Source organism: Bacillus sp. bc15 (assembly GCF_900142585.1).
GTDB classification, from domain to species: domain Bacteria; phylum Bacillota; class Bacilli; order Bacillales; family Bacillaceae_G; genus Bacillus_A; species Bacillus_A cereus.
In genome coordinates, this window is sequence record NZ_FRBJ01000002.1 from 1 (window position 1) to 230,686 (window position 230,686).

Below are 230,686 nucleotides of genomic sequence, written 5' to 3' on the forward strand. Positions count from 1 at the left end.
TCCAATTGACGCTCCGAACGAATACCGTAAAAATATCCAATAAACATCATTTTAAATAAAACGATAGGATGGATTGACGGACGTCCATTGTTTTCACAGTAATAAGGGCGTAATTTCTCTTCAATAAAATCAAAACTAATTGTCGCTTCAATCGCACGAAGGAAATGATCTTGTGGAACCAACTCTTCTACAGAAACAGATACACGTTCATCACGATGATTTTTTAAAGCACCCATCATAAAAACTCTCTCCTTTTCCTCTTTTTTATCAGTGTTGACACATAAAAAGAGGTTCAGACACAAAAACAGGCTGTGGAGAAGACTTTCTCCACAGCCTGATAAAAAGAGCTGCAATTAAGCAGCTCTTTTTTTACAACTCATAAATCGCACTATATTTCGCTTCTAAATAATCGGCTAAGTAGTTTGCATTTAAGCCTTCACCTGTTACATCTTCTAAAATTTCAAGCGGCTTTTTCGTTTTACCATATTGGTGAATATGTTCTGTTAACCATTCACGAATCGGTGTTACGTTTCCTTCTTCTAATAATGCATCAAAGTTCGGAATGTCTTTTAACATTCTTTGCTTAAATTGCGCTGCATACATGTAACCAAGCGCATAAGATGGGAAGTATCCAAATGAGCCACCAGCCCAGTGAACATCTTGCAATACACCTTGCGCATCATTTTCCGGACGAATTCCTAAATATGCTTCCATCTTATCATTCCAAGCTGCTGGTAAGTCCTTCACTTGTAATGTACCATCAAATAATTCTTTCTCTAATTCATAACGCACCATAACATGAAGCGGGTATGTAAGCTCATCTGCTTCTATACGAATGAATGACGGCTTCGATTCGTTAATTGCATCATAAAACTCATCGACTGACATATCATCAAATTGACCATCGCTATACTCTTTTAATAAATCATAATTTTTCTTCCAGAATGATTTATTACGGCCGATAAAGTTCTCAAAGAATAATGATTGTGATTCGTGAATACCCATAGATGTACCACTGCAAAGTGGTGTACCTTCAAATTGTTCTGCAATGTTTTGTTCATATACTGCATGACCACATTCATGAATTGTTCCAAATACAGCCATACGGAAATCTTTTTCATCATAGCGTGTCGTAATACGAACATCCCCTCTATTTAATGTAATTTCGAAAGGATGTACTGTTTCATCAAGACGGCCTGCTTCAAAGTCATAATTCAATTGCTTTAATAGTTCTAATGTAAAGTTCTTTTGTTTTTCTTTTGAAAACTGTTCCGATAAAGCACTTGTTTTTAATCCTTTTTTAGACTCAGAGATTTCTTTTACAAGCGGCACGATGCGCTCACGAAGTTGACCAAATACGTGATCTAAAACTTCTACTGTAATACCTGGCTCATACATGTCTAATAATGTATTGTATTTATATGTTTCATAACCCCAATATGTAATAAATTTCTTTTTAAATTCAACAATTTTTTCTAAGTACGGGCGGAACATTTCGAAATCAGATTTTTCGCGAGCTTCTTCCCACACACTCTCTGCTTTCGCTTCTAATTTCACATAAGCCTCATATTCAGCTTGTGGAATTTTTTTATTTCTATCATATTCTTTCCGACACTCTTCAACCATTTTCTTTGTCGTTTCAGAAAGTTTATCTTCACGTATTAAAGCTTCAAGTTCTGTTAAATAGTTTCCCATCTCATCTGAAGTCGACATAGCAAACACTTCTGACGAAAGCATACCAATTACTTCTGAACGCTGATCTACACCTTTTTTTGGTGCACCTGTTCTTAAATCCCAAAACATTAAACTTAATGCTTCTCCGTAATTCTGTATCTTCTTCACGTATGTTAAAAATTGTTTTTCTACCTCATATGTAGCAACTGTCATCGTATAAAAGCCTCCTTTTTCTACCTCAAACTTAATTCGACACGGAAACATAAATTCCTTTTATAATAGAAAAAAAGCTTGGCAAACGCCAAGCTTTCTCCTTATAATTCTTTACCTTCTACTGGCAGTACATTTTTCACAGCTGCAACTACTTTCTCATCTTCTGAATCAGATAAGAAGATTGATATAGCACCTTTATCTTCACTTGTACGAATTAAACGCCCAATTCCTTGACGAAGTCGTAAAATCATATATGGTACATCTACATCCCAGAATGGATCATTTACGTGCTTACGTTTCGCTTCAAACACAGGATCGTTTGGAGGGAATGGTAATGACCAAATAATAACGTGTGATAATGATGAACCAGGAATATCTAAACCTTCCCATAAATGAACCGCACAAAGTACAGTCTCTTCTTCATTTTGGAAACGAGAAACGAGCTGGCTAATTTCCTGATCTCCTTCATATAAGAACGGAACCGACATTTGCTCCTTACTTACATACTCTTTGAACGCTGCAAGCTCTTGCGTTGTACGGAATAATACAAGCGTACGTCCATTTGTTTTTTGTATATTTTCAAGTGTATATTGACACTTTCTTTCCCATTCATTTTCTTTCGTATGCGATAGTAAGTTTACTGCCATTTGCTCTTCGTAATCAAACGGTGAGGCAACTGAGAATGATAAGTAATCTTTTACCCCTAGGCTATTAGCTGTAAACGCGAATGAATCATTGTTCGATAATGTCGCAGAAGAGAAAATATACGGTATTTTCTTCGAGAACACTTTCTCTTGTAATACTTCTTCAACTGCACGCGGCATAATCACTAACGTGAAGGCACCATCACCTTCTTCACCCCAAGTAATTACATTTTTCTCGTGCATGAACAGACGAAGTGAATGTTCTAATACATCTAAATGCTCATCAACAATATTTAAATCATACGTGTTTACTGTATGCATTTCACTTTCGAATACTAATGCATCTCCAACTTCACCGATTTTTGCATAAAGTCGTTTCGCTTCAGCTGTTACTTTTTCTGTCACAGTAATTTCTAAACGATCAGAACCGGCAATTTCTTTTTTGTTTTCTTGTAACACATCAAAGAATCGCTCTGTTTGCCAAATTGTTTCTTCTACTAAATGTGCAAACTCCTCACGAATATCGTTTTGTAGCAATCTCGTTAAAAGTTGCTCCATCATCGTTTGCTTTAAACGGTATGTTAAAGCTTTTTGAGCTGCATATTCTACAAGATGTCCTTCATCGAATACAACGCAGCTACTTTCTGGTAATAATGGAATTTGTCCTTCACGCTTACGAGCATCGTACGTCCAAATATGATCCATATAGAAATCTTGAGAACAAATAATTAAATCTGCTGCTTTACGATAATGTTCACGAGAAAGAGTTTGTCCACAACGATGACGAGAATCACAAGTAAAGCAATCTTGGAAGTAATCCCAATTTACTTTTGACCATTCTTCGTCATTTAAAAGTGGAAATTCTTTTCTGTCACCATAGTGAGTAAAGTTTTGCATCGTACCATGATCGAATACAAACTGTGGTAACTCATAATATACGTCTTCAATTACTTCTGGAGCTCGTCCACTCATAACATCTTCAAGTTTACGTAAGCATAAATAATTATCCATTGATTTTGCAAGCCTTACATCAACAGATAGCCCTAATGCTTCAGATAACTTAGCGATGTCCCCTTCTTCTTTCACAAGCTGCTCAATTAACGTTTCATCTGCACAAGCAATAATAGCTGGTTTCCCAGTATAACGCGCGTAACAAATTGCATATAGAAGATATACAATTGTTTTCCCTGTTCCTACACCAGCTTCTGCGAACATAACTTTCTTTTCTTGGAAAGCGCGTTCTAACTGAAACGCCATAAAAATTTGTTCATCACGCTCTTCAAAGCCTTTTTCCGGAAGGATGTCGTAAAACACATCTCCAATCCACTCATTCAACTTATCATAAAAATTATCTTGTTTTCCTACTTCAAATGGTAATCTCTTCTCAGTAAACATCCTTAGCCTCCAACCAAAAAGTTTTTCTATAAAAAGATAATAGCAACTGCTACGCATATGTATGCATTTGCTTTCCCCTGTTGCAATACATAGAAATTCACGAAAAAAAATTTTCCTTTCGAAAAAGGAAAATTTTCTTCTATATTAATGACTTTAAATACCGTTTATCAATCGCTGTTTCATGTGAAAGAGCTGACAAATATTCTTCTTGTGCTTTTTGTATTTCATCTACAATCGCACCTTGACTATCCACTTCTTTTCCGAGCTCATCATACGTACGGTGAATAGCTTTTTGAATCATTGATAATTGGAAATTATCCATATCACTTCCTCCTTTACGCATTACATAATAGCCAGTATATGCGCGCTGGAGGAGTTTTATACTATGAATTACGCGGTGGACGTTTTCCGAAGTATTGGTAGTAATCTGTACGGATAAATCCGTTAAACAGTTTACGCTTCTTCGACGCATCTTTTCCGTAACACTTCTCAAATGCTTCGTAGCTTGTTAATACATACGCTGACCATGTATCTAACGGGCGGAATACTTGTCCCATTTCTTTATACAGTTGTTCAACGAGTGCTTTTTCACTTAAACGTTCTCCGTATGGAGGATTCGTTACAACGTAGCCATAATCCTCTTTTGTTGTGAAATCTTTTACTTGCATTTGTTTAAATGTAATTAAATCGCCTAAGCCCACTTCTTCTGCGTTATCTTGAGCAACTCGAATCATACGATGATCAATATCTGATCCAATGATTTGTAATCGTTGATCATAGTTCGCTAAATCTTCAGCTTCTTGACGAGCTTCACGCCAGTTTTGTTTACCTACCCAGCCCCACTCGTCAGATGCGAAACCACGGTTAAATCCTGGTGCAATGTTTTGTCCAATTAATGCTGCTTCAATTGGAATTGTACCTGATCCACAGAATGGATCAACAAATGGACGATCTGGCTTCCAGTTTGTTAATTTAATTAAAGACGCAGCTAATGTTTCTTTTAACGGAGCTTCCCCTTGATCCATACGGTATCCACGTTTATGAAGTCCAACACCACTCGCATCAATTGTTAATGTTGCAATATCCTTGAGCATTGCAATCTCGATACGGAATAACGGACCATCTTCTTCAAACCAAGTTGTACGTTTATATGTTGTTTTTAATTTTTCAACGACAGCTTTTTTAACGATACGTTGGCAATCCGAAACACTGAATAATTCAGATTTTAAAGATTTACCGATAACAGGGAACTCGCCATTCTCTGGAATATAATCTCCCCAGTTTAATGCTTTCGTTTTTTCAAATAGCTCATCAAATGTTGTTGCTTTAAATTCGCCAACTTTAATTTTTACACGGTCCGCAGTGCGTAACCATAAATTCGTGCGACAAATCGCCTTTTCATCTGCTTCAAATGTTACTTTGCTGTTTTCTACTTGACATTCATAACCAAGATCGCGAACTTCTCGGGCAACTAACGCTTCAATACCCATTGCCGCTGTTGCAATTAAAGTAACTTTTCCCATTTGCATTCACCTCTTATGTATATTCAAACAATAATTAATAGCAATTGGTCCTATTAATCATTACATTTTACGAAAATTTTTCTCATTAACCATTTTAACTCATACTTTATAACTTCATACAAATAAAAAGCCCTCCTCTAACAAAGGAGAGCTGAGTTATTTCATAGTTGGTTCATAACGTTCTGTAAGCCATGTTCTGTTCCTTTGTACTACAAACGGCCCACGCCTCGTACTCCGGTGGCAATCATCTATCTACAGGTTATAAAACCTGTCCTTTCCCGTCGTTCATTTCCTTGGAAAAGATTCCCCTACCATTATTTGGGTTTCTCGCTCGTGGGGTTTACCTCGTTCCACTCCTATCATTTCTTCAAGGACTTCGTCACTGTGGCACTTTAAAGGTAGTCAAACCATATCCGAAAGGACTTAGGTTTTTTCCCTGCCGTTAAACCAGCCTTACAGCCAGAATACCCTAGCTTATGAATTGGCTAGGCACGAACACTACAGCCATCTCAGGCCGTGCGAGCATGGACTTTCCTCTACAACGTTGGCGTTGCAGCGATTACCCAAACGTTATGACATCCATTAGTATAGTGGAAACAAAAAGATTTTGCAACGTTTTTTTCTATGTAAAACGCTTAAACCTTTTCCCACCTTACATCATTCGTATAACTTACTTCCAAATACAGCTTTTTCTAAGTTAGATAAGCGTTTTAAAATATCCGTATTCGTGTTGTTATAAACCGGTTGTGCAACTGGTGTTTGTACAGGTTGTTGTGGAACTTGCGTTACTGCTAGTTTTTGTTCCTCTAATTCACGCTTTAAACGAGCATTTTGTTGCTTTAATTGCTCAAACTCTTTGTGGAAAGCTTCATAGTCTTTAATGATCATATCAAGAAACTTGTCTACTTCTTCTTGCTGATAACCTCTCATACCTGTTTTAAATTCTTTTTCTAAAATATCTTTCGCTGTTAATTTAATTTTATCCGAAATCATTTTCTTCACCTCAAATTTTTACCAAAACTTTCATTAACTAAATTTTTTCAGAAACAATGCTTTTTGTCAATCATATATACGAGTACTATATTACATATTACTCTGCATTATTCCACTGTTCCTCTTCTATTATATCTTGTAAATCAGAAAAAAGAATGAAATAACTGTGATAATTTTCTATTTCCCCTTTTTTCTTTGCTACTTCTACAATATATTTGGGACTTCCTGGTTTTTCTTCATCATATACCGCTAAAAGCGCATCACTTTTTTCAATAAAAAATTGATTTTTTAATTTAAATTGTTCTGGGCTTTCATACTTCCGTTTCGTGATACTATCAACATGGTCTGCTTGAGAAAGAATAAATTCGTAATATTCACGATTATCTTCTTTCCAATTTTCTTCTTGTTCTAAAAACGGAGTAAATACCGCTAATTTTAAGTCTGGATATTCTACTTGAATTTCAAAAACAACTTCAGCAGCCCATAATTCTACACCTAACTGGCCGCTTATTATAACCCACTCTAAACCATCTTCTACAAAAGTGGTTAATTTGCGGTGTAATGCCTTTTTTATACACTCCACCCCTGGATGATCATTTTTAAATATTCCAAGTTCAAATGGCTTATATCCTGTTACTGCAATAACTTTCATATCAACACTCCAATTACAAAAAAAGAACTAGCATTTCGCTAGTTCTAACATATCATTTACTTTTTAAATATTCCACCAACGTTTGGTCCGATATTTGGACCTACTGGTGATACATTGTTTGGTAAAAACGGTGATACATTTGGTCCTGGTCCAAACGGTGATACATTCGGTCCTGGCCCAAATGGAGATATTTGATGACCGTGGTGATGATGACCATGACCACACGGTCCACATCCACCGCCGAATCCTGGGTCGATTGGGTCCACAACATTTACATTTGAATTTGTTTGTGGGAAGAAGTTTTGGTTTTTAATTTGTTGATGATGTACATGTGTTGTATGTGTTGGGAAAATGTGTGGCACCACCGTTGTTGAAAAAGAGTGTGTTACGCATTGTTTCGTCGGATGAACGACAGGAGCAGTTGTACAAATAGGTCCTACAGGCTTATGCCCTCCAAAACAAGGATGACAATGATGCATAGTTTTTTCTCTCCTCTCTCGTTAAAAAAATCTGATTACACTTTACAGTATGAGAAAAGAGAGAAAGCCGTTTGTTATATATACCCATTTATTACAAGGAAATTTGTCTAGTCCTTTATTTCATATACAATACTTTCAGAGACAACCCTTCAACATTACTTACCAAAGAAGCCTCCAACTTGCTTTACAATACCTGTCACCTGATTCATCGCATTCATCATCTGGCCAGCTGTGTTCATCATTTTATTTACATCATAGTTACCATCTGATGTTTTAAATTGAGAAACAAAACTAGAAAACTGACTTGGCTGTTGTTGCTTTTGTTTACTCTGCGTCGGATACGGTTGTTTTGGTGGATAAAACATCCCTTGTTGATTAGCATAGGGCGCTTGTGGTGGCATATAATATTGTGAATTCATATAAGGCTGCTGCTGTTGTTGATTCATGTATGGTTGCTGAGCTTGTGATTGTTGAGCTTGATTCACATAAGGTTGCTGCTGTTGTGGTTGTTGGGCCTGATTTACATAAGGTTGCTGCTGTTGTTGAGCTTGATTCATAAATGACACTTCAAACGGTTGATAATAATTTTGATTTCCATAATAAGGCTCGAAAGGATACATATTATACCGTAAATATGTATCCGTATTATATTGGTACATATTTTGCTGTGCATATGGATACGTTTGCTGATATACGTTAGATTGTTGAAACATGCATTCTCTCCTCCTTTACATAAGTTTCTACATATATAATATGTACCTATAAAATAATATGTGTGATGGAGTATCTGTCTATTTTTGTCGGAAGTTTAAATTTTTAAAAAATTAAAAAAGAAAACCCTTCCATGCTATGATAATTAAGAAGAAGATTCTCATGGGGGAGGAATCAACATGGTATTAGGGGATTTAAAACAAGCGTTTTCTCAAAAAAAGGGGTATTGCACAGAGAATGCAAATGAATTATTAGACTTTGCGAGACATTGGTATCTCGAAGGAAAAATATGCATATCAGATTATCGAACATTAATAAAAGAATTAGAAATAAACGGCGCAACAAAACCTACAACAATGACAGAAGCATAAAAATAACAAGAGGGTTCTCCCTCTTGTTATTTACATTGCTCAACTATATTTTGCAAAGTATACGAAACGGCTTGGTGTGTTTCAAAGAATCGTTTACCTTTACCTTTATTTACAAAGCATTGTAACACATTCGTTTGTAAATTATCGTATACTTGATCAATTTGCTGTACATGTATATACTTTGGCTTTTCTTCTTTAATCCACGTATAAGCTAATTCTTTCCACTTCTCTAATTCCTCATCTACCATATCTACAAACGGTTTCATATCCTTATAAAAATCGTATTCAATCAGTTCTCTTTTTTTTACATTCGCTTCATTATTATACTGCATGAGTTTTTCTGAAGACTGTATTAATGCTTCATTCTTCATTTCTTTCCCACCTTATTATGCACTCACTACGACGTTTTGAAATGTCTTTACCCAATTCCCTTTTTCTTCGTGATGCACTAATTTATTTTCCATATGTTCAATATGCATTTCTGTTATTTCTATCTTATTGCATATTTTTTCACTCGCATCCTTTAATGCATGATTCATTCTAATCGCTATATTCATTTCCAGCAAATCGAGAGAACTTAACATTTGATCCATTTTTTTCATTACATCTTCCTTCTGAACCATCGCCATATACAAAACGCCTCCTTCTTTGCTTTTCCTTTGTCATGTAATTTCGCCGAATGATTCACCACTCCTGCCCACATGACAAAACTAGTTGTTATTCGTCAAAGAAATCATTTCGTATGTCATTTATAGAAATGGTAACAATACAAAAAGGAGGTGTATTACAATGGCAAAGAACAAAAATGAAAAAAAGAAAAACCAAAACAAACAACAAAATAAACCTGAGACTGGCAATCCAAAGCTAGATGGTCCAAACTTCCCTGCTACATAAAGCGAGACTTTATTACGAACAGGTAGATTTCAAATCATCCTTAATCTCCTACTAGCATTACGTTTTGAAATTAAAGTCGTAGCACGCATAGCAGGATTGTTTCAAATTAAGAAGTCCCGTCTTCAAAATGGAAGACGGGACTTCTTTTTTATTATATCATGAACTCATCCATCCTTTTAGCAAAACGATTTACGATAGATAGCCTATAGATTTGTTCTCTCTTTCTTCTATACCATTCTGTTATATTAACTTCCTCTTTAGGTTCTTCAAGTACAAATAGCACATTCATTTTCATATTTGCACAAAACCAATCTCTCATTTTTATTTCTTCATGTAAAATAACAGGATAAATATCTCTAAGTGTTGGCGTATAAGACTTTCGAGTTTCCTGTGCGTAAACTTCATAATCTTCTCTAGACCCAGTATGTGTAGTTTGCAATGCAAACTTATAAAACGAACCATTATAAATTGGATGAAACAATAACCATGCTAATTTTTTTCCTAGTTCTATACGCTGTTGTAACGTTTCAAATTGATAAACCGAAAATCCATACATCCTCCCTTCAATTGTTGGGAAGATAACTGCACTAATATGAAATCTTTCTTGTACTTTAAAAAGTGCAGTATGGAATACATGTTTTTTAAAATATGTGTTCTCAATGACTGGTTTTTGAATTTTATTTTGTTCATTTATAATAAGCGCTGTCATAAGCCTATTCATATCTCTTCTTTCCCAGAAAAGTAACCATTCTTTTTCCATAAAAATTGATACGCTGAAATATTGCAACAAATGAAAGAGAGGTGCCCGTCTCTTCTTACTTTCCTCATACAATAATAGCTGAGGAAATGCATCTAAGAAAATAATCCAATTAGCTTGTTCGTACAGAAGAAATAAATGTTTTTTTACCGTTTCAGGTAATACAGTGGCATAATATCTCCCTTCTAAATCAGTCATATTCCATCCCGCATTTCTCGAAACCATACTCGCTAAAAAGGCCCACCTGATTTCACTATTTCTTAAATAATATTCTTGATAAGATTGTGTCCGAGAAATATTGTCCACATTAGCTATTTCTGTTTTCTTTTTAATATTGCGAATGATCGCTTTTTCTTTCTCTGTACAAAATTTTTTTTCTCGATTTTGTTTAATTTTCATATAATCATTCCATGTAAACATAAATAAGTCATCATACCTTTCATCAAAAAGGTCACATCTTTTTTCATTTTTTGATATAATCACCTTTGTAAGTAATTCTTAGCAAGTTGGGAGTGGACACACTATGACCATTCGTTACCCAAATGGAAAAAGGTATAATCAAGCTTCACAACCTCAAAAAACACCTATAAAAACACATACTTATAGTAATAGAGGTATGTCCCTTGAAGAGGAATTGAATGAAACAAATCAATATTACTTAACCCATAATATTGCATGTGTACATAAAAAGCCTACACCTCTTCAAATTGTAAAAGTAGATTACCCCGCTCGAAGTGCTGCAGTGGTAAAAGAAGCGTATTTTAAACAACCTTCTACGACAGATTACAACGGTGTATACAAAGGGAAATACATCGATTTTGAAGCAAAGGAAACAAAAAATAAAACTAGTTTCCCACTTCAAAACTTCCACCTTCATCAAATAGAACATATGAAGCAAGTGGTTGCTCATAATGGAATTGCATTTGTCATTATTAAATTTACACTTTTTGATGAATTTTATTTATTAGATGCAAAACATATTATTGCATTTTGGAATCGTCAAAATACAGGTGGACGCAAGTCGATTACGAAAGAAGAAATAGAAGAGCATGGATCCTTATTATCATGCGGTTATCACCCTCGGATTGACTATATCCGTGTACTAGACACGGTTTATTTTTCGTGATAGAGTCATCACTAAGGCTCTTTTTTCGACTTTTGGGGGAGAGAATGAAAGGTAGGAGAAAGTATAATGTCAGATAATTATCGTTCTCGTACAGAACGAAATCATGTAAAAAATCAAGAGAAAAAAACAAATAAAGAAGAAAAACCAAAGAAAAAAGGCTCCTTTTTCAAGAAATTCCTTATAGGTTGTCTACTTCTTGGTATCGTTGGTCTTGTAGCCGGCGTTTCCGCTTTCTTTGTTATGGTAAAGGACGCTCCAAAATTAGATAAATCCAAACTTGTTAATCCTTTATCAACAAAGTTTCTTGATAAAAATGGAAATTTCTTCTATGAATACGGTGCTGAAAAACGAACGCATGTTACTTATGATCAAATTCCAAAAGTAGTTGAAAATGCATTCCTTGCAACTGAGGATTCGCGTTTCTATGATCATAATGGAATTGACTTTAAACGAACTACAAAAGCAGTTATGGAAAATGTCACTGGTGGTTTCGGTTCCCAAGGTGGTAGTACGATTACACAGCAAGTCGTTAAGAACTATTTTCTAACGATGGATAAAACCGCTAAGAGAAAAGTACAAGAATGGTACTTATCTTATAAATTAGAGCAACAATACTCTAAACATGAGATTTTAGAAATGTACTTAAATAAGATTAATTTAGGTAACCGTTCATATGGTATTGCGACAGCAGCGCAAAAATATTATGGTAAAGATTTGAAAGACTTGCAATTACATGAAGCTGCTATGCTCGCTGGTTTACCCCAAGGTCCAAACATTTATGATCCAACAAAAAAGGAAAATGTTGAACGAGCAACAAATCGTCGTAATGTCGTATTGTCATTAATGAATCGACATGGTTATATAACAAAAGAAGAAATGAATAACGCAGTTAAGATCCCAGTAACAGAGGGCCTTCAACCGTCTTCAGAAATAACTGAGATGAAGTATCAAGCATTTTTAGATGCAGTTGTAAAAGAAGTTGAAAAAGAATATCCTGATGTAAATATCGGTTCAGATGGTTTAACGATTCATACAACACTTGATCAAGATGCTCAAGATTATGCTGAAAAAATTATGGATGGCAATCTTATTAAGTATCCAAACGATCAATTCCAAGGATCATTCGTATTTATGGATACACAATCTGGAGAAGTTCGAGCAATTGGTGCTGGACGTAAAGAAAATAAGTCCACTTTCAAAGGTCATAATATGGCAACTGATTTAAAACGCCAAGTTGGTTCAACAATGAAACCAATTTTCGACTACGGTCCAGCGATTGAGAATCTTCAGTGGTCTACTTATCATCAATTAAATGACTCTGAATATACTTATTCTGATGGCACAAAGATTAAAAATGCTACAGGGAGTTTTAAAGGTGACGTTTCACTTCGTGAAGCATTGAAGAAGTCATTAAACATCCCGGCTTTAAAGACAGCTCAAACAGTTGGGCTTAATAAATCAAAAGAGTTTGCTGAAGGTTTAGGCATGACATTTGAAAATGGAGTACATGAATCTACTGCAATTGGTAGTAACGATAGTTCTCCATTAGCAGTAGCAGGTGCATATGCAACCTTTGGTAATAGTGGTAACTATAATAAACCACACTTCGTAAAAGAAGTAACCTTCCCGGACGGGAAAAAGAAAAGCTTTAAACCGAAAGAACAACGCGCTATGCAAGACTATACAGCTTACATGGTAACTGACGTTCTTCGTGACGTAGTAAAACCTGGTTCTGGTGGTACAGGACCAACAGCATATGTTTCAGGTGTTGACGTAGCGGGTAAAACTGGAACGCAAAACTTTGATGCAAAAGATTTAAAGAAATACGGCATTCCAGCTGATGCAAACAGGGATAGCTGGTTCGCTGGATATACACCACAATATACGATGGCTGTATGGACGGGTTACGTAAAGAACGGTCCAGAAAACTACATTAGTGATCGTTATACTAAAATTGCACAGCAAATGTTCCAAGTAATGATGAGCAAATTCGCTACAGATAAATCACGCTTTGAACGTCCTTCTTCTGTACAAGAAATAAACGGAGAGTTATACGTAAAAGGTGCGAAAAAAGATGCAATTAAAGAAATTAAAGTAAATGCCCCTAGTGGTCTGAATGTCACTTTCGATGGCGCTAGCACAGTTACACTAAACTGGTCTGGACCAGCAGAAGTTGATGCATATGCAGCCAGCTATAAAGCAACTGATGGTTCAAGTGGTAGCCTATCAATAAGTGGTACGACAGCTACTCTTGGTGGTATTAAACCAGGTGTTACTTACAGCTTCTCTGTAGTAGCGAAAAAAGGCACTGGAACAAGCCCAGCAGTTGGTGCATCCTTCACTGCGCCTGGCGGAACTCCAGATGCGAAAAAAGCTGATGAAGAGGCTAAGAAAAAGGCCGATGAAGAAGCTAAGAAAAAAGCTGATGAGGAAGCCCAGAAAAAGGCTAATGAAGATAAAGTAAAACAAGACGAAGCTAAGAAAAAAGCTGATGAAGAGGCTAAGAAACAACAAGAACAGCAACAAGAACAACAACGTAAACAGCAAGAAGAAGCTCAAAAGAAAGCTGATGAGGAAGCTAGAAGAAAAGCTGAAGAAGAAGCTAAGAAAAAAGCTGAAGAAGAAGCTAAGAAGAAAGCTGAAGAAGAGGCCAAGAAAAAAGCTGAAGAAGAAGCTAAGAAACAACAAGAACAGCAACATCAAAATACCGGAGGAGATACACCTCACGCAGACGGTACTGTTATTACAACAGAGTCCTAATAAACAAAAAAGAAGTCCGTTTCTCTTAACGAGAAGCGGACTTCTTTTTTGTTATCATTTTCTTTACATATAGCTTTTCTATTTCGATATACAACTGTGCTAATTGAATATAAGAATGATAATTACTCGGTTTCTTTATTATGAATGAATATCTTTCCATAAAATTAACAGGTTGCACTTTTAATTTATTCGTATTTATTTGCATTTCATTCAAACTATGAACAGGTTGCTCATTTAGCCAATAGACAACCGATAACAAGTGAGCTGCAAAAAGAATCATTGGCCCCTCAGCCTCTTGCTTATTTCTATTTCGAAACAGTATAGCAATGTCTTCATGCTTATTTTTCCATACATTCAACATCGCTGGAATACTGTTTTCAATTTCCTTCCATGGCTCATACTGTCTTTCAATATCAAATATAAAGTAAGTATTTTGTATTATTTCTTCAAAAGAATCGTCTGTATGATACTCAATTGAATTTACGCTTTCTTTAAAAAATGGTAAGCAGTGAAATTCTTTCGGTATTTCTATAACTCGCTCCATCCCTTATTTCACCTTCATTCGCTTCTTTCCTTCACGACATACTTCTAACAGTCTGCACTCCTTACATTGCGGTCGTTGTGCTTTACAATGATAACGTCCAAAGAAAATCATACGATGATGCGTAACCCCCCACTCATCCATCGGTACTTTCTTCATTAACGTTTTTTCTACTTCTAACACAGAATCTTTCCATCTACAAATCGCTAATCGTTTACTCACTCGCTCCACATGTGTATCGACAGCAATTGCAGGAATCCCAAACGCTACGGAAACTACAACATTCGCTGTTTTCCTTCCTACACCGGGTAATTTCGTAAGTTCATCTCGATCGCTCGGTACCTCCCCATTATAGTCATCTAATAACATTCGGCATAATTTTTGAATGTTTTTTGCTTTATTTCTATACAATCCGATAGAGCGTATATCTTGTTGTAATTCTTCTAGAGAAACACTTAAATAATCTTCTGGTGTTTTATATTTTTGAAATAAATTTCTTGTCACTTTATTTACAAGTACATCTGTACATTGTGCAGATAACGCCACCGCGATTACAAGTTCAAATGGATTATCATGAACCAATTCACAATGCGCTTCTGGATACATATCCGCCATTGTGTCTAAACAATAACGGATTTGCGTTTTGTTAAGCATATTTCTCCTCCTATATTACTGCTCCAACCAATTATAAAAAGGCACTTTTCCAGTAAATTTCGTCTCTTGTTTTGACATTTGTTGTGCTCTTTGTTGATTCGCTCTAAATTTTTGACCTTGATTTTGAGCCTGATCTACCGTTTTAATTCCATTCTTTTTCCACTCAAATAAAATACGATCAATATATCGGAAATTTAGTTTCCCACTCATTACAGCTTCTCTAAGAGCTGCCTGAATTAAATTTGGATGATGTTGATCTTGGTCCTCCCACATTCCTAACGTTTCACATTCGAACGGCGAAAGTGGTCTTCCAAATTCTTTTTCAAATACTGTATATAAATTTACTTGCAGCTGTTTTTTTTCTTTTTGCTCTTCCTCTATTGATTCATCCATTAAGAAATGTAATATTTTTTCCCATAACGGTTGTAAAGAATAACTTTCGCACATCATTGCTTCTGATCTTTGTCCACCTTCTAGTGATAAAAAACCTTTTTGAATCAACGCTTGAATTACTTCCATACATTTCATTTCCGTTATCGTCATCCGTTCAGAAATCTCTGAAGGAGTCGGAAACGAATTACCTGATTCTAAAAATGTGTGTACATGAAGTACAACCATAAATTCCGTCTCATTTAAACCTAATTTTTTATAATGCATCATAAGCAATTTTGGAATTGCAATGCTTCCCTGCTCAAACCACTGTAGCATCATTTTCTTTTTCATCACCAAACACCTCGCTCTCTAGTATAACACACCTTTAGCTATTTCTTTTTGCCACAATTCGTCAAAAAAACCTCCCCATCAATAGGGAGGTTTTTTATATTACATGAATGAAATATAAAATTAAGCTTGCACTTTACTTTTCATAAATGTATGGATGCGTTCTAATGCTTTCTCTACTTGTTCAAGAGATGTCGCATATGATAAACGAACATTATTTGGAGCACCAAATCCTGTACCTGGTACAAGAGCCACTTTTTCCTCTTCTAATAGAGCCTTTGCCCAATCATCAACTGTTGCATATCCTGATAAAGCTACAGCTTCTTTTACGTTAGGGAATAAGTAAAATGCACCTTGCGGTTTAATACAAGTAAAGCCAGGGATTTGAATTAATTTATCATAAATGATGTTTAATCTCTCTTCAAAGGCTTGACGCATTGTTTCCACAGGTTCTTGTGAGCCCGCATATGCCGCAATTGCGCCGTATTGAGCGATTGAAGTAGGGTTTGACGTACTATGACTCGCTAAGTTCGTCATCGCTTTAATAAGCTGCTTATTTCCTGCAGCATACCCAATACGCCATCCTGTCATAGAATGAGATTTAGATACACCATTAATAATAAGTGTTTGTTCTTTTAATGCATTAGAAAGCTGGGCAATTGAAGTATATTCTACGCCACCATAAATTAATTTTTCATAAATTTCATCAGAAACGATTAAAATATCATGTTCTAAACATACTTCTCCAAGCTGTTGTAATTCTTCTTTGCTATAAATCATTCCTGTTGGATTGCTCGGTGAATTAATAATAACTGCTTTCGTTTTCTCTGTAATTGCCTCACGCAGCTGCTTTGCTGTAATTTTGTACTCATTGTCTTCTAAACCTTCTACATAAACCGGCTTACCGCCAGCAAGCTTTACTTGCTCTGGATAGCTTACCCAGTAAGGAGTTGGAATGATAACTTCATCTCCCTCATCAAGTAATACTTGGAATAATGTATATAATGCATGCTTTGCGCCATTACATACAATAATTTCAGATGGATCATACGCAATACCTTGATCGCGAGTAAATTTCTTCACAATTTCTTGTTTTAACGATTGTAATCCACCTGTTGGTGTATACTTCGTATGCCCTTCTAACATCGCTTTATGTGCAGCATCCATAATATGCTCTGGTGTATTAAAGTCAGGTTCCCCTGCCCCTAATCCAATTACATCATGACCCTCTGCTTTTAATGCTTGTGCCTTTGCTGTAATTTCTAAAGTTGAAGACGGTGTTAAAGCAGCTACTCGCTTTGCTAATTTCATTTGTAGTTCCCCCTACATCTATTTTTCAATGCTATATCGTCTTAAAAATTTTCCATCTTTAAATTCAAGATAGTAATAACTATAACGATTGTCATCATCAATATATGTAACTTCCCATAGTGGTACATCATTTTCAAAGCCTAATTTCACTTTCATAATCTCTTTCGGCTTACTTTTTGATTCCTTACTTTCATTGCCGACTTGTTCTAATGTTCTTTGTATAGCCTCTTTTTCAGAAATACCTTCGCTCTTTTTCCTTACTACAGTATCCCCTTTTTTCTCCGGCACCCAAACGATAAGTTGTTCTCCCTTTTCATCTGTACCTTGCACGACTATATATGCAGATTTTCCGTTGTAATAATCAACAGATTTCACCTTTGTAAGCTTTGCTTTTTCTTTAGCAATTTCTACAAATTTCGACTCTTTTGGAATTTTCTTCCCCATTGCTTTATTATAAACATACGCCCCATATATTCCGCTAGCAACGATAACAATAATGATTGCAAAGATCCACTTTTTCATTGTATCACTACGTTCTGTAAATCGTAAATACAGCTGTTTCTTTATCTTTTTCGTCTAATGCTAGTCCGAACATGAGGTCCTGCTCTTTTAACGTACGATTCAAACTATCAACAATTTTATACAAATCAGACGAATATTTAATACGCGTCGTTGATAGTACTTCGATTTTCTTCTCCATGAAAAAACTCCTCCGTTACACAAAAATTTCTAATTATAGAAGAACGCAATGCGGTTACAATAAGAGTACATTCTTTACAACCCCTGCTTCATCACCCATCTATTATAGCAGGACATGTACAGCAAAAAAAGGTTTCAAGTCGAAAACCAACACATTTTGTATACAAGAAGTAAGAAAAATAAAATTCCTCCTACCCACATTTTTTACGCCTGAAGTTTATAAATACTTCAGGCGTATTTTTCTTCCATTTTTATTCATTTGATGGTTCTTCTAATTGTACTAATAATTCTTCTAATGGTCCTTCATAAAGAGGTACGTTAGGGATCGATTGTAGAAATCGTTTTCCATAGGAAGAACTCGTCAAACGACGATCTAACACTACTACCGTTCCTGTATCTGTATTCGTTCGAATTAAGCGGCCGAATCCTTGTTTGAAACGTAATATTGCTTGTGGCAGCGCTAATTTAGCGAATACATCCTCACCTTGATTTTTTAGCCACTCACCTTTCGCTTCCATCATCGGCTGATGAGGCGGCGTAAATGGTAGACGGACAATAACAAGACAACTTAAGGCATCTCCTGGAATATCTATCCCTTCCCAGAAACTGCTCGTCCCTAATAAAATTGATTTGTCAAACTCTTGAAACTTTCGAATTAAACGGCTTCGACTTCTATTATTCACACTTTGTGTGAGTAATAAATAACCCTCTAATTCATCATTATTTTTTAAATTCGCATACGCTTCTTTTAACATTTCATACGAAGTGAATAAAACAAGCATTCTGCCCTTTGTGGCTTTCGCTATCTTTGCAATATGTTCCGATACAGATTCAATATATCGCTCATTACTTACTTGCTTAATAAAAGGTACATCCGTTGAAACCATTAATTTCATTTGTTCATCATAACGAAATGGCGATGGAACCTTTAAAGTATTTGGAGCGAAATCATGTAAACCAAGTTCCTCTTTTATATAATCAAACGTATCGTTAACTGTTAGTGTTGCGGATGTAAAAATAACACTCTTTTTTTCTGTTAAAAATTCATCAGCAAATCTTTCACCAATATGAACAGGCTGTGCATATAGAACTGTTGAATGAATCGTCCCTTTCGTTTCAGTCTCCATCCAAGTTACATACGAATTCTTTTCTAATACGAGTAACTGTAATGATTCTGCCATCTTTCTCAGCAACTCAATTAAATGCATAAATTCACCTGTTACAACATGCATCTCCCATTCTAACTTACTTTGCAATATATCCACTTGCTTCTCAAGAGCAGTTACTACCCTTCTTAATTCATATATAAAACGATTTGTTAATTCAACGATACTATCCCACAACTTACCTTTTTCTAGTTCTGCGTTATACCTATAGATGAGCGGCATATTATTCGTTCCTTGTTCTTGCTTTGTTTGTTTAAATATAAAAGTACGTAACATTTGGAAGAGTTCATCCGCATCAAACTTAAGTTCCTTCAAACTATAACTTATCATACGGAAAGTTGAACGAGATGCTTGCTCTGATTTTTTCATCATTTTATATACTTTGGAGAGTACATCTTCTGTTTCTAGCGTCCCAAGACGAGATATAACCAATTGAAAATACATACAAGAGAACTGTTCACCCAATGTTCTACTCGCAGCTTCTTCAATATGGTGAGCTTCATCAAAAATAATATGTTCGCATGAAGCAAACAGCGGTTCTTCACTTGAAAAATCTTGAAATAATAACGCATGATTTGTGATAACGATATCTGCAAATAAAGCTTTATTCTTCGCTCGCTGGTAAAAACAACGACTAAACCAATTACTTTGCATACCGCCTGGACTATACGCATCACTACAAATACGATTCCAAAGTAACTTTCCGCCCTCAGGAATATTTAATTCGTCTTGATCACCCGTTTCAGTTTGCAATAGCCAAACTAAAATCTTCGCCTTCGTAAGTGCCATATCATAATTTTTTTCTTCCTCTTGTAAAGCATACTCAAATTTGTGTAAGCAAAGATAATGCTTTCTTCCTTTAAGAAGAGCTACCTCAAATGAAAATGGCATTATTTTTTGTAATAACGGTATTTCTTTTTCTAATATTTGTTGTTGGAGTTGTACCGTTTGTGTACTTATAATGACAGGTTCTTCTTTTCTCTTTGCAAAATAAAGACTAGGAAGCAAATATGCAAGAGTCTTTCCTGTTCCTGTACCGGCTTCAATTAGTGAAAAACGAGAGTCTCTTAACGCCGTATATATCTCTTTCATCATCAGTTGTTGACTTTCTCTTCTTTCAAACTTTGGCATATGTGATTCCAATTTATCCATCGTTTTATTCAAGAAAGCATCAAACTTTGAGGAACACGTTTCTCCAAGGTTTAAGGAATAGTTCCGCTTTTTCAGCGCAATATTTCGATGTATTTCATACTCCGCTATATCTTCTTTACCATTCATTACTTTCTTTAAAATATTTTCAGAAAGCACATCAGCTATATCACTTTGGAACACATCGCTTAATTCATAAAGCGATTGCAACGTGACAAGTGGTAACTTTTCAATTTCATTTAAAAATTGTAAAAATAATTCCGCTGTTGCAAGAGCATCACTATCCGCACGATGTGGTTGATCATGTTCTAGTTCATGCTTCTTAGCTAAATCACGTAATTTATAACTATCAGCTGTCGGCAAAAGAATTTGAGCCAATTCAACCGTGTCGATTTTAGGACAATGTATTTCTGTATATCCAGCCTGTCTTAATTCTTCATTTAAAAAATTCCAATCAAAGTGAACATTATGCGCAACGAAAGCCGCACCTTGTAATAGCTCAACAATCATCGGGGCTACATCTTGAAATAACGGGGCTTGTTTTACAAGACTTTCATCAATCCCTGTTAATTCTGTAATAAATGGTGGGATCTCTCTCTTTGGGTTAACAAAAGACGAAAAAATCTCCAATATCTCTCCATCTTCTACTACAACAGCTGCAATTTGGGTAATTTTATCCTTCCCATCTTTCCAGGAGTTCCCTGTCGTCTCTAAATCAACAACGACATAACGCTTACTCATATATGTAACACCTCAATTTCTTACCTTTCAAACAACAATAATTTATATAATGTTACTATACCACGTTTTATCTCATCTTAATGAAAAGATGCACAAAAAAGCTATCTCCGCAATGGAGATAGCCTTTCTACTTATAATATCGTACCCGCTTTTTCAGCACCTAACATTTCAATAATTTGATTATTATCGTCTAGTACTGCAATTTTGGGTTCTTGTTTATGAACCTCTTCTTCCGTAACTAGCCCATAACAAATAATAATTACTTTGTCCCCTGGTTGTACAAGCCTTGCCGCAGCACCGTTTAAACAAACAACACCACTACCGCGTTCCCCTTTAATAACGTATGTCTCTAAACGAGCACCATTATTATTATTTACAATTTGGACTTTTTCGTTTTCTACAATATTTACTGCATCCATTAAATCTTCATCAATTGTAATACTACCTACATAATTTAAATTTGCCTCCGTTACAGTTGCACGATGTAACTTTGCTCTCATCATTGTGCGAAACATAGGTGCTCCCCCTTATTTAACCGTTAATGTTATATTGTCAATTAATCTTACATTTTCAAACTTAACTGCAATAGCTAAAATGATTCGTCCTTCGACTTTCTCTACCATTGTTAATGACGGATATGCATATAAATCCGCATAATCTACAGTGCCTTTCGTATGCGTCTCAATATACTCTTTCACAAGATTTGTAATGATTTCCGGATTACGTTCACCTACCTCAATTCTTTCTTTCGCTATACATAGGCTGCGGTATAAATGAAGAGCCTCTTCACGTTCATCTTGTGATAGGTACACGTTACGAGAACTTTTCGCTAATCCATCTTCTTCCCTCACAATATCAACTGGTACGATTGTAACCGGAATATTGAAATCAGTTACAAATCCTTCAATTACTGCAACTTGTTGAGCATCTTTCATACCGAAATAAGCACGCGTTGGCAGCGTAATATTAAATAGTTTCATTAGTACAGTTGCAACACCAGCAAAATGACCAGGTCTTTGTTGACCGCATAATACGTCCGTGCGCTTCACAACTTCTACTGTTGTTGTTTGTTCTGCTGGATACATTTCTTCTACACTCGGATAAAATAAATAATCTACACCGTTTTCTTTTGCTACATTTTCATCTCTATCAATATCACGAGGATATCGATCTAAATCTTCATTTGGGCCAAATTGCAGCGGGTTTACAAATACACTTAAAACTGCAATTTCATTTTCTTCTCTTGCCTTACGTAATAAGGTAGCATGCCCTTCATGTAAATAACCCATCGTTGGAACAAAACCAATACTCTTTCCACTTGCACGAAGTTCGTTTGTAATTTGCTGCATCTCTTGCACTGTAGTTACGATTTTCATTATTGTTTTCCTCCGTATAACGCTAAGCATTCTTCCTCTTTCATTGTGAACGAATGTTTTTCTTCAGGAAATTGCCTTGTCTTTACTTCAGTAACATATTGTGAAATCCCACGCACAATCTCCTCTTGAACAGATGTATATTGCTTCACAAATTTCGGCACACGATTCACGCCGTATGAGATAAGATCATGATAAACAAGCACTTGCCCATCTACTTTTTGCCCTGCACCAATCCCAATTGTCGGTATTGTTAGTTGCTCTGAAATAAGTTCTGCTAACTGCATTGGTACACATTCTAACACAAGCGCTATTGCACCAGCTTCTTCACATTTCTTTGCATCTTCTATTAATTTCTTTGCACTCTCCGCATCTTTTCCTTGCACTTTATATCCACCCAACACTCCTACAGATTGAGGGGTTAAACCTAAATGCGCTACAACAGGAATTCCTGCGTTCGTCAAATATTGAATCGTTGATATAACTTCTCCAGCACCTTCTACCTTCAGTGCATGCGCCCCGCTCTCTTGAACGATGCGGCGTGCATTCACCATCGTTTCTTGTAATGATACGTGATACGACATAAATGGCATATCAGTTACAATAAACGTCTCTTTCGCTCCACGGCGTACAGCTTTCGTATGATGAATCATATCCTCTACTGTTACAGGTACTGTTGAATCGTATCCGAGTACAACCATTCCAAGAGAATCTCCAACTAAAATCATATCAACTTCAGCTTCTTCTGCTAATTTAGCAGATGGATAATCATACGCCGTTAGCATTGTAATCGGCTCACCTTGCTCTTTCATCTTCAAAAAATCTGTTTTTGTTTTCAAAAACTACTCCTCCTTTATGCAGGAGAGAGGAGATGGCCGCAATCATATAAAAAACCCCTCTGGCCATAAAAGGGCAGAAGGGTTGTGTGTTAGTCGGCATTATTCATCCCTCTGTCCCAGTCCGTTATTGGATCAAGGCAGAATCCAAGTTATTATTTTTCGTATTACTTCGAATCATGGTGCAGTTCGCTCTGATACTGCCCACATTCGAACTAATTATAGCAAACTACAAAAGGGAATTACTACATTTTTTTGAAAAAATAATTTTTTATTCTGATTACGGTATATGAAATTTAATAAGAGAGTATATATGCTAGAAAGTGAAACTTTAATCAGCCCGATCCCCACCTAACTTCTTTGCTTCCGCTGAATTTTGAGGTGGAGGTCTTATTGCCCAGTAAATAGCGGGATAAAGTTTTTATAGATAATTCAATCCTGAAAAGATACATGTTTTTTCAACGCATGTTAAAAAATTCCAAGTTAATTTCTTCTGTAATCAATTTAACTGTATAGTATAACTCTTAAACTAATGATGCAGGTTAATTGAGGAAAAGTACTTAACAAAGGAGAATTGCAGATGTCTATGAACAGGTGGTTATTTCGATTCAGCAGTTTGCTTGTAATGATTGTATGGTGGATGTCTTTAGGATCCTTTCATGTATTTGCCTCAGTTAATGTCGTAACACAACCCACCGATGTAACGAACGTGATTGAGGTTGAACTAAATGATGATTACTTTAATCCAAATGTCATCACGATTCCGCTTGAAGGATCAACAACATTACTATTGAAAAATAAAGGTAAAAACGAGCACACCTTTACAGTGAAAAAACTCGGCATTGACGTCGTAGTTGAGTCAGGAAAAGAAAAGAATATTACCGTGAAACCTAAAAATACTGGTACATATGAATTAATATGTCGATACCATCTCCTTAAAGGAATGGAAGGCAAAGTAATCGTCAAATAACATGCCAGGCCAACTAGACGGAAGATATCTTGAAATGAACTTTAAATATGAAAAGGATTTATTATCATGTTACAAATTTAACTCAAAAATATTGAAATAAAAAGAAGTTCCAAAAGAGGAACTTCTTTTACTTAATTTCGATATCTGCAGAATGAATATGATGTACTTTCCCCTCATGATCCTCCAGAAGTAATACACCATCCTCTGTGATTCCTTTTGCTAACCCCGTAATCGTCTCTCTCATCGTTCGAGCGGTAATTTCTTTCCCGATGCTCACAGCGTAACTTTCCCAAAGAATTTTAATGACAGAGAAACCATTTTGTAAATACTCTTCATATAATTTTTCTAGTTGTAAATAGATTTGTTGCATAAGTTCTGCACGAACAATCGGCTTACCTGATTCAATCGCTAATGAAGTAGCAATGTGCTGAATTTCTTCATCAAAATGTTCTTGCTTTTGATTCGCATTAATACCGATGCCCATAATGACAGCATTAATTTTATCAGGATCCGCTTGCATTTCTGTTAATATACCTACAGCCTTTTTACCTTGAATTAAAATGTCATTTGGCCATTTTATTCCCACGTCTACACCTGTACATTTTTCAATTGCCTGTGCAACACTAACAGCCGCTAACAAAGTAAGTTGCGGTGCATGATGAACTGGAATCGATGGGCGTAAAATAATACTCATCCAAATTCCTGTTCCTTTTGGTGAATGCCATTTTCTGCTTAAACGACCTCTTCCCGCTGTTTGTTCTTCTGCTACAACGATAGTTCCTTCTTCTGCACCTTCATAAGCAAGTTTTGCTGCAATGTGCTGCGTTGATTCAACAGTTTCTTCAAAATACACTGTTCTACCAATTCGCTTCGTTTGTAGCCCTAACTGAATTTCATTAGCAGTCACTTTGTCTGGCTTACTTGCAATTCGGTAACCTAATCGGCGCACAGCTTCAAGTCCATATCCCTCACTCCGGAGATCTTCCATATGTTTCCACACAGCAGTTCTTGAACAACCAAGTTTATCACTAATCGTTTGGCCGGATACAAACTCGCCATCCGCTTCAGAAAAAACTTGTAATAACTGCTTTCTTATAGTAGATTGCATCCTTGCAGCCACTCCCTTATACGCTCTTTCTCATTAACTACGTTTCCTTTTACAATTGCTTCCTCGATTTTCTGAAGCATGTCAGCAACCCACGGACCAGGCTTTTTGTTTGCCCAGTTTAATAAATCATTACCAGTCACATTCATTTCTTGACGACCCTGGATTGGCAATGCATGAAACATTGATTGTACTCGTTTAACAGATGTAGGATTATAGCTTTCAATCATCGCTTCATATACTCTCTCTGCCATTTCAGCGATATAAATTCCCGTTTTATAAAGAAGGACTGTATCCCAATCCTTCTCCTTTCTAGTACGGATTGCCAATAAAACTGCAACAATATCTTTTATTTTTTTATTCGAAAACTTCCATTGACGTAAAAAGACAGATGGATGTTCTTCTCCGATACAATATAAGAAAAATGCCCACGCCTCAATATCCGTTTCGAAAGAATCCCATTTATACTGCGTAGCTTTTAACAGTCTCTCTTCTGACATTTGTAAATATGGCAAATGAGAAAATAGCTTCGTCTCTACTAATTCTTTGAGACCTTTCACACAATATGTACCAGTTAACAATTTCTCAAACTCTACTGTAATGCGCTCAATTGCTATATGTTCTAGCAAATGTCCATACGTTTCAATCGCTTGCTTCGTTTTCGTTTCTAATGAAAAACCTAACGCGCTTACAAACCGAATACCACGCATCATTCGCAGGGCATCTTCTTGAAAACGATCCGCAGCATTTCCAACTGTCACAATTTCTCTCTGTTGAATGGCTTCCTGTCCAGCAAATAAATCAACCATTTCGCCTTCTTCTGTCATAGCAATTGCATTCATCGTGAAATCACGACGTTTTAAATCCTCTTCTAATGAACGAACAAATTGAACACTACTAGGTCTTCGAAAATCTTCATATTCGCTTTCTGTTCGAAAAGTAGTTACCTCATAAGGCTCACCATTTTCTAAAACAATTACAGTTCCATGCTCAAGACCAACAGGAACATTTCTTGGGAATATAGCCATCACTTCTTCTGGTAAAGCAGATGTCGCAATATCAATATCTCCAATCGGCCTATCGATAATAAGATCTCGTACGCTCCCACCAACAAAGTAAGCCTCATGTCCTTGTTGTTTTAATGTCTCAATAATAGAACTAGCTTTTTTAAATCTTTCCATTTTTGTCATCCCTTAGTACGTCATAGTAAATCGTTTCATATTGTGAAACAATTTTTTCTGAGCGAAATTGCTCATAAACACTTTCTCTTGCTCGTTCTCCCATATTACGGTGAAGTTCCTCGTCCTTTAATAGCTGAGTAGCTTGATTTGCCACTCCTGTTGTATCGCCAACTTCACATAAATATCCTGTTTCCCCGTGTTGAATAACCTCTGGAATACCTCCAACCCGTGTTCCGATACAAGGTACACCACACGCCATTGCTTCTAATAAAACAAGACCAAAACTTTCCTTCTCTGATAGAAGCAACATTAAATCACTCATCGCAAGTAGTTCTGCAACATTATCTTGCTTCCCTAGGAATAAAACACGATCTTCAATATGTAAATTCTTCACTATCTGTAAAATCGTACAGAATTCTGGTCCGTCTCCAACAAGAAGCAACTTCGCATCTACTTCTTTAACAATTTTAGCAAATGCCTCAACAACATCCTGCACACGTTTCACTTTACGGAAATTCGAAATATGAATAAGTACTTTTTCACTCTCACTTATACCGTATTCTTTCTTTAATTGAGACATATTACGTTTGAAATATACACGTTCGTCTATAAAGTTATATACCGTTTGAATTTCTTTACTTGGTTTTACAAGCTCATGCGTTTCGTTAATTAATGAATGCGAGACAGCAGTAACAACATCCGATTGCTCAATACCAAAACGAATTAAATTATTTAACGAAGGGTCGGAACCTAACACAGTAATATCTGTTCCATGCAAGGTTGTAACAATTTTAATACGCTCTCCGATCATTTGTTTTGCTAAATATGCACAAATTGCATGTGGTATTGCGTAATGCACATGTAAAATGTCTAAGTTTTCTCTTTGTGCAACCTCTGCCATTTTACTTGCTAACGCTAAATCGTATGGTGGATATTGAAATACAGAGTACTGGCTTACCGTCACTTCATGAAAATATATGTTTGGATATACTTTATTTAACCGGAATGGTAAACCCGATGTAATAAAGTGAATTTCATGCCCGCGTTCCGCCAATTGCTTTCCTAATTCTGTTCCAACAACTCCAGAACCACCTACAGAAGGATAACATGTAATACCTATTTTTAATTTCATTTACATCCCCCTAATAAATCAGCATGTAATAAAACCGGTTTCTTACTCATAAATCCCTCGGCATACAAGACTCCAACTTCTTTTCCAAACATCTTCTCACGAGCAATCACAGTTTCAACGTATCCTTCTGTTAACGGTGTCTTAACACCATCACTTCCTGTTGAAAATTGACTTTCATATGCTTCTAATGCTTCCACCTTTATAGAGAGGTACTCACTTATATCTATACAAAAATTCGGTTTATGAAAACCATTAATCATATAATTATAAAAAGACTCCACACGATGTGGTGAAAGTTCCGGCATATATTTACGGATTCCTGCTGAAAAAATAGCCTCTTCCACAAGCTTTGCACAATTTGCATGATCTGGATGACGATCTTCATAGTATGGCGCAAAAACTAGTTTTGGTTTATATGTACGGATCACCTTGACAATTTCACGTATATACTCTTCTTTCATATACAAACCACGGTCTGGCATCGCTAAATTCAGCCTCGTTTTTACTCCCATTATACGAGCTGCGACCTCTGCTTCTTCTTTTCTCAACTCTATCGTTCCATTGGAAGAAAGATCAGCTTCTGTTAAATCACAAATACCTACTTCATACCCTTGCTTTGTATATTTAGCGATGGTACCAGCCATGCCGATTTCAACATCATCGGCATGAGCACCAAACGCTAATATATGTAATCCACTCATAATTGTTCCCCTCATTTTCTTAACTTACGATAATCTAAATCTCCTCGCTCTAATGCGTGCATCAACATTTCAGCACTTGCCATATTCGTTGCAAGTGGAATCGCATATACATCACATAAACGAAGCAATGCATTCACATCCGGTTCATGCGGCTGTGCTGTTAATGGATCGCGGAAGAAAATCACCATATCTAAATCGTTTTTTGCAATCATTGCACCAATTTCTTGATCTCCACCAAGAGGGCCAGATTGATATCTTGTTACAACTAATCCAGTCGCTTCCATAATACGAAGCCCTGTCGTTCCTGTTGCAAATAATTCATGTTGCTCAAAAATTGGTTTATATGCGTATGCAAACGAAACCATATCATTTTTCTTTTTGTCATGTGCGATTAAGGCAATTTTCATCCGTTGTCTCCCCTTTAGTCGATAATATTTTCTAAACCGTACACAAGATGATCAAGGTTCATTACTGTCTCAATTGATAGTTTTACACCTGACATAAATGATGCACGATTGAATGAATCATGACGAACTGTTAACATTTGTCCATCTCCACCAAACATTACTTCTTGGTGTGCAATAAGCCCTGGCAAACGTACACTATGAATGTGAATACCGTCTACATTTGCACCACGTGCACCTGCTAGTTGCTCTACTTCATTTGGATGACCTTGCTGCTTTGATTCACGATTTTGACGAATTAATTCTACCGTTTTTACAGCTGTACCAGATGGTGCGTCTAATTTTTGATCATGATGTAATTCAATTACCTCAACATCTTGGAAATATTTCGCTGCCATTTGTGAGAATTTCATCATAAGAACTGCACCAATTGCAAAGTTTGGAGCAATAATTGTTCCTACTGCTTTTTCTTTTGCATTCTCTGTTAAACGTGCCAATTCTTCTTCTGTAAATCCAGTTGTACCAATAACAGAACGAAGTCCACGCTCAACTGCAAGTGTAACGTGTTGTTTCCCAACTTCTGGTGTTGTTAAATCTAACAACACATCTGCTTCTACTTCATCTAAACAAGTATGTAAATCAGCGTAAATCGGTGCATGTAATGCTGGCATGCCAGGTAAATCAGAAATCTTCTCACCACCATGCTTATAATCCACTGCTGCTACTAAATTAAAATGTTCCGTTCTTTCCATAAGAAGGACTGCTTCATGTCCCATACGTCCTCTTGGTCCGGCGATAATTACTTTAATTTCTTTCATTATTCTTTCTCTCCCTCATCAATACGTGTCCAGCGATCTTTATCACGTGTATTAAATTTATTCATTACAATGTTATGTGCTGTCTCTAAATCAATATTTAAACTATTTGCCATACAAATCATAACAAATAATACATCTCCAAGCTCTTCTTCAATACTTCTTTCTTTTTCAGTTGTTTTCTTCGGTTTCTCACCATAATAATGATTTACCTCTCTCGCAAGCTCTCCCATTTCTTCCGTTAAACGAGCCATCATTGCAAGCGGACTGAAATAACCTTCTTTAAACTGACCAATATATGCATCTACTTCTTTCTGCATATCTTTCATCGTTTTTGCTTCCATACTATTCACCTCTAATCCTTCCTCTTTCATGTTAGCCAATTCATCGCGATTTGACAAATATTATTCCCCGCCAAACACCTATTTGCGACCCTTTTTTGGATAGACTATAATAAAGTGAAACTTTCTTTTGCGCTTTTTGCAAAAGATTAGTTGAACCAATCGGGTTCCAACGGCTGGTTCGCCTTTCTTCAGAGCTTTATCTCCTACCAGCCGTTGGAACTGGGTAAAGTGAAACTTTCTTTTGCGCTTTTTGCAAAAGATTAGCCCATACTAATCGAGTTCTTACTATTTTCACTAGCAACTAGAAATTACTTATTATTATGTTTTACCGTTTCAGCGGAGCAATGTAATCATTACATAATTAGGGGGATTTCTATATGACATCAAAATTGAAGATGCGAAATATTATTTTTATTTTAATCGGTTCCGCTATATTTTCTTTCGGTATTGTCAATATCAATATTGAAAACCACCTTGCAGAAGGTGGGTTTACTGGTATTACACTATTATTGTATTTTTTATTTAAGTTTGATCCTTCCTACTCAAACTTAATTTTAAATATCCCTATATTTTTTATTGGTTGGAGGTTACTTGGCAGAACGACATTTTTATATACATTAATCGGCACATTTAGCGTATCTTTATTTCTATGGATTTTCCAGCGTTACGAAGTGCTCAACTTACATTTAAACTTGCAAAATGATATGACACTCGCAGCTTTATTCGCCGGGGCATTTATCGGTATCGGCCTTGGGATAATATTTAAATATGGCGGGACTACTGGCGGTGTAGATATTATCGCACGACTAGCCCACAAATATGTTGGCTGGAGTATGGGTAAAACGATGTTTATGTTCGATGCTGTCGTTATCGTCGTCTCTATTCTTACCTATTTATCATACCGCGAGGGTATGTATACGTTAGTTGCTGTTTTTATCGGGGCTAAAGTCATTGATTTTATGCAAGAAGGAGCCTATGCCGCCAAAGGAGCGACTATTATCTCAGAGAAAAACGATGAAATTGCTGCCAAAATTTTATCTGAAATGGAGCGCGGAGCAACCTTTTTAAAGGCTGTTGGATCGTATACAAAAATGGAACGTAACGTACTGTATTGCGTTGTTGCTAAAAATGAAATCGTGAAATTAAAGAATATTATTACTTCAGTAGATCCTCATGCATTTGTCGCTGTAAGTGATGTACATGATGTAGTTGGTGAAGGATTTACGTTAGATGAAAATAAAAACCCTTTACATAATTAAATGTAACTAGAAAAGCGCCTTAGCTTTTCTAGTTTTTTATTACAAGTCTTTTAAGCTTCTCCAAATCCTCATAAATAAGCTCCAATAAACTCCGATTATAAAAAATGGAAGCTGGATGAAAAGTTGGAAAAACATGATATTCATTCTCTGACCATGTAAACTCTGCACTTTGCATATCCTTTAATTTTTGAATGGGCTGTTTTAATAATTGCCCGTGTACATCTGTGATTTTTTTATTTTTTCCTGTTAAACGTTGAAGACCAATATTTCCAAGTGTGACGATAAGCCTCGGATTTATTTTCTCTAATTCATAATCTAACAAAGGCGCATGGGCAACTATTTCTCCTTGATTTGGCGTTCTATTATACTTTTTTTGTATGCTTTCACCATTTCGTTCTTTTTTCTCTCGCCATTTATAAGGTCTACTCCGAACAGCGCTCGTAATATATACTTCTTCCCTCGTAACGTGAATACGCTCTAAAAAACCCATTAATTGTTTTCCCGACCTCCCGCTAAACGGAATCCCATTATGAATTTCTGTTTCACCAGGCGCTTCTCCTAACAACATAAATTTGGGATTTTCAGGACCTTGTCCACTTAAAAAACCTTCTAGTTGATAAGGAGCACTACGCTCTTTCACTTGTTTTACTAAATGGTCTGGATATTTCATTTCCCCCACCGCCTTTCCGCATTACTTCTATTATTTCTATTTGTAATACATTATATAATTCAATCCACACAACAAAAAAAGACTATCAAAATTGATAGTCTTTAGTCGTCGCTACGCTGCATACCAGTATACATTAATACGAGACGTAATAATTCAAATACCGCTACAGCTGCAGCTGCTACATATGTTAATGCTGCTGCATTTAATACTTTACGAGCTTGGCCATATTCATCTGTTGATACGATACCTAACGCTTCAATTTGTTGCATTGCACGCTTTGAAGCATCGAACTCAACTGGTAATGTAACAAGTTGGAACACAACACCTGCAGCCATTAAAATAATTCCTAATAACAATAGTTTCGACATTGTCGCAAATATACCAATCATAATAAATACCCATGATATATTCGATCCAAAATTCGCCACAGGAACTAACGAATGACGAATACGCATAAAGTTATAATCTTGCGCATCTTGAATTGCGTGTCCTACTTCATGTGCTGCCACTGCTGTACCAGCAACTGAATGTCCATAATAGTTATCTGTTGATAATCGAACCGTCTTGGCCGTTGGATCATAATGGTCTGATAAATGACCTGGTGTTTCTTCCACAGCTACATTGTATAATCCATTTTCATCTAAAATTTTTCGAGCCACTTCCGCTCCTGTCATACCTGATGTTGAATAAACTTGTGAATACTTGCTATAGGCACTTCGTACTCTTGACTGTGCATACAACGGTATGATCATTATGATCGCGAAGTAAATTAAATAAAACATCATGAACCTCCATTGAAGTTTTAATTATAGTACTTCTCATTCTATTTTCTTCTGCCACTATTGTCAATGAATAAACCTTACAATCCATATCTTTACTTATTACATTATCTATTTTTAGAATGCACATTACTTTTTCTTTTTTCTCTCTCTCCTTTATACTTTCTCCATCCAACATAAGTTAATGTGAATAAAATAAGTCCCCCAGTAATTGTCATAAACCAAATGAGAGAAGGTGCAATTTCATCCTTTTTTACTGTGTGAAATATCTTTTGCAAATCCCCTTTAATAATCCCTAATTGCATTTGGCCACCTTTCGTTTTTAACATAACGTTACGAAATTCATCCAAATAAGATAAATGAACATTTACACGCTGTACCTCGTTTTCTGGCAAAGCAATCATTAAACTTGGATAAATAATATTGAATTCATTTAAAAATGTATTTAATGTTTGTTGAAACTGCCCAGCATCTTCTTTTTCCATCGCTTTTTCCATTTGAGAAAAGGCATCCATTACTTTCCTTTCTCTTTCCATCCAAAGTGGTTGATATTTCGATACTTGTGCATCAACAGCAAGTTGTAATGCCAACACATTATCCATTTTAGCTTGCTTACCTAAACCTTCTTCAGAGAGCGATTGCTGCGCCTTGTCGTAAGCTAAAGAAATAACTCTAACTTGATCTGGTGTTACTTCATGCTTCTTTTCATTCCCCTTCATTAAAAATTGCTCTGAGAAAAGTTGTAATACTTGTACCGCTTTTTCATCTTCATTACGCTTCACTAACTGTAACGAGTCGTCTAACAACCCTGTTAGCTCATTCCACTCTTCAGCATATATACGTAACGGAAACATTATAATTAGAAATGCTATCAATCCAATTAATGTTCTCTTCATCCCGGTCCCCCCTATAACTACTAGTACAAAATATGTTAATTGGGACAAGAATAGAACAGAACTGAACCGAAAAATATATTATCGTTTTACAAAGAAAAAATTCCCTTTAAGCAGAGAATTTTTTCTTTGACATCCTTTTCTTTTTTACGAAATATCTATATAAGCTATAACAAAGTATACTACCACCTAAAATAAATAATAAAATAGCACACGCAGCATGCATAAAGAACTCCTCTGGTAGCATTAATATAACTGGATCCGTTTCAATATCAAACATCCAATAATCATTACTGAATAAAAGCTTATGGAATAATACAAAGCTCTTTTCAAAATTAATAGCGATTGGTAACATAAGCGCTATCGGAAAAATGATTGTTAAAATTGATCCGTGCAGTAAAAACTTTTCATTTTTCTTTTTTAATAAATAAATTCCCCCTATCACTGCAATCATAATTGTCGCATACATCACATATTGAATCTTTACTAAAATATTTTTAACATCTACAAAATGAATACGGCCATTTGTAGACATATCTAATGTTGGCAAATGTAATGCTCCGTCATAAAACGGGGATAAATATGTAATAAGCACATCGTAATTTCTTTTAATTTCATCCTTCGTCATATCCGCTAAATCAGGAATATTTAAAAAATCAATTTCAAAATAATACAGCCATTTTCCATACACAACTGCCGTTGTTGCGAGTGCAAAAATAGAAAATGCTATGCTATATGAAACAACTAAAGTAATCAATCGATCCAATATTTTTGTACCACTCTTATTTTTCTCCATGTTCTCCCCCTAAATGTTCTAACCGTCATAAAGAAAATTGTTTCCTGTGCTCACGTAAGCAACAATAATATGTAATACATAGTACAGCAACGCTTAACCAAAACGTAAAATAACCAATTTCCTCTACAAACAAATGCATAATTCCATATCGTGGCATTTGCCAAAATAAATAATCAATTGCATCATTATGCAACGTCCATACACCCGCTACTATAAAATGCCATTTTTTTATACGGTAAAATGGAGCATATAAAACACCTTGCACTGCCATCGCAAAGTGCGAAAGCATTAACATGTAGCCCATAAGACCAATAGGACCTTTTACGTAAATCATAATCGCATTTACAACAACAGCCCAAATACCATATTTTATTAAAGTAACAATCGCTAGCGCTTCTATTAATCCCCAGTTTCTCTTTGTCAAAAAAGCAATTAAAACAAAGACAAAAAAGAGACTCGCCATAGGACTATCTGGTACAAACGGCCAAAATATAGGTGACGTTTCTTTCAGTTGATTTCCGTACCATATAAACCCGTAAATTGTACCTAATATGTTAACAACCAATAAAAATAATAATACCGAGCGTTGTCTTAACATTGCATACAAGTACACCAATCTGTATGTCCAACACCTTTCAAGCAAAGTAATTCATTCACTAAATCCTACTCTATTATAACAAACTTCATCCAACTAAATAGAAAAGCTGACTACAAATTTTGTAGTCAGCTTTTTATTATTTTTTATTATACTTTGCAACGAATTCCGAAAGCTTCTTCAGTTCCTCATCTGTACCTTTAAATACACCTTTAGGCATGGAACCTTTTCCATCTTTCGCAATTTTAGCAATTTCTTCTGGCTTTAAAGTTAAGTTTTGCAGTGCTGGTGCTGCCGCCCCGCCCTGTAAGTTGTCACCATGACATGTTAAACAAGTATTTTTTTGCATTAATTTATAGCCATCATCATTTTTATCAACTGGCGCGGTTTTTACAATTGCTCCTTGTTTCTTTGCAGCTTCCCAGTCGTGGTGTGCTACAGATTCCCAAGTTAAAAAGATAATCGATGCAATTGCTAAAAGCATAAATCCAGTTGCTACAGGACGCTTCAATGGACGTCTTTCTGGACCTCGATCAAGAAATGGAGCTAACAGTAATGCACCAAACGCAATCCCTGGCATAATAAACGCTCCAATTACAGTAAATGAACCGGAAGCATAAGAATACTTTAATAACTGATACAAGAATAAGAAATACCAATCTGGAAGTGGTATATATCCAGCATCTGTTGGATCCGCCATTCTCTCAAGCGGCGACGGATGCGCCACTGTTAAACATAAATAACCGATTAAAAAAACTGCACCAACCATCCATTCTTTTAACAAGAAGTTCGGCCAAAATGCTTCTGTTTTCCCTGGGTATTCAGAATAGTCTTTTGGAATATTTGGTTTCCGAGCTACCGGTACCCGAGAATCTCCTACAAACTTCATCCCTTTGCCGCGATGCATAATCTCCCTCCTTTAGTTCTTTCCCCTTTAATTTAGCAATCTCTTATAGTGGACCGGAAATACCTTGTTTGCGAATCATGATGAAGTGGAAGGCCATTAAACCTAGAAGTGCTGCTGGTAAGAAGAAGACGTGAATAGCAAAGAAGCGAGTTAATGTTTGAGCGCCAACAATTTCGGAATGACCAGCGAGTAATGTTTTAATATAAGGACCAATGAGCGGTGTTTGCTCTGCAATTTGAATCCCTACTTTTGTAGCAAATAAAGCTTTCATATCCCACGGTAATAAATATCCGGTAAAACCAAGACCTAACATAACAAAGAAAATAAGAACACCAACAATCCAGTTTAACTCACGGGGCTTTTTATACGCACCTTGGAAGAAAACTCTGAGTGTATGTAAAAACATCATTACAATTACGAGACTAGCACCCCAGTGGTGCATACCACGAACAATTTGCCCATAAGCAACTTCATTTTGTAAATAGTAAACTGATTCCCAAGCATTTTTAATATCAGGCACATAATACATCGTCAAAAACATTCCAGATAAAATTTGAATTACAGTAACGAAAAAGGTAAGTCCTCCAAAGCAATAGACGAATGCAGAAAAGTGATGTGCCGGGTTTACATGTTCAGGTACTTCATGATCAGCGATATCACGCCATATCGGTGTAATATCTAATCTTTCATCTACCCAATCATAAATTTTATTTAACATCTACTTTGCACCCCCTCTTGGCTTCGCTTTTCCTAGATACAGCGTTCCATCTTTCACTTTAGACTCGTACACATCCAGCGGAGCAAGGGGTGGCGTACCTTTAATGTTCATCCCATCTTTTGTATAACGACCCCCGTGACATGGACAAAAGAATTGATTCGGATGTGCTTTGTCCGAATTCCAGTTAACTGTACATCCTAAATGTTTACATACTGGAGAGAACGCAACAATGTCTCCGCTTTCATCTTTATGAACCCACGCCGATTTTGGTTCTTCAGACTTGTACCAACCATCAACCTGTTTCACTTTAAAATCGAAACGCTTCGGCTCTGTTGTAATATCCTTTACTTGCGCAACAGCAACCATATCTGTTCCGGCTTCTTTTCTTAACACCGGATCAAGCGCAAATCGCGTCATCGGCATTAAAATACCGGCAGCCATAAAGCCTCCTACCCCTGTGAGTGTGTAATTTAAAAATTGTCTTCTTGACACGCGATGTTCTTTCTCGCTCACGAAAATTTCCCCCCTCTATCAGAAATTGTCCCCTCGTGATAAATTATATAAAAAATAAAAACTAGGACACTATCATGATATAATACGCTCATGCACAGGTCAATATCATACTACTCATAATAATAAGAACTTTCTGTTTATTACGAGTTTCCCCACTTCTCTTCCAACATCACCATTATATTTTTTATATGCGCATGAATAACTTCTCTTTTTGCTTGATCACTAAATTGTTCTAATGCTAATGAAGGAAACCAAAATAAATCTCCCTGTAACTCTTGCATATCCTCTTTCCATGAAAAATCACTTGTAACATAAGCAATATGCTTAAAACCTTCGCTTCGTAAATGATTTGTCCATTCTTGCAAACGACCTTTTTCATTCTTTTGACTTTCTACCAAATACGTAAACGCAGGTAGTAAAAGCACTCTTCCTTTATACTCTCTTTCCAATTCCGTGCTCAACAATTCGATAAATTCACCTTGTTCTACAACCATTTTCATTTCTTGTGCTGCCGAAATTGATAAAAGCGGTATTACTCCTGTATCAACATACTCTCTTGCTTGTTCAAACTGTTCCACATCTTTTACACTCCACTTCAAATTCCTTCCCTCCTTCACTTACAAATGACAGAACTTTCACTTTATATATATTAAACCATACTAAAAGAGGTAAAAAAAGAAAAACTACCCAATATAGGTAGTTTTTCTTGGCGAAAGTCTGAAATTTGTAAAAATTTATTAATCCAAATAAATTCTATAAAGTCTTTAACTCGGCCGTTAATCTATGAAACGCTTCCTTATCTTGCTTATCTAACGCTTCATCAATTTGTTTCAAAAGGCGTTCTCTCCTAAATGAAAATACACTTTCTTCCAAAAACCTTTCTGCAAGTAAACGATCTTTTTCATTTACTTCAATATGCTTTGGTAGATATGGGTTTTCTTCTAATACAGCTACATAATTCGCATTTTGAAACGATGATTTAAAGTTGAGTTGAATATAAATATCCTCATCTCGATTTAAACGAATATCATGAAACGATTTTTCAGCATCTGTTGTCATAACATTTTGTTTAAAAAAGTGAAACGGTGTGTCTTTCACACAATTCGCTGACATCACTAAGCCACGCGGACAATATTTTGCATGCTCTACGAAGTGGACTTTATGCATCAATTGGTCGTGACTCATTAAATAATTCAGAATCCATACACATTCACGCTGTTTCAGTTGGTAATTATTCAAAAACCATTTTACAAAATCCTTCTTCTCGTTTACAGAAACAGGGGTATTCATAGCAATTAAGTCCCTCCTCTGTCTTTCTCTTTTCTTTTTAGATTCAAGAAGCGGCATTCAGTTTCCTTCCAACTTATGAAAAATCCTCTAAATTATATAACAACTCTTCAATATGAATTTGTGTCGGGTCTAGTTGTAATAACTGGGTAAATACTTCTTTCGCCTCTTTTCGCTTTCCTTCTTCCAATAAGAAATAACCGTATTCTTCTAAGAAGTCTGGATGATTCTTAAAAGAAGTATATGCACTTTCATAGTGTTTTAATGCATCCGAATACATTTCTAATTGTTTTTTTGCATACGCAAGGTCCCAAAGTAGTTGTGTATCTGGTTCTCCACTATCAATAGCACGCTCTACAATTGCAATTAACTCTTCGTACTTTTCTTGTCCTTTTAAGATATACGCATATTTTAATGTTGCGCCTAAATGCCCTGGGTCTAACTCAAGTGCTTTTTGAAGAACTTCCTCTGCTTCTACTATTTTTCCTAATTTCGCTGCAATGTTCGCTAACTCTACATAAAACGGAACTGAAAGCTCATCTACTTTAATTCCTTCATGAAGCGTTTCATAGCTTTCTTGAAGCATTCCTTCTTTTTCATAGCTTTTCGCTAAATACATGTACAGTGATGCGTACTCAGGGTCTAATTCTTTTAGTTCTTGCCAAGCACCGATTGCTCTCTGATATTCTTCACCTTGGTATAATGTGAAGGCATATCCAAATAATGAGTGAATATCTTTTTGTTCCTCTAGGCCTGCTTCATAATAAGAAATCGCCTCTTCCCAGTTTCCAATCGCACTTAACGTTTCTGCAAGGCGAAGTGCGATCACAACACCACCCATTACTTTATGTTCAGCTAATAGCGATTCATAATAAGTAATTGCCTTTTGTTCTTCACCTTTACTACTATATAATTCTGCTAACCCAAACGTAATAACAGGTTCATCAGGCATCATTTCTTTCGCCTTTAATAGTTTTTGCTCTGCTACATCATCAAAACCTTGCATTTGGAATAAATCTGCAACAAGTAATAAAGATTGAACATATAAATCGTCATTTTCTGGAATATCATGAAGTACTTCAATCGCTTCATCTTCTTTATCTAGATCAATATATAATTCTGCTAAAAATACAGTGAATTCACTTTCTTCCGGATACAGTAAACGTAAGTCTTCAGTAATCGCTAATGCCTCATCTGTAAATCCAAGTGTATGATAGTAACGAGCGATATCATACTTCTCTTCATCATTTGCAATTTTTAATTGTTCTTTTAATAATTGTAATCCTTTTTCCGCTTCACCATTTTCAATATATGAAACAGCTTGTTCAAACTTTTGCATAAACGTCTCCTTTAATTCTAAAAAATATTCTCTTCTGTTCATTTATCATAAGCAACTCACTGTTAGAACGCAACCTTTAGAATGAGCATGCTTCTTCTTATACTTCTTCTTACAGAGTAGGTAATTATTCAAAAGGTTCGGATATGACACCGATACCTTATCATCATCTTCTATTGTACCGCTTTCTTTTATGACCGTGCAAATAACTTCTCTCACTAATTATCAAGCCATACAAACCGTGATTTACAGAACAACTTAATTGCCAGTCTTCAACCTTTATTTTTAATACGATAAAAAAGGCTCCTATAATAGGAGCCTTCACAATCTCTTAAGAATATGTTTCTTCTTTCTGTACTTGCTCATTTACAAGCTCTTTCAGCAACTCTATAATTTCATCATTTTCTTCTTTCAAACCGACAGTAATACGAATACCATCATCGATACCAAATGCAGCACCAGAACGAACGATATACCCTTTTTTCATTAATCGTTCGAAAGCTTCATTACCTGGTATACCAAGTTTTAAGAAAATGAAATTTGTTTGAGATGGATAATAGAATACGTTATATTCTTTACAAAATGCATAATACTGATTTAGACCTTCAGCATTCTTTTTCACACAATCTTGTAAAAAGGCTTGATCTTCTAATGCAGCGAGTGCTACAGATTGCGCTACAGTTGATGTATTGAATGGTAACCTCGCTACTTCTAGCTGTCCGATTAACTTCGCATCCCCAATCGCATATCCGATACGAAAAGCAGCTAAACCATATGCTTTTGAAAACGTGCGTAAAACCATAAGATTTTCATACTTTTCAAGAAGTGGCAATGTTTGCGGATAGTCTTCTGCTTCCGCGTATTCATAATATGCTTCGTCCATAATAACGAGAGCCGACTTAGGAACTGATTCTAAAAATGAAAGTAATTTTTGTTTCTCAACATATGTACCTGTCGGATTATTCGGATTACAAATCCATACAATTTTCGTTTTATCATCTACTTGCTCTAGCATTGCATCTAAATCGTGAATACCGTCTTTAAGTGATACTTCACGAACTTCTGCTCCTTCAATAACAGCATGGTGATGATATTGTGAAAACGTAGGATTCGCCATTACAACGTTTGTTCCTTCATGTAGTAACGCTCGGCTAATCATTTGAATGACTTCATCTAATCCACTACCAAATAGTAGTTGTTCTGCTTTTACACCTAAATGTTCCGCTACTTTTGTCCGAAGTTCAAAGGCATATCCATCTGGATAAAGGGCATATTGGCTCGCTAAAGAAGTTAATGCTTCTGTCACACGCGCTGAGCAACCGAATGGATTTTCGTTCGATGCTAATTTCACAATTTTCGATAATCCATATTCCCTTTTTACTTCTTCAATGTTTTTCCCAGGCACATACGCTCTCAAAGTTAACAATTGCTCTTTCACTCTCATTTTTCTTCCCCCAGTCATTTCATTCAATTTGATTACAATACAGTTATAGCCCCTTACTGTAATCTTTTATCATAACCGTCACTATTACGAGAATACCTCTAAATGAGCACTTCACAACACTTCGTTATCATTTTAAACTATATCTTTTTGAAATGCCTCTAACGCAATATGAACAGTCTCATCTGAAATAGATACGACATTCACTACCCCATATTCCTGCATAAGCACCATATGAATTGCTCCTGCATTTGCTTTCTTATCTTGTTTCATCAATTGAACGAGGCGCTCTACATTCAAATCTCTTGGCATTTTTGGATAGCCGTATTTCAAGAACCACTGCTTCATATCTTCATAAGCAAGATCAACCTTGTACACTTGCTCACTTAAAAATATGGCGAATAACATTCCAACCGCTACGCCGTCACCGTGAGTAATATTCCCATACCCTAGCTCTTTTTCAAGAGCATGTCCTAACGTATGTCCAAAGTTCAAATGGGCACGTACACCCTTCTCTGTTTCATCTTGTGACACAACATTTGCCTTTACAGGAATCGCCTTCGTTAATATATGGATTAACTTCTCATCACGAAGATCCGCTAATGTTTGCACTTCTTCTTTTAACCAATGATATAGCTCCACATCACCAATAAGAGCATGCTTTATCACCTCTGCATAACCTGAACGCCACTCTTTTTCAGGAAGAGACTGTAAAAACGGTGTATGATATACAACCGCTTCTGGCTGATGGAATGCACCAATCATATTTTTACCTAACGGATGATTAATCGCTACTTTCCCACCTACTGCGCTATCGTGCGCTAATAAAGTCGTAGGAACCTGCACAAACCGAATACCCCGCATAAAAGATGCAGCAACAAAACCAGCTAAATCTCCAATCATTCCGCCTCCAAGTGCAAGAATTAAAGAATTTCTATCTAATTTATTTTCAAGAGCTGACGTATGAGCCGCATAGAAATTTTCGAAAGACTTCTCTTTTTCGCCACTTGGTACAACAAACGAAAACACGTCCTGCTCCACTTGTAATGCATCGATAACTGTCTGTAAATGTAGTGATGCAACAGCTTCATCTGAAATGATCATTACGTTAGATACAGCTGGCTGCATATTTTGAACGATCATTGTTAAGTTTGACAACGCTTCTTTACCAACATGTACATCATATTCTTTTGATTTCGTTTGAATATGTATGTTTCCCATTAAAATCCCCTCGCATATTCATTATGTTTATCAATATTTTCACGAATTAGTTCCATACGATCTAATCCGAATTGTTCTATTAAAGCTGTTGCTAATTCCCAAGCCACAACCGCTTCTGCAACGACACTAGCTGCTGGCACTGCACAACTATCTGAACGTTCAATGCTCGCTGTAAAAGGCTCTTTCGTATCAATATCTACACTTTGAAGAGGTTTATAAAGTGTAGGTATCGGTTTCATCACACCGCGCACAACAATTGGCATTCCAGTCGTCATACCGCCTTCTAATCCACCTGCATTATTTGTTCTTCTTGTATATCCATGCTCCTCATTCCATAGAATTTCATCATGAACTTCACTTCCCGGTCTATGCGCTGCTTCAAAACCAATTCCAATCTCGACACCTTTAAAAGCATTAATACTCATAATTGCAGCTGCTAATTTCGCATCCAGTTTTCGATCATAATGCACGTAGCTACCTACTCCAATTGGCATTCCTTCCACAATTACTTCAACGATTCCACCAATTGAATCACCATTTGCTTTCGCATCATCAATCGCTTTCATCATTTGGTTACCAGCTTCGTCATCTAAGCAACGTACAGGAGATGCTTCTGTAATACTCTTTAATTCTTCAATTGAACTATACGTAACCTCCTTAGCTTGTACACCGCCAATTTCAATTACATGGCCCGCCACTTTAATACCAAGTTCTGCTAACACCTTTTTAGCAACCGCACCAGCAGCAACACGCACCGTCGTTTCGCGCGCTGACGAACGTTCCAGTACATTCCTCATATCTCTATGACCATATTTAATTGCACCATTTAAATCAGCATGCCCAGGCCTTGGTTTTGTCACTTTCCTTTTTATCTCTTTTTCTTCCTGCTCAGTTAAAGGCTCTGCCCCCATAATTTTTGTCCAATGGGCAAAATCACGATTTTCAACAACGAGTGCAATAGGGGAACCTAATGTTTCTCCATGTCTAACACCACTTAAAATTTGCACTTGATCCGTTTCAATTTGCATGCGTCTACCACGCCCATATCCCTTTTGCCTTCTAGCTAACTCTTCGTTTATATCATCCGCTACTAAAGACAATCCTGCTGGAACACCTTCTATAATCGTTGTAAGTTGCGGACCATGAGATTCACCAGCTGTAATATATCGCATACGTTATTCCTCTTTTCGTATATGTATTTATCTCACTATATTAACTTTTATCATTCTAAAAATATTAAAGAAATTATATCATAAATCGACCATTTTCTTATTCTATATTTCCGATAGGCCTAATTTAAATATCAATATATCATAACAGCTCAAACTTCGTAACTAATTGAAAATAAAAAAAGTGCAAGAAGAATACCCCTATTCTCCTTGCACTTTTTACTATTATCACAGTGATTAAAGCGTTTACAAATTATTTCGAAATAATTAGTAAATCCATTCATTCATTAATTTTGAGTAGTCAACTAATTCTTCTTCTTTAAAGAAAATAGCAATCTCGCGCTCTGCGCTTTCTAAAGAATCAGAACCATGAATAATATTTTTCGCAACAGTTACACCGAAATCTCCACGAATTGTTCCAGGAGCTGCTTCATGTGGTCTTGTTTTCCCCATCATGTTACGCGCTGTATCTACTACACCTTCACCTTGCCATACCATTGCGAATACAGGTCCAGATGTAATAAAGTCTACTAACTCACCAAAGAAAGGTTTTTCCTTATGCTCAGCGTAGTGTTGTCCAGCAATTTCCGGAGTGACTTGCATTAATTTTGCACCAACTAATTGAAATCCTTTTTTCTCAAAACGAGCTACAATTTCCCCAATGAAGGCACGTTGTACACCGTCTGGTTTTACCATTAGAAATGTTTTTTCCATAAAAAATCTCTCCACTTCTGAATTATGTATGTAATTGTATATCCCCACACACATATTATCACCCTTATCACAATTGTGCAATAGTTTTGAAATAGAGAGATTATTTTATTTTTTAGAATAAACATTAAAATTTTCGTTTTCCAATATACTTTGCAACATTTTGTAATGCATACTTTGCTTTTCCACGTGGGAGTGGTTTTATTATTTCTAAAGCTTTATGTAAATAACGTTCACTAAACGCAAATGCTTGATCAATTGCTGGACTATTTTTTACAGCATCAATAATTTCTTGCATTTCACTTGCTGTTGTATTTTCATGTACAGATGTGATTTTTTGACGAAGTACTGGATCTTCCATCGCATATAAAGCAGGGAGCGTTATGTTTCCTTGTAATAAATCTCCACCAGCAGGTTTTCCAAGTTTCTCTTCTGTGGAAACGAAGTCTAAAATGTCATCAATAATTTGATAAGACATTCCTACAAAATACCCATACCAAAATAGACGATTTACTGTATCACGATTAGCACCAGCAGCAATCGCTCCCAATTGACAACTCGCGGCAATTAATAATGCTGTTTTTCGCTTTATTCTTCTTAAATACGTTCTTAAATTTTGGTCATAATTGTATTTATCTTTAATTTGTTCAATTTCACCTTTACAGACTTCTAAAATAGTATGTGATAACGCTTGATGCGCCTCTGGGATTTCGATATTTGTTATACATTCAAGAGACTTAGCGAACAAATAGTCCCCTGTATACATCGCAATACGATCTCCCCATTTCGCATTCACAGTCGCACTGCCGCGTCGTAAAAATGCAGCATCAATAACATCATCGTGAACAAGAGAAGCCATATGAATAAGCTCTAACGCAACAGCAACATGCTTAATCGCATCTAACTTATAATCTCCAAATTTCCCTGCAAGCAACACAAATACAGGACGAATTCGCTTCCCACCAGCTTCAATAAGTTGTAATGCTGCCTCTTCTACTAATGGCTGTTCAGAAGCAACTGTCTTTTTTAATTCTTTTTCTATCACATTAATATCCGATCGTAAAAAAGAGTACATAAGTTGTAACTTCATATTGTTCACCTTAACCTAAAACTTCTTTTTTCTTTTTTCTTTTTTCTTTTTTCTTTTTTCTATTTTGATTCTGGTTTAATACCTAAATGCATCGCTGCTACCCCAAAAGTAAATGGTTTCACTTGCACACGTTCAAGTCCAGCTTGCTCAAACATTTGGGCCAATTCTTTCATCCCTGGGAATGCACTAGCAGATTCTTGAAGCCATGAATATTCTTTATAACTTTTCGCAAACATCTTTCCAAATAACGGCATGATATATTTAAAGTATAAAATATACCCTTGTCGAAAACCAATCATTGTTGGTTGAGATGTTTCTAAACAGATTACTTTTCCACCTGGTTTTACTACACGCGTCATTTCTTTTAATACGTGCATATAATCCGGTACGTTACGTAAACCAAACCCAATTGTTACATAATCAAACGTATTATCTTCAAATGGAAGCTCCATCGCATTCCCATGTAGAAGTTCTACTTGTTTTAATTGTAACGCCTCTACCTTTTGCTTACCGACAGATAACATATTTTCACTGAAGTCTAAGCCAACAACCTTTCCTTGCTCACCTACCGCTCCAGCTAGCGCAATTGTCCAATCTGCGGTTCCGCAGCATACATCAAGCGCTTTACTGCCAGGTTGTACATCCATAATTCGCATCGTTTCTTTACGCCACGCTTTATGTCTTTGAAAACTAATTACAGAATTCATCACATCGTATTTATCAGAAATCTTTTCAAATACGTCATGTACTCTTTCTTCTTTTGATTGTTGCATGCTCGTACCTTCTTCCAATGTAAAATTGCTTATGTCTTCTATTTATCCCTTAACACAGAATTTATTTCATGTACGTCTGTGTGATTTTCTAAAAATTGTTTTTCTTTCTTTCTCAATTCCATCATCCAACCATTAATCACTACTTCTGCTTTATCCCCTAAAGCATCTTGCACCGCTTGAAAAACAGGTGAATGTTGTTTATCAGCATACAATTGAATTTCTTTTTGAAGGCGATTTCCACCTAATACGTATGTGATAAATGGCTTCCAATGTGATAAATGAAAATGATCACATGTTTTTTGAAGGAGCGCAGACTCAATCGTTACTACGCTTTTCATTATGTCATCCATCGTTTCATGCGCTTTTTGGTATAACATAATTTTGTGTTCATTTATCTCTTTAATTCCTTCAGCAAGTGCACGAATTAAAACAATATCACGATTCATAGACAATAAATAATAATATAGTCCACTATAGTAATCGCCTGCAAGTACTGTTAATTGACGACATTTATGGAATTCAATCTCTTCCTCGCCTGCTTTATTTGATACCCTTTCATGCGTATCAAGCGCAATTTGTACAAGCATAATTGTTACTACGTAATGCTCAATTTGTTCTATATGTAAGTTTGCACTCTTTAAAGCACCATATAACAATGCTATCTTTTCTTCATCAATAAATGGTTCTTCAATATAGTTTATAAAATAAGGATGGCGTAATTTCTCCATCAATTTCTCTTTTATACCCGCATACCCTCCGTAGATGTCACACACAAAAAATCACCCTTGTTTTCTAATTCATAAAACTTATTATAACACATACACTCTATTTTCTATAACCAAAACTTGGCTACACCTACCATTCATGTAAGCAATCTTTCTAATCTCACTCTGTCTAGCTAAAACTATATCATTTATTTACTAAAAAAAAAAAGAAAAGCAGTTTCCCGCTTTTCTTTACTTCGCTTTAATAAACGATAAAATTTCACTGCGCGCTGCAGCATCATTTTCAAGCACACCACGCACTGCTGTCGTTACTGTTTTCGCACCTGGTTTTTTCACACCACGCATCGTCATACACATATGTTCTGCTTCTACTACTACCATTACACCATGAGGCTCTAGTACTTCCATAATAGAGTTCGCTACTGTTGATGTAATACGTTCTTGCAGTTGTGGACGACGTGCAATTGTATCTACAGTACGAGCTAATTTACTTAACCCTGTCACCTTTCCACCTTGCGGAATATATGCAACGTGAGCAACTCCATAGAATGGAACTAAATGATGCTCACACATCGAATAAAATGGTATATCTTTTACTAGTACAAGCTCTTCGTGATCTTCTCCGAATACTTTATGCAAATGCTCTTTCGGATCTTCATGCATACCTGAGAACACTTCTGCGTACATTTTTGCAACACGCTTTGGCGTATCAAGTACTCCCTCACGATTTGGATCATCCCCAATCGCCTCTAAAATAAGGCGTACTGCATGTTCAATTTGTTCTAAATTAACTTTTGCCATCCGCTAGCCCTCCCGAAAACCTAAAAGTGATACGAACACATTCTAGCATATTTATGTTTTTAAAAGCAAAAAGAAGAGTTCCCAAAAAGGAAACTCTTCTTCCCTGTTAATATGTAAGGATTATTTAACCGCATCTTTTAACGCTTTACCAGGTTTGAATGCAGGTACTTTACTTGCAGCGATTTCAATCTCCTCACCTGTTTGTGGGTTACGACCTTTACGAGCCGCACGCTCACGAACTTCGAAGTTACCGAATCCGATCAGTTGTACTTTATCACCTTGTTTTAAAGCTTCTAAGATAGAATCAAAAACAGCGTCTACTGCTTTTGTTGCGTCCTTTTTAGAAAGGGAACTTGCTTCTGCAACAGCATTGATTAAATCTGTCTTGTTCATGCCATTCACCTCCTCCCAAAGATAAGACTGTATAATGATCATAAAATGAGTCTTACTTTCATTTGTAGGCAATTTTTACAAATTCTATACTACAAAGATGTAGATAAATCATTATCAACGCCTATATTATACGATTCTCCTTTATAATTCAATATTTTTAAGGAAATTGTTACTCTGAAAATGTGAAAATCTGATGAAACTTGACAATTTACAACAATGTATTAGATAATGACTGTTTATTTTTCTATTTTATAATCGAAAAAACAAAAAATCCCTCTACAGTGAGAGGGATTTTTCTTATAGTATAATCGCAATTAATCCGCCAGATCCTTCATTAATAATTCTTTCTAGCGTTTCTTTTAATTTATATCTAGCATTTTCTGGCATTAATGATAATTTCGCCTGAATTCCTTCTCGAACAATCGAGCTAAGCGAACGTCCAAAGATATCAGAATTCCAAATTGATAACGGGTCATCTTCAAAATCTTGCATTAAATAACGAACTAATTCTTCACTTTGCTTTTCAGTACCAATGATCGGCTCAAACGTTGACTCTACATCTACTTTAATCATATGAATAGATGGCGCTACCGCTTTTAACTTCACACCAAACCTTGAACCGTGACGAATAATTTCTGGCTCATCTAAGCTCATATCCGCTAGTGCAGGGGCTGCTACACCATATCCTGTTTGCTTAACCATACGCAGTGCATCTGCCACTTGGTCGTATTCTATTTTCGCATGAGATAAATCGAGCATAAGCTTCAATAAATGATCTTTCCCTCGAATTTCTACTCCTACTACTTCTTTTAAAATCTGATCATATAATTCATCTGGCGCATATAAATCAATCTCCGCCACACCTTGCCCCATATCAATGCCAGCTAGGCTCGCCCGATCAATAAATTCATATTGACTAAACTGCCAAACAACGCGATCCACATCACGAAGACGTTTTATATCCTTCACAGTTTCTTGAACTGCTTCTTGATAACTTTGACGCAACCAATGCCCTTCATTTAGCACCATTACCCAGCTCGGAAGGTTCACATTCACTTCTAATACAGGGAATTCAAATAGCGCTTCACGAAGTACATTATATACATCTGTTTCTCTTAAACTCTCCACACTCATTGCAATAACCGGGATATCATATTCTTCTGATAAACTTTGGCGTAATTGCTCTGTATCTGGATGATACGGCTGTACCGTATTAATTATCATAATGAAAGGTTTTCCTACTTCTTTCAACTCATTTACAACGCGTTCTTCTGCCTCTATATAATCTCTTCTTGGAATTTCACCAATCGTTCCATCTGTTGTAATTACAACACCAATTGTTGAATGTTCTTGAATTACTTTACGCGTGCCGATTTCTGCAGCTTCATGGAATGGAATAGGTTCTTCATACCAAGGGGTATTAATCATGCGCGGGCCATTCTCATCTTCATAGCCCTTCGCTCCTGGAACCGTATATCCAACACAATCTACTAATCGAATGTTCACTTCAAGTCCTTCATCTACTTCGATAGAAACCGCTTGGTTTGGAACAAACTTCGGTTCCGTCGTCATAATTGTACGACCAGCAGCACTTTGAGGCAATTCATCCTGCGCTCTTTGACGGTCAGACTCATTCTCAATATTTGGAATAACTACAAGTTCCATAAATTTTTTAATGAATGTTGATTTCCCTGTTCGAACAGCTCCTACAACTCCAAAATAAATATCACCGCCTGTTCGTTCTGCAATATCTTTAAAAATATCTACCTTTTCCAAGTGATTCCCTCCCTCAAAATTTTTGGGAATAATTCCGCGTTTATAGTCAACTAATACCTTCTCTAACGTTGCCTATAATATCTGATATAATATAATGGTATTCTAGAAGTTCGGACAATATATCATATAATTTTGTCCAATTTCATATGACTATTAAAAAATATCTTTTGTTTGCATCGTAAGTTGTATAACATAAAAAACCTTTCTTCTAGAACTTATTCACTAAAAGAAAGGTTCATGACTTATGATTTTAAAAAAATTGGTTCTCCGTTCTTTACTGTGTACGGTAAAGAATAAGCTGGTACAAACGGGGAACCTTTCGAAAGTATATTTCGAATATCTTCTCCCTCCGTAAACTGCCCTTCATTTTTTTTCAAAGCGTCATATAAGTCGATTCTATAATCAACAAAAACTTCTCCTTTTTCATTAATTACAAAAGGAAGCCCTTTACCAGAATATGGACTTGTCACTTGTGGCACATCTTTATATCCTAGTTTTTTGAAATCCAATTCATATACACCATCTGAAATTACTTTTTTAAAAGGTGGATATTGATGTTCATCACGATACATCCTAAGTTTTAAAGATAATTCCTGAATTTGTTCAGCCATCCTAACATCAATTAACTTTACTGTTGGATTTGTTTCAACGTCTATTAATACGTATTGATATACTCCTCCACTTTCATATGCATTCCCTGGCGCTTCTTGTATGTAACGCGGAGCAATCTGTTGAAAATCGATTGGATACTTTTGATAAATAGGTGTACTCATATCCCTCGTCTTAATTGGCAATATCCCATCATTTTGCTCCTTAAATGTCACAACAGCTTTTTGAACAACCTGTAGCTGATCTTCATAAGGAACCGCATTTTGCTTCATATTTTCTTTCGGATACAGACACCCCGTTAAAAGGCTCATACAACAAAATATTAAAATAATATGGACTTTTTTCACTAGCATCACCTTTTCATACTAATATAACTTGCTCCGTATGTAGTATTTTCGAGACCATTCCATTTACTGCTGTACAGGTCCACTAAATACAACAAGAAAAATAACAATTCCTGACACAACCATAAGGGTGTACGCTACTAACGCTGTAATCCCTTTCAAAAATTTATTCTTTATTTTATGTCTACTTAATAAAATAAAACTTACTGCAAAAAACATAAATCCAATTGCCCCTAAAGCCAACCACATTTTCATAAGCCCTTCTGACATATACACACCCCTTTTTATTAATCTATTTTTATACTATTTTAACAAATTAAAATCTTTAAACAAATACAAAAAGAACATTTTACTACAAATCGCGAATATGTAACTTTAATCAATAGGTTTTTCAGCATCTTCCACCAATCTAGATAAAAATAAAACCGAAGCGATTGTATCTCTCGCTTCGGTTGACCAAATATGCCCAAAAACAGCTCTATTCCCATTCTTTCATGGCTATCATATGCAATCTGCAAACTCTTTGTTTCTCATAATTTATTTTTTAAACATTTTGCTTAATGAGCCAAAATCTGCTGGCATATTATTATTAATAATCGCTTTTACAATTTGATCCTCTTGCTCTTTCGGCACTTCACGTCCCGCCATAAGAGCCACTTGATGAATCAATTGACGAAGTACAGTTTCATCACGTAAATTCGCATTTTGCACGGATGATGCTAATTTAAAAATATCCTCTTTATTTACTTTCGCTTCCTTCTCAATATTATTAAAAATGTTATTATCCATTCTTTTCACCCTCTCCTCAAGTTACTCTTCATCCTATGCAAAAATAAATAAATGGTGAAAAGACCCATAAAATAAAAAAGCGACAGAAGTACAAATGTACTTCTGTCGCTTTTCTTTACAGTAAGTCAGGTATAGCTTCCACTTCATGTTTTCGAACACGTCCCATTAATGAGCCTACCGCATCTTTTACGTTATTCCCATTGAACAGCACGTCATATAAAGCAGCTGTAATCGGCATTTCAACTTCCATTTTCTCTGCCAATTCATGAGCAGCTTTCGTTGTTCTTACACCTTCCACAACCATACCCATGCTTTCTAACACTTCTTCTAAAGAATGTCCTTTTCCAAGCATATTTCCAGCGCGCCAATTTCGGCTATGAACACTTGTACAAGTTACAATTAAGTCTCCCATACCAGTTAGACCAGCAAACGTTAACGGATTCCCGCCCATTTTTCTTCCTAAACGAGCAATCTCTGTTAAACCACGTGTCATCAATGCCGCTTTTGCATTATCACCTAATCCAAGACCATCAGTTATACCAGCAGCTAATGCGATAATATTTTTTAACGCACCACCAAGTTCAACTCCAACGATATCTGGATTTGTGTATACACGGAAATAACTATTCATGAATAAATCTTGTACTTCCTCAGCCGCTTCCATACGCTTTGCTGCAGACGTAACTGTTGTCGCTTGTCGTAAACCAACTTCTTCAGCATGACTAGGTCCAGACAATACAACAACATCTTTAATTAAGTTCTCTGGAATTTCTTCCTCGATTACTTCCGAAATACGTTTTGACGTACCAGGTTCAATCCCTTTACTCGCATGAATCCAAGTAATCGGTTCTGTAACAATTTCTTTCATCTCTTGTAATACATCTCTGTACGCTTTCGTCGGTACTACTAGCAGTACTGTATTTACATCTACTAATGCTTCTTCTAAAGAAGAGTAGGCTACGATTGTGCTTGGCAATGTAATGCCTGGGAGATATCGACTATTCTTATGTTTCGTATTCATTTCATCCATAAGTTCTGAGCGATTTCCCCAAATACGTACATCATGTCCATTGTCAGCTAATACCATCGCTAACGCTGTTCCCCAGCTACCTGCTCCTACTACTGTGATTTTTGTCATAAAATCACATCCTCTCCATTAGTCTCTTGCTCGAGCAATAATGTGAATCGGCGTTCCTACAAAACCGAACGCTTCACGTAAACGATTCTTTAAGAAGCGCTCATATGAAAAGTGCATTAATTCTGTATCGTTTACAAACACAACAAATGTCGGTGGTTTTACCGCAACCTGTGTTGCATAGAAGATTTTCAGACGGCTACCATTATGAGTCGGTGTTGGATTCATTGCTACCGCATCCATAATTACATCGTTTAATACGTTTGTTTGTACACGGATACTATGGCTTTCATTTACCTCATTGATAACCGGTAATAACGTTTGTGTACGTTTTTTCGTTTTTGCAGATAAGAATACAATCGGTGCATAATCCAAGAATTGGAAATGAGCACGAATGTTTTCTTCAAATGCTTTCATTGTTTTTTCATCTTTTTTCACTGCATCCCATTTGTTTACAACGATAATAACAGCTCGTCCTGAATCATGAGCATATCCAGCGATTTTTTTATCTTGCTCAATAATTCCTTCTTCTCCGTCTAAAACAACTAAAACAACGTCAGAACGTTCAATCGCTCTAAGTGCACGAAGTACACTATACTTTTCTGTACTTTCATATACTTTTCCTTTTTTACGCATACCAGCTGTATCGATGATTACATAATCTTGATCATCTTTACTATATGGTGTATCGACAGCATCACGCGTCGTTCCTGCGATATTACTTACAATTACACGTTCTTGACCAAGAAGTGCATTTACAAGCGATGATTTCCCTACGTTTGGACGTCCAATTAAAGAGAAACGGATTGTTTCATCGTCATACGCTTCTTCTTCAATCTTTGGAAAATGATTTGCAGCTTCATCTAACAAATCACCAAGTCCTAAACCGTGTGTACCTGAAATCGGGAATGGCTCGCCAAATCCTAATGAATAAAAATCATAAATATCACTACGCATTTCTGGATTATCAACTTTATTTACCGCAAGTACAATTGGTTTTTTAGAACGATACAAAATTTTAGCAACTTCTTCATCCGCTGCAGTTACACCATCGCGACCATTCGTCATAAAAATGATAACATCTGCTTCATCAATCGCAACTTCCGCCTGTTGACGAATTTGTGTCAAGAACGGCTCGTCTCCAATATCAATTCCACCTGTATCAATAATGTTAAACTCATGATTTAACCATTCTCCCGCACTATAAATACGGTCTCGAGTTATACCTGGGATATCTTCTACGATTGAAACTCTTTCTCCAACTATTCTATTGAAAATAGTAGATTTTCCTACGTTCGGGCGGCCTACTATTGCTATTACTGGTTTCGGCATATACTTTCATCCTTTCAACTTGCTTCTGTTTATTATGTAAAAAACCCTTCTTTGTGCAAGAAGGGATTTGCATTCCAGAATATTTCTCAACGTATCAAAACACCTCACATTATAACACACGTTCCTAATGTTTCACAATAATATATACATTCTCTTGTAAGCGATGCGCAATACCATCTAAAATTGCCTCTAAATTATTTGCAACAAATTCTAGTTCCTCCATCGACTCACAAACAAATAAAGGAGCACCACCTGCAAATTTTTCTGGCGCTGTTGTAATAACTGCCAGGATAACGCTTTCTAACATCATCTCTTATCTCCCCTTCCTTTCGGGGCTTCCGATGACATATGGACAGCACTTTCTAACGTTGGTACATTTCCTATGACACTTATTGCTTTCTCTGCATCTTGATCTTGCGGTAAGACAAAAATCCCAACCCTGCCATCCTCTAAATCACGCTTTGCTAACGGTACAAGCGCTGGTGTACCAGAATCTCTATAAATGCCTAACGCCACCGAAACATCGTGTAAAATAGCTTGCCGTTGCCCTAAATTTGAGATTGTCACCATCGCATCAATTGATTTCGGTTTTAATATAAACCCCATGCCATATTTCATAATCTCTTCTTGCCTCACCGGCAATCCAATATTCATAATATAAATATTATCGATATAAAGCCCTGCTCCTTCAAAACGCAGCGGAACATGCTCAATATCTACAAGGTCATGGAGTCTTCTACCAGACATTAATTTTTTCGCAATAAAAAATGCGATTATAGCCATAATTACTCCAGCAATCCATGAACGGAACCCTATATACGCAAACGTCGTTGCAAACGACGTTAACATCGCCAAATAGTTGCGACTTTCAAAAACCAATGCAATCCCTTCAATGTACGTATTTCCACGCGGTACGAGCTCATATCCATCTAATTGTTGAAGTGTATTTCTTTCCATATTACGTACATCACGAAATTGTGTCGCTGCTAACGTAAGAAATGTAATGGCAGAAAAATCTTTTTTCAAAATAGATGGGATTGCAATCGCTCCTAAAGCTGCTGCAATTAACCCCATTGCAATATGAATAATCTTTCCATGTAGCCTCGTCGGATATTGCCGTGTATCCGTCCGAAGCATTAACACCCTTGTAACTGTCCCCGCTATTACGCCGCATAAAATGGCTGGTGTATATTCAGTCATGTATTACCCTCGCCTTTCTTTTACGTGTTTTTCTCTTAAACTGTTCCATGTATACTGATGCTTTTGCAATCCAAAACAATACTGCCATGAATAATGTAGAAACGGCGACGATATCAAAAAATGCTAAACTACCGTAATCATATGGAAAATTCAATTTCCGAAAAATAAATGTCACTAGCAACTCTCCTTGTAACATCCCTACATATAGGGAACATAATCGTAATATGCGATCCCCATGCAATAACACCGATGCATACACAAGAGCACTACTTAGCAGAAACACTCTATCCACCACAATCCAAATCGGATCATATATCTCTAACAGATGAAAACTTGTATATAACATCGCAATAATAAGTGCCGAAAGTAAGCTATATAATTTTTTCCAAACAGAATACAGCGCGATCCCTATAAAAGAAATAATACAAAGTAAAAGAGCATTTACTGATACCATGAATGAGGCGATCGTTACATGTAACGGAGAGCAAATTATAAAAATCAATATACAAGCGCCTAACTTCCACCGAATATGGTCCTTTTTCATAAAAAAGGTTACGACAACCCACCCTATCCAAGCTATAAAATAAAAAGTACTTCCATCCATCTACTTCACCTCCTATGTTTTCCATTATGGGAATTTTTTATGAAAGTTAATCCACTTTATTTACGCATAGTTTTTTCTTATAACAGCAACACTTTTAACAAGGAGGTGTTATTCATTATGGGTAAAGATCGCCAAGAACGAAAACTACGAGAATCACGCCGCGTTGAATCTGATCGTGATCAATCACTACAATATCCAGGTGCAACTGGACTTGATACACCAGAGCAGGCTCGAAAACAAAACCAGCACTAATGAATACAAAAAGACGGTTTCGATATTGTACGAAACCGTCTTTTACATAATCATTTTAATGATTTTTATTTATATCGAAATAATATTTTGTGTACTATATCCTCCTATCACTTCTTTTTACCTCCACCTATTTCCTTTAGAAAATACCAATTCCATTTTATATTACGAGAAAGAAAACAAAACAAAAAAATCAACCGAACGGTTGATTTTTTATCTCCTACTATAATGCGCAGTATCAATACCACGCTGCATTAACCAATGATATGTTTCACCTTTTACAACAAGAGGTACAGATTGCAACTCTTCTATCGTCTTCGCACCAAGAGCTGTCATAATAAATTTCAAATCTGTAAGTAGAAGTTCAATTTCATCCACTAATTTCTCGATACCATCTTGCATTAAAATACGTAAAAAGTAACCAGCAAACGCAGTTGTATTCGCCCCTAATGCGATTGCTTTCGCTACGTCAAGCGCTGTCTGTATACCCCCTGATGCAATAAAAGAGAGGTTATTATTTGTAGAGGTTGCTTCAATAATCGAGGTTGCTGTTTGTATGCCCCAGTTATTAAAATAAGAAAGCATTCGCTGTCTTCTTTCATTTTCAACAGCAGCAAAATTCGTACCACCTTGCCCACCAATATCAATTGCCGTTACACCTACGTTCGCTAACTGTTGCATTGTTTCCTTGCTCATCCCAAATCCAACTTCTTTTACAATGACAGGAACTTTACTATTTAAAACAATTTTCTCTATGCGCTGAAGTACACCAGTAAAGTCACGGTCTCCTTCTGGCATCGTTAACTCTTGTATGACATTTAAATGAATTTGCAATGCATTCGCTTCAATCATATCAACGGCACGCTCTGCCTGCTCGATAGTTGCCTCACTACCTAAATTAGCAAAGAAAATACCATTCGGGTTTACCTTTCTAATCACCTTATAAGAAGCAGCCTCACTTTCATCTTTTAACGCCGCCATTTGCGACCCTACAGCCATAGCAAGGTTATGCTGTTTCGCTACATATGCTAATTGCTCATTAATATGTAACGTTTTCTCTCCTCCACCACCAGTCATCGCATTGATAAAAATCGGCGAACTTAGTGAAAGTTCGCCGATTTTTGTTTCACATGTTATTGTGTCATAATTTGAATTTGGCAAGCTTTGATGCACAAAATCAATATCATGAAAGCCATGCGTACGAGACTGACCAGTAGAAAGAGCGTATTCAATATGATCTAATTTACGTTTTGCCCTTACCACTTGTACCCCTCATTATTTCTTTAATTTTTTCAGTTGTTCACCAATAATATCACTTAATTGGAAAGTAGCAGAATCAGCATTTGGCTCATACTGACTATAATCTTCAATTACATTATTTTCCTCAAGCGCTTCTTTTATACTTAAAGAAATACGTTTCTCTGCTACGTGAACTTCAAGTACTTTCACTTTTACTTCTTGTCCCATTTCCAATACTTCATTCGGGTTTTTCACGTGACGATTTGCAATTTGAGATACGTGTACAAGTCCTTCAACGCCAGGTAAAATTTCAACGAATGCACCAAATGTAACAAGGCGTTTTACTACTCCCTCACGAATATCTCCAGCTTTTATTTCGCCAGCAACGTTTTCCCAAGGTCCTGGTTGAGCCGCTTTAATTGATAAAGAAATACGTTGTGTATCAGCATCAACAGATAACACCTTCACCTTCACCTTTTGACCTTGCTCTAATACTTCAGAAGGTTGCTCTACACGTTCGTGTGAAATTTGTGAAATGTGAACTAAACCGTCCACGCCACCAACGTTAACGAAAGCACCAAAGTCAGTTAATCGTTGCACTGTTCCTTCAACAACGTCACCTTCTTTTAATGAAGAAATTGCTTCTTTTTTCTTAGAATCTAGTTCTAATTCTACTACCGCTTTATGCGAAAGGATTACACGATTTTTTTCACGGTCTAATTCAACAATTTTCACCGCTAATGTTTTACCTTTATAGTCAGTAAAGTCTTCTACATAATGTACTTCTACAAGTGAAGCTGGAATAAAACCGCGAACACCAAGGTCCACAACTAATCCGCCATTCACAATATCTTTTACAGTAACATTAAATACATGACCAGAAGTAAATTTCTCTTGTAATTCTACCCATGCTTTTTCTGCATCAACAGCACGTTTAGATAAGACAAGATCATCTTCTTCTAATTTAATAATTTTCAACTCTAGTGTTTGATCTAATTCTACAACATCGCTTGCTTTTTCAATATGAACGTTAGCTAATTCACTAATTGGAATTACGCCATCTGTTTTGTATCCAACATTTACAAGCACTTGTTTCTCTTCAACTTTCGTTACAGAACCTGTAACAACGTCACCAACTTGTAATTCTTTTGAATCCATAACTTCTTCATTCATTTTCTCTACCATGGAAATACCTCCCTACAGAATTGACAAAGCATTTTTTTATGTATATACGAAATGAAAACAAAGTTTTCATTTGCATGTTTAAGAATTTCTCATCACATACTCTTTTTCAATACCATTCACAAGAAAATATATTAAACCTATATAAATAGTATACAGCAAAACCAGCTTGAAAAAAGTATGTTTTGAAATATAATAGCGAATATATTCTGACAGTTTTATTCCTCTTTAACTAACTTCTTACAAATTAGCTCATTTGTCAAGGAAAGAGACTCACAATTCACGTATCCTTTACATTTCTATTTCAACAAAAAAAGAAAGAGGATTATCCCCTTTCTTTATTTCGCAAACACTCCTGAAACAATACTCATAATTTTTTGGACAACTTCTTCAATTGATAAAGAAGTCGTATCTAATTCCAATGCATCATCAGCCTTTTTTAGTGGAGAAACTTCGCGTTCTGAATCTAATTTATCACGCTGAGCAATTTCTTCTTTTAGCTGCTCTAAATTAGAATCGAAACCTTTATTTAAATTTTCTAAATGCCTTCTTTCCGCTCTTTCTTCAACAGAAGCAAGCATAAAGATTTTCACCTCAGCATCCGGTAATACATGTGTACCAATATCACGGCCGTCCATTACAACGCCGCCTTTTTTCGCTAACTCTTGCTGACGACGTACCATTTCTTCACGAACAAGGCGATGCTTCGCTACAATAGATACTCGATTCGTCACATCAGGTGTACGGATTACTTCAGAAACATCTTGTCCATTCAAAAATACAAGCTGCGTATTTTCTCCTTGCTGAAATTCAATATTTACATTCTTTACAACTTCCATTAACTGTTCTTCATTTTCAATATCTACTTTTTGTTCAAGGGCTGCATATGTAAGCGTACGGTACATCGCGCCTGTATCAATATAAACGTAAGAAAGTTCCTTCGCAACAACTTTTGCCACTGTACTTTTCCCAGCAGCTGCTGGACCATCTATAGCAATTGAAATTCGTTTATCCATTGTAACACCTCATTTTTTCACTTATAAAACAAAACGAAAAGCAGGTGTTCACCCTGCTTCTTCTCATTTGCTTCACGTCATTAAATCCTCAATTATTGTAGCATAATCCTTCATAGAAGAAAATGAAAACTACCTATTCACCTGCAAGATTTCTGCTTTATTTTTTACCATGACACCTTCGTAATAAACGATTTTAGATAAATATTTCACTGATGACTTATGTATAAATAACAATTGTACAACAGAAAGACAAATGAATTGTATTATTAATATACGAATAAAAATTCTCTCCATCTTTTTCAACATAATTGCCCCCTCCTATACTATATTTGCACATTTCGTTTCGTGATTTTATACATCATACATATAGCAGTTAATTTTATTGTCATTTTCGAGGCATACTTTTATACATTTCCATTGTCGAATTTACTCAAAACATGTTATGTTCTAAATGTATTTTTTTACTTGAAAGGGGTATAAGCATTGAAAAGAATCCTAGTTTTACACACAGGTGGAACAATTGCAATGGAGGAAGATAAAGAAACTGGGGTCGTACAACCAGGTGAAAAAAATCCTCTTTTAAAATTCATTCCTGATTTAGAAGGCGATGTTGATTTAATCGTTGAAGATGTGTTCCATCTACCATCTCCTCATATGACACCGAGCGAAATGTTACAATTACAAGTCATCATTGATGAAAGAGTAAAACAAGACAACATTCATGGCGTAGTCATTACGCATGGTACGGATACATTAGAAGAAACAGCCTATTTCTTAGATTTAACAGTACAAGCAACCATTCCGATCGTTGTGACAGGTGCAATGCGCTCTAGCAATGAGTTAGGTGCTGATGGTCTATATAACTTCTTATCAGCTGTAAAAGTTGCTAGTTGTGATGAAGCTGCAGAAAAAGGTGTTTTAGTCGTATTAAACGACGAAATTCATTGCGCTACAAATGTAACGAAAACACATACAAGTAATGTCGCAACATTCCAAAGCCCACAATATGGACCAATTGGAATGGTAACAAAACGCGGTGTTGTCTTCCATCACGCTTTAGTACATCACGAAACATATACGATAAACAAAGTGTCTAAAAATGTAGTTGTTCTAAAAGCATATGCCGGCATGGATGATACATTATTAGCAGCAATCGAAAATCTTCCTGTAGACGGTATTGTTATCGAAGCGCTTGGACAAGGTAATCTACCTCCAAGAACACTTCCTAGTCTAGAACGATTATTAAATAAAGGTATTCCTGTCGTATTAGTTTCTCGCTGTTTCAACGGTATCGTTCAAGACGTATATTCGTATGAAGGTGGCGGTAAACACTTAAAAGATATGGGCATTGTATTCACATACGGCTTAAATGCACAAAAAGCACGCATTAAATTACTTGTCGCATTAGAGAATACAAATTCTCATGAATCCATTCAAAATATGTTTATGCACGAATAAAAAGGAGCTGTCGAGGTTTTCCCGACAGCTCCTTTTTATTTTTCTCTTGATGCAATAGTTTGTGCAATCGCATCTCCATGAAATCTACCGTTCTCGATAAATATTTCATTTGCATTATTTCCAGCAGCTATGACACCTGCAATGAAAATATTTTCAGCATTCGTTTCCATTCTATCCTCTGTATAAATTGGACGTCCTGTTTCTTCATCAATCTTAACACCCATCTTTGTTAAGAAGCTATGATCAGGATGATAACCAGTCATCGCAAATACAAAATCATTTTGGATTGTAAAATCTTCACCATCAACTGTAAACGTTAATGTATGCTCAGTAATTTCTTTCACATGAGCCCCGAAATGCATTTGAATTGTGTCGTTTCGTACTAACGCCTCAAATTCCGGCAAAATCCAAGGCTTTATGCTTGGTGAATACTCACTTCCACGATACAGTACCGTTACACGCGCACCAGCTTTAACAAGTTCTAACGCGGCATCTACACTCGAGTTTTTCCCACCTATAACTACTACATCTCGATCAAAATAAGGATGCCCCTCTTTAAAATAGTGAGCTACTTTCTTCAATTCCTCACCTGGAACATTCATATAATTTGGATTATCATAATATCCAGTTGCTACAACAATATATTTCGCTATATATATTTCTTTACTTCCGTCACGCTTTGTCGTCTCAACCTGAAAAACTTCTCCATCGTTTTGAACTTTCTCCACTCGCTCAAAAGCATTTACACGTACAGATTTACGTTTTACTACTTCACGATAATACGCAAGCGCTTGATTTCGAACTGGCTTACGATTTTCTGTAATAAAAGCTACATCACCAATTTCTAATTTTTCACTAGAAGAGAAAAATGTTTGATGAGTTGGATAATTATAAATGGCATTTACAATGTTTCCTTTTTCAATTACCAACGGATTTATCCCTACCTTTTGCAACGAAATCGCTGCCGCTAATCCGCACGGACCGCCTCCGATTATAATAACTGTTTCTTTCTGCATACTCGTCCACTCCTAGTCTTCTACCAATACACTATTTATAAAAACAAGAAAAAACCTACTTACAGCAGTAGGCACCTATCTTTATTGTATTCATTTTTCATATATTTGTCATCTAAACGAAACGTACATCCGATAGACATCTGCTAAAAACTGCTGAAATTTAATACCTTGTTTCCCTAATACATTCTCAGGATCAATCTTTCTAGCTGGATCAAGCGTTTTATGTGACACGATATCTTTTTTCGGATTTAAGCCAAAATTTTGGCATAAATACGCATGATACCATGTAAAACGATTATATGCTTCCCAAAAGTTAACATCACCGTCATAACAAAGTTCCACTCCAATGGCCGCCTTATTCGCGTCATATCCGTATAAGTCATTATCCGTCGGCACACCATATCGAACATGATATGCAACTTCATTTATAGGAATAATCTCCAATATTGTTTTATCATCTATAAATGTATGCGCCGAAGCTTTCGGTTGTAATTCATTAAAGTAATCTCGATTTCCTATCGCATTGCTTCCAGGATTCCCCGTATCATGACTTACAATAAATCTCACTTTAGTTAGAGGAATCCCCGGTCGTGAACTTCCATATCCTATATAGTTGCGCTCTATAGGAAACATCGCCATTGCTACCAACTCCCGCTCTAGAAGATTACCTTACTTCCTTATATATGTATTCGGTAGCAATGTCCTTATCGCATATTTCTTACGCGAAGAGAAAATCGAAAATATTTGAAGTGAACACCATAAACAACAAGATACTTACAGCCACTCCATAAAAACCGTAAAACCAAACACAATCTTCTTTCGTATCTAAACCGAAAAATTTGTTTACCGATTGTAATAATGTGCCACGCTTGCTTTGTTTGTTTCGTAATACTTCCACTCGCTCTACAACATCTGCTGGCATCATAAACCTTTGGTCTACTGTCATTTTCATCATTTATCTCTCCTTAAAATCATTTCCGTTTTGTTTATCTAAGGAGAGTATAGCACGTTTGTTCGCACAGAACAAGCGTTCTTTTTGTTTTTATTTTATTTTATTTTTCAGCAAGCCAAGTAAAAATTGAGATTATAACGGCAATAATCGGCCCTACTACAACCACACCAAATATCAAAAACAGTAGCCCTTCCCCGAACATCCGGACAGTACTTATTTTTCGAGCTTTCACCGTTCTTGCAAGTTCTCCCTCTAACCTCTTAACCTTTTCTTCTAATTGTTTTACTCGTTCCAGCATTTCATTCTTCATATACAACACCTCATTTAATACTTCAACAAAAAAACGTGATTCCCTCGAAAGGAAATCACGTTTTCTCAATATATAATATTTTATACCCAGCCTCTGAAGCGGCTTGCTTCAGCCATTTTACGAACACCAATCATGTACGCCGCTAAGCGCATATTCACTTTACGAACTTGTGCTGTTTCATAAATAGAATCAAATGATTTTACCATTACTTTTTCTAAACGTTGTTCTACTTCTTCTTCAGTCCAGTAGTAACCTTGGTTATTTTGTACCCACTCAAAGTAAGATACCGTTACACCACCAGCACTTGCTAATACGTCTGGAACAAGTAAAATTCCGCGATCTGTTAAAATTTTAGTCGCTTCTAATGTTGTTGGACCATTTGCAGCTTCAACAACGATTTTCGCTTTAATATCATTAGCATTTTCTTCTGTAATTTGGTTCTCAATTGCAGCTGGAACTAAAATATCGCAATCAAGCTCTAACAATTCTTTGTTTGAAATTGTATTGTTAAATAGCTTTGTTACTGTACCGAAGCTATCACGACGGTCTAATAAATAATCAATATCTAATCCGTTTGGATCATGTAAAGCGCCGTAAGCATCTGAGATTGCAATAACTTTCGCACCTGCATCATGCATAAATTTAGCTAAGAAGCTACCAGCATTACCGAACCCTTGAACAACAACGCGTGCACCCTTAATATCAATGCCACGTTTTTTCGCAGCTTCGCGAATACAAATTGTTACACCTTTCGCAGTTGCTGTTTCACGTCCATGTGATCCACCTAATACAAGCGGTTTACCTGTAATAAATCCTGGTGAATTAAATTCATCAATACGGCTATACTCATCCATCATCCATGCCATAATTTGAGAGTTTGTGAATACATCTGGAGCTGGAATATCTTTCGTCGGACCTACGATTTGGCTAATTGCTCGTACATAACCGCGGCTTAATCTTTCTAACTCACGGAATGACATTTCACGTGGATCACAGATAATTCCACCCTTACCTCCACCATATGGTAAATCAACAATACCACATTTTAAACTCATCCAGATTGAAAGTGCTTTCACTTCATTTTCTGTTACATTCGGATGGAAGCGAATTCCACCTTTCGTTGGACCAACAGCATCATTATGTTGTGCACGATATCCTGTAAATATTTTAACAGTCCCGTCATCCATACGAACTGGTATTTTCACTGTCATCATACGAATTGGTTCTTTTAATAATTCATATACTTCGTTTGGATAACCCAATTTTTCTAACGCTTCACTAATAACAATTTGTGTTGAATTCAATAGTTCAAAATGTTGTTCCCTTTGTTGTTGTGTTTTTGTTTGAGTTCCCTTTTCGGCTACCATAGTAAGTAAACCCCCTGTAATTTCACTTGTTTAGTAAACCTTCATTGCCTAGTATACACCCTTAAATTTGGAATGCAATAGAAAACGCTAACAAATATATACAAACTATTTTCTGTTGCAAGCGTTTTCACTATTATTATAGTCCTTTTATTACTTTTAGAAAAGTAAAATACTTAAATATTTAAATATTTTTTATTTTCCTCAGCGACACTCCCATAAAACTGCATATTTTATTTTCAAAAAGTATGTTCGCGTATTTACTATCATCCCTTCCCTTATCCAAATAAAAACAAAACCTCAGCTATGTTGTATTAGCTGAGGTTTTGTTTTTTCACAAAGTAATTGTGTATTTGTTCTATCGCGTTAAAATCCATTAATTCTTTACCGTACTCCATGATGCGATAAATAGTTGCTGTAGACGGATTGCCGTATTCCGCTAAAATAGCTATAAAATCCGCTTTTAACAATTGAATTTGTTCCTCTTCTTCCACCCAAAGATAGAAGCGCTCATCCCACGTATATAGCTTTCCGCCAGTTACACCAAGGTTATATAAGCGATTCGACAGGTTAATTATGTCATCTAGCGTAGCAAACTCATATAATATATGTTCACTTTCGTCTAGAGTCACTTGCATTTCAATAAACTCGTCACGGAACTCATCATCCGTATCCATTTCTTGATTTTCTTTCGTTACAATTACAACCATCCCTTGTGCTTGTAGAGAAAACACTTCAACTGCAATCGGACCATCTGCTTCAAATCCTAATTCCTTATTTGCTTCTTGCATCATATCACGAAATAATTGCTGTACTTTCGGCGCATTTCTCCATAAATCTTCTTTCGTTAATCCTCGTTCAGATAAATCATCAAATGTTAGAAAAATTTTTATCTTATTGTAATTTAATCGTTCCAGCCTCATCTCATACCCTCCCTACGTAACCAATGCATCTAATTTTTATTATATGAAATAGAAAATAGATGGTTCTTTTCGAACAACTATTCCGACATTTTTAACCATTCATCCCATTCTTCTTTCGTATCACCAATTAAGATTGTTTCAATGTCCAACTGGTTTAGAACGCCTAGCTTTCCGATAAATCCAACAGAAAGAGATTCCTTTTTTTCTTGTAATACATTTATAAAGTTCATCGTCTTTTTCATTTCTAGTTCGTCAGCAAAAGATACAAACACATATTTCGGCTGTATTTCCTCTACCGCTGACAACATACCATCTTCAGCTAAGCTTGTCCTAATATATATCGCCTCATATCCTTTTAAGCGTAAATAAGTTGAAAAAATAAATCCTTTCAATGCATTCTTTTCTAACACAATAACTTTGTGTAAAGAAGAAAACATTGAGGCATTGTGATACACCATCCCTAGACGCGTTTGTAAAAATGATAGTGCATATTGAAATTGCACCATTGAAATCTCATTATTATTTTTTGACGTTAATAATTTGTCTGTCACTCGAAGAACGATACTGGCAACAACCTTTTCTGTTGAATATATACTAAAAGCTTCGTTTAATAATGCAGCAATTGTAATTTCATCAAATTTTAACAAAGCTTGTAGCAAATCGTCCACTAAAACAACTTCTTTATCGAAATGTATCTCTTTTTGAACTGTACTCTGCAAACGATTCTCTTCTAATAACTGAACTGCTTGTCCAATCATCATACCGGAAGAAACTTTTTCCATTAACCATTTTAAAATTTGAATATGCTCTTCTGTATATAAACGATGCCCAGCTTGATTCCGCTTTGGGGAAATAATTTGATATCGTCTTTCCCATGCGCGAAGCGTACTCGGCTGAACTCCAATTATATTTGAAACAGCTTTTATATTATATTTTCCACTAAGAGTTGGCATCATTTCCCTCCGCACAATGTAATAATATGTGTTTGAGCAGGAGCTCGGAAACGAAGTGGTATCAATGTTGTTCCGTACCCATTACTAACAAAGAGAATCGTATTCAAATGGTTATATACGCCACCTTTTAAATATTTTTTAGATGGGAATAATCGGATTTGTCCTCCATGCGTATGTCCACTTAATACAAGTGAAATCTGTTCATTTCCAGACATCTTTTTTATTATATCGGGGTTGTGACTAACTAAGATACGAAAACCATCTTCTTTACAATCCGCCAATGCCAAATCTAAACGATCACGGTGCAATCCAACATCATCTATACCGAGCAAACAAATTTTCTCGCCTAATTCAGACTCAAATACCACTCTTGTATTATCTAAAACTTTTACGTTATTTTCTAATAATAAAGCATCTAATTCATGATATTCTATCTCATAATCATTGTTTCCCCACACAAAATATACAGGAGCTATCTCTCTTAACTTTTGAATATTGGCAGAGATTTTTGATAAAGAGACTCCTTTCTCTGCTAAATCTCCTCCGATAATTACGAGATCTACTTTTCCTTTTACTTGTTCAATTAACAAATTCGAAATGGCTCTTCTATGAATATCAGAAATAAAAAACACATTTACTTTTTGAAAACTTTTCGGAAATTCTTTAAATACTAAAGTATGTTCCAACACTGTATTACGCATCGCTTCTTTATACATCACAAGAAGTAATAAAATCCCCATTCCTATGAGAGTACTGAATAATATAATCCATATCATATTTTTTACTCCCCTCATCATAAAGATAACCCTAGGCTTTTATAACAAACTGCGTTCGCCTAATTCACTAACTCTCTTGCTTTGTGGACTTATCTTTTATCGGAATTTTTAATTCTTGACCTGCACTCACTTCATCTTCTTGCAAGTTATTATACTTTTTAATTACTTCAACCCCATTTTCATCTGAAAAATATTGCTTCGCTATACTTTCTAAAGTTTCTCCCTCTTTCACAGTATGCGTTATCGCTTTTTCAGACTGTTTCTGCGACTCAGATTTAGCTGAATCAAAGAAGATTACTTCAAACGCACTTTTCCCGGCATTATTACTATCGCCCTTCACCTGAATATATTTATCCGTATACCACAAAATACTAATCGGCAGCAGAATGAATAGAAATGTTAAAACCCGAACGAAAATATGATTTATTTTAAACTTTTGTTTTTTCTCTTTATTTCTATGAATTTCACTACGCGGCGGTAAACTTTCTTTTTCTTCTACTCGCTCAACTTCTAATTCCTCTTCAAAATCAGGAATTCGTTTCCTCATGTTGTTCACCACCACCTTCCATTTATTTTCTTAATTGGAGTCCCATTATAAAATCAACAAGAAAGTGTGCAAAGATTGTTATAAACAAATTCCCTGTCCATTCAAATACATAACCAAAGACAAAACTAATGAAACAGACGAAACAAAACAAAAATGGCTTTGTTATATAACGAATATGTAACACTGCAAATACGCAACTCGCAATTACAATTCCAAAATGAGTCTGCACTACACCTCTAAATAAAAATTCTTCTGCAAAACCGATTACGAACGTAATAATGAGTAAATGCAGAACCGACATTCCTCGAAACATCTTATCGTTAATACCACCATCATCAAACCAAGACTCTGGAAACACTCGTATTGCAACATAATCTAATAACACAATACCAATCGCTAACAAACCACCTATAATAAGTATAGATACTGGTTCCCATCTCCATAAATTAAACACTTCTTTTACATCTTGAAATAATATATATGCTAGTAAACAGCCAATACCGATAATAATTAACTGTGTTATATATAGATTCAGCCTTATTTCCTGCGGACTCATATCTTCAACATTATGCCTTTGAATGTTCATCATTCCCCCATCTTTTCTAGGCCGAAAAGCTTTTGTAACTCTGTTTCCCAATTATAGTCGAAATCCGATTGTTGCGCTCGTCTTTTTTTATAATCTTCTTTTGTAATACCACAATAATCACAGCAATTATTTAACTCTTTCTCTTTCCTATAACCGAACTGTTGCAACACATATTCACGTCTACATCCTTTAACTCGTATCCATGACTTCATATTTTCTAGCTCACTATATTTATTACGCAACCTTATCTCTACTTCAGCTATTAATCGGTTCATAATTTCATCTGACAAACTCTCTAATAATAATCTTCGTTGTTGTATAATTCCAACCTGTTCGAGATGATAACGAACGAAACGCCAATATTGCTCATTAAATCTTGCTGCATTATAACAAATTTCTTCTACATCTTCTATTGGTAATTCTTTCGTTTGAAACATTCTTTCTTGTAGTAAAGAAAATAAAAATTGTATTTGCGACTTACTTGGCAATTCATCCTCAATGATTGAAATTGGTAAATCATGATCCAACGGACTACACAATAAAATAGCTATACTCGGTTCGCCATCTCTTCCAGCTCTTCCGATTTCTTGTAAGTAAGAAGCTATATTAGTTGGATAATGAAAATGAATAATATATTGCGTATTCGCCTTATTTACCCCCATACCAAATGCACTTGTACATATTACAAGCTGCAATTGATCGTTCATAAACTGTTGTTGAATTAACATACGCTCTTCATGTTCCATACCACCATGATAAAAAGCTACACCAGTAACACCTTTTCCTCTCAAGTATTCCGTTAACCTTTCTGTCCACGCTCTACTTGAACAATATACAATTCCCGGCCCTTGTAAATACATCACCTGCTCCAAAAGCGCCTCTTTCTTTTCTTCTATCGTCTCTACAAATTGCACCTCCATTGCAATATTAGGACGGTCAATAGAGTATACATGTTCCGCGGCACCCTTTAAATTTAAACTGTCTGCGATATCTTGTAGTACCCCTTTTGTCGCTGTGGCTGTCAATGCTAATACTGTAGGAGAACCAATATTTTCAATAACTACATTTAGTTTCTTATAGTCCGGTCTAAAATCATAACCCCATTGAGAAATACAATGAGCCTCATCAACAACAAATAATGAAATATGAATTTTCTTCAATTCCCTAATTAATAACTCCGACTGTAACATCTCTGGTGAAACAAAAATAAATTTATATGAAGATAATTTTTTCATCGCTTCTCTTTTTTCATTTAATGTCCGAAAACTATTAAATGCTATCACTCGGTTTTTCACAACATACTTTAATTGTGTCACTTGATCTTCCATTAAAGATAATAACGGTGATACAACAAGCACTGTTCCTTCTCGCATAAGCCCCGGAAACTGATAGCACATAGATTTCCCTCTTCCAGTCGGAAGCATTGCTATCACATCTTTTCCTTCTAATAAATCTGTAATAACTCCTTTTTGACCTGGACGAAATTCAGAATATCCAAACCACTTATATAAATATTCTTCAAGTTTCATTTACACCCTCCATCCGCGCTAATACAAGACGAACTTCAAAATAAGAGATATCTTCTCCAACCGCTTGTTTCAAAACACGTAACTTCCGCGTTTGTAATGCTTCAATTACTTTTATTACTTTGTCTATCTTTTCTTTTTCCATAAACATTTCAATAGAAAAATCTTTTTCTCGCAAAGCAATTTCAACAAAATGATCTTCTATCGTTGCAACCTTTAAATTCCGAATCGTCGCTATTTCTTCTAAAGAACGCCCTTGTCTCCAAAAATTATATGTTTTTTTCGTGGATAAACTAAATAATTCAGCTCTCTCATTTGGATAAGATATAATTTCAGCTAATAGTGGAAATTCATTTTCTTTATCACGAACTTCTTGTATAAAGAAATGCATTGTACCCCAAAATAAAAAATACACCCTGAATATATCTTGTTTCGTAATTTCTGCTAATTGTTGCAATGTACAACCAATACGTTCATAGCCCGTTAGTCGATATGTTACAATCGTCGCTTCTATCGCATTACTCTTTTCCAAAAGATTATGTACTTCCGTCCATAGTTTCCTCGCCAACTCACTTCTTTTATATGGCCTTCCTGTTAGAAAACGTTTTACCCACATCATTATTTCTGTATCTTGTTGAATTGGGATAAACTTCGTATTATTCTGTTGTAAATTTGATATGGTTTGAATAATCAATGATAATCTTTTCCAAAATGTTTCACCTAATTCACCATAATGTAAACCATGCAAATGTGCTGGAAAAGCATAAACTTCCTCCCATTTATGTAACTGCATTTTACCCGTAGGTGTTAACACATATGTATTTTCATGTATTTCTTGAATAAAATCCGCTTGCAACAACTTTACAACTTCACCATCATAGTCATTTCTATTTAATGATTTATATATTCCGAATAAAAAAGAAATCCGGAACATATTTCCATCTTGTAAAGTTTGCGAAGAACGTTTGCCCTTTAGTAAATAATAAATAGAAGAAACGGTTCTTTCACCATTCAATTGTTTTAAACAATGCAACAAAGTATATTGTATTTGCATGACCGCTTCCACCTTCCAATCTTAACTTCATTCTTTTCAGTACAATTACACTATCTACTGTCGCTCATTAAACTTATCATATAAGAACTATATACTTGTATATATTCTATTGTATCAAACGAAATCACATTTACGTATTTTGAAAATCTTATGACATAATTCAAAAATAAGTTGACACTCTAATTGATAAGCATTATCATTATAATTTTATGTTGAAAAGTTTCACAAACCGTTTTACAATAAGGTTATAATTTTTATGGCGAGCTTTTCACATACATATTATCAGGAGGGAAAAAAGATGGCAAAATATACAATCGTTGATAAAGATACTTGTATTGCATGTGGTGCTTGTGGCGCTGCTGCACCAGACATTTATGACTATGATGATGAAGGTATTGCATTTGTAACATTAGACGATAACCAAGGTATCGTTGAAATTCCAGATGTATTAATTGAAGATATGATGGATGCATTCGAAGGCTGTCCAACTGACTCAATTAAAGTTGCTGACGAATCATTCGACGGAGACGCTTTAAAATTCGAATAGTCTTTTATTAACTTCAAAAAACGCCCCTCATATTGATGAGGGGCGTTTTTTGTATCTAAATTTTATTTTCCTTAATAAAAAACCATTAGTAGTTCCACACTACTAATGGTTTTAATATATATTATGCATTTTTCATTTTTGCAAACACCCATACTTTCAGGCGTGAGAATAATGCTACAAATACAATTGTTACAACAATTCCTTTAATTAAATTAAATGGTAAGATTGCCGTTACAACCGTTGTTCTGATAGCTTCGCTAGACATAGCCGGTGAATTTAAAAACCAAGTGTAAGCCGGGAATATGATGATGTAGTTTAATACACTCATAATAAGTGCCATTGTAATTGTCCCTAGCATTAATCCTGTCGTTAAACTCTTCACAGTACGATACTTTCTAAATAAGAAAGCTGCTGGTCCAATAAATAAACATCCTGCAATAAAGTTTGCAATTTCTCCAACTGGTACTCCTGTTAAACTTCCTTGAATCCCGTAATGTAAAATGTTCTTTATCGCCTCTACAATCACTCCTGCTACTGGTCCAAAGATAATTGCTGCAATTAGAGCTGGTACATCACTAAAATCAATTTTCAAAAATGGCGGAAGCCCTGGGAACGGGAAATCCAACATCATTAGTAAATATGCAATACTACTTAGCATCGCTACACTCACCATCTGCACTACACTGTTTTTTTGTTTCATCTTTCTCTCTCCTTTTCCATCGATCATCTCATGGAAAGTGGAAAGGTTCTGCTATGCCTATTTTTTCATAGAACGAAAAAACCCTTTGTGTTTTACACAAAGGGAGAATTTAAGGCACATCAAACAGACGTTCAAATCCATATCTTTTTTGAACGCTTGAACCTCCATCTTCTCCCATCCAGACTATACTGTCGGCTTTGGAATCACACCAAATCCTGCCTTAACGGCTCGCGGGCTTAGAACAAAATCATAAATAGTTCATCACCGCCGGTCGGGATTTTCACCCTGCCCCGAAGATAGACCGATATTCTATTTTCCCCTTCATTATACAACAACCTCATAACATTGTGAACTAAAAAATTGTAACTTATTTAAAATTAGTTATTTATTTTTCGTAACAACAAATGAATTGCGAAATATTTTACAATACAATCCATATTTTTTATTATTCGGCATTTCTCTTTTGAATTACCTAGTCATATATAATTAAAAGTGATAAGATATTGAATTGTTAAGATAAGAACATTTTCTGAGTTATGGAGGAAATGTCATGAAAAAAGAAAAGAGACATTCTATTCGAGAAGCAATGAAAAAAAACTTAAGAAAAGAATACTTTTACTTAAAAAAAGAATTACTTTTCTACTGCCCAATTGATTTAGGCACATTCTCAAACGAGACATACTATGCTACTTTCGATGAAGATGGCATCAGTATTTATCAGTATGATAAGAAAACAGAAAGTAAATTAAAATTGTGTGAGCGTCATCCGTGGAAGAGTTGGAGTAAAGTGAAGATTGATCACTATTTGACAACTTCTCAATTTATTTTTCAGGGTGAGCGAAATTGGATCTTATCTCTTTTTCAAAAAGGAAAAGAAGCTCAAAAAATTATTGAAGAGCATACATCTTTACAAACAGAAGTTGTTTCCCGCTCTTTCTTAAAAAAACTTCCTGGCTTTCGTTCTAATACACCACTGAATAAATACATCGGTAGCATTTGTTACACTGCACTTATTGCATTTTTATTAAAATGGATGATTCCATTTCAAGCACCACAAATCGCCCTGTATTCTATTTCGATTGGTTGTATGCTTCTTGGCCTACTTTGTTTGACAATCGGTTTAATTGAACCGACTATCGTACTGTTTCGAACAAAAGAGAAAACAAGAACAAAAGTTTTTTACTTATATAGCTATTTAGCTATTTCTGGATTTATATGTGTCTTTATTTTTTGGTAAAAGAAACCGTCCCAAAATAAATTTTGGGACGGTTTTCTTTTAAATATAGATACTCTAATTCACTCAATACTTCTAGGAGAAGCGCCCATATAATTTCATTTACATTGAACCTTATTTAAGAATATTCAAAGTTTAATTTTTGAGACGTTGCCTTTACTTAACATATAATTGTTGATTAGGATAAATTAGCTCTTGCTGCAATCCATTTTTTTCTTTAATTTCCTTAAGTGTCATACTAAATTTCCGTGCAATACTAACTAAAGTATCCCCTTTTTGTACGACATATAATGATGAAGAAACAACTTCATTTCTTTGTTCACTTAAAACAAGCAATGGGTTCATCGCATTCTTTTTCGCCATCGTCCATCTTCCTTGATGAAGTTCTAGATGTAAGTGTGCACCTCGCGATTCTCCCGTGTTCCCTACTTCTCCAATTTTTTCTCCTTTTGAAATATAATCCCCTTGAACTACATATCTCTTATTTAAATGTGCATACACAGCCTCATATTCTCCATGTTTAATAAATATAACGTTTCCATAACTACTTGAATAATAAGACTTTGTTACCTTCCCTTCTTGAATAGCTGACACAGGCGTGCCGATCGGTGCCGCTATATCTATACCGTAGTGTTTTCCGTGTCTTGTCCCAAAATAATCACTTATCTGTCCTTCAACAGGCCATGCCCATTGATTTCCCTCTGCGTACACATGTAATTGAGATAAAAACAGTACTGTCAATAACATAACGCCGTATTTTAAAACTTTCATATACATCCTCCGTTTTCTAATTACCACCATACCTTCTCTATTTTGGTATATTACAGAAAAAAGTATACAAAAAAGAAAGTGAATCACTCCACTTCCTTCTCTTTCTTATCACGAAAAACGATTGCACTGCGATTATACTCTACATCTTTTACTTGTAATCGAGCGTTTATTACTCTAGCTACTGCAAATAAATAGTCAGATAATCTATTTACATACTTTAGAACAACTTCATTTATTTTTCCTTCTTTTTGTAAGGACACGATACATCGTTCTGCTCGCCTTACAACTGTACGTGCAATATGAATAGCAGCTGCCGACTCGCTTCCACCTGGTAAAATAAAGCGCTCTAGCGGCGGTGCTTCTTCTATATACGAATCAATCCTACTTTCTAAGTTTTCGACCATTTCAATTTTTACTTTATAAGGTATCTTCTCACCTACTATCGCCAAGTCTCCCCCGCAATCAAATAGTTCATGTTGAATCGTTTCAAGTTCATTGTAAATATCTCCGAAAGGCCCGCCTTGTAGTTTAGTCATTGCATATCCGATATGAGAATTCGCCTCGTCTATTGTTCCATACGCTTCCACACGGATATCATCTTTATCAACCCTACCACCTATTACACTTGTCGTTCCTTTATCTCCTGTTTTTGTATATAATTTCATTTCTTCACAGCACCTCTCTTGTTATTCTTTATTCGAGCAACATAGAAAAAAGTTCTACCATTCTTTATTTAATTGAGTTTACAAAAAAATAAAAAACAGCAGAACTTTATTCATTATCAACTTTAAAAACGTATATCTAAATTATACGATTCGGTAAATAGACAGAGAATGTAGTTCCTTCTCCAACAACACTTGATACAGAAATTTTACCATCATGGCCTTGAACAATATTTTTCGCAATCGCAAGCCCGAGTCCTGTTCCACCTTTTTTTCCACGTGTTCTTGCTTTATCAGCTTTATAGAAACGATCAAATAAAAATGGAATATCTTCTTCTGGAATACCAACGCCCGAATCTTGTACTTCAAAAATGAGACCATTATTTTTCGTATCAATTACAAGTGTTACATGTCCGCCTGCGTTCGTATGACGTATTGCGTTATCAATTAAATTCGTCAATACTTGTTCCATACGATCTGCATCAAACGGGTATTGTTCAATTGGATTTTTGAAATCAACTGTTAGTTCAACTTCTTTATCCTTTGCAATCCCTTGGAATTTACGACCAATTTTTTCAACAAACGGATGTATGTCCACTTCACCTATATGTAACTCTACATTACCACTTTCCATGCGTGCTAAATCTAATAATTCATTTACAAGTTTACCTAAACGAACGGATTCATCATAAATGATTTGAACAAACTCATTAATTTCTTCTTTCGTTTGCACAATATCATCTAAAATTGCTTCACTATACCCTTGCAGCATGACCATCGGTGTACGAAGTTCATGCGATACATTCGCAATAAAGTCTTGACGCATCTTTTCAAGACGACGTTCTTCCGTCATATCTCGCAGTACTGCTACAGCCCCGCGAATTTTCGTTTGATTGTAGAGCGGCGTCATAAGAACTACATAGTTCCCTTTTTGTAAATTAATTTCAACAACTTGTTGTTGTTCGCTTTCTACAACGAGATGGAATAGTTCAACAAGTTCAGAAGGCAGTTTTTTACTGAGCTCTATCTCTTTTTCTTCTTGCCAAACTTGTAAGAAATGTTCAGCCGGCGGATTGATTACTACAACTTCACCTTCTTGATTTAATGTAATAACCCCATCTGCCATACTACTCAAAATACTTGCTAACTGTTCTTTCTCTTGCTGCAGGGCATTCATATTAAACTTCAACTGTTTCCCCATTTGATTTAAGGCCGTTGCAAGCTCACCAATCTCGTCCTGAGATACCATAGGGGCTTTCGCATCAAACTTCCCACGCGACACTTCAAAAGCAACCTCACGCATTTTACGAAGTGGTGCTGTAATTCGAGTAGATAAGAAGAATGCAAAGAAAGTTGTTAATATAATCGCAATCCCTGCTGATAAGAATATAAAATCAGTCGTTCTTTCCATACCTTGTATCGGCACTTGTAAAGATTCGTATACAAACACTGCACTTTGATTTTTTGATTGCACTGGTTTTCCGACAATCATAATATCATTTTCAGTATTTTTATTTTTTCTACTATTAGAGGCTTTTCTAATGTTATTCTTAATTTCTTTTTTGTCTGTAAACACAGCCGCTAATTCTTTATCTTCTTTTAAGTCATCCATTGTAAGAGTGACTAAGCCTTCTTGTTTCGGTGAAGAAGAGATTTCTTTACCATCTTCTACAATAATAATCCTTGAAAGTGGATCAGAGAATTTGTAAGCGATATTCTCAATCGTTTTTACATCGGCACCTTCTTCAATTAACTCTGAAACACTTGTTGCGACTTTTTGAAGCCTAGCTTCACTCATATCAACATAATACGTTCTAAAAAACTGTGAAAGTAAAATCGCAACAAATCCAAGAACAAACGAAACGAGAAGTAATATGGTCATCCATAACTTCCCTACTACACTTCTCCAAAGCATCAGTCGTTCACAACCTCAAATTTGTAACCTACACCCCAAACAGTAACAATCATTTTCGCTGCATCTGGTGATTTTTTGCTTAACTTCTCACGTAAACGCTTTACATGTGTATCAACTGTACGTAAATCTCCGAAGAATTCATATTGCCATACTTCTTTTAACAGTTGCTCACGATCGAATACTTTATCAGGAGCTTTCGCTAAAAATAATAGTAACTCATATTCTTTCGGCGTTAAGTTTACTTCATTACCATCTGCAGTAACACGGTGTGCATCGTTGTCAATTGTTAAGTGCGGGAATACAGTAACATCTTTTGTCGTTGTATCTTGTGTAAAGAATGTTGTTGGTACAGCACGACGTAATACCGCTTTCACACGTAGCACGACCTCACGTGGACTAAATGGCTTTACAATATAATCATCTGTTCCAACTTCAAATCCTTGTACTCTATTTACTTCTTCACCTTTTGCTGTCAGCATAATAATTGGTGTCGCTTTCTTCTCACGAACCCCTTTACATACTTCAATGCCATCTTTACCAGGCATCATAAGATCTAATAAGATTAAATCGTAATCATTTTGTAACGCCATTTCTAAAGCTGTATCACCATTATCTGCTTCTTCAATTGTGTATTGTTCTCTTTCTAAGTACATTTTCAATAAACGACGAATACGATCCTCATCATCTACAATTAAAATTCTTGATTCATTTTCCATCTCTACCCGCTGCGTACTCTCACTTCAGCGGTTCACACCTACCCTTCTTTACTATTATGTTGCGCTATTCTCGTTTATTTAAGCAATCTTCTAAATGTTTCACTTCCCATATTATGCTTCACAAGAATAATAAATTTTGTTCAATTTTTTTCCAAAACTATGTATTTTTTTTGAACAGTATATAATGTCCTCGACATCATTTTACAAAATCAACCGCTACTTTGTCATGTTTTTCTCAAAAAAGAAGAAAAGTTGACAAAAATAAAATAGGAAAGTGACATGCACTCTCCTATTTTATTTCTCTATGCATATGAATGTAAACCGGCAATAATTAAGTTTACTACAATAAAGTTAAACATAATAATTGCAAAACCAATTACTGCAAGCCAAGCTGATTTCTCTCCATGCCACCCTTTAGATAATCGTAAATGTAGTACTGCAGCATAAAAGAGCCACGTTATAAGTGCCCAAACCTCTTTCGGATCCCAGCCCCAAAAACGCGTCCACGCTATTTGAGCCCAAATCATTGCAAAAATTAACGCTCCTAATGTGAAAACTGGGAATCCAATTGCAATAGATCGATATCCGATTTCATCTAGTAAATCACTATTCGTATTCTTTACTAACGGCTGAAGTGCTGCCGATACTCGCTTCCGTAAAACAAGTCTTAATACAATATAAAGTAATGTTCCAACTAACACTGACCAAATAACAGTATTTAATTTCTTCGCATTTACAATCGCTGGAACTTCAACTGCCGGTTCTAATTTATTTTCTGTCAGTAACTTCCCTTCATGCGGTCCAACTAAAGCCGGAAGATTGTACTTCATTTCCAGTTGCTGTTCATTTTTATCAACCCATTGAAACTTCGCTTCATATTTCATACTAGAAAATACCGTTGTTACTCCAATAAATCCAACTGTACAAACAAGTGTAAATACTACCGTCTCTAGCCAAAATGTCCGTTTACTTCTCGTTGATTGATCTACATTTTTTAATAAATACATAACGCCCGTAATAAAACTAATCGCTAAAATTGCTTGTCCTGCTGCTGCAGTCGTCACGTGAATATGTAACCAATTACTTTTTAAAGATGGAATAAGCGGAGATATTTCCCTCGGAAACATACTTGCATAGGCAATTAATAAAAGCGCAACTGGTAATGCAAATAGTCCAATTATACTTACACGGTACATAAAATACATTACAATAAATGCTCCTACAAGCATCATGCCGAAAAATGTACCGAATTCAAAAAAGTTACTAACTGGTGCATGCCCTGATGCGATCCACCTTGTAACAAAATATACTGTTTGTGCTATAAACCCTAAAATTGTAATTGTTATTCCTACATTTGCCCATTTATGACCCTTTTCTTTAATGGCTCCACCAAAAAATAGAGTCGCAATTAAATATAAAATAAATGCGGTAAAGAGAAAGTTACTACTTATTTGCACCATATCGTTTCCCCACCTTAACTAATTTTTTTATCGATTACTTTATCATTTGGCTGTGGAATTGCTGTACCTTCTATTACTCTTTCAATATCTTTCTTTAAACCGAACCAATTTTTATTCGTATGCCCTGCAATCCACCATTCATCATTAACACGTTGTATCCAAATACGGCGATGATTCCAATACATACCTTGAATGACACCAACCATAAATATAAACCCTCCAATACCGAGAATCCAAAGCGTTAAATCTTTTCTTACAGTAAGTGCTGTTGCATTTTGCATTTCAACACCTGCAAACGACATTTTATATTTGTTGTTTCCATCAGGTTCTATATTTTGCTGAATACCAACAAAACTCACTTCACCATCTGGTGTTTCAGGTGTAAACATTTTAAATACAAATGCAGGATTGTTCGGTAATTTCGTTTTTGTATTTGGTTTTCCATTCTCATCGAAATAAAAATCAGGAAAATAGCTTAATAGTTCTAGAGAATAACCATTTCCTAAATCATATTTTTCCTTAGGATTCGTTAAATCTACTTTAATCGGTCCCCATTTTTGATTATTTTCTTTATTTTGCAAGTTGAAGGACATACTTTTAAATTCACTTTCTTTATAATCCACTTGATACACTGCAAATTGATCAAATTTCAGTGGTTCATTTACTCGAATTTCCGCTTCTTTTACTTTTTCCAACTTTGGTTTTTGCCCTGCTATATTTTCGCCCACAGCTTTATATAATACAGCATTCGTTTGGAAGTTTTTCGCAATCATTTTATCGCCTACACGATCAATCGCTTCCTCAAAAACTTCCTTGTCCTTACTTTTATCATAAACTTCTTTTATAAATTTCTCGTTTTTTAAGTAGTATTGTCCATCCGTCCCTGGTATTTCTTTCGTTTCACCATCACGTAACCAAAGTGCTTCGTCTACGTACATACTCGGTAAAAAACGAAGCATCGCACCGAATAAAAAGATAATAAGACCGATATGATTTACATATGGACCCCAACGCGAGAAGCGTCCCTTTTCTGCTAAAACGTTTCCGTCTTCCACTTTCACGTTATAGTTTCTTTTCTTTAAATTCTTTTGCACTCTTTCCAGGTCACCATCTTTCGGTGTACCAGTCCCATATAATCTCTGTCTCTTTAAAAAGCTAGGATGTCTTTTTACGCCTTGCTTTTTTAAAGCTTTATAAAGTGGAATAACGCGGTCTAAACTACATATCACAAGTGAAATACCGATAGAAGCAATCAAAATCATATACCACCATGAACCGTATAAATTATTAAATCCTAATTGATAGTATAATTGCCCTAAAAATCCGTATTCTTGTTTATAATATTCAGCTGGTGCAATCCCTGGAGTTATGTACATTTCTTGCGGAAAAATAGTTCCTATCGCTGATGCAGCTAAAGTTATTACGATTAGCCATACACCCACTTTTACAGAAGAGAAAAAGCTCCAAATTTTATCGACTATCGTTTTTGTTTGCGTGAGAGATCTCCGTGCACTCCCCTCATAGCGCATATCCAATAGTTTTGCATTTTCATTGCTTTCAAATGGTTTCCCGCAAGCTTCACAAAAAACGGTTCCTATCGGATTAACATGTCCACATTCACATTTAATTTCTTTCAACACTCTCACCGCCCTGTCTCTATATGTACTATTGTATATTCTAACCTCGAGTTACCGCAATACTCAGAATTTTTAAACCAGAGGCACTATAGACACGCACCTCTTATGTAAAGGCTTTCTTTATTACGGAGTAATTTTCTTTAAATACCCTTCTAATTGTTCTTTCGTTTGTTCACCTATAATTTGCTCCACTACTTTTCCATCTTTATCAATCAAAAAGCTTGTCGGTAATGGACCTACTCCATATGTTCCTATAATCTTTTGTCCTTTATCAATAGCAACTGGGAATTTCAAACCATATTGGTTCACAAAGTTCTTTACTGCAATATCCGTTTCATCTGCATCTAACGCTATGATTTCAACGCCTTTTTCTTTATACTTTGGATATAATTCATTCATATAAGGCATTTCTTTTTCACAAGGTTTACACCACGTACCCCAAAAGTTTAAAAATACACCTTTTCCCTTTAAATCTTTTAGTTCAATTTTCTTCCCTTCTAAATCCGTCACAACAAAGTTAGGTGCTTCTTTTCCGATTTGCATTTTCTCTTTATTAGCAAAGAATCCTTGATAAAGGGTAAATCCTACAGCACCACATAAAATGAGTAGAATAATAACGCGAAATAATAAGCGATTTTTCTTCATATTACCTCTCCTCTCCTCGGTAAATGTTATGTATTATCTTCTGTAAATGTTGTATTGAATAAATCACCAGCAGAGCACTCCACTGGTGAATTTTTAACTCTATAGCTTATCTTGGCTTTGTAGAAGCAAGCGCGCGTAATTGTTTCACCTCATGTGGTGTCAATTCTCTCGCATCACCAGGTCGCAGGTTTCCTACTTCTAAGAAAGCATAACGTTCACGTTTTAATTTCACTACTTTACAGTCTAACGCTTCAAACATACGACGTACTTGACGGTTACGTCCTTCATGAATTGTTAATTGTACAATAGCCATTTCTTTACGCTTGTCCCAAGAAATAATTTTCACATGTGCTGGTGCTGTTTTACCGTCTTCTAGTGCAACACCGCGTTCTAACATGCGAATTTTCTCACCTGTTAATGGGCCTTTTATTTTTGCAACATACGTTTTTTCAACTTTATATTTAGGATGCATTAATATATTTGCGAAGTCCCCGTCGTTTGTCATTAATAATACTCCTGACGTATCATAATCTAGACGTCCGATTGGGAATAAACGTTGTGTAATTTCAGGGAAAAAGTCTGTTACAACACTTCTACCTTTATCATCTGATACACTTGAAATTACACCAGTTGGTTTATATAGTAAAAAATAAACAGGTTCTTCTTTTTCAAGAGGGATGTTATTTACTTCTACTTTATCTTGAGGAGTTACTTTTGTTCCTAACTCTTTTACTATTTTTCCGTTAACTTTCACTTTTCCTTGCTGAATTAATTCCTCAGCCTTTCTTCTCGATGCAATACCTGCTTGCGCAATCACTTTTTGTAATCGTTCCATTTCTTTTTTTCACCTCGAATTTATCTTACCTTACATTAGAAAGACTTGGCAACCGCATACGCTTTACGGTTATTCGCTCCATCTCACTTAAACAACATAGCGATGATATTAAACATATAAAGGTCAAATCATGTTTTTATCCTTTATTATTGTCCATATTTTTCATATTTCTCACAATAAAAGTTCATCATTTTGTCAAAAATACCACATAAAAAAACCACTATTAAGCTACACCTTAATAGTGGTCGTATACGTATTATACGCGAAATAGCATAAAAAATGAATAGCTTTACTGAAACAATAGGGAAACAAAGACAATCGAGCAAATAATTCCGATTAAATCTGCAAAAAGACCTACTTTTAATGCATCTCCCATTTTTCTAATACCAACAGCTCCGAAGTATACTGTTAAAATATAAAAAGTCGTATCTGTACTCCCTTGCATCGTAGAAGCTAATCTCCCAATGAATGAGTCTGGCCCATATGTGGCAATTAAATCAGTCGTAATACTTAGACCAGCAGAACCTGAAATAGGGCGTATTAGTGCTAATGGAACGATTTCTGCTGGAACATGAATTAAATCTAGCATTGGCTTCATTACTGATATCATTGCATCTAGCGCACCTGAAGATCGGAATATAGAAATAGAAACAAGCATTCCAACCATAAACGGTAAAATGGAAATTGCAATTTGAATCCCTTCTTTTCCTCCCTCAACGAACGATTCATACGTCGGCACTTTCTTTATCGTGCCATATAAAAGGATAAAACCAATTACACAAGGGATTACCCATAAGGAAATTGTATTTACAATACTCATTTTTTCCGCCCCTTTCTACTCCTTCTTCGGTAAAAATAGCGGTCAATCCAAATCGCTCCAATCATAGAAAGTACTTGTGCAATAAATGTTACCCCAACAATTTCAGTAGGATTGGCTGATTCATACGTCATTCGAATTGAAATGACTGTCGTAGGAATTAATGTAATAGCTGATGTATTTAATGCTAGAAACGTCACCATAGAACGGCTCGCCGAATCCTTTCCTCCATTTAACTCTTTTAGTTGTTCCATCGCTTTAATACCAAGAGGGGTTGCTGCATTACCTAGACCAAAAAAGTTTGCCATCATATTTGATAGAATAAATCCCATGGACGGATGGTCCTTTGGTATTTCTGGAAACAACCTTTTTACTATCGGCATAAAAAGCGAAACTAATTTTTTTAACAATCCGGCTTCCTCTGCAATTTTCATTAAACCAAGCCAAAATACTAAAACACTAATAAGTCCTATACAAATCGTTACTGCATCTTTTGCTCCGTCAAATACAGCCTTATTCACTTCTTCCATCGTTCCATTTATCATGGCGTATACAATCCCAATGACAGCCATCGCTACCCATACGAGATTAACCATCGTTCCCAACACCTATCATGTAAGAAAAAATTTCTTTCACATTATTCCAGTAAAGTCCCGTTGTAGCTACTAACTTCCGTTTACTATAAAATAAATTCCGTTCTCCAACTTTCTCATTGCCAACATAAACATCTGTCTTTCCAACCTTTACTCCATCCTCAAGCGTTATACTTTTATCCAGTTCAACTTTTAATAACACGTTCTTTCTTTCCTCTTCAGTTAACGGCACGGAAAAACTATTTTTCGTATAAACATGGTTGGCATACTTCTTTTCATTTATTTCAGCAATTGCTCCTTGTCCTAAAACTTTCGTTTGCTTGAAACGTTCGAATCCTTTGTCAAATAGATTCATATGATCATCCCAATCACTAGAAGCACTCAAAGTTACGACAATTAAATCTAGTCCATCTTTTGATGCCGTTGTAACAAGCGTTCTTCCTGCTTTCTTCGTAAAGCCTGTTTTTCCTCCTGTTGCAAATTCATAATAAGACGTTACCAACTTATGTTTATTTTTCCACGGGTAATCCCAAGAATCGGATTTATACGTTTTTGTTCCAAAGATTTTTTTAAATGACTCGTTTCCCATTGCATACTTCGTTAATAACGCCATATCGTAAGCCGACGAATAATGTGATCCATCTCCATCTAAACCATGAGGGTTTGAGAAGTGAGTATCTTTCATTCCAATTTCTTTCGCCTTTTCATTCATTAAATATACGAATCCATCTATACTCCCACCCACACTTTCAGCAATTACTTGCGCTGCGTCATTACCAGATCTAAGCATGAGTCCGTATACTAAATCTTCTAACTTCACTTTTTGTCCAGGCTTTAAATAGATTGCTGATCCTTCCACCCTCACCGCTTCATTGCTAACTGACACCATTTCTTTCATCTTCCCTGATTCAGCAGCTAACAAGGCAGTCATAATTTTTGTTATACTAGCAATTTTTTGAGGTTCATGTTCTGCTTTTCCGTATAATACACGACCAGACTGTTGCTCCATTAATACAGCATTTCGAGCACTGACATTGCTGTTCATCTTTGCATATGTAGGAATTGGCATAACGCTTGCGTACATAATAAGAAGCGTAATGATTACACAAATTCGTCTCATATTTCCCCCCACGTCCTTTTGGCACTTTTTGTACAAGTGTATGCTTGGCCTTTTAAAATATGAACGAAATCTTCCTTCTGCTTTCATTAAAAAAGACGCAGAGAATTTGCGTCTAATATGGTGTCCATTCAATTTGTTTCGCAGTTTCAAACCTTTTTTCTACATCAGGCCAATTTACAACATTCCACCAGTTTTTAATATATTCATCTTTTCGATTTTGGTATTGTAAATAATACGCATGTTCCCAGACATCTAGTACAAGGAGTGGTATCGTATCCCATTGTGTAAATAATTGATGAAGTGTACTTTGCAAAATTTCTAACCTTCCAGACCGGGGCACCCAAACGAGAATTGCCCAGCCTGAACCTTCTACTTTAGAGGCCGCTTCTGTAAAATGTTTTTGGAAACGTAAAAAGCTCCCAAAATCTTGTTCGATTTGTTGTGAAAAAGCACCTCTTGGACTTCCACCACCGTCTTTTTTCATGTTATTCCAAAATATCGTGTGTAAGTAATGACCTGACCCATGAAAAGCCGCTTCTCTCTCCCAATGCTTAATTAAATCAAATTGATTTGTTTTTCTCGCTTCTTCCATCATCTTCTCTGCTTTATTTAACCCTTCCACGTAACTCCGATGATGTTTATCATGGTGTAACATCATAATTTCTTTAGAAATATACGGTTCTAACGCATTATACGGATAAGGTAATGGTGGGAGTGTATGTCCTCCAATTGGAACAGCTCGTTCGCTATCCCCTCTTTCATATAATTCATATTCCTCTTCTTCTTGCATAAATACTTCCTGCAAGTGATGCTGAATGTGTTCTACATCATCACTTATTTCATACATAAACTCTGCATCTGTTTCATACTCATGCTCTTTCATACGCTCTAACAACGTCTGAATTTTATAAGCAAGCATATGGACATCATACACTTCCATTGCGCGGCTATCTAATACGTGAAGAACACTTTCACACCAATTTTCTACTTCATGAAAGTAATCTGTAAATACACCTTGCTGATTCATGTTGCACCTCCCTAATGCTATCCACTTAACTATATTCAATGAAAATCCCTTATATAACTGTACAAAAGGAAAAGAAGCTAAGTCACCTTAGCTTCTTTTCCGCAATCAATATTTGTGTAACATCTTTGTCTGATAATCCGTCTCATAATATTCTAGTTCTTCACGCATCAATTGAAATTTACCTTCTAAACTCTTCATCACTTGCCCCAATGATGCAGGTGGTGTTTGTTGAAAAACGATAGAATTTTTTCCGGTATATGCAGACCGACTATTTTCATACCAATAATCACTCTTCGGTGAAAAAAACTCTGCAATTACTTGATGGTAAATCTTATATAAAATTTTTTCAGCTGCTGTTTTTCGAAATGGCTGACTATTCAACAAGACAAAACATGCATCATGTCCTTCTTCGCAAAAAACGAGAAGTCGTCTCATTGATGCTAATAACCCTTTATAATATTGCTCGTTCCCTGCCGGTGTCTCCTCTAATAAAGAAGGCAACGTATGATAATTTACATAATTGGTTATTAAATGAATAGCATCTTCTAAAAATATAGAAACTTGTTCTGTTTGATTTTCAACCATCAAATTAGACATTTTTCTCTCTCCTTTGCCATTTCACACTATTTCTACTCTTTTATTTTTATGTAATTCAGCCAATATTTCTTGTACTTTCAACACCGTTCCTTCATCAAAATATTGTTGAAATTCTTCCATATTATTTAAATACAAACGTTTTTGCGCACGAAGCTCCCTATCTTTCACTAAACAACATATCGCTACAATATCGCGCAAATATATGTTTTGTTCTTCTACTTTATACACTGGATTTCCTTCAAAAGGAGTAATTTCTTGTAAAACTTCTTCAAAATATCGAACGTATAAAACCGAAAAAGTTTTCTCTTTATCATTTAATATATATGTCACTTCAGATCTGTTAAAAAAATCCTCTGATGTATTAGGTTTCGCTTTTTCTAACTCATATCCTACATAACCTTTTATAATCATATACTCCCCCCTCCTCCTTCTTTTATCTTATTCTAACTTAATTTTCTGATAAACAAAATATTCTTTTAAATATACCTATATAAAAAATAGCTCCCCTATACAGGAATTTACCTTTTTATTTTTCTTGAAGTTTGTCATAATAATATTATTGTCTCAGTTTTCTTACACAAGGAGAGTTGTATTTATGTCGTTTTCATGGAAACGTTTCTTACAAATCGGGAAAATTATCTTCCCATTTGTTGTATTAACAATTGTATTCTTTCAAGCAAAAAAAGAATTAGCGGGCATTTCTTTTTTAGAAGCGATTGATACAATTAAAAACATTCCAACTGGAGGAGTCTTTTTAGCAATTACACTTGGTGCATTCGCTGTATCAACAATGTTCTTTTATGACTATGTTATGCTTCGTTACTTAAAAGCTGATATTCCTGTCCAAAAGATTTTCCGTATCTCGTGGATTGCTAATACTTTAAATGGATTTATCGGGTTTGGTGGTCTCGTTGGAGCCGGCGTACGCACAATGCTTTATCGTCCATACATAAAAGAAAATGGAAAACTTATTAAAAGTATCGCTTGGATGACAACTGCCTTTATTAATGGATTAGCCATTCTTTCATTTCTTGGTCTTATCGGAATATTAGACACGAGATTTATTTTGCATGAAAAACCATGGCTATGGCCTGTTCTTATCTTCTTTGCTCTTTTCGTTCCTATATATATCGGGTTTTCTAAATTAAAAAATAGAAAAGCGACGCAAACAGAGGGACAAGAAGAAGAGGAGAAGAACCCAACCGTTTTATACTCATTAGTTTCATTAGTCGAATGGGTATCTGCTGGTATTGTTATGTACGTCATATTATTATTATTTGGCATTGAAATCGAATTCCAAAAGTTTTTAGGCGTATATGTCATTGCTGCTTTAGCTGGTGTCGTTAGTCTTGTTCCTGGTGGCCTTGGATCATTTGACCTTGTCTTCTTAACTGGGCTTGGGCAATACGGCATCGATACAGGTGTTTTACTCCCTGCTATGTTATTATATCGTCTCGTCTATTACATCTTACCATTCTGCCTTGGTCTCATTTTTGCAGCTTTTGAAATGACAGGAGTAGCCATTAAAAAGTTTGAAGATAAACCTTTTATTGCGCCTGCATTAGAGACAACTGGTGTTATATGGACCTTGCAGCGTGACTTTCTAGGAAAGTTAGGTTCTTGGGCATCTGCTGCTTTAACAGTATTTGCTGGCTTAATGGTTATTTTATCAACCATTCTACCGACAAGTATAAATCGGGCACACGCCTTACATATTCTAGCTCCAAAACACCTTATTCAATTTTCTTTTAGCTTATCACTAACATTCGGTATTCTCCTACTCATTCTTTCACGGGGGATATATTACGGAACAAAACGTTCTTATTATATGACGATTGTTTCTTTAATTGGAGCGGCTATTTTTAATACACTAAAAGGAATTGATGTTGAAGAAACGTTTATTTTATTAATCGTACTCGCTGTATTGTATATGCTTCGTAAAAGGTTTGTACGTGAGAAAATGGAAGTCTCACTTTCCGATATCGTAAAAGTTTTTATATTCCTACTTGTAACGTTATATTTATATAAAAACTTAGGTATTTTATTTGCAGGTGCAAAGGAAGCTTTCAAACCTGATTTTGTCGTTCGTAATATTACACAAGTGAAACGAAGTGCATTAGCAGCTGCCTTTTTTGTTCCTACTTTTTTACTAATTGGTTCACTCATTGCAAATCGTTATCGAAATGAATTTCCCGGGCAACCAGCTAATGATAAAAGATTACAAAACTTCTTAGATGAACATGGTGGAAATGTACTTAGTCATTTAGGTTTTTTAGGAGATAAGCAGTTCTTTTTCAGTAGTGATGGAAAAGCACTCATTCTCTTCTCAATAACTGGAAAACGACTTATTGTACTAGGTGATCCAATTGGTGACCCTTCCTCCTATCGTACTGTATTGCAAGAGTTTTTAGCTGAGGCTGATCGATTTGGATACATTTGTGTATTCTACCAAATTGAAAGTAAATGGATGAGTTTATATCACGATTTTGGTTATAACTTCTTTAAGCTCGGTGAAGAAGCTGTTGTTGATTTAAATACCTTTACAATAACAGGAAAGAAACGTGCTGGCATGCGAGCTACTTTCAACCGTTTTGAAAGAGAAGGCTATACATTCTCTATTCATGAGCCACCTTTCTCCGACGAATTATATGAAGAGTTAAGAAAAGTTTCAGATGCATGGCTTGGTGGAAAAAAAGAGAAAGGTTTTTCACTCGGATACTTCGATCGTGAATATATTAGTCGCGCTCCTATCGCAACATTATCTGATGCGGATGGAAAAATTATTGCATTCACAACATTCATGCCCGTATATCAAAACGGATCATTATCTGTCGATTTAATGCGATATTATCCAGATGCGCCTAGCGGCATTATGGACGCAATTTTCATCCACTTATTCCAATGGGCAAAAGAAAATGAGTACCACTCCTTTAATATTGGTATGGCACCACTTTCAAATGTTGGTTTATCCACACAGTCTTTCTGGTCTGAACGAGTGGCTGCTGCAATCTTTAATAACGTTCGTTATACGTATAGTTTCAGCGGATTACGACATTTTAAAGAAAAATATAAACCAGCATGGAGCGGTAAATATTTAGCATTTAGGAAGAATCATTCTTTACCAATTACAATGCTCTCTGTAACAAAATTAATAGGAAAAAGAAAAAACAGCTAAATTCTTAGCTGTTTTTTCTTTTTTGAACTTGTACAATAAATTCTTTTTCATACTTCTTACCATTTATATAGAAATTCCCCCACATTTTATACGTGCCCTCGGCAGGAAATGTAATCCGGTATTGTAATTGCTCATCCGTATCTACAGGCATAGCGTATAAAAAGTTCTCCTTCGTTTCATCCACGATATAGAGTGACTCTACTTCTCCTCTCTCTGAATGTAATTTCAATTTTTCACCCTTTTTCGCTTGAAACTGAAATGTTAACGTAACTGGTTCATTCGGATGTAATGCGCCAAATAAAAGAGAAACTTCATACTCTCCTATTTTTTTTGTAAGTACACTGTCGATTGGAAATTTCACTTTTTTCTTATTGTTCTCCTCTTTCGTTCTACCAAAATCTTTCCTAGCGAATGACTCTACGGACTTATTTTTATCTTCGTATAAAAATATTGTATATTCTTCGTCTTTCGCTATTTTGGAAGATAACTTATATGACCCGTTCCCTGCAAATGTAGGTTTAATTTGTTGTATGTGTTTTAACTGTCCATCTACAATCACTGCCCGAATTTGATCATTTACACCACGAATTTCATTATTCTTTTTGTTTAACAACTGAAATAAAATATCTACTTTCTCATTTCCCTTTCCATTTGACACATCCCACTTTACTTCCTGAACATCTCCTACAGTCTCTTCGTTTTCTTGATATTTTTTTATGTAAAATCCTCCTGCCACAATAAGTACTAACGCAATAAGTCCAATGACAAGATTTTTCAAAACATCACCTACCATTTTTATTGTCTCTGTTCATACAAAACTTCTTAAGGTATATATTCTAGATTATGATTTATGAAATCCTCCTATTTTGCACATATTACAAATAATAAAAAGATTTTAATTGAAAGGATTCGTAGTGTATAATGCAAATGATATTGATTTCTATCAATACATTATAAGGAGGACTTTTCATGAGTGTACATATCGAAGCAAAACAAGGCGAAATCGCTGAATCTATTCTATTACCTGGTGATCCATTACGTGCAAAATATATCGCTGAAACATTTCTAGAGGATGTTACTTGCTATAATAACGTACGTGGTATGTTAGGTTTCACTGGAACTTATAAAGGAAAACGTGTATCTGTTCAAGGTACAGGTATGGGTGTTCCTTCTATTTCTATTTATGTAAACGAATTAATCCAAAGCTACGGAGTTAAAAATTTAATTCGCGTTGGAACTTGCGGTGCAATTCAAAAAGATGTAAAAGTTCGTGATGTTATTATCGCAATGACGGCTTGTACTGATTCTAATATGAACCGTTTAACATTCCCAGGATTTGATTTTGCACCAGCTGCAAACTTTGATCTTTTAAAGAAAGCTTACGATGCTGGAACTGAAAAAGGATTACACGTTCGTGTCGGTAACGTTTTAACAGCAGATGTGTTTTATCGTGAAAGCATGGACATGGTTAAAAAACTTGGAGATTACGGTGTATTAGCAGTAGAAATGGAAACAACTGCTCTTTACACATTAGCAGCGAAATACGGTGTAAATGCATTATCTGTATTAACAGTTAGCGATCACATCTTCACTGGCGAAGAAACAACATCTGAAGAGCGTCAAACTACATTTAACGAAATGATTGAAATCGCTTTAGATGCAGCAATTCAACAATAATACACTAAAGAACTTGTCATACGTCTGGCGAGTTCTTTTTATGTGACTTTTTATAAATAACTATTTTATAAAGAGACAGATTTCTCCCCTCTACTTTCTTGTAACGTTTGTTATAATAAAGTGAAACTTTAATCAGTGGGGATTTTTCCCATTCCCCATTGATTATTAGTTGAACCAATCAGGATTTTACGGGCAGTTGATCTCCCGCCTAACTCCCTTGTATTTGCCGAATTTTGAAGTAGGAGTCTTATTACCTGTTAAGGCGGGATAAAGAAATCATTTACAGTATTTCTCATAAGAGGTGACGCAGTGAAAAACAGAAGTATCGTCTTTAAACTATTTTTATTAACATCCACTTTATTTACAATCATATTCCTACTTTTTTTCCTAGGACAATCTCTATTTTTAGAGAAATTTTATATTAATAAGAAAGTAAAAACAGTCCAAACTGCTTTTGAAAAATTCGTAGATAATTATGATAAAAGTGATAAAAGTTATGAGCAGGTTAGAAAACTAAAACAAGAATTTCATGATAAAACAAATGCAGATATGCAGTTTTTGGATTCTAACGGTATTATTAAAAGTGATAACAATTACTATATCGATGTATTTAATCCCAACAATAATAAACAGTATTCCATTCCACTCAATAATCTTTTAACACCAGAAGAATATAATAAATTCGAAAATTTAGGTTTAAAAAAAGATGTAATAATCAATGTTGATGGAGTCGTACAAGAGAATAATATAATCACACCACAAAAATTAGGAACGAATTATAATCAATGGCAGAACGAACATTTCTATTCGGATTTTCAGTCAATTAATGGTAACCCTTCTAAGAACAGACTTGCAAGCCGATACAAATCTACAACTCGAATCGTCTTTACAGGTGTTATAACTAAGTTACAGCTCCCATCCAAAGCTGAGGTTCGTCTTGCAAATGATATTGAAACATTACAAGCCGTTCAATATTTCGCAGATATGATTAGAGAGGGCACTTCTAACTCGAACCAATTAAGTACTTTTATATTAGATGGTGGAGAAAATATAAAAAATAGTATCTTTGTAAAACCGATTATAGAAAATGGAAGGATTACAGAATACGCTTTTGCGATAGCATCTTTGCAGCCTGTTAATGAAGCGATGCTCGTTTTAAAAGATTATTATGTTTATGCCTTAATTATCGTGTTTCTCGTTATTATTTTGTTATCCTTCTACTACTCAAAAATCATTGTTAAGCCATTAATTAAAATAAATCGTGTTACAAAAAAAATGGCTAATTTTGATTTCAGCGAGAAATTACCTGTTACAGCTGACGATGAAATTGGCGGGCTTTCTGGCAGTATCAATACATTATCTGTAAATTTAAAAGATCGAATCGATCGATTAAATGTCGCTAATACAAAGTTACAACAAGATATTGAACGTGAACGTCAATTGGAAAAAACAAGAAAAGAATTCATTTCTGGCGTGTCACACGAATTAAAAACACCACTGAGTGTAATTAGAAGTTTTGCAGAAGGAATTAAAGATGGTGTTAGTAAGGATACTTCGTATTATACTGATGTTATTTTAGAAGAAACAGAAAATATGAACAGGCTGATTGTTGAAATGTTAGAATTAGCAAAGTTGGAATCTGGTACTTACAAACTAGATATGACGACGTTCTCAATCGGTGAATTAACGCAACAAGTCTACACAAAATTATTATTTAGCATGGAAGAAAAACATTTACAAGTGAACATCGATGCAGACCCTTCTATACTTGTTAAAGCAAATCGCAGTCGCATTGAGCAAGTAGTTGTGAACTTACTAAGTAATGCAATCCGTTATACGCCAGATGGAGAAAAAATACAAGTCTCTATTATAGAGGCAGAAGATACCGTAAAAGTCGAAATCGAAAATACAGGAAACCCTATCCCTGAAGAAAGTCTTGAAAAAATTTGGGATCGCTTCTATCGTCTAGATGCATCACGTAGCCGTCACACTGGAGGTACTGGTCTCGGATTATCTATTGTAAAAAACATTTTAGACCTCCATCATGCCGAATACGGTGTGTATAATACGACTAACAGTGTTGTATTCTATTTCAATTTACAAAAAGTAAAAGAAGTCAAATAATTTGTCTTAATTTCACTAGGAGTTCACATGAAATTCACACTCTCCCTTTATAGTAAGAAACAAGTTAATCCTTTCCTTTACACATATAAAAGAGGAGAGTGCGTGAAATGAAACAAGCAGGACAACCTATTCAAAATGAAAAACAATTAGAAACTATCAAAAATATACTTTTACAATCTTCGAAACGTGATGGCTTATTATTCGTATTAGCTGTAAATTCTGGCTTAAAAGTAAGTGAAATCTTACAATTAAAAGTTAGTGATGTAATCGATGAAAATGAAAATGTTCGCCATTCCATTTTATTTTACAATGAAAAAGTGAAGAAACATAAATGGTTTGCTGTAAATGAAGACTTACAGCACGCAATCGAAGACTACATGAAAGAACGTAAAACTTGGAAACGTAATGAACCATTGTTAAAATCTCAAAAAGGAACAAAATCTATTACGAGACAACATGCATGGTACATTTTAAACAAAGCTGCAAAAGAAGTTGGATTAGAAGGGATTAGCTCACATACACTTCGAAAAACTTGGGGTTATTGTGCATACAAATCAGGTGTTGATATTGCATTTTTACAACACTTCTTTGATCACAGTACTCCATCAAAAACTTTAAAGTATATCGGTATTGCTTAATAACTCTTATACATAAAAAAGGTTACCATTTGAAAATTTGGTAACCTTTTTTATATTTCATATTCTCTTTTCTTGTCTCTCCTATACTGTAGTGGTACTCTAATACTAAGGGGGAGAAATTATGAACACACTTACAATTGAATTACCAAAAGAAACGGCTGAAAAACTTGATTTATTAAAACAAGCTTATGAAAAGAAAACAGGTGCTTCTATCTCTGAGAGCACTCTCGTTCAAACACTTATCTCAAAAGAATTTATCCAGGCGATAACTCCTTTTGATTTACAACAATTTGTCAACGGAAAAGAACAGCATTAATCGCTGTTCTTTTTTTATCTCTATTTAAAATATACAAAGTTTTTTATATATTTTTAGAAAAACCATTGACAATGATAATGATAACCATTATCATTTATTATGAAGCCAACAATTGATGAATCAACCAAACGCTCAGTAACATTGTTACCCCTCTTTTTCATATAGAAAGGCACTGTACATTCCCCCTGTTTGTACAGTGCCTTTCTTGTTTATTATCATTCAAAAAAATTTAATTGCTCCGGCTTCGGCTCACCATATGTAATGTTCATCATTTTCATAAGCTGTTTCGCATTATCTGCTGCATCCCCACCTGAATTGTTGTTAAACAGTACGTATATATCCTTTGTTTTCTTTTTTAATTGCTCTAGTCGTTCAACCCATTCTTCCAGTTCTTTATTGTTGTAGCGATATAAACAGCGAACCGCTCTCCAATTTTCCCCTTTATCAAGCCAACCATGAACATTTCGACCGTGAAAACGTATTAATGCCATGTCTGAATTCGTAACCTCTAACACGAGTGGCACAGAACCTATCCCAGCCTGTGGTTCATCACAAATTGTATGAACCCATTTCTCCTGTTCTAGAAACTGTAACGTCTTATCTCTCATTTCTGGATAAAACCATGTTTGATTTCGAAATTCTATTGCACATGGTAAACCTTCCATTTTTTCTTTCGTATATCGAAGAAAATCTACATTTTTCTTTTTGCAATCAAACCATGGTGGATATTGAAATAAAATTGTTTTTAATTTATCAGCTTCTAATAAAGGAAGAATAGACTGTTTATACAAATCAAACATCTCATCGAACGTAGAAAAAGGAATTTCACCTTTCATATGTCCTGTCATTCCTTGATACGCTTTTACGACAAAAGAAAAATCTTTCGGCGTTTCCATTGCCCATTTTATATAATTTCGTGCAGGTTGCATCGCGTAAAATGAACTATCCACTTCCACAATAGGAAAATACTCGCTATATGTTCGTAATTTATTTCTATTTTCATAGGAATCTATGTATAAAGAATTATGATCTCCCCATCCTGTCACTCCAATGAACAGCACATATATCCCTCCCTTTTTAACTTCATCTTCTATTCACTTTCCAAACACTTTGCATTATGTAGCCTTTTCTTTAAGAGTATCCTTATAAAAATATGATATACTATATGGAAGAATTTTTAAAATGAGGGGTTATTTATTTATGCTTCCAAACGATGCTACTGTATCTCATGAAAAACGAATTGAAGAACTAGAAAATAAAGTACGTTTTTATGAAGAACTTGTGAATCAATTACCACATCATTTCACATACAAAAATCCACATATTGGTTTACGAATAAAGAAAACCAGAACAACTCATTCCATTCAAGAAATACCAAAAGAAAATAAAGAAGCTAATTTTCAACTTACTTGTGATTCATTATTTTTATTTGAACAACTTGAAAAACACTTTGTTCATATTTTTGATGCCTTTTCACATCATGTAACCTTTGTCGATAGTAAAGGGAATATTACTTTATGTAATCAAGTTGCCGCAGATGATTTCGGTGTAATACGCAATGATATTATTGGAAAACCAATTCAACAATTACTAAACTTGCCGGAAGAAAAAATTAAAGCAATTGAAACATTAAGAACGGGAACAGAAATATATAATGAAGAAGTTTTAGACAAAAATTACGGTATTATAAATAACCGAATTATTCGTGATTATAACGGTGAGATTTTTAGAGTTATTAGTGTCTTTCATTATTTAAATACAGAACGTGATGCAGAGAAGTTTTCGTTAGCAGGGCGAATCGCAGCTGGAATTGCACACGAAGTACGAAATCCTCTTACAACAGTACGAGGATACTTACAATTTTTACAAGAAAGCGTTTCTACATCAAATCAAGAGTTATTTAAAAACTTGCTTATCCCTGAATTAGATCGTGCAAATAATATTATTACAAAATTTTTAGCTGTTTCAAAAACACGGGAATTTACAAGAGAACCGTTTCCGATCAATACATTTTTACGTGACTATATTCAACAGTTACTAGCTAGTGAAGTCTCCTTGCATAACATTTCAATTGATTATAACTTCTCTAATGAATTAGATGATATTTTAGTCAATATTGATCGACATGAACTTGTTCAAGTGTTTTTAAATCTATTTCAAAATGCCGTCGATGCTCAAGGCGACAAACCTCTTTCTATTCAAATCACTAGTTATCGCCTTGATAACTTCGTTCGGATTACTTTCACAGATAATGGAATTGGTATTCCTCCAGCTATTCAAGAATATATCTTTGATCCATTCTTCTCAACGAAGGATTCGGGAACAGGACTAGGCTTGTCAGTAACAAAAAAAATCATCCAAAATCATAACGGCACATTAAAAATGACTAGTAATGAAGATGGTACAACTTTCACTATTTCAATTCCAATCTTACCTAAAACAACCCTTGAAAAATTAAATCAATGTAAATAAAGGACTAATCCACGAACTACATGCCAATTGTTAAACACTCCCAACAATTAGCATGTAGTTTTTTATATTGCACTTTTCTTCTTTACATTATATAAACCTTTCTCTATATCTTACTTATTTCTTTCTAGGTGGGCCAATTTCTTATTTTTTTAGAAATGGTAGTTTGTCCATCACGAATTTAGTATAAATTTCATTTTAATATATAGTAATGACTAATGATTCTATGAAAGAAAAGAATGAAAAGATGAACAATAAAAATAAAGGAAAAGTATTTTATGGTAATGATTGTTGCGAAGTAAGAGCATGTAGCCATATTAACATCCCTAAGTCAGAACTTACAGAATTTGTTAGACTTCTTCAAGCTCTTGGTCAAGCTATTCTAGTTCAATATGGATCTGGTTGCCTAGGTGGAGGAACTACGGGGACTACTGGTGCTCAAGGGCCTCAATCAAGGACCTGCGGGCGATACAACTGCGACACTATCTGTCTTCCGAATTTACTAACCACAATTTCCGAAAATATTTTGGGAGGACTAAGCACATTTATAAGTAATAGATGTGATTTTGATTGTCTATTAAATCTCTCTTTTAATAAAAAGGAGCACTTATTTGGGAGGATAAGTGCTCCTTCTTTACGTTTCTTTACCTCAAATTTACTCTATCTTAATCCTCATTTTGTATGATAAATAATGAAGTCAAAGATATGAAAGAGGGATGAAAAATGAGAGTTATGTCACTGATACGCATTTGGATTGCTCTTATGGTATGCATTATTTTATGTGTAGGATTTTTTTTAACTCTAAAATATTCCACTATTTCAAAAGCGGAGAGAAAAACAGTTCCATACAAACTTTTGTATACGAAACAAAACGACATCCCTTATTCCAATTCCACAAATAATGAAAAAAAAGTTATAAAAGGAATGCTTATTACGAAAGCTTCTAACTACGAAACTCTACTTCAAATTGCTGAAACGATTAAAGATCAGTATACAAATAAAGGAATTGATGAAATCACGCTGTCTATCCATAATGAAAATAATGGTAGTTATGAAGAAGAATTACCTTACGAACCGATTAGTAAAGGAACAATAATCGTCACATACGATTCTCAATCTTTTGGCATTACGAACATTACTCTTAATGAATAGTAGCATTTATCTCACTCATTATGAGCTCACTTTATTTTTCACATGAGAAAGAGGCGAATAATGAAATTCGCCTCTTTTTTCACCATAATGATGGAATCCACTCTTTCACTTTATCAAACCACTCTTGCTGTTCTTTTTTCCTTTGTTGTTCCTCTTCTTGCCTTCTCTTTTCTTCTTCTTTTCTTCTCTTTTCTTCTTCAATTGTTTGCAATTGTTTTTTATAGTCAGCCTCAGATATTAACGACAATTGGAACGCTTTTTGGGCTGGGTTTGCATTTGCTTTTTTCATGATGTCCCGGAACATCGTCGTCGTAATTTGACTACCACCTGGCACATAATGCTCGCTATCTGTTTTGTCATATCCCACCCAAATCGCACCTACTAAATCTGGTGTGTATCCTACAAACCACGAGTCCTTCGCTCCTACGCTCGGACCATTTACAAGTTGAGTCGTCCCTGTCTTTCCTGCTGTATCAACATTATTAACTTTCGCTTTTCCACCTGTTCCCTTTTCTACAACACCTTTTAATAAATACGTCATCTTTTGAGCGATTTTCTCACTCGTCACTCGTGTCTCTTTCTTATACCAGTTCCCTATTATTTCCCCTTCAGCATTTTGAACTTCTCTAATTGCATGAGCCTCTACTTGAACCCCATCATTAGCGAATGTACTATATGCTTGGGCCATTACAAATGGAGATGTCCCTACATGCATCCCACCTAAAGCAATTGGATACGTACGGTCTTCTGGTACTAATGGAATACCAAATCGCTCTAAAGATTTCAATCCTTTATCTAATCCTATTTGTTCTAATAACCACACAGCAGAAACATTATACGACTTTGCTACCGCTTCGTACATTGTCACATTACCATGAAAAGCCTGATCACTATTTTTAGGTTCATATTCTTTAATATGAAATGGTTCATCCTTTAATATATCGTATACCTCATACCCTTGTTCTAAAGCGGGTACATATACAGCTAGAGGCTTTAATGTTGAACCTGGCTGTCTTTTTAATTGCGTAGCATGATTAAATTGTAAAAACTGATATGGTCCTCTCCCCCCAACTAAAGCTGGAACACCGCCTGTTTTGGGATTTATAAGGACTACACCCGTTTGCATAAGTTGATCTGAGCCACTATCTTTGAAATAACTATCATTATTCACAACATCTTCTACAGCTTGTTGTTTTTTCGGATCCAGCTCAGTATAAATACGATAACCACCTGCTAAAATTTCATTTTGTGTTAATTCATACTTATCCATCGCTTCTCTAACTATATAGTCTACATATTGGGAGTATTTACCTTTATATTTATCATCAACCCCACGTTTTAATACAAGGCCTGACTCTTTTTCTTTATTGTATTGCTCTTCAGAAATATATCCTTGTTCCTTCATTAAACTTAATACGACATTACGTCGTTCAATTGATTTATTAAAGTTTTTATAAGGCGAATACGCAGACGGCGCTTTAATTAAGCCCGCGATCGTTGCAGCTTCTGAAATTGATAAATCTTTTACCTCTTTATCAAAATAAGATTTAGCTGCCCTCTTTATCCCCCAAGCACCTTCCCCAAAATAAATTTGATTCATATACATTTCAATAATTTCATCTTTTGTATAAGTACGTTCTATTTTTTTCGTTAAAAAGTATTCCTTTATTTTACGAGAAAATGTACGATCTTGTGTCAGAAATACATTCTTCGCGAGCTGCTGTGTAATTGTACTTCCCCCTGCTACAACTTCTCCTGCTGTAATATTTTTAAAAACTGCACTTATAATTCCACTATAATAAATACCATGATGGTTAAAAAATCCCTTATCTTCTACTGCAACAATTGCCTGAACCATAATATCAGGAATATCTTTTCTTTTAACGCCTTCTGTTTTCGAAGAAGCTAATTTAGTTGCGACCTCATTATTTGCATCATAAATTAAAGTCGGTTGTGGAACAGCTTGTTTTAATTCAGATATGTCTTGAATGGAAATTATTATATTTACAGCAATAAATAGAGTAACGAGTACACTTCCCAATACAATTAATGAATTACGAAGTTTCTTCCTCTTATTGAACCACTCAAGCATTTTTTTAAAATGAGTGTTCTTCAATTTCATTCGTTCACTTCCTTCATTTATTTACACTCTTCTTTTTAAAAGGAAGAATATACCGCCTTTTAAATTTATTATAATAACGTAGTCATTCCTATAGTGTAAAGCTTTTCTTTTACATTCATACTTTTTGCAAGAAAAGGACATTCTACAAGTAAGATATTCACTATTGGATATTAATATTATTAATAGAACAACGAGAGTTATGTTAAGTTTTTGTAAACTTTTCGATAAAATGTTTTAAAAAACGACAGTTTTTTGTTAGAATTGATTAGCCAATATATTTTACATATATTACTTTTGTGGGGGTAACAATAATGGTCTTTAAATCAAAAAAAGATAAATTTTCTGAAATGTTAATGAATGTTTCCGAAAATTTAAAAGAAGGCGCGCAATTTTTCGTGGAGTATAAAATTAAAAATGCTAGCGATTTAAAAGAGTTTTCTATGCGCATGAAAGAGTATGAGTCAAAAGGTGACTCATTTATTCACGAAATCATTATGGAGCTAAACAAAGCGTTTATTACTCCGATTGAACGTGAGGACATCCTACAACTTGCAATGAGTATGGATGATGTATTAGACGGATTAGATCACAGTGCTGGTCTGTTCGAAATGTATTCTATTACAGAAGCTGATGAATACATGATTAAATTCGTAGAAGCAATTAATCAATGTGCAATTGAAATTGCAAATTCTGTTGAACTACTGTCTAAAAAGAAGTTAGTCGACATTCGTACGAACGCGATTAAGATTAAGGATTACGAATCACAATGCGATGATATTCGTCGTCATGCGATTAAGCACTTATTCTCTCGTGAGAAAGATCCGATTAAGATTATTCAATTTAAAGAGATTTACGAAGAGCTTGAAGAAGTAGCTGATAGCTGTCAAAGCGTTGCAAACGTATTAGAAACAATTATTATGAAGAATGCGTAAGGAGTTTGATCATGGATACACTCTTGATACTGACCGTTTTAGTAGTCATTTGCGCTTTAGCTTTTGACTTTATCAATGGATTTCACGATACAGCAAACGCTATTGCAACGGCTGTTTCAACGAAAGCTCTAAAGCCTAGACATGCAATTATTATGGCAGCTATTATGAACTTTTTAGGTGCAATGACATTTACAGGTGTAGCAAAAACGATTACAAAAGATATCGTTGACCCATTTGCTTTACAAAATGGTTCTCTTGTAATTTTAGCTGCTTTACTTGCGGCGATAGCATGGAACTTAATTACTTGGTACTACGGTATCCCAAGTAGTTCTTCGCATGCAATTATTGGCTCAATCGCAGGTGCAGCCATTGCTGCTGCTGGTATTAGCTCATTAAACCTTAAAGGATTCATTAAAATTCTTGAAGCTTTAATCATTTCACCAATTATCGCTTTCGTTATTGGTTATATCGTATACAGTATTTTTAAAGTGGTCTTTAAAAACTTTAACTTAACGAAAACGAACAAAAACTTCCGTATATTCCAGATTTTCACTGCAGCATTACAAGCCTATACACACGGTACGAATGATGCACAAAAAGCAATGGGAATCATTACGATGGCTCTTATGGCTAATAACTATCATACTTCTAGCGATATTCCGTTCTGGGTACAATTATCTTGTGCTATCGCAATGGGGCTTGGTACTTCTGTCGGTGGATGGAAAATTATTAAAACTGTCGGTGGACAAATTATGAAAATTCGTCCTGTAAATGGTGTAGCTGCCGATTTATCATCATCACTTGTTATTTTCGGTGCAACATTCATTCACTTACCGGTTAGTACGACGCACGTTATCTCTTCTTCTATTTTAGGGGTTGGTGCTTCTCACCGTGTGAAAGGGGTAAAATGGGGAACTGCAAAACGTATGTTAATTACATGGGTTATTACACTTCCTATTTCAGCTTCTTTAGCTGCTCTGTTTTACTATCTATTACATTTTGTTTTCTAATCAAAAGTCGTCTTCCTTATTTTTCTAGGAAGACGACTTTTTTGTGAACAAGCCTATTTCTCATTAAAAAGCGTGTATAATAATTGGTGGATAAGTTATTTAGAGGAGTTGGCAATTTTGGAATACATCATGTTACTTTTCATCGGACTAATCGCCGGGACAGTCGGCAGCCTAGTTGGGCTTGGAGGCGGAATTATTATTGTTCCGTTATTAATTGGATTACACAGTTTATCACCACAACTTGCAGTAGGGACTTCTATGGTAACAGTCGTTTTTACAGGACTATCTTCCACCCTTACTTACATGAAGCATAAACGAGTAGATTATAAAAGTGGACTTATTTTATTTATCGGAAGCGGCCCTGGTGGTATTATCGGATCATGGGCAAATAAATTTTTAAACCAAGACACATTTTCTTTATACTTTGGGATTTTCCTTATATTCGTCTCAATTCTACTTATGCTTCGAGACAAATTAAAACCTCTTTCCCTCTCAAATACGTCTGTAATTAAGCGTTCTTTTACAGATAATGATGGAAATACTGTACACTATCAATTCCCACCGTTTCTTGCTATCTTTATTGCCTTTATAGTTGGGTTTATATCTGGGTTATTTGGAATTGGTGGCGGTGCCTTACTTGTTCCAGCAATGATGCTTCTTTTTGCATTCCCAGCACATATTGCAGTAGCAACTTCAATGTTCATCGTATTTCTATCAGCAATTGTAAGTTCTGCAACTCACATCTCACTTGGAAATGTCAGCTGGATTTATGCATTAATCCTTATTCCTGGTGCATGGATCGGCGGAAAAATCGGGGCTTATATTAATACAAAACTAAGTGGTAACGCCGTAATTAATTTATTACGTATTACGTTAATTATTCTTGGAACTAGATTAATCATTATTTCCCTTTTATAACGTATTCTTTTTAGAATGCGTTTTTCTTATACACATGAATATAAAAATCCTCCGAGGAGAACAAATAAAATTAAACAAACACATAATAACATATAATTTGAAATATGTACTTTCTTCAAGTTGACCACTCCTATAACTGCGACTGTTATCTTTATGATAGCGAAAAAATAGTTCACTTGCAGTTACAGAGTGCTAACAATGCAAAATCAATTATTACAAATTTTATCCTTATATTTCATTTCTTTGTATATTCTATCGATTTAATAAAAAAAGATGTCATATTGACATCTTTTTTAGTGAAGAAGTGACCATCCCATAAAGTCTTCATGTACTTGGCACGCCCTCTTATCATTTCGATCATATAATTCAGCATAACTATCTGTTTCTTCATCATAAGCCATCGTATAAATAATTTGGCCGTCTACTTCAACGGATAAAACGACTCCACCTTTCATCTCTTCTACATGAATGATAGCATTCGCCGGAATTCTCATATCCGTCATTCTCATCGCATCTAACAATATACTAAACCCCCTACAGCGTATTCATTGCTAGTACTATTACACACTAAATAGTATACTACTGTAATAGCATACATTTCGTCAATGAAATTGCTGTTGAAATAGCATATTGTCTATATACATATACGCTAAAATAGAAGAAATAGAAACATATTAATGGGGGGCTAACATTGATTCTACACAAAGGAGATGTACTATTCCGTCAAGGCGAGGACGGTCCTTTATACTTTATAAAAACAGGCTTATTAAAAGTAGTTCGGCTAGAGGAAGACGGAACACCATTTTTATTCAACATTATCGTTCCAGGTGAAACAATACCTCATCATTCTTTGATTTCACCGAAAGAATATCACGGTACAGCTATCGCTTTAATAAAAACAGAAGTTGAACCGATCACTAGTAGTGAATGGTATGAGAGACTTCAAGCAAATCCCGAATCATATGCCAACATCGCTATGCAATTGCAATCTAAATTAAGAATGATGCAACAACGAATTGATCAATTGACAACCGTCTCTCCGAAAGAACGTCTTCATCGTTTACAAGAATGGTTCACATTATATTTAGGTGACATTCCTATATATGAAATATTAACACAAACTGAAATTGGTCAACTGATAGGCATACGCCGTGAAACAGTTAACCGTTTATTACGAGAACAAATAAAAAACGAGGTAAAATAAATACCTCGTTTTTTTGTTTATTCTCATTCGTCTTATTGTAAGCTTGTTGCTGGGCCGAAAAATTCATAATGAATATGCTCTTGTTTCACACCTAAATCAGTTAGTGCAGCATTTATATGCTTCATAAATGCTACTGGACCACAAAAATAAAATTCTGCTTCAGTTGTCGGAATAATAGTTTTTAACCATTCGCTTTCAACGAAACCTTCTTTATCAAAGTTCTTCATTTCTAAATCTTTTTCAGTCGGTGCAGAATAACAAGTATATGCTTTAACTTGTTCATATTCATTTTCTACTGCCTTAACGTGTTCTTTCATTGCATGTGTATTACTATTTATTGCTGCATGAACAAAATATACATTACGTTTTGAATCTTGTTCAATTAACGTATTTAACATACTCATCATCGGTGTAATCCCTACTCCACCACTAATTAGTACAACTGGTAACGTTGAATCCATATTTAACACGAAATCTCCCGCTGGTGCACTTACTGGTAAAACATCTCCTTCTTTTACATGTTCATGTAAGTAATTAGATACTTTACCGTCTGGTGTATCTACACCTTTTTCTTTCTTTACACTAATACGATAATATTCTTTCCCAGGTGCATCAGATAAACTATATTGACGATTATGTGTATATGTCTCACCTTCAATATTGATTTGAACCGTTACATATTGACCTGGGATGAATGAAGAAACTTTCCCTCCATCTTCAGGTTTCAAATAAAATGACGTAATAACATCGCTTTCCTTCACTTTTTTAACAATCACAAAGTTGCGGAAGTCTTTCCATCCACCTTCTTTATGTGCAGCTTCTTCATACATCTCTGCTTCAAAGCTAATAAATGCATCAGCAATGACACCATATGCTTCTCCCCATGCATTTAAAACTTCATCAGGTGCACCTGCGACCTCTTTAATGGCACGTAGTAAACATGTACCTACAATCGGATAATGCTCAGCTTTAATACCTAAACTTCTATGCTTATGACCAATTTGTTTTACAACCGGAATAATTGCTTCTAAATTATCAATGTACGTTGCAGCTGCATAAACAGCATTCGCTAACGCTTGTTGTTGTCTTCCCTTTTTTTGATTCGTATGGTTAAAAATATTCAATAACTCCGGATGTTCTGAAAATAAAATTTGATAAAATCTCGTTGTAATTTCAACGCCTTTTTCTTGTAATAATGGTACTGTTGACTTTACGATTTCAATTGTTTTTGCACTTAACATTGTATCCCACTCCTCTATTTCCTTAACTGTTTTTAGTTTAACTGAATCTTATAATGCAGATTGTGATTTTAATCACTATTAACACGTTGTTTTTGTGAATAATATATGAACATTGCATTTACAAAAGAAAATAAGCTAACTAGAATTCTAGCTAGCTTATTATTTTGTTTGTATAGCTTGTTCAATTACCTTTCTATCTTTCCCATCGCCAAACTCCGTATACCCCCAGATATTCGTTTCACCTCTATATTTATTTACGATAATATCCAAGTCATGATATACACGGTGGGCATACACTACATACTCAATATTTTGAAGTTCCACACCTTTTTTTACAATTTCATAGCTTCTATTTACATCGCGTTTTATTTTTTCATTCTTTATTTCCGTATGTATATTTTTTAAAGATGGTTCTTGTTGTTGAAACCATTGCTTAAATTGCTTCCAATCCCCGTCTGTATAATTCTCTGCTTTACCGTAATTTAAGAAATTATTATAGCTTTCATGTGTCATTCGAATAAAATCTAGCACGTTTGTCTCTTCTTGCACATCTTCTACTTGAGCTATTGTATTTACCTCAGCAGGCTTATTCGCATAATGTAACAGCACTTTCATAAGACTATAACTCGCAATGATCATTACGATAATAATCCCGAATACACTTAACAATTTCTTCATATACAGAACTCCTTCTCTACTAAAGATATTACAATGTATGACTATACTTGTAACATTCTCTCGTAGAAATATAATTCCTGTATTAATTCTTCCTATCATTTCGACAATATTTTTCTACACATTTCGTCTTGGCAAATGCTCCTGTAAAACAATATAACCTTCATAAGCTGTATAACCAAGTATAGCTATTAATCCGATATAACAAGCAAATACTGTCCATTTCGTTTTCGTATCCACTTTATAATAGTTTTCTTGTTGTTCCTTTTCTGTTTTCCATTCATTTAATTTTCTTTCTGACGCTTCAAATACTTCTCTTATGTGAATAGTATACTCATCTTTTTCATCTTCATATGGAACATAATCTAACGGTTCAAACTTCGGTAAAAGATACTCTAACACTTCCATTTTTTGAAGTTCACCTATTTGTAACTCTTTTTCCCGTTCTCTTTGTCTTAATGCATTCATCTCATGATGCATCATGTATATAGTCCGATGTACAGCTCCAGTTTCTTTTAATTCCTCTTCAAGCCTAGCAACATATTCTTTCATTCCATCAATTTTATGCCCTAATTCCTTAATCGGCTCATCTCTCTTTATCACTCTGTATAATTCCATACAACCGATAATAACAATAAATCCTCCCAAAATACTTTTAAAGTAAATTGAATAGCCAAGTAATAAAATAAGGCCTGCTCCCCAAATTTTAGTACTGACAACTGAAATAATTCGCCCACCATCTAGCGGCGAAACAGGAATTAAATTAAAGAAATTAATCATACTTCCAAGCAAAATAACAAGCGCCCAAAACGGCTCTTGCGTCATTATATAAAGTGGAATCGCGGGTAAAAATGAAAGAAGTCCGAAAAGCGGCCCCATATAGGCGATGTAAGCTTCATCTTTCGCATTTTTCGGCATCTCTTTCATTCCAATAAGGGCCCCCATAAACGGAATAAAGATTGCTGGCGATGTTGGGATCCCCTTTCTTTTCGCAGCCCATAAATGGCCCATTTCATGAACAAACAACAAATAAATGAGCGCCACTCCAAATTTCCAACCATATAGAACTGCGTATGCGCCAAGCGATAGAAACATACTAAATACCGTTGAAAACTTTGCTAATTTAAAAATTGCAAATACCCACTTTAACTTAGACAGTAAAAATAGACCTATCGCAACAATAATTCCCCATAATCCTTTTTTATTATTTTTCATATTCCTCTCCTTTATCTCTCATTAATGAATCCTATTCATTCATCAAAGCTTGTTCTTTTCTCTATTATGACATATTTTTTTCTATTGTTAGAAATAATGTTTATTTAATCCATTTTTAGCCAAAAATATAAATAAAGGAGGTATATACGAATGAATTTACAATCTCTCATAATAAGTGTTTTATCATTTTTAGCTTCAACTCTTATTTTTTATACAGTGAGCTATGTATTATTATTAGATTGGTTGCCAAATCACTTACTTATCACTCTTATCATTCTTTCCGCTCTTATGATTTCATTTCTTATTACACGAAAATCAATGAATGAGCCATCTGCAAAAGCAAAATAATAGAGAGGGTGTTCTTCTCCCCTCTCTATTATCATTTCCTAGGAAAGGCTATATAGAATTTCAATTCAGTTACAGCCAATAAGGATCTTATCTCAAAATTCAGTTGGAACAAAGAAGTTAAGCGGGAATCAACGCCGAATTGGCAAAGACTATTAATCAACGAAAAATGAGCATCCTCTGCCGATTAAAGTCTCACTTTATCTTTGAAAATTCATTTTTTCACCATACTCTTTAACGATTTGAATTATATTTTGAAACACGCCTATTTTTTCTTTTTCACTGTTTAATATTTTCAAATCATACTTTTCGTAATATGTTTCTAATGATTTTAATTGTGATTCTGAAGCACCTTTTATCGGAACAGTAGCCTGCAATTCATATTGCTTATACCCTTCCTTTACTTTTTCACCTAAAATCATTTCACTCTCTTTTGCTCCAATTAATTTTTGAACTTTTTCTGGGAAAGTGAGTTGCAAATAATACTCTCGTTCCTTCACTAACTTGTTGTATAGTGATTGTGAAATCGTATACCGTACCATATAATTCACGTTTTGATCGCCCGCTTTAATATGAAACGTAGTAATCTGCAAATCTTTTTTTGTTACTTCCGTTAAAGGACCTACCTGCATCTCATCTTCTTTTTGTTCTGAAACATTTGGAAATATAGCCAAAAGCTTTTCCGTATCTTTTTCATTCAACATATACATAGCTTTCTTATATTGCACCCATCCTCGTCTATCTTCTCCCCTTAACCATGCATAATAAGTTTCTTTTTTCCCATCTCTACTAATTTGTATTTCATATTCAGGTTCACCGAAGCTTCCGGTTATTTCTTGTTTCTCAGCTTTATCCAAAATGTCTATTACTAACTTCGCTTCTGATTCCTGCAACTTTTTCTCTTTATGTTTTTTTTGTATAACGGTTACCTCTATTGTTTCTTTCACTTCATTCACCGTCTCTTCTACTTTTTTTGTTTCTTTTTTTTGCTCAGCTTGACCACAAGCTGCTAGTAACATAACAAATAACAACAATACATATTTCCCTTTCAAATTAATCCTCCTTTTACGATAAGAAATTCTTATAATCTTCATACATAAAACAAAAACGTGACATCCTATTAAATAAGTTATACTAATCATTGAAAGGAGGTCTTTATCATGTCCATTAATTTTCATGATCCAAATAATAAATACACATACGCAACAAGAAACGCTCATATTTCTTGGGCTGAAATGGTAAAAAACATTACAGACATACAAAACAAGCAAATAATTGATATTGGCTGCGGTGGCGGGATTTATACGAAAGAACTTGCTCTTATGGGAGCCAAAAATGTTGTGGGACTTGATTTTTCAAAAGAAATATTACAAGCTGCAAAAGAAAATTGCGGCAACATTCCAAATATTTCTTTCATCCACGGTGATGCACATAATATCCCATACCCTAATGAAACATTCGACATAGTTATTTCTCGTGCAGTTATTCATCATTTACAAGACATTCCTACATTTTTATGTGAAGCTTCTCGTATATTAAATAAAAACGGTGTACTTATTTTACAAGATCGAACGATTGAAGATTGTACAGTTCCAGGAAGTCCCGAACACATTCGTGGATATTTTTTCTCTATATTTCCAAAACTCATTGAAATAGAGTCAAAAAGACGCCCAAAAACCAACACGATACAGAAAGAATTACAAAAACATTCTCTTCACGTGCTTCCCACACAAACACAATGGGAAGTACGAAAAATACATGATTCTGTAGAAGCATTGCTACAAGATTTATCTCCTCGAACAGGTCGATCCATTCTATATGAGTTAACAGATGATGAACTTTCTCAACTTCTACAACATATACAGACCGCATTACAAAACGTCTCTCCTATTATTGAAAGAGATCGATGGACAATTTGGAGCGCCATGAAGTTGTAAGGAAGGAAGCCTCACAAAATAATGTGAGGCTTCCTTTCTTTCATAATCTAATTTTGCAACACTCTTGATATCCTCCACTTCTGGCCTGTGCACTTCCACACTTCGGACATACTAAATATCTAGACTGATTTGTCAACAAACTACCTTTTTGAAAGAGTAAAACTTCTGCTTGTTTAAACGAACGCGAATAATATAACCACATAAAACCAATTATAGCAATAATGCCAAATAATACTCCCATCGCAAGCATTTCAGTCACCTCTTTTGGTTTGTTCTTTCCAGCAAGTGGATTGTTGTAATATTCTCTGTAAATTCAAATAATCCCTTCTTTACTCCTATAAATATCAACTTTCTCTATAAATTTTACAATTCTCCACAAATTTTTACTCCCATTTTACAATTCATTATTCCTTTTGCAACAACGAATATTACTTTCGATATTTCCGTATATAAATATATCTTTCAAAAAAACATATTGACTTTCTAAAAAAAACATGCAACAATACTGTCAGAATACTTGAATAAAAATTCATTGACGAGAACGAGTACGTTATAGAACTGTTCCCCAGAGAGTTGGCGATTTGCTGAAAGCCAACGTTCAGTGCGTAACCGAAAATCATCTCCGAGAAGTAGAACCGAATGTTACAGTAAGTTCTTACCGGCCGTCCCCCGTTACAAGGAACACGTATCATGTTGTACGTTGCAAAGCCGTATACATATAGATTTATTTCTACATGTGTAAATTAGGGTGGTATCGCGGGTAAATATAACTCGTCCCTTTCTTTAGGGACGAGTTTTTTGTGTTCTTACAAATGAATTTAAAAAAGGAGGAAAAACAATGAACACTGTATCAAAAAAACATATTTTTTTCACGGGTCTTATGCTATTTTCTTTATTTTTTGGGGCAGGTAATTTAATTTTCCCTCCCATGCTTGGCCAAAATGCAGGTGAAAACTTTTGGCCAGCAATGATTGGATTTTTACTAACAGGAGTTGGCTTACCACTACTAACTGTTATCGCAATTTCTCTATCTGGAAATGGGATGCAGCAACTTGCAAGTCATGTTCATCCATTATTCGGAATTTTCTTTACAGTAATTGTATACATTGCTATCGGTCCATCTATGGGCATCCCACGTGTTGCAAATGTCGCTTATGAAATGGGTGTTAGTTCTTTCTTACCAGAAACAATCCGCTCTAGCAGCCTAGTGCTATTTGTATATACAATCATCTTCTTTACTATCGTATTTTGGCTGAGTTTGAATCCATCTAAACTTGTTGATCGTATTGGAAATGTATTAACACCTATTTTATTACTCTCTATTTTCTTATTGTTTGTTAAAAGTGTATTTACACCACTTGGGCAATCAGGACCAGCAATGCAAGAGTATCAAACTTCTCCAATCTTCAAAGGCTTTATGGAAGGCTACTTAACAATGGACACTATTTCAGCACTTGCATTCGGAATTATCGTTGTAAATGCAATTCGTTCTAAAGGTGTGAATGATCGTAAGTCCATTGCCATCGCCACAGCAAAAGCAGGGCTTATTGCCGCTACAGGACTCGTACTTGTATATGGTGCACTAGGCTGGCTTGGGGCAACTAGTGTCTCTCTCGGATATGCAAAAAATGGCGGACAGCTACTTACTGTTATCGTACAACAATTATTCGGTCCGTACGGTTTGCTCCTATTATCTCTTATCGTTACACTCGCTTGTTTAACGACATGCGTTGGACTCGTATCTGCGTGCAGCCAATATTTTTCAACATTATTGACTACATTTTCATACAAAACATTCGCGAGTATCATTTGCGCATTAGGATTATTAGTTGCCAACTTAGGTTTAACAAAAATTATCGCAATCTCTGTTCCAATTCTACTTGTTGTGTATCCAATTGCGATTGTACTCGTACTACTATCATTACTTCATAAATACTTCGGTGGATATCGCTCTGTTTATGTAGGTGCTTTAATCGGAGCAGCTGTAGTGAGCGTATTTGATGGATTAAAACAAGGTGGTATTTCAGTTTCATTCATCACACCATATTTTGAATTTATCCCTTTATATAATGAAGGAATCGGTTGGCTAATACCAGCATTAGCAGGAGCTCTTCTTGGCCTTACAATCGCTAAGTTAAGCGGTACGAAAAAAGTTCCATTACTAATCGAATCTAACGAAGTAAAAGCCTCCTAAAAAAACTCCCAAAAGGGAGTTTTTTTACATTTGATAAGCAGTATGATTAAAACTGCTTATTTTATAAGCTTTCGTATAATATTCAATATTTGTATCAACTGTTTCTACCTTGACAACATCATAGCGCTCTTCTTGCTTTACTAAAAATAAATAGTATTCCTCTGTTGCCTCAATAATCGCAATTTTATCTGTTTCAACATTATATTGTTCACAAAGTGCTTGTAATGCGTTCACATACTCCCCTAATTTTTTAGACTTATCCATTCCGAATATAGTTTGAACTAACATATACATTCTCCCCTTTATATGTACTGTTAACACCTTAATGATAACGCTTACATTGTTTATCGTCAATAAAAACATTCGATGGTTTTAACGCCAAATCTATATTGTAGCGAGCCAATAATCAGCGAGGAATTCCCCGCCAATTAAAGCTTCACTTTATCACTTCGTTAATTGATGCCTAAATGCATAAATAACTGCCTGAGTACGATCACTTACATTCAATTTATTTAATATGTTACTCACATGTGTCTTTACCGTTTTCAGTGCAATAAATAACTCGTCCGCAATCTCTTGATTACTTTTTCCCTCTGCAATTAATAACAAAATCTCAAACTCTCTTTCCGTTAAGTCATCATGCAAAGGTTGCTCTTTCTTTTGACGCATACGGGACATCATTTTCCCGGTAACTTTCGGCTCTAATACTGTTTCTCCATCATAAGTAGCTCGTACAGCATCAGCAATATCACTTGCTCTTGATGTTTTTAATAAGTAACTGGTCGCACCAGCCTCAATAACAGGGTACAATTTTTCGTCATCTAAAAAGCTTGTTACAACTACAATTTTTGCTTCTGGCCATTCTTGAATAATAGCACGTGTTGCTTCGACACCATCCATCTCATCCATAACAAGGTCCATTAAAATAATATCCGGTCTTAATTGCAATGCTAATTCTGATCCTTTTCGTCCATTCTCAGCTTCCCCTACTACTTCAATATCTGGCTGTGTAGATAAATATGCCGATACACCCATACGAACCATTTCATGATCATCGACAAGCAATACTTTTATCATACTTCTCCCCCTCTCTCAATCATAATCGGTACTTTTACTTCTATTTGTGTACCTTTGGCCGGGAAACTAAGCACCTTGAGTGTCCCACCAATTTCATGAACACGCTCTTGCATCGATCTTAGGCCATATGAACCTGCCTTATTAACGCCTACTTCAAACCCAACGCCGTCATCAATAATTTTTAAAATCGCATATTGATCAATTTTTCGAAGGCGCACTTCTGTTTTCTTTGCCTTTGCGTGTCGCAACGTATTTGATAGCGCTTCTTGCACAATACGGAATAAATGATCTTCTACACCTTTTTTTAATTCTATTGGCTCAATAAGCCATTCAATTTTCATATGTTGTTTTCGCGATAATTCCGTTAATAATTCCTCTATACCTTCTGTCAGTTTCTTACCTTCCAATTGTACAGGACGTAAATGAAGGAGCAATGCTCTCATTTCTGATTGAGCATTTACAACCATATTTTCAACAAGTTGTAATTGTTTTTTTGTCACATCTGGAAATTCAGTTATTTGTTCATTAATCGCTGACATCATCATCGACATTGCGAAAAGCTGCTGACTTACTGAATCATGCAACTCCCTTGCTAAACGATGCCTTTCTTGAGAAATCGCTTCTTGTCTCATCTCTTCATTCCAATGAGCTCGTTCATTCGTTACTTTTTGAAAGAGTCCAGCTTGCTCCTCTAATCGACGAGCCAAAACGATTACTTTTCGTTCCACTTCATGAAATTCATCATCTGCAGTAAACGAAACATCGCTCGGAAAATTCCCTCGCTCTACTTCAAATAGAAACGTATTTAATCCTTGTATACGCTGCTCTATATAGTAACCGATTGCATATCCTACAATTCCCCCGATAAGTAAACTTGTAGTCATAATAAACAAGCCAATTGGAACAGAAGCGATGGATTCCTTCCATAATAAATCATACACTTGTTGCTCGCTTTTCCATACATATACAATTGTACAAATGAGTGCGATACTAACTGAGGACAACATAGAATAACGAATATACATCCACGAAATATTTTTTTGTTTCTTCATTATACTTTCCTCACTTCCGTGTCGCCTACGACAAGCGAAGAAATAATTTTAATACGACGAGGAGCCTCTTTATACTGCTCTGTTCTAAATCTAACATTGCGGTTAAACCCTGTCTCTTCATGACCTGGCAAGAGCACACGTCCGACAATAACAGAATGATTTAAAGAAAGTTCAATATCATATGGCACATATAAACGAATATTACCAACGACACCCCGAATAACAATTATCGTTTCCCCTTCTGGAATCATAGCAGTAGTTAAATCTATTTCCACATCACAAGCACCGTATTGAACATTAATATCCTCAAGTTCATAAATATGATCCATCATTCGTACATTGCCTACAAACATATTTTTCAAATATGGTTCTGTACGATATATTTGCTTCTCTTCGTCTATAATCCCTTTTTCTTTAATTTCAACCTTCATTGCTTTTTGCTGATGCCCTTGTTGAATCAATTGATAACCAATTAAAGCTAAACAAGCAAATACGACAAGAACAAATGCTGCTGATGAAAATAAGAAGAATAAAAATACGATACCACCAACAAATAAAAATACATTTCCCCGTACATAACGATTCTTTTTACGATAATGCCTTCCAAACATAAGCATAATAAATGCAAAAATGAGACCACCTGGTTCAAAATGTCCAAGTATCATATCAAGAAAAAGACCGAATCCAAATATGATGAGGAGCATCCCCATTAATTGTGTCTTTGAAAAATGTTTCTTCATTTCAGCTCCCCCCTTCTTGTCACATATACATAGAAGAAAAGGCATTGCTTTCCAACACCTTTTCTCCTATCACTATATCATAAGCCTGTTTTATAATATACTACTATTATTTTGTTAACTCTTTTGTTAACGATACATCATTCTTTTCTTTCATTTCACGCTCAAGTTTTGCAATTTTCATATCAAATGTGTCACGCTCATGCTCTTCATTCATACGAGTTTCTAAGTCACGAATGTGATCTTCAATTTCTTCAAATCGTAAGAACGGATTATTTTCATCCATTTTATGCATCGCAGTATTCATACGACGATTTGCATGTGCCATATTTTCACGTGCCATTAGTTCCATACGCTTTGCGTGCATTTCTTTTAATTTATTTTTCATTTCAGAAAGACGACGCTCTAACTCATCAATTTGCTCTACAACACCTGCATACATTTCTTCTAATCGAGTTACTTGCCCTTCATAATAAGCTACCTCTTCTAACGCACGTTCGTGCAATTGTAATTCGCCTGCTTCTTGAGCAATGATAGCTTGCTTTGATCTTTTGTTAACGAAATAACGTGCTTGCTCAAGCTCACGAGCAAAGTTAGATTTTAATGTTTTATGACGTTCAATTAACTTCTCAATTTTTGTTATTTCACGCTCACTATCACGTAAATATTGGTTTAACATCGCAATTGGATTTTTTCTTTCCTTCTCATCTAACACGTTATGAAAATCAGCTAAAATTGCATCGCGTACACGTCCGAATAAAGATTGTTTCATTATAAATCTTCCTCTCTTCTACTTTATTTATAATTTGATTTATTGTTTTAGTTTTTCATTAATTTGTTCCACTCATCTTCAAAGTTGCTATATGGTTTAGAACTTTCTGGAGCAGATTCAACAACTACATCTTTTTCTTTTTTCCACTCACGGTATCCGTAGTATAAAACCACTAAAGCAGCGATACCGATTAATGCTGGTGAATGAGAAAGCGCAATGGATAAACCGATTAAACCAACAATACCCCAAGCTAACTTTCCAAAAAATGACTTAGCTCGCACAAATGATTTATAGCTCCAATATACAACTCCTGCTCCGATTGCGAATCCTACAATACCAGCAAGACTACCAAGAGCAATTAAAGCCAAAATACCGGCTGCGATAAACGCTAGAAATTGTTTCATCTTGTGCTTGCCTCCCTTCGATTTGATACTCTTATCTTAACTATTTTTTCATCTTTCCATAACGAGCTTAAGAACCGTTTTTAACTCAGACTTAAGACCGAGTCATATTCAGCCCTTTACGCAAAAAAACGTGCAGAGTTTATTCTCTGCACGTTTTTTTAATTACTAACATTCATATTAAATTAAGCTGTTTTATGATACTCTTTTTTCTCAGCTACTTTCGAAAATCTTGGAAATCCAATTAAAATAGAAACAATCCCACATACTCCAACTAAGATTGGATAAAATGCATATGGCAACAATTCAACCGGAGATAACGCTGCAAATCCTGCTGCCGTTAACATTTGGGCACCGTACGGAATTAATCCTTGTACACAACATGAGAAAAGATCTAATACACTCGCTGATTTACGAGGGTCTATTTCATATTGATCTGCAATATTTTTTGCAAGCGGGCCTGTAAAGATAATCGAAATCGTATTATTCGCTGTACACATATTCGTCATACTTACTAAACCAGCAATACCAAATTCCGCACCTTTTTTCGAACGAATATTACGTGTTAATACATTCATTAAATATTGAATACCACCATTATATTGGATTAATTCAACCATACCGCCAATTAATATAGCAAGTAATACTAACTCCATCATACCGCCCATTCCAGTCGTTACACTTTTAAAGAAACTTTCTAACGTGTAACTTCCATCTATAAGACCGATAAAACCAGATAATACAGTTCCACCAGTTAATACAATAAGTACATTCCAGCCAAGTAGCGCTGTAATAAGTACTCCTGCGTACGGTAAAATCTTTATCCAATCAAAGCTATGTGCTTTAATTTGCGTGTCACTTCCTGAAGTAACTATTACTAATAGTACAATTGTAATAATAGCCGCTGGTAACACAATTAAAAAATTCGTTTTAAACTTATCTTTCATTTCTGTTCCTTGTGAACGAACAGCTGCGATTGTTGTATCTGAAATAAATGATAAATTATCACCAAACATCGCTCCCCCAACAACAGTAGCCATTGCAAGCGCAATTGAGATATCAGTTTGACCACTAATACCTACAGCAATCGGCGCTAATGCTGCAATTGTTCCCATTGAAGTTCCCATTGCTAATGAAATAAATGCACCAATAACAAAGATTCCAGCTACGATAAATCCTGGCGGTAAAATAGTTAACGCTAAATTAACAGTTGAGTCTACTCCGCCCATTCCTTTAGCCGTTTCAGAAAATGCACCTGCAAGCACAAAAATTAATACCATAATCATAATATCCGGATTTCCTGCACCTTTAGCGAACCGCTCGACTTTCACATTAAAACTTTCTTTACGATTCATCACTAAAGCGATTCCTACAGCAATTGAAATTGCTACAAGTATCGGCAATTTATAGAAATCACCTGTAATAATTCCAGAACCAATGAATAGCGCCAAAAATATCCCAAGTGGTAATAAAGCTAAACCATTTCCTCTCGTTTCTTTCAAAGTACCATCTCTCCCTAGTTTCAACCTTTTTCTAATGAATAACAAAAGACCTCTTCCGATGAGAAGAGGTCTTATACATCTATAAGAAACGCTCTTCTCATCTTTCAAGCACATGCTTGCTGGATTTGGCACAGCACTCTGAAATCGAGTCCGCTGCCGAGGCATCGTAGGGCCAGTCCCTCCGCCTCTCTTTATAAGAAGGTTTCATATTTATTTTTTAATAATAATTTCTTCCCTAACTTTACTCGCTTACAAAACAAAAGTCAATTATTTTTTGTATAGATTTTTTTGGTAATTATACAAAAATTTGAATACAATAATCATTTTAACTTTTCGATTTCTTCTTCCAATATTGAAATCCAATAAAATTCACTATTTTTTATTGCTTCTAATATCCATTTCGTAGTGTACCAAGCTAACTCATACTCTTCCTTCGTGACATCGCCACTTTTATAAGCATCCTCTAGCTCCTCTTCATCTAATACATACACCTTACCGCTAGGTAATAATACTACATCTAAATATAAATCATCAAAATACGGTAAACCACGATCGTCTATTTCATATTCTTTCGTCACATCAATATAATATTGCACTAAATTGTGCCTATCATCTAACATAGCTGTAATCGCAAAGTTCTTTCCATTAATGAAATATTGAACCCACATATACCCATCACTTGCAATACAAATTTCTTTACCATCATATTCTTTACAACTAGGCTCTCTCACCTTTTTTATATCCAGTATTCCGAGCATTCCCTCTTCCACTTGCTTAAGCCTATAACTCTTTTCTATTAGTCTTTTCCACGAAGAACCGTCACCATATTTACGTTTCATTATGTATACTCCTCTTCTATATACAGAAAAGCTCCCACATATTATGTGAGAGCTTGTTCATATTATAATTAAGCAGCTTGACCCTTTTCAGAAATCTCTTTTAAATAAGCTTGTCCTTTTTCAGCGTCATATTGACCTTCCCACTTAGACATAACTACAGCTGCTAAAGAGTTTCCTACAACGTTAACTGCTGTACGAGCCATATCTAAAATACGGTCAATACCAGCAATGAACGCTAAACCTTCAGGTGGAATACCTACTGTACCAAGTGTCGCTAATAATACAACGAATGATACGCCCGGTACACCTGCGATACCTTTTGATGTAACCATTAATACAAGTAATAATGTAATTTGTTGTGTAATAGATAAATCAATACCGTACATTTGCGCCAAGAAAATAGCTGCAATTGCTTGATATAAAGTTGATCCATCTAAGTTAAATGAATAACCTGTCGGAATAACGAAAGATGTAATTGCTTTCGGACAACCGAATTTCTCCATTTTCTCCATGATTTTTGGTAAAACTGTTTCTGAGCTTGCTGTAGAATACGCTAAGATCAGCTCGTCTTTTAAAATCTTAAAGAATTGGAAAATGTTAATTCCAAATATTTTCGCTGTAAGTCCTAAGACAACTACGACGAAGAAGATCATTGCTCCATATACGACAATTAGTAATTTCCCTAATGGAATTAATGAAGCAAGACCAAATGTAGAAACTGTAACACCAATTAGTGCAAACACACCAAATGGTGCAAATTTCATAACTTGGTTTGTTACATAAAACATTGCATCAGCTACACCTTGGAAAAATTGAAGAACTGGTCTTCCTCTCTCACCAATTGCTGCTACACCTAAACCAAATAGTACAGAGAAGAAGATAATAGCAAGCATATCTCCGTCAGCCAATGACTTCATAATGTTCGTTGGAACAATATTTACAAACGTATCTGCAAATGAATGACTTTGTACTTGCTCTGTCGTATGTGTATATTTCGAAATATCTGTCTTTGTTAACTGCTCCATATTTACGCCTTTTCCTGGTTGGAAAATATTCGCTATTAATAGACCAACAATAATTGCAATTGTTGTAATAATTTCAAAGTAAAGAATTGTTTTTCCGCCTAGTCGACCTAGTTTTTTAACATCGCCAACACCAGCAACCCCAACAACAATACTTGCTACAACAATCGGTACAACGATCATTTTAATTAATCGGATGAAAATATCACCAATTGGTTGTAAGTACTTCACAACAGCTGGATTATCAAAGAAAATCGCCCCAACCGCAATACCAAGCGCAAGCCCTATTAATATTTGCCATGCAAGTCCTATTCTTTTCATATTTGTTGTAACCCCCTCTTCGATGTGTCACTCTATCTCTCATTCTATCTCTATAAAACTAAGAAATTAAGAGTATTACATATTATTCGACAATTCACTACATTTTGTCCCTGTTAAAAATCATAAATCAAAATTTAAAATCTGACAACAAAATAACTTTCCCCGAATGCAAATAATTTTCTTGACAAAAAATAAACCCATGTTAGAAAACCTCACATGAGAACGATTCCTTACTAGTGTTTTATTAGCTTTCTAAGTACTATTTCACCCCATAAAAACTATTACTTTCCTCCTGTATTTTACAGATAAATCCCAAAATATACCTTTATTACAGCCATAAATAAAATGTAAGTACTATGACAATTAAAGTTGAAAAATGATAAATTCCGACAAAACTTAGCAATTTTATAAAGTTTTCTTTACATTATGATTACAACGATAGACACTCTTCTTCTTATGATATATAACATTCATAGGGAAAGGAGTCAGACAACTATGAAAAAGAAATTTGCAGCGTTTAGTGTTTTAGCAGCAGGAACGATTTTTGCTTCCCCGTTACTTTCACCCGTATACGCTGAAACAAATCAAGATAAATTATCTAACATTCAATCTGAATTAGAAGGCAAACAAAGTGACTTACAAAATAAATCAGTCGAGAAAGAACAAATAGAAAAAGAAATTCAAGAATTACAGAAAAAAATCGATGAATTAACTACTTCTATTAATAAAAACGAGGCTGAATTAAACGATACAAAAAAAGAAATTAGCAAAACACAACAAGTAATTACTGACAAAAAGAAACATATAGAACAATTACAAACAAACATAGATACACGTCAGGAAGTTATTAAACAACGATTACAATCTATGCAAGAAAAACCGCGTACAAATATCATTACAGAAGTATTAACAAACTCTACAAACATTGCTGATCTTGTTGATAATATGTACTCCGTAAGTTTAATATTAAACAACGATACAGATATTGTAAAAAAACAAACATCTGATCAAAATGCTGTAACTACAGAAAAAGAAGCTGTTGAGAAAAAAGAACAACAACTGAAAGAATCTGAGCAAAAACTAGAACAAAAACAACAAGAATTACAAAATAACCAACAGCAGCAACAGACTCTTATTAACGATCTACATACGAAAGTAGCAAAAGTAGATTCAGAGATTGAAGGATTAGAAGAATCCAAAGGCATTTTAGAAAATCAACGTCAAGCTGTGCAAAAAGCAATTGAAGAAGAAAAACGGGCCGAAGAAGCTCGTAAAGCGGAAGAAGCTCGCCAGGCAGAAGAGGCTCGCAAACAACAAGCTACTAAATCTGCTCAAGCAACTCAAGCAGCTCCAACACCACATGATACAAACATCGGTGGCTTTATCAAACCAGCAGCTGGATCAAAAACTTCCGGATTTGGTGTACGTTCTTTAGATAACCATAAAGGAATTGACATCGCCGCTTCGGGAACGGTTCCAATTATCGCTGCTGCAGATGGCGTTGTTATTCGCTCAGAATTATCATCTAGTTACGGAAACGTAGTGTATTTATCTCACCGTATAAACGGAAAAACATATACGACAGTATATGCTCATATGAATAGCCGTTCTGTATCGAATGGACAAACTGTAAAACAAGGCGATCAGCTTGGATTTATGGGGAACACGGGCCAATCATACGGACAACATTTACACTTCGAACTTCATCTTGGAGAATGGAATGTCGGCAAGACAAACGCAGTCGACCCATCTCCTTATATCGGATTATAAAAAACCTCGGTACCTACCGAGGTTTTTTATTTACACTTCACACAATATAGGCATTCTACATAGACTATAACTAAATGCCTATAGTTTACGAGGTGATCAATATGAATACGCAATTACAACAAAAAATAGAAGAAGCTAGAGCGACATTTATCGGCCGGATATTTACATTTGGCGGATCAGTTTTATTTTTAATCGGTTCATTCCTCGCAGTCACCACAGCCTATAAAGCGTATAATCGTCTATTACATTCAACAACATAAAAAAAGACGGGAGATCCCCGCCTTTTTTTATGCAAACATTTTAAATACACCTATCACATTTAAAAATACAATTATTACAGTTATCGGAATGACATAACGAAGTAAGAAGAACCAAATGTTAAATAACGTTTTCCCCTTCGTTTCCGTCACTTCTAATTCTTTCATCAACAACTCTTTACTCATTTTATTTGGTACAAATAATGAAATAGCTAGTACTCCTAACGGCAGCAATACGTTACTTACCGAAAAGTCGACTAAATCAAAGAATGTTTTCCCAAATATTTTCACGTCACTCATAATCCCAAATGATAACGCTGATGGAATACCGACTGCAAAAATAAGAATACCAATTAATAATGATGCTGACGGACGCTTCTTCTCATTACCTTTCGCAACAGATGCTACTACAATTTCAAGCATTGAAATTGCTGATGTTAAAGTCGCAAAGAAGAATAAAATTAAAAACATAATAAAGAAAAATTGACCAAATGGTATTTTTGCAAATACTGCTGGAAGGACGATAAACAGTAATCCCGGTCCTTCAGTCGGTTTAACTCCTAATGCGAAAATCGCTGGGAAAATTGCTAATCCTGCAAGTACTGTAACAAAAACAGTTAAACTTACAATAGATGTTGCCGATTTCGCTAAATGTTCCTCTTTCTTTAAATACGAACTATACGTTACCATTACCGAGGCACCTACAGTTAGCGAGAAGAAAGATTGTCCCATCGCATATAAAATTGTATCTGCTGTAAGCTTTGAAAAATCTGGTTTTAAGAAGAACTCTACTCCAGCAAAAGCACCATCGAGTGTTAACGCACGAACAATAATCGCAATAAATAAAATAAATAATAGCGGCATCATGTACTTACTTGCCTTTTCTATACCTTTCTCTACACCTTTACTTACAACAAAAATCGTACAAAGCATAAAGATAAATTGCGCTCCAATCGCACTTAACGGATTTGAAATCGTTTCACCGAACAATTGTCCATAATCAGCTACTCCATTCCAGAAACTTCCTGTCACACTATAATATAAATAAAGTAAAATCCATCCACCTACAACACTATAAAAAGATAGTACACTAAAACAAGTAACAACTCCCATACGACCAATCCAAGGATATAATTTGCTATTTGGCACTAGTACTTTATAAGCTGTAACCGCCTCTTTTTGCGTGCTACGTCCAATAACAAACTCCGCTATTAGAAGAGGCATACCTATAAATAAAGTTAGCAGTAAAAATACAAGGAAGAATGCGCCTCCCCCGCCATTACCTGCAACATATGGAAATTTCCATATCGCACCAAGACCTACTGCGGCTCCGGCTGCTGCGAGTACAAAGCCTATTTTCGACGTCCATTGCTGTGTTTCTTTCATCATAAATTCTCCTTTTCTGAATATTTAAACTTTTGTTAATTATACACTTTCATTTCATACTCGCACACCTCCTTTAGAAAATAAAAAAGTCCCCTACACGCAAATATGCATGTAGAGGACGATATATGTAATGTAAATACCGTGGTACCACCTCAATTGGATTGATAAATCCCACTTGTTCAAGTACAGGAATAATTCCGATACTCTATCCTTTTAACGGCGGAACCCGGGTTGCCTACTACAATGTTCAACATACCTCTCGCAAGCCCATTCTGTATAATTTATCGTACCGGGCTCCCACCTAACCCCAGCTCTCTGAACGCATCAAATATACGTACTCTTCTTGCTCATCGATTTCATCTATTGAAGTTACTTGTGATTATAAATTATATTTTTATATTTGTAAAGCGCACTTTATCTTTTATTATTTTAAAATCTTTCCCTCTAATTCTCGCAAAAAACTTTCTCTTTCTCTCTCGTTTTGCACATATACTGATTTCAACACTTCTTGGAGTAATATATTTCGTTCTCTCTTTTCTAACTGTAAATCTTTTAACTTCACCCTTACTTCATATAAAAAATCTAAATACGATTCATATGTCTCATCATATTTATTTGCAATCTCATCTCGAATTTTTTTTGCGAGCTTTGGGCTCGCTCCCCCAGTAGAAACTGCTATATTAAGCAAACCACGATGAATCGCTGCTGGAAAGTGAACATTACCACTTTCCGGATTTGTAATAACATTTACTAATTGATTCTCTGCGGCATCTTCAGCAACTTGTTCATTTAATATTGAATCACTACTCGCTGCAACAACTAAAAAAGCATTTTTAATATCACTTTTTTCATATTCTCTTTGATACCAACGAATTTTCTTTTCTTCCACAAGTTTTACTAAATTCGCATCTAATTCTGGACTGATCACAACTATATCCGCACCTTGTTTGAGTAAAGGAATAATTTTAAATCCTGCAACTTTTCCCCCACCAATAACAACAACGCGTTTCTCATTAACTCGCACTGTAAGTGGATACATACTGATCTCCTTTCAATAACTCCGTCGTTTTCTGAATTAACATATCTTGTAACGCTTCATTCTTCCCTAAATATGGACTGATTTTTATCTCTTCCAATGCATATTGGCGCACTTCTTTCTCAATATGTTTCATAAGTAAACCTGTAAATAACAAATAAGGTAGCACAACGATGTTCTCCACTTCCCGTTCTACAACTTCCTTCAATTTCCTCTCAAATTTCGGCTCCGCAGCCGCTAAATAACAAACCTCAACTTTTTTAATTTTCTCCTCAGCTTGAAATAAAGAGGCGATCCATTTTATATCTTGTAATACTTCAGGATCACTACTTCCTCTTGCAACGAGCAGAAGGGTCACTTCAGCCTTCCCTTCCTTTTCAATACCACTTCCGTTATATACTGATTTGATCAGTGTTTCTGATACACCAAACGGATTACCATAAGTCACTTTAACATTCGGATATTGATTCTTGAGCTTTACCAATTCAAATGGAATATCTTTCTTCACATGACCTGCCGCTAATAAAAAAACAGGGATGGCAATAATCTCCGTGGCCCCACGCTTCACACATGTACGAAAACCATCTTCAATAGAAGGATTCGCTAACTCTAAAAAACAAACTTCTTGAATATTCGCTTCTATACGACTCATACACGATGTAATAAATTGAATCGCCTCTTCTTTCGCTGTCTTCAAACGACTTCCATGACATATATATAAGACGGCTTTCATTTTACAACACTCCACTTACTTGATAAGCATTTTCCGTTTGCTTCTCAAACCAATGGATTTTTTCTCTAAAACGGACAACTTCTCCAATTACAATCATGCTCGGATTTTGAATTTGCTCTTTTTTCGCAACATCTACAATTGTTCCTAATGTCCCAACAACTGTACGTTGCATAGACGTTGTCCCCTGCTCAATAATAGCAGCTGGCGTACTTTTATCTTTTCCATGCTTCATAAGTTGCTCACATATGTAGGGCAAATTACTAACCCCCATATATATCGCTAAAGTCTCTACACCTTTCGCTAAACTTTCCCATTTCACTTCTTCTTCAGCACCTTCTTTCCTATGCCCAGTCACAATAGCAAAACTTGCACTTGCATCACGGTGCGTCACTGGAATACCAGCATAAGCAGGTGCAGCTATTCCAGACGAAATACCTGGGACGATTTCAAATGGTACACCTTGCTTTGCTAATGCTTCCGCTTCTTCTCCCCCTCTACCAAATACAAATGGATCGCCGCCCTTAAGCCTCGTTACAACTTTCCCTTTTTTCGCATACTTAATAAGAAATGTATTAATTGTTTCTTGCTTCATCGTGTGATAATTCGGGAGTTTCCCGCAATAAATTAAATCCGCGTCAGGCTTTGCGTGTGAAAGCAGCTCTTTATTCACAAGGCGATCGTATAAAATAACATCTGCCTTCTCAATACATTTCAACCCTTTAACAGTAATTAAATCTGGATCGCCAGGACCCGCTCCAACAATATAAACCTTCCCCATCATCTCTCCTCATTTCTACTATTAAAATGAAACTTCCATTCGTATATAAGAATGGAAGTTTTTATTTTTTCGTATTACTAATCTCTACTCATGAATAACAAATGCTGCACCTTTTCGAATCTTCTTTTTTTCAAACAAAGAAATCTCTTTTACCTCTGGCAACGGTAAAAAATGTTTTTCAAGCTCAATCTCCGCAAGCTTAAATGCCTGTTCTTCACTTTGAGCAACAACAACAATCGGAACAATATCACTCACTAATACAGCTTCAAATCGATATAAATCCATATTGTCCCCCCTAAGACGCTATGACTTCTTCTAACACATTATTTAACGCTATTTGTAATGTGTCTACACCAACACGACCTACAAAATCATAAAATGTTTCGGCTGGTAATTTATTCTCTTTGAAATAACTTATAAATGATGCGAGTACATCAGGTAAATCCTCGCCATCTATTTTTCCTTTTAACTTTTGATTGTAGGCACCGCCATCTAACAACGTTCCACCTACATATATCTCAAATGCTTCAACAATTCCCTTTTCCTTCGTTTTCATTTTCACCCCTTGTAACCCAATGTCAGCAATTTGACGTTGACCACATGAATTCGGGCAGCCTACCATATGAATTCGAACTGGAACATCGAGTGCAATTTGTGTATCTAAGTATTCTGCAATTTTTCGTAATCTTTCTTTCGTTTCTACTAGTGCAAGATTACAATATTCAATACCGGTACATGAAACCGCATGACCAATAAATGATTTTGGGCTTGCAGATATCGCTTCAAACAACGGTTCACTAAGTAATCCTTTTACATTTTCCGGAGGAACGTTCGGAATAATGAAATTTTGTGAATTACATGTACGAATTTGTCCATTTCCATATTGCTTTGCGATTCTTGCAATCTCAAACATTTCTTCTGCATGTAAACGACCTACCGGTACATTAAAACCTACATATTTTAATCCCTCTTGTTTTTGGTCTTGAACACCATAAAAATAGCCTGCATTCCATCCTTTGAGTGCACTTTCCCCTTTACTTTGTAAAGGCCCTGTATACTCTATTAGTTTCTCTTTAAATTTCTCTGCTCCCCAGTCCGCAACAAGAAATTTCAAACGAGCTAAATGACGTTTCTCACGATATCCAAAATCACGGAATATAGTAGCAATCGCAATTGCCACTGCCTTCACTTCTTCTGGTAAAACGAACACATCTAATTCATCAGCTAAATATGGACGGGCTGATAATCCTCCGCCTACTTTTATATGAAAACCAACTTTTTTCTCACCATCTATTTCTTTCGTAGCAGGTGTAAATGCAACACAGTTAATCTCTGCGTTTGCTGAGTTATAAATATTAGAACTAATAGACATTTTAAATTTACGTGGCAAATTAGAAAACTCTTCATTATGTTGGAAATAGTCATATACCTCTTTCACAATATGTGTCGTATCAAATAGTTCATTTGCATCAATTCCAGCAAGCGGATTACCTGTAATATTCCGCGTTATATCACCACAAGCCCCCGCTGAAGATAATCCAACTCTTGCTAATCTTTTAAAAATATCTGGTATTTGCTGAATTTCTAACCAGTGAAACTGAATCGCCTGTCTCGTAGTAATATCTATTACATCACGTCCATAATCCTCAGCGATAGAAGCAAGTACTTCTGCCTGCGCATTTGTAATAATCCCTGACGGAATATTTACCCGCATCATAAAATAACCAGCTTCTTTTGGACGTTGTAAATACAATCCCGCCCATTTAAAAGCATCCCACTCTTCTTTCGGAATAGATTCAAATCCATTTTCCGCATAGTAAGGAATATCATTAAAAATTTCTAAGCCATCTTTTTCTAATTTATTTTTCTCCGTTTGATTTAGTTTTTCATTGTTAGCCCATACTTTTTCATAACTCATTTTTAAATCCCCCTATATAAAGTGAAACTTTAATCAGTAGAGTTTTGTTCATCCCACGCTGATTATTAGCCTTAACCAATCGGGTATTTACGGGCAGCCCGACCCCCACCTAACTTCCTTGCCCCAATCGAACTTTGAGGTAGGAATTTTACTTCCCGGCAAATAGCGGGATAAAACTACGCTCTTGTAAGTACTTCACGATTTGTTCTGCACATTCTTCAATAGAATATTTGTGCGTTTCTACAATTAATTCTGCTTGCTCTGGCTCTTCATAAGGCGAATCAATACCTGTGAAATCCTTAATATCACCTTTTCTTGCCTTTTTATAAAGCCCTTTCGGATCACGTTTCTCACACTCTTCAATCGGACACTTCACAAAAATTTCAATAAATTCATCTGCCGCTAATAAATCTCTTACTTGTTTGCGGTCTACTCGAAATGGTGAAATAAATGCTGTAAGGACAACCGTTCCTTGATCTACAAATAACTTTGCCACTTCGCCAATACGTCTTATATTTTCCATGCGATCACTTTCAGAAAATCCTAAGTCTTTATTTAAACCGTGGCGAATGTTATCCCCATCCAGCACATAATTTCCAATATTCTTTTCAAACAGTTTACGAGCGACCGCATTCGCTACTGTAGATTTACCCGAAGCTGATAAACCAGTAAACCAAATTACAAAACTGTGATGTCCATTCTTCACTCTTCTCTCATCTTTTGAAACCGAAGCTGTATGCCAAGTAATATTCGTATCCATCTCGTTCTCTCCCTATTCTGTTACTACTTCTTTTTTTAAACCTTTAATTAGCACTTCTACTACTTCTTTACGACTAAATGTACTTGGCGGAATCTCACCGTTTCTTAATAATTCTCTTACTTTCGTACCTGATAAAATAACATGATCTTCTTTTCCGTGCGGACATGTTTTCGTTGAAGCCATCGCTTCACATTTCGTGCAGTAAAAACTATGTTCAAAGAATAGTGGTGTAATGCCTAACTCTTCTATCGTAAAATTCGTGAAGATTTCTTGCGCTTCGTATGTTCCGTAATAATCTCCTACTCCGGCATGATCACGTCCTACAATAAAGTGGGTACATCCAAAATTCTTTCTTACTAACGCATGAAATATCGCTTCTCTTGGTCCTGCGTAACGCATTGCAGCAGGAAATACACTTAAAAAGACACGATTTTTCGGATAATAGTTTTGAAGGAGTACTTCATAGCTTTCCATTCTTACATCAGCAGGAATATCGTCCGATTTCGTTTCTCCAACGAGTGGATTTAAAAAGAGACCATCTACAATTTCAAGAGCAGATTTTTGAATATACTCATGGGCACGATGTACCGGGTTTCTCGTTTGAAATCCGACTACTGTTTTCCACCCACGTTTTTTAAATTCTTCTCTCGTTTCAATTGGGTCTAAATGATAAGAAGGAAATTGATTATTTTCAAAGCGTTTTGTTAGAATAATAGTTCCTCCAACGTAAACGTTTGGTCGTTCATATAACTTTTTCACTCCTGGATGAACCTCATCCGTTGTTTTATATACAAGTAACGCTTCTTTTTCTTTATCTGGTACGAAAATATCTTCTATTTGAATAGCACCATATATATTTCCATTGTTGACAAGCTTTACTTCCTCTCCGGTCTTCAGGCTTTCTGCGACTTCTTCTGTTACCGGTAATGTAATTGGTATACTCCACACACTACCATTTGCTAAACGAAGCGTCTCTACGACTGAATCATAATCTTCCTTCCCCAAAAAACCAGTAAGCGGGCTATATCCACCTGTCGCCAATAGTTCTAAATCACTTAAAGCAATGTTGTCTAATTTAATTTCTTTTTCAATTTGTGATACATCATATGTCTCATCTATACGGTTTACTAATTCGTTTACTGTGCTCATTTTCTATATCCCCTCTTAGCTTTATTTCAAGATTCATCTTATTGATAATGAAGACCACATTCGGTTTTCACTTTCCCAGCCCATCTACCATCTCTTGAATCGCCACCATCCCCTACAGGTAAAGTACATTTCTCACACCCAATACTTGGATAGCCAACATCATGCAACGGGTTATACGGCAAGCTATGTTTGTATACATATCGCCAAACTTCTTTCCACGTCCAATGAATGAGTGGACAAACTTTAATAGATTGAAAACGATGATCTTGATTTATAAACTTTGTATGCTTACGTGTTTCTGATTGTTCCCTTCTTAAGCCCGATATCCATGCTTTTTCCACGACTAATGATTTTTCTAAAGGTAAAATTTTTCTAATCTTACAACAAAGATTCGGATTGCTCTCCCACAGTTTTTCACCATGCAACTTCGCCTGTTCATCAAGTGTAAGTTCTGGCTGCTTTTCTATAATATTCAATGAAGGAAATCGTTCCCTCACTCTTTGAATTAATTCATATGTTTCTTGAAAATGAACATTTGTATCCAAAAATACAACTTTAGCAGATGGATTTACTTGGTTTATAAGGTGCAGCAATACCATACCTTCCACCCCAAAGCTACATGCGTAGACGATTTCATCTTTATACTCTTCATAAGCCCAATTTAATACTGATAACGCGCCTTTTGTTTCATCTTCTTCCGAAAACGAAACAACATTTTCTTCCCACGTTTCATACGTCAACATGTTTTTTCCCCCTGTAAAAGCAAAAAGACGGTTTTAACCTAATGAAAATAGGTTAAAACCGCCTCTAGTTTTTCTAGTCAGCGCTTTTCACTTTAAACGTACTTTTTCACTTTTCTCTAACTGAATTACTTTTCCATCTTGCACAACAATTGTAATTGAGCCATATTTCATATCAGCAAGCATCGCTTCAATCTTCTCGGATACTTCATCAAAATGTTCCCGTACACCCACGCGAACAGCCCCCCTTTTTATTCATAAAAAAAATCTTTCCCATTTCGAAAAGACTGTTCGGTAATATATTTTACCTTATCTTTCAAAATGGATTCCATTTTGCTGGATTTAGCACCTTGCTTTCTATAAGCAGGTTGCCGAGCTTCTTCGGGCCAGTTCCCTCCGCTTCTCTTGATAAGCTTTGTATTTGTATTTTATCACAATTCTGATTTTTTTCAATCCTAGTTTTCCGATATATTTTAATTATTTTATTTTACAAAAAAGGAATTGCCCATCCGAACAACTCCTTTTTCTATTTAAACAAGCTCTTTAATACGTATGCGATCGTTCCCAATAATATTTTCATATGTTTCGCGTTCCACAACTACTTGCGATGTTCCGCCTTTTGCAAAGACAACGGCTGGTCTTCGAATCCGATTGTAATTATTCGCCATCGAGTACCCGTAGGCTCCTGTACAGGAAACTGCTAGTAAATCAGCAGAAGCGACTTTCGGTAAATGAATATCCCAAATCAACATATCTCCGCTCTCACAACATTTCCCCGCAATCGAAACGAGTTCCTCATTCTCATCATTCCCTCGATTCGCTAACATTGCTTCATAACGCGCACTATATAAAGCAGGTCTTAAATTATCTGTCATTCCACCATCGACTGATACATATTTCCGAATACCAGGAATATCTTTCACAGACCCAACTGTATAAATTGTTGTCCCAGCATCACCTACAATGCTACGGCCTGGTTCAATCCATATTTCTGGCAATGGATATTCACATACAGTAAATTGTTCTCTCACTGCACTTGTTACAGCTCGCACATATGTCTCAAGAGTTAACGGTGTATCCGACTCTGTGTAGCGTATTCCAAATCCCCCACCTACATTTAACACTTTTACTACATAGTTTGTTTGCTCTCTCACTTCTTCTAAAAATTGGCGAAGAACTTCAATCGCTCGAACAAAGCCAGCTGTTTCAAATATTTGCGATCCGATATGTGAATGAATCCCTAGCACATTATAATTGGATTTTTGTAAAGCAAATCCAATTGCCTGCATCGCTTGACCGTTTGAAACGCCAAATCCAAATTTCGAATCATCTTGGCCTGTTGTAATATATTCATGTGTGTGCGCCTCTACTCCAGGCGTTACACGAATTAATATGTTCACAAACTTTCCATGTTGCATCGCTAAATCGTGTAAAACTTCTAATTCAAAGAAATTATCTACGACAAAACAACCGATATTCGCCTGAAGAGCCATCACTATCTCTTCTTCTGTTTTATTATTTCCATGAAAATGAATACGTGATGCTGGAAATCCTGCTTGGAGCGCAGTATATAATTCTCCTCCAGAAACAACGTCTAATGACATATTCTCTTCACGAGCTACTCGGCACATCTCCATGCACAAGAACGCCTTGCTTGCATATGCTACTTGATAAGAGAAACCACTTTCTTTAAAAGCACGATGAAATGCTCGGCATTTTCCTCGAATAGACTCTTCATCGTATACATAAAGTGGTGTTCCGTATTGCTTTGCTAGCTGCGTCGTATCGCACCCTCCAATTTCTAAGTGTCCTTGCCCATTAATTCGGCTTGTGCCGTGTAAATACATTTAAATTCCTCCCTTATTTCCTCTAAAACTCATAACCCCAATCTTCTATTCATTGCAGCACGCTTTTAGATAGACAAAAAACGCGCGGAACAATGTTCACACGCGTTTCTTATTAGGAAAAATATATATTGAAAAAATAAACGAGTTGTTATCTCCTCAAAATAAGAAACCGCATCAACATCTCCAAATAGCTCTCCATAAAATAAATCTTATGACAGTACTACATTTATTCAATGTAGTCCCAATATATGAATAAGATGGTTATTCTTATATTTCGGCAATAGTCCCTTTCAGCCTATGATCACAGATTCCATGAAATCTCCCATAGCTTACTCTTTCCTATCGCGGCCTCTACCTTTGAGAGTAGATGAGGTAAGTCTATTTAATTTTCAAACATCTAATTGTTGCTATTAACAATACCAAAGGACCATTTTATTTGTCAAACAATTTTTTATATTGTTTTTTTGCAGTTTAATTTTGTATCATTTGGTAAGCGCTTTACTGAAATCTTTGTCACTTCCCATTCGCCTTCTTCGTTATTAAATGTAATCGTTACCTTCTCAAATGGGGGAGCAATTTTCCCAGCAACACGTTCATACTTTGTCACTTCAATACTTGCTTGAAATAAATATGTACCGCTATACACTTTTTTTAAACTAATAATTTTAGGGCATTGATACGGTTTCAAACTTCCATATTGTTTTTCAATTGCTTTATTTATTTTTGGAAATAAAACAGAATAAAGTGCATCTTCCATAAGAGGTGCATCATATTGAGCTATTGACACACTCGGTGAGGTAAAAAGTATAACACTACTGCATGCTATAAAATATAATAATTTTCGCATTATAACCTCCGTATTATCACGCGATTCTTTCTGCGTACGATAATTATCATACATAGAAATTCTGTTTTATTGTCTCCCACCACTCTTTTTCTACTCGATTATTATAAAAAAGCCCACAACTCTCTTTTATTTTCGTATAATGATACTCATAGTATAATAATCATAATAACAAAGGACTGTTCGTATATATAAAATGAGTCGTTAAGCAAACTGACTCACAAGAACTGTCATGCTTTTTAGGAGAGGAGTATATTATGCTACAACATCTGTTTCCAAAACTGCGATTTGCACTCGTTGCAGTCGTTTTACTATGGATTAAAACATATATTGTGTACAAGCTAGCATTTGATATTAAAATTGATAATTTCTTTGAAGAATTCATGCTTTTTATTAATCCACTAGCTGCGTTACTTTTATTTTTCGGCTTAGCTTTACTTGCATCTAAGTACCGAAACCGAATTATAATTGGAATCAGTTTTATACTGTCATTTATTTTATTTGGAAACGCAATGTTTTATGGGTTCTATAACGATTTCGTTACTTTCCCGGTTTTATTCCAAACAAACAATATGGCTGATTTAGGGACAAGTATAAAAGAACTCTTTACGTACAAAACATTACTTTTATTTGCAGATGCAATTATTTTAATGTTTATTTCGCGTAAATTCCCATCATTTGGCGACAAAACACCACTTTCCCGCTCAGAGAAGCGAACTTTCTTTAGCGGTGTAACAGCTTTATTAGCACTACAAATTGTTGTATCAGTTATTTATAAACCACAAATGTTCTCGCGCTCATTTGACCGTCAAACTGTCGTAAAGAATTTAGGTTTATACACATATCATCTATTTGATATTACACTTCAATCCAAGTCTTCAGCTGAGCGTGTATTTGCAAGTGGGGATGGATTTTCTGAAATCAAAAACTATACAGACTCAAAAGACAAACAAGTTGATAAAAACTTATTTGGAGCTGCAAAAGGTAAAAATGTAATTTTAATTTCAATGGAATCTACACAAAGCTTTGTTATTAATAAAAAAATAAATGGAAAAGAAATTACCCCATTTTTAAATGAATTTATTAAGGATAGTTTCTATTTCGATAACTTCTATCATCAAACTGGACAAGGCAAAACTTCTGATGCTGAATTTATCGTTGAAAACTCACTTTATCCGCTAGATCGTGGTTCTGTATTCTTTACTCATGCAACAAACGAATACACAGCGACACCAGAACAATTAAAGAAATACGGATATTCTTCTGCCGTCTTCCATTCAAATGATAAAACGTTTTGGAATCGGGATGTAATGTATCCTGCGCTTGGATATGATCGTTACTTTAATTTAAATGATTACGCAGGAACGGAACAAATGTCTGTCGGTTGGGGATTAAAAGATAAACAGTTCTTTGAACAATCTATTCCAAAGTTAAAATCTTTACCGCAACCCTTCTATACAAAATTTATTACATTAACAAATCATTTTCCGTTTCTTCTAAATCCGGAAGACCAATATGTTGATGAATTCAACTCAGAAAGTGGTGTTGTAAACCGCTACTTCCCAACTGTTCGTTACACAGATGAAGCTCTTAAATTATTTATTAAACAATTAAAAGAAGAAGGACTGTATGATAATTCCGTTATTGTCATTTATGGTGATCATTATGGTATTTCCGAAAACCATAACGCAGCTATGGCACAGTTCCTAGGAAAAGATACTATTACACCATTCGATTCTATGCAATTACAACGAGTTCCTCTTATTATTCATGTGCCTGGTCAAGAAGGAAAAGTTGTTTCTAAAGTATCTGGTCAAATTGATATTAAACCAACGCTCCTTCATTTACTTGGTATTAAAACAAATAAATCCGTTGAATTTGGAACTGACTTATTTATTAAAGAAAAAGACCCGCTTATGGTAATGCGTGATGGTAGCTTTGTTTCTGAAGAGTATGTTTATACAAAAAATATGTGCTACAAAAGAAGTACGGGTGAAGAAGCTGATATGACGCTATGTCAGCCGTATATTGAAAAAGCAAAAACAGAATTAAAACTCTCCGATAAATTAATTTATGGAGATTTATTACGTTTCGATCCTAACAATCAATATAAAACTGGAACGATGACAACGAAATTTGAATAGTAAAGGAAGCAACTTTATACAAGTTGCTTCCTCTTTTTATTTTCACTTAATTTTTAAATCATCCTTCTATGAAATCTTTCACAAATTGGTAATTTCTTTCGTATGAGGAATAAATTTATGTTATGATAAAATAAGTAAACTTTCATACACTAATTAAGAATTTATTACAGAAAGCAAGGGATCAGATTTTGTATAGAGCAGCTATTCCAAACTTATTTACGCTCGGAAATTTATATAGCGGATTTTTATCAATCGGCTATGCATCTTTAGGATATTATAAATCAGCTGCTATTTTAGTACTTATCGGGATGATGTTAGATAGTCTTGATGGTCGTGTTGCTCGTTTATTACGTGTTGATTCACAAATGGGAAAAGAGCTCGACTCGCTTGCAGATGTCGTAACATTTGGTGCAGCACCTGCTGTTTTAATGTATTACACATCTTTCTCAAACTACGGAATCATCGGATTATACATAGCGGGATTATTCCCTCTTTTCGGAGCATATCGTTTAGCACGATTTAATGTAACACCATCTTCTACTTCAATGAAATATTTCACTGGAGTACCGATTACAGCAGCGGGAGGGCTTGTTGCTTTCTTAACATTATTTTCACATACCATTCCAAAAATCGTTCTTATTACCGTATTTGTAACGTTCGCATTTTTAATGGTGAGCCGCATTCGTATCCCAAGTTTAAAAGATGTACCAATTCCACGATATAGCATCATTATTACACTATTTTTAGTTGGAATCATTATTACAATGTATCAAACAGGATTTGGCAATTTTTCTGTTTTCTTATTCATTGCCATTCCACTATATATTTTGTACATGTTATCTCAATTCATTAGACAAAGACCGTCTAAAAAAGCGAATAAAGAAAAATAAGAAAACCTTCCGAGTCCGGAAGGTTTCTTTTTATTTTGTGACTAATACCTTTTGATTTACAGGTGTTACTGGCTCTTCGCCGTTTAATACAGCTAAAATATTTCTGACAGCCATTTCAGCCATCGCATCACGAGTTTCAAACGTTGCATTCCCTACGTGTGGAGCAAGTACTACATTCTTTAACTCTTTTAGCTCTTCTGTAATTTTCGGTTCAAATTCAAACACATCAAGAGCTGCCCCTTCAATTTCATTCGTTTTTAATGCATAAGCAAGTGCTGCTTCATTCATAATTGGTCCACGTGAAGCATTTACAATATACGCTGTTTTCTTCATCATTTTAAACTGCTCTTCATCAATCATATGATGTAATTTCGGATTATAAGCACAGTTAATTGTAATAAAATCTGCTGTTTGTAATAATTTTTCCAACGTCACATACGTTGCTCCCAGTTCACTTTCAGCTTCAAACTTACGATTTGGCCCTGTATATAAAACATCCATTCCAAATGCTTTCGCACGTTTTGCAACAGCCTTCCCGATTTCTCCAAGACCAATAATTCCGATTGTCTTACCGTGGACTTCTCGTCCTAAGAAAAATAACGGTGCCCATCCGTTAAATCCAGTCGTACGACATAACGTATCCCCTTCAGGAATTCTACGCGCCGCTGCTAAAAGAAGTGCAAATGTTAATTCTGCAGTCGCTTCCGTTGATACTTTCGGTGTATTCGTTACTGCAATTCCTTTTTCACCCGCATACGTGTAATCAATATTGTCGTAACCAGCACCATAGTTTGCAACAATCTTTAAATGAGGCGCTGCATCAATAACTTCTTTTGGCACCTTTGTCGAAAGTAAACTTAACAATGCATCTTTATCTTTTACAAGCTCTGTTAATTCATCTATAGAAATTAACTCCTCTTTATCGTACATTTCTACATCATGATCTTTTAATAGTTCTAATCCAATTTCCGGAATTTTTCCCGCTACTAATATTTTTGCCACTACTAACACCTCTTCTATAGAAAATAAGATATCTCTTATATTTCATTGTAAGAAATCCACATATAAAAACCAAGGAATTTGATTATAGTTTTGAAAATCGACACTTTTCCATGAAAAAAGAGGAGATGCAACTCTCCCCTCTTCTTACGCTTTTTCCTGCGATTCTTTTCCGAGCTTCACATCAATAGTTCCTTCTGCAACCGTATCGCTAATTTGCTCCTCAATAACCGATTGAGATGCAGCATTCGTTTCAGAAGTATAAGCTTGTTGCTGTGCAACTTGTACATTTTGTTTATTTTGTTGTTTCGCCATTTCTTACCCTCCTTTTCATTCTTTCTTATTTTGAACAAAAAGGGTGGTTTTCATCAAAAAATTGCGTTTCATTTTGAATTTGTTACTTCTTCTTCAAGCGACCTCATTACTCTTGCTCGCTTCGTAAATGTTGCAATCTGAGTAACACCGTGCGCTCGTAATGTTTGTACATTCTCTTGTACATAGTTCCCTAAATCATTTGGATAATGGGCATCCGAAGAAATCGTAATTGGAACACCATACTTAGCTAATACTTGTAAATATAGTGGACTTGGGCACATTTCACGAACAGGATAACGATAGTACAATCCTGCATTTATTTCTGTTGCCGTATTCATTTCTACTAACGCACAGGCAATTTCCTTATAATAAGAAAGCTGTTCATTCTCATCCAATCGATAATTAAATACCTTTATATTATCTAGATGAGCGATAATATCAAATAACTCGGTACGAATCGCACTCTCAACTGTTTTAAAAAACGTATCGTATAATACGCGTAGGTCATGCACCTCAAAATATTCTTTCGTATCTGGATTATCAAATCCCCAGCCATTTAGAAAATGAACGGAACCAATTACATAATCAAAGTCTCCTAGCGCTAATAATTCTTTTAACTCTCCTTCACAACCAATAAAATAATCCGCTTCAATTCCAAGTTTAAGTTTGACACCTCTTTTACTCCAGCGTTCTTTCGCCTCTTCAATTGCCTTTGTAAAATCATACAGTGAAACTACCCTTACTTGATCTAACCATTCTTTTTGTATACGACCGAGGTTAGAATCACTAATATCTACATATTTTTCATAATATCCTTTTGCTTCATGAAAACGATATAGATGATCAACAATTCCCACTTCTTTTATTCCTTTTCGCACAGCTTCTTCTAAATATAGATCTATCCATTCTGTTGTAAATGGCCCTTCCTTCACACGTTTTTGCAAACGCTCTTGTGTTTTCATAAGCCAATCCATAGAATGCCTTTCTTGAAGTGGTTCATAACATTCCAACGCTTCATTTATTTTAGCAAGCCATCCTATTGAATACGGTCCTTCTTCTAAGTGAAGATGATAATCTACTTTCATATACATTCCCCCTTATAATGTATCTATTTCCCTTCTATCCCCAACTCTCGAAAGCTTTCCATTTCGTTCTTTCACCTCTCGCATGACATCTTCCAATGCGATATTTTTTTCAGCTAATAAAACGAAACAGTGATAAAATACATCAACCATTTCTTTCACTACTTCTTCTTTATCATTATTTTTACATGCGATAATTACTTCAGCACACTCTTCACCAATTTTCTTTAAAATTTTATCTTCTCCTTTTGAAAATAAATAATTTGTATACGATTCAGGAAGTGGTCTTTCCTTTCGTTCTTCAATTGTTTTATACAGCAACTTAAAGGCATTTTCCATATGTATCCCCCTATATAATTTGATAGTGAAAACATGTCTTCTCCCCCGTATGACAAGCAGGTCCTACTTGTTTCACATTCACAACAATTGAATCTTGATCACAATCTAAGTATAGAGATTGCACATATTGAATATTCCCTGATGTTTCTCCCTTATTCCATAACGACTGCCTCGAACGAGAGTAAAACCATGTTCTTTTCGTCTCTAACGTTTTTTCATATGCTTCTTCATTCATATAAGCTAGCATTAAAACTTCTTTCGTACCTTCTTCGATGACAATTGCCGGTATTAATCCTTTTGAAAAATTAGGTTTCATAACCGCACCTCAACATTTGCATCTCTTAATTTTCGCTTTACACTCTGCACTGTCGCCTCACCATAATGAAAGATGGATGCCGCTAATGCTGCATCAACTGTTGTCTTTTGAAAAACTTCTATAATGTGATCCGTATGACCACAGCCTCCTGATGCGATGACTGGAATGGAAACACTTTTTGAAATTTCTTCTGTTAAACGAAGATCATATCCACTTTTCGTTCCATCTGCATCCATACTCGTTAACAAAATTTCACCCGCCCCGAGCTTAACAACACGATTCGCCCATTCTATGGCATCCATTCCTGTGTCAACTCTTCCGCCGTTGACGTATACGTTCCATTTATCTTCTGCTACTTTTCTAGCGTCAATTGCCACGACAATACATTGTGATCCAAAGTGTTCTGCGCCCTCTTCGATTAGCTTCGGATTTCGCACTGCCGCTGAGTTTATTGAAACTTTGTCTGCTCCAGCTCTTAGTAAATTGTAAATATCTTTCACACTTGAAATCCCCCCGCCAACCGTAAGAGGAATAAATACTTTAGCTGCTGTTTTTTCTACAACATCTATAATCGTTTTTCTTCCTTCATGAGTCGCTGTAATATCTAAAAATACGATTTCATCTGCCCCTGCCACGTTATATGCTTCAGCTATTTCAACCGGATCACCGACATCTTGTAATCCTATAAAATTTACACCCTTTACGACTCGCCCTTCTTTCACATCTAGACATGGAATAATTCGTTTCGCTAACATAACTTCGTTACCTGTAACACTTCTTCTAAATCAATCGTTTTCTCGTAAAGCGCCTTTCCAATTATGACACCATATATATTCATATCATTTAACTTTTTCACATCTTGAATAGATGCCACTCCTCCAGAGGCAATGAGACGAATGCCCACACTTTTTTGAAGTAACGCCAATTGTTCAAAATTTGGCCCTGCAAGCGTCCCGTCTTTCGAAATGTCTGTAAACACAATCGTTTGAACATCTAAACTTTCCATTTGTTTCGCTAAACTAATATAAGAAATTTCAGACAGATCAAGCCAACCTCTCGTTGCTACGAAACCATTTTTCGCATCAATTCCAACAATGATTTTCTCTTTATATAGACGAACTGCTTCCTCTAAAAATGACTTATCATAAAGAGCTGCTGTTCCTAAAATCACTTTTTCTACACCTACTGACAATAACTTCTCCACCGCTACAAGTGAACGAATTCCTCCTCCCACTTGCACAGGAATACGTACCGCCTTGCAGATTTTTTCAATGACGGGCAAATTTAACGACTCGCCAGCAATTGCACCGTCTAAATCAACAATGTGTAGTATTTCCGCTCCAAGCTTTTCAAATATGATTGCCTGCGCTACCGGATCTTCATTCATCACCGTTTCTTTACTAAACTCTCCTTGATAAAGTCTAACGCATCGTCCTTCTTTTAAATCGATAGCTGGGAAGATTTCCATGCTTCTACCACCCCTTGAAAATTTTTTAATATTTGCATGCCAATTTCACCACTTTTTTCTGGATGAAACTGTGCACCAAATACATTTCCTTTCGCTACAAACCCTGGTACTTGCATTCCATAATCACTTACTCCGCATACAATTTCATCTGGACAATCCGCGTAATATGAGTGAACATAATAAACGAAAGAACCATCCACTAATCCATTCCAAAGCGGAAATTCTCTTTCCTTCCTTAATTCATTCCATCCCATATGAGGAATTTTATACGAAACTTTTAACTTACGAATTTCCCCTGGTAGTAAACCCAACCCGCTACAATCTTTTAGTTCCTCACTTCGTTCAAATAAAAGCTGCATGCCCAAACATATACCGAGGAGTGGTTTTCCTATATCACAAACCTCTTTTAGTACACACACTAAATCTCTTTCTTCTAATACGTCCATCGCTTTCGGAAATGCACCTACTCCCGGTAAAATCACGCCATCGCTTCTCAATATCTCTTCTTTATCACTCGTTACAATGTACTCTGCCCCAATATATTTTAATGCTTGCTCTACACTGCGAATATTCCCCATTCCATAATCTATAATGGCAATCAATTACAACATCCCTTTCGTTGAATTTACACCAGTAATGTTGGCATTTTTTTCGACCGCTTCTCTAAGCGCTCTACCAAAAGCTTTAAATAATGCTTCAATTTTGTGATGCGTATTACTTCCGTATAGAACGCGCGCATGTAATGTAATATTGGCAGCATGTGCAACTGCTCTAAAAAATTCTTCCGTCAATTCTGTATCAAAATCCCCAAGCTTCGGATTTGTTAATTCCCCTTGAAATACACAATATGAGCGTCCACTTATATCAATTGCGACAAATCCTAAAGATTCATCCATCGGTACATACGCAGAACCGTAACGATTAATTCCCTCTTTGTTTTGCAATGCTTCTTTCAAGCAATTTCCGAGTACAATTCCAACATCTTCAACGGTGTGATGTGCATCGACAAATGCATCCCCTTCTGCTTCAACTTGCAATCCAAATCTTCCATGTCTAGCAAATAAAGTAAGCATATGATCGAAAAAACCAACCCCTGTTTGAATAGATACATTTGTACTTTCATCAAGCTGCAAATTTAATTTAATTTTTGTTTCTGTCGTCTCACGTACTTGACTGGACTGACGCATTATTTTTCCTCCTCAAACCTTATTTGGATTGCTCTCGCATGTGCATGTAACCCTTCTTTATTTGCAAGCTCTACAATGTGATGCTGTACATTTTTTAATGCTTCCTCCGTATAAGAAATAAAACTTGATTTTTTCACGAAATCATCGACTGATAACGGAGAAAAAAATCTTGCCGTTCCGCTCGTTGGTAATACATGATTCGGTCCCGCTAAATAATCCCCGAGCGGTTCAGGTGCATATGACCCAAGGAAAATAGAACCTGCATGTTTCACATAATCTAGAGCATTCATCGGTTCTTTTATATGTAACTCTAAATGTTCTGGAGCAATTTCATTTGATAACTTTAGTGCCTCCTCTAAAGAAGGAACGATAAAGATGGCTCCATTTCTATTTATTGATTCACGTGCAATTTCACTTCTTGGTAACATTTCTAACTGTCTTTCTATCTCTTTTTCTACTTCTTTAGCTAGTTCCATATTCGTTGTAATACAAATTGCCGTTGCTCTCTCATCATGCTCTGCTTGCGATAATAAATCCGCTGCGATATATTTTGCATTACCTGTTTCATCCGCGACAACTACAATTTCTGATGGACCAGCAATCATATCGATATTTACTATTCCGTATACTTCTCGCTTCGCTAGAGCGACATACAAATTTCCCGGTCCAACTATTTTATCCACTTTCGGAATCGATTCCGTCCCGTATGCTAAAGCAGCAATTGCTTGCGCGCCACCTATCGTATAAATTTCATCTACTCCCGCAAGATTTGCAGCAGCTAATATATGCGGATCAATTCCTCCTTTCCTCGGCGGTGTTACCATTACAATCTTTTTCACACCTGCGAGTTTCGCCGGCAATACATTCATTAATACTGAAGAAGGATATGAGGCTGTCCCACCCGGTACATATACACCTACATTTTCTAACGGCCGAATGAGTTGCCCTCTAATTATGCCTTTACTTTCACAATCAAATATTGAGTGCTTCTTTTGCTTTTCGTGATACGAAACAATGTTTTTCTTCGCCTCTTTTAAAGCTTCTAAAAATGAATTCGTTACAAACATACTCGCTTGCTGTATTTCTTCTTCACTTACACGAAAATCTTTCATCTCTACACCATCAAACTTTTTTGTATAGAAAGATAAAGCTTCATCTTTCCCTTCCCTTACATTTCTAATGATTTCTCTTACACTTCTTTGAACAGTTTCTTCTATTATATTAGCGTTTTCTCTTAGCACTTTTACTTTAGATAATGCCTCCTTAAAGTCTTCATAAATGATTTTCATTTTAAGTCCTCCTATTTCCCTGATAAGATTTCTTGCTCCATCATATTTACAATACTGAATATTTCGTCTTTTTTAGTTTTTAAGGCTGCCTTATTTACAATCATCCGAGCCGATATAGAGTGCATTTCCTCAAATACAATAAGTCCATTCTCTTGTAATGTTTTTCCTGTTTCAACAATATCTACAATCGCATCTGCCAATCCAAGAAGAGGAGCGATTTCTACAGAACCTTCTATTTTAATAATTTCTACATCCTCTCCCTTATCATGAAAATAAGTAGAAGTAATATGTGGGTATTTCGTAGCAATTCTTTTCTTCCGGTAACTCTTCGGATTATACGTAGGAATAGAAGCAACACAAAACTTACAAATCCCCACTCCTAAATCCAGCATTTCATAAATATCTTTCTCGTTTTCCATTAAAATATCTTTTCCAACGATCCCAATATCAGCTACCCCATGTTCTACATAAGTAGCAACATCAACCGCTTTTACTAAAATAAATGAAACATTTGTATTTTTACTTTGAAATACAAGCTTCCGACCTTTATTTTTGAGATCGGAACAATCAATTCCAATCTGCTCAAAAAGTGGAATGACATGTTTTTCTAACCTTCCTTTCGTTAACGCAATTTGAATGTTACGCATGAAGCCTCTCCTTCTTTCTGGACTACCCATTTCTCATTCCATACATATTCCACTAAATATTCATTCTTTGCCTCAACGACCGTTCCTATTTTATTTTTTCTTGCAAATTGAAAGGTATCGCTTAAATTAGAGAATAGAGATAACCAAGCATTTTTCCCATCCTTTCGAAGTAAATTTCGTAACCTTTCTGCTTCCGCTAATCTATTTAACTCATAATGAATCACAATATCAATTTGATTTCGTTCATATGGTTCTTGCTGCTCTTGCAGCGCCTTCACAATTTGATTTACTTGTACCGCGAGTCCAACAGCTGGCAGCATTTCTCCAAAATTCCCAATTAGCTCATCGTATCTTCCGCCACTAACGATTTCTTCTCCAATTTCATATATATATCCTTTGAAAATAACACCCGTATAGTAATCTAAGTGTTGAATCATGCCCAAATCAATTGATATGTAAGAACCATATCCTAACGTTTCAATTGTTTCATACATTTCTTTTACTCTTGCAATTGCCATTTTCATTTCATTACTTGAAGCAAGCTTTTCTGCCTCCTCAATAACTTCTAAATTTCCAAATAGCCTTGGTAATTTCTCAAGTAATCTTACTGTCTCATCGCATCGATCTAATTTCTTTTCTCCGATAAAATTTGAGAGGGCAGCATAATTTTTACTTTCTATATACGTTCTAAGTACTCTTTCTTCTTCATCATGGATGGAGAGCTTTTTTACAATACATTTATATAACTGTACTTGCCCAATCTCAATTGTAAAAGATTGCACCTTCAACTTTTGAAGTGCTTGAATGACACTTATTACACATTCAATTTCAGCTCTTACATTATCAATCCCGATAACTTCAATACCACTTTGTACGATTTCATTATATTTTCCAGAATGGGATTCATTCGCTCGAAATACATTCCCGCTATACGTCACTTTAAGTGGCGTATCCCATCTCTGTGTTCCAAACACTCTTGCTAAAGGAATTGTCATATCTGGACGTAAAACGATAATCCTTCCCTTTTCATCAAAAAATTTATACATCTTCTCTTCATCTATCGGTCTATTTTGAAATGCAAAAACATCATAAAATTCAATTGTAGGTGTTCTTATTTCCTCATAACCTCTCTCTAAAAAAGTAAGCCTTAATTTTTGCTCCACTTCTTCAATTAACGTACATTCTTCGAATAAATAATCTCTCGTTCCATTCGGGTTCGCCCGTTTCCATTTTGTCATCTAAATTTTCACACCTTTCCCCTTCTAATGTATGCCTATTTCATTCACCTAAGCCGAAAATAAAAAGAGCCTTGTAGACAAAATACCTACAAGGCTCTTCAGTAGAGTGTAGGTACAACGGGAATAACCCTTGTACCTACACGTTTTCACGCTAGGTTCAAGGGTTTCATGTATGATGATGTAGTTGTGTAAGCATTGTAATAGATTTTATTTTATTCATAATACTTACTCCCTTTCTCCTCTGATTTTCACATAGTATATAACAGTTAATTTTGAATGTAAATACATTTTTAATATTCCGTCACTTTCTTTAATGTAAAGCCACTTTTCTTTCATACTCTTTTATTTCTTGTTCATATTGCATTGTAATACTAATTTCATCTAAACCATTCAATAACTTCTCTTTCCACATTTTCTCGATTGTAAAATGGAATCTGTGCATATTCGTTATAATTATTTCATTTTCTAAATCAACTGTGATTTGTTCCCTCGCATCTGTTTTTGCAAGTTGTTCACGCATATCTTTGTCCATTACAATCGGTAACATGCCATTCTTCATACAATTCATATAAAAGATATCAGCAAATCCTCCAGCGATAATAACGCGGAAACCATAATCAGCAAGCGCCCATGGAGCATGTTCTCTAGACGAGCCACATCCAAAATTATCACCTGTGATTAATATGCTGGCTCCTTTTCTTTCTTGCGCATTAAGCGGGAAATTAGGGTTTTCTTGGCGATTATTATCATATCGCCACTCATCAAATAAAAACTTCCCAAACCCAGTTCTTTCAATTCTCTTTAAATATTGCTTCGGAATAATTTGATCTGTATCAATGTTATCATTCATCAGTACTGCGGCAGTACCTTTATGAATACGAAATGGCTCCATCATAACTCTCCTTTCTAATATCAACAAAATGACCATGTAACGCAGCCGCTGCCGCCATTGCCGGGCTAACTAAATGCGTTCGTGCTCCCTTTCCTTGTCTTCCTTCAAAATTGCGATTTGACGTAGAGGCACAATGTTCTCCTTCAGGCACTTGATCTGGATTCATACCTAGACACATTGAGCATCCGGGCTCTCTCCATTCAAATCCAGCTTCTTCAAATATGCGATGTAATCCTTTATGCATCGCTGCTTCTCTTACCCTTTGGGATCCAGGTACAACAAGTGCTCGCACACCTTCTTTTACTTTTTTACCTTTCACGACAGATGCAGCAATTTCTAAATCAGAAAGCCTAGAATTTGTACAAGATCCAATGAAAACATGTTGAACTGGAATGTCATACGTACTTTGTCCGGGACTCAACCCCATATAAGAAAACGCTCTTTCGTCATTTGCATCATGCTTTTCTGGCAATTTCTCATCAATCCGAACACCCATACTAGGATTTGTTCCCCACGTAACGTACGGCGCTAAATCCGTAACATCTACTAGAATATGTAAATCATAAGCTGCATCTAAATCTGTATAAAGTTCTGACCATTTTTTCTTAATAGATTCATAGTCTTTCGGCGCATATTTACGCCCTTTTACGTAAGCAATCGTTTTTTCATCTGGTGCAATAATACCAGCCTTTGCTCCCCCTTCAATTGCCATATTGCAAAGCGTCATCCTCTCTTCCATATCCATAGCATGAATGGTCTCTCCGTAAAATTCCATTACGTAACCTGTTCCAACTGCTACTCCGTACTTTGAAAGAAGGTGTAAAATAATATCTTTCGCATAAACACCTTGCGGTAACTTTCCTTTTAACTCAATGCCCATCGCTTTTGGCTTTCGTTGCCATAACGTTTGCGTTGCCAATACATGTTCCACTTCACTCGTACCAATACCAAACGCTAGTGCGCCAAAAGCACCGTGTGTTGCTGTATGACTATCACCACAAACAATCGTTTTTCCTGGCTGTGTGAGTCCAAGTTCTGGTCCTATAACATGAACGATCCCTTGCTCTTCATCTCCGATATCCGCTAATGGCACCTGAAATTGTTTACAGTTTTCCCGAAGTGTATCTAGTTGCTGCTTCGCAATGCGGTCGGTAATATTCCAAACATCTTTCGTTGGAATATTATGATCCATCGTTGCAAATGTTAAATCTGGTCTGCGGACTGTTCGATTTGTAAGCCGCAAGCCTTCAAAGGCTTGCGGTGACGTTACTTCATGAACAAGATGTAGATCGATATATAATAAATCCAATCCATTTTCATTTGTCGCAACTACATGTCTTTCCCAAAGCTTATCTAGTAACCTTTTCCCCATTATCTTCCTCTCCCTACTAACGCTTGCTCTTCCATTTCTTGAATAACTGCCTTTGTAAATGAAGTTGTCGTTTCAGTCCCCCCGATATCTGCTGTACATTTTCCAGATTTAAGGACTGCAGAAACTGCTTCTTCAATTGCACATCCTTCTCTCGTTAATCCGAACGATTGCCCAAGCATCATTGCAACAGAACGCATCATCGCAATTGGATTCGCCTTATTTCTCCCCGCAATATCCGGTGCTGATCCGTGAATAGGCTCGTATAATGAAGGCCCCTTTTCAGCGTGACTTGCTGATGGAAGCATTCCTAATGATCCAGCTAATACTGAAGCCTCATCACTTAAAATATCACCAAATAAATTTTCCGTTACAATAACGTCAAATCTTCCTGGATTCCGAATTAATTCCATAGCCGCTGCATCTACTAAAATGTGTTCTACTTCCACATTTGGGTAGCGAAGTGCTACTTCTTCTGTCACATTTCTCCATAGTTTACTAGACTCTAAAACATTCGCTTTATCAATAGATGTTACTTTTTTCTTCCGCTTATTTGCTAATTGAAAGGCATACGAAACGATACGTTCAATTTCATGTCGATGATACGTAAGTGTATCTGTCGCCACTTCTTCCGTTCGCTCTTTCGGATAAGAAAAATAAATTCCGCCTGTTAATTCACGAACGACAACGAAATCAATTTCATCAGCATTTTTTAATGGTGATAAATGTGCAGTTGCACTTTCTACCGTTACAGGGCGAACATTCGCAAATACACCGAGTCCTTTTCTTAATGCTAATAATCCTTTCTCAGGCCTTTCTTTCGCACTATCCCACCTTGGTCCACCTACTGCTCCAAGTAAAACCGCATCACTCGCTAAACAGGCGGCAAGTGTTCGCTGTGGTAATGGTTGCCCAGTTAAATCGATAGCAACACCACCAAAGTACTCATCTTGCAAATGAAAATGATGTCCATATAGCCTTTCTACCATATGCAATACTTCCTTCGCACTTTCCATAACTTCTGGACCAACACCATCACCAGCTAAACAAACGATACGTTTTTCCATTTTTAACACTCCTTTTAACTGAATTTTCAGAACCTTAATTTGATAGGTGAGGAAAGCTTCTCTCACCTATCAAATATTTATTTCACAAGCGCTATAAGAGATTTTAATTTCCCTGCTGCATGGACATAAGCTCTCGCCGAAGCTTCCAATACGTCTTGCGCAACTCCAAAACCTGATATTTGGTGACTACCTTCTTTTAATTCAACATGAACGTGAGCAAGTGCATCTTGACCTTGTGTAATAGATTGTATGCGATAATCTGCCAATTCACATTCTAATCCTAAAATTCTTTGAATCGCATTGTATATCGCTTCAATACTACCAGAACCAGTGGCTGCATCTTCATATACATTTCCTTCCTCATCCTTCAGCACAACTGTTGCGCATTGTGTACTATTTGATACGAAATGCACTTGTAATTGCGTAATGTTATATTGCTGGGCTGCAAATGCTGCTTCACCAAGCATAATTGCGCGTAAATCTTCCTCAGTAATTTCCTTTTTACGATCCGCCAATTTTTTAAATGCTTCGAATGCCGCATCTCGCTCTTCATTTGTAAATTCATAACCAAGCTCTTTCATTTTTTCCGTAAACGCATGACGGCCAGAATGTTTCCCAAGTACAAAGAGATTTTGAGATTCTCCTATAAGCGCTGGTTCGATAATTTCATAAGTTGTTACTTCTTTTAGAACCCCATCTTGGTGGATGCCTGATTCATGAGCAAATGCATTCGCTCCAACGATTGCTTTATTTTTCGGTACAACCATACCCGTTAACCTGCTTACTAATGTACTCGTTGCCTTAATCTCTTTTAAAGTCATCGAAGGTTCTGCTTTATAAAAATCTTTTCTAATATGAAGAGCAACCGCAACTTCTTCTAACGCTGCATTCCCTGCTCTTTCTCCAATGCCATTAATCGTTCCTTCTACTTGCACTGCTCCGCCTTCAACCGCAGCTAACGAATTTGCTACTGCCATACCAAGATCGTCGTGACAATGACAAGAAAAAATCGCTTTTTCATATGATGGAACGGATTCTTGTAAGTATCTAAAAAGAGAATAATATTCTTCCGGATTCGTATATCCAACTGTATCCGGAATATTAATTACATTCGCTCCTGCGCGAATCGCAGTTTCTACTGCTTCAGCTAAAAATGCTCTCGATGTTCTTGTCGCATCTTCTGCAGAAAATTGTACTGTCGGAAATAATGATTTTCCAAGCGTAACCGAACGATGAATACTATTTAACACATCTTCTTTTGACATACAAAGTTTATATTTCATATGAATATCACTCGTAGCTAGAAATACGTGTAGACGAGGAGATACAGCACCTTTCACAGCTTCATATGCTCTTCGAATGTCACTTTCTTTCGCTCTAGCTAAACTCATAACCGTAGCATTTTGAATTGTATTCGCGATGCGTTTTACCGATTGGAAGTCACCTTCGGAAGCTGCCGCGAATCCAGCTTCCATTACATGAATACCAAGCCTCTCTAATTGCCTAGCAATTTGTAACTTCTCTTGTTCATTTAAATTTACTCCTGGTGATTGTTCGCCATCACGAAGCGTTGTATCCATGAACAAAATCTGCTTCATATTATTTAATCCCTACCTTTACTCGCGGCTGTACGAAAGGCATCATTTCACGTAATTTACGTCCTACTACTTCGATTTCATGTTCATTCTCTTTCTCATTTGTCGCGTGGAAATTTGGTCTTCCTGCTTTATGCTCTGCAATCCAGCCTCTTGCAAATGTACCATCTTGAATTTCTGCTAATACTGCCCCCATCGCTTTCTTCGTATCTTCAGTAACAACGCGTGGTCCTGATACGAAGTCTCCCCACTGCGCTGTATCTGAAACTGAATATCTCATATTTTCAAGTCCACCTTCATACATAAGGTCAACGATTAGCTTCAGTTCATGTAAACATTCAAAATATGCAAGTTCAGGCTGGTATCCCGCATCAACTAACGTTTCAAATCCTGCTTTTACAAGTGCAGTCACTCCGCCGCAGAGTACAGCTTGCTCTCCAAATAAATCTGTTTCTGTTTCTTCTTTAAACGTCGTTTCTAATACACCAGCTCTCGTTGCTCCAATTCCGTCAGCATAAGAAAGTGCTTTTTCAGTCGCAACTCCTGTTGCATCTTGATATACTGCAAATAATGCAGGAACAGCCCCTCCCTCGGTGAACGTACGGCGTACGAGATGCCCCGGTCCTTTTGGCGCTACTAGAAATACATCTACATTAGCTGGTGGTTTTACTTGATCAAAGTGAACATTAAATCCATGTGCGAACACGAGAGAGTTTCCAGCCTGTAAATTTGGTGCAATTTCAGCTTCATATACTTCTGGTTGTAATTCATCAGGTAATAGAATCATTACTACATCAGCTTTTTCCGCTGCTTCTGCTACTGTATATACAGAAAACCCATCTTCATTCGCTTTATCCCAAGACTTACCTTTTCTTAAACCTACTACTACATCAAATCCGTTATCACGTAAATTTTGCGCATGCGCATGACCTTGCGAGCCATATCCGATGATTGCTACTTTCTTTTCCTTTAATACATTTACTGTTACATCTTTCTCATAATAAACTTTTGCCATTTTCATTTCCCCCTATATTTAAATGATTATTGAATTAACATAACTTGCTTATCTTGTTTTTTCATACTACGTGTAAATGCTGTTACACCTGTTCTAGCAATTTCTTTTAAACCGTATGGACGAAGTAATTCAATTAACGCTTCTACTTTATCTTGCGTACCTGTTACTTGCACAACTATGGAATCCTTCCCAACATCTATTACAGCGGCTCGAAATGGTTCAATTAAACTATATAATTCTGCCCTCGCTACAGAAGTTGCTACTTTAATAAGAGCAAGCTCTCTAGCAATCATTGCTTCTTCTGTAATATCTGATACTTTCAGAACATCGATTTGCTTATGAAGTTGTTTAATTAACTGCTCAACTTGCTGTTCACTTTCAACGTGTACAACAATCGTCATTCGCGATATATCTGATGATTCTGTATGACCTACTGAAATACTTTCAATATTAAAATGTCTTCGTGTCATAACTCCTGTAATTCGGTTTAACACACCACTTTGATTTCGAACTGTCGCTGTAACAATTCTCTTCACCCTTTTTCCACTCCCTCCATTTGGTGAACACCTTTTCCTGGTGCAACCATCGGCATAACCTTCTCTGATTGAAGTACACGACAATCGATTACGACTGGCTCTTGTAATTCGATCGCATGCTGGATTTGCTTCTTTGCAAGAAGTGGATCGTCAATACGAACACCTTTTATACCATACGCATTCGCAAGAGCGACGAAATCTGGTTGGCATGGCAATAAAGAATGTGAATATCTTTGATTGTAAAATTCATCTTGCCATTGTCTTACCATTCCTAAAGCTTCATTATTTAAAATAAATACTTTAACGGGTAAAGCGTGTTCTTTTAATACACTTAATTCTTGCAGAGTCATTTGAAACCCAGCATCACCAACAATTGCAATAACTAGTTCATCTCGCTTTGCAATTTGCGCACCGATTGCTGCTGGAAATCCGAACCCCATCGTTCCTAATCCGCCAGAAGTTACCCATTTATCTGGATTTTTCAACGGATAGTATTGTGCTGCCCACATTTGATGTTGCCCAACGTCTGTTGTTACAATCGCTTCTCCTTTCGTGATTTCATATAGCATATCAATCGCGTATTGAGGTTTAATACTTTCAGAATTTCGTTTATAAGAGAATGGATACTTTTCTTTTCTACTCTTTAATAAAGAGAGCCATTCATGATGATTTTCTTTCTTTCCTTCTGATTGAAGCAATACTTCTAACGCCCGCTTAGCACTTGCAACAATAGGAATCTCTGTTGGCACATTTTTCCCAATTTCTGCTGGATCAATATCGATATGTGCAACAGTCGCCCCTTTAGCAAAAAAAGCTAAATTCCCAGTAAGACGATCGTCAAATCTCGCACCTATATTAATGAGTAAGTCGCATTCATATAACGCCATATTGGCTGTGTAAGAACCGTGCATTCCCCCCATCCCTAGAAATAGCCCATCATCTGGCGGAAAACCACCAAGTCCAAGTAACGTATGCACAACAGGGATTTCATATTTACGGGCAAAACTTGTCAATTCTTTCGAAGCTTTCGCATGCAGTATACCTGCTCCAGCTAAAATTAACGGTTTTTTTGCGGTTTCAATTGCTTGTAGTAATTTGTTTATTTGAAGTAGATTCGGTTCATAATTAGGGTTATATCCTGGTAAATCCATTTGTACATTGCTACATCGCTCACCTTTCTCGACTACCATATCTTTCGGAAGGTCAATAACGACTGGTCCTGGTCTTCCTGTTTTAGCAATATGAAATGCTTCTTTAATAATTCGAGGTAAATCTGAGGCCTTTCGCACTTGATAGTTATGTTTTGTCACTGGCATCGTAAGTCCCATAATATCCGCCTCTTGAAAAGCATCGCTCCCAATTAACGTTGTTGCTACTTGGCCTGTAAATACAACAAGTGGCAATGAATCAATCATCGCATCCGCTAGACCCGTAATTACATTTGTAGCACCTGGTCCACTCGTTGCAATTACAACCCCTGGGTTCCCTGTAATTCTGGCATACCCTTCAGCAGCGTGAATTGCCCCTTGCTCATGCCTTGTTAAAATATGCGGAATTTCACAATCATACAGTGCATCATAGAGAGGTAAAACGGCACCACCCGGATAACCGAAAATCACTTTTACGCCTTCCTTTTCTAGCGCTTCTAACAATAGCTGTGCACCAGTTGCCAGTTTCTCTTCCGTTTTTGAAGACATTGTTCTTATAAGCCCCCTTTTTCAAACTTTTATACAATAAAAAAATCCTACGTCCACACTCCAGCTATGTGCTGAAGGGACGAAAGATTTCGCGGTACCACCCTTCTTTGCAAGAATACTCTTGCCTCAGTGATCCATAAATGGATCTAGCTAATAACGGAGCTACCGTCTAAGCCTAGACAAATGCTTTAGCTTAGCACTCAAGGGCGATGTTCGTCGACGTGAACCATCGGTTTTCAGCAACCACCGACTCTCTGTGAGGCTTCACAATCAACTACTCCTCCCTATCAACGCTTTCTTATGTTAAAAAAGTTGTTATCCAACTTTATTTTCTTCGTAAATTTTCTCTCCATCTTCTACAACTAACTTACGAAACTCTTCTAATAAACGGTTCGTATGTGGACCTGTTTGCCCTAAGCCAATCGTTCTACCATCTACTGTCGTAACAGCAATAACTTCAGCAGCTGTTCCTGTTAAAAACACTTCATCAGCTACATATACATCATGTCTTGTAAATAACTCTTCTCTTACGTCATATCCAAGTTTTTCGCCGATTTCTAAAATGGCGTTTCGTGTAATACCTTCTAACGCTCCAGCAGAACTTGGTGGTGTAATTAATTTATTTCCTTTAACAATAAACACGTTATCTCCTGAGCCTTCAGCTACATATCCTTGATCATTTAACATAAGTGCTTCTTGTACTCCAGCTAATTTCGCTTCAATACGAACTAAAATATTGTTTAAGTAATTTAAAGATTTTACTTGAGGGGATAAAACATCGGGACGATTTCGGCGCGTTGCAACTGTTACAACTGGAATCCCTTTCTCATAATATTCTTGTGGGAATAAAGATAATTGTTCTGCAATTACTACTACATTCGGCTTCTTACATGAATCGGGATCCAATCCAAGATTTCCTGCTCCTCTTGATACAACAAGGCGAATGTATCCATTAGATAATTTATTTTGTCGAATCGTCTCAACAACAATATTTGTTACTTCATCTAATGAATATGGAATTTCTAAAAGGATTGATTTTGCTGATTCATACAACCGGACAAGATGCTCTCTCAAACGGAAAACATTACCGCTATAAACTCTAATTCCTTCAAACACTCCATCGCCATATAAATAGCCATGATCATATACTGAAACTTTTGCCTCATCTTTTGGAACAAATTCTCCATTTAAGAAAATCCATTGCTCATTCACTAGAAGCGCCTCCTATGTTCTATGAATTTTTTATTGTTTCCTAGTTTACTCTCCTTTCTAAATAAATCAAGTGAATTTTTAGAAAATTTATAATTTTTAATCGTACGTACTTCTTTACTTATATTGATTTAACAACATTGTTAACGTTTACAAAAAGTCAAAAAATTTTTTTCGCCAATTTCCACTAAAAAAATATTTGTTTAAAAGAAGGATTTTCATCAATTGATACGAATCTATTGTATTCAATAAACGGACGTCCGATTTTATAAATCCGGGAATATATAACGACTTTTGCTGAAAAAGGGGGAAAATAACAAAAATAGCGCTGTCTAAAAATAACATTCATATTTTTCATTTCGTAATCATAATCCTATTTTTAAAAAACAATTTGTCAAAATGAAGGAGGAAATAAATATGGCGTGTGTACAAATTAAAGGAACGAGACAAGAGGTAGTAGAAATGCTGCAATTATTTGATCTAATGGATACGAAAGGTTTTTGTAAATTCGATAATTACGTAGAGGTAGAACCAAATACGCAAGAACATAATCATTTTATTGCTTCAATCGACATCCATTCAAATACTTCTTCTGCCCAAGATACATTAAACGATCAATTCGTTAGTCAAATGCTTACTGGCGTATATAACGACTAAACAAAGATTTACTTCCTACCGTCTTTTCATAAATGCAGTGAACTTGAGCATACTAGCAATTAGATGGTAGGAGGTGAGAATTATGGCTAGAATTGGCGTTGAAAACTCATTAACAGACGTTCAACAAGCTCTTCAGCAACAAGGGCATGAAGTTGTTACACTTAACTCAGAACAGGATGCACAAGGGTGTGATTGTTGCGTTGTAACTGGGCAAGATTCTAATGTGATGGGCATTGCAGATGCATCAATTAAAGGATCAGTCATTACAGCTCACGGTTTAACAACGGATGAAATTTGTCAACAAGTTGAAAGTCGCACTTAAAAAATGAAAGAGGACTCCTTTTAAAAGGAGTCCTCTTTTTTATATTCACCTAACGGGAAAGTAACATATACTGGATGAAAGCCCTACCTCTCTCTCATCATTACGGTTCCACTGACCGCTCCTTGATTCACTAGTATACATATATAGCTTACAAATACAATTTATAGGGTTTGTTCACAAAAGTTGTTGATAAAATTACCCGATCTTTCGCAAACTTTTCGTATTGCATTCATAAGAGATATTTACTTTACACTAGCTGTAACCGAGACACGAATTAAAATTCTAACACCAATACAATAGCTTGTCAATATTTTTCCGCAAATTAAAAACAGACATTAACGGTTTGTCTGTTTTAGAATGGAGCTTTTTCTTTTATTACATATACAACAAAGCCGCTTACTAACATAAATAAGCCAACTACTAAGTTTTTGATATTAATCATAAATTCCTCTCCCTTATTCCACACATCATATATATTTACATTTCAATTATTCCGATCATCCTAAAGCGCACTTTTTCTAATATATCATAATTCCTAAAAAATGCAAGTTCACTTTTGACGACCATTCACAAATTTATCTACAGTGCTTGGTACAGTATTTAAAGCCTTTTCAATTAAATGTGTACTGCTGTTGAGATGTAATACTTGCACCCCATTAGAACCAACTACTAAAAAAGCTACTGGACTAATAGAAACCCCAGCCCCGCTTCCTCCTCCAAATGGATGCCCTTGCTTGTTCTCTTTATGCTGATTTTGCCCACCGTTATGTTTTTCAGTAATGAAACCCCCTTTAAAATCACTTCCACCAGCTCCAAAACCAAAAGCCACTTGAGATACTGTTAATACAACATTTCCGTCAGCTGTTGAAACCGGGCTCCCAACAATTGTATTTACATCTACCATCTCTTTTAAATTTGTCATTGCCGTTTTCATTAAATTTTCAATTGGATGTTCCATTATGTATTGCACCCTTTCCTCATTATTCCTTTTTATACTTTCCAAAATAGAGGAAGTCATACTAACTTTTCCTATTTCAAGAAAACATTTTCCTCCTTTTAATAGATATTACTGCCCGTTAATGCGGGATAAAAAAGAAAAAGAGATACATACTACTATTGAACCTTGTTATGAAAGGAGCCATGACTTTGACTGAGAAATTTGATGATTATAAAAGAAGAGATAGAATAGATAGTGATTATAAAGAAGAGTATGCCGCTGAGGTTGCACCACAACGCATTGATTATGATTACGATGATAAAGACGATAAAGATGTTGTAAAATCGTCCGCTGCTGGATCAACTGCTGGTTTTATCGCTCTTGCGCTATCTATCTTATCGCTATTTACATTCCCCACACTATTTGGTCTTGTTTCTGTTTTACTCGGTATTTACGCTTATAATCGCGGAGCTACTGTAACTGGCGGTATCGCTGCAGTTGTCGGTGGGATTGCTGCACTTATCGCAATTTTATTCCGAGTAGCACTTATTGGTTTATTGTTCTCCCTTTTCTAAAAAAGAAAAAGGTATCTCGCTTAACGCGGGATACCTTATCCTGTAAACACATCTTCCGATGGATATTTTATTTTTTGTTTTGCTGGTCGCGCTAAAGAGAACACAAGTGTTAATGGTCCAATTAATCCGCAGAACATAACAAACATAATAATACATTTTCCGAATGCCGATAGCTTTGCAGTAATTCCCATCGTTAATCCGACTGTACCAAACGCTGATATTGTCTCAAATAATAATTGAATAAAGCTGAAGTTTTCTGTAAGCATTAATATAAATACCGCTGCAAAAATAAGTATTTGACTGGCAACAGCAATCGCTAAGGCCCTCGTTACTGTCGACATTTTAATTGTACGCTGAAATAAAACAATTTCCTCCTTTTTTCTAAAGAAAGAAAGGACAGATGTAATTAAGATAACAAACGTTGTTAATTTAATTCCTCCACCTGTTGATACACTTCCTGCACCAATAAACATTAAAATCATCGTAAATAATATAGATGATTCTTCCATACCTCCATAGTCAACCGTATTAAATCCAGCTGTCCGCGGGGTAATACCTTGAAAGAAGGAAGCCCATAGTTTTTCATTTAAAGATAAATTCCCTAACGTCTTCACATTATTATATTCCAATACAAAAATTACAATCATTGCTATAACATTTAGCACTACTGTTCCAATAATCATTATTTTTGAGTGAAGTGATAATTTTCGAAAACTGCGACTATACCATATATCAATTAATACGGTAAAACCGAGTCCACCTATTACAATTAAAGAGCAAATCCCAATATTAATAATGGGATCTCCTACATATCTTGTTAAATTATCTGGCCATAAAGCAAAGCCTGCATTATTATAAGATGCAATTACATGAAAAATACTATAGTATAAACCTTTTCCAAAACCAAACTCTGGAATAAAGCGAAACGATAAAAAGATGACCCCAATAAGCTCAATACAAATCGAAAATATAAAGACACGCTTTACTAATTTTACAAGACCACCTATATTTGTTTGATTAAACGCTTCTCCAATTAATAAACGATGGCGTAATCCGATTTTTTTGCCTAATACCCAAACAATTAAAATGGCAATTGTCATAAGACCTAGACCACCTGTTTGAATTAAAAACATAATAACAATTTCGCCAAACATCGTAAATGTACTTGCTGTATCCACTACTCCCAAACCAGTTACGGTCGCTGCTGACGTTGCTGTAAAGAAAGCATCTACCCAACTAATATGTGCTTTCGTTGCGAATGGTAACTTTAATAACAAACCGCCAACCACAATTAAGCAGAAAAAACCTAACGCTAATATTTGTGGTGGGTTTAATCGTATAAGACGATTATACAGCCCTTGTTTTTTTGTTACTTCCATATCACTAACTCCCTTATTAAAGTGAAGCTTTCCCCTCATAAATAAAAAGCTTTTTAAAAGCCCTTAAAGAATTGGGACAAACCTTATATCCTTATAATATAGTTGAGCATAATCCTTTTTTTCATAGATTACAACTTTTATTTATATTCAGACTTCTTTTTCTTTTATGCTGGAAAACTATATATCCTAACTCAATATTGCTAGCAATAACAATTTCATATGTACTATTTTTCAAATCCCCATATCTTTCACTCTATGTTCACATAGAGGTCACATTCACCTTTTATAGTATATGTATCGGAGCTGTTCCTCCCTAATTTATAAGACATTCCCCAGTGTCTTTGAATAGCTTCCATCCCTAATTAAATTGACATAAATTGTCCCCTTCCCTTGACCATCTTATATGTGATGGTCTTATTTTTTTGTCTTTCTATCTTTTATTTAAAACTCCCTCTCTCTTTCACTCTATGTTCACACAGAGGTCACATCCACCTTTTATAGTATATATATCGAAGCTGTTCCTCCCTAATTTATAAGACATTCCCCAGTGTCTTTGAATAGCTTCCATCCCTAATTAAATTGACATAAATTGTCCCCTTCCCTTGACCATCTTATGTGATGGTCTTATTTTTTTGTCTTTCTATCTTTTATTTAAAACTTCCTCTCTCCTTCACTCTATGTTCACACAGAGGTCACATCTACCTTTTATAGTATATGTATCGAAGTTGTTCCTCCCTAATTTATAAGACATTCCCCAGTGTCTTTGAACAGCTTCCATCCCTAATTAAATTGACATAAATTGTCCCCTTCCTTGACCATCTTATAAATGATGGTCTTATTTTTTTGTCTTTCTATCTTTTATTTAAAACTCCCTCTCTCTTTCACCCTATGTTCACATGAGAGTCACACCTATCTTTTATAGTATATGTATCGAAGTTGTTCCTCCCTAATTTATAAGACATTCCCCAGTGTCTTAAAGCAACTTCCATCCCTAATTAAATTGACATAAATTGTCCCCTTCCCTTGACCATCCTATGTGATGGTCTATTTTATTTTCCAAACACAAAATCAATCTATCTGTACTTAAATAAAAACCTAAAAATTCAGAAAATATTGTCAAATTAGGTATTTTTTCGGTATAATTACTTTAGGAAGGAATTTCGCAAAAACAAAAGGGGGGATTTTATTGAAACAAACAAAAGCAATCTTAATCGCATTATTTCTAGGTCTAGTTGTTGGACTCACTCTAAATTTAGCCGCTCCATCTATCTTTGAGCCACTAAATCAATATGTGTTCAACCCAATTGGTCAATTGTTTATTAGACTTATTAAAATGCTAGTTGTTCCTGTTGTGTTCATTTCTATCGTACTTGGTGCTGCCGGCCTTGGAGATCCGAAACAACTTGGAAGAATCGGTTTAAAATCAATTTCATTCTTTCTCGTAACAACTGCGGTTGCCATCTCTATAGCGGTTACATTTGCACTTATTATAAAACCAGGAGCTGGCGGTAATTTTAAAACAGAAGGTCTTAAGTATGAAGGTGCAAAAACTGAAACATCTTTCGTCGACACATTGCTAAATATCGTACCAGATAACCCAGCAAAAGCGATGGCTGACGGAAACATGTTACAAATCATTGCCTTTGCCGTATTGATTGGACTCGGTATAGCTATTTTAGGAAAACGAGTTCAAGGTATCCATTCATTACTTGAACAGGGCAACGAATTAATGATGTATCTCGTTAATCTCGTTATGAAATTAGCCCCAATTGGAACATTCGGTTTGCTCGCTTCATCCGTTGGTAAAATGGGGCTTGCAGGCGTCGCTGCGATGTTCAAGTATATGATTGTCGTTATGTTAGTACTCATTATTCACGGGGTCTTTGTATATGGTGGCTTATTAAAGGTATTAGCAAAAGAAAGTATTGTTCGTTTCTTTAAACATTTCGGACCAGTAATGGCAATTGGATTTAGTACATCTAGCTCTAATGCATCGCTTCCATTTGCAATGAAAACAGCACAAGATAAGCTTGGCGTTCCAAAAGCGATAAGCTCATTTGTACAACCACTAGGGGCAACTATTAATATGGATGGTACTGCCATTATGCAAGGGGTAGCAACTGTATTTATCGCTCAAGTATACGGAGTTGAACTTACATTACCGCAATTAGCTATGGTCGTATTAACCGCTGTACTAGCTAGTATCGGTACTGCTGGTGTACCAGGTGTTGGACTTGTAATGCTTACAATGGTTTTAAATCAAGTAAATCTACCAGTAGAAGGTATCGCTTTAATTATCGGTATTGACCGTATTCTAGATATGTCTAGAACAGCTGTAAACATTTCTGGGGATGCAATTTGCGCAATGATTGTCGCAAAATCAGAAGAAAAATATAATACTGATCAATCGGCAGCATCGTAAATCAAAAAAGGAGTGAATATATTCACTCCTTTTTTGATTTACTCCCTTTTTTAGAACGATATTCTTTCCCTTTATTATCATTACCAGTTTCAAATTCAGTGCTAAATTCCTGATTAAACTGGCCGGACTTTGGTGATCCTTGATTACCGCTCCCTTTACTACCGTTACGATTCGTCATATTTCTCCCTCCCTTCCTTGTATTAGTAGTATGGCGCTCTATCTTTTTTCATACACATTTTATTTTTTAACATCTATTACACACGAAAGAAGACCTTCCATATATAAGGAAGATCTTCTCTTTCATCACGTAAGCGTTTTCTTGTTTATAATCACTTAAATAAGTTTTTTGGAAATCGAAATCATTACATTCATTTCATCTTCTGAAAGTGTAGAGAATCTTTCTTGTAAATATTGTTTTTTCGCATCTTCCATTTTCGCAACTAAATCTTTCCCTTGTTCTGTAATCTCTAAATACACAACTCGGCGATCTGATGTAGAACGTGAACGAGTTACAAAACCTTTATTAATTAATTTTTCTGTAACAGCTGTAATATGACTATTCGACACATTTAATTCATTTGCTACACGCGATACCATTTCTTTATTCGTACGATTTAATATTCTCAGGACGATGAATTCATTCCACGGTATGTAACCACCGAATATTTTTCCGATATCATTACGCAATGTGCGAAACATAGCAAACACATTTGTCGATAGTTCTTCCATTAATTGCTCTCGATTTTGAGACAACTTTGACAGCTCCTTTTATTTCATTTAGTTAAATAAAAACCTTATTAATAATTTTACATGAAATCTTACTTTTTGTCACCTTATTTTCCCATAATTCGTAGTTTTTTAATATGTATTTCATGATAAAATGAAGTTAACTTCCAGAAAAAGGGGGTATTTTAATGCATGAGGAGGAGAAATTCTCAAATCTCAGCCTAAAAGATAAAACGATTATCATTAGTATTATCGCTCTTTTTCTCATTATAATTTTTGCATTTATATTTTTTGTATATGTAGGAATCTTTCAAATTACAGGTATAGAGTATAGTTCACGTACTGCGTTACTTCTCTTTTTTTTATTAATCACTTTCTTAGACAGTATTACATTTTTCATCTTCAGTTTCTTCAAAGCGCTGCTATATCCACTGACACAAAACATGCCAAATTGGATTTCTATTACTCTTTTCTCATTCATTGAAATTACACTAGATTGGTTCGTCATTCATACTGCTGATGATTGGATAGAAAGCGTACAAATGTCCAACATAGCTGAATTATGTGTCGTACTATTCTTTTTCCTCTTAAATAAATTATTAAGTGACGAGAAAGAGTAAGAATACAAGCTTTTCTATATAAAAATTGGTACAATGAAAGCAAATCTTACTAAAGAGGTGTTAATTATGAACTTACAACAATGGGCTGATAAAGGTATGTCCTTTGATACATATGTGAATGAAATGCAAGTAAACCAATACGAGCTACTACACATTTACAATAACTTTTTAATTCCAAATGAATTACTTCCTGTATTAGAAGAACGTCAAAATGACGGCTGGCGTGTTATCGTATTAACTGCTGATTGGTGTGGCGATGCTCTTTTATGCGTACCTGTTATGAAACGAATTTCTGAAGTTGCAAATATTGAAATGAGTTTATTAATTCGCGACGAAAACTTAGAATTAATGGATCAATATTTAACAAATGGAACAGCACGTGCGATTCCAATCTTTATTTTCATTGATAAAGATGGAAATGAACAAGCCGTCTTTGGACCACGCGCTCCAAAAGTACAAGAATTAGTAACTTCAATGCGCGCTACATTACCTGAAAAAGAAGATCCAACATTCGAAGAAAAACAAAAAGAAATGTATGCTAATTTCCGTGCTACATTAGCTGATGATACTTCTCTTTGGGAGCATGTAATGGAAAATATGGTGAAAAAAATAGTAAAATAAAAAAACCTGCCGAGCTCGGCAGGTTTTTTTATTACATAATGAAGAAATAGAATACCGCAGCTAAAATGAAACGATAATAAGCGAACGGTGTTAGTTTCACACGAGATAATAATTTCAAGAATGAAACAATTGCAAGCATCGCAACAACGAATGCAGTTACAAATCCTGTTACAAATAGCGTTATATCTGCTGAGCTTAATACATCCCAGCTTTTAATTAAATCTAATCCACTTGCAGCTACCATCATCGGTACCGCTAAAATGAACGTATATTCAGCTGCCGCTGTATGCGACACGCGAGCTAATAAACCACCACTGATTGTAGAACCAGAACGAGAGAATCCTGGCCAAAGAGCTAAACATTGAAACATTCCAATTGTAAATGCCTGTTTATATGTGATTTCATCTAACGTTCTTGCTGTACTTGGTTTTGAAAACTTCTCAGCAACAATCATTAAAATACCACCGGCTACTAAGCTAATAACAACTGGTCCTGGACCAAATAAAACCTCTTTAATAGTGCTATGGAATAATACGCCAAGTATCCCGGCAGGAATCATCCCGATAATAATATGTAATAAATTTAACGATGGTCCGTCTGTTACTTTACCTATTCCAACTAACGACCATAGACGCTTCCAAAATATAACAACAACTGCTAAAATCGATCCCAATTGGATAACAACTTCAAAAACTTTCGCTCTCTCATCGTCAAATCCAATTAAATGTCCTGTTAAAATCATATGTCCTGTTGATGATACTGGTAGAAACTCTGTTAACCCTTCAACAGCACCCATGATTAAACCAATTAACCAATCAGCCACAAGTAGTGCCTCCTTAATAACAAATAATATGTAATTTTTTCACACCTTATCATAATACCTTATCCCTTTTCAAAGTGCATCCTTTTTTTATTGGTTTCATATGTTGTAGGCGCGTATTTCTTTTCTAATCTTTGATTAAATTGTATGATAGTAAGAGTTTGTTTTTTTATATGGAAAGGGGATTTTATGAAAGAAACTACTTCATTTTCACAAAAGTTAAAGCAATTTGTATTACTATTTTTTCCGATTTTCGTAACGCAAATGTCATTATTTGCGATGAGTTTTTTTGATACAACAATGTCAGGACATGCAAGTCCAACTGATTTAGCAGGTGTTGCAATTGGAACAAGTATATGGCTTCCAGTTAGTACGGGATTAACAGGAATTTTAATGGCTACTACTCCCATTGTTGCACAGCTTGTCGGATCCAAGAAAAAAAAGGACGTTCCCCACGTTGTCATACAAGCAGTTTATTTAGCAATTTGTGCTAGCTTCGTTGTTATCCTCATCGGTTTCTTCGTCGTTTCACCTATTTTAAACGGCATGCGCTTAGAAGAACCTGTGGAACGAATTGCAGCTCAATTTTTAAGTATTATCGCAATAGGAATTATACCTTTATTCACTTACACTGTTTTACGTGGATTTATTGATGCATTAGGAAAAACTCGAACAACGATGATTATTACATTACTATCATTACCAATTAACGTAATATTAAATTACCTATTAATTTTTGGTAACTTCGGTTTCCCAAAGCTTGGTGGTGTCGGAGCAGCAATTGCTTCCACTGCAACATATTGGTGCATTTTAATTATTACAGTCATTATTATTCAGACGAAAGAGCCTTTTGCCTCTTTCAACATTTTCAAACAATTATATCGCCCTTCTCTTTCTAGTTGGACAGCATTCTTAAAGCTTGGCGTTCCTATCGGATTTGCTATCTTTTTTGAAACGAGTATTTTTGCTGCGGTAACTCTCATGATGAGTAATTTTAGTACGACAACTATTGCAGCTCACCAAGCAGCTATGAACTTTGCTTCCTTGTTATATATGACTCCGCTAAGTTTAGCAATGGCAATGACTATTGCAGTCGGATTCGAAGTTGGAGCAAAACGTTACGATAATGCAAAACAATACGGACTGATTGGAATTGGATTAGCCCTTGCCTTTGCTTTATTATATTCAATTCTTCTCTACTTCTTTGATAATCAAATTGCTTCTATTTATACGACAGATGCAAAAGTTCATCATTTAGCAAAAGAATTTCTTATCTTTGCGATTTTATTTCAAATTTCAGATGCAATTGCAACCCCTGTACAAGGAGCTCTGCGTGGTTATAAAGATGTAAATGTTGCTCTAATTATGACTTTAATTGCTTATTGGATAATAGGTCTACCACTAGGTTACATATTAGCAACATATACAGAATGGGCCGCAAAAGGTTATTGGATCGGTCTTATTATCGGTCTAGCATTTGGCGCTGCCTTCCTACTTATCCGTCTCTTTCAAGTACAACGAAAATATACAACACAAAACAGCCGCTAATAATAAAGCGGCTGTTTTCTTTATGCATATTTTTTCTTGTAACGTATAATATAATGAAAAAGAAAGGTGGGTACATATGGACGACAAAGAAAAAAAGCAATCATTCGATGAAGAATTTGCCCCTGAAATTTCACCTGGATATCGGCAAGATGTACATAAGCCACCTAAATATAAAAACACTTCGTTTTTAATGGGCATTACCATTTTCGCTGCTGTATTACTCATACTTATCATTTTCGTTTATTTTTGATGAAAGGTGGCCTATTATATGAAGAGACAAAATTCCAATCGTTCCAAAAGAACTGTTAAAACACAAAAAGGATATGCAGGCGATTCTGTTCATACACTTAAACAAGTGGAGCAAGGAAATTTATATATTGCTCAAAAAGAACTTGGTCAACAAAATGAAAATCTTTAAAGGTCCTTGATTCCTTGAGGGCCTTTTTATTCCGCATTAAGTAGTACCCCCCCAAATGATCTATTGAGCAATGAATTTCCTTTATTGTACGCGCTGCTTTTGTTCTAGCACCATAAATATATTATTAACCTTTACAATTTTCACTTCATAATTCAATTTCATTTCGCTTCTCTTACCATTTTCAGTACCCGCAACGTACGCTACAGCTTGATAGAGAAAACTCTCATCTGTCTCTTCACGTATCTCCTCGCTTGTAAATTTATACTCTAAATCTCGAAAACGATTTGGATAATAATTTTCCATTAATTGTTCATACCCTCTATTTAAAAATATTTCTTCACCTTTTCGTTTCACATCTTCTTTATTATTAAACTCAAACACTGATAGTTGTTCAGTCACAAAATGCTCTCCTACCTTTTTCATTTCATTATGAGTTAAATTTTCTATACTTTTGTTCTTTAATTCCTTATTTAACTCGTAATGATCAATCGGTTTAAAGGTAGCAAAAACCTCCTCTTTATATGACCAAAACAATACAAAAGCGATACATAAAGAAATGATTAACAGTCTTTTTTTCGTAATACTCCCGCCCTTCTTCATAATGATAGCTATATTTTAACATATAGAAAGAAAATTCTGATATCATAAAGTAGAATAACTTAACTCAGAAACGAGGAACAATTATGGACTCTTACAAACATTATATAAAAGAAGCTTTGCCTAATCTTTCTATACATTCATATAAACAAAATGAAGAAGGTTGGGATAATGTAGCAATTATAGTAAATGATGAGCTACTGTTTCGTTTCCCGCGAAAAAAGGAATATGCAATGCGAATTCCGTTAGAAAAAGAACTATGCACACTTCTCTCTTGTTCACTACATGAAATTAAAGTTCCAAAGTATCACCTATTCTATAAAAAGGAGACTGATGCTATTCCGCTTTGTAGTTACTATACTCTCATTCATGGTGAACCTTTAAAAACAGAAATAGTTACTACACTAGAAAAACAAGAACGAAAAGCACTTATTACACAATTAGCAACTTTCCTTGCTGCTCTACATAGTATTCCTCTAAAAAGTGTTACAGCGTTAGGATTCCCTATTGAAAAAACACTTACCTACTGGAAAGAGCTACAAACTAAATTAAATCAGTATGTTACTAACAATCTTACTTCGTTCCAGAAATCAGCCTTAAATCGTTTATTCGAGAATTTCTTTGCCTGTCTAGCTACATCTAAATTTCAAGATACAATCATTCACGCTGATTTTACACATCATCACATTTTATTTAACAAGCAGAACAAACGCATTTCAGGTGTTATCGATTTTGGTGATGCGCAAATTGGCGATCCTGCTTTTGATTTTGCAGGACTATATTATGATTTCGGACATGAGTTTACTACATCTGTATATGAACAGTACAGTACACTTATTTCTCATCATGATCCATTACTCATTCACCGCATTACTACCTTTTATCAATATAGTCCTTTACTACATAATATTATTTATAACTTTGAATCAGAGAATGAACTCGAATTCATTACAAGTACAGAACAACTAAAAACGATATTACAGGGATGAGATTACATTCTCTCCCTATATACTCTCTCCTCATACATCATTAACTTTTTATCCATTTCAACAATAACTTTATACAATTGAAATGCCTGTAAAATTTGCAGTTGAATTTCAAAAGGAGCATTTTGTTCTTTTAACCATTGAAATACTTTCGTTTCATCTTTCATTGATTATTCCTCCCTTTATCCCGCTATTTGCGGGTAGCCCGATTGAACCCCACTGATTAAAGTTTCACTTTATTAAAATCTGCTACAAATATACCGTAAATGATGAAAAGCTTTTCATGTCAATAACAAAAAAGGATGCAAAGTTGCATCCTTTAATGAACTATATTTTTCTTCTGTTTCGCTTCTTTCTTTACTTCTTCCCCTTGGCATTCACTACGAAACGCACAACTTAAACACTCAGAACGAAAATGACGCTCTGTATAATGCTCAGGTTGCTGTAACATTTCTTTCATTCTAGATAAATCAGCCATTCCAGTTATAATATCTTCCTGTTTCGGAATGTACTCATACTTAGTTCCTTCTATTAAATTAATAACTTCAATTTTTCCTGGAAGAACGCCGAAAGCTTTATAACTGAATACTGTCATTAGCTTCTGACAAAGAGCAAGCATTTCCTCATCCGCATCGACAACATACTTTTTAATTACAAACGACTCAGCATTCCACTCACCAACTTCAAATGTCAATGACATGTGGACACCTAACTCTTCCATATATGTTTGAAACTTCTCGTATAAAAACAATGGTGGTGTCTGACTATCATCCCTTTCAACAAACTGTAATAAGTGATCCGTTAGCTTCGCTAATACAATATAGTACTCCGTCTTCGAAGCAAACATATTAATCCTTACTTTTTTCCAATACTTTTCTATTAATATTAAAAGTACAATTTTCGTTTGTTGACCCGCAGGTAGCGTGTAATACTCGTTAATAATTTGATTCACAATCATTTGCGCTATTTGTTGCCATTCAAATGAAGAAGGTTCTCTTCTTTTTATATGACGAAAGTAAAATTTATGCGGACACCGCATAAAATCATACAAATGATAATCTGTCATCGTTTTGATTGAGATTTTCTCATGCACTTGCTCTTCAGCTCCCTTCTGCCATTAAGAAAGGTGTTTTACAAATTCAGCTCCAAACTGTAAACATTTTTCTACATCTTCATCTTCTGGCGTTAATTCTACTTTTAGTCCTTCTAACACAACTGCTGCCCCGCGCTCTTGTAGCTTTTCTATTAAAATGTCAACCGCCACTCCGTATTTCGGATAAGCCGAATCACATGATCCGAATACTGCCGCTTTTTTCCCAGTTAAATCAATAGAATCCATTGCATCATAAAAATCTAAGAAATCATCAGGAAGATCACCATCTCCCCAAGTGTATGCACCTAAAATAATTCCATCATACTGTTCCAATATAGAAGCTTCTGGTGAATCCATAATATCAATAACTTCAATTTCATTTTCTGTTTCACGAATTACGCCGGCAATATGGTCAGCCATTTCCTCTGTATTTCCACTCATACTTGCAAAAATCATTACTAACTTACTCAACTGAACCTCTCCCTTTACTTTGTATCTCTTTTTCTGTTTGAATGCTCTTCTTCTCATCTACATATTCAGACCGAATTACATTTCGTTGCCATTCCATATGCTGATCAACATCTTTATTTTTATCTTTTAATCCCCTCCGTAGAAGGTGAAATTTTTTTCTCATTAACATGTCGCATCCATCCTATTGATAATAATTATCAATTTCAACTATATTTAGATTAATTGACATTGATTATCAATGTCAACAACTATTTTTAAAAAAATGATTAAAATGTACAAGCTTGTCCGTTAGCTATTCATATACTATAAATGAGCATAGTTCTTTCTCAGCCCTCTCTGACGGAAAGAAATAAAAGCAACTGCGATAGAGCGCAGTTGCCTTTTTTTGTTTTTCTATGATTTTAGTAATCTTATAGTCGTCTCTAAAAATAGCTCCACTCCACAAATTAATGCTGATTCATCCACGTCAAATTTCGGATGGTGATGTGGATAACAAGTATATATATTTTCATTACCTGTTCCTAATTTAATGAAACAACCGGGTGCTTTTCTTAAATATGCTGAAAAATCTTCCCCACCCATAGAAGGTTCAAGCTTCACAACACGCTCATTCCCAAACAAATGTAGTGCACTTTCTTCTACTATTTTCGTAATATATTCATCATTAATAACCGGATCATATCCATATCGATACGTATATGTATACGATCCTCCATGTGCTTCTGTAATTCCTTTCACAATTTTTTCGATTTTCCCTTCTGCTTCCACCCTCAATGCATGATTAAATGAACGAACAGTTCCCATTAAAGTTGCTGTACTAGGAATAATATTGTCAGCCACTCCCCCATGAAACTGCGTAACTGAAACGACTCTTTGCATGAAAGCACTTGTATTTCTAGATACGATATGTTGTAGATTTGTAATAATCTGCGCTCCGATAGCGATAGGATCAATCGTTTCTTCTGGCCGCGCCGCATGCCCTCCTTTGCCTTGGATCTCAACTGTAAATACGTCTGGTGCTGCCATCATCGGTCCATATACAATTCCTACATTCCCACTTTCCAAGCCAGACATAACATGTAAACCTATTACATAATCAACACCGTCCATAACACCCGCCTCGACCATTTCTTGTCCACCACCAGGGTATACTTCTTCTGCATGCTGAAAGAATAGACGAATTTCTCCTACAAACTCTTCCTTCATATTATTAAGCACCTCTGCAGTACTTAATAATATAGCTGCGTGAGCATCGTGCCCACATGCATGCATCATTCCTTTATTCACAGATGTATAAGATTTACTTGTCTCCTCTTGAATTGGCAAAGCATCTATATCAGCTCGAATCGCAATTACTTTCCCTTGCTTCACACCCCTTTTGATTGCTAGTACACTATACTTCGTCGGTCTCGTTACTTCAAAAGAAGAAAATGAGCATAATGTATCATATATAAATTGCGAAGTTTCTTTTTCATGAAATGATAATTCCGGATACTTATGAAAATGCCTTCTCCATTTCACGATATTTTCTTCCGAAATTAGACTCTTCCACACTCTATTCATGATAATTTCCTCCTTTTCAAAAGAACTAGAAATTTAAAATTTTACTCCGTCTTAAATGATTAATAAAAACAAATACTGCATTTTTACGTATTCTTATAGTCCACTTTTATGTATTCACACAATCCACTTTCTATTTACATGTCAAACCCATTACAAATTCATGCTGAATGTAATATAATTGCTAAGTTAGGGATTTTCTTTTTTAGTATTTAGTGCTAATATCAGAAAAGAGCCTTTTGACTTATTTTTACCTAAAATGTGGGATTTTGTTTTTTTCACAATAATGTAGGACATGATACCTACAAAGAGCTATTATTTCATTAAGAGAGGGAAAGACATGGAAAGATTAAAAGAGATATGGTCTCGACCACTCACACAATGGGTTGCAAAGACGGTTTATTATCTTGCAATTTTATTTGCATTACTTTGGTTGTATGGATTCCATGATACAAACACAAGTACATTTATTTACAATGAATTCTAGGGTGGGAACGTTATGAAGTTATTAGAACAAATTGAAAAGTGGGCTGCAGAAACGCCTGATCAAACCGCTTTTGTTTGGCGAGATGCGAAAATTACGTACAAACAATTAAAGGAAGATTCTGATGCGTTAGCACATTGGATTTCTTCTGAGTATCCAGACGATCGTTCACCAATTATGGTGTATGGCCATATGCAACCTGAAATGATTATTAACTTTTTAGGATGTGTAAAAGCTGGACATGCTTACATTCCTGTAGATTTATCTATCCCAGCTGATCGTGTACAACGTATTGCTGAAAATTCTGGTGCGAAATTACTTTTATCGGCAACAGCAGTAACTGTAACTGATTTACCAGTTCGCATCGTAAGTGAAGACAACTTAAAAGATATTTTCTTTACTCATAAAGGGAACACTCCAAATCCTGAACATGCGGTAAAAGGTGATGAGAACTTCTACATTATTTACACATCAGGAAGCACAGGTAATCCGAAAGGGGTTCAGATTACTTATAACTGCCTTGTTAGCTTTACAAAATGGGCTGTAGAAGATTTCAACTTACAAACAGGGCAAGTATTCTTAAACCAAGCACCTTTCTCATTCGATTTATCTGTAATGGATATTTACCCATCATTAGTAACAGGTGGTACACTTTGGGCAATCGATAAAGATATGATTGCACGTCCAAAAGACTTGTTTGCTTCTTTAGAGCAATCGGATATTCAAGTATGGACTTCCACACCTTCTTTTGCTGAAATGTGTTTAATGGAAGCATCTTTCTCTGAGAATATGCTACCGAACATGAAAACATTCTTATTCTGCGGTGAAGTGTTACCAAATGAAGTAGCTAGAAAATTAATTGAGCGTTTCCCGAAAGCAACAATTATGAATACGTATGGTCCAACAGAAGCTACTGTCGCTGTAACAGGTATTCACGTGACAGAAGAAGTGCTTAATCAATACAAATCACTTCCAGTTGGCTATTGTAAATCAGACTGTCGCCTTCTTATTATGAAAGAAGATGGCACGATTGCACCTGATGGTGAAAAAGGTGAAATCGTAATTGTCGGTCCAAGCGTAAGCGTTGGATATTTAGGAAGCCCTGAATTAACAGAAAAAGCATTTACTATGATTGACGGTGAGCGTGCCTATAAAACAGGCGATGCTGGCTATGTTGAAAATGGTCTTCTATTCTATAATGGTCGTCTTGATTTCCAAATTAAGCTGCATGGTTATCGAATGGAATTAGAAGAAATTGAGCATCACCTTCGTGCGTGTTCTTACGTAGAAGGAGCAGTTATCGTTCCAATTAAAAAAGGTGAGAAATACGATTATTTATTAGCGGTTGTTGTTCCTGGGGAGCATTCGTTTGAAAAAGAATTCAAATTAACATCTGCAATCAAAAAAGAACTCAATGAGCGATTACCAAACTACATGATTCCACGTAAATTCATGTATCAATCTTCTATTCCAATGACACCAAATGGAAAGGTAGATCGCAAAAAATTATTGAGTGAGGTTACAGCATGACCGCATATGGATCATTTTATTTTTTCGCTATAGTGGGCATTTTATTAATACCTACTATCATAGCTGGATTAAAAGGTAAAATGTTGCGTAAATATAATGCCGTTTTAACATTAGTCATGATTGCTATTATCTTCTCGGATAAACCGAAGCAAGCAATGATGTTAGCTGCATTTATTATTTGGCAATATGTCCTTATTAAAGGCTATTTAATTTTAAGAAAACAAAATAATAGTACATTCACATTTTGCATAGCTGTTATTTTATCGATTTTGCCTCTTATTTTGGCAAAAATCGCACCATTTGCATCGTTATTACCTGAGTTAAAACTTGTTGTTTTTCTAGGTATATCTTACGTAACATTCAGAGCAGTTCAAATGGTATTTGAAGTTCGCGATGGTTTAATTAAAGAGCTTTCTTTCTTTAACTTCTGGGAATTCGTTTTATTCTTCCCTGCGATTTCAACAGGACCTATCGATCGTTACCGAAGATTCCAAAAAGATATTCAAAAGCCACCTAGCGCTGAAGAATATCAAAATTTACTATATACAGGACTAAATCGTATTTTCCAAGGTTTCTTGTATAAATTTATTATTGCTTACTTAATAAAGCAATATTGTATGGATCCAGCATTCGCTCAACACGATACAATCTTTTCAAATATGATTTACATGTATAGCTATAGCTTATATCTATTCTTTGATTTTGCTGGTTATAGCTCTTTTGTAATTGGTGTAAGTTATATGATGGGAATTAAAACGCCAGAAAACTTTAATAAGCCATTCCTTAGTCGTAATATTAAAGACTTCTGGAACCGCTGGCACATGAGTTTATCATTCTGGTTCCGTGATTTTATTTACATGCGTTTCGTCTTTTTTGCAACGAAGAAAAAGTTAATTAAGAACCGTTACACAATTTCGTATATCGGTGCATTTTTAAACTTTTTCATTATGGGAATTTGGCATATCCAAGGAAGCGCTGTTGCGCAGTATATTATTTATGGTCTATACCATGCCGCACTGTTTATTTTATTCGATATTTTCGAACGAAAAAACAAGAAGCATAAGTTTTGGCCAAACACTAAATTCACACGCATCCTTGCGATTGTAATTACGTTCCACGTTGTATGTTTCGGTTTCCTAATCTTCTCTGGACACCTTAACAGATACTTTTAATGCACCCTTCTTATTCCATTAAGAAGTTGCACATATAATATATTTCGGATATAAAGGAGATTTTAAAAATGGCAGAATTCAAAGAGCAAGTATTAGATATTTTAGAAGAAGTATGTGAAAACGATATTGTGAAAGAAAACTTAGATGTTCAATTATTTGAAGAAGGTATCCTTGATTCTTTCGCTGTAGTATCTTTATTAGTTGAATTCCAAGAGCGTTTAGATATTGAAGTTTCTATTTCTGATTTTGACCGTGACGAGTGGGCTACACCAAACATGGTTATTAAGAAGTTGGAAGAAATCCGATGAACAAAGCAAAATTTGGTCCGATGCTTTTAGCATTGGCCCTTTTTGCTGTATTCTTACTTATTCCAACGCGCTTTCTACTTCCACTTTTAAGTGATGAAAAAGTAGAACAAGCTGCTACTTCTTTAAAAGAAGAAAAAATTCAAAGTATGATTTTACAGCAAAAGATGTTAGCAAATCCAAAATATCTTCCGATGTACGGTTCATCGGAATTCGCACGTATGGATGCTTTCCATCCATCTAATTATTTTAAAGTAAAGCCTGAAGGGTTCACACCATTCCTTCTTGGACGCGGCGGAACACAAGACCTTGTACATGTGTTAAACTTCGCATCTACAATGGATCAATTGAAAGATAAGAAAATGGTATTCGTTCTTTCTCCGCAATGGTTTGTACCACAAGGTATTGATGAAACGCACTTTGCACCTAACTTTTCAAAGCAACAAGGTTACCATTTCATTTTCAACAATGATTTAAAACCTGAAATGAAAAAACAAATTGCAAAGCGTTTATTAAACTTTGAGATTGTAAAAAAAGAAACTTTATTAAAAATTTCGCTTGAAGGCATTGCTTATGATGATACGAAGTATAAAGTAAAAGCACTTGCTGCTAAACCTTTCGCTTATATTTATCGTAACATTTTAGATCGTAAAGATTTATTTACAGCTATGTTTAATATTAAACCGCACAAAGAAAAGCTTGATCCTTCATTAAAACAAATGAACTGGGAAGAGGCTCGTAAACATGCGGATCAAACAGGTGCAGTAGAATCTGGATCTAATGAATACGGTATTGAAGATGATTATTTCAATAGCAAAATTAAGAAAAAATTAAAGCAACGTGAAGGTTACTTAAAAAATGATGCTTATGACCAATCGCCAGAATATGAAGATTTACAAATTGTACTTGATTTATTAAAACAATCTGGTGCAAAACCACTCTTTATTTCTGTTCCTGTCAAAGGTCCTTGGTACGACTACGCTGGCTTCCCGAAAGAACGCCGCGAAGCATACTATAAGAAAGTTCATGAGCAAATCGAAAAAGCTGGTTATCCAATTGCCGACTTCTCAAATCATGAATACGATAAATACTTCTTAAAAGATCATATGCACTTAGGTTGGAAAGGCTGGGTTTACATCGACGAAGCCATCCAACAATTTTATAAAGCAAACTAATGAAAAGACCGCTTGAATTACTCAAGTGGTCTTTTTGTATATATTTTGTAATTGCTCGATTGCATTCTCCGCTTCTTTCATAACTCGCTCCACTACATGCTGAGCTGATTCGATTCGTGCCAACGATGCTGCCTGTCCTGCCCAAAGTGACATATATTCTTCCTTATTTTGCTTCGCTGCCTCTTGGCGTATTTTAGAAGTTAATACGTTTTGCACTGGATACATCGGAAGCCCTTCTTCTTTTCCTTCATGTCTCTCTATAAATTCATTCCGGATACCCCGTGCATATTTCCCGGAAAACGCACGAGTTACCGTTGTGCTCGTATCTGTACTATGTAAAACCGCTTCTTTATACACATCGTGCGTAATACTCTCTTCACTTGTTAAAAAGGCCGATCCCATTTGAACACCTTCTGCTCCTAGTGCCAATGCCGCAACAAGCCCTTTTCCGTTCATTACACCACCTGCTGCGACAATTGGGATATGCGGAACAGCCCCTACTAACTGAGGTATTAACGCAAAAGTACCAATCATAGCATCTTGTTCTTTCCCGACAAATGTTCCTCTATGCCCCCCTGCCTCGCTGCCTTGACCGACAATTATATCTACCCCTAATTCTGCAAGTACTTTCGCTTCCTTCACATGGGTAGCTGTTCCGATAACTTTTATTCCACTTCTTTTTAAATCATTTATTTCTTCTTTTTCTAACGTTTGAAATGCAAAGCTAACGACCGGTACTTTTTCATCTAATAGCACTTGTAATTGTTCCTTATAGCTTTTTGGAAGCTTTAACGTTCCTTCTACTTCTATACCTAATTCTCTATTCACTCCGCTTAGTAATACTTTCGCCTCATTTACCTTCTCTTCTTCTATTTGTATCTCTTTCGTTACAAGTAAATTAACACCGAAAGGCTTATCTGTTAGTTCTCTTATTCTATAAATCGCTTCACGAATTTGTTCTGGGCTCATATAGCCCGCTCCAAGCGTCCCTAATCCTCCGTTATTACTTACTGCTGCAACGAGTTCTGGCGTCGTAATCGCGCCTGCCATACCGGCTTGAACAACGGGATACTCAATTTTTAATATGTCTGTTACTCGACTTGTAAACATCATTTTCCCTCCTATTTCCCTTATATCTTCTTTATTTGATAAGCTTTCCCCTGCTTTTGCAAGGGTTGAACTTCATATGAAGCGAATATATTGAAAGAGAAGGAGGCTGAGCTTAATGATTTATCCAAATGCATTAAAACAAGGTGATACAGTAATGATTATTGCACCATCTGGTCCACCTACAATCGAAAATGTATTAAAAGGTGTGAATGTATTACAAGAGATGGGGTTATCCGTAATAATCGGGAAGAGTGTTTACGAGAAATATGGATTTTTAGCCGGAAGTGATCAAGTTCGGCTTGACGATATACATGAAGCATTTACAAATAATGAAGTGAAGGCAATTTTTTGTGCACGAGGTGGTTATGGAAGTGCTCGTCTTCTTCCTCACATTCAATATGAAGTTATTAGGCAGAATCCAAAAATCTTTTGGGGATATAGCGATATTACAGCTTTACATACTGCTGTTTCACGTTATGCAAAGCTTATAACATTTCATGGTCCGATGATTGAAGAACTAGGAAAAGGTATTGATTCCCTATCTTTATCCTCTTTTAATCAGCTATTCCATCCGTATTCAACCATTTTATCTGCATCAGAATGTATCGTACCTAGCTCTCACAGTACAGTTACAAGTACGTTAGTTGGAGGAAATTTAGCTGTGTTAACAAGTATAATTGGCTCGCCCTACGAGATAAATACGGACAATACACTTTTATTACTTGAAGACATTGGTGAAGAACCGTACCGCATTGACCGTATGTTAAATCAGCTACTTTTATCTGGAAAGTTTAATGAGTGCAGGGGCGTTATTTTCACAAGTTGTCACGACTGCACTCCTTCAAAGCCATCTCAATCATTGCAAACAATATTATATGAATATTTCGCGCCATATCATATACCTGTCCTATTCGATTTACCAATTGGACATATAAGTCCAAACATCGGTATTCCACTTGGAGCTACAGCGACAATAAACACGAATAATAAAACAGTCTCTATTTCTTCTGGTATAGCCACTTCATATTCAAATTAAAAAGTAAAAGGAAAAGCGATTACGCTTTTCCTTTTACTTTTACTTATAATAATTAAAAATTCGTCCAGATGCGATATCTGCAATTTCTTCTGGAATAAATGTTTTACTTATATCAGTGCCAACATTTAATACAGCTGTAGCATCTTTCTCAATGCTACCAAATAACTCTTTCCCACGTATCGTAATAAGGGGCGTTCCTTCTGGCAACACATCTTTTACAAATTCCATTTGTGTAAAGAACGGAACGATCCATCTACCTTCTCCTTGGAAATGACGCAAACGAAGTATTCCTTCTGTTGCCCCGTCCTCTGCTTCTAGTGAACCAGCAACATAAAACTCAGTAGATAAGAGCAATTCATAAAATTCCTTTTGCTTCTGTTTATCATCCCCTGCTACAACAAGTACCTCTTCTAATTTCTTTACTGAAATTTGCTCCATATGATGCCACCCCTATTTTCAAAATGATTGTACTTAGATTATACGAAATATTCTTATTTTTTTCTACATAATTCGCAATTATTTTCTTAAAATAATTTTAACACTTCTTTTGTCGTCACAATCGTAGCAAACTCTTCATGTAAATTTACAAGTGTCATATTGTGAATATCCTCTGCACTATACTCCTTACCATCTAAACCTTTACGGTTAAAAGTAGCCGTTGCATCACTCACTAAATATGTTGTAAATCCTAAATTCCCTGCCATTCGTGTCGTAGTTTCCACGCAATGATTTGTCGTTAATCCTACAACCACTACTGCATTACATTTGTTCTTTCTTAATCGCTCTTCTAAATTTGTCCCAATGAACGCGCTGTTAACGAATTTCTGAATAACCACTTCACCAAGTAGTGGTTGCACTTCTTCTTTAAAGTTTACCGTTTCCGCTCTCTCATAAAACATTGACTGAGCATTTTCTTTATTTACATGTTGAATATGAAAAACTGGTCGTTTCCTTTTTCTCCATTCTTCTAACAAAATTCTCATGTTTTCTTCAGCAAAAATATTATTTCTCTCGCCCCAATCTGGTAATTGAAATGCCTTTTGTACATCGATTATGATAAGTGCTATTTGATTTGTCATCATTTCCCCCTTAATTTGGCTGTAATTGAAATAGAAAACCAAGTTGTTGTGACGCAGTAATAAAGCAAACATAGGCGCAAAGCTCTACAATTTCTTTTTCTGTCCAATATTGTTTTAATGCGTGAAACATAGTATCATCTATTGCTTTTCGGTCATGAACAAATGTATGCGCAAAAGTAACGGCTACACCAATCTCCTCTGCCTTTTGCACATCATCTGGTCTTCCCTTTGCCATACAGTACAGACATTCATTCCCATACGCTAATGTTCTTCTCACTTGCTCCTTCAACTCTGCTGAAAGAGTTCCTTTATTGTACAGTGTATCTTCTAACTTACTCCACGAGTGTAATATATCCGAATTATGCCCTAATAACTTTTGAAACTTTGTATCTCCTACATTTGATAATGAAATTCTCTCCATCATTTCCCCTCCTATTTCCTTCTGTTTTATTGTAAAATAAATAACGTTCACTTTACATTTCATATGAATCTTAATTTATATTTTCCCTTTACAAAAATCATTATTTTACTGGAGGTATATTTACAAATGCAATTAGACCGTGTTGATCGAAAAATTTTAAATGAATTATATAATGATAGTCGCCTTTCGATGCGTGAATTGGCTAAACGAGTAAACTTATCTGCTCCGTCTACTTCAGAACGTGTTCGTAAGCTCGAAAGCGAAGGTGTTATTCAAAAATACACAATTGATATTGATTATAAAAAGGCAGGACTAGTTTTAGATTGTATTTTAGAAATCACCTTAAAGAATGGTGATACAACACGTATGCAACAATTTATTCAGTCTTATCCATCTGCAAGTTTTTGTTACCGAGTAACAGGAAGCTTATGCTACATTGTAAAAATTTCTGTTCCTTCACTCGTTGAACTTGAAGAATTTATCAATGATGTTTCTTCATATGCAACGACAGTTTCTCATATCGTATTATCAGAAGTATCTCTTACTCCTGATATTGAACATATCTTCCCAGAAGATTAATTTATTTTTATTCATAAAATATAAAAAAACCCCTTACAATAAGAATAAAAATAATATATTATGTATTAAAATACATAAAGTTCGAGAAAGGGGCTTTACATTGAAAATCTGGTTTTATGAAAAAACGGCACAATTAGATGACTTGCTTGGTATTTGGGACAATGTTCCGACCATCCCGCGAATTGGTGAAAAAGTGGAGATTTTAAAGACAGTCCGCACTGTTACAGATATTAAATATGTAAAGAACGGTAATAATTTTCGTGTAGAAATTATTACAAATTAAAAAGTAGCTCCTAAGAGCTACTTTTTAATTATCTATTATGTGCTTTCTTTATAACGATTTTATCTTCTTCTACAGCTACTGTTACATAATCATTTTCTTCTAACCGAAGCTTATTTACAGCCTCATCTGGTAACTCTATGGCCATCAATCTATCGGTTACGATCACTTGACTATACACTTCATTTTCTTGTGATGAATTCACTACTTTTTGCTCATTTATAAAACGTACTGGTGGCACGCCAACTTCTTTTACTGTACGCCATTGTTTCCAAACATACGGAATTAACCATAGTAATCCAACAACTGTAAGACCGATACCAATCCATAAATTACTTTGTGCTTGTAATTCAGTAATTGAGATTGTACCACTTTCTTCTCCACCGAAAAATTGCATACTTGTTGCAATCAAATTATTTAGAGCGTGCACAGCTATATTCGTCCATATATTTTTTGTTTTTATGTATAAAAGACACATAACGACACCAAACATGAACGCACCAATAACATCAAAATGTCCTAGGCCAAAAATAATTGAAGATATAATTACAGCTTTTTTAATTCCCCATTTATGAGCCATCCGCTGTAAGAAAAATCCCCTAAAAATAACCTCTTCCATAATAGGTGCTAACACACATGCTGAAATGAAAGTAAATATCGTCATATATACGTTACTCGTATTAATAACATTTCCGTCTTCTAGCATAGTAACTAAGAAATTCGGTAACGTATGTGCTAATATGTAAAATTGAATCTGAGATATGCCAACTGAAAAAATCATCCCCATTATCGTTGCTAATACAATTAATCCCCAAGATAAACGTCCTGGCTTATCAAAAAAACTGTTAAATACAACATTATTTTTATTTGTTTTTACGTATAGCCAAAGTAACGGAAATACAAAAAATACAGTTATTTGTGAAATAACCTCCATCGTATTCTCAGAAACATTTGCTAGACCTAATGGTATCATTATAAGGAACACCCCTATAATCATCCATCCAAAAAAGCTACGTAGCCTTATACGTGAAAATGCATAGTGCATATAGAACACCCCCAAAGATAGTAAAAATAAAATAAAACTTTAATCAGTACTTTATAGGCAATCCTTTCCCTATAAATAGCAGGATAACTAAATTATAATATGAATATAGTTGAAATCCTTCCTATTTTTCTCAAATCATTTCAAACAGCATAGCTCTTAAAATACCATATCGCTGTTCTTCAAGTTGCAATCCAAGTGAAATTTATGTAATAAAAATCCCCGTTTTTACAAGCGGGGATTTCTTTTATTATAATACGTCACGTTTTTGGAATAATGCACTTGATGCTACAAGTAACACAACAAAGTATGCAGCTACAAGTAATAATGAAGTTGTAAACGTAAATTCTGTAAATGTTGGTTCCATTCCACCATTGATTAATTTATTACTATCGTAAGCTCTTAAATCCAAATGGTTGAATACTACAAACTTCGCTACACCTTTTGCAAACATTATTAATACCATGTTAATTGCACCTTGTAAGAAGAATAGGAACATCGTAATAATTAATGGTAATACAGACTTTCTAAAGACATTTGCTAGGAAAAATGCAAGTGTTGCAAAAAAGAATGGTGAAAGTAGTTGATATAAAGTGGACTTCATTACGATTCCTAACGTTAATTCTGTTTTACTACCATCCATTACAATACCGCCAATAATCATTGCAATTAGCATACCAGCTAATACGATAAATAACATTGCTAATAACACTGTAATATATTTAGAAAATAAAACTGCAAGTCTTTTTCTTGGACGGATTAACAATTGTTTAATTGTACCTTTTTGGAACTCATCAGTAAGAGTACGGGCAGCAAGTGTAATCCCAAAAATCGTTGTAAATAAAACAATTAAGCCAATCTCTGAGTTTGCATAATCTAAATATGATCCCTTAAACTCATCACCTTTTCCCCACTTCAACATTGCTAAAGTACCTAAAATTTCGAGTGCCGCAATGACACCAATTAAAATATACATACCTTTTTTCGCATGCAACTTTAAAAATTCATTTTGAATTAATTTAAACATTACGCTTTCACTCCCCCAGTAATCGCTAAGAACTCATCCTCTAACGTTTTATTTTGAACAGTAACTCCGTATACAAGCACATCAGCATGAACAAGTTTTTTTACAAGTTGCGGAATGTTGTCTTTTGTTACAGATGCTACAATTACATTCCCTTTTGCTTTACCTTTAATGATTTCATTTGCTTTCTGAACTTCATCTACTTCAAACGCTACAACGACTGCCTCATCATGTTTCACTTTTTCATGTAAGTTGTACTCTTGTACAAACTCACCTTGTTTAATAATAACAACGCGATCACACATTAATTCAATTTCACTCAATAAGTGACTTGATACGATTACAGCAATATTCTCTTCTTTCGCTAAACGTTGTAAATAATCACGAATTTGGCGAATACCAGCTGGATCTAATCCATTTGTCGGCTCATCTAAAATTAAGATTTTCGGCTGATGAAGTAATGCTTGTGCAATTCCTAAACGTTGTTTCATACCAAGTGAATATGTTTTCACCTTTTTATGAATCGCATGCTCTAATTCAACAAGCTTTACAATCTCAGCAATGCGCTCTTTACTAATTGGAGTAATGGCCATGTTCGCAAAATGCTTTAAGTTTTGCATTCCTGTCATATAATCATATAGTTCAGGATTTTCTACAATCGCTCCAATTTGCTCTAGTGCCTTTTCACGCTCCGAGCGAATACTATGTCCACAAATTGTAATATCGCCCTCTGTCATTGAAATAAGACCTGTCATCATACGGATCGTCGTCGTCTTACCGCTACCGTTCGGCCCAAGGAACCCGTATACTTCTCCTTCACGAACCTCAAATGATAAACCACGAATAATTTCCGTTCCACCAATCCTTTTTCGAACATTCTCTAACTTTACTACTACGTTTCCCAATGCTGATTCCTCCTTTAGACTTCTAGTTTTTTATCGACTATGTGACCTGTAACTACTAGTAATATAATTGTTAATAAACAATTAAAAAATAGATTTAAAATTGTAATCTCTGTACCAGAATAAAATGATGTATTTAAAAAACCATTTTGATCTATAAATCCAATATTATTTATAGCAAACACATACTTTTCTATTTGCTGAAAAATATACGTTATTCCTCCATTAAATGCGGTAAAAATGACGAATAAAACTAAACAAGCAACTTTATTCATCGATGATTTCACATTTAATAGTTTTATAATTACTATAATAAAATAAATAGAAACTAGCATATTAAGAAAATCTAGTCCCCATAAGAAAATAGATAACATATGATGTAATATTCCATAATTATATAAACTGTGTATTGCTTGCTGAATACCTAAATTAGTTTTTCCATTGTAAATATTTAAAGAAAAATAGTATAGAAAAATGATTCCTATTCCTAGCAAAATCATAAAGAGTAGTACACAGAATAAAATATTTGCACATATATACTTTTTTGCTGAAATAGAAGTATAACGTAGCATAGAATTTTTTAACATTTTCCGAAAAGACGATATACCTGTTAAAAGAATTGCAAATCCATTTATACCTAGTACGATAAAGAATATAATAATAATTATATCTTGCCTACCTGAAATTCTAACTCCTGAAACTCCTTTCATATTAAATAAAAGAATTAATGAAACTGTAATAAAACCAAAGTAAATAATGGCTATCTTTCTCTTATTACAATTATACAGATAAAGAAAAAGCTGACTCATTTCTCATAGGCCTCCTTAAACAGCTCATGTACTGCTTTCCCCTTTTGAAATCGTAGTTCTTCCACATTTTCATGTAATATTATTTCTCCATCTTTCAAAAAGATTACTTCATCGAATATATTTTCGATTTCTCTTATTAAATGAGTCGATATAAGTAGCGTACAATCTTCACGATAAAATTTAAGTATTAACTCAAGTACATGTTCTCTAGAAACAAGATCTATCCCGCCCAATGGCTCATCCAGTACGTATAGCTTCGCTTTTCGAGAAAATGTTAAAATGATTTGCAGCTTCTCTATCATACCTTTTGACAATGCTGTAATTTTTTCTTCTAACGGTATTTTAAATTCTGCAATCGTATCTACCGCTTTTTGAATATCGAAGTCTTTATAAAAATCCCGGTAGAAAAATAAAGCGTCTTTTACAGTCATCCAATCATCAAAGACTGGCTTATCGGACATGAATGAAACGATTTCTTTCGTCTGTAATCCTACCTTTTTACCGTCTATTGTGATACTGCCTTCAGAAGGGTGTTGCAAGCCTGCAATCATTTTCAATAACGTCGTTTTCCCGCTCCCGTTATCTCCAACAAGCCCAACGATTTTCCCTTCCGTAATCTCTATGTTTAATTCACGGATCACTGCTTTTAATCCGTATCTCTTCCATAAGTTTTCTATTTTTAATAGCTCTGTCATTGGCTCTCCTCCCTCTTATCATGTAATGAAGAACGAAGAATTGTAAGAATTTCTTCTTCTGAAAAACCTAAATTGTCCATTCCATCTATAAAAGAATGAAGTAATTCTTTCGCCATCTCTTTTCGCAGCTCCATAATTTTCTCCCCTTCATTCGTTACATACCGTCCCATTCCTCTACGTGTTACAACAACTCCATCCCGTTCTAGCTCTTGAAATGTACGCTGAATCGTATTTGGATTCACTTGTAATTCACTCGCTAATTCACGGACAGAGGGAATTTTATCACCAGGCAATAAATGTCCTGTTACGATCTCTTTTTTTATGTATTCCATTACCTGAATGTAAATTGGTATATTTGGAGAAAACTCTATTTTCATTTCTTCCCTCCTTTTGTATCGGTGTACTAGTTAAATAATACACTGATACAAAAAGTTTGTAAATACCCATTTAATTACAAAAAGTTCTATCCGTTAACCGAATAGAACTTCCCAAACATAAATCGCTATACAGAAATAATAGTGTTATGTAAACAAAATTATAAAGAAAAGCTGTCTTATCAATGAATAAGACAGCTTTTCTTTATAATCCTATATCAAAAGTTAAACACGAAGTCATCGTCAGCTAACTTTTCAACGTTCGTTGCTTTTACGTAACCATTTCCTTTTACAGAGAAGAAATCATGGTTTTTCGTATCTGTACGTAAACCATTTAAAACGATTGGGTTAATTTCTTCTTCTTCAAACTTCGGCTCAAGTCCTAAGTTCATAAGCCCTTTATTCGCATTGTAACGAACGAAACGATTTACATCTTCTACAAGACCGATAGAAGTGTAAATTTCTTCTGTATAGGCCATTTCAATTTCATATAGTTCCATTAATAACTCTTGTGTTTCTTTTTGCACTTCTTGTTGCTCTTCTGCAGAAAGTTCTGCGAAGATTTGTTGTGCTAAAATACCGACGAATACGCCGTGAATTGACTCATCACGAATTATCAAGTTAATAATCTCACCACTTGCTGTTAGTTTTCCTTGACCAGCTAAGTAAAGCGGATAGAAGAATCCACTATAGAATAAATAACTTTCTAAGAACACACTTGCTACCATTGCCATATATAGCTCTTTTTTCGTTACTTCAGGCTTTAACAAACGACGATAGTAACCAGTAATAATACCGGCCTTTTTCTCAAGTAATGGATGATTGTCTACCCAGTCAAAAATATCATCAATTTCTTCTTCAGTAGCTAACGTTGTAAAGATATGACTGTAACTCTTCGCATGTACTTCTTCCATAGCTCCCATGAAAGCTAATACACTTTTCGCTTGTAAATTTTCAAGATGAACAAGTACAAGTGGCATTCCTTCGCCACCTTGTTTCGTATCTAAAAGTGTTAAACCACCTAATACACGCTTATAAGCAATTTGCTCTTCTTTCGATAATTGCACCCAAGTATTTTTGTCAGACGAAACCGCAATTTCTTCTTCTGTCCAAAACTGAGCGATGTTTTGCTTCCAAAACATTAAACTAAAATCATCTTCTTTTTTGTTCCAGTTTACCGCACGCATTAAATCGCCCCTTCTCTAAATATGATAACTAAGCATGAGCAGGGTTCAGAAAACCCTGCTCATCATGTCTCACTTTTTATATTAAACGGTACAAGCCACACACTCTTCCACGCTTAATTTACGTGTTCTCGTATAATACAGACTCTTTAAGCCTTTTTTATGTGCATAGATGTAGTAACGTGCTAATTCACGTGTTGAAATATCACTATTAACGTAAAGAATTGTACTAATTCCTTGGTCAATATGTTCTTGAATTTCTGCGATTAAATCAATTAATTTAAACTGATTCATATCGTAAGAAGATTTATAGTACCAGAACGTATCTTTTGATAAATACGGCATTGGATAATATGTTGTCGCGTTCGCATATGTTCTTGATTCGATTTGACTTACAATCGGCATTACGCTTGAAGTTGCATTTTGAACGTAACTGATTGATTGTGTTGGAGCAATGGCAAGACGATATGAGTTGTATAAACCATTCTTTTGCACTTGCTCTTTTAAACTTGTCCAATCTTCTTTTGTTGGAATATGAATTCCTTCAAATAGTTGCTGAACTTTTTCAGTTACTGGGCTGTAATCTGTCGTTTCATACTTTTCAAAGTATGTGCCATTCGCATAATCAGATTTATCGAAGTCTTTAAATGTCTCGCCTTTTTCTGTAGCGATTTCCATACTTTTCTCAATAGAGTAGTAATTTAACATCATAAAGAATGTACGAGCGAATTCTTTCGCTTCTGCACTTTCATAAGCGATTTTATTTTTTGCTAAATACCCGTGTAAATTCATTGCTCCAAGTCCAACTGAATGAAGCTCGTCATTTGCTTTTTTCACGGTTGGTGCATTCGGAATGATCGTCATATCAGAAACAGCTGTTAAAGCTTCCATTCCTGCATGAACCGCTTCACGAATTTCTTTATTTTCCATTACGTTTACGATATTTAACGATCCTAAGTTACAGTTAATATCACGACGGATAATGTCATCTGTACCGTAATCATTTATTTCTGAAGTTTCTTGAAGCTGGAAGATTTCTGTACATAAGTTCGACATCTTCACAGTTCCAATATCCTTCAATGGATGTTGATTATTTGCATTTGATTTAAACATTAAGTATGGGTAACCAGACTCAAGCTGAATCATAGCGATTTTAATAAGCATATCACGTGCACTAATATCTAGTGGCTTCTTCTTCACTTTCGGATTGCTCATTAATTCATCGTACATTTCATCAATATCAATATCATCTAAATGCTTGCCATATTCTTTATAAACCGTATAAGGTGCGAAAACATGGAAAGGCTCATTTTTCTCAGCAAGCTCAAAGAACTTACTTGGAACGATAATTCCGATTGATAGAGACTGAATACGGCTCTTCTCATCGGCATTTATTTTTTTTGTATCAAGGAATTCAATAATATCCCAATGGAAAATGTTTAAATATACTGCACCGGCACCTTTTCGTTGGCCAAGTTGATTCGCATATGAAAACGAATCTTCAAGCAATTTCATAACAGGTACTACACCACTTGCAGCGTTGTCGATACCTTTAATTTGCTCACCACGTGCGCGTAGCTTAGATAAGTTTAAAGCTACTCCCCCGCCGATTTTCGATAATTGCATCGCAGTATTAATGTTAAAGCCGATCGAATTTAAGCTATCGTCCATCTCTAACAAGAAACAAGACACCATTTCTCCTCTTCTGCTTCTTCCCGCATTTAAAAAGGTTGGTGTCGCTGGTTGGTAGTTTTGTTTTACAATCATGCTTGCGAATTGTCTTGCCTTCGAAACATCACCGCGTCCTAAGTATAATGAAACAATTGCTACACGATCTTCATAGCTTTCTAAGTATTGTTTTTGATCATTCGTTTTTAACGCATAATCTTTGTAGAACTTAGATGCTGCCATATAAGATTGGAACTCGAAGTTTTCACCATAAGCGATGTTATATACTTCCTCTACTTCCTCCAAGCTATACTCGTCCAGAACGTTGTAATAGTAATCATGTTCTTTCATATACTCCATTCGCTCTGCCACGCTATTAAAAGGAACGGTATTCTCTCTAGCTTCTTCCATAAAGACTTCTAATGCCTCTTTATCTTTATGAAGCTGATAAAAACCGTCCTGCATTTGCGTGATTTCATTATTCAGTTCAATGTGTCGCAATCTCCCGCACCCTTTCCTTAAAATATTCTACATCGTTATTTGTTCCAGATAACTCAAATTTTGATACAATAGGCACTTCATATTTAGTAGAAATCTTGTCAGCACTTGCACCGAACATGTCTCCCCAGTTACGATTGCCGCTTGCAGATACGCCTTTTAATTTTTCATTATTGCGCTCTAAAAAGTCTAAAACACGTTCTGGTACATTGCCAAAACCTGTTGTATACGTAATAAGAATAAAGTCTTCATCTATTACTAGATCTTCATCAATTTGAACGGCCGGCATATTTAATTTGTGAATGAAACGCTTCACGTTTCCTGTCATAGAATCATATGCAACTAACATTTCCGACCCTCCCTCTCAAATCTATATTCTCTATATGTCGTTCTTGATTTCTCTATATATTGTATTACGTTTCAAAATAAGACACAAGATATATGTATAAATTCTTTCTTTTTTTAACTTTTACTTTTCGACATGATAGCCGTTTTTTTTCAATACAATGACTATGAAACAACATTCTAAAACTCATGTCAATAAAGTGCTTTTCAAAAAAGTTGTCAACGAATTTAACCTTATTTTTAAAAAAGTTAACAATATATTTTGTCATAAAACGGTAGATGCTGAAGAAATATATTTCTCCAGCATCACGCAAAAAAGAACAGATATAAAACGATAATCTGCTCTAAAAAACGATTACATTTATCAAATTTACCTTATTAAATATATTATACATATACTTTCGTCTCTCGTTACATACTAAAAGATAACTATTATAGAAAAAGATTATTATTATGGAACTTCAATTTATTTATGAAAAGTTTATTCAGAGTGCTCAATACGCAAAATATCTTTTACAAATATGTGATGTGGATTTTCATCTTTATCAAGCATTGTACATACAGGAGCCTCTTCATCAAAGTATACAATCATTCCTTCTACATACTGATATGTATGTTGAACTTGTACAGTTACTTTAATTTCTATCGCTTCTTCATATGCTCTTTTTATTTTCTGAAGCATTTTTGCTGAACATTTTCGTTTCTCTGGATACATAACCATTCCCATAAATCTATTGCCGGCTCTATCTTTCCACATATAATCCCAATGTGGTAAAATGCCTTGTTTAAAATCGCCCATAATTCCCCTCTCCTTTATCTTTTATTTATTCCGCATTAAACGTCCAGTTGGTGAAGGTTACTAATCAGTGAGGGATGCCCTGCTGATCAAAATTCCCCTTTATGAACGTGGCGTTTCTGAATATGTATAAATCACTTGCCCGCCTCGCTGTGCGTTACCAATGAAATGCTTAAAGTCTTCTCTATTTACAACAACTTCTCTGAACGTATAAAATACATCTTTCGTAACAACATACTCCGTTATTTCACCATTTTTCAGCTGATCTAAAATTGTATTTGCTAATTCTTTATCCATGTATTTCACCTCTCTGCAATATTTTATTCTATCGTATATTCTATAGGTCAACAACTGTAAAATTATCCCGCTATTTGCGGGTAGTCCGATTGGTGTTGACTACTAATCAGTCGTGGAATGAACAAAAAATCTTACTGATTAACATTTCACTTTATCTTGTTGTTATGCCATGATTTTATTTTCGTTATTTCGCAAACAATATCGTTTTACTATATGTCCACTAAATATCATATACTAACATAGCTACTTCTCTATATCAAACATTTCGGCATTCAATTATGCAAAGTTCCATACCACTATGCTACAATATACAAATAGAACTAGGAGGGATACTATGATTCGGAAAGCAAAAAAGACAGATGCAATGGCAATAGCTCCTTTATTGTATAATGCTCTGCATGAAATTGCTGAAAAAATCACAGGTAGCACAGTTGAAGCAGAAGTATTACTAGGACTTGAGACATGGTTCTCAAAAGAAAATAACCGTCTGAGCTACGAAAACTGTTTTATTTATGAACAAGACGAAAGTGCAGTTGGAATTATTGTCGCTTATCACGGTAGTGAAGCAACACAGCTTGACGCACCAATTGTACATCACTTAAGAGAATTACATAAAGATGAATCGATTACGTTAGAAAAAGAAGCTGAGCTTGATGAGTATTACATTGATACATTATCAGTTTCAAGTGCACACGGTGGAAAAGGTATTGGTTCTAAATTAATTGAAGCTGCCGAAATCTATGCAACTGAAAAAGGGCATGAAAAAATCGCTTTACTTGTTAATTTAGAAAACAAACGCGCCTATTCACTATACGAAAAGTTAGGTTATAAAAAAGATGAAATTGTTATGCTAGTAGGCGAACCTTATGCTCATCTCGTAAAACCATTAAACGTCAAAATTTCTATATCTTAAAAAGAAAGCACACGATTTATATAAATCGTGTGCTTTTATGTTAAATTCGTATTTAATATATTTCCATCCATCGCCTCGTGAAACGTATATGTTGTACATCCCCATGGCTTTCTATGCAAAATAGGAGAACCAGACCATCCCATTGCCCTCAGCTCCGTTCCAATCATCGAATTAAAATAATTATGACCTACAAGAGCAATACTTCCATGTACGAGAGCATAACGATGTAACAGGTAAGCCGCTTGCCTTGCCCTCTCTCTTACTTCCTTATAAGACTCAACATCTTTATGGTAGCCAAGTATCCATAATGTGCGCCCAATGAACATCCATACCTTAATTGTGCATTTCAACCACTTCGGAGCAAAAAAGTATGAAGGAACTTCAGCTTCTCTAAAAAGAGAGTTTTGCATAAAAGATAAAGAATCCGTTAATTCAGCTGCTGATTGTACAGCACGCCTTTGATCACTTGTTAAGACAAATTTCGCTGCTTCAATTGCCTCTATTGTTTCTATCGGCATTTTAGCTTTTTGTATCATTGACTCGGAATCATACTGTTTCATCCATTCGTGAAATGAATTAATTGTCATCGGTTCTCTTATACGACCTAAACAACCATGACGAATAAAAGAAATCTTCATTCTTTTCACTCTCCATTCATCACTTACGAACTCTATTATGCACTAGTTCTAAACATCATACCACGCAAGAAAAGAAAGTCATATACCTTTACATCTCCCCACCACTATCATGCGTTATCGAAGCATGGATACCATCCATCCCATCAAAATATGTACTCGTATCATATTGACGAATCTTTTTTAAATGCATATAAGAAAATAAAAATAAAATTAAAGCTATAACACTCCCCACAAATTCAAACATCATTTTACCGCCTCTAATTTCTCCCACTTCAGCAGGTTATTCTACTTTTTCATTATACCTCGATATAAAGATTCCCGCATTTTTGCTATTTTTTTCAAATAACATGGATTTTCTACATATTTTCTTACAAAAAGTGAATATTTTTCGAATTTTTACTTTGGAAACATTTACAAAGTAGGAAATATGGTTCAAAATAGGAGGAAATAAAAAAACCCAAATTTATTCTTTTTTTGGGAAAACTGTAACAAGGAGAGTTGCTTATGCAGATCGCAGAAACTGGAGATATCATCGAATTTAAAGGTGGAATGCAAGGCCGTGTTCAAAAAGTAAATCAAAACTCTGTTATTGTTGATATAACAATTATGAAGAATTTTAGAGAACTAGATATGGAACCTCTTACAGTTGTAAGTCATAAAAACTATACTGTCATTAATCAAAATGCATAATATAATAGAAAGAAAGAGCCTGTATAGTATACAGGCTCTTTCTTTCTATTAACGATTATCAATTGTTTCCGGATATAGATCGTGGTTCATCATGCGGTAGTCAGCCATTTGTTCATACTTCGTCCCTGGGCGACCGTAGTTGCAGTATGGATCAATTGAAATGCCACCACGTGGTGTGAATTTCCCCCATACCTCAATGTAACGTGGATCCATTAATTTAATTAAATCGTTCATAATAACGTTCATGCAATCTTCGTGGAAATCACCATGATTGCGGAAACTAAATAAATACAACTTTAAAGATTTACTCTCTACCATTTTTTCCTCTGGAATATAGCTAATATAAATTGTTGCAAAATCTGGTTGTCCTGTTTTCGGACATAAACTTGTAAATTCAGGACAATTGAATTTTACAAAATAATCACGGTTTGGATGATTATTATCAAATACCTCTAATATTTCTGGGCTATATTCAAATAAATATTTTGTATTTTGATTTCCTAATAATGTTACATCTTTTAAATCTTCATCTAATCTTCCAGTCATTTTAAACATCCCTTCTCGTTATACGCCGCGTTTATTTCCCCATACTAACGCATGAAGCTGAGGCAATACTTTTGCATCATTCATCTCTTTACAATTTACAGCTTTATCAATCAGCCACTCATACTTATCTAATAATTTTTTAATAAGCATCGCATCATCCACTGTTTTTGTATCATCGTTTCCTACTTGCAGGAAAAATGGTACACCTGGATAACGTTCGTGCATCTTAACTGCATATTCAAAATCATGATCATCGAATACTACTACTTTTAAACTAATATCTTTTCCTGCTAGTTTCTGAATAATAGCATCTAACTTCTGAAAATCTGTTTTCATCGTCGAACTTGGTGGTTTTGGAGAAATTGTTACCTCATCAATTTGAAGTAACCAATCTTGCCATTTACTCCCTTGCGTTTCAATTGCCGTTCGCATTCCATTTTCTTTTAATATTGAAAGAAGAAACTCAATATTTTTCAGTAATGCCGGATTTCCGCCTGAAATCGTAACATGAGAAAATTTTTCTCCTCCAATTGCAACAAGCTCATCCCAAATATCTTCTGGTGTCATCTGTCTAATTTGATCTTTAGCTGATCCATCCCACGTAAAAGCAGAATCACACCAAGCACAGCTATAATCACAACCAGCTGTACGGATAAACATTGTCTTTTGCCCTACAACCATTCCTTCACCTTGAATAGTCGGACCGAATATTTCTAAGACAGGGATTTTACTCATCGAGCATCCACTCCCGTCTTACTTCCGCATAACTAGTCGGCGTCTCAAATAGACGAACAAATTCAACGCGAGCTCCTTTATATTCGTTCACTCGATTCTCTTTTGTTAGTGCTTCTGCCATCTTTTCATAAATCCAAACGACCATATTTTCAGCAGTCGTATTCATTGCAGGTAACGTTTCGTTTAAATAACGATGATCTAAATAAATTTCGATTTCATTCTTCCAAATTTCTTTTATATCTCCAAAGTCAATTGCAAGACCTATTTCATTTACATATCCACTAATTCCAAATACAACTTTATATGTGTGACCATGTAAGTTTTTACATTTCCCTTCATAACAGTGTAAATGGTGTGCTGCATCAAATGTAAATTCCTTGCTGACCATTACTCTTTTATTATGGTATTTGAGTTGTTTACGCTGAATATCCTTGTCCATTTTTTGCAAATTCTCTACGATGCGAAATCCAAAAAAGTTATCCATTAGTTGTTCGCTCCTTCGCGTTCCTGTAGGTACGTATCTAATCCTGCTTTACGAAGTTGACATGCTGGACATTCACCGCAACCATCACCAATGATTCCGTTATAACATGTTAATGTTTTTTCCCGAACAAACTCAAATGCTCCAAGTTCATCTGATAATTTCCATGTTTCAGCTTTATCAATCCACATAAGTGGCGTGTGAATGACAAACGGGTAATCCATAGATAAATTTAAAGTAACGTTTAACGATTTCACAAACACGTCACGGCAGTCTGGATAACCACTGAAATCAGTTTCACATACACCTGTTACAATATGACGTGCTCCAACTTGTTTTGCTAATACAGCAGCAAATGATAGGAAGAGTAAATTTCGTCCATCTACAAATGTCGATGGCAATTCACCTTCTTCATGTGTAATCTCCATATCCGTTCTCGTTAACGCATTTGGAGCAAGTTGATTTAATAGACTCATATCTAGTACCGTATGCTTTATTCCTAGCTCTTTTGCAATTTCCGCTGCACAATCAATTTCTAGCTTATGACGTTGATTGTAATTAAATGTTACAGCTTCTACCTCTGCAAACTGCTCTATTGCCCAAAATAAACATGTCGTACTATCTTGTCCTCCACTAAAAACAACAACTGCTTTTTCTTTTTTCATTTCACTCATTCTCCTTCTCTACTATAAATAAGAAGAAAGAACGTTCTTGAACTGTCACAATAAAAAAACAAAACAATACCTAAAGATATTGTTGTTTCCATAGTTTTTTATAGAGGGAGTTCGCGAACCTCTCCCGCGCGGTGCACGGAATTTCTTCTTTCATTGACACAGCTTATTGTAACATATTGTATACTAGCGTAAAAATTTCTGATTTTTCCGCTATTTATCATTTCATTTCTTTCATTTTATAGTATGATTAATTTAATATAAGAAGAGAGGAGGCATCCCACTGAAATCCTTTATTATTTATCTCTTTTTAAATATATTATTCATCCTGATTACAATGCTCGTATATCATTTATTTTGGAATCAAAAAGGGAAACGCTCTCCTAAATTAAATTCAGCTATATTCATTGTACTCTGTTGCCTCGCTACCGTACTCTGTATTACATTTGCAGCAAAAACAAATAATGGTTTTCAATTTGATATGCGCCATATTGTATTAATTGTCGGTACATTAACGGGAGGGCCTATTGCTGGTGGTTCTATCTTAGTTGTATTAAACATATATCGCTTATTATTAGGTGGGATCGGTGTTTTCCCATCTCTTATCGGTTCTGTTCTTCTATTTATTGTTCTACTATTAACATATAAATTTTTCAATCGAACTTCTAATCGTATAAAAATAACACTTGCTATTATCTACAGTCTCACATACGGATTTAGTTGGATACCCTTCTTCCTTTCAAAGGTTACAAATAAGACTGATTATATACCGCATATTATTGTGTATGAGTTATGTTCAATGCTTGGTACGATTCTAATTTTATATTTACTACACATATTACAAACTCAAGTTCGTCTCCAAAACGAACTTATAAATGCTGAAAAATTTCATTTAATTGGTGAAATGGCAGCGTCTATCTCTCATGAAATTCGCAATCCATTAACTTCAACAAAAGGGTTTTTACAACTGTTACAATCAGATACATGCACTGAGCAGGAACGAAAATTATATATCGACATTGCCATTAACGGCATTGAACAAGCAAATCATGTTCTTACAGATTATTTAACCTTTGCTAAACCAAGCATTGAAAAAGAACAAACATTACAGTTAGAAGAAGAATTACTACATGCATTGTCGTTAATTACACCGCTTGCTAATTTAACAAATGTACGTACTCATTATATAAAGCAAAGCACTTCTTTTTTTATCGCTGGAGAAAAGCAAAAACTAAATCAATGTTTATTAAATATTTTTAAAAATTGCATTGAGGCTATGCCAAAAGGCGGTGATCTTTATTTCACATTAGTTCCTGATCATAAGCATATTCAGTTATACATAAAAGATACAGGAGTCGGTATGGATTCAGAACAAGTAAAACGTCTTGGCTCGCCTTTCTATTCAACGAAAGAAAAAGGCACTGGACTTGGAATGATGGTCGTATTCAGTGTTGTTCAAGCTATGAATGGAAAAATTGATATTATAAGTGAAAAAGGAATCGGTACAACCTTTTTATTAACTTTTCCACTCATACAAAAAACGTGATGAAATAATCATCACGTTTTTTCTGTTCCTTCAACTAATTCAGCAAAAGCTTTCACTTTTCCGTGCGGTTGTTGATTTTCTTTACGCGCTTTCCAGGCGCGCTCTTCTTCTCGCTTCTTCTTAGACATATTTTTTCAACTCCTTCTTTTCTTTCTCCATGTAGTATTCCAAAATAAGAAAGAAAACTATGCACGTATCAAAAAAAGAAGTGGTTTCCCACTTCTTCCACTTTAGCGCTGCAAAATTGCATGTTTCGCCTCTTTTAATTGCGTAAGATGTCTTTGTTCATGCAAATCAAGAAATTGAACCCATTGATACAAATTCAGATCATTAAAAACAGGATGCTTTAATCCATTTTCAAATAGATCTTTTTCATCTATAACACTATGAAGCGCATGTAATAGTTCTTGTCGTGAATGTTCTAGTAATTGAATTCCTTGCTGTTTTTTCATTAAAGTTTCTGTTGGTTGCATTTGCTGAGGAGCTTCTCGTTTATGTGTGCGATCAAGCGTAAGTTGGAGGTCTTTAAATGGAGTCATGTTTCTTTCATTTTTTTGTAAAGCATATACAAGGGCAGACGTGACAGATTGTTCAACTAAATGCAAGTGGTGTAAAATTTGAATAATACTCCATTTATCACGGCGTGGCTTTACATTCACTTCTGTATCATTTAACATTTCAATTTCTGATAATAGCGTGCTTCGAGTAGACTGTAATGAGCTTACTAAACTTTCTAAACTCACATCCATATTAGATTGAAGCATACTTCTTTCCCCCCTTTTTGTTGGTGAAAAGAGGTGCTCCTTATTAGAAACACCTCTTTAGTATTCTGAATTTTCTTTTATTATCTCATCATTTTCCCATTATGTCGATGTTAAACATGTGAAAAAAAGCGCATGTTTTTTACAATTTTGTGTCGTCAATCGCATGTAACCATGCTTCAATTTCTGTAATAACACTTTTCACACAGCCTTCAGCAAATGGTGATGTTAAATTTGCAACTTCTACTAATTCTAAGAACGATTTACTTCCACCTTGTTGGCACAGATTCACATAATCTTCCCATGCCTCTTGTCTATTATCTCTTGCACGTTTCCAAAATTGTAGCGCACAAATTTGAGCAAGCGTGTAATCAATATAATAGAAAGGTGAGCTATAAATATGCCCTTGACGTTGCCAAAAACCACCGCGCTCTAAATAATCATTATCCTCATAATCACGATGCGGTAAATATTTCTTCTCTATGTTACGCCATGCTGTCTTACGCTCTTCAGGTGATGCTTCAGGATTTTCATATACATAATGTTGATATTCATCAACAGATACACCATAAGGTAAAAACAGAAGTGCTGAACTTAAGTGAGAGAAGTAATATTTATCTGCATCTTCTTCAAAGAATAGCTTCATCCATGGCCATGTAAAGAATTCCATACTCATAGAGTGGATTTCACATGCCTCATATGTTGGCCAATTATATTCTGGAATTTCAAATTTACGACTTTCATATACTTGGAAAGCATGACCTGCTTCATGTGTTAATACATCAATGTCACCAGATGTTCCATTGAAGTTTGAGAAAATAAACGGCGCTTTATAATTCTCAATATATGTACAATATCCGCCACCAGCTTTTCCTTTTTTCGCAACTAAATCTAATAAATCGTTATCTAGCATGAAATTGAAAAATTCATCTGTTTCAGCCGATAACTCTTTATACATCGTCTTTCCATGATCAACAATCCAATCCGCATCTCCTTTTGGAGTTGGGTTACCTGTAGCAAACTCAAAGTTTTCGTCGTAATAAGCTAACTTCTCTACACCGATACGTGCTTGTTGTCGCTTTCTTAATTCCGTTGTAACGGGAACGATATAATCCAGCACTTGCTGACGGTAATTAGCCACCATCTCCGCATTATAATCTGTACGGTACATTCTTGCATATCCAAGTTCAACAAAGGTTTTGAAACCTAAAGATTTTGCGATTTTCGTTCTCACTTTAACAAGCTCATCATAAATACGATCTAGTTCTTCCTCATTTCCAGCTAAAAATCCGTAGTATGCTTCACTTGCTGCTTTACGTTCGCTTCTTTCTTTTCCTTGCATAAACGGAATCAATTGCGATAACGTTCTTTCTTCTCCAGCAAAGTCAATTTTTGCGGATGCTAATAACTGTGTATATTGCGACGATAATTTATTTTCTAATTGTAAATCTTTCACGACTTCATCTGAATATGTTTTTAAATCACATTCTGCTAGAGCAAATAATTGTTTTCCATAATACGCCTCTAATTCTTCACGAAATGGAGAATTAATAAGTGCCTTATAATATTTTGTACCATATCCTTGTACAACTGGAGAGTATTCATCAAAGAAATCCTGCTCCTCCTTATAAAAAGTATCCGTCGTATCAACAGAATGGCGAATGTAACAAAGGTTTCCCATTGTCCCAAAATCGTTGCGAATTTCATTAATTGAATGAATGACTTGTTTTTGTTCTTCTACAGTTTTTGCGTTATCAAACTTCTCTAAAGCAACAGTAAATTTCTCTTTTAACTCTTCAATATTTGGGCGTTTATATTCATAGTCTTTAAATGACATGAACGAGCCTCCTCTCCATTACATACCTTTATTATAATTCAATACGTATTCTCGAATTCCCTCTTAATTTTCAACAAAATTCGGCAGTGACTACTCTGAGTTCATTGCAAATAAAAAAGCCCTGGATTTATTTATCCAAAGCTCCTTTGGAACATATTATTATTTTTCATACTTCCCAATTTTTTTTAATAGATCAAGTAATTCATCTTTTTCATCTTTCGTTAACATTTCAAAAGACTGATGTATAACTTTCTCATGCCCCGGAAAAATAGAAGCGATAAAGTTCTCGCCAGACTCAGTTAATTGCGCGTAAATAACACGTCTGTCATTCGGACATGGGATTCTCTTTACTAATCCCTTTTTCTCCAGCTTATCTACAACATATGTAATGCTGCCACTGGCTATTAAAATGCGCTCACCAATTTGCTGGAGTGGTTGACCGCCTTTATGATATAGCAGTTCTAATACAGCAAATTCAGTTGGATTTAACCCGTTACTTTGTATAGATTTATTTGTAGTATCCATAACAGAACGATGTACACGAGATAATGCAATAAATACTTTTAAAGATTGAGAAATATCTTCTCGTTCATTATTTGATGTCATACAACTTTCAACCCTTCACTTAAATTCTCACCAATAAAAAGAAAATGCCACTTCATACTTCATGTGAATTCCGAATGAGCATTCACTCATCCATTTCCTCTCCCCTAATATATTAAGAATCATTCTTGAATAAAAACATGACAATTTTAACATAGTTTATATATAATGATAATAAAAAAAGAAGGAGTACCACATTTGAAAGTCAAATTCCAAAGCATAATTATATATATATTGCTTGTTATCCTACCGACAATAGGGATTGGTGCTACATTTTATTCGTATCATACATATAAAATGAAACAGGAAAACAAATTATCCGCTCATACAGTTCTCTTTTTATATAGAGATTATTTAGATCATCATCTTGGTGAAGCAATTTCTGCTTTAGACATGCTTGCAAAAGTTGTAGGCACCGAGACTGGTAATATAAACGGCATTAAACAAATTGTACATGATACAGATGGGAACGATGCACGCTTTTCTGGTTTATATTACGCTACACCAGAAGCGGTCATTACAATCGCATCTGAAGATGAATCAAAGCCTATAGATGTTTCAGACCGTAAATATATTCAAGACGTGCTACAAACTAAAAAAACCACTGTATCATCAGTCATTACTGATCGCGTTCTTGGACATAAAGCTATTATGATCGCTACCCCCATATTCAATAAACAGAAAGAGCTCTCAGGATTATTATTAGCTAGTTTACGCTTTGATTACATTTCATCTTCTTTAAATGCCATTAAACCACAATACCATTTTGAGGTAACTGATAAACATGATGTAGTGTTTCTAACCGATGATAATAACGACACAAGTGATACGCATTCTAATATGCTTACTACCCCACTCCAAAGATTAAATTGGAAGGTCTCTGTTTCTCCATTACCTATTCATCAGAAAACCTTATACCAGTGGGTTGCAATAGAGTGTATCGCTACTTTATTTTTAATGTCTATTTTATTTTTACTTGCTCAATATATATTGTTAAAACGTCAAACAAAACTTGAAAGACAACAAAACGAACTACAGAAAATTGAATTAGTTGGAACTTTTGCAGCAAGTACAGCACACGAAATCCGTAATCCTCTTACTGGAATTAAAGGACTCGTCGCTCTATTAAAAGAGAAATATAAAGATGAACAAGATCAGTTCTACTTTTCCGTAATTGAACAAGAAATAGAGCGAATCAATGAAATTGTAAGTGAATTTCTTATTCTCGGAAAGCCAACCGCCATCATCGAACAAACATATGATGTAAGAACAATTCTAAATGAGGTAGCATTAATTATTCAATCTGAGGCGAATTTACATAACATTGTATTCCATTTACATTTGCCAGACCATCCTGTTCATATCCGTTGTTCGAAAGACCATATGAAACAAGTGGTTTTAAACATTACAAAAAATGCAATTGAGGCTATGACTTCTAATGATACACTAACCATTGTAGTAAAAAACAATGAAACACATGCACAATTGCAGATTATAGATACTGGGAAAGGGATTCCACAACATATTCAAAAACACCTCTTTCATCCGTTCTTTACTAATAAAGATACTGGAACAGGTCTTGGACTTGTCATATGTAAACGAATTGTAGAGATGTATAATGGGCATATTTTTATTGACAGTACAGAAAACGAAGGAACGACAGTTCATATCGAAATTCCGTTACACATAGTATAATTATCCTTATCCTATAAGGGTAATTATACTTATTTCATAAAACCAGCGACAAGCATTCGCCAAAAATTATTTGATTTTCCTTCATACCCGATTTGGAAAATAGGTATTTTTATAATTGAAAACCATTTCGGTGTTTGTTTTTCTTTATAACACTGATATTGTAAAATAAGCTTGTCCAATTCTTGACTAACTTGAATTGTCTCCTTACTATTTAGCCCACTTGTTAATCCTAGTTGAATCATTTCTTCACGTTTCATATGAATATCACGTGAAAGCTTTTCTAATGTGTACTTCCTTTTTACAGTAAACATCCATATCCCCCTTATTATACTTCCATGCTCTCAAGTTCACTTCTCCATTGACTTTTTTAACTACTTAATCATATGCAAATTTGAAGAATCAGAAAATTTAACATTTTCTCCCTGTAATTTACAAATCTTTACCCTCACTTTGAGAATTATTACAAATTATTCTATCTTTGTAAATACATTCGCAATAATAGACATTTTTTTCATCTTCTTTTTTTACAAATTCTACGTAAACCGGGGATTCTTAATTTTCCACCTACTTTTCTTCGACATTTTTTGTTTAATTTATATAAAAAAGCAAAACATAATGATGATTGATAAAGTGAAACTTTCATCAGTGTTTTTTGTTCAGCCCCACTGATTATTAGCATTCACCAATCAAGCGTTTATTGACAGTGAATCTCCCACCTATCCAGCCCAATGTTGAGGTGGGAGTCTTACTACCCACAAATAGCGGGATAACAAGAGAAAGGAAATATTTATATGCGAAAATATACGATTGCATTATTCATCATTGTTTTGTTTTTACCGTCCTTCTTATTTCCTATTCAAGCAACTGCTCATACGAATAAAGTTGCTATTGTCATTGATGATTTCGGCAATAATATGAAGGGGACTAATCAAATGTTGTCACTTCCAATTCCACTAACTGTTGCTGTTATGCCTTTTCTTCCTTCCACAAAAGAAGATGCAATAGCTGCCCATAAAAAAGGTCATGAAGTTATTATACATATGCCAATGGAACCTATTAAAGGTAAAAAAGAATGGCTTGGACCAAAAGCCATTACAACCGATTTAAGCGATGAAGAAATAAACAACCGACTTGAACAAGCAATTCAAGAAGTTCCGCATGCAATTGGAATGAACAATCATATGGGGTCAAAAGTAACAGCAGATGAAAGAATTGTTCGCCTTATACTTGCTGCTTGTAAAAAACACGGTTTATTTTACTTAGATAGTAAAACAAATCCTAATAGTGTCGTCCCAAAAATCGGAAAAGAATTAGGAGTTCCTATTATTGAAAACCAACTATTTTTTGATGATGTGTATACAGCAGGACATATTTCAAAACAAGCCCAATTACTCATCAAAAAAATTCAAGAAAAGCCTATTATGGTAGCTATCGGGCATGTGGGCCCCCCAGGTGAAATTACATCACGCGTTATTGAAACTTCTATCCCTAAAATTCGTGAGCATGCAGACTTTATTTTTTTATCTGATCTAGCATTATCCCCGCCTCCTGTTTCAAAATAAAGTTCATTACTCACATATAACCAGCCCTCACCAATCGGGCTTTTACGGGAAGCCCCCCATTGCTTTCACTGAATTTTGAGGTGGGGATCTTACCGCCCACAAATAACGGGACAAAAAAGTACCTATCTGTATATAACAGATAGGTACTTTTCTTTTTAACTTAAATATAATCTACATGACTCACTCTGAATCCTTTTTTCTCTATTTTTCCGATTAATTGCTTTAATCTTGTTTCATCTAACTCATCTGATATATTTACAATAACCCGACGGATATATTGATCACCGTTATCGAGTGTAAACAAACCACCGATATTATATGCTTTTAACAATGTCCCAAGCTCTTTAATCGTCCCCTTACAATCTTGTGTTGCAATTGTTAATATATAACCACCTGTTCGCATACCAAATGAATCTTCAATAACATCAAATATATTCGAATGCGTTAACATACCGACAAATTCATTATAATCATTTAGCACGGCTAAAAACGGAAGCCGACGAATTACATAAAAGGCTCTGAAGAAGGAATCCTTTTCAAAAATAAATGCATCGGAATTGTCAAGCATATCTCCTGCACTTACATGATCTAATCCGCTATTGCATTTTTTTTCTAATAAATCTACTTTATAAATAATCCCCGTGAATTTCTTCTCATCTTCTGCTAATACCGGGATGGCTCGAAATCCCGTTTCGTTCATCATTTGCAGTGCCTCTTCACCAGAATCATTTATTTTGCAAAATGTTACTTGCTGCTTTGGCAGAAAATGATATTTAACTCGCAAAATATGTTCCTCCTTACATGTCAACATGTAATCTATATATAATAAGGAGACCTATATTTTATGAGTGAAATTATTTTTAAAACGCTTTCATTTATTTATTAACTTGTATCCATATCACATACATTTTTATATAACAGAGCTCCTTGCGCCCTTAATCATTAATAACTTTACATGATAGTTCATTAAATATTCTATACCCTCTAGCCATTTTTTCGATTCTTCTGGCGTTTTCCCCCACACAATCATGCCATAATTATGAACAAGAACTACTCCTCCACCTTCAATGAAATTCGGAACATTACTTTCTAATAAATCAGCGAATTTTTTTTCATCTTCTACAATTGGAATTGTCATTTCTGTTATACCTTCTTTTCCGAAAACACGCTCCACACTGCGTTTATCGAACGTTACTTCTCCTTCTTCTCCATATAACTCTGATATTAAATGACTATCTACAGTCTGCACTTGTAAAATACATCCTGCACTACTTTTTTTATAAATATCTGCATGCATAAATGACTCTGCAGCTGGTTTTTCTTCATTTTCAAATACTGACTCGCACATGCAATTTACGACAATAAAATCTTCTTCCGAAAATAGCCCTTTATCTCTTCCCTCAATATTTACTAAGAATGTTAACGGCTCTTTTGACGTACATAGCGATAAACTAATTTTGGTACCATAAAACCAATCACGAAGTGCCAATTCAGATTTCACATCTTTTAATTCATTCCATTTCTTCAGAAAAAATAACATTTCGTCACCCCCGGCATAATATTCATATAAGGTTCGAATCCTTTCTATGTAAAAGGAATATTTTTTGATTATTCTAAAAATTTAATTGAATTATCACATGAGAACGCTTTTTTGTCAATATAGTTTCGTGGTTCTTCTTTAAAATAGGCTATTCATATGTCTATACTTCTATCTATTGCCTATTTCATTTTGCACATAAAAAAATAAGCTATTCTTTAATTAAAGAATAGCTTATTTTCCTCATTTTTTATCCCGCTATTTGCCGGACAGTAAGACCCCCACTGATTAAAGTTTCACCTTATTTCCTTATTGCATTATATAAAAACTGTGCGTATTGTTCACGTGTTACGAAATTATCTCCTAAAAAGTTCCCTTCCCCGTCACCTTTTGATATTTTATTATCTACTAAAGCTTTCACATATCCTTTCGCCCAATGGCCATTTGGTATATCTTTAAAGTTCTCTGCACTATTTTCATTTTCTTTTAACTGAAATACTCTTTGTAGTACTACTGACATTTCATATCGAGTTAATACTCCATCTGGACGGAATGTATCATTTCCATACCCTGTCATAATACCAGCTTGAACTACTGCATCAATAGCCGTTTCATACATATTTCCTTTCGTATCTGTAAATGTCGTTTTTGGTTTTAGATTATTTTCTAATTTTAAGTACCTTTGTATTAGAAGTGCTACTTGTCCACGAGTAATGTTATCCCCAAATCCAAATTCACCATTTCCATAGCCTATAAATAACTTTTCTTTCGCTAAGTAATTAATTGCTTCTTCTGACCAATGTCCTTTTGGTACATCTTTAAATTCTACCACTTCTGTTTTCTCATCTTCTTTAGATGTATTACCGTCTTTACTTTCTACTACATTTTGAATAACAGATCCTGTAAAGAAGATTCCTGTATCCGCGAATGGATCTTTCACACCAAATTCATATACTTTCTCACCTGGTGTACTCCATTTCACTACACCATTACTATATGTACCGTTATCGCTCTTCAGACGGATTTTCGTAGAAACCTCACCATCTTTTTCATATATAGGTACTTTTACTTCTTTATTTACTTCTGTTTCCTCTAAAAATACTTTTTGATTTTGGACATTAATATAAGCCGTCTTACTTAGTTCTATAACTGGTCGGACATCACGGATTTCATTTGCAACAAAACTTAGAAATACTAATTTTTTCAAATTGCTCACTGGTGATAAGTCTGAAATATAATTCGCTTCTAAATCAAGCTTTTGTAAGTTTACTAGACTTGATAATGGCGTAATATCCTTTAACTCATTGTTAGGTAAGTGTAATTGTTTTAACTGTGTCATCTTACTTAGAGGAGTAACATCTTTTATTTCATTTTTCCCGATCCACAATTCTTCTAATTGCTTCATTTGCTCAATGCCGGATAAATCTTTAACTTTATTACGTGTTAATACTAAGTCTGTTAAAGGTAATGAATATAACGCTTTAATATCTTCAATTTGATTACCTGCTAAAGTTAAGTATGTTACATTTTTCAAAGCGCTTAATGGAGCAACGTTCGTAATTTTATTATTTGCTAAATTCAAGTAATCTAGTTGTTCCATTTTCGCTAATGCTGTTACATCTTCTATTTGGTTGCCTGATAGATATAAACTTTTTACATTTTTCATTTCAGTTAGTGGTGTAACGTTTGTAATTTTATTATTACTTAAATCAAGAGATTCTAAATTATCCATCTTAACAAGTGGCGTTACATCTGCAAATTCATTACCACGCAAAGCTAAATGATTTAATTGCTTTAAGTTCGCAAAGAACGACGGGTCTTTTATCTTCGCATTCGCAACTGTTAAAGATTTTAAATTTGGCATATATTTTAATGCACTATAATCAAGTATCTCATTTGTATTTAAAAATAAATCCTTTACTTGTAATAACTCTTCTTTCGTAATTGGTGTATTTAAATCTTTTCTATTAAATACTTTTTTATTCACAAGTTCTCTTAATTTGTTATCTGTTATCATATTTTGATTATCAACTGGATTATCCGTTTCCGTATTGCCTGAATTAGAGTTATCATCTGGTTTCTCTGTTTCTTTGTTACCTACAGTTGGATCTTTAATTTCAAATTGAACTTGATATTTGTGATCATATCCAATAGCTGGAATAAGTATATGCATTTGCATATTGTGCTTCTTCTCAAACTCGCCAATTTCAAATTGGACTACTTTCGTTCCGTTCTTCCTCTTATCTTCTGACAAAACCTTCACATCATGAAATACACCAGGCTGGTTTCTATCTTCTATTCTAAGATATTGAAAATAATCGCTATCTTGCATTGTTACAGTGACAATTTTTTTACCAGCTGCAATCGTTACTTTAGGATCTTTTATATATTGAGAAACCATAGATGGCTCGTCTTTTTGGTCCTTATATATTTTAATTTCAGTATCATACGTGCGATCACTCGCTGCTGCTACCGATTGATTTGCTTCAACTTTTAATGCCGCTAATGCTGGAGTAGAATACGTAGCAAATGGAATTGCTAATGTTGTCGCTACTACTAGCGCCTTCATATAATTTTTTTTCAAAATAATATCCCCTATCATATACAATTTTTATAATTGATAACCCTTATCAATTACCTACAAATAAATGATAATGAATATCATTATCATTGTCAATGAGAATATTACATTAAATTTATATTTTTAAAGATAAAAAATAAAAAGCCCTTTATTCAAAGGGCTTTTTTACCTATCGTATGAAGAATTTCACTTTTTTCCTTCTCATTGATGACACCAATTTTTTGCAAAATATTCGCGTACAATACAAGTTTATTATATATTCGTTCTGACATGTTCTCCCTTCTTTCCTTCGACCAACTTTTTTTGTATTGGTAAATTATATGAAAGAGATGAGAAAATGTGTCCACTTTTTGCATAAATGCAAATCTTTTATTTTACGATTTGCAGACAATAAAACTCCCTCCTAAAAATTAGGCGGGAGTTTAGGTACTTTCACTTTATTTAACAAACTGTCCACTGAATATTATGCTTCATAAGTTCTTCTTCAAAACTATATGGCATTTTTTTATCACAAATTACATGTTGAATACGTGAAAATGCTGCTATACGATAATTCCCTTTCACGCCTACCTTCGTATGATCACATAAAATATATGTTTTCTCAGCTAATTTCATCATCGCCTCTGACAATTTCGCTTTCTCTAATTCAAAGCTGGAAACTCCAAAGCTAGGTAATAACCCATCAATCGAAACGAACGCTTTATGAAAATGGAATTGCTGTATTACTTGCTGAGAAATAGACCCTGATACACGCGAATGCTTTGGAGATACTTTTCCACCTATAAATAAAACTTCACCGTGAAACATCTTTTTATTAATAGAAGAAATTAATTGTGTTGCGACTGGAAATGAACTTGTTACAATCGTTAAGTTTTTACGATGAACAAGGTATGGAACCATTTGAAGCGGTGTACTTCCATCATCAATTGCAATGACATCACCATCTTCTACAAATGTCGCTGCTTTATAACCAATTCTTTTCTTCTCTTCTATATGTAGCATTTCTCTTTCTAACATTGGCGCCTCTACCCCAGCGCCTGGAAGTTGAACAGCTCCACCATACACTTTTTTCAGCTTCTTTTCACGATCTAATTCTTCTAAATATCGACGAATCGTTTCTGTTGATACAGCAAATTCTCTCGCTAATTCTGAAACCTTTACTTTTCCTTTAAATTCTACCTTTTCAAGAATGGTTCGCTTTCTTTCTTCTCCTACTACAGACATAGATTCACCTCATTTATATCTCCCTCATAAGCTTCCTTGCTTATACAAAGTTATAATTTTCTTTGTAAGTAGAAACTTCTTCATGAATATGAATACCGCGCTTTGCTAGTTCATCAAAAATTAATTGTGGATTTTCAAAAGCTTCTTCAGGCGTAACAACACCCACCCTATTTACATTTCCAGTTGCAATTAACTCTGCAGCAATCCCAAATGGAATACCGACGTTTCTCGTATACGCCCTTAATTTTTCCCATCCTACAACAGAACCATCAGATAACGGATGTGTATGATATAACACATGTCTTTGCTTCTCATTATTTTTCATACCTATTACTTCTACATGAAGTGCATAACCATAAAGCTCTGTTTCTTGTCCTTCTTTCGATTGCAATAAATACTGCGAAATACAATCCATAATGCCTATTTCTTTCCCGTTTATTTCAATCTGATCATTACGCAATATGCCGTAATCATATAAAGCACGTACAAGTTGCATATTTTGCTTCGGCCAAGTCCCTCTCGTCTCTATCAGTTTGACACCTTTATTTTCTAGTGCCTTTGCTAACGTAATCGTTTCAGAATGCGGAATGATATACTGCGTTTCCTTACCATAAGGCGCTGGCAATTCTATTTCTCTCGGACGCGCAAACGGAAGTACTTGTTTAAATTCACCATCTTCATACACTGTACGCGATGGTAAATCTGGATCATATTCATATGTCGTTGTCTCTGTAATTGAAGCAGAAAAAGCAATCGGACGATACGAACCGTGACTTACGCGGACAGACTCTACAGTATCCAGTTGATTTGCTGCATGCATTGCCATCATTTGCGTTACACCTGGCGTCATGCCAAACCCAGGCAAACATGTTTTTTCATTTTGAACAAATATAGCATGCGATTCATTTTCTTCACCAAATCCATTTAGGTTCACACCGTGGCAGCCTGCTTCTGCAATACAGCGAGTCGACAATCCGTTTAGCTTTATCGTCGTACCGTCCATTACAATGTCGTAACCTTTCATTTTTGCAACCGTATCCTCGTGATTCGTTACATCTACTTTTACAAAATCAACACGAGGATCGTTGAGCCATTCTACTACTTTACAGCCCTCTTCCTCGTTAAAATCGGCTACAGTAATCGTCTCAAAAGATGAAAATTGAACTAAATCCAAAATAGCTTCACGACAAATTTTACCTGCTCCACCTAAACAAAATACTTTCACCCAATAACAGCTCCTTTAGCAATACTATCAACTAAGCGATTAATATCTTCTTCATGTACATCACCTATATTTCCAATCCGGAACGTATCTACTTTCGAAATTTTCCCAGGGTAAATAACAAATCCATAGCATTTTAATTCGTTATATAACTGTTGAAACTCGAACTCCCCTTTTGGATAAATGAAAGATGTAATAATAGGAGATTGATATTTCTCATCTACTAGTGGCTTAAATCCGATTTCTCCCATTCTATTCACTAGTAGTTTTTGATTGTTGTAATATCGATTGTAACGCGCTCTTACTCCACCCTCTTTTTCTAGTTCAAGTAGTGCTTGATAAAAAGCATGTACAACATGTGTAGGTGAAGTAAAACGCCATTTCCCATTTTGTTTTTCCATCGTTTCCCATTGATCATATAAATCAAGAGATAAAGAGCGTCCTTGCCCTTTACACTTCAATAATTCATCACGTTTTGCGATTACAAATCCGAATCCAGGAACCCCTTGAATACACTTATTCGCACTACTAATTAAAAAATCAATTTGTAAATCAGCAATGTCTATTTCAATCCCGCCGAAACTACTCATCGCATCAACAATTGTAACCTTTCCATACTGCTTTCCTAATTTACATACATCTACAATTGGATTTATAATGCCTGTCGTTGTTTCACAATGAACAACTGCAATATGCGTAATATCTTTATCTTCTTCCAATAACTTTTCTACTTCTACAATATTAGTAGGTTCCCACTCTTCTGTTTGGCTGACCACTACATCAATCTGTAACATCTCTGCCATTTGTACAATGCGCTTACCGTACGCACCATTTGTACAAACGAGAAGCTTCCCATTTCTCGGAATAACAGAACCAATTACTGCTTCAACTGAAAACGTACCGCTTCCTTGCATTAACACTGTTGTATATTTCTCTTCTTCCTTCGTCGCTAACGATACAAGTTTAGCTCTTACTTCTTGCACCATCGTATTATATTCAACATCCCACGTACACCAATCGTATAGCATAACTTCTTTTACTGATTTTGTTGTCGTTAATGGTCCTGGTGTTAATAATAAGTAGTGATTTTCATTCATGATCCCGTACCCCTTTTATGAAATAATAAGTTCTTGTTTCTCGATATGTTCCATTACGTTTTCGAGCTCCTGCATCGTTTCAATCGTAAAATGAGCCCCATTTTCAACAAACCGATTACGAACTATTTCTATTTTTTCACGAAGCTCTACCGAATCCATACTCTCCACTTCCTCTTCCGTTAAACCGAGCTCACTACTTCCAAGAATTACACCAACTGTCCACATTCCAGCATTTCTACCTTCTTTCATATCTGATACTGTGTCCCCTACTTTTATCATATGGTTCATCGGATACACACCAAGTTCCATTGCATTTTTATAGCACATCCATGGGTATGGGCGGCCTGCTGGAACATCATCTGGCGTAACAAGAAAATCAGGTTTATATCCTTGTAACGCTGCTTCCTTTGCTACAATATCCATCATTTCTCTCGTATAACCAGTTGTTGAACCGATTTTAATGCCTCTCTTACGTAAAGAAGCGATTACTTCTTTTACCCCATCAATCGGCTTAGCATAATTTGGCAAAATAGAAAAGAGAATTTCTTCAAACTCTTCATACATCTCATGAATGTCTGCTTCTGTTGGTAAGTGACCAAAGACACGCTTCCACTCATCCGCAATACGAGGCATTTCTGTTAGTGCCCTTACATGATCTATTTTTAATAATCCCATTGGCTTACGTGCTTCTTCTGCTGTAATTTCAACGCCGCGTTTATGAAAAATCTTCATGAATACTTCTAGTGGTGCAAAGCATCCGTAATCAACCGTCGTACCTGCCCAATCAAAAATAACTGCTTCAATTTTCATTCTGTCCATCACCCTTCTTACTTATCTTTTTTGCCATTGTGAAGTTCGGTTACGAAGTGCTTTCGTTCCCCATTCATATACAACTCTCACTACAATATTTGTAACAACAATAAGTACACTCATTGCAGCTGCTGGCGCTACATTTCCTGCATCATCCATATTTACGATTGATACGGCAGCTAGTTTAAAATCAGCTGCATATAGGAACACAACTGCCGATACAGTTACCATTGAATTTACGAAGTAGTACATTACCATTTCTAAAATTGCTGGTAAACACATTGGTACTGTTACTCGGAAGAATGTTTTATAAAACGGAATACCCATCGACTGCGAAACAAGCTCAAACTCTCGGTCTAATTTCTTTAAGGCAGTCGTTGCCGTGACAAATGTTACAGAATAAAAATGAATGATATTTACTAGTACTAATACAGCGATTGTTCCGTATAAAGAATGAAACGGATTCGTTACTGATAGTCCAAGAATTTGAATCGTTGGTTGACTAAAGAAAAAGACATATCCTAATCCGAGTACTAAACCTGGTATCGCTAACGGCACTATAGAGAAAAAGTAACCTGTTTTTCTAAAAAATTGTAGCTGGTCTATTTTCTCAATTGCATATGCGAATACAAATGTTAAGATCGCCCCAATAACTGCTGTAACTGCTGAAACAATTACGCTATTTTTAAATGCTTCAAGTCCATCTCCTGTTAAACTGGAAAAATTAAAATGCTCAAATGTAAAACTCATATTATATGGCCATACTTTCACACTTGCAGCAATACCAACTGCAACAAATAATAGAATGATCATAAGGGTAATCACACTACAATATATGAATGAGATTACATCTCTTTTCTTATTAGCTATTATTCTGTATGGTACTGCTTTTGAAGATAAGAAATTCGCCTGCTTTCTTTGCGTAATACGATCAACTACAAATGCGAATATAGCTGGGATTAATAAAATCATTCCGACAGTTGCACCCATCGGCATATTTTGCTGTCCAATTACTTGTTTGTATACGTCAGTAGCAAGCACATTATATTGCCCACCAACAATTTTTGGTGCCCCAAAATCAGTAAAACTAAGTGTAAACACAACAAACATTGCACTAATTAATCCGTACTTTACACTAGGTAAAGTAACCGTGAAAAATTGCTTTGTTTTACTGGCTCCTAACATATTAGAAGCTTCATATAAACGATAATCAGATCCTTGAAAGGCAATTAGCAATATGAGAAAGGCTTGCGGAAATGTATACATAACTTCAGCTATTACAATTCCTATTGGTCCATATAAAGGGATTTGTATACCTTCAAATAAACCAAACATTCCTTTCGTTACTAGCCCTTGATTACCAAATAAATATGTAAGTGCTATACCGTGCATCATCGTTGGTGCAAACAATGGTAATAACGCTACATACTGAAATACGCGCTTTCCAAAAACATTCGTACGGGCAATTGCATATGCGTAAACGAATGCGATTGCAACTGAAATCATTGTTGTTGCGCCCGAAATCCATACTGTATTTTGTAAAGACTGAACTAAAGTTGGTGTTGTGAAATATTTACTGAAATTCGCTAAACCAATGAAAACTCCATCTTTATTATAAAAAGCTTGTGTAAATAGTTGTAATAGCGGTAATACAAGTATGATAAGGAAGGAAAGAATCATACCGATAATTACGAGCCTTTGGATCCATTCCTCTTTCCCTATACTTCTCTTAATCTTTTTTTTCGTACTTTCTACCTTATAGTTTTCTAACATCTCCATCTATACAATGACCTTCTTTCCATATGACAACATATGATTTTCTGAGAAAGAGATTTGAATCGGCTTTCCTTTTCTAATAGCCGTTGCTTCTACTTCTGATGCTAATATATCCACTACAATTTTCTCATTATAAAGGTGTGTGTTTTCTTCTACGACTCGCACTTCCGTCCGATATACAGATCCGCGAAATTCCATACTTTCCACAACTGTTTTAATACCGTCCTTTTGTACAATTGTTACATGTTCAGGACGAATTGCATGTTCTTCGTTATTTTTCGAAAAGAAATTAATAGAACCAATAAAATCTGCCACAAACGGATTGGCTGGTCTTTGATAAATCTCCTCTGGTGTTCCAATCTGCATAATTTCCGCATGATTCATTACAACAATTTTATCAGCCATCGTTAATGCCTCTTCTTGATCATGCGTTACCATAATCGTCGTTATTCCTATTTTCTCTTGCAAATCACGCATTTCCCTACGTAATTTTTCACGCACTTTTGCATCTAAAGCTGATAACGGCTCATCGAGTAACAAAATATCTGGAGACAGAGCGAGCGCACGTGCAAGTGCTACTCGCTGCTGTTGTCCACCAGACATTTGAGCAGGATATTTATCTTTTACATTCAGCAAATCTACAAGTTTTAACGCATCTAGCGCTTTCTCTTTCACTTCTGCTTTCCCATATTTTTTTGTCTTTAAGCCGTATTCAATATTTTCAAGTGCTGTTAAATTCGGAAATAAAGCATACGATTGGAAAACCATTCCGAAGTTTCTCTTTCCAGGAGGCAATGCTGTAATATCTTTTCCATTCACAGCTATACTGCCAGTCGTTGGTTCCTCTAGTCCCGCTAAAATGCGAAGCAACGTCGTTTTCCCACAGCCACTCGGGCCTAATAAACAAACAAACTCATTTTTGTTCACAGTAAAAGAAATATCTTTTAACGCTGTAAATGCATCAAACTGTTTTTGAATGTGTTGAATTGATAAATATTCGCTCATTTTTCTCTCTCCCACTCACTTACTTTTTCGGTTCTGCTTTTTGGCCAAACTCTTTTTCCCATTTTTCTAAGATTTTGTCACGATTTTCTGCTGCCCATTTAAAGTCATTCTTTTTATATAATTTTTCAGTAACATCTTTCGGGAATCCCTCTGGAAGTTTATAATCATTTTTAATTGTCGCAAATCCATTTTTCTCAAAGTATAACTTCATTACATCATCAGTAATTGCCCAATCTAAAAATGCTTGTGCTAATTTATCATTTTTCGCATTATCTTTCTTAATAAGTGCGTTCGCTTCTACTTCCCACCCTAATCCTTCTTTCGGCAGTACAACTTCAACTGGTGCACCTTTTTGTTTCTCTTTTAAAGCACTATAAACCATTGATACACCGACTGGATATTCACCTGCTCCTGCTAATTTCGCTGGTTTTGATCCTGAATGCGTATAACTTGCCATATTATCATGAAGTTTCTTCATGTAATCCCAGCCTTTATCTTCACCCATGATTTGTAGCCATGCAGAAACTGTTAAAAATCCTGTTCCAGATGATGCTGGATGTGGCATAACAAGTGTTCCTTTATACTCTGGTTTCGTTAAATCTTCATATGATTCTGGCATCGGTAAATTTTTCTTCTTTAACTCTTCTTTATTTACAGCAATCCCCGTCATAAATGCAGTATTTCCTACCCATTTTTCAGGTTGCTTATCATCTTTAAATTGTGGAAGAACACGATCTGCTCCTTTTGGAGAGTATCCTTTTAACATATCTTTTTTATCTAAAGCTAATAGACTTGATGCCGCAGTTCCCCATACAACATCTGCTTGTGTATTTTTCCCTTCAGCTAGCAATTTCGCAGTAATAACTCCTGTTGAATCACGTACAATGTTCAATTTCACATCAGGATATTTCTTTTTAAAGGAATCAAGATAAATTGGTACAAGCTCTTCTTCAATTGCTGTGTAAACAGTTAATGATCCAGATAATTTGTCATCTTTCACTTTCGCTCCAGCACTTTCTTCCTTCTTTGCACCACACCCCATTAATAACGAAAATACCATTCCAGTCGCTACAGCTTTAAAGATTGTTTTTTTCACTGTTTCTCTCTCCTTTTACAAATCTTATGTACAACTCAAATATAAACAACTAGTGTAAAAGCAGTATTAAACCAACATTAATCTTTTGTTTGTTGTTTGTTTTTGTGTAATACGTTGCTACTTCTATGTTTTTTCGCATTTTTCTGCTAATAGAAAACACTAAATTTACAAATAATTAAAAAAACCTTTATAATCCCACAAAAAAATGAGGCGTTTGTAAAAAACGCCTCATTTTTGTTTCCCTTTTTTTGAATTACGATTAGCATACTTTGCGCTATTTTCTCCTTCATACTCTAATGCAAATTCTGCATCTGGTAAGCTTTCTTTCGGAGTTTTATTATTATTGATTGCCGCATTTTGTTTCACTTTTCTTTTTACCAATACATTCACCTGCTCTCAAGAAATCACTTTCTACTCTAGTTTGAAACAACTTAAAATAATTATTACTGGCAAGTGTTAACAAGTACATAAGGGGCGTTAGATGGAAATACTACATATGAAGAAATCATTATAAAAAGGAGCGATAATTTTGAAGAAAAAAGAAAAGATTCAATCACCAATTTTAGACGAAACGCTCCCGCATCAAATGAATTTTCCATCTTTTAAAGGAACAGGAAAAACGATGCAACAACCTTTTGTGAATCAATATAATGTTGTAATTGGAGACAGTAAATATAATTCCGAGAACAGTCCGCTTAACAATTGGAGTGATGAAGTAGATCCTGCCATTATGGCTGGCGATGAGTGGATCCATCCGACAAATGATATTGGGTGGATTTCAGAAGAAAATCAAGAGTTACTAAAAAACGAAGTGGATAATAAAAATGAAGCTTTTATGCATCCACAATTTGGTATTAACGACTAAAAAACCATTCTACCTAACGTAGGTAGAATGGTTTCATACTATCCAATAATAATCCGCTCTTTCGGGTATTTATAGCGAGGTGGTTGTTCCCTTCCACCACTAGCTAAAATAAATGTTAAAATACCAACGCGTCCGATAAACATAAGCACAATGAGTACAAGTTTCCCAACAGTTGTTAAATCAGGCGTAACACCTGTTGATAGTCCCGTCGTTCCGAAAGCAGAACAAACTTCAACAATTAAGCTCATAAGCGGTACATTTTCCGTAATAGATAAAATGAATAGCGCAGTAGCACATAACAAAATCCCCATCGTCATAACGACAGATGCTTTTAGTACATCCTCTTCATGTAGCTGACGTTTGAAGACTCTAACTGTTCTACCGCCCCTTGCAAAGGTGTATAGTGACAATATACTAACAGCAAATGTAGTTGTACGTATTCCGCCCCCAACCGAACTTGGAGATGCCCCTATAAACATTAATATACTCATAAATAAAAGCGTCGGTTGTGACAATTCACGTATATCCATCGTAGCAAGTCCACCACTTCGCGTCGTCACAGATTGGAATAATGTATAAAATACCGTTTCATGCCATGACTTTCCTACTAAAAAGTGATTTCTCTCCAGTAAAAAAATCATAATTGTACCAACAACAACGAGTGCAAAAAATGTTGTTGTCGTCAATTTTGTAAATAATGAAAAACGAAATAATTGTTGTCCTCTTTTACTAAGGAATTGCTTCACTTCCATTAGCACAGGGAAACCAATCGCCCCTAAAATAATTAGTAACATATGAATCATTTGAACAATATAATCTTTTTTATACGGAATTAACGATTGTCCTGTTAAATCAAATCCACCGTTCGTAGTCGCACTAACTGCTGCAAAGAAACCGTGAAAATAAGCTTCTTGCCAAGTCGGAAAGTAAAGTAAAAATCTTGTACCTAATAGGATTGCTCCAATAAGTTCTATCGAAATAATTACAATTAAAATAGAACGCATCAATTCTACAAGACCCGATAAATTTCCTTGATTATGGTCTGCCATAATTAATCTTCTTCTTTGCAAACCAATCTTTTTCCCCGTAATGATCCAAACAAATGTACCAAGCGCCATAATTCCTAAGCCGCCTAATTGTAAAATAAGGGCTAAAACAATAATTCCTGCTGTAGTAAACGTATCTGAAATCGTAATAACAGACAGCCCCGTAACACTTACCGCACTAACCGATGTAAAAAGGGCATCTATAAATGTCCATTTCACACCAGGTTTCGTAACAAACGGTAAACTAAGCAAGATTACCGATACAACTACTGCTAATAAATAAAATAAAACAATGAGTTGTACTGGACGTAATTTTTGTAAAAACTTTTTTATATCTCTCATTCCATCACTTCGCTACCTTTTTTCTATCGATTAAATAAAGAAAAATCTTCCCTTTCTTTATTTGTAAATAACTGTTCAAATAATTTGGCAAAGACCATTCCATATACAGTTCCATTACCTCCATACGGCAATGCGTAAAACAAATTATGTATCTTTTCGTCTTCTTTTAAAATGGGGAGACCATCATGAGTACCACCAAATGCGGCTGCCCAATAGTAGTCTGCCTGTATATTTTTATACTGCGGGAACATCTCTTTTACAATATTAATAAGGATATCACGCTTATGCAATAATTTCGTATCACCGATTGTTTGAATTTGCATCGCTTCATCTAATCCGCCTACAATAATGCGGTTTCGATACGTTCGAAAATATAAGTAAGGCCGTTCCGTTTCCCAAATTAACGATCGCTCATGCCAGCCTTCAAACTGATCTATTTCATTTGTTACAATTGCATAAGAAGTTTCTACTGTTGTATTTTTTTCTTTCTTTCCAAAAAGCGCTTCATAACCTGTCGCCATAATAATATTCTTTGCTACAATTTGATTTCCTGTTTTCGTGTAACAAATTAAATCATTTTGGCGTTTTTTTATATGTATTGCCTCTGTATGTTCATATATATTAGCTCCTATTTGGTTTGCTTTATGCAAAAAACTATGCGCTAATAAATACGGATTCACCTCAGCATCACCTTGCGTATATAACGCTGCTTGTTTTGCAAAAGAATAACGTTTCTTAATATCAGCTTCTGTAAAATATTCAACTGGAAATCCATAATTCTGTAACGTATTATATTCCTCTTGTAAAAATGAGACATCCTCACTTTTACTTGCATAATATAAACTATTTCGCGGAATAAAATGGGGATCAATATCAAGAGTCGGTATAACCTCTTCCATTGTTCTTAGCGCTTCATAACAAAGCTTATATGCTCGTACCCCTTTTTCTTTACCAAATGTATGGATAAGGGAGGTTAACGATTTATCATGAAGGAATTGTAGTAAACCTGTATTAGCAGCTGTGCTACCACACCCAATTGCTCTTTTTTCAATAAGCGTAACACTCATGCCAATTTTCGCTAACGAATGCGCTATATGAGCACCAGCTTCGCCGCTTCCGACTACGAGCACATCACATATCATATCATTTTCTAACAGTGGATAACAAGGTACAGAAACTCCTGTATTCCAAAACAACTTACCATTCATAAGTTTCATAATTATACTCCTAAAATATAAGTTTCTCCTTTCTATGTTTTGTTATTTTCCATAAAAAAATCCAACTAACATAGGCTAGTTGGATTTTTTATTTTTAATTAGAACGCTCTTCAAGCCAATTTCCAATCGTCGGATATGTTTGTTTTACAGCTGTTCCACCGTAAACGATAGACATATGCCCTGTCGGTAAACATACATATTGTTTATCTGTGCTAGAAATATGGTCTAGTAATGCTTCTACTTGACATGGCAAAGCAATATGATCACGTTTCCCAGAAATATTTAAGACATTCGCCTTAATATTTGCAAGGTCTACCTTTTGTCCGCGAATAACGAGTTCACCCTTAACCAGTTTATTATTTTGATAAAAATCACGAATCCACTGTCTGTATGATTCACCTGGGAACGGAATACCATCACCAACCCACTTTTGAACCAATCTCCAGCTTTCGACGAAGCGCTCATTCTCTGAACGATCTACTAAAGCAACATATGGACCGACAAAGTTCGTAATTGGTTTTAACATTTTGTTTCCGAAATCAATCATTTCTGGCGGAATATTTCCAAATGTATCAACCGCTTTATCTAAATTGAAGTATTTCTCATCTAACAAAGGACCATACAATCCTGTTTCAGAGAAATCAAAAGGACTTGTCATGAAAATTAAATTACGAATTGGCATGTGCGGATGAAGTGCTGCATAAATAGAAGTTAGCGTTCCACCCATGCAATAACCAAGTAAAGAAATCTCGTCCGATTTTGCAGTTCGCATTACTTTTTTTACTGCTTTTGCAATATAATCAAACACGAAATCATCAAATTTCAAATGACTATCTTCTAAACCAAATGTGCCCCAATCAAGCATATACACATCAAAACCACAATCCACTAGATATTCCACTAAACTATTTCCAGGAGTTAAATCCATAATATATGGTTTATTGATAAGAGCATATATTAACAGAATTGGAACTCTTTGTGTTTTTTCTTGTTTTGGAATGTAGCGATAAAGCTTCGTCTTATTCTTCGTCCAAATAACCTCTTTCGGCGTTAATCCTACTTGCGGCTCTGGTTCACGTAATAAAATTTCACTCGCCCTTTTCACTCGGCGGTATGCTTTTCGGTACTCTTCTGGGTATAGCTCTAATTGCTTTTCCCATTCTGTTGCGAATGTAGTCATTTTTTTATCTCCTTTTTGGTCGATTTCCTTCTTAAAAAAAGAAGTGCATTCCTGCTATGGATATGCACTTTTTTCTTACTTCATTACATATATAATCCGCCGTTAATGTTTAATTGCTGACCTGTGATATACGCACCGTCACGGCATAGGTATACTACACCTTTTGCAATTTCATCAGCTTGACCAAAACGTTTTTTCGGGATTTTTGCAACGATTTTTTGACGTACTTCTTCTGGCACTTCTGCTACCATTTCAGTATCAATAAATCCTGGGCAAATTGCATTTACAGTGACATTTGTTTTTGCAAGTTCTAACGCTAATGATTTTGTAAATCCTAACATACCCGCTTTTGCTGCTGAGTAGTTTGTTTGGCCAAATCCACCTGCTTGACCAATAATAGAAGAAATGCTAATAATTCTTCCTTCTTCCGCTTCCGTTATGTATGGAAGAACCGCGCTTGTCGTATTAAATACGCTACTTAAATTCACGTCAATTACGCGCTCCCAATCTTCACGATTTAACTTTTTGAATGTACGATCTCTTGTAATACCAGCATTATTAACAAGAATATCAACTTTACCAAAATGATTCACAGCTTCTTCTACAAGTCGGTTTGCATCTTCTACTTTAGAAACATCCGCTTGCACTGCATAAACGTCATGTCCGTCTTTTCCTAGTTCATTTACTAAGTTTTCAGCTGCTTCTTTACTGCTATTATAGTTAATAACAACTTTAGCGCCCTCTTGTGCTAACGCTACTGTAATTGCTTTTCCAATCCCTTTTGCTCCACCTGTTACGATTGCTACTTTTCCATTTAATTGAACCATTTCTTTTCCCCCTTAAATGAATTTGTGAACGATTGTTATGAATCATTTTGGTACTCATACTGTAGAGTCCCTATATAATTATGTTTCGCCGTTTACATGTGAAAAGAGATTCTCCCTCTCTCTTTTGCCTGTTATAAACAAGCGCTTTTATCATTTTTTATTTTCCGGCTTATTCGCAGGCTTTATCTCTTCTTTTACAGGTACTTGTAGTTTAGCTAGTACTGCATTTTGCTTTTCTAGCAATTCTAAAATTTGATCTACTTTTGTTTCAAGCGTACGAATATCTTGTTTCACTTTTGTCACATCACGCTTTAATGTAGGAGCTTGTCCTAAAGAATCTACTTTCTCCTCTAGAAACTCCTCAATGTTATCTACTTTATTTTCTAAGTTAATAACAAGCGTAGCCACTCTTGCGATATCCTCTTTCGTCGGCACATTTACTTGTTCTAAATAGTTTTTTGTCGTATCATTTAATGCTTTTTGATAAAACAAATTCAAATCTAGAACGCTGCCCATCCAAGCAGAATATTCTTCTGTTTTAATTGTTTCATTGAGCGCTTTTCCCCAAAATGTTTCGGTTTGTTCATAAGCATTTTTCCATGCTTGTAGTGGATCGAATTTTTGATCAATCACTTTACCTACACTCCCTTTTTCTTTTTTGAAACAATTCAACCTATTCACTATTTTCTAATATTCTGAATAAAACTTCAAGTCTATATTTTATTTTTTTCTATTTTCTAACAAATGTGTTGACTTTAAAAACAGATAGGTGTAAATTGCACTTATAAGCAAAAAATTCCATCTAACTGATTCATGAGGTGATGCACAATCATGCTACAAAATGAACCAGAACAACGCGAAAGTTTGGAGAACAACCAAGCGAAACAACCAAACTCCATGCCAAAAAACTTCTTAGTTCCCTTCTTACTTCTCTGTCTAAAAGACTGGAGTCTTCATGGTTACAAACTTATTCAAATGCTAATGGATATCGGCTTTTCTTCTGTTGACCAAGGTAATGTTTATAGAACACTACGCAAATTAGAAAAAGAAAACCTTATTTCTTCTACTTGGGATACAAGCGATGGAGGGCCGGCAAAAAGAATTTATTCTTTAACTGAATATGGAGAGCAATATTTAACAACATGTGCGACTTCTTTTGAACATTATCAAAATATGTTGCGGACGTTTTTCACGTTATACACCAATGCATTCTTTCCATTTTCTACTTCTCCAGAAAAGGATGAAAAGGATTCTTCATCTTCACCTGGTGGTACAGCAGAGTAATCTGCGTTCACAATATGTAAAAAAACATTTGGGGGTCAAACAATGGAAACTAAACCATACGAATTAGTCGATGCATTTTGGAAAAACTGGTCTCAATCACTTTCCCTTTTTTCTTCAGCTGGGAAACAATTAGAGCAACTTACTTTAGAAACATTAAAACAACAACAAGACGCTTTGCATAAATTAACATCAGGAGTAGATGAACTAGAAAAAGAACTACAACAAATCACTGCTCAGTTCAATAACCAATATACAGATTACGTGAAACAATTAACTGGTAACTCCTTAAATGATCAAATTAACGAGTGGCAAGACAAGTGGAAAGAACTTTCTGCTCATATGCAGCAGCTTACTGTTTCTCCTACAAAAACATCTTTGTCAATTCTTACACAAACAAGCGGTCAATTTGAAGAAACAACAAAACAATTTATTGAGCAACAACAATTACAACGTGAAGAGGCTCAAAAACAGTTAGAGGGTTTTTTGGAAGAGTTCAAGTCAAAACAGTTGGAACTCGCAAAAAAGTTCGAGGAAAACTCAAAAAATCTATTTACTTCCATCAAGTAAGAAAAATGTGGGAGCTAACTGCAGCACAAACAAAACTCTTTCTTCCTCCTACTACATCAAGATGGCTAACATTTTTCGATATGGAAAAGAAGGAGGACAAAATGAATCCATTTCAAGAAGCACAAACTGTTCCGGAGCTTCGTTATGATGAGATTCAAGTCGGTGATCAAGCATCCCTTACAAAAACAATTACAGATGAAGATGTTATCAATTTTGCAAAATTGACTGGAGATGTGAATCCTATTCACATTTTAGATTCTTTTGCAAAAACGACAATGTTTAAAGAACGTATTGCTCACGGTATGCTCGTTTCGAGTTTTATTTCTACCATCCTTGGAACGAAACTCCCAGGCAAAAATACGATTTATTTATCCCAAAATGTTTCATTCCGTGCCCCTGTCAAAATCGGTGATACACTTCGCGTTGTGGCAGAGGTTATTAAGAAGCGTGACGATAAAAAAATCATTACGTTGCAAACAAACATATATAATCAATCAGATGATATTGTCGTGGAAGGAACAGCGACAATACTAAAAAAAGAGTAGCAAAGTTGCTACTCTTTTTTTCTATCCAAGAACTTCTAATCGCACCGATTACTTCCGCGTATGAGTATGTCATTTCCACATAAAATAACGTTACCAGTTTAGATAAGAACTTAGCTGAACTGGACTACTCATAAGGATGTGTATCAACATGGTAAAAACAAACAAATTATTAGTTCCAGGTGCAGAACAAGCGCTTGAACAATTTAAATATGAAATTGCACAAGAATTTGGTGTAAGCTTAGGTTCTAATACAGCATCTCGTTCTAACGGTTCAGTTGGCGGTGAAGTAACAAAACGTCTTGTTGCTTTAGCTCAACAACAATTACGTGGATAATTATATAACATATGGCTTAGAGGCAGATATTATCTGCCTCTTTCTATTTTCAACATACATAATAGTGCTTTTTCACATACTAATCAAAGCAAAACGAAAGGAGCAATATGTGACATGAAACGGATTAATATTCGCATGAGCCCTCCCCGCGTTCTTACTTTATCTTTTATTGTATTATCAGTTGTCGGCACATGCTTATTAAAACTGCCAATTGCTACGACAACGTCCATTTCATGGCTCGATGCCTTATTTACAACCGTTTCCGCTTGTACTGTTACTGGGCTTGGTGTTGTGGATACTGGAAAAGTGTTTACTTTATTTGGACAATGTGTCATTTTAACGCTTATACAAGTTGGCGGGCTTGGCATTATGAGCTTTGCGGTCTTAATTGCTATTATGCTCGGAAGAAAAATCGGTCTTCAAAACCGTATTTTATTACAACAAGCATTAAATCAAACGAATATCGGCGGCGTTATCCGTCTTGCCAAAGCATTATTTTTATTCTCTTTTACAGTCGAATGTATCGCTACTTTAATTCTTTCTTTTGAATGGGTACCCAAATATGGGGTTGCCAAAGGGATCTATTATAGTTTTTTCCATTCAATCTCAGCCTTTAACAATGCTGGTTTTTCTGTGTGGAGCGATAATTTAATGTCCCATTCTCATAGCATTCTTGTCAATTTCGTCATTTCCTCTCTAATCATTTTAGGTGGAATTGGTTTTACAGTAATTGTAGACATAAAAAGAAAGAAAAACTTTAAAAACCTTACACTACATTCAAAACTTATGCTCACTTCTACTCTAATCGTCAACATTATTGCTACCCTTTTTATTTTTATATTCGAGTTCCATAACTCCCTTTCTATGAGAGGTTTTACCCCATTTGAAGAAGGAATGGCCTCTTATTTTCAAGCAATTTCAACACGAACTGCCGGGTTTAATACTGTTGATATTTCTACATTGTCAAAACCTTCCCTCCTATTAATGATGCTCCTTATGTTTATTGGTGCTGGTAGTGCTTCAACGGGTGGTGGGATTAAGTTAACAACATTTTTAATCATATTTTTTGGCGTATTTAAATTTTTACAAGAACAAGAGGATATTGTCGTATTTAAAAAATCCATTAAAGATACTCTCATTGTCAAATCATTAACCATTACTATTATTTCCATTTCATTTATCTTTTTTGCTATTTTAATTTTGAGTATTACTGAGCGAGTTCCTCTATTGATGAGTGCTTTCGAAGTATTTTCAGCATTCGGGACTGTTGGCCTCAGTATGAACTTAACACCCCACTTAACTATAATCGGAAAAGCTATTATTATCTTTATGATGTTTTTTGGCAAAATGGGGCCTTTAACATTGGCTTTTTCATTTGCTCGTAAAAAGAACCGGAAAATAAAATATCCTAATGAAGATATTTTAACAGGTTGACAACCGTATCAATTATCCATATAATGAGAATACAATAACATATCTCCAAAGGGGAGTAGCGTCCAAGAATATTTCTTGGAAACAAAGTCGTCATTACGTAGAACTTAGTTCTTCCGGCTTTGTTGGCATTTTTATTACATATGTCTAGCAAGACCTTTGCCTATTAACGGCAGAGGTCTTTTTTGTATTCATTTCCAAATTCTTCCAAAGTTAATAGGCAGGAGTATGGGGAAACTAAATAGTGGGGAAATTCTTCACTTATTTAGAACTTATAGAGATGAGAGGAGAATGTACATGGATGTATCATTATTATTGGAGTATGGTTGGGTATTACTCATCCTAATTGCACTTGAAGGGATTTTAGCGGCTGATAACGCTCTTGTTCTTGCAATTATGGTAAAACATTTACCAGAAGAAAAACGAAAGAAAGCACTATTTTACGGATTAGCGGGGGCATTTGTTTTCCGATTTGGATCGTTATTTATGATTTCGTTCTTAGTCGATGTATGGCAAGTGCAAGCAATCGGTGCCATCTACCTTATGTTTATCGCTGGTAATCACTTATTTAAAACATATGTTAAAAAGAATACAGATGAAGAAACAGAAGAAAAAGAAGCAAAGAAAAAACAAGAGAACTTCTGGTGGACTGTATTTAAAGTTGAAGTTGCTGATATCGCCTTCGCAGTTGATTCAATTTTAGCTGCGGTTGCACTAGCAATGACTTTACCAAAAACAGGATTAGGTACAATTGGTAGTCTAGATACTGGGCAATTCGTTGTTATCTTTGTAGGTGGACTTATCGGATTAATCATTATGCGATTTGCAGCAACTGCATTCGTACAAATCTTAAAACGTAAACCAGGACTTGAAACTGCAGCATTCTTAATTGTAGGTTGGGTTGGTGTGAAGCTAGCAGTTTATACATTAGCACACCCTGCATTAAATGTAATTCCACATTCATTCCCAGAATCCACTCCGTGGAAGCTTACATTCTGGATTGTATTAGTCGGAATCGCAGTTGGTGGTTGGTTCTTCTCAAAAGAAGTAGAAGTAAAAGTAGAAAAGAATTTAGACGAAAAAGCGCTGTAATTACAGCGCTTTTTCTTTTTCCTTTCTTCCTCTCAATGTCCAGAAAAAATTCCATTATACTACCCTTTGTAAACGTTTTCTTAACGTATGTATGTCCTTTTTGTGAAACATTGCACAAACTTATTGAAAGTGAGAACAATTCCATGTACTTTATTCATATAAGGAGTATTTATAGAAGATTTACTAAAGGAGCGTATTACTCATGCTAGAACAAGGACTAGATTATGTTGTCAAACTGGCTAAAAGCAAAAAGAAAATGCTAGATACAAACCCAATGCAATATTTCATTCGTGCTGCACTTGCGGGTATTTATATCGGTTTTATTATTGTACTATGTTTTAAATTAGGTAACTTTTTTCACATTGCAGATTCACCAGCAACTTATTTAGCTGCTTCTATGTTTTTCGGGATTGCTCTCGTACTTATTATATATGGCGGTGCTGAATTGTTTACTGGAAACACAATGTACTTTACTGTAGCAACTTTAAGAAAAGAAACAACGATTTCTGATACACTTCGTAACTGGGTTGCTTGTTATGCAGGTAACTTAGCCGGCGCGTTATTCTTTGCCTTACTATTTTACGCAACTGGAATTTTTGAAGCAATTGATCACGGTCACCTAATGAATAAAGTCGTTGAAGGAAAGATGAACACACCTACAATGCAGTTATTCTTTAAAGCCATTTTATGTAACTGGCTCGTATGTCTTGCTTGCTTCTTACCATCTCAGGTTAAAGGCGACACGGCAAAAATCATGGTCATGATGCTACTTGTTTTCACATTCTTCTTATCTGGTTACGAACATAGTATTGCAAACTTGTCACTCTTTGCTTTATCTTTAGTTTCACCACATCCTGAGACAATTTCTTTTTCAGGTGCTATTCATAACTTAATTCCTGTTACAATCGGTAACATTATTGGCGGATCAGTATTTGTCGGTATGGTATACCACTACTTAACAAAAAAAACACCTGAAGTTCAACAGGAAGAAACTGAAATCGCAGCAGCTCAACAAGAAGAGATTATTCCTTTACAAGCACATATGAAACATTAAAAACTCCAAAGTTTTACTTTGGAGTTTTTAGCTTCCCACGTATTTAACAACAAGGTGAGGATTAATTTCTCCTTCTTCCTTTCCCTTATCCATTCTCTGTTTCATCTTGTGCATACCGATGACATCATTCGTATGAAGGTGAATTTCATTTACATATAACCCCTCTGTACAAAAAGCTTCTACAAAATCCAGTCCATTTTTTGCTCCCCACCCCATATTAAAATCAAGGGAAAGAATATTCACATCATAATCCCGAACCATTTGCAAAGCACATTCTACTGTAGTTGCGGGCACATACCCGAACGGGCAACTTCTTTGATCATCCATATATACGTTCATTTTCTATTCCCTCTCTAATTTGAATATGCGGCCAATACATAACATATTGCCCCAAGACTAATAAAAGGACCAAATGGAATTGGTTTTCGTACTTCTATACGTTTTAATACGATACCCCCCCCAAAGAAACAAAGACTGAAACAAGATGCTAAAAATAAAATGATAAAAACGCCTTTCACTCCTACTATAAACCCAAGTAACGAAAGTAGTTTTATATCACCTCCGCCAAGCCCTTCTGGATATATCTTTTGCATGCAATATAACAAAATGAATATAACACCACTACCAACTATACTATCTGTCCAAGTAACTAATTGTACAAAAACACTTTCAAGAATGAGTAAAACGGCAAACGAAATTAAAATACAATCAGGAATTAACATATATAAGTAATCTGTAACTGAAATAATAAGAAGTAGCGAAAAAAGGGATAAAATGATAATAAGCTCTCGTTCTATTCCAATCATATACACGGTAAGAAGAAATATACTTCCTGTTATACATTCAAATGCTACATACATAATTGGAATTTTCCTCTTACAATTCGTACAACAGCCTCTTTGTATATAAAATGAAATGATGGGGATTAGTTCTTTTGGCCTTAGCACATATTTGCAATAATAACAATGTGAACGCGGGGTAATAATAGACGCACCTAATGGAACCCTCATCGCAACTAGCATAAAAAAAGAACCAAACACCATCCCTGCTAACAGTGCATATAAATAAGTGAACATCCCTTCCTCTCCTTTCCCAAAAAACATAGCAAAAAAAGGAGAGAACTTCTACTTCATATTATCCTTTATTCTACTAAAAAGCAGGCCATTTTCTGGCCTGCTTTCCCCTCTTTTATACGATGAAATATACTGCTTTTAATGGTCCATGTACTCCGACAACAAGATTCATCTCAATGTCAGCCGAGTTACTTGGCCCTGTAATAAAGTTAATACAAGATGCCGCTGTCTCCCCATTTTCTACGCGTAAGTTCATATCCTGAACTGCTTGTGTAATACGAGGCACAAGTGTTTCACGTGGAATAATAGCAAAATATACAGTCGGTAAAAAGTGTAAAGAACGTCCTTGCCCTTTATGACTTTGTACAACAATTGTACCAGATTCAGCTAATGTATAATCACTAAATGCAATACCAATATTCGCTTTTTCAGCTAAACACATATTTTCGTCTTTTCTCTCTGGATCCCATACGTTTACTTCAACGTCTCGCTTTGGAAGTTCTTCTTTAAATAAAGATGTTAAACCATATGCATCAAAACGATCATCTGCTGATAATAAAATAGGTCCACCGCCGTTTTCCATGATTACTTTTTGAAGGTCTTCACCTAATCGGTCATTTGTCGTTTCTACTACAGTTGTATGAATGTTTGTACATTGCTTTTTAAACACTTCTAGTAATTCTTCTTGTGAACAATCTTTTAACGTTTCTATATTCACATTACTTTTCCATACTGGTCGCTCTACATCTTCTGTTTTACGCGCGCGCCCAAGTTCTTTTGCAATGTTATCTAGAAAGGCATCACGGTTTTGAATTAATCCTGTCATTATTTATCCCCGCCTTTCTTATGATCTTTATACCAATCACGGAATCGCTCTTTACTTGGAGCTGGGAATTCCCGAATATCCGTCCAGTTTTTAAGTGGTCCAACACCTTTTGATACACGATTACCAGATGTAAATGGACTCATTGCCGCTGGTGCCATTTTTGACCCCATTTTATATAAAGCAGCTGAAGAAGCACCCATACTAAACATTTTCATCGCTAGTTTTTCTGCAAGTGGTGCACGACCTTCTTGCTCAACAATAACTTGACGATGTTTTAATAATAAATCATGCAATGGAATTTTTACTGGACAAGCTTCTGTACATGCTCCGCATAAACTAGATGCATAAGGAAGCTCTTTGTAATCATCATATCCACCTAGAAGCGGTGTTAATACCGCACCGATTGGTCCTGAGTAAATCGATCCATATGAATGTCCACCAACGTGACGATATACAGGACATACATTAACACAAGCAGCGCAACGAATACATTGTAATACTGAACGGAATTCAGATCCCAGAATTTGAGAGCGACCATTATCAACAACAACTAAATGGAATTCTTCAGGTCCATCAACTTCCTCTTCTTGAATTGGTCCTGCTACCGTTACATAACTTGTTAATTTTTGACCTACTGCACTACGACATAGTAAACCAACTAAAACATCTAATTCTTCCATTGTCGGAACCATACGTTCCATACCCATTACCGCAATTTGTGTTTTCGGAATTGACATAACAAGATCTGCATTACCTTCATTCGTTACTAGACAAAGAGAGCCAGTATTTGCAACAGCAAAATTACAACCAGTTACACCAATTTCTGCATCCATAAATTTCTCACGAAGTTGTTTACGAACAAACTTTGTCATTTCATACGGGTCATCAGAATTTTCATAGCCTAGCTTTTCTTTAAATACATCGCGAATTTGCGTTCTATTTTTATGAAGTGCAGGTGCAATAATATGTGAAGGTGGATCGTTATCTACTTGCAAGATATACTCTCCTAAGTCACTCTCTAACACTTCACAGCCAATCTCTTCAAGCGCATGATTCATACTGATTTCTTCTGTTACCATCGACTTTGATTTTACTACTTTTTTCGCTTGTTTCTTTTTGGCAACGTCTTGAATATACTTTGCTGCTTCCTCTTTCGTCTTCGCAAAGTACACGTGTCCGCCTCTTTTTGATACATTTTCACTTAACTGCATTAAATAATAATCAAGATTTTCTAACGTATGTTGACGGATTTGTTCACCTAGTTCTCGCCACTCTTCCCAGTTTCCTAATTCATCTGCGGCTTTTAAGCGATTCGTATATAAACGCGTTTGTGCAGAAGAAACTGCTCCGCGCATAAACGAATCTTGAATTCCATCACCAACGCGATCATTAAATTTTTTCTCACTGATTTTCATAGACATAGCTTATGTTCCCCCTTCATGAGCGACTATTCAGTACCTCAGCAATATGCATTACTTTTACTTCTTTTCCTAAACGCTCAATACGTCCGCCAATGTTTAACAAACACCCACAATCTGCACCGATTAAATAATCTGCACCTGTTTCCATTACACTATCTACTTTTTCGTCTACCATTTGCTCAGAAATTGGAGTCATCTTAACTGAAAACGTTCCCCCAAACCCGCAACAATTTTGCACGTTTGGTAAATCTCTCACAGTTAATCCTTTTACATTTGATAATAAAATTCCTGGTGCTTCTTTTATTCCGAGCATACGTGTCATATGACATGATTTATGAATAGTAGCTATCCCTGGTAAACTTGCACCAACATCTGTAACTTTTAAAACATCTACAATAAACTGTGTAAATTCATAGGTTTTATCAGCAATTTTTTGTGCACGTTTAGCCCACTTTGGATCATCTTTGAAAACATGCGGATACTCATGAAACATTGTCGCACACGAACCAGATGGCGTAACGATATATTCTGCATCTTCGAAAGTTTCAATCATATGTTTCATCGCTTCTTTTGCTGCTTCTACATGGCCACTATTATAAGCAGGCTGGCCACAACAAACTTGTGCTTCTGGAAATTCAATTTCACAACCTAAACGCTCCAACACTTCAACTGTTGCTTTGCCGACATTTGTTTCGAACATATCGACTAAACAAGTAACAAATAAAGTAACTTTCATAACTATTACTCCCCCTTTTTACAACTTCGCCAACAAACATACGGTCATCAGATGACTGAGTAGAGAAGAAATAGGCTCAACCATGGCCTATCCTCTCCCTCTTCTAAAGAAAACGCTTACTTAATCTTTCTCTATTTTATCAGAAAATTAAATTTTTAAAAGATTAAATTACGAATTTATATCGTTTTTACCTGTGACAATATGTTCTACATTTGTTAAATGATCTAGCATTGCTTGCTGCGCTAATTCTACATCTTGTTTTAACACCGCATCATATATAACTTGATGCTCTTCTATAAGTCGTTCTGATGTCGTTTGTTCACCATATAAAATAATGCGTCTTGATTCACCAATCGTTTCAGCAATCATCTCTGAAACATGATTCATGAGTTCAAGCAAAATGTTATTATGCGAAGACTCTGCAATTCCCATATGGAATTGAAAATCGGCTTTTTCGCCAGCCTTTTCATCTCCAATGCTCTTTGCCATTTCATCTAACCAATGTTTCATATTTTGTAAATTATCTTCCGTACGTTTTGCCGCCGCTACTCGAACTGCCCCCACTTCAAGCACCTTTCGTACTTCTAATAAATTCAAAATATCTTCTTTCTTCATTAATAATCTATTGTTTAATGATTTCGTTAATGAAGAAGAATCGAAGTTCTTCACATATGTACCTTCTCCTTGTTTCATCTCAATTAAGCCCATCGCTCTTAGCGCACTTAGCGCTTCACGAACAGCAGATCTACCAACTTGAAACTGCTCAGCTAATTGATGCACAGGGAGTAGTTTGTCACCAGGTTTTAACGTACCATTTTTAATCATTGTTAAAATAGCTTCAGATACTTCTTCGTAAATTTTTTTCGGTTTAATAGATTTGTACTCCAGTTAAATCACCTCAGTATCTTCCAAACAACAATTGAAACGATTTATAAGAACTTTGCATCATAACTATTTTAGACCGAATTGATAAGAAGTACAAATGTTTTGTTCATAAAATAGTCAAATTTTCGATATTTATTACATATTAATTTATATTTTTACGTATAAAGTGAAACTTTAATCAGTAGGGGTTTTGTTCATCCCCCACTGATTATTAGCACTCACCAATCGGGCTTTTACGGACAGCAGGGCCTCCACCTAACTTCTTTGCTTCCGTTGAATTTTGAGGTGAGGGTCTTACTGTCCGGCAAATAGCGGGATAAATATTTTCTTCAATATAAAGAACATGTCCTAAAAATTAGAACATGCCCCCCTCATCCTGTACATTCAGTTTAATAATAACCGTTGTTCCCTTATCTTTTTCACTTTCAATTTTCCAATGTCCACCATGTATATGAACAATTTGTTTCACAAT

Annotated in this window: 259 protein-coding genes, 1 other RNA gene, 1 pseudogene, 6 riboswitches and 3 other annotated features (1 of these 270 cut by a window edge); of the genes and pseudogenes, 60 read left to right on the forward strand and 201 right to left on the reverse strand. The window is 35.4% G+C overall.

Annotation, left to right across the window (positions count from 1 at the left end; translation table 11 throughout):
• From BUA87_RS09760 to BUA87_RS09805, 10 genes are all read right to left on the reverse strand, one after another.
• On the reverse strand, window positions 1-239 hold a 239-nt coding region (locus BUA87_RS09760; protein ID WP_083530641.1), incomplete at its 3' end, for an IS1182 family transposase.
• 130 nt (window positions 240-369) lie between these two features.
• The gene (gene ypwA / locus BUA87_RS09765) at window positions 370-1,887 is read right to left on the reverse strand and encodes a carboxypeptidase (RefSeq protein WP_072939574.1); all 1,518 of its coding nucleotides are present in this window, start codon (window positions 1,885-1,887) and stop codon (window positions 370-372) included.
• Window positions 1,888-1,988: 101 nt separating this feature from the next.
• A complete protein-coding gene (locus BUA87_RS09770; RefSeq protein WP_000493700.1) occupies window positions 1,989-3,926 on the reverse strand; it encodes an ATP-dependent DNA helicase in 1,938 nt (645 codons plus the stop codon).
• Window positions 3,927-4,065: 139 nt separating this feature from the next.
• The gene (locus tag BUA87_RS09775) at window positions 4,066-4,248 is read right to left on the reverse strand and encodes a DUF3921 domain-containing protein (RefSeq protein ID WP_000368570.1); all 183 of its coding nucleotides are present in this window, start codon (window positions 4,246-4,248) and stop codon (window positions 4,066-4,068) included.
• Window positions 4,249-4,309: 61 nt separating this feature from the next.
• Window positions 4,310-5,449: a THUMP domain-containing class I SAM-dependent RNA methyltransferase gene (locus BUA87_RS09780; protein ID WP_000521224.1), complete on the reverse strand. Its 1,140-nt coding sequence runs from the start codon at window positions 5,447-5,449 to the stop codon at window positions 4,310-4,312.
• Window positions 5,450-5,629: 180 nt separating this feature from the next.
• Window positions 5,630-6,020, reverse strand: an RNA gene (gene rnpB, locus BUA87_RS09785) — RNase P RNA component class B.
• 86 nt (window positions 6,021-6,106) lie between these two features.
• Complete coding sequence (gpsB, locus tag BUA87_RS09790) at window positions 6,107-6,442, reverse strand: cell division regulator GpsB (protein WP_000622431.1); 336 nt, start codon at window positions 6,440-6,442, stop codon at window positions 6,107-6,109.
• Window positions 6,443-6,539: 97 nt separating this feature from the next.
• Complete coding sequence (locus BUA87_RS09795; protein ID WP_072939577.1) at window positions 6,540-7,094, reverse strand: SLOG family protein; 555 nt, start codon at window positions 7,092-7,094, stop codon at window positions 6,540-6,542.
• Window positions 7,095-7,150: 56 nt separating this feature from the next.
• A complete protein-coding gene (locus tag BUA87_RS09800; RefSeq protein ID WP_000546292.1) occupies window positions 7,151-7,573 on the reverse strand; it encodes a CotD family spore coat protein in 423 nt (140 codons plus the stop codon).
• Between the two features lie 155 nt (window positions 7,574-7,728).
• Complete coding sequence (locus BUA87_RS09805; RefSeq protein WP_000487718.1) at window positions 7,729-8,286, reverse strand: YppG family protein; 558 nt, start codon at window positions 8,284-8,286, stop codon at window positions 7,729-7,731.
• Window positions 8,287-8,463: 177 nt separating this feature from the next.
• Here BUA87_RS09805 and BUA87_RS09810 point away from each other — a divergent pair, with 177 nt between their 5' ends.
• Window positions 8,464-8,655, forward strand: coding sequence for a YppF family protein (locus tag BUA87_RS09810; RefSeq protein WP_000242652.1), 192 nt, complete (start codon window positions 8,464-8,466; stop codon window positions 8,653-8,655).
• Between the two features lie 26 nt (window positions 8,656-8,681).
• On the opposite strand, the gene BUA87_RS09815 is transcribed toward BUA87_RS09810, so the two are convergent.
• Together BUA87_RS09815 and BUA87_RS09820 are read right to left on the reverse strand one after the other, a co-directional pair.
• Complete coding sequence (locus tag BUA87_RS09815) at window positions 8,682-9,026, reverse strand: YppE family protein (protein WP_000786937.1); 345 nt, start codon at window positions 9,024-9,026, stop codon at window positions 8,682-8,684.
• Window positions 9,027-9,041: 15 nt separating this feature from the next.
• Window positions 9,042-9,284, reverse strand: a complete 243-nt coding sequence (locus tag BUA87_RS09820) for a hypothetical protein (protein ID WP_001252034.1) — start codon at window positions 9,282-9,284, stop codon at window positions 9,042-9,044.
• 85 nt (window positions 9,285-9,369) lie between these two features.
• On the opposite strand from BUA87_RS09820, the gene BUA87_RS32135 reads away from it, so the two are divergent.
• The gene (locus tag BUA87_RS32135; protein WP_001987054.1) at window positions 9,370-9,549 is read left to right on the forward strand and encodes a hypothetical protein; all 180 of its coding nucleotides are present in this window, start codon (window positions 9,370-9,372) and stop codon (window positions 9,547-9,549) included.
• A 151-nt stretch (window positions 9,550-9,700) separates the two neighbouring features.
• On the opposite strand, the gene BUA87_RS09825 is transcribed toward BUA87_RS32135, so the two are convergent.
• Entirely contained in the window at window positions 9,701-10,726 is a 1,026-nt protein-coding gene (locus tag BUA87_RS09825) for a DUF2515 domain-containing protein (RefSeq protein ID WP_000495648.1), read from the reverse strand.
• Between the two features lie 103 nt (window positions 10,727-10,829).
• Here BUA87_RS09825 and recU point away from each other — a divergent pair, with 103 nt between their 5' ends.
• Both recU and BUA87_RS09835 read left to right on the forward strand, forming a co-directional pair.
• Entirely contained in the window at window positions 10,830-11,432 is a 603-nt protein-coding gene (gene recU, locus BUA87_RS09830) for a Holliday junction resolvase RecU (RefSeq protein WP_000155599.1), read from the forward strand.
• 66 nt (window positions 11,433-11,498) lie between these two features.
• Window positions 11,499-14,192: a PBP1A family penicillin-binding protein gene (locus BUA87_RS09835; protein ID WP_072939580.1), complete on the forward strand. Its 2,694-nt coding sequence runs from the start codon at window positions 11,499-11,501 to the stop codon at window positions 14,190-14,192.
• 25 nt (window positions 14,193-14,217) lie between these two features.
• Here BUA87_RS09835 and BUA87_RS09840 read toward each other — a convergent pair whose 3' ends face one another.
• The 10 genes from BUA87_RS09840 to panB form a co-directional block, all read right to left on the reverse strand.
• Window positions 14,218-14,736, reverse strand: coding sequence for a YpoC family protein (locus tag BUA87_RS09840; RefSeq protein WP_000442658.1), 519 nt, complete (start codon window positions 14,734-14,736; stop codon window positions 14,218-14,220).
• Window positions 14,737-14,739: 3 nt separating this feature from the next.
• Window positions 14,740-15,387, reverse strand: coding sequence for an endonuclease III (gene nth / locus BUA87_RS09845; RefSeq protein ID WP_072939583.1), 648 nt, complete (start codon window positions 15,385-15,387; stop codon window positions 14,740-14,742).
• A gap of 15 nt (window positions 15,388-15,402) precedes the next feature.
• Window positions 15,403-16,110, reverse strand: coding sequence for a DNA replication protein DnaD (gene dnaD, locus BUA87_RS09850; RefSeq protein ID WP_072939586.1), 708 nt, complete (start codon window positions 16,108-16,110; stop codon window positions 15,403-15,405).
• Window positions 16,111-16,230: 120 nt separating this feature from the next.
• Window positions 16,231-17,418, reverse strand: coding sequence for an aspartate transaminase AspB (gene aspB, locus BUA87_RS09855; protein WP_000761571.1), 1,188 nt, complete (start codon window positions 17,416-17,418; stop codon window positions 16,231-16,233).
• A gap of 18 nt (window positions 17,419-17,436) precedes the next feature.
• Window positions 17,437-17,940 carry a cell wall elongation regulator TseB-like domain-containing protein gene (locus BUA87_RS09860; RefSeq protein ID WP_000758740.1) on the reverse strand — a complete coding sequence of 168 codons (504 nt, stop codon included), beginning with the start codon at window positions 17,938-17,940 and terminating at the stop codon, window positions 17,437-17,439.
• Between the two features lie 7 nt (window positions 17,941-17,947).
• Entirely contained in the window at window positions 17,948-18,118 is a 171-nt protein-coding gene (locus tag BUA87_RS09865) for a YpmA family protein (protein ID WP_000412179.1), read from the reverse strand.
• Between the two features lie 250 nt (window positions 18,119-18,368).
• On the reverse strand, window positions 18,369-21,173 hold the full coding sequence (gene dinG / locus BUA87_RS09870; RefSeq protein WP_000044967.1) for an ATP-dependent DNA helicase DinG: 2,805 nt from the start codon (window positions 21,171-21,173) through the stop codon (window positions 18,369-18,371).
• Between the two features lie 131 nt (window positions 21,174-21,304).
• Entirely contained in the window at window positions 21,305-21,688 is a 384-nt protein-coding gene (gene panD / locus BUA87_RS09875; RefSeq protein ID WP_000490186.1) for an aspartate 1-decarboxylase, read from the reverse strand.
• A gap of 12 nt (window positions 21,689-21,700) precedes the next feature.
• A complete protein-coding gene (panC, locus tag BUA87_RS09880) occupies window positions 21,701-22,549 on the reverse strand; it encodes a pantoate--beta-alanine ligase (RefSeq protein WP_072939589.1) in 849 nt (282 codons plus the stop codon).
• Window positions 22,549-23,385, reverse strand: a complete 837-nt coding sequence (panB, locus tag BUA87_RS09885; protein WP_000851108.1) for a 3-methyl-2-oxobutanoate hydroxymethyltransferase — start codon at window positions 23,383-23,385, stop codon at window positions 22,549-22,551. The genes panC and panB overlap by 1 nt, the downstream gene beginning before the upstream one ends.
• A 577-nt stretch (window positions 23,386-23,962) precedes the next feature.
• On the opposite strand from panB, the gene BUA87_RS09890 reads away from it, so the two are divergent.
• Entirely contained in the window at window positions 23,963-24,352 is a 390-nt protein-coding gene (locus BUA87_RS09890) for a cupredoxin domain-containing protein (RefSeq protein WP_000062382.1), read from the forward strand.
• Window positions 24,353-24,479: 127 nt separating this feature from the next.
• Here BUA87_RS09890 and BUA87_RS09895 read toward each other — a convergent pair whose 3' ends face one another.
• From BUA87_RS09895 to BUA87_RS09925, 7 genes are read right to left on the reverse strand one after another with little or no spacing between them, the layout of a single operon-like run.
• A complete protein-coding gene (locus tag BUA87_RS09895; protein ID WP_072939593.1) occupies window positions 24,480-25,460 on the reverse strand; it encodes a biotin--[acetyl-CoA-carboxylase] ligase in 981 nt (326 codons plus the stop codon).
• Window positions 25,445-26,638, reverse strand: a complete 1,194-nt coding sequence (locus tag BUA87_RS09900) for a CCA tRNA nucleotidyltransferase (protein WP_000439312.1) — start codon at window positions 26,636-26,638, stop codon at window positions 25,445-25,447. Before BUA87_RS09900 ends, BUA87_RS09895 begins: the two co-directional genes overlap by 16 nt.
• Window positions 26,625-27,770, reverse strand: coding sequence for an N-acetyl-alpha-D-glucosaminyl L-malate synthase BshA (bshA, locus tag BUA87_RS09905; RefSeq protein WP_000768317.1), 1,146 nt, complete (start codon window positions 27,768-27,770; stop codon window positions 26,625-26,627). Before bshA ends, BUA87_RS09900 begins: the two co-directional genes overlap by 14 nt.
• On the reverse strand, window positions 27,767-28,471 hold the full coding sequence (gene bshB1, locus BUA87_RS09910) for a bacillithiol biosynthesis deacetylase BshB1 (protein WP_000015660.1): 705 nt from the start codon (window positions 28,469-28,471) through the stop codon (window positions 27,767-27,769). Before bshB1 ends, bshA begins: the two co-directional genes overlap by 4 nt.
• Before the next feature lie 11 nt (window positions 28,472-28,482).
• Window positions 28,483-28,878, reverse strand: a complete 396-nt coding sequence (gene mgsA / locus BUA87_RS09915) for a methylglyoxal synthase (protein ID WP_000684765.1) — start codon at window positions 28,876-28,878, stop codon at window positions 28,483-28,485.
• A gap of 14 nt (window positions 28,879-28,892) precedes the next feature.
• A complete protein-coding gene (dapB, locus tag BUA87_RS09920) occupies window positions 28,893-29,693 on the reverse strand; it encodes a dihydrodipicolinate reductase (protein WP_000658810.1) in 801 nt (266 codons plus the stop codon).
• A complete protein-coding gene (locus BUA87_RS09925) occupies window positions 29,693-30,034 on the reverse strand; it encodes a nucleotide pyrophosphohydrolase (RefSeq protein WP_002108639.1) in 342 nt (113 codons plus the stop codon). Before BUA87_RS09925 ends, dapB begins: the two co-directional genes overlap by 1 nt.
• Window positions 30,035-30,411: 377 nt before the next feature.
• On the opposite strand from BUA87_RS09925, the gene BUA87_RS09935 reads away from it, so the two are divergent.
• Entirely contained in the window at window positions 30,412-31,293 is an 882-nt protein-coding gene (locus BUA87_RS09935; protein ID WP_000202120.1) for a YitT family protein, read from the forward strand.
• Window positions 31,294-31,321: 28 nt separating this feature from the next.
• Here the strand turns inward: BUA87_RS09935 and BUA87_RS09940 are convergent, their stop codons facing one another.
• The 29 genes from BUA87_RS09940 to BUA87_RS10085 all read right to left on the reverse strand — a co-directional run bounded on the left by BUA87_RS09940 (window position 31,322) and on the right by BUA87_RS10085 (window position 55,900).
• The gene (locus BUA87_RS09940; RefSeq protein WP_000876861.1) at window positions 31,322-31,963 is read right to left on the reverse strand and encodes a uracil-DNA glycosylase; all 642 of its coding nucleotides are present in this window, start codon (window positions 31,961-31,963) and stop codon (window positions 31,322-31,324) included.
• Window positions 31,964-32,064: 101 nt separating this feature from the next.
• Entirely contained in the window at window positions 32,065-32,748 is a 684-nt protein-coding gene (locus BUA87_RS09945) for a zinc metallopeptidase (protein WP_011109966.1), read from the reverse strand.
• Window positions 32,749-32,849: 101 nt separating this feature from the next.
• On the reverse strand, window positions 32,850-33,638 hold the full coding sequence (ypjB, locus tag BUA87_RS09950; RefSeq protein ID WP_000831589.1) for a sporulation protein YpjB: 789 nt from the start codon (window positions 33,636-33,638) through the stop codon (window positions 32,850-32,852).
• A gap of 106 nt (window positions 33,639-33,744) precedes the next feature.
• Window positions 33,745-34,431, reverse strand: coding sequence for a lipoprotein intramolecular transacylase Lit (locus BUA87_RS09955; RefSeq protein WP_000414374.1), 687 nt, complete (start codon window positions 34,429-34,431; stop codon window positions 33,745-33,747).
• 25 nt (window positions 34,432-34,456) lie between these two features.
• On the reverse strand, window positions 34,457-35,047 hold the full coding sequence (locus BUA87_RS09960) for a lipoprotein heptaprenylglyceryl N-acetyltransferase LhaT (RefSeq protein ID WP_000262838.1): 591 nt from the start codon (window positions 35,045-35,047) through the stop codon (window positions 34,457-34,459).
• Between the two features lie 118 nt (window positions 35,048-35,165).
• A complete protein-coding gene (gene qcrC, locus BUA87_RS09965; RefSeq protein ID WP_000554601.1) occupies window positions 35,166-35,933 on the reverse strand; it encodes a menaquinol-cytochrome c reductase cytochrome b/c subunit in 768 nt (255 codons plus the stop codon).
• A gap of 43 nt (window positions 35,934-35,976) precedes the next feature.
• Window positions 35,977-36,651, reverse strand: a complete 675-nt coding sequence (qcrB, locus tag BUA87_RS09970) for a menaquinol-cytochrome c reductase cytochrome b subunit (RefSeq protein WP_000932700.1) — start codon at window positions 36,649-36,651, stop codon at window positions 35,977-35,979.
• The gene (qcrA, locus tag BUA87_RS09975) at window positions 36,652-37,164 is read right to left on the reverse strand and encodes a menaquinol-cytochrome c reductase iron-sulfur subunit (protein ID WP_001290420.1); all 513 of its coding nucleotides are present in this window, start codon (window positions 37,162-37,164) and stop codon (window positions 36,652-36,654) included.
• 140 nt (window positions 37,165-37,304) lie between these two features.
• On the reverse strand, window positions 37,305-37,763 hold the full coding sequence (locus BUA87_RS09980) for a YpiF family protein (protein WP_000872170.1): 459 nt from the start codon (window positions 37,761-37,763) through the stop codon (window positions 37,305-37,307).
• A 154-nt stretch (window positions 37,764-37,917) separates the two neighbouring features.
• Window positions 37,918-38,454, reverse strand: a complete 537-nt coding sequence (locus BUA87_RS09985; RefSeq protein ID WP_001095925.1) for a ReoY family proteolytic degradation factor — start codon at window positions 38,452-38,454, stop codon at window positions 37,918-37,920.
• Between the two features lie 73 nt (window positions 38,455-38,527).
• A complete protein-coding gene (locus BUA87_RS09990; RefSeq protein WP_001168673.1) occupies window positions 38,528-39,790 on the reverse strand; it encodes a tetratricopeptide repeat protein in 1,263 nt (420 codons plus the stop codon).
• Window positions 39,791-40,118: 328 nt separating this feature from the next.
• A complete protein-coding gene (hisC, locus tag BUA87_RS09995) occupies window positions 40,119-41,231 on the reverse strand; it encodes a histidinol-phosphate transaminase (RefSeq protein WP_001264022.1) in 1,113 nt (370 codons plus the stop codon).
• Between the two features lie 132 nt (window positions 41,232-41,363).
• Window positions 41,364-42,449, reverse strand: a complete 1,086-nt coding sequence (aroB, locus tag BUA87_RS10000) for a 3-dehydroquinate synthase (RefSeq protein WP_072939599.1) — start codon at window positions 42,447-42,449, stop codon at window positions 41,364-41,366.
• The gene (aroC, locus tag BUA87_RS10005; protein ID WP_072939601.1) at window positions 42,449-43,621 is read right to left on the reverse strand and encodes a chorismate synthase; all 1,173 of its coding nucleotides are present in this window, start codon (window positions 43,619-43,621) and stop codon (window positions 42,449-42,451) included. Before aroC ends, aroB begins: the two co-directional genes overlap by 1 nt.
• A gap of 264 nt (window positions 43,622-43,885) precedes the next feature.
• The gene (gene ndk / locus BUA87_RS10010) at window positions 43,886-44,332 is read right to left on the reverse strand and encodes a nucleoside-diphosphate kinase (protein WP_000415883.1); all 447 of its coding nucleotides are present in this window, start codon (window positions 44,330-44,332) and stop codon (window positions 43,886-43,888) included.
• Window positions 44,333-44,456: 124 nt separating this feature from the next.
• Window positions 44,457-45,419, reverse strand: a complete 963-nt coding sequence (hepT, locus tag BUA87_RS10015; protein WP_000776079.1) for a heptaprenyl diphosphate synthase component II — start codon at window positions 45,417-45,419, stop codon at window positions 44,457-44,459.
• A gap of 59 nt (window positions 45,420-45,478) precedes the next feature.
• Complete coding sequence (gene menG / locus BUA87_RS10020) at window positions 45,479-46,192, reverse strand: 2-heptaprenyl-1,4-naphthoquinone methyltransferase (protein WP_001187668.1); 714 nt, start codon at window positions 46,190-46,192, stop codon at window positions 45,479-45,481.
• 38 nt (window positions 46,193-46,230) lie between these two features.
• Window positions 46,231-46,965, reverse strand: coding sequence for a heptaprenyl diphosphate synthase component 1 (locus BUA87_RS10025; RefSeq protein ID WP_000332843.1), 735 nt, complete (start codon window positions 46,963-46,965; stop codon window positions 46,231-46,233).
• A 183-nt stretch (window positions 46,966-47,148) separates the two neighbouring features.
• Entirely contained in the window at window positions 47,149-47,718 is a 570-nt protein-coding gene (folE, locus tag BUA87_RS10030) for a GTP cyclohydrolase I FolE (protein ID WP_001151481.1), read from the reverse strand.
• A 120-nt stretch (window positions 47,719-47,838) separates the two neighbouring features.
• On the reverse strand, window positions 47,839-48,111 hold the full coding sequence (locus BUA87_RS10035; protein ID WP_001043860.1) for an HU family DNA-binding protein: 273 nt from the start codon (window positions 48,109-48,111) through the stop codon (window positions 47,839-47,841).
• A gap of 297 nt (window positions 48,112-48,408) precedes the next feature.
• Window positions 48,409-49,887 (reverse strand): stage IV sporulation protein A, encoded by a 1,479-nt coding sequence (spoIVA, locus tag BUA87_RS10040; protein WP_000416519.1) that lies wholly within the window; start codon window positions 49,885-49,887, stop codon window positions 48,409-48,411.
• Window positions 49,888-50,129: 242 nt separating this feature from the next.
• Window positions 50,130-50,843 carry a hypothetical protein gene (locus tag BUA87_RS10045; protein WP_000755480.1) on the reverse strand — a complete coding sequence of 238 codons (714 nt, stop codon included), beginning with the start codon at window positions 50,841-50,843 and terminating at the stop codon, window positions 50,130-50,132.
• Window positions 50,844-50,906: 63 nt separating this feature from the next.
• Window positions 50,907-51,110, reverse strand: coding sequence for a DUF2768 domain-containing protein (locus BUA87_RS10050; RefSeq protein WP_001289005.1), 204 nt, complete (start codon window positions 51,108-51,110; stop codon window positions 50,907-50,909).
• A 267-nt stretch (window positions 51,111-51,377) separates the two neighbouring features.
• On the reverse strand, window positions 51,378-51,629 hold the full coding sequence (locus BUA87_RS10060) for a stage VI sporulation protein F (RefSeq protein WP_000369753.1): 252 nt from the start codon (window positions 51,627-51,629) through the stop codon (window positions 51,378-51,380).
• 115 nt (window positions 51,630-51,744) lie between these two features.
• Window positions 51,745-52,767, reverse strand: coding sequence for an NAD(P)H-dependent glycerol-3-phosphate dehydrogenase (locus tag BUA87_RS10065; protein ID WP_072939604.1), 1,023 nt, complete (start codon window positions 52,765-52,767; stop codon window positions 51,745-51,747).
• An 18-nt stretch (window positions 52,768-52,785) separates the two neighbouring features.
• Window positions 52,786-54,096 carry a ribosome biogenesis GTPase Der gene (gene engA, locus BUA87_RS10070; RefSeq protein ID WP_001125890.1) on the reverse strand — a complete coding sequence of 437 codons (1,311 nt, stop codon included), beginning with the start codon at window positions 54,094-54,096 and terminating at the stop codon, window positions 52,786-52,788.
• Between the two features lie 124 nt (window positions 54,097-54,220).
• Entirely contained in the window at window positions 54,221-54,406 is a 186-nt protein-coding gene (locus tag BUA87_RS10075; protein ID WP_000979048.1) for a capping complex subunit for YIEGIA, read from the reverse strand.
• The gene (locus BUA87_RS10080; RefSeq protein WP_000141599.1) at window positions 54,403-55,296 is read right to left on the reverse strand and encodes a YIEGIA family protein; all 894 of its coding nucleotides are present in this window, start codon (window positions 55,294-55,296) and stop codon (window positions 54,403-54,405) included. The genes BUA87_RS10075 and BUA87_RS10080 overlap by 4 nt, the downstream gene beginning before the upstream one ends.
• Window positions 55,289-55,900 (reverse strand): YphA family membrane protein, encoded by a 612-nt coding sequence (locus BUA87_RS10085; protein ID WP_002093921.1) that lies wholly within the window; start codon window positions 55,898-55,900, stop codon window positions 55,289-55,291. The genes BUA87_RS10080 and BUA87_RS10085 overlap by 8 nt, the downstream gene beginning before the upstream one ends.
• A 117-nt stretch (window positions 55,901-56,017) precedes the next feature.
• Between BUA87_RS10085 and BUA87_RS30915 the strand changes: the two genes are divergently transcribed.
• Window positions 56,018-56,152 (forward strand): YpzI family protein, encoded by a 135-nt coding sequence (locus BUA87_RS30915; protein ID WP_000513900.1) that lies wholly within the window; start codon window positions 56,018-56,020, stop codon window positions 56,150-56,152.
• A gap of 210 nt (window positions 56,153-56,362) precedes the next feature.
• On the opposite strand, the gene BUA87_RS10095 is transcribed toward BUA87_RS30915, so the two are convergent.
• The 4 genes from BUA87_RS10095 to BUA87_RS31270 form a co-directional block, all read right to left on the reverse strand.
• Complete coding sequence (locus BUA87_RS10095; protein ID WP_072939607.1) at window positions 56,363-57,412, reverse strand: type 2 isopentenyl-diphosphate Delta-isomerase; 1,050 nt, start codon at window positions 57,410-57,412, stop codon at window positions 56,363-56,365.
• Between the two features lie 12 nt (window positions 57,413-57,424).
• Complete coding sequence (gene rpsA / locus BUA87_RS10100) at window positions 57,425-58,573, reverse strand: 30S ribosomal protein S1 (RefSeq protein ID WP_072939611.1); 1,149 nt, start codon at window positions 58,571-58,573, stop codon at window positions 57,425-57,427.
• A 335-nt stretch (window positions 58,574-58,908) separates the two neighbouring features.
• Complete coding sequence (gene cmk / locus BUA87_RS10105; protein WP_000361252.1) at window positions 58,909-59,586, reverse strand: (d)CMP kinase; 678 nt, start codon at window positions 59,584-59,586, stop codon at window positions 58,909-58,911.
• Between the two features lie 129 nt (window positions 59,587-59,715).
• A complete protein-coding gene (locus tag BUA87_RS31270) occupies window positions 59,716-59,889 on the reverse strand; it encodes a YpfB family protein (RefSeq protein ID WP_023521499.1) in 174 nt (57 codons plus the stop codon).
• Between the two features lie 180 nt (window positions 59,890-60,069).
• On the opposite strand from BUA87_RS31270, the gene ansA reads away from it, so the two are divergent.
• Complete coding sequence (gene ansA, locus BUA87_RS10110; protein ID WP_000822009.1) at window positions 60,070-61,044, forward strand: asparaginase; 975 nt, start codon at window positions 60,070-60,072, stop codon at window positions 61,042-61,044.
• Between the two features lie 35 nt (window positions 61,045-61,079).
• Here the strand turns inward: ansA and BUA87_RS10115 are convergent, their stop codons facing one another.
• From BUA87_RS10115 to BUA87_RS10170, 12 genes are all read right to left on the reverse strand, one after another.
• Window positions 61,080-62,060: a YpdA family putative bacillithiol disulfide reductase gene (locus BUA87_RS10115; RefSeq protein ID WP_001168518.1), complete on the reverse strand. Its 981-nt coding sequence runs from the start codon at window positions 62,058-62,060 to the stop codon at window positions 61,080-61,082.
• 108 nt (window positions 62,061-62,168) lie between these two features.
• A complete protein-coding gene (locus BUA87_RS10120; RefSeq protein WP_072939614.1) occupies window positions 62,169-62,699 on the reverse strand; it encodes a peptidoglycan recognition protein family protein in 531 nt (176 codons plus the stop codon).
• Window positions 62,700-62,778: 79 nt separating this feature from the next.
• Window positions 62,779-63,015 carry a DUF3961 domain-containing protein gene (locus BUA87_RS10125; RefSeq protein WP_001983018.1) on the reverse strand — a complete coding sequence of 79 codons (237 nt, stop codon included), beginning with the start codon at window positions 63,013-63,015 and terminating at the stop codon, window positions 62,779-62,781.
• A 97-nt stretch (window positions 63,016-63,112) separates the two neighbouring features.
• Complete coding sequence (locus tag BUA87_RS10130; RefSeq protein ID WP_072939617.1) at window positions 63,113-63,322, reverse strand: hypothetical protein; 210 nt, start codon at window positions 63,320-63,322, stop codon at window positions 63,113-63,115.
• 80 nt (window positions 63,323-63,402) lie between these two features.
• Window positions 63,403-64,689 carry an NAD-specific glutamate dehydrogenase gene (gudB, locus tag BUA87_RS10135; protein WP_000225172.1) on the reverse strand — a complete coding sequence of 429 codons (1,287 nt, stop codon included), beginning with the start codon at window positions 64,687-64,689 and terminating at the stop codon, window positions 63,403-63,405.
• Between the two features lie 311 nt (window positions 64,690-65,000).
• Window positions 65,001-65,609, reverse strand: coding sequence for a genetic competence negative regulator (locus BUA87_RS10140; RefSeq protein ID WP_001235398.1), 609 nt, complete (start codon window positions 65,607-65,609; stop codon window positions 65,001-65,003).
• A 77-nt stretch (window positions 65,610-65,686) separates the two neighbouring features.
• Entirely contained in the window at window positions 65,687-66,562 is an 876-nt protein-coding gene (locus BUA87_RS10145) for a MerR family transcriptional regulator (protein ID WP_016513094.1), read from the reverse strand.
• Window positions 66,562-67,338, reverse strand: a complete 777-nt coding sequence (locus BUA87_RS10150; RefSeq protein ID WP_072939620.1) for a metallophosphoesterase — start codon at window positions 67,336-67,338, stop codon at window positions 66,562-66,564. The genes BUA87_RS10145 and BUA87_RS10150 overlap by 1 nt, the downstream gene beginning before the upstream one ends.
• A gap of 67 nt (window positions 67,339-67,405) precedes the next feature.
• Window positions 67,406-67,885 carry a LysM peptidoglycan-binding domain-containing protein gene (locus BUA87_RS10155; protein WP_001231555.1) on the reverse strand — a complete coding sequence of 160 codons (480 nt, stop codon included), beginning with the start codon at window positions 67,883-67,885 and terminating at the stop codon, window positions 67,406-67,408.
• Window positions 67,886-67,907: 22 nt separating this feature from the next.
• Complete coding sequence (locus BUA87_RS10160; protein WP_072939623.1) at window positions 67,908-68,471, reverse strand: CPBP family intramembrane glutamic endopeptidase; 564 nt, start codon at window positions 68,469-68,471, stop codon at window positions 67,908-67,910.
• Window positions 68,471-70,000 (reverse strand): ATP-dependent DNA helicase RecQ, encoded by a 1,530-nt coding sequence (gene recQ / locus BUA87_RS10165; RefSeq protein WP_000762977.1) that lies wholly within the window; start codon window positions 69,998-70,000, stop codon window positions 68,471-68,473. Before recQ ends, BUA87_RS10160 begins: the two co-directional genes overlap by 1 nt.
• Complete coding sequence (locus BUA87_RS10170) at window positions 69,990-71,051, reverse strand: YpbB family protein (RefSeq protein WP_001167017.1); 1,062 nt, start codon at window positions 71,049-71,051, stop codon at window positions 69,990-69,992. The genes recQ and BUA87_RS10170 overlap by 11 nt, the downstream gene beginning before the upstream one ends.
• A gap of 298 nt (window positions 71,052-71,349) precedes the next feature.
• On the opposite strand from BUA87_RS10170, the gene BUA87_RS10175 reads away from it, so the two are divergent.
• On the forward strand, window positions 71,350-71,598 hold the full coding sequence (locus BUA87_RS10175; RefSeq protein WP_001151993.1) for a ferredoxin: 249 nt from the start codon (window positions 71,350-71,352) through the stop codon (window positions 71,596-71,598).
• A gap of 121 nt (window positions 71,599-71,719) precedes the next feature.
• Here BUA87_RS10175 and BUA87_RS10180 read toward each other — a convergent pair whose 3' ends face one another.
• Window positions 71,720-72,298 (reverse strand): ECF transporter S component, encoded by a 579-nt coding sequence (locus tag BUA87_RS10180; RefSeq protein ID WP_000810856.1) that lies wholly within the window; start codon window positions 72,296-72,298, stop codon window positions 71,720-71,722.
• A gap of 162 nt (window positions 72,299-72,460) precedes the next feature.
• Window positions 72,461-72,600, reverse strand: a riboswitch (FMN riboswitch).
• A 248-nt stretch (window positions 72,601-72,848) separates the two neighbouring features.
• Here BUA87_RS10180 and BUA87_RS10185 point away from each other — a divergent pair.
• Window positions 72,849-73,535 (forward strand): hypothetical protein, encoded by a 687-nt coding sequence (locus tag BUA87_RS10185; protein WP_000711798.1) that lies wholly within the window; start codon window positions 72,849-72,851, stop codon window positions 73,533-73,535.
• Between the two features lie 153 nt (window positions 73,536-73,688).
• Here BUA87_RS10185 and BUA87_RS10190 read toward each other — a convergent pair whose 3' ends face one another.
• From BUA87_RS10190 to BUA87_RS10255, 14 genes are all read right to left on the reverse strand, one after another.
• Complete coding sequence (locus BUA87_RS10190) at window positions 73,689-74,303, reverse strand: peptidoglycan DD-metalloendopeptidase family protein (protein WP_000866228.1); 615 nt, start codon at window positions 74,301-74,303, stop codon at window positions 73,689-73,691.
• An 83-nt stretch (window positions 74,304-74,386) separates the two neighbouring features.
• Window positions 74,387-74,968, reverse strand: coding sequence for a cob(I)yrinic acid a,c-diamide adenosyltransferase (locus tag BUA87_RS10195; RefSeq protein ID WP_000781271.1), 582 nt, complete (start codon window positions 74,966-74,968; stop codon window positions 74,387-74,389).
• 136 nt (window positions 74,969-75,104) lie between these two features.
• Window positions 75,105-76,880, reverse strand: coding sequence for a sensor histidine kinase ResE (gene resE, locus BUA87_RS10200; protein WP_000964683.1), 1,776 nt, complete (start codon window positions 76,878-76,880; stop codon window positions 75,105-75,107).
• Window positions 76,880-77,596 (reverse strand): DNA-binding response regulator ResD, encoded by a 717-nt coding sequence (resD, locus tag BUA87_RS10205; protein ID WP_000426861.1) that lies wholly within the window; start codon window positions 77,594-77,596, stop codon window positions 76,880-76,882. The genes resE and resD overlap by 1 nt, the downstream gene beginning before the upstream one ends.
• A gap of 302 nt (window positions 77,597-77,898) precedes the next feature.
• Complete coding sequence (gene resC / locus BUA87_RS10210; protein ID WP_000250087.1) at window positions 77,899-79,056, reverse strand: cytochrome c biogenesis protein ResC; 1,158 nt, start codon at window positions 79,054-79,056, stop codon at window positions 77,899-77,901.
• 14 nt (window positions 79,057-79,070) lie between these two features.
• The gene (gene resB, locus BUA87_RS10215; protein WP_000910517.1) at window positions 79,071-80,696 is read right to left on the reverse strand and encodes a cytochrome c biogenesis protein ResB; all 1,626 of its coding nucleotides are present in this window, start codon (window positions 80,694-80,696) and stop codon (window positions 79,071-79,073) included.
• A 120-nt stretch (window positions 80,697-80,816) separates the two neighbouring features.
• Window positions 80,817-81,338, reverse strand: a complete 522-nt coding sequence (gene resA, locus BUA87_RS10220; RefSeq protein ID WP_000742194.1) for a thiol-disulfide oxidoreductase ResA — start codon at window positions 81,336-81,338, stop codon at window positions 80,817-80,819.
• 106 nt (window positions 81,339-81,444) lie between these two features.
• Window positions 81,445-82,173: a 23S rRNA pseudouridine(2605) synthase RluB gene (rluB, locus tag BUA87_RS10225; protein WP_072939627.1), complete on the reverse strand. Its 729-nt coding sequence runs from the start codon at window positions 82,171-82,173 to the stop codon at window positions 81,445-81,447.
• A gap of 289 nt (window positions 82,174-82,462) precedes the next feature.
• Window positions 82,463-82,993 (reverse strand): spore maturation protein SpmB, encoded by a 531-nt coding sequence (gene spmB / locus BUA87_RS10230; protein ID WP_000029514.1) that lies wholly within the window; start codon window positions 82,991-82,993, stop codon window positions 82,463-82,465.
• On the reverse strand, window positions 82,990-83,586 hold the full coding sequence (gene spmA, locus BUA87_RS10235; RefSeq protein ID WP_000247810.1) for a spore maturation protein SpmA: 597 nt from the start codon (window positions 83,584-83,586) through the stop codon (window positions 82,990-82,992). The genes spmB and spmA overlap by 4 nt, the downstream gene beginning before the upstream one ends.
• Window positions 83,579-84,703 (reverse strand): D-alanyl-D-alanine carboxypeptidase family protein, encoded by a 1,125-nt coding sequence (locus BUA87_RS10240; RefSeq protein ID WP_001252626.1) that lies wholly within the window; start codon window positions 84,701-84,703, stop codon window positions 83,579-83,581. Before BUA87_RS10240 ends, spmA begins: the two co-directional genes overlap by 8 nt.
• Window positions 84,704-84,815: 112 nt before the next feature.
• The gene (locus BUA87_RS10245) at window positions 84,816-85,730 is read right to left on the reverse strand and encodes a superoxide dismutase (RefSeq protein ID WP_001075742.1); all 915 of its coding nucleotides are present in this window, start codon (window positions 85,728-85,730) and stop codon (window positions 84,816-84,818) included.
• A 105-nt stretch (window positions 85,731-85,835) separates the two neighbouring features.
• Window positions 85,836-86,327, reverse strand: coding sequence for a YpuI family protein (locus tag BUA87_RS10250; RefSeq protein ID WP_000067551.1), 492 nt, complete (start codon window positions 86,325-86,327; stop codon window positions 85,836-85,838).
• 21 nt (window positions 86,328-86,348) lie between these two features.
• A complete protein-coding gene (locus BUA87_RS10255; protein ID WP_000584360.1) occupies window positions 86,349-86,738 on the reverse strand; it encodes a hypothetical protein in 390 nt (129 codons plus the stop codon).
• A gap of 184 nt (window positions 86,739-86,922) precedes the next feature.
• On the opposite strand from BUA87_RS10255, the gene mprF reads away from it, so the two are divergent.
• Window positions 86,923-89,502 carry a bifunctional lysylphosphatidylglycerol flippase/synthetase MprF gene (mprF, locus tag BUA87_RS10260; RefSeq protein WP_000010853.1) on the forward strand — a complete coding sequence of 860 codons (2,580 nt, stop codon included), beginning with the start codon at window positions 86,923-86,925 and terminating at the stop codon, window positions 89,500-89,502.
• A gap of 4 nt (window positions 89,503-89,506) precedes the next feature.
• Here the strand turns inward: mprF and BUA87_RS10265 are convergent, their stop codons facing one another.
• On the reverse strand, window positions 89,507-90,295 hold the full coding sequence (locus BUA87_RS10265; RefSeq protein WP_000232599.1) for a hypothetical protein: 789 nt from the start codon (window positions 90,293-90,295) through the stop codon (window positions 89,507-89,509).
• A gap of 176 nt (window positions 90,296-90,471) precedes the next feature.
• Here BUA87_RS10265 and deoD point away from each other — a divergent pair, with 176 nt between their 5' ends.
• The 4 genes from deoD to BUA87_RS10285 all read left to right on the forward strand — a co-directional run bounded on the left by deoD (window position 90,472) and on the right by BUA87_RS10285 (window position 94,257).
• Complete coding sequence (deoD, locus tag BUA87_RS10270; RefSeq protein WP_000110707.1) at window positions 90,472-91,179, forward strand: purine-nucleoside phosphorylase; 708 nt, start codon at window positions 90,472-90,474, stop codon at window positions 91,177-91,179.
• A 309-nt stretch (window positions 91,180-91,488) separates the two neighbouring features.
• Window positions 91,489-93,303, forward strand: coding sequence for a sensor histidine kinase (locus BUA87_RS10275; RefSeq protein ID WP_000797514.1), 1,815 nt, complete (start codon window positions 91,489-91,491; stop codon window positions 93,301-93,303).
• A gap of 107 nt (window positions 93,304-93,410) precedes the next feature.
• Entirely contained in the window at window positions 93,411-93,941 is a 531-nt protein-coding gene (locus BUA87_RS10280) for a tyrosine-type recombinase/integrase (RefSeq protein WP_000806236.1), read from the forward strand.
• 121 nt (window positions 93,942-94,062) lie between these two features.
• Entirely contained in the window at window positions 94,063-94,257 is a 195-nt protein-coding gene (locus BUA87_RS10285) for a DUF3924 domain-containing protein (protein ID WP_001094860.1), read from the forward strand.
• A gap of 215 nt (window positions 94,258-94,472) precedes the next feature.
• Here BUA87_RS10285 and BUA87_RS10290 read toward each other — a convergent pair whose 3' ends face one another.
• Entirely contained in the window at window positions 94,473-95,318 is an 846-nt protein-coding gene (locus BUA87_RS10290) for a DUF72 domain-containing protein (RefSeq protein WP_000897363.1), read from the reverse strand.
• Between the two features lie 139 nt (window positions 95,319-95,457).
• On the opposite strand from BUA87_RS10290, the gene BUA87_RS10295 reads away from it, so the two are divergent.
• The 3 genes and pseudogenes from BUA87_RS10295 (at window position 95,458) to BUA87_RS10305 (ending at window position 97,878) form a co-directional block, all read left to right on the forward strand.
• Window positions 95,458-96,729 (forward strand): ATP-binding protein, encoded by a 1,272-nt coding sequence (locus tag BUA87_RS10295; protein WP_000937248.1) that lies wholly within the window; start codon window positions 95,458-95,460, stop codon window positions 96,727-96,729.
• A gap of 223 nt (window positions 96,730-96,952) precedes the next feature.
• Window positions 96,953-97,232: pseudogene (locus tag BUA87_RS10300) on the forward strand (hypothetical protein).
• Window positions 97,233-97,449: 217 nt separating this feature from the next.
• Window positions 97,450-97,878: a hypothetical protein gene (locus BUA87_RS10305; RefSeq protein WP_065228522.1), complete on the forward strand. Its 429-nt coding sequence runs from the start codon at window positions 97,450-97,452 to the stop codon at window positions 97,876-97,878.
• A gap of 79 nt (window positions 97,879-97,957) precedes the next feature.
• Here the strand turns inward: BUA87_RS10305 and BUA87_RS10310 are convergent, their stop codons facing one another.
• On the reverse strand, window positions 97,958-100,000 hold the full coding sequence (locus BUA87_RS10310) for a transglycosylase domain-containing protein (protein ID WP_072939630.1): 2,043 nt from the start codon (window positions 99,998-100,000) through the stop codon (window positions 97,958-97,960).
• 311 nt (window positions 100,001-100,311) lie between these two features.
• On the opposite strand from BUA87_RS10310, the gene BUA87_RS10315 reads away from it, so the two are divergent.
• The 3 genes from BUA87_RS10315 (at window position 100,312) to BUA87_RS10325 (ending at window position 102,860) form a co-directional block, all read left to right on the forward strand.
• The gene (locus BUA87_RS10315; protein ID WP_000231445.1) at window positions 100,312-100,932 is read left to right on the forward strand and encodes a DUF47 domain-containing protein; all 621 of its coding nucleotides are present in this window, start codon (window positions 100,312-100,314) and stop codon (window positions 100,930-100,932) included.
• Window positions 100,933-100,943: 11 nt separating this feature from the next.
• A complete protein-coding gene (locus BUA87_RS10320; protein ID WP_000380276.1) occupies window positions 100,944-101,942 on the forward strand; it encodes an inorganic phosphate transporter in 999 nt (332 codons plus the stop codon).
• A gap of 117 nt (window positions 101,943-102,059) precedes the next feature.
• Window positions 102,060-102,860 carry a sulfite exporter TauE/SafE family protein gene (locus BUA87_RS10325; RefSeq protein ID WP_000455762.1) on the forward strand — a complete coding sequence of 267 codons (801 nt, stop codon included), beginning with the start codon at window positions 102,060-102,062 and terminating at the stop codon, window positions 102,858-102,860.
• A 293-nt stretch (window positions 102,861-103,153) separates the two neighbouring features.
• On the opposite strand, the gene BUA87_RS10330 is transcribed toward BUA87_RS10325, so the two are convergent.
• Window positions 103,154-103,381, reverse strand: coding sequence for a hypothetical protein (locus tag BUA87_RS10330; RefSeq protein WP_000883009.1), 228 nt, complete (start codon window positions 103,379-103,381; stop codon window positions 103,154-103,156).
• A gap of 170 nt (window positions 103,382-103,551) precedes the next feature.
• On the opposite strand from BUA87_RS10330, the gene BUA87_RS10335 reads away from it, so the two are divergent.
• Window positions 103,552-104,064 (forward strand): Crp/Fnr family transcriptional regulator, encoded by a 513-nt coding sequence (locus BUA87_RS10335; RefSeq protein ID WP_000600585.1) that lies wholly within the window; start codon window positions 103,552-103,554, stop codon window positions 104,062-104,064.
• Between the two features lie 32 nt (window positions 104,065-104,096).
• Here the strand turns inward: BUA87_RS10335 and hmpA are convergent, their stop codons facing one another.
• The 3 genes from hmpA to BUA87_RS10350 form a co-directional block, all read right to left on the reverse strand.
• Window positions 104,097-105,305, reverse strand: coding sequence for an NO-inducible flavohemoprotein (gene hmpA, locus BUA87_RS10340; protein ID WP_072939632.1), 1,209 nt, complete (start codon window positions 105,303-105,305; stop codon window positions 104,097-104,099).
• Between the two features lie 159 nt (window positions 105,306-105,464).
• Window positions 105,465-105,983: a hypothetical protein gene (locus BUA87_RS10345; RefSeq protein ID WP_000735528.1), complete on the reverse strand. Its 519-nt coding sequence runs from the start codon at window positions 105,981-105,983 to the stop codon at window positions 105,465-105,467.
• Between the two features lie 114 nt (window positions 105,984-106,097).
• Window positions 106,098-107,195, reverse strand: a complete 1,098-nt coding sequence (locus BUA87_RS10350) for a site-2 protease family protein (RefSeq protein ID WP_000794493.1) — start codon at window positions 107,193-107,195, stop codon at window positions 106,098-106,100.
• A gap of 150 nt (window positions 107,196-107,345) precedes the next feature.
• On the opposite strand from BUA87_RS10350, the gene BUA87_RS10355 reads away from it, so the two are divergent.
• Window positions 107,346-107,543 (forward strand): hypothetical protein, encoded by a 198-nt coding sequence (locus tag BUA87_RS10355; protein WP_001053359.1) that lies wholly within the window; start codon window positions 107,346-107,348, stop codon window positions 107,541-107,543.
• 197 nt (window positions 107,544-107,740) lie between these two features.
• Here the strand turns inward: BUA87_RS10355 and BUA87_RS10360 are convergent, their stop codons facing one another.
• Window positions 107,741-108,592, reverse strand: a complete 852-nt coding sequence (locus BUA87_RS10360; protein ID WP_000677053.1) for a YhfM domain-containing protein — start codon at window positions 108,590-108,592, stop codon at window positions 107,741-107,743.
• A gap of 108 nt (window positions 108,593-108,700) precedes the next feature.
• Between BUA87_RS10360 and BUA87_RS10365 the strand changes: the two genes are divergently transcribed.
• A complete protein-coding gene (locus BUA87_RS10365; protein ID WP_000026288.1) occupies window positions 108,701-109,477 on the forward strand; it encodes a class I SAM-dependent methyltransferase in 777 nt (258 codons plus the stop codon).
• A gap of 40 nt (window positions 109,478-109,517) precedes the next feature.
• Here BUA87_RS10365 and BUA87_RS10370 read toward each other — a convergent pair whose 3' ends face one another.
• A complete protein-coding gene (locus tag BUA87_RS10370; protein ID WP_000880630.1) occupies window positions 109,518-109,727 on the reverse strand; it encodes a hypothetical protein in 210 nt (69 codons plus the stop codon).
• Window positions 109,728-110,000: 273 nt separating this feature from the next.
• Window positions 110,001-110,259, forward strand: a binding site (T-box leader).
• Window positions 110,260-110,315: 56 nt separating this feature from the next.
• On the opposite strand from BUA87_RS10370, the gene brnQ reads away from it, so the two are divergent.
• The gene (gene brnQ, locus BUA87_RS10375) at window positions 110,316-111,671 is read left to right on the forward strand and encodes a branched-chain amino acid transport system II carrier protein BrnQ3 (protein ID WP_001099141.1); all 1,356 of its coding nucleotides are present in this window, start codon (window positions 110,316-110,318) and stop codon (window positions 111,669-111,671) included.
• 24 nt (window positions 111,672-111,695) lie between these two features.
• Here brnQ and BUA87_RS10380 read toward each other — a convergent pair whose 3' ends face one another.
• The 9 genes from BUA87_RS10380 to gltP all read right to left on the reverse strand — a co-directional run bounded on the left by BUA87_RS10380 (window position 111,696) and on the right by gltP (window position 119,394).
• The gene (locus tag BUA87_RS10380; RefSeq protein ID WP_072939635.1) at window positions 111,696-112,034 is read right to left on the reverse strand and encodes a DUF3922 domain-containing protein; all 339 of its coding nucleotides are present in this window, start codon (window positions 112,032-112,034) and stop codon (window positions 111,696-111,698) included.
• Window positions 112,035-112,115: 81 nt separating this feature from the next.
• Window positions 112,116-112,748 (reverse strand): response regulator, encoded by a 633-nt coding sequence (locus BUA87_RS10385; protein WP_000598707.1) that lies wholly within the window; start codon window positions 112,746-112,748, stop codon window positions 112,116-112,118.
• On the reverse strand, window positions 112,745-113,800 hold the full coding sequence (locus tag BUA87_RS10390; protein ID WP_000744326.1) for a sensor histidine kinase: 1,056 nt from the start codon (window positions 113,798-113,800) through the stop codon (window positions 112,745-112,747). The genes BUA87_RS10385 and BUA87_RS10390 overlap by 4 nt, the downstream gene beginning before the upstream one ends.
• Window positions 113,800-114,540: a cell wall-active antibiotics response protein LiaF gene (gene liaF / locus BUA87_RS10395; RefSeq protein WP_016513098.1), complete on the reverse strand. Its 741-nt coding sequence runs from the start codon at window positions 114,538-114,540 to the stop codon at window positions 113,800-113,802. Before liaF ends, BUA87_RS10390 begins: the two co-directional genes overlap by 1 nt.
• A 106-nt stretch (window positions 114,541-114,646) precedes the next feature.
• Window positions 114,647-115,309: a PspA/IM30 family protein gene (locus tag BUA87_RS10400; protein ID WP_000814127.1), complete on the reverse strand. Its 663-nt coding sequence runs from the start codon at window positions 115,307-115,309 to the stop codon at window positions 114,647-114,649.
• 47 nt (window positions 115,310-115,356) lie between these two features.
• Window positions 115,357-115,713: a lmo0954 family membrane protein gene (locus tag BUA87_RS10405; RefSeq protein WP_000808640.1), complete on the reverse strand. Its 357-nt coding sequence runs from the start codon at window positions 115,711-115,713 to the stop codon at window positions 115,357-115,359.
• 182 nt (window positions 115,714-115,895) lie between these two features.
• Window positions 115,896-117,212, reverse strand: a complete 1,317-nt coding sequence (locus BUA87_RS10410; RefSeq protein WP_072939638.1) for a Na+/H+ antiporter NhaC family protein — start codon at window positions 117,210-117,212, stop codon at window positions 115,896-115,898.
• A 94-nt stretch (window positions 117,213-117,306) separates the two neighbouring features.
• A riboswitch (SAM riboswitch) is annotated at window positions 117,307-117,412 on the reverse strand.
• Between the two features lie 120 nt (window positions 117,413-117,532).
• Complete coding sequence (locus tag BUA87_RS10415; protein ID WP_000824653.1) at window positions 117,533-118,051, reverse strand: ribonuclease FAU-1 family protein; 519 nt, start codon at window positions 118,049-118,051, stop codon at window positions 117,533-117,535.
• Window positions 118,052-118,119: 68 nt separating this feature from the next.
• Window positions 118,120-119,394: a glutamate/aspartate:proton symporter GltP gene (gene gltP, locus BUA87_RS10420; protein WP_000821130.1), complete on the reverse strand. Its 1,275-nt coding sequence runs from the start codon at window positions 119,392-119,394 to the stop codon at window positions 118,120-118,122.
• A 495-nt stretch (window positions 119,395-119,889) separates the two neighbouring features.
• Between gltP and BUA87_RS10425 the strand changes: the two genes are divergently transcribed.
• Both BUA87_RS10425 and BUA87_RS31275 read left to right on the forward strand, forming a co-directional pair.
• Entirely contained in the window at window positions 119,890-121,164 is a 1,275-nt protein-coding gene (locus tag BUA87_RS10425; RefSeq protein ID WP_000726083.1) for a murein hydrolase activator EnvC family protein, read from the forward strand.
• Between the two features lie 101 nt (window positions 121,165-121,265).
• Entirely contained in the window at window positions 121,266-121,424 is a 159-nt protein-coding gene (locus BUA87_RS31275) for a hypothetical protein (RefSeq protein WP_001095997.1), read from the forward strand.
• A 27-nt stretch (window positions 121,425-121,451) separates the two neighbouring features.
• Here BUA87_RS31275 and BUA87_RS10430 read toward each other — a convergent pair whose 3' ends face one another.
• The 12 genes from BUA87_RS10430 to BUA87_RS10485 form a co-directional block, all read right to left on the reverse strand.
• Complete coding sequence (locus BUA87_RS10430) at window positions 121,452-122,807, reverse strand: sodium-dependent transporter (RefSeq protein WP_000665433.1); 1,356 nt, start codon at window positions 122,805-122,807, stop codon at window positions 121,452-121,454.
• Window positions 122,808-122,918: 111 nt separating this feature from the next.
• Window positions 122,919-123,167, reverse strand: a binding site (T-box leader).
• A 64-nt stretch (window positions 123,168-123,231) separates the two neighbouring features.
• Window positions 123,232-123,846, reverse strand: a complete 615-nt coding sequence (locus tag BUA87_RS10435; protein ID WP_071714670.1) for an NAD(P)-binding protein — start codon at window positions 123,844-123,846, stop codon at window positions 123,232-123,234.
• A complete protein-coding gene (locus BUA87_RS10440; RefSeq protein WP_000648881.1) occupies window positions 123,821-124,576 on the reverse strand; it encodes a sirohydrochlorin chelatase in 756 nt (251 codons plus the stop codon). The genes BUA87_RS10435 and BUA87_RS10440 overlap by 26 nt, the downstream gene beginning before the upstream one ends.
• 1 nt (window position 124,577) lies before the next feature.
• Window positions 124,578-125,354 carry a uroporphyrinogen-III C-methyltransferase gene (cobA, locus tag BUA87_RS10445; RefSeq protein WP_000521256.1) on the reverse strand — a complete coding sequence of 259 codons (777 nt, stop codon included), beginning with the start codon at window positions 125,352-125,354 and terminating at the stop codon, window positions 124,578-124,580.
• 84 nt (window positions 125,355-125,438) lie between these two features.
• The gene (locus BUA87_RS10450) at window positions 125,439-125,639 is read right to left on the reverse strand and encodes a DUF3906 family protein (protein ID WP_000366918.1); all 201 of its coding nucleotides are present in this window, start codon (window positions 125,637-125,639) and stop codon (window positions 125,439-125,441) included.
• 10 nt (window positions 125,640-125,649) lie between these two features.
• Window positions 125,650-127,272 (reverse strand): nitrite/sulfite reductase, encoded by a 1,623-nt coding sequence (locus BUA87_RS10455; protein ID WP_000119611.1) that lies wholly within the window; start codon window positions 127,270-127,272, stop codon window positions 125,650-125,652.
• 148 nt (window positions 127,273-127,420) lie between these two features.
• Entirely contained in the window at window positions 127,421-128,032 is a 612-nt protein-coding gene (cysC, locus tag BUA87_RS10460) for an adenylyl-sulfate kinase (RefSeq protein WP_029441817.1), read from the reverse strand.
• A 12-nt stretch (window positions 128,033-128,044) separates the two neighbouring features.
• Window positions 128,045-129,181: a sulfate adenylyltransferase gene (sat, locus tag BUA87_RS10465; protein WP_000108781.1), complete on the reverse strand. Its 1,137-nt coding sequence runs from the start codon at window positions 129,179-129,181 to the stop codon at window positions 128,045-128,047.
• Window positions 129,182-129,219: 38 nt separating this feature from the next.
• On the reverse strand, window positions 129,220-129,924 hold the full coding sequence (locus tag BUA87_RS10470; RefSeq protein WP_000959018.1) for a phosphoadenylyl-sulfate reductase: 705 nt from the start codon (window positions 129,922-129,924) through the stop codon (window positions 129,220-129,222).
• 87 nt (window positions 129,925-130,011) lie between these two features.
• On the reverse strand, window positions 130,012-130,155 hold the full coding sequence (locus BUA87_RS10475; RefSeq protein ID WP_000538896.1) for a YezD family protein: 144 nt from the start codon (window positions 130,153-130,155) through the stop codon (window positions 130,012-130,014).
• A 72-nt stretch (window positions 130,156-130,227) separates the two neighbouring features.
• A riboswitch (SAM riboswitch) is annotated at window positions 130,228-130,336 on the reverse strand.
• Between the two features lie 115 nt (window positions 130,337-130,451).
• On the reverse strand, window positions 130,452-131,768 hold the full coding sequence (gene lysA, locus BUA87_RS10480) for a diaminopimelate decarboxylase (RefSeq protein WP_000280643.1): 1,317 nt from the start codon (window positions 131,766-131,768) through the stop codon (window positions 130,452-130,454).
• A 180-nt stretch (window positions 131,769-131,948) separates the two neighbouring features.
• A riboswitch (Lysine riboswitch) is annotated at window positions 131,949-132,130 on the reverse strand.
• A gap of 89 nt (window positions 132,131-132,219) precedes the next feature.
• Window positions 132,220-132,615: a DUF3888 domain-containing protein gene (locus BUA87_RS10485; protein ID WP_001228820.1), complete on the reverse strand. Its 396-nt coding sequence runs from the start codon at window positions 132,613-132,615 to the stop codon at window positions 132,220-132,222.
• Between the two features lie 254 nt (window positions 132,616-132,869).
• On the opposite strand from BUA87_RS10485, the gene BUA87_RS10490 reads away from it, so the two are divergent.
• Together BUA87_RS10490 and pssA are read left to right on the forward strand one after the other, a co-directional pair.
• Window positions 132,870-134,756, forward strand: coding sequence for an LTA synthase family protein (locus tag BUA87_RS10490; RefSeq protein WP_000939088.1), 1,887 nt, complete (start codon window positions 132,870-132,872; stop codon window positions 134,754-134,756).
• A gap of 188 nt (window positions 134,757-134,944) precedes the next feature.
• The gene (pssA, locus tag BUA87_RS10495; protein ID WP_000285417.1) at window positions 134,945-135,646 is read left to right on the forward strand and encodes a CDP-diacylglycerol--serine O-phosphatidyltransferase; all 702 of its coding nucleotides are present in this window, start codon (window positions 134,945-134,947) and stop codon (window positions 135,644-135,646) included.
• A gap of 30 nt (window positions 135,647-135,676) precedes the next feature.
• Here the strand turns inward: pssA and BUA87_RS10500 are convergent, their stop codons facing one another.
• The 20 genes from BUA87_RS10500 to ilvE all read right to left on the reverse strand — a co-directional run bounded on the left by BUA87_RS10500 (window position 135,677) and on the right by ilvE (window position 153,909).
• Complete coding sequence (locus BUA87_RS10500) at window positions 135,677-136,648, reverse strand: NAD(P)-dependent oxidoreductase (protein WP_016513103.1); 972 nt, start codon at window positions 136,646-136,648, stop codon at window positions 135,677-135,679.
• A gap of 144 nt (window positions 136,649-136,792) precedes the next feature.
• Window positions 136,793-136,960, reverse strand: coding sequence for a DUF4025 domain-containing protein (locus BUA87_RS10505; RefSeq protein ID WP_001118893.1), 168 nt, complete (start codon window positions 136,958-136,960; stop codon window positions 136,793-136,795).
• Window positions 136,961-137,028: 68 nt separating this feature from the next.
• On the reverse strand, window positions 137,029-138,045 hold the full coding sequence (locus BUA87_RS10510; RefSeq protein ID WP_071714668.1) for a histidinol phosphate phosphatase domain-containing protein: 1,017 nt from the start codon (window positions 138,043-138,045) through the stop codon (window positions 137,029-137,031).
• A gap of 12 nt (window positions 138,046-138,057) precedes the next feature.
• Window positions 138,058-138,381 (reverse strand): phosphoribosyl-ATP diphosphatase, encoded by a 324-nt coding sequence (gene hisE / locus BUA87_RS10515; RefSeq protein WP_071714667.1) that lies wholly within the window; start codon window positions 138,379-138,381, stop codon window positions 138,058-138,060.
• 10 nt (window positions 138,382-138,391) lie between these two features.
• On the reverse strand, window positions 138,392-138,697 hold the full coding sequence (gene hisI / locus BUA87_RS10520) for a phosphoribosyl-AMP cyclohydrolase (RefSeq protein WP_071714666.1): 306 nt from the start codon (window positions 138,695-138,697) through the stop codon (window positions 138,392-138,394).
• On the reverse strand, window positions 138,694-139,452 hold the full coding sequence (hisF, locus tag BUA87_RS10525) for an imidazole glycerol phosphate synthase subunit HisF (RefSeq protein WP_071714665.1): 759 nt from the start codon (window positions 139,450-139,452) through the stop codon (window positions 138,694-138,696). The genes hisI and hisF overlap by 4 nt, the downstream gene beginning before the upstream one ends.
• Window positions 139,446-140,165 (reverse strand): 1-(5-phosphoribosyl)-5-[(5-phosphoribosylamino)methylideneamino]imidazole-4-carboxamide isomerase, encoded by a 720-nt coding sequence (hisA, locus tag BUA87_RS10530; protein ID WP_000402295.1) that lies wholly within the window; start codon window positions 140,163-140,165, stop codon window positions 139,446-139,448. The genes hisF and hisA overlap by 7 nt, the downstream gene beginning before the upstream one ends.
• A complete protein-coding gene (gene hisH, locus BUA87_RS10535; RefSeq protein ID WP_053564913.1) occupies window positions 140,138-140,767 on the reverse strand; it encodes an imidazole glycerol phosphate synthase subunit HisH in 630 nt (209 codons plus the stop codon). Before hisH ends, hisA begins: the two co-directional genes overlap by 28 nt.
• Complete coding sequence (gene hisB / locus BUA87_RS10540; RefSeq protein ID WP_001249954.1) at window positions 140,768-141,352, reverse strand: imidazoleglycerol-phosphate dehydratase HisB; 585 nt, start codon at window positions 141,350-141,352, stop codon at window positions 140,768-140,770.
• On the reverse strand, window positions 141,352-142,641 hold the full coding sequence (hisD, locus tag BUA87_RS10545) for a histidinol dehydrogenase (protein ID WP_000692518.1): 1,290 nt from the start codon (window positions 142,639-142,641) through the stop codon (window positions 141,352-141,354). The genes hisB and hisD overlap by 1 nt, the downstream gene beginning before the upstream one ends.
• 11 nt (window positions 142,642-142,652) lie before the next feature.
• On the reverse strand, window positions 142,653-143,288 hold the full coding sequence (gene hisG, locus BUA87_RS10550) for an ATP phosphoribosyltransferase (RefSeq protein WP_001244467.1): 636 nt from the start codon (window positions 143,286-143,288) through the stop codon (window positions 142,653-142,655).
• Window positions 143,264-144,526 carry an ATP phosphoribosyltransferase regulatory subunit gene (locus BUA87_RS10555; protein WP_061660284.1) on the reverse strand — a complete coding sequence of 421 codons (1,263 nt, stop codon included), beginning with the start codon at window positions 144,524-144,526 and terminating at the stop codon, window positions 143,264-143,266. Before BUA87_RS10555 ends, hisG begins: the two co-directional genes overlap by 25 nt.
• A 310-nt stretch (window positions 144,527-144,836) precedes the next feature.
• Window positions 144,837-145,418, reverse strand: coding sequence for a 3-isopropylmalate dehydratase small subunit (gene leuD / locus BUA87_RS10560; protein ID WP_000433187.1), 582 nt, complete (start codon window positions 145,416-145,418; stop codon window positions 144,837-144,839).
• Window positions 145,396-146,790, reverse strand: a complete 1,395-nt coding sequence (gene leuC / locus BUA87_RS10565) for a 3-isopropylmalate dehydratase large subunit (RefSeq protein ID WP_071714663.1) — start codon at window positions 146,788-146,790, stop codon at window positions 145,396-145,398. The genes leuD and leuC overlap by 23 nt, the downstream gene beginning before the upstream one ends.
• Window positions 146,790-147,854, reverse strand: a complete 1,065-nt coding sequence (gene leuB, locus BUA87_RS10570) for a 3-isopropylmalate dehydrogenase (protein WP_071714662.1) — start codon at window positions 147,852-147,854, stop codon at window positions 146,790-146,792. The genes leuC and leuB overlap by 1 nt, the downstream gene beginning before the upstream one ends.
• Before the next feature lie 77 nt (window positions 147,855-147,931).
• Window positions 147,932-149,452, reverse strand: a complete 1,521-nt coding sequence (gene leuA, locus BUA87_RS10575; protein WP_000809597.1) for a 2-isopropylmalate synthase — start codon at window positions 149,450-149,452, stop codon at window positions 147,932-147,934.
• A 1-nt stretch (window position 149,453) separates the two neighbouring features.
• The gene (gene ilvC / locus BUA87_RS10580) at window positions 149,454-150,464 is read right to left on the reverse strand and encodes a ketol-acid reductoisomerase (RefSeq protein ID WP_001151744.1); all 1,011 of its coding nucleotides are present in this window, start codon (window positions 150,462-150,464) and stop codon (window positions 149,454-149,456) included.
• A gap of 26 nt (window positions 150,465-150,490) precedes the next feature.
• The gene (gene ilvN / locus BUA87_RS10585) at window positions 150,491-151,000 is read right to left on the reverse strand and encodes an acetolactate synthase small subunit (RefSeq protein ID WP_000822952.1); all 510 of its coding nucleotides are present in this window, start codon (window positions 150,998-151,000) and stop codon (window positions 150,491-150,493) included.
• Entirely contained in the window at window positions 150,997-152,697 is a 1,701-nt protein-coding gene (gene ilvB, locus BUA87_RS10590) for an acetolactate synthase large subunit (RefSeq protein ID WP_000095868.1), read from the reverse strand. The genes ilvN and ilvB overlap by 4 nt, the downstream gene beginning before the upstream one ends.
• 72 nt (window positions 152,698-152,769) lie before the next feature.
• Window positions 152,770-152,997: a binding site (T-box leader), on the reverse strand.
• A 15-nt stretch (window positions 152,998-153,012) separates the two neighbouring features.
• Window positions 153,013-153,909 carry a branched-chain-amino-acid transaminase gene (gene ilvE / locus BUA87_RS10595; protein WP_001005486.1) on the reverse strand — a complete coding sequence of 299 codons (897 nt, stop codon included), beginning with the start codon at window positions 153,907-153,909 and terminating at the stop codon, window positions 153,013-153,015.
• A gap of 414 nt (window positions 153,910-154,323) precedes the next feature.
• Here ilvE and BUA87_RS10600 point away from each other — a divergent pair, with 414 nt between their 5' ends.
• The gene (locus BUA87_RS10600) at window positions 154,324-154,563 is read left to right on the forward strand and encodes a DUF3911 family protein (protein WP_000752514.1); all 240 of its coding nucleotides are present in this window, start codon (window positions 154,324-154,326) and stop codon (window positions 154,561-154,563) included.
• An 82-nt stretch (window positions 154,564-154,645) separates the two neighbouring features.
• Entirely contained in the window at window positions 154,646-154,885 is a 240-nt protein-coding gene (locus BUA87_RS10605) for a YkuS family protein (RefSeq protein ID WP_000101021.1), read from the forward strand.
• A gap of 352 nt (window positions 154,886-155,237) precedes the next feature.
• On the opposite strand, the gene BUA87_RS10610 is transcribed toward BUA87_RS10605, so the two are convergent.
• Window positions 155,238-155,327 (reverse strand): hypothetical protein, encoded by a 90-nt coding sequence (locus BUA87_RS10610; protein ID WP_000608227.1) that lies wholly within the window; start codon window positions 155,325-155,327, stop codon window positions 155,238-155,240.
• Between the two features lie 108 nt (window positions 155,328-155,435).
• Window positions 155,436-155,903, reverse strand: a complete 468-nt coding sequence (gene ytfJ, locus BUA87_RS10615) for a GerW family sporulation protein (protein WP_002093915.1) — start codon at window positions 155,901-155,903, stop codon at window positions 155,436-155,438.
• A gap of 128 nt (window positions 155,904-156,031) precedes the next feature.
• Between ytfJ and BUA87_RS10620 the strand changes: the two genes are divergently transcribed.
• Window positions 156,032-156,397, forward strand: coding sequence for an imidazole glycerol phosphate synthase (locus BUA87_RS10620; protein ID WP_072939640.1), 366 nt, complete (start codon window positions 156,032-156,034; stop codon window positions 156,395-156,397).
• 35 nt (window positions 156,398-156,432) lie between these two features.
• On the opposite strand, the gene BUA87_RS10625 is transcribed toward BUA87_RS10620, so the two are convergent.
• The gene (locus tag BUA87_RS10625) at window positions 156,433-157,776 is read right to left on the reverse strand and encodes a TrkH family potassium uptake protein (RefSeq protein ID WP_000454115.1); all 1,344 of its coding nucleotides are present in this window, start codon (window positions 157,774-157,776) and stop codon (window positions 156,433-156,435) included.
• Window positions 157,777-158,962: 1,186 nt separating this feature from the next.
• On the opposite strand from BUA87_RS10625, the gene BUA87_RS10630 reads away from it, so the two are divergent.
• Window positions 158,963-160,198, forward strand: a complete 1,236-nt coding sequence (locus tag BUA87_RS10630; RefSeq protein ID WP_000814809.1) for a dicarboxylate/amino acid:cation symporter — start codon at window positions 158,963-158,965, stop codon at window positions 160,196-160,198.
• A 22-nt stretch (window positions 160,199-160,220) separates the two neighbouring features.
• On the opposite strand, the gene BUA87_RS10635 is transcribed toward BUA87_RS10630, so the two are convergent.
• A complete protein-coding gene (locus BUA87_RS10635; protein ID WP_000184928.1) occupies window positions 160,221-160,376 on the reverse strand; it encodes a hypothetical protein in 156 nt (51 codons plus the stop codon).
• Window positions 160,377-160,531: 155 nt separating this feature from the next.
• The gene (locus BUA87_RS10640; protein WP_000081434.1) at window positions 160,532-160,951 is read right to left on the reverse strand and encodes a MarR family winged helix-turn-helix transcriptional regulator; all 420 of its coding nucleotides are present in this window, start codon (window positions 160,949-160,951) and stop codon (window positions 160,532-160,534) included.
• 161 nt (window positions 160,952-161,112) lie between these two features.
• Here BUA87_RS10640 and BUA87_RS10645 point away from each other — a divergent pair, with 161 nt between their 5' ends.
• Both BUA87_RS10645 and BUA87_RS10650 read left to right on the forward strand, forming a co-directional pair.
• Window positions 161,113-161,544: a YrvL family regulatory protein gene (locus BUA87_RS10645; protein ID WP_000544072.1), complete on the forward strand. Its 432-nt coding sequence runs from the start codon at window positions 161,113-161,115 to the stop codon at window positions 161,542-161,544.
• A gap of 33 nt (window positions 161,545-161,577) precedes the next feature.
• Window positions 161,578-162,165 (forward strand): thioredoxin family protein, encoded by a 588-nt coding sequence (locus BUA87_RS10650; protein WP_072939643.1) that lies wholly within the window; start codon window positions 161,578-161,580, stop codon window positions 162,163-162,165.
• 31 nt (window positions 162,166-162,196) lie between these two features.
• Here the strand turns inward: BUA87_RS10650 and uppP are convergent, their stop codons facing one another.
• The gene (gene uppP / locus BUA87_RS10655; protein WP_000796253.1) at window positions 162,197-162,988 is read right to left on the reverse strand and encodes a bacitracin resistance undecaprenyl-diphosphatase; all 792 of its coding nucleotides are present in this window, start codon (window positions 162,986-162,988) and stop codon (window positions 162,197-162,199) included.
• Between the two features lie 186 nt (window positions 162,989-163,174).
• Here uppP and BUA87_RS10660 point away from each other — a divergent pair, with 186 nt between their 5' ends.
• The 3 genes from BUA87_RS10660 to BUA87_RS31280 all read left to right on the forward strand — a co-directional run bounded on the left by BUA87_RS10660 (window position 163,175) and on the right by BUA87_RS31280 (window position 164,951).
• Entirely contained in the window at window positions 163,175-164,533 is a 1,359-nt protein-coding gene (locus BUA87_RS10660) for an MATE family efflux transporter (protein WP_000665559.1), read from the forward strand.
• A gap of 76 nt (window positions 164,534-164,609) precedes the next feature.
• A complete protein-coding gene (locus tag BUA87_RS10665) occupies window positions 164,610-164,783 on the forward strand; it encodes a hypothetical protein (RefSeq protein WP_000341062.1) in 174 nt (57 codons plus the stop codon).
• A gap of 18 nt (window positions 164,784-164,801) precedes the next feature.
• Window positions 164,802-164,951, forward strand: coding sequence for a hypothetical protein (locus tag BUA87_RS31280; protein ID WP_000828707.1), 150 nt, complete (start codon window positions 164,802-164,804; stop codon window positions 164,949-164,951).
• An 81-nt stretch (window positions 164,952-165,032) separates the two neighbouring features.
• Here BUA87_RS31280 and BUA87_RS10670 read toward each other — a convergent pair whose 3' ends face one another.
• Window positions 165,033-165,551: a hypothetical protein gene (locus tag BUA87_RS10670; RefSeq protein ID WP_000715250.1), complete on the reverse strand. Its 519-nt coding sequence runs from the start codon at window positions 165,549-165,551 to the stop codon at window positions 165,033-165,035.
• An 83-nt stretch (window positions 165,552-165,634) separates the two neighbouring features.
• On the opposite strand from BUA87_RS10670, the gene BUA87_RS10675 reads away from it, so the two are divergent.
• Entirely contained in the window at window positions 165,635-166,537 is a 903-nt protein-coding gene (locus BUA87_RS10675) for an aminoglycoside phosphotransferase family protein (RefSeq protein ID WP_000378974.1), read from the forward strand.
• 2 nt (window positions 166,538-166,539) lie between these two features.
• Here BUA87_RS10675 and BUA87_RS31285 read toward each other — a convergent pair whose 3' ends face one another.
• The 5 genes from BUA87_RS31285 to BUA87_RS10690 form a co-directional block, all read right to left on the reverse strand.
• Window positions 166,540-166,701: a hypothetical protein gene (locus tag BUA87_RS31285; protein ID WP_000651086.1), complete on the reverse strand. Its 162-nt coding sequence runs from the start codon at window positions 166,699-166,701 to the stop codon at window positions 166,540-166,542.
• Between the two features lie 152 nt (window positions 166,702-166,853).
• Window positions 166,854-167,627: a hypothetical protein gene (locus BUA87_RS10680; RefSeq protein ID WP_071714661.1), complete on the reverse strand. Its 774-nt coding sequence runs from the start codon at window positions 167,625-167,627 to the stop codon at window positions 166,854-166,856.
• A gap of 24 nt (window positions 167,628-167,651) precedes the next feature.
• Window positions 167,652-168,098, reverse strand: coding sequence for a flavodoxin (locus tag BUA87_RS10685; protein WP_000041153.1), 447 nt, complete (start codon window positions 168,096-168,098; stop codon window positions 167,652-167,654).
• A complete protein-coding gene (locus tag BUA87_RS31290; RefSeq protein ID WP_000929009.1) occupies window positions 168,091-168,267 on the reverse strand; it encodes a hypothetical protein in 177 nt (58 codons plus the stop codon). The genes BUA87_RS10685 and BUA87_RS31290 overlap by 8 nt, the downstream gene beginning before the upstream one ends.
• Before the next feature lie 224 nt (window positions 168,268-168,491).
• Complete coding sequence (locus tag BUA87_RS10690; protein WP_001082810.1) at window positions 168,492-169,661, reverse strand: amidohydrolase; 1,170 nt, start codon at window positions 169,659-169,661, stop codon at window positions 168,492-168,494.
• Between the two features lie 337 nt (window positions 169,662-169,998).
• Here BUA87_RS10690 and BUA87_RS10695 point away from each other — a divergent pair, with 337 nt between their 5' ends.
• The 5 genes from BUA87_RS10695 (at window position 169,999) to dltD (ending at window position 174,324) form a co-directional block, all read left to right on the forward strand.
• Complete coding sequence (locus tag BUA87_RS10695) at window positions 169,999-170,145, forward strand: teichoic acid D-Ala incorporation-associated protein DltX (RefSeq protein WP_000440293.1); 147 nt, start codon at window positions 169,999-170,001, stop codon at window positions 170,143-170,145.
• A 12-nt stretch (window positions 170,146-170,157) separates the two neighbouring features.
• A complete protein-coding gene (dltA, locus tag BUA87_RS10700) occupies window positions 170,158-171,672 on the forward strand; it encodes a D-alanine--poly(phosphoribitol) ligase subunit DltA (protein ID WP_000770503.1) in 1,515 nt (504 codons plus the stop codon).
• Entirely contained in the window at window positions 171,669-172,844 is a 1,176-nt protein-coding gene (dltB, locus tag BUA87_RS10705) for a D-alanyl-lipoteichoic acid biosynthesis protein DltB (RefSeq protein ID WP_000127936.1), read from the forward strand. The genes dltA and dltB overlap by 4 nt, the downstream gene beginning before the upstream one ends.
• A 68-nt stretch (window positions 172,845-172,912) precedes the next feature.
• Entirely contained in the window at window positions 172,913-173,152 is a 240-nt protein-coding gene (gene dltC, locus BUA87_RS10710; protein ID WP_000807310.1) for a D-alanine--poly(phosphoribitol) ligase subunit DltC, read from the forward strand.
• Window positions 173,149-174,324: a D-alanyl-lipoteichoic acid biosynthesis protein DltD gene (gene dltD, locus BUA87_RS10715; RefSeq protein WP_001030287.1), complete on the forward strand. Its 1,176-nt coding sequence runs from the start codon at window positions 173,149-173,151 to the stop codon at window positions 174,322-174,324. The genes dltC and dltD overlap by 4 nt, the downstream gene beginning before the upstream one ends.
• A 21-nt stretch (window positions 174,325-174,345) precedes the next feature.
• Here the strand turns inward: dltD and BUA87_RS10720 are convergent, their stop codons facing one another.
• Window positions 174,346-175,434 carry an NAD(P)H-dependent flavin oxidoreductase gene (locus BUA87_RS10720; protein WP_000495269.1) on the reverse strand — a complete coding sequence of 363 codons (1,089 nt, stop codon included), beginning with the start codon at window positions 175,432-175,434 and terminating at the stop codon, window positions 174,346-174,348.
• A gap of 115 nt (window positions 175,435-175,549) precedes the next feature.
• On the opposite strand from BUA87_RS10720, the gene BUA87_RS10725 reads away from it, so the two are divergent.
• On the forward strand, window positions 175,550-176,470 hold the full coding sequence (locus tag BUA87_RS10725) for a S66 peptidase family protein (protein ID WP_000640065.1): 921 nt from the start codon (window positions 175,550-175,552) through the stop codon (window positions 176,468-176,470).
• A 39-nt stretch (window positions 176,471-176,509) separates the two neighbouring features.
• Here the strand turns inward: BUA87_RS10725 and BUA87_RS10730 are convergent, their stop codons facing one another.
• From BUA87_RS10730 to BUA87_RS10740, 3 genes are all read right to left on the reverse strand, one after another.
• Entirely contained in the window at window positions 176,510-176,908 is a 399-nt protein-coding gene (locus BUA87_RS10730; RefSeq protein WP_000435265.1) for an SseB family protein, read from the reverse strand.
• Between the two features lie 86 nt (window positions 176,909-176,994).
• Window positions 176,995-177,549, reverse strand: a complete 555-nt coding sequence (locus BUA87_RS10735; protein WP_000184438.1) for a cysteine hydrolase family protein — start codon at window positions 177,547-177,549, stop codon at window positions 176,995-176,997.
• Window positions 177,550-177,559: 10 nt separating this feature from the next.
• Window positions 177,560-177,973 (reverse strand): carboxymuconolactone decarboxylase family protein, encoded by a 414-nt coding sequence (locus BUA87_RS10740; protein WP_072939645.1) that lies wholly within the window; start codon window positions 177,971-177,973, stop codon window positions 177,560-177,562.
• 123 nt (window positions 177,974-178,096) lie between these two features.
• Here BUA87_RS10740 and BUA87_RS10745 point away from each other — a divergent pair, with 123 nt between their 5' ends.
• Together BUA87_RS10745 and BUA87_RS10750 are read left to right on the forward strand one after the other, a co-directional pair.
• Window positions 178,097-178,549, forward strand: a complete 453-nt coding sequence (locus BUA87_RS10745) for an Lrp/AsnC family transcriptional regulator (protein ID WP_001175505.1) — start codon at window positions 178,097-178,099, stop codon at window positions 178,547-178,549.
• Between the two features lie 100 nt (window positions 178,550-178,649).
• Window positions 178,650-178,832 (forward strand): DUF3913 family protein, encoded by a 183-nt coding sequence (locus BUA87_RS10750; protein WP_000707107.1) that lies wholly within the window; start codon window positions 178,650-178,652, stop codon window positions 178,830-178,832.
• Window positions 178,833-178,860: 28 nt separating this feature from the next.
• Here BUA87_RS10750 and BUA87_RS10755 read toward each other — a convergent pair whose 3' ends face one another.
• The 11 genes from BUA87_RS10755 to BUA87_RS10810 all read right to left on the reverse strand — a co-directional run bounded on the left by BUA87_RS10755 (window position 178,861) and on the right by BUA87_RS10810 (window position 188,463).
• A complete protein-coding gene (locus BUA87_RS10755) occupies window positions 178,861-179,874 on the reverse strand; it encodes a CPBP family intramembrane glutamic endopeptidase (RefSeq protein WP_000558812.1) in 1,014 nt (337 codons plus the stop codon).
• A 247-nt stretch (window positions 179,875-180,121) separates the two neighbouring features.
• Window positions 180,122-180,898, reverse strand: a complete 777-nt coding sequence (locus BUA87_RS10760) for an ABC transporter permease (RefSeq protein ID WP_000475427.1) — start codon at window positions 180,896-180,898, stop codon at window positions 180,122-180,124.
• Entirely contained in the window at window positions 180,898-181,800 is a 903-nt protein-coding gene (locus tag BUA87_RS10765; protein WP_000528820.1) for an ABC transporter ATP-binding protein, read from the reverse strand. The genes BUA87_RS10760 and BUA87_RS10765 overlap by 1 nt, the downstream gene beginning before the upstream one ends.
• A 14-nt stretch (window positions 181,801-181,814) precedes the next feature.
• Window positions 181,815-182,606 (reverse strand): ABC transporter permease, encoded by a 792-nt coding sequence (locus BUA87_RS10770; protein WP_072939648.1) that lies wholly within the window; start codon window positions 182,604-182,606, stop codon window positions 181,815-181,817.
• On the reverse strand, window positions 182,603-183,301 hold the full coding sequence (locus BUA87_RS10775) for an ABC transporter ATP-binding protein (RefSeq protein ID WP_000137746.1): 699 nt from the start codon (window positions 183,299-183,301) through the stop codon (window positions 182,603-182,605). Before BUA87_RS10775 ends, BUA87_RS10770 begins: the two co-directional genes overlap by 4 nt.
• Window positions 183,298-183,678 (reverse strand): GntR family transcriptional regulator, encoded by a 381-nt coding sequence (locus BUA87_RS10780; protein WP_000687503.1) that lies wholly within the window; start codon window positions 183,676-183,678, stop codon window positions 183,298-183,300. The genes BUA87_RS10775 and BUA87_RS10780 overlap by 4 nt, the downstream gene beginning before the upstream one ends.
• A 215-nt stretch (window positions 183,679-183,893) precedes the next feature.
• Window positions 183,894-184,862 carry a class 1b ribonucleoside-diphosphate reductase subunit beta gene (gene nrdF, locus BUA87_RS10785; RefSeq protein ID WP_001203025.1) on the reverse strand — a complete coding sequence of 323 codons (969 nt, stop codon included), beginning with the start codon at window positions 184,860-184,862 and terminating at the stop codon, window positions 183,894-183,896.
• Between the two features lie 81 nt (window positions 184,863-184,943).
• Window positions 184,944-187,028, reverse strand: coding sequence for a class 1b ribonucleoside-diphosphate reductase subunit alpha (nrdE, locus tag BUA87_RS10790; RefSeq protein WP_001215839.1), 2,085 nt, complete (start codon window positions 187,026-187,028; stop codon window positions 184,944-184,946).
• The gene (gene nrdI, locus BUA87_RS10795; RefSeq protein WP_000959447.1) at window positions 187,015-187,374 is read right to left on the reverse strand and encodes a class Ib ribonucleoside-diphosphate reductase assembly flavoprotein NrdI; all 360 of its coding nucleotides are present in this window, start codon (window positions 187,372-187,374) and stop codon (window positions 187,015-187,017) included. The genes nrdE and nrdI overlap by 14 nt, the downstream gene beginning before the upstream one ends.
• Before the next feature lie 477 nt (window positions 187,375-187,851).
• Window positions 187,852-188,169, reverse strand: coding sequence for a hypothetical protein (locus tag BUA87_RS10805; protein ID WP_000502199.1), 318 nt, complete (start codon window positions 188,167-188,169; stop codon window positions 187,852-187,854).
• A 99-nt stretch (window positions 188,170-188,268) separates the two neighbouring features.
• On the reverse strand, window positions 188,269-188,463 hold the full coding sequence (locus BUA87_RS10810; RefSeq protein WP_000356686.1) for a hypothetical protein: 195 nt from the start codon (window positions 188,461-188,463) through the stop codon (window positions 188,269-188,271).
• A 334-nt stretch (window positions 188,464-188,797) separates the two neighbouring features.
• Between BUA87_RS10810 and BUA87_RS10815 the strand changes: the two genes are divergently transcribed.
• Window positions 188,798-189,376, forward strand: a complete 579-nt coding sequence (locus BUA87_RS10815; RefSeq protein WP_000619546.1) for a GNAT family N-acetyltransferase — start codon at window positions 188,798-188,800, stop codon at window positions 189,374-189,376.
• A 35-nt stretch (window positions 189,377-189,411) separates the two neighbouring features.
• On the opposite strand, the gene BUA87_RS10820 is transcribed toward BUA87_RS10815, so the two are convergent.
• Both BUA87_RS10820 and BUA87_RS31295 read right to left on the reverse strand, forming a co-directional pair.
• Entirely contained in the window at window positions 189,412-190,014 is a 603-nt protein-coding gene (locus BUA87_RS10820) for a hypothetical protein (protein ID WP_000703093.1), read from the reverse strand.
• A gap of 88 nt (window positions 190,015-190,102) precedes the next feature.
• Window positions 190,103-190,258 carry a hypothetical protein gene (locus BUA87_RS31295; RefSeq protein WP_000461432.1) on the reverse strand — a complete coding sequence of 52 codons (156 nt, stop codon included), beginning with the start codon at window positions 190,256-190,258 and terminating at the stop codon, window positions 190,103-190,105.
• Between the two features lie 260 nt (window positions 190,259-190,518).
• On the opposite strand from BUA87_RS31295, the gene BUA87_RS10825 reads away from it, so the two are divergent.
• Window positions 190,519-190,704, forward strand: coding sequence for a YkvS family protein (locus tag BUA87_RS10825; protein ID WP_001165082.1), 186 nt, complete (start codon window positions 190,519-190,521; stop codon window positions 190,702-190,704).
• A 48-nt stretch (window positions 190,705-190,752) separates the two neighbouring features.
• Here BUA87_RS10825 and queF read toward each other — a convergent pair whose 3' ends face one another.
• The 4 genes from queF to queC are packed head-to-tail and all read right to left on the reverse strand — an operon-like array spanning window position 190,753 to window position 193,131.
• Window positions 190,753-191,250, reverse strand: a complete 498-nt coding sequence (gene queF, locus BUA87_RS10830) for a preQ(1) synthase (RefSeq protein WP_071714547.1) — start codon at window positions 191,248-191,250, stop codon at window positions 190,753-190,755.
• An 18-nt stretch (window positions 191,251-191,268) separates the two neighbouring features.
• Window positions 191,269-191,985 carry a 7-carboxy-7-deazaguanine synthase QueE gene (queE, locus tag BUA87_RS10835; protein WP_000036292.1) on the reverse strand — a complete coding sequence of 239 codons (717 nt, stop codon included), beginning with the start codon at window positions 191,983-191,985 and terminating at the stop codon, window positions 191,269-191,271.
• Window positions 191,978-192,469, reverse strand: coding sequence for a 6-carboxytetrahydropterin synthase QueD (gene queD / locus BUA87_RS10840; protein ID WP_000368414.1), 492 nt, complete (start codon window positions 192,467-192,469; stop codon window positions 191,978-191,980). Before queD ends, queE begins: the two co-directional genes overlap by 8 nt.
• Window positions 192,469-193,131 carry a 7-cyano-7-deazaguanine synthase QueC gene (queC, locus tag BUA87_RS10845; protein WP_000711595.1) on the reverse strand — a complete coding sequence of 221 codons (663 nt, stop codon included), beginning with the start codon at window positions 193,129-193,131 and terminating at the stop codon, window positions 192,469-192,471. The genes queD and queC overlap by 1 nt, the downstream gene beginning before the upstream one ends.
• A gap of 93 nt (window positions 193,132-193,224) precedes the next feature.
• Window positions 193,225-193,268, reverse strand: a riboswitch (PreQ1 riboswitch).
• Window positions 193,269-193,474: 206 nt separating this feature from the next.
• Between queC and kinB the strand changes: the two genes are divergently transcribed.
• The gene (gene kinB / locus BUA87_RS10850) at window positions 193,475-194,683 is read left to right on the forward strand and encodes a sporulation sensor histidine kinase KinB (protein WP_071714546.1); all 1,209 of its coding nucleotides are present in this window, start codon (window positions 193,475-193,477) and stop codon (window positions 194,681-194,683) included.
• An 11-nt stretch (window positions 194,684-194,694) separates the two neighbouring features.
• On the opposite strand, the gene BUA87_RS31795 is transcribed toward kinB, so the two are convergent.
• The 4 genes from BUA87_RS31795 to BUA87_RS10865 all read right to left on the reverse strand — a co-directional run bounded on the left by BUA87_RS31795 (window position 194,695) and on the right by BUA87_RS10865 (window position 197,887).
• Entirely contained in the window at window positions 194,695-194,811 is a 117-nt protein-coding gene (locus BUA87_RS31795; protein ID WP_000038355.1) for a DUF6254 family protein, read from the reverse strand.
• Window positions 194,812-194,913: 102 nt separating this feature from the next.
• Window positions 194,914-195,447, reverse strand: a complete 534-nt coding sequence (locus BUA87_RS10855) for a DinB family protein (RefSeq protein ID WP_000941977.1) — start codon at window positions 195,445-195,447, stop codon at window positions 194,914-194,916.
• Window positions 195,448-195,586: 139 nt separating this feature from the next.
• Window positions 195,587-197,281 (reverse strand): M3 family oligoendopeptidase, encoded by a 1,695-nt coding sequence (locus tag BUA87_RS10860; protein ID WP_000008582.1) that lies wholly within the window; start codon window positions 197,279-197,281, stop codon window positions 195,587-195,589.
• A 159-nt stretch (window positions 197,282-197,440) separates the two neighbouring features.
• Window positions 197,441-197,887 carry a MarR family winged helix-turn-helix transcriptional regulator gene (locus BUA87_RS10865; protein ID WP_000203336.1) on the reverse strand — a complete coding sequence of 149 codons (447 nt, stop codon included), beginning with the start codon at window positions 197,885-197,887 and terminating at the stop codon, window positions 197,441-197,443.
• 195 nt (window positions 197,888-198,082) lie between these two features.
• Here BUA87_RS10865 and BUA87_RS10870 point away from each other — a divergent pair, with 195 nt between their 5' ends.
• The gene (locus tag BUA87_RS10870; RefSeq protein WP_000865050.1) at window positions 198,083-199,579 is read left to right on the forward strand and encodes a DUF3149 domain-containing protein; all 1,497 of its coding nucleotides are present in this window, start codon (window positions 198,083-198,085) and stop codon (window positions 199,577-199,579) included.
• A gap of 29 nt (window positions 199,580-199,608) precedes the next feature.
• Here the strand turns inward: BUA87_RS10870 and BUA87_RS10875 are convergent, their stop codons facing one another.
• Window positions 199,609-199,890: an aspartyl-phosphate phosphatase Spo0E family protein gene (locus BUA87_RS10875; protein WP_000495527.1), complete on the reverse strand. Its 282-nt coding sequence runs from the start codon at window positions 199,888-199,890 to the stop codon at window positions 199,609-199,611.
• A 480-nt stretch (window positions 199,891-200,370) separates the two neighbouring features.
• Here BUA87_RS10875 and BUA87_RS10880 point away from each other — a divergent pair, with 480 nt between their 5' ends.
• Window positions 200,371-201,141, forward strand: coding sequence for a divergent polysaccharide deacetylase family protein (locus tag BUA87_RS10880; RefSeq protein ID WP_001234112.1), 771 nt, complete (start codon window positions 200,371-200,373; stop codon window positions 201,139-201,141).
• A 160-nt stretch (window positions 201,142-201,301) separates the two neighbouring features.
• Here the strand turns inward: BUA87_RS10880 and cbpA are convergent, their stop codons facing one another.
• The 11 genes from cbpA to BUA87_RS31300 all read right to left on the reverse strand — a co-directional run bounded on the left by cbpA (window position 201,302) and on the right by BUA87_RS31300 (window position 213,870).
• On the reverse strand, window positions 201,302-201,925 hold the full coding sequence (gene cbpA, locus BUA87_RS10885; RefSeq protein WP_001264204.1) for a cyclic di-AMP binding protein CbpA: 624 nt from the start codon (window positions 201,923-201,925) through the stop codon (window positions 201,302-201,304).
• A 126-nt stretch (window positions 201,926-202,051) separates the two neighbouring features.
• On the reverse strand, window positions 202,052-202,681 hold the full coding sequence (locus BUA87_RS10890; protein ID WP_000895987.1) for a class II aldolase/adducin family protein: 630 nt from the start codon (window positions 202,679-202,681) through the stop codon (window positions 202,052-202,054).
• A gap of 298 nt (window positions 202,682-202,979) precedes the next feature.
• A complete protein-coding gene (locus BUA87_RS10895) occupies window positions 202,980-205,280 on the reverse strand; it encodes an NEAT domain-containing leucine-rich repeat protein (RefSeq protein WP_033657457.1) in 2,301 nt (766 codons plus the stop codon).
• A 420-nt stretch (window positions 205,281-205,700) separates the two neighbouring features.
• A complete protein-coding gene (locus BUA87_RS10900) occupies window positions 205,701-206,483 on the reverse strand; it encodes a DeoR/GlpR family DNA-binding transcription regulator (protein ID WP_000117666.1) in 783 nt (260 codons plus the stop codon).
• 40 nt (window positions 206,484-206,523) lie between these two features.
• The gene (locus tag BUA87_RS10905) at window positions 206,524-207,708 is read right to left on the reverse strand and encodes a saccharopine dehydrogenase family protein (protein WP_025118330.1); all 1,185 of its coding nucleotides are present in this window, start codon (window positions 207,706-207,708) and stop codon (window positions 206,524-206,526) included.
• Window positions 207,705-208,802: a 2-aminoethylphosphonate--pyruvate transaminase gene (phnW, locus tag BUA87_RS10910; protein WP_061660523.1), complete on the reverse strand. Its 1,098-nt coding sequence runs from the start codon at window positions 208,800-208,802 to the stop codon at window positions 207,705-207,707. Before phnW ends, BUA87_RS10905 begins: the two co-directional genes overlap by 4 nt.
• Before the next feature lie 15 nt (window positions 208,803-208,817).
• Entirely contained in the window at window positions 208,818-209,612 is a 795-nt protein-coding gene (gene phnX / locus BUA87_RS10915; protein WP_000687381.1) for a phosphonoacetaldehyde hydrolase, read from the reverse strand.
• Between the two features lie 21 nt (window positions 209,613-209,633).
• On the reverse strand, window positions 209,634-211,391 hold the full coding sequence (locus tag BUA87_RS10920; protein ID WP_000425531.1) for a putative 2-aminoethylphosphonate ABC transporter permease subunit: 1,758 nt from the start codon (window positions 211,389-211,391) through the stop codon (window positions 209,634-209,636).
• Window positions 211,392-212,393 (reverse strand): putative 2-aminoethylphosphonate ABC transporter ATP-binding protein, encoded by a 1,002-nt coding sequence (locus BUA87_RS10925; RefSeq protein WP_000006196.1) that lies wholly within the window; start codon window positions 212,391-212,393, stop codon window positions 211,392-211,394.
• Window positions 212,394-212,412: 19 nt separating this feature from the next.
• Window positions 212,413-213,489, reverse strand: coding sequence for a putative 2-aminoethylphosphonate ABC transporter substrate-binding protein (locus BUA87_RS10930; RefSeq protein ID WP_000750893.1), 1,077 nt, complete (start codon window positions 213,487-213,489; stop codon window positions 212,413-212,415).
• Between the two features lie 228 nt (window positions 213,490-213,717).
• The gene (locus BUA87_RS31300) at window positions 213,718-213,870 is read right to left on the reverse strand and encodes a hypothetical protein (protein ID WP_000240799.1); all 153 of its coding nucleotides are present in this window, start codon (window positions 213,868-213,870) and stop codon (window positions 213,718-213,720) included.
• Between the two features lie 148 nt (window positions 213,871-214,018).
• Between BUA87_RS31300 and BUA87_RS10940 the strand changes: the two genes are divergently transcribed.
• A complete protein-coding gene (locus tag BUA87_RS10940; protein ID WP_000726028.1) occupies window positions 214,019-214,354 on the forward strand; it encodes a DUF3905 domain-containing protein in 336 nt (111 codons plus the stop codon).
• A gap of 38 nt (window positions 214,355-214,392) precedes the next feature.
• Here the strand turns inward: BUA87_RS10940 and BUA87_RS10945 are convergent, their stop codons facing one another.
• The 5 genes from BUA87_RS10945 to phaR all read right to left on the reverse strand — a co-directional run bounded on the left by BUA87_RS10945 (window position 214,393) and on the right by phaR (window position 219,599).
• On the reverse strand, window positions 214,393-215,742 hold the full coding sequence (locus BUA87_RS10945) for a TrkH family potassium uptake protein (RefSeq protein WP_001204706.1): 1,350 nt from the start codon (window positions 215,740-215,742) through the stop codon (window positions 214,393-214,395).
• A 23-nt stretch (window positions 215,743-215,765) separates the two neighbouring features.
• The gene (locus tag BUA87_RS10950) at window positions 215,766-216,959 is read right to left on the reverse strand and encodes an NAD(P)/FAD-dependent oxidoreductase (protein ID WP_000772526.1); all 1,194 of its coding nucleotides are present in this window, start codon (window positions 216,957-216,959) and stop codon (window positions 215,766-215,768) included.
• 94 nt (window positions 216,960-217,053) lie between these two features.
• Window positions 217,054-218,139 carry a class III poly(R)-hydroxyalkanoic acid synthase subunit PhaC gene (gene phaC / locus BUA87_RS10955; protein WP_072939651.1) on the reverse strand — a complete coding sequence of 362 codons (1,086 nt, stop codon included), beginning with the start codon at window positions 218,137-218,139 and terminating at the stop codon, window positions 217,054-217,056.
• An 83-nt stretch (window positions 218,140-218,222) separates the two neighbouring features.
• Entirely contained in the window at window positions 218,223-218,966 is a 744-nt protein-coding gene (locus BUA87_RS10960) for an acetoacetyl-CoA reductase (RefSeq protein ID WP_000250407.1), read from the reverse strand.
• 150 nt (window positions 218,967-219,116) lie between these two features.
• Complete coding sequence (gene phaR / locus BUA87_RS10965) at window positions 219,117-219,599, reverse strand: polyhydroxyalkanoic acid synthase subunit PhaR (protein WP_000566941.1); 483 nt, start codon at window positions 219,597-219,599, stop codon at window positions 219,117-219,119.
• A 198-nt stretch (window positions 219,600-219,797) separates the two neighbouring features.
• Between phaR and phaQ the strand changes: the two genes are divergently transcribed.
• The 7 genes from phaQ (at window position 219,798) to BUA87_RS11000 (ending at window position 225,273) form a co-directional block, all read left to right on the forward strand.
• Complete coding sequence (gene phaQ / locus BUA87_RS10970; RefSeq protein WP_000939954.1) at window positions 219,798-220,250, forward strand: poly-beta-hydroxybutyrate-responsive repressor; 453 nt, start codon at window positions 219,798-219,800, stop codon at window positions 220,248-220,250.
• A gap of 42 nt (window positions 220,251-220,292) precedes the next feature.
• Window positions 220,293-220,817, forward strand: coding sequence for a polyhydroxyalkanoic acid inclusion protein PhaP (gene phaP / locus BUA87_RS10975; RefSeq protein WP_000448592.1), 525 nt, complete (start codon window positions 220,293-220,295; stop codon window positions 220,815-220,817).
• A 101-nt stretch (window positions 220,818-220,918) separates the two neighbouring features.
• Window positions 220,919-221,362, forward strand: a complete 444-nt coding sequence (locus BUA87_RS10980) for a MaoC family dehydratase (RefSeq protein ID WP_001067916.1) — start codon at window positions 220,919-220,921, stop codon at window positions 221,360-221,362.
• Window positions 221,363-221,510: 148 nt separating this feature from the next.
• Window positions 221,511-221,696, forward strand: coding sequence for an alpha/beta-type small acid-soluble spore protein (locus BUA87_RS10985; RefSeq protein WP_000241212.1), 186 nt, complete (start codon window positions 221,511-221,513; stop codon window positions 221,694-221,696).
• A 114-nt stretch (window positions 221,697-221,810) separates the two neighbouring features.
• The gene (locus BUA87_RS10990) at window positions 221,811-223,130 is read left to right on the forward strand and encodes a TrkH family potassium uptake protein (RefSeq protein ID WP_000822342.1); all 1,320 of its coding nucleotides are present in this window, start codon (window positions 221,811-221,813) and stop codon (window positions 223,128-223,130) included.
• A gap of 38 nt (window positions 223,131-223,168) precedes the next feature.
• Window positions 223,169-223,333, forward strand: a riboswitch (yybP-ykoY riboswitch).
• Window positions 223,334-223,424: 91 nt separating this feature from the next.
• Window positions 223,425-224,219: a TerC family protein gene (locus tag BUA87_RS10995; RefSeq protein ID WP_000383326.1), complete on the forward strand. Its 795-nt coding sequence runs from the start codon at window positions 223,425-223,427 to the stop codon at window positions 224,217-224,219.
• Between the two features lie 202 nt (window positions 224,220-224,421).
• Window positions 224,422-225,273 carry a formate/nitrite transporter family protein gene (locus tag BUA87_RS11000; RefSeq protein ID WP_000893034.1) on the forward strand — a complete coding sequence of 284 codons (852 nt, stop codon included), beginning with the start codon at window positions 224,422-224,424 and terminating at the stop codon, window positions 225,271-225,273.
• Window positions 225,274-225,300: 27 nt separating this feature from the next.
• Here BUA87_RS11000 and BUA87_RS11005 read toward each other — a convergent pair whose 3' ends face one another.
• The 7 genes from BUA87_RS11005 to BUA87_RS11035 form a co-directional block, all read right to left on the reverse strand.
• Window positions 225,301-225,612, reverse strand: a complete 312-nt coding sequence (locus tag BUA87_RS11005) for a cyclic-phosphate processing receiver domain-containing protein (protein WP_001103762.1) — start codon at window positions 225,610-225,612, stop codon at window positions 225,301-225,303.
• A gap of 14 nt (window positions 225,613-225,626) precedes the next feature.
• Entirely contained in the window at window positions 225,627-226,349 is a 723-nt protein-coding gene (locus BUA87_RS11010) for a prepilin peptidase (protein ID WP_072939655.1), read from the reverse strand.
• A gap of 112 nt (window positions 226,350-226,461) precedes the next feature.
• Window positions 226,462-227,172 carry a LutC/YkgG family protein gene (locus BUA87_RS11015; protein ID WP_000147180.1) on the reverse strand — a complete coding sequence of 237 codons (711 nt, stop codon included), beginning with the start codon at window positions 227,170-227,172 and terminating at the stop codon, window positions 226,462-226,464.
• Complete coding sequence (locus BUA87_RS11020) at window positions 227,172-228,593, reverse strand: LutB/LldF family L-lactate oxidation iron-sulfur protein (RefSeq protein WP_000061930.1); 1,422 nt, start codon at window positions 228,591-228,593, stop codon at window positions 227,172-227,174. The genes BUA87_RS11015 and BUA87_RS11020 overlap by 1 nt, the downstream gene beginning before the upstream one ends.
• 16 nt (window positions 228,594-228,609) lie before the next feature.
• The gene (locus BUA87_RS11025) at window positions 228,610-229,329 is read right to left on the reverse strand and encodes a (Fe-S)-binding protein (protein ID WP_072939658.1); all 720 of its coding nucleotides are present in this window, start codon (window positions 229,327-229,329) and stop codon (window positions 228,610-228,612) included.
• 168 nt (window positions 229,330-229,497) lie between these two features.
• Window positions 229,498-230,187: a FadR/GntR family transcriptional regulator gene (locus BUA87_RS11030; RefSeq protein ID WP_254904515.1), complete on the reverse strand. Its 690-nt coding sequence runs from the start codon at window positions 230,185-230,187 to the stop codon at window positions 229,498-229,500.
• Window positions 230,188-230,569: 382 nt separating this feature from the next.
• A protein-coding gene (locus BUA87_RS11035; protein WP_072939661.1) for a sensor histidine kinase crosses the window boundary here: on the reverse strand, window positions 230,570-230,686 show its 3' portion. Its footprint extends 1,284 nt past the window's final position; the window shows 117 of its 1,401 coding nt (coding positions 1,285-1,401); its start codon lies off the right edge, out of view; it ends in the stop codon at window positions 230,570-230,572.

Excerpts from the sequence above, each read along its gene's own strand:
- BUA87_RS10365 (WP_000026288.1), top strand. The coding sequence starts at position 108,701 with ATGTCCATTAATTTTCATGATCCAAATAATAAATACACATACGCAACA.
- BUA87_RS10415 (WP_000824653.1), bottom strand. The coding sequence starts at position 118,051 with ATGAAACGTAAATATGGTGACGGTTCTTCGTGGAAAAGACTAATAGAA.
- hepT (WP_000776079.1), bottom strand. The coding sequence starts at position 45,419 with ATGAAGTTACAACTTATGTACTCTTTTTTACGATCGGATATTAATGTG.
- queF (WP_071714547.1), bottom strand. The coding sequence starts at position 191,250 with ATGACTGGAAGATTAGATGAAGATTTAAAAGATGTAACATTATTAGGA.
- phnX (WP_000687381.1), bottom strand. The coding sequence starts at position 209,612 with ATGAAAATTGAAGCAGTTATTTTTGATTGGGCAGGTACGACGGTTGAT.
- BUA87_RS10650 (WP_072939643.1), top strand. The coding sequence starts at position 161,578 with ATGAAAGCAAATCTTACTAAAGAGGTGTTAATTATGAACTTACAACAA.
- sat (WP_000108781.1), bottom strand. The coding sequence starts at position 129,181 with ATGAGCACAGTAAACGAATTAGTAAACCGTATAGATGAGACATATGAT.
- BUA87_RS10610 (WP_000608227.1), bottom strand. The coding sequence starts at position 155,327 with ATGATTAATATCAAAAACTTAGTAGTTGGCTTATTTATGTTAGTAAGC.
- BUA87_RS10880 (WP_001234112.1), top strand. The coding sequence starts at position 200,371 with ATGCGAAAATATACGATTGCATTATTCATCATTGTTTTGTTTTTACCG.
- resC (WP_000250087.1), bottom strand. The coding sequence starts at position 79,056 with ATGGTGCAAATAAGTAGTAACTTTCTCTTTACCGCATTTATTTTATAT.
- nth (WP_072939583.1), bottom strand. The coding sequence starts at position 15,387 with ATGCTTAACAAAACGCAAATCCGTTATTGTTTAGACACAATGGCGGAT.
- BUA87_RS10265 (WP_000232599.1), bottom strand. The coding sequence starts at position 90,295 with ATGGTAGGTGATGTTTTGAAAAATCTTGTCATTGGACTTATTGCGTTA.
- BUA87_RS10160 (WP_072939623.1), bottom strand. The coding sequence starts at position 68,471 with ATGAACATTCAAAGGCATAATGTTGAAGATATGAGTCCGCAGGAAATA.
- BUA87_RS10920 (WP_000425531.1), bottom strand. The coding sequence starts at position 211,391 with ATGGAGATGTTAGAAAACTATAAGGTAGAAAGTACGAAAAAAAAGATT.
- BUA87_RS10995 (WP_000383326.1), top strand. The coding sequence starts at position 223,425 with ATGGATGTATCATTATTATTGGAGTATGGTTGGGTATTACTCATCCTA.
- BUA87_RS10150 (WP_072939620.1), bottom strand. The coding sequence starts at position 67,338 with ATGATATGGATTATATTATTCAGTACTCTCATAGGAATGGGGATTTTA.
- BUA87_RS31290 (WP_000929009.1), bottom strand. The coding sequence starts at position 168,267 with ATGTTAATGAGAAAAAAATTTCACCTTCTACGGAGGGGATTAAAAGAT.
- dltA (WP_000770503.1), top strand. The coding sequence starts at position 170,158 with ATGAAGTTATTAGAACAAATTGAAAAGTGGGCTGCAGAAACGCCTGAT.
- dinG (WP_000044967.1), bottom strand. The coding sequence starts at position 21,173 with ATGAGTAAGCGTTATGTCGTTGTTGATTTAGAGACGACAGGGAACTCC.
- BUA87_RS10310 (WP_072939630.1), bottom strand. The coding sequence starts at position 100,000 with ATGAAATTGAAGAACACTCATTTTAAAAAAATGCTTGAGTGGTTCAAT.
- BUA87_RS10825 (WP_001165082.1), top strand. The coding sequence starts at position 190,519 with ATGCAGATCGCAGAAACTGGAGATATCATCGAATTTAAAGGTGGAATG.
- panD (WP_000490186.1), bottom strand. The coding sequence starts at position 21,688 with ATGTTTCGCACAATGATGAGAGCAAAGTTACATCGTGCAACTGTAACG.
- BUA87_RS10345 (WP_000735528.1), bottom strand. The coding sequence starts at position 105,983 with ATGAAGAAATTGTTAAGTGTATTCGGGATTATTATCGTAATGATCATT.
- leuB (WP_071714662.1), bottom strand. The coding sequence starts at position 147,854 with ATGGAAAAACGTATCGTTTGTTTAGCTGGTGATGGTGTTGGTCCAGAA.
- BUA87_RS10625 (WP_000454115.1), bottom strand. The coding sequence starts at position 157,776 with ATGGAAGTAACAAAAAAACAAGGGCTGTATAATCGTCTTATACGATTA.
- BUA87_RS10985 (WP_000241212.1), top strand. The coding sequence starts at position 221,511 with ATGGTAAAAACAAACAAATTATTAGTTCCAGGTGCAGAACAAGCGCTT.
- BUA87_RS10390 (WP_000744326.1), bottom strand. The coding sequence starts at position 113,800 with ATGAAGAAACAAAAAAATATTTCGTGGATGTATATTCGTTATTCTATG.
- hisG (WP_001244467.1), bottom strand. The coding sequence starts at position 143,288 with ATGCGTAACATTCAAATTGCGTTAACGAAAGGAAGGTTAGAAAAACAT.
- BUA87_RS10400 (WP_000814127.1), bottom strand. The coding sequence starts at position 115,309 with ATGAAACAATCTTTATTCGGACGTGTACGCGATGCAATTTTAGCTGAT.
- BUA87_RS10280 (WP_000806236.1), top strand. The coding sequence starts at position 93,411 with ATGAAACAAGCAGGACAACCTATTCAAAATGAAAAACAATTAGAAACT.
- resA (WP_000742194.1), bottom strand. The coding sequence starts at position 81,338 with ATGAAGAAAAATCGCTTATTATTTCGCGTTATTATTCTACTCATTTTA.
- BUA87_RS10805 (WP_000502199.1), bottom strand. The coding sequence starts at position 188,169 with ATGGGCGATTTTAAACAAGGCATTTTACCACATTGGGATTATATGTGG.
- hisC (WP_001264022.1), bottom strand. The coding sequence starts at position 41,231 with ATGAGAGTGAAAGAGCAATTGTTAACTTTGAGAGCGTATGTGCCTGGG.
- BUA87_RS10895 (WP_033657457.1), bottom strand. The coding sequence starts at position 205,280 with ATGATAGGGGATATTATTTTGAAAAAAAATTATATGAAGGCGCTAGTA.
- resD (WP_000426861.1), bottom strand. The coding sequence starts at position 77,596 with ATGGAAAATGAATCAAGAATTTTAATTGTAGATGATGAGGATCGTATT.
- recU (WP_000155599.1), top strand. The coding sequence starts at position 10,830 with ATGACCATTCGTTACCCAAATGGAAAAAGGTATAATCAAGCTTCACAA.
- BUA87_RS11010 (WP_072939655.1), bottom strand. The coding sequence starts at position 226,349 with ATGTTCACTTATTTATATGCACTGTTAGCAGGGATGGTGTTTGGTTCT.
- hisE (WP_071714667.1), bottom strand. The coding sequence starts at position 138,381 with ATGGAAAATGCCTTTAAGTTGCTGTATAAAACAATTGAAGAACGAAAG.
- BUA87_RS10555 (WP_061660284.1), bottom strand. The coding sequence starts at position 144,526 with ATGACAAAATGGAAACGGGCGAACCCGAATGGAACGAGAGATTATTTA.
- BUA87_RS10665 (WP_000341062.1), top strand. The coding sequence starts at position 164,610 with ATGGACGACAAAGAAAAAAAGCAATCATTCGATGAAGAATTTGCCCCT.
- leuC (WP_071714663.1), bottom strand. The coding sequence starts at position 146,790 with ATGGGGAAAAGGTTACTAGATAAGCTTTGGGAAAGACATGTAGTTGCG.
- gltP (WP_000821130.1), bottom strand. The coding sequence starts at position 119,394 with ATGAAAAGAATAGGACTTGCATGGCAAATATTAATAGGGCTTGCGCTT.
- BUA87_RS10380 (WP_072939635.1), bottom strand. The coding sequence starts at position 112,034 with ATGTTTTTATTGACGATAAACAATGTAAGCGTTATCATTAAGGTGTTA.
- aspB (WP_000761571.1), bottom strand. The coding sequence starts at position 17,418 with ATGAAATTAGCAAAGCGAGTAGCTGCTTTAACACCGTCTTCAACTTTA.
- BUA87_RS09825 (WP_000495648.1), bottom strand. The coding sequence starts at position 10,726 with ATGTTTACATGGAATGATTATATGAAAATTAAACAAAATCGAGAAAAA.
- BUA87_RS10085 (WP_002093921.1), bottom strand. The coding sequence starts at position 55,900 with ATGGATGGAAGTACTTTTTATTTTATAGCTTGGATAGGGTGGGTTGTC.
- BUA87_RS09895 (WP_072939593.1), bottom strand. The coding sequence starts at position 25,460 with ATGCAATCTACTATAAGAAAGCAGTTATTACAAGTTTTTTCTGAAGCG.
- rluB (WP_072939627.1), bottom strand. The coding sequence starts at position 82,173 with ATGGAACGATTACAAAAAGTGATTGCGCAAGCAGGTATTGCATCGAGA.
- BUA87_RS10430 (WP_000665433.1), bottom strand. The coding sequence starts at position 122,807 with ATGAAAGAAACACAGCAATGGACGTCGAAAATAGGCTTTGTACTCGCA.
- engA (WP_001125890.1), bottom strand. The coding sequence starts at position 54,096 with ATGCCGAAACCAGTAATAGCAATAGTAGGCCGCCCGAACGTAGGAAAA.
- rpsA (WP_072939611.1), bottom strand. The coding sequence starts at position 58,573 with ATGGTAGAGAAAATGAATGAAGAAGTTATGGATTCAAAAGAATTACAA.
- BUA87_RS10670 (WP_000715250.1), bottom strand. The coding sequence starts at position 165,551 with ATGAAGAAGGGCGGGAGTATTACGAAAAAAAGACTGTTAATCATTTCT.
- BUA87_RS10195 (WP_000781271.1), bottom strand. The coding sequence starts at position 74,968 with ATGAAATTATATACAAAAACAGGAGATAAAGGAACGACAAGTGTAATA.
- BUA87_RS30915 (WP_000513900.1), top strand. The coding sequence starts at position 56,018 with ATGGGTAAAGATCGCCAAGAACGAAAACTACGAGAATCACGCCGCGTT.
- qcrC (WP_000554601.1), bottom strand. The coding sequence starts at position 35,933 with ATGCATCGCGGCAAAGGGATGAAGTTTGTAGGAGATTCTCGGGTACCG.
- BUA87_RS10060 (WP_000369753.1), bottom strand. The coding sequence starts at position 51,629 with ATGGATAATAACATTTTTAATAATATTGAGAAGGAAGCGAAAGTAAAT.
- qcrB (WP_000932700.1), bottom strand. The coding sequence starts at position 36,651 with ATGTTAAATAAAATTTATGATTGGGTAGATGAAAGATTAGATATTACA.
- queC (WP_000711595.1), bottom strand. The coding sequence starts at position 193,131 with ATGAAAAAAGAAAAAGCAGTTGTTGTTTTTAGTGGAGGACAAGATAGT.
- hisA (WP_000402295.1), bottom strand. The coding sequence starts at position 140,165 with ATGGAAATCTTCCCAGCTATCGATTTAAAAGAAGGACGATGCGTTAGA.
- lysA (WP_000280643.1), bottom strand. The coding sequence starts at position 131,768 with ATGTATTTACACGGCACAAGCCGAATTAATGGGCAAGGACACTTAGAA.
- BUA87_RS10370 (WP_000880630.1), bottom strand. The coding sequence starts at position 109,727 with ATGCTTGCGATGGGAGTATTATTTGGCATTATTGCTATAATTGGTTTT.
- resE (WP_000964683.1), bottom strand. The coding sequence starts at position 76,880 with ATGCTTTGGAGAAGTGTAGTAGGGAAGTTATGGATGACCATATTACTT.
- BUA87_RS10950 (WP_000772526.1), bottom strand. The coding sequence starts at position 216,959 with ATGAAACTTATGAATGGTAAGTTGTTTTGGAATACAGGAGTTTCTGTA.
- BUA87_RS11020 (WP_000061930.1), bottom strand. The coding sequence starts at position 228,593 with ATGTCTATGAAAATCAGTGAGAAAAAATTTAATGATCGCGTTGGTGAT.
- BUA87_RS11005 (WP_001103762.1), bottom strand. The coding sequence starts at position 225,612 with ATGAACGTATATATGGATGATCAAAGAAGTTGCCCGTTCGGGTATGTG.
- nrdI (WP_000959447.1), bottom strand. The coding sequence starts at position 187,374 with ATGTTAGTTGCATATGATTCTATGACAGGAAACGTGAAGCGTTTCATT.
- BUA87_RS10810 (WP_000356686.1), bottom strand. The coding sequence starts at position 188,463 with ATGGATAAAGAATTAGCAAATACAATTTTAGATCAGCTGAAAAATGGT.
- BUA87_RS09940 (WP_000876861.1), bottom strand. The coding sequence starts at position 31,963 with ATGAAATATCCAGACCATTTAGTAAAACAAGTGAAAGAGCGTAGTGCT.
- BUA87_RS10730 (WP_000435265.1), bottom strand. The coding sequence starts at position 176,908 with ATGGAGCAAATTTCAGTAAAGAAATTAGAAGAGGTACTTGTTGTAGCA.
- BUA87_RS10455 (WP_000119611.1), bottom strand. The coding sequence starts at position 127,272 with ATGAGTTATGAAAAAGTATGGGCTAACAATGAAAAACTAAATCAAACG.
- BUA87_RS09945 (WP_011109966.1), bottom strand. The coding sequence starts at position 32,748 with ATGATGTTTTATTTAATTTACTTCGCGATCATAATGATCATACCGTTG.
- hisI (WP_071714666.1), bottom strand. The coding sequence starts at position 138,697 with ATGAAACCTAATTTTTCAAAAGGATTAATACCGGCAATTGTCATCGAA.
- BUA87_RS09800 (WP_000546292.1), bottom strand. The coding sequence starts at position 7,573 with ATGCATCATTGTCATCCTTGTTTTGGAGGGCATAAGCCTGTAGGACCT.
- mprF (WP_000010853.1), top strand. The coding sequence starts at position 86,923 with ATGTCGTTTTCATGGAAACGTTTCTTACAAATCGGGAAAATTATCTTC.
- BUA87_RS10635 (WP_000184928.1), bottom strand. The coding sequence starts at position 160,376 with ATGACGAATCGTAACGGTAGTAAAGGGAGCGGTAATCAAGGATCACCA.
- BUA87_RS10925 (WP_000006196.1), bottom strand. The coding sequence starts at position 212,393 with ATGAGCGAATATTTATCAATTCAACACATTCAAAAACAGTTTGATGCA.
- BUA87_RS10755 (WP_000558812.1), bottom strand. The coding sequence starts at position 179,874 with ATGCACTATGCATTTTCACGTATAAGGCTACGTAGCTTTTTTGGATGG.
- BUA87_RS10890 (WP_000895987.1), bottom strand. The coding sequence starts at position 202,681 with ATGTTATTTTTTCTGAAGAAATGGAATGAATTAAAAGATGTGAAATCT.
- BUA87_RS10315 (WP_000231445.1), top strand. The coding sequence starts at position 100,312 with ATGGTCTTTAAATCAAAAAAAGATAAATTTTCTGAAATGTTAATGAAT.
- BUA87_RS10510 (WP_071714668.1), bottom strand. The coding sequence starts at position 138,045 with ATGAAAGTAGATTATCATCTTCACTTAGAAGAAGGACCGTATTCAATA.
- BUA87_RS10145 (WP_016513094.1), bottom strand. The coding sequence starts at position 66,562 with ATGCCAACTCTTAGTGGAAAATATAATATAAAAGCTGTTTCAAATATA.
- BUA87_RS10745 (WP_001175505.1), top strand. The coding sequence starts at position 178,097 with ATGCAATTAGACCGTGTTGATCGAAAAATTTTAAATGAATTATATAAT.
- BUA87_RS10725 (WP_000640065.1), top strand. The coding sequence starts at position 175,550 with ATGATTTATCCAAATGCATTAAAACAAGGTGATACAGTAATGATTATT.
- leuA (WP_000809597.1), bottom strand. The coding sequence starts at position 149,452 with ATGAAGCAGATTTTGTTCATGGATACAACGCTTCGTGATGGCGAACAA.
- queD (WP_000368414.1), bottom strand. The coding sequence starts at position 192,469 with ATGGATAACTTTTTTGGATTTCGCATCGTAGAGAATTTGCAAAAAATG.
- BUA87_RS10820 (WP_000703093.1), bottom strand. The coding sequence starts at position 190,014 with ATGAAGATTTCTTTTATTCGTCATGGTTGTTTAGGTCGTATAAGAGAA.
- dltD (WP_001030287.1), top strand. The coding sequence starts at position 173,149 with ATGAACAAAGCAAAATTTGGTCCGATGCTTTTAGCATTGGCCCTTTTT.
- BUA87_RS10435 (WP_071714670.1), bottom strand. The coding sequence starts at position 123,846 with ATGTATCCACTTACAGTGCGAGTTAATGAGAAACGCGTTGTTGTTATT.
- BUA87_RS11015 (WP_000147180.1), bottom strand. The coding sequence starts at position 227,172 with ATGACAGGATTAATTCAAAACCGTGATGCCTTTCTAGATAACATTGCA.
- BUA87_RS10470 (WP_000959018.1), bottom strand. The coding sequence starts at position 129,924 with ATGTTGACGTATGAAACGTGGGAAGAAAATGTTGTTTCGTTTTCGGAA.
- cobA (WP_000521256.1), bottom strand. The coding sequence starts at position 125,354 with ATGGGGAAGGTTTATATTGTTGGAGCGGGTCCTGGCGATCCAGATTTA.
- BUA87_RS09805 (WP_000487718.1), bottom strand. The coding sequence starts at position 8,286 with ATGTTTCAACAATCTAACGTATATCAGCAAACGTATCCATATGCACAG.
- BUA87_RS10735 (WP_000184438.1), bottom strand. The coding sequence starts at position 177,549 with ATGACAAATCAAATAGCACTTATCATAATCGATGTACAAAAGGCATTT.
- BUA87_RS10035 (WP_001043860.1), bottom strand. The coding sequence starts at position 48,111 with ATGAACAAGACAGATTTAATCAATGCTGTTGCAGAAGCAAGTTCCCTT.
- BUA87_RS10490 (WP_000939088.1), top strand. The coding sequence starts at position 132,870 with ATGCTACAACATCTGTTTCCAAAACTGCGATTTGCACTCGTTGCAGTC.
- BUA87_RS10960 (WP_000250407.1), bottom strand. The coding sequence starts at position 218,966 with ATGGTTCAATTAAATGGAAAAGTAGCAATCGTAACAGGTGGAGCAAAA.
- phaQ (WP_000939954.1), top strand. The coding sequence starts at position 219,798 with ATGCTACAAAATGAACCAGAACAACGCGAAAGTTTGGAGAACAACCAA.
- cmk (WP_000361252.1), bottom strand. The coding sequence starts at position 59,586 with ATGGATAAACGAATTTCAATTGCTATAGATGGTCCAGCAGCTGCTGGG.
- BUA87_RS09990 (WP_001168673.1), bottom strand. The coding sequence starts at position 39,790 with ATGCAAAAGTTTGAACAAGCTGTTTCATATATTGAAAATGGTGAAGCG.
- dltB (WP_000127936.1), top strand. The coding sequence starts at position 171,669 with ATGACCGCATATGGATCATTTTATTTTTTCGCTATAGTGGGCATTTTA.
- menG (WP_001187668.1), bottom strand. The coding sequence starts at position 46,192 with ATGCAACAATCAAAAGAAGAAAGAGTACATGACGTATTTGAAAAGATT.
- BUA87_RS10190 (WP_000866228.1), bottom strand. The coding sequence starts at position 74,303 with ATGAAAGTTTTAAAATACGGCGTTATGTTATTGACAGTACTGTTTTTA.
- BUA87_RS31280 (WP_000828707.1), top strand. The coding sequence starts at position 164,802 with ATGAAGAGACAAAATTCCAATCGTTCCAAAAGAACTGTTAAAACACAA.
- BUA87_RS10660 (WP_000665559.1), top strand. The coding sequence starts at position 163,175 with ATGAAAGAAACTACTTCATTTTCACAAAAGTTAAAGCAATTTGTATTA.
- BUA87_RS09810 (WP_000242652.1), top strand. The coding sequence starts at position 8,464 with ATGGTATTAGGGGATTTAAAACAAGCGTTTTCTCAAAAAAAGGGGTAT.
- BUA87_RS10505 (WP_001118893.1), bottom strand. The coding sequence starts at position 136,960 with ATGGCGAAACAACAAAATAAACAAAATGTACAAGTTGCACAGCAACAA.
- BUA87_RS10185 (WP_000711798.1), top strand. The coding sequence starts at position 72,849 with ATGAAAAAAGAAAAGAGACATTCTATTCGAGAAGCAATGAAAAAAAAC.
- BUA87_RS10695 (WP_000440293.1), top strand. The coding sequence starts at position 169,999 with ATGGAAAGATTAAAAGAGATATGGTCTCGACCACTCACACAATGGGTT.
- BUA87_RS09775 (WP_000368570.1), bottom strand. The coding sequence starts at position 4,248 with ATGGATAATTTCCAATTATCAATGATTCAAAAAGCTATTCACCGTACG.
- ypjB (WP_000831589.1), bottom strand. The coding sequence starts at position 33,638 with ATGAAGAGAACATTAATTGGATTGATAGCATTTCTAATTATAATGTTT.
- ypwA (WP_072939574.1), bottom strand. The coding sequence starts at position 1,887 with ATGACAGTTGCTACATATGAGGTAGAAAAACAATTTTTAACATACGTG.
- BUA87_RS10600 (WP_000752514.1), top strand. The coding sequence starts at position 154,324 with ATGGCGTGTGTACAAATTAAAGGAACGAGACAAGAGGTAGTAGAAATG.
- phaC (WP_072939651.1), bottom strand. The coding sequence starts at position 218,139 with ATGACTACATTCGCAACAGAATGGGAAAAGCAATTAGAGCTATACCCA.
- BUA87_RS10250 (WP_000067551.1), bottom strand. The coding sequence starts at position 86,327 with ATGTCTAATTTGATGGTTGAAAATCAAACAGAACAAGTTTCTATATTT.
- BUA87_RS10255 (WP_000584360.1), bottom strand. The coding sequence starts at position 86,738 with ATGATTATAAAAGGTTATGTAGGATATGAGTTAGAAAAAGCGAAACCT.
- BUA87_RS09815 (WP_000786937.1), bottom strand. The coding sequence starts at position 9,026 with ATGAAGAATGAAGCATTAATACAGTCTTCAGAAAAACTCATGCAGTAT.
- dltC (WP_000807310.1), top strand. The coding sequence starts at position 172,913 with ATGGCAGAATTCAAAGAGCAAGTATTAGATATTTTAGAAGAAGTATGT.
- BUA87_RS10690 (WP_001082810.1), bottom strand. The coding sequence starts at position 169,661 with ATGAATAGAGTGTGGAAGAGTCTAATTTCGGAAGAAAATATCGTGAAA.
- BUA87_RS31285 (WP_000651086.1), bottom strand. The coding sequence starts at position 166,701 with ATGAAAGATGAAACGAAAGTATTTCAATGGTTAAAAGAACAAAATGCT.
- BUA87_RS10175 (WP_001151993.1), top strand. The coding sequence starts at position 71,350 with ATGGCAAAATATACAATCGTTGATAAAGATACTTGTATTGCATGTGGT.
- BUA87_RS10675 (WP_000378974.1), top strand. The coding sequence starts at position 165,635 with ATGGACTCTTACAAACATTATATAAAAGAAGCTTTGCCTAATCTTTCT.
- ilvC (WP_001151744.1), bottom strand. The coding sequence starts at position 150,464 with ATGGCAAAAGTTTATTATGAGAAAGATGTAACAGTAAATGTATTAAAG.
- BUA87_RS10240 (WP_001252626.1), bottom strand. The coding sequence starts at position 84,703 with ATGAGACGAATTTGTGTAATCATTACGCTTCTTATTATGTACGCAAGC.
- bshA (WP_000768317.1), bottom strand. The coding sequence starts at position 27,770 with ATGAAATTAAAAATAGGTATTACATGTTATCCTTCTGTAGGTGGTTCT.
- ilvB (WP_000095868.1), bottom strand. The coding sequence starts at position 152,697 with ATGTCTTCAAAAACGGAAGAGAAACTGGCAACTGGTGCACAGCTATTG.
- BUA87_RS09925 (WP_002108639.1), bottom strand. The coding sequence starts at position 30,034 with ATGGAAGCAAAAACGATGAAAGATATGCAGAAAGAAGTAGATGCATAT.
- BUA87_RS09955 (WP_000414374.1), bottom strand. The coding sequence starts at position 34,431 with ATGGAGAAAAATAAGAGTGGTACAAAAATATTGGATCGATTGATTACT.
- BUA87_RS10125 (WP_001983018.1), bottom strand. The coding sequence starts at position 63,015 with ATGATGAAAATGACAGTAGACCAAAGGTTTATGATGCCAGCAGATGTT.
- hisB (WP_001249954.1), bottom strand. The coding sequence starts at position 141,352 with ATGCGTCAGTCCAGTCAAGTACGTGAGACGACAGAAACAAAAATTAAA.
- hisF (WP_071714665.1), bottom strand. The coding sequence starts at position 139,452 with ATGTTAGCGAAACGAATTATTCCATGTCTAGATGTGAAAGAAGGGCGA.
- BUA87_RS31275 (WP_001095997.1), top strand. The coding sequence starts at position 121,266 with ATGAATACGCAATTACAACAAAAAATAGAAGAAGCTAGAGCGACATTT.
- BUA87_RS10075 (WP_000979048.1), bottom strand. The coding sequence starts at position 54,406 with ATGATGTTAGAAAGCGTTATCCTGGCAGTTATTACAACAGCGCCAGAA.
- BUA87_RS09985 (WP_001095925.1), bottom strand. The coding sequence starts at position 38,454 with ATGAATACCCCTGTTTCTGTAAACGAGAAGAAGGATTTTGTAAAATGG.
- aroC (WP_072939601.1), bottom strand. The coding sequence starts at position 43,621 with ATGCGATATATTACAGCTGGTGAATCTCATGGTCCGCAACTTACAACG.
- liaF (WP_016513098.1), bottom strand. The coding sequence starts at position 114,540 with ATGAAGAAACATTTTTCAAAGACACAATTAATGGGGATGCTCCTCATC.
- BUA87_RS10155 (WP_001231555.1), bottom strand. The coding sequence starts at position 67,885 with ATGAGGAAACGAATTCCTGATTTTGAAGAGGAATTAGAAGTTGAGCGA.
- kinB (WP_071714546.1), top strand. The coding sequence starts at position 193,475 with ATGCTCGTATATCATTTATTTTGGAATCAAAAAGGGAAACGCTCTCCT.
- BUA87_RS31295 (WP_000461432.1), bottom strand. The coding sequence starts at position 190,258 with ATGTTTGAATTTGTGGGGAGTGTTATAGCTTTAATTTTATTTTTATTT.
- BUA87_RS10305 (WP_065228522.1), top strand. The coding sequence starts at position 97,450 with ATGAGAGTTATGTCACTGATACGCATTTGGATTGCTCTTATGGTATGC.
- BUA87_RS10605 (WP_000101021.1), top strand. The coding sequence starts at position 154,646 with ATGGCTAGAATTGGCGTTGAAAACTCATTAACAGACGTTCAACAAGCT.
- BUA87_RS09780 (WP_000521224.1), bottom strand. The coding sequence starts at position 5,449 with ATGGGAAAAGTTACTTTAATTGCAACAGCGGCAATGGGTATTGAAGCG.
- BUA87_RS09935 (WP_000202120.1), top strand. The coding sequence starts at position 30,412 with ATGACATCAAAATTGAAGATGCGAAATATTATTTTTATTTTAATCGGT.
- BUA87_RS09795 (WP_072939577.1), bottom strand. The coding sequence starts at position 7,094 with ATGAAAGTTATTGCAGTAACAGGATATAAGCCATTTGAACTTGGAATA.
- BUA87_RS09865 (WP_000412179.1), bottom strand. The coding sequence starts at position 18,118 with ATGGAGAAGAAAATCGAAGTACTATCAACGACGCGTATTAAATATTCG.
- BUA87_RS10485 (WP_001228820.1), bottom strand. The coding sequence starts at position 132,615 with ATGCGAAAATTATTATATTTTATAGCATGCAGTAGTGTTATACTTTTT.
- BUA87_RS10180 (WP_000810856.1), bottom strand. The coding sequence starts at position 72,298 with ATGAAACAAAAAAACAGTGTAGTGCAGATGGTGAGTGTAGCGATGCTA.
- leuD (WP_000433187.1), bottom strand. The coding sequence starts at position 145,418 with ATGGAGCCATTTCGTATTCATAAAGGTACTGCCGCAGTACTGATGAAT.
- hmpA (WP_072939632.1), bottom strand. The coding sequence starts at position 105,305 with ATGTTAAGTGCAAAAACAATTGAAATCGTAAAGTCAACAGTACCATTA.
- brnQ (WP_001099141.1), top strand. The coding sequence starts at position 110,316 with ATGAACACTGTATCAAAAAAACATATTTTTTTCACGGGTCTTATGCTA.
- BUA87_RS10760 (WP_000475427.1), bottom strand. The coding sequence starts at position 180,898 with ATGTTTAAATTAATTCAAAATGAATTTTTAAAGTTGCATGCGAAAAAA.
- BUA87_RS10050 (WP_001289005.1), bottom strand. The coding sequence starts at position 51,110 with ATGTCAGAAGGGCTTATGAAAATGTGGTTGGCTTTAGGGGCAATTGGA.
- recQ (WP_000762977.1), bottom strand. The coding sequence starts at position 70,000 with ATGAAACTTGAAGAATATTTATATAAGTGGTTTGGATATTCTGAATTT.
- phaP (WP_000448592.1), top strand. The coding sequence starts at position 220,293 with ATGGAAACTAAACCATACGAATTAGTCGATGCATTTTGGAAAAACTGG.
- BUA87_RS10740 (WP_072939645.1), bottom strand. The coding sequence starts at position 177,973 with ATGATGGAGAGAATTTCATTATCAAATGTAGGAGATACAAAGTTTCAA.
- BUA87_RS09770 (WP_000493700.1), bottom strand. The coding sequence starts at position 3,926 with ATGTTTACTGAGAAGAGATTACCATTTGAAGTAGGAAAACAAGATAAT.
- BUA87_RS09860 (WP_000758740.1), bottom strand. The coding sequence starts at position 17,940 with ATGAAAAAGTGGATCTTTGCAATCATTATTGTTATCGTTGCTAGCGGA.
- deoD (WP_000110707.1), top strand. The coding sequence starts at position 90,472 with ATGAGTGTACATATCGAAGCAAAACAAGGCGAAATCGCTGAATCTATT.
- dapB (WP_000658810.1), bottom strand. The coding sequence starts at position 29,693 with ATGAAAGAAATTAAAGTAATTATCGCCGGACCAAGAGGACGTATGGGA.
- BUA87_RS10065 (WP_072939604.1), bottom strand. The coding sequence starts at position 52,767 with ATGACAAAAATCACAGTAGTAGGAGCAGGTAGCTGGGGAACAGCGTTA.
- aroB (WP_072939599.1), bottom strand. The coding sequence starts at position 42,449 with ATGGGAAACATACATATTCAAACGAAATCAAAAGAATATGATGTACAT.
- BUA87_RS09890 (WP_000062382.1), top strand. The coding sequence starts at position 23,963 with ATGTCTATGAACAGGTGGTTATTTCGATTCAGCAGTTTGCTTGTAATG.
- BUA87_RS11000 (WP_000893034.1), top strand. The coding sequence starts at position 224,422 with ATGCTAGAACAAGGACTAGATTATGTTGTCAAACTGGCTAAAAGCAAA.
- BUA87_RS10450 (WP_000366918.1), bottom strand. The coding sequence starts at position 125,639 with ATGGATTTATATCGATTTGAAGCTGTATTAGTGAGTGATATTGTTCCG.
- BUA87_RS10770 (WP_072939648.1), bottom strand. The coding sequence starts at position 182,606 with ATGAGTCAGCTTTTTCTTTATCTGTATAATTGTAATAAGAGAAAGATA.
- BUA87_RS10320 (WP_000380276.1), top strand. The coding sequence starts at position 100,944 with ATGGATACACTCTTGATACTGACCGTTTTAGTAGTCATTTGCGCTTTA.
- ytfJ (WP_002093915.1), bottom strand. The coding sequence starts at position 155,903 with ATGACTTCCTCTATTTTGGAAAGTATAAAAAGGAATAATGAGGAAAGG.
- gpsB (WP_000622431.1), bottom strand. The coding sequence starts at position 6,442 with ATGATTTCGGATAAAATTAAATTAACAGCGAAAGATATTTTAGAAAAA.
- BUA87_RS10720 (WP_000495269.1), bottom strand. The coding sequence starts at position 175,434 with ATGTTTACAAGTCGAGTAACAGACATATTAAAAATTGAGTATCCCGTT.
- nrdF (WP_001203025.1), bottom strand. The coding sequence starts at position 184,862 with ATGCGTGCGGTAAACTGGAACAAAAAAGAAGATGATTTTAGTTTAATG.
- BUA87_RS10865 (WP_000203336.1), bottom strand. The coding sequence starts at position 197,887 with ATGACATCAAATAATGAACGAGAAGATATTTCTCAATCTTTAAAAGTA.
- hisD (WP_000692518.1), bottom strand. The coding sequence starts at position 142,641 with ATGAAAATCATTTATGAAGACTTTAAGGAGGCATTATCTAAAGTAAAA.
- BUA87_RS10405 (WP_000808640.1), bottom strand. The coding sequence starts at position 115,713 with ATGAAACAATTTCTAGCGTTTATCGCAGCCGGTATTTTGGCTTTAATT.
- BUA87_RS10115 (WP_001168518.1), bottom strand. The coding sequence starts at position 62,060 with ATGCAGAAAGAAACAGTTATTATAATCGGAGGCGGTCCGTGCGGATTA.
- spmA (WP_000247810.1), bottom strand. The coding sequence starts at position 83,586 with ATGGTTAATCTCGTATGGGTAGCGATGGCTGTCATTGGGATTGTATAC.
- BUA87_RS10355 (WP_001053359.1), top strand. The coding sequence starts at position 107,346 with ATGAATTTACAATCTCTCATAATAAGTGTTTTATCATTTTTAGCTTCA.
- phnW (WP_061660523.1), bottom strand. The coding sequence starts at position 208,802 with ATGAATGAAAATCACTACTTATTATTAACACCAGGACCATTAACGACA.
- BUA87_RS10080 (WP_000141599.1), bottom strand. The coding sequence starts at position 55,296 with ATGACTGAATATACACCAGCCATTTTATGCGGCGTAATAGCGGGGACA.
- BUA87_RS10875 (WP_000495527.1), bottom strand. The coding sequence starts at position 199,890 with ATGTTTACTGTAAAAAGGAAGTACACATTAGAAAAGCTTTCACGTGAT.
- folE (WP_001151481.1), bottom strand. The coding sequence starts at position 47,718 with ATGGCAAAAGTTAATTTAGAACAAATTGAACATGCAGTACGCCTTATT.
- BUA87_RS10130 (WP_072939617.1), bottom strand. The coding sequence starts at position 63,322 with ATGAAGAATGAAATGCTGGAACGAGTAAAACAATTAGAAGAAAAGGTT.
- BUA87_RS10170 (WP_001167017.1), bottom strand. The coding sequence starts at position 71,051 with ATGCAAATACAATATACTTTGTTGCATTGTTTAAAACAATTGAATGGT.
- BUA87_RS10815 (WP_000619546.1), top strand. The coding sequence starts at position 188,798 with ATGATTCGGAAAGCAAAAAAGACAGATGCAATGGCAATAGCTCCTTTA.
- BUA87_RS10295 (WP_000937248.1), top strand. The coding sequence starts at position 95,458 with ATGCTTCCAAACGATGCTACTGTATCTCATGAAAAACGAATTGAAGAA.
- BUA87_RS10245 (WP_001075742.1), bottom strand. The coding sequence starts at position 85,730 with ATGAATCAGCAAGGTGTATTTACAGATTACTTTCATGAAGTAGAAAAT.
- BUA87_RS10645 (WP_000544072.1), top strand. The coding sequence starts at position 161,113 with ATGCATGAGGAGGAGAAATTCTCAAATCTCAGCCTAAAAGATAAAACG.
- BUA87_RS10425 (WP_000726083.1), top strand. The coding sequence starts at position 119,890 with ATGAAAAAGAAATTTGCAGCGTTTAGTGTTTTAGCAGCAGGAACGATT.
- dnaD (WP_072939586.1), bottom strand. The coding sequence starts at position 16,110 with ATGAAAAAGAAAATGATGCTACAGTGGTTTGAGCAGGGAAGCATTGCA.
- queE (WP_000036292.1), bottom strand. The coding sequence starts at position 191,985 with ATGAGTAAAATCCCTGTCTTAGAAATATTCGGTCCGACTATTCAAGGT.
- BUA87_RS10780 (WP_000687503.1), bottom strand. The coding sequence starts at position 183,678 with ATGAAAATAGAGTTTTCTCCAAATATACCAATTTACATTCAGGTAATG.
- BUA87_RS10440 (WP_000648881.1), bottom strand. The coding sequence starts at position 124,576 with ATGAAAGCCGTCTTATATATATGTCATGGAAGTCGTTTGAAGACAGCG.
- gudB (WP_000225172.1), bottom strand. The coding sequence starts at position 64,689 with ATGGTAGCCGAAAAGGGAACTCAAACAAAAACACAACAACAAAGGGAA.
- BUA87_RS10900 (WP_000117666.1), bottom strand. The coding sequence starts at position 206,483 with ATGTCTGTAGTAGGAGAAGAAAGAAAGCGAACCATTCTTGAAAAGGTA.
- BUA87_RS09835 (WP_072939580.1), top strand. The coding sequence starts at position 11,499 with ATGTCAGATAATTATCGTTCTCGTACAGAACGAAATCATGTAAAAAAT.
- BUA87_RS10860 (WP_000008582.1), bottom strand. The coding sequence starts at position 197,281 with ATGTCATTTAAAGACTATGAATATAAACGCCCAAATATTGAAGAGTTA.
- bshB1 (WP_000015660.1), bottom strand. The coding sequence starts at position 28,471 with ATGAGTGGATTACATATATTAGCGTTTGGTGCTCATGCCGATGATGTT.
- cysC (WP_029441817.1), bottom strand. The coding sequence starts at position 128,032 with ATGGATACGAATATTACTTGGCATACAGCTTCGGTTTCAAAAGATGAG.
- BUA87_RS09820 (WP_001252034.1), bottom strand. The coding sequence starts at position 9,284 with ATGGCGATGGTTCAGAAGGAAGATGTAATGAAAAAAATGGATCAAATG.
- spmB (WP_000029514.1), bottom strand. The coding sequence starts at position 82,993 with ATGAGTATTGTAAATACAATTTCCTTATGGGTAATCCCTTGTGTAATT.
- BUA87_RS11025 (WP_072939658.1), bottom strand. The coding sequence starts at position 229,329 with ATGAAAGTTACTTTATTTGTTACTTGTTTAGTCGATATGTTCGAAACA.
- BUA87_RS10350 (WP_000794493.1), bottom strand. The coding sequence starts at position 107,195 with ATGAAAAATAATAAAAAAGGATTATGGGGAATTATTGTTGCGATAGGT.
- ndk (WP_000415883.1), bottom strand. The coding sequence starts at position 44,332 with ATGGAAAAAACATTTCTAATGGTAAAACCAGACGGTGTACAACGTGCC.
- BUA87_RS09840 (WP_000442658.1), bottom strand. The coding sequence starts at position 14,736 with ATGGAGCGAGTTATAGAAATACCGAAAGAATTTCACTGCTTACCATTT.
- BUA87_RS31795 (WP_000038355.1), bottom strand. The coding sequence starts at position 194,811 with ATGTCTAAGAAGAAGCGAGAAGAAGAGCGCGCCTGGAAAGCGCGTAAA.
- BUA87_RS10855 (WP_000941977.1), bottom strand. The coding sequence starts at position 195,447 with ATGCTTCAATCTAATATGGATGTGAGTTTAGAAAGTTTAGTAAGCTCA.
- BUA87_RS10990 (WP_000822342.1), top strand. The coding sequence starts at position 221,811 with ATGAAACGGATTAATATTCGCATGAGCCCTCCCCGCGTTCTTACTTTA.
- BUA87_RS10775 (WP_000137746.1), bottom strand. The coding sequence starts at position 183,301 with ATGACAGAGCTATTAAAAATAGAAAACTTATGGAAGAGATACGGATTA.
- panC (WP_072939589.1), bottom strand. The coding sequence starts at position 22,549 with ATGAAAATCGTAACTACAGTGCAAGAGATGCAGCAAATTACAAACGAA.
- mgsA (WP_000684765.1), bottom strand. The coding sequence starts at position 28,878 with ATGAAAATTGCCTTAATCGCACATGACAAAAAGAAAAATGATATGGTT.
- BUA87_RS10285 (WP_001094860.1), top strand. The coding sequence starts at position 94,063 with ATGAACACACTTACAATTGAATTACCAAAAGAAACGGCTGAAAAACTT.
- BUA87_RS10385 (WP_000598707.1), bottom strand. The coding sequence starts at position 112,748 with ATGATAAAAGTATTGCTTGTCGATGATCATGAAATGGTTCGTATGGGT.
- BUA87_RS10980 (WP_001067916.1), top strand. The coding sequence starts at position 220,919 with ATGAATCCATTTCAAGAAGCACAAACTGTTCCGGAGCTTCGTTATGAT.
- BUA87_RS10945 (WP_001204706.1), bottom strand. The coding sequence starts at position 215,742 with ATGAGAGATATAAAAAAGTTTTTACAAAAATTACGTCCAGTACAACTC.
- BUA87_RS09900 (WP_000439312.1), bottom strand. The coding sequence starts at position 26,638 with ATGGAAAGATTTAAAAAAGCTAGTTCTATTATTGAGACATTAAAACAA.
- BUA87_RS10140 (WP_001235398.1), bottom strand. The coding sequence starts at position 65,609 with ATGAGGCTGGAACGATTAAATTACAATAAGATAAAAATTTTTCTAACA.
- BUA87_RS10120 (WP_072939614.1), bottom strand. The coding sequence starts at position 62,699 with ATGGCGATGTTTCCTATAGAGCGCAACTATATAGGATATGGAAGTTCA.